The sequence below is a fragment of the Limnobacter sp. genome (assembly GCF_046297615.1).
Classification (GTDB): Bacteria; Pseudomonadota; Gammaproteobacteria; order Burkholderiales; family Burkholderiaceae_B; genus Limnobacter.
The window spans coordinates 1-228,569 of the sequence record NZ_JBKBHM010000005.1 but is presented as its reverse complement, the minus strand read 5'-3'; the positions used below and the strand labels follow the sequence as shown (position 1 = coordinate 228,569).

The 228,569-nt window shown below is 57.7% G+C and carries 197 protein-coding genes, 1 tRNA gene and 1 pseudogene (1 of these 199 running past the window's edge); 103 read left to right on the top strand and 96 right to left on the bottom strand.

Annotated elements, in window-relative coordinates:
- From ACK4FF_RS11760 to ACK4FF_RS11725, 8 genes are all read left to right on the top strand, one after another.
- Positions 1-149: the end of a hypothetical protein gene (locus tag ACK4FF_RS11760; protein ID WP_409709301.1), read on the top strand. The gene continues 208 nt to the left of window position 1, outside the view; only the last 149 of its 357 coding nucleotides appear in the window; its start codon lies beyond the left edge, outside the window; it ends in the stop codon at positions 147-149.
- 84 nt (positions 150-233) lie between these two features.
- Positions 234-1,535 (top strand): TolC family protein, encoded by a 1,302-nt coding sequence (locus ACK4FF_RS11755; protein ID WP_409709298.1) that lies wholly within the window; start codon positions 234-236, stop codon positions 1,533-1,535.
- A 9-nt stretch (positions 1,536-1,544) separates the two neighbouring features.
- Entirely contained in the window at positions 1,545-2,768 is a 1,224-nt protein-coding gene (locus tag ACK4FF_RS11750; RefSeq protein ID WP_409709295.1) for an efflux RND transporter periplasmic adaptor subunit, read from the top strand.
- 14 nt (positions 2,769-2,782) lie between these two features.
- Positions 2,783-5,944 carry an efflux RND transporter permease subunit gene (locus tag ACK4FF_RS11745; protein ID WP_409709292.1) on the top strand — a complete coding sequence of 1,054 codons (3,162 nt, stop codon included), beginning with the start codon at positions 2,783-2,785 and terminating at the stop codon, positions 5,942-5,944.
- 5 nt (positions 5,945-5,949) lie between these two features.
- Positions 5,950-7,572, top strand: a complete 1,623-nt coding sequence (locus tag ACK4FF_RS11740; RefSeq protein ID WP_409709289.1) for a phosphoethanolamine transferase — start codon at positions 5,950-5,952, stop codon at positions 7,570-7,572.
- A 33-nt stretch (positions 7,573-7,605) separates the two neighbouring features.
- Positions 7,606-7,935, top strand: coding sequence for a flagellar hook-basal body complex protein FliE (fliE, locus tag ACK4FF_RS11735; protein ID WP_409709286.1), 330 nt, complete (start codon positions 7,606-7,608; stop codon positions 7,933-7,935).
- A 262-nt stretch (positions 7,936-8,197) separates the two neighbouring features.
- Positions 8,198-10,441: a heavy metal translocating P-type ATPase gene (locus tag ACK4FF_RS11730; RefSeq protein WP_409709284.1), complete on the top strand. Its 2,244-nt coding sequence runs from the start codon at positions 8,198-8,200 to the stop codon at positions 10,439-10,441.
- 62 nt (positions 10,442-10,503) lie between these two features.
- Complete coding sequence (locus ACK4FF_RS11725) at positions 10,504-10,878, top strand: hypothetical protein (protein ID WP_409709281.1); 375 nt, start codon at positions 10,504-10,506, stop codon at positions 10,876-10,878.
- 158 nt (positions 10,879-11,036) lie between these two features.
- Here the strand turns inward: ACK4FF_RS11725 and ACK4FF_RS11720 are convergent, their stop codons facing one another.
- From ACK4FF_RS11720 to ACK4FF_RS11710, 3 genes are all read right to left on the bottom strand, one after another.
- A complete protein-coding gene (locus ACK4FF_RS11720; RefSeq protein WP_409709278.1) occupies positions 11,037-11,375 on the bottom strand; it encodes a hypothetical protein in 339 nt (112 codons plus the stop codon).
- Positions 11,376-11,377: 2 nt separating this feature from the next.
- On the bottom strand, positions 11,378-11,629 hold the full coding sequence (locus ACK4FF_RS11715; protein WP_409709274.1) for a hypothetical protein: 252 nt from the start codon (positions 11,627-11,629) through the stop codon (positions 11,378-11,380).
- A gap of 246 nt (positions 11,630-11,875) precedes the next feature.
- Entirely contained in the window at positions 11,876-12,121 is a 246-nt protein-coding gene (locus tag ACK4FF_RS11710; protein ID WP_409709271.1) for an AbrB/MazE/SpoVT family DNA-binding domain-containing protein, read from the bottom strand.
- Between the two features lie 572 nt (positions 12,122-12,693).
- On the opposite strand from ACK4FF_RS11710, the gene ACK4FF_RS11705 reads away from it, so the two are divergent.
- On the top strand, positions 12,694-13,083 hold the full coding sequence (locus tag ACK4FF_RS11705; RefSeq protein ID WP_409709268.1) for a hypothetical protein: 390 nt from the start codon (positions 12,694-12,696) through the stop codon (positions 13,081-13,083).
- Positions 13,084-13,117: 34 nt separating this feature from the next.
- On the opposite strand, the gene ACK4FF_RS11700 is transcribed toward ACK4FF_RS11705, so the two are convergent.
- Entirely contained in the window at positions 13,118-13,336 is a 219-nt protein-coding gene (locus ACK4FF_RS11700; protein ID WP_409709265.1) for a hypothetical protein, read from the bottom strand.
- A gap of 217 nt (positions 13,337-13,553) precedes the next feature.
- Between ACK4FF_RS11700 and ACK4FF_RS11695 the strand changes: the two genes are divergently transcribed.
- Genes ACK4FF_RS11695 through ACK4FF_RS11680 form a run of 4 tightly spaced genes read left to right on the top strand, consistent with a single transcriptional unit; the run spans position 13,554 to position 19,469 of the window.
- A complete protein-coding gene (locus ACK4FF_RS11695; protein ID WP_409709262.1) occupies positions 13,554-14,216 on the top strand; it encodes a Tn7 transposase TnsA N-terminal domain-containing protein in 663 nt (220 codons plus the stop codon).
- 1 nt (position 14,217) lies between these two features.
- A complete protein-coding gene (locus tag ACK4FF_RS11690) occupies positions 14,218-16,350 on the top strand; it encodes a hypothetical protein (protein WP_409709259.1) in 2,133 nt (710 codons plus the stop codon).
- Positions 16,343-17,287 carry a TniB family NTP-binding protein gene (locus ACK4FF_RS11685; protein ID WP_409709256.1) on the top strand — a complete coding sequence of 315 codons (945 nt, stop codon included), beginning with the start codon at positions 16,343-16,345 and terminating at the stop codon, positions 17,285-17,287. The genes ACK4FF_RS11690 and ACK4FF_RS11685 overlap by 8 nt, the downstream gene beginning before the upstream one ends.
- Positions 17,288-17,300: 13 nt before the next feature.
- Positions 17,301-19,469, top strand: coding sequence for a TniQ family protein (locus ACK4FF_RS11680; RefSeq protein WP_409709253.1), 2,169 nt, complete (start codon positions 17,301-17,303; stop codon positions 19,467-19,469).
- A 469-nt stretch (positions 19,470-19,938) separates the two neighbouring features.
- Here ACK4FF_RS11680 and ACK4FF_RS11675 read toward each other — a convergent pair whose 3' ends face one another.
- Positions 19,939-21,381 (bottom strand): hypothetical protein, encoded by a 1,443-nt coding sequence (locus tag ACK4FF_RS11675; protein WP_409709251.1) that lies wholly within the window; start codon positions 21,379-21,381, stop codon positions 19,939-19,941.
- A 59-nt stretch (positions 21,382-21,440) separates the two neighbouring features.
- Between ACK4FF_RS11675 and ACK4FF_RS11670 the strand changes: the two genes are divergently transcribed.
- A complete protein-coding gene (locus ACK4FF_RS11670; RefSeq protein WP_409709248.1) occupies positions 21,441-22,259 on the top strand; it encodes a hypothetical protein in 819 nt (272 codons plus the stop codon).
- Positions 22,252-23,964, top strand: a complete 1,713-nt coding sequence (locus ACK4FF_RS11665; RefSeq protein ID WP_409709245.1) for a hypothetical protein — start codon at positions 22,252-22,254, stop codon at positions 23,962-23,964. The genes ACK4FF_RS11670 and ACK4FF_RS11665 overlap by 8 nt, the downstream gene beginning before the upstream one ends.
- Before the next feature lie 75 nt (positions 23,965-24,039).
- Here the strand turns inward: ACK4FF_RS11665 and ACK4FF_RS11660 are convergent, their stop codons facing one another.
- The 5 genes from ACK4FF_RS11660 to ACK4FF_RS11640 all read right to left on the bottom strand — a co-directional run bounded on the left by ACK4FF_RS11660 (position 24,040) and on the right by ACK4FF_RS11640 (position 26,663).
- Entirely contained in the window at positions 24,040-24,297 is a 258-nt protein-coding gene (locus ACK4FF_RS11660; RefSeq protein ID WP_409709242.1) for a TIGR03643 family protein, read from the bottom strand.
- 66 nt (positions 24,298-24,363) lie between these two features.
- Complete coding sequence (locus ACK4FF_RS11655; protein ID WP_409709239.1) at positions 24,364-24,930, bottom strand: hypothetical protein; 567 nt, start codon at positions 24,928-24,930, stop codon at positions 24,364-24,366.
- Positions 24,905-25,774 (bottom strand): PAAR domain-containing protein, encoded by an 870-nt coding sequence (locus tag ACK4FF_RS11650; RefSeq protein ID WP_409709236.1) that lies wholly within the window; start codon positions 25,772-25,774, stop codon positions 24,905-24,907. The genes ACK4FF_RS11655 and ACK4FF_RS11650 overlap by 26 nt, the downstream gene beginning before the upstream one ends.
- Before the next feature lie 109 nt (positions 25,775-25,883).
- Positions 25,884-26,339 carry a YaiI/YqxD family protein gene (locus tag ACK4FF_RS11645; RefSeq protein ID WP_409709233.1) on the bottom strand — a complete coding sequence of 152 codons (456 nt, stop codon included), beginning with the start codon at positions 26,337-26,339 and terminating at the stop codon, positions 25,884-25,886.
- Between the two features lie 120 nt (positions 26,340-26,459).
- Complete coding sequence (locus ACK4FF_RS11640) at positions 26,460-26,663, bottom strand: cold-shock protein (RefSeq protein ID WP_409709230.1); 204 nt, start codon at positions 26,661-26,663, stop codon at positions 26,460-26,462.
- Between the two features lie 224 nt (positions 26,664-26,887).
- Here ACK4FF_RS11640 and ACK4FF_RS11635 point away from each other — a divergent pair, with 224 nt between their 5' ends.
- The 4 genes from ACK4FF_RS11635 (at position 26,888) to ACK4FF_RS11620 (ending at position 30,017) form a co-directional block, all read left to right on the top strand.
- Positions 26,888-27,925 (top strand): glutathione S-transferase N-terminal domain-containing protein, encoded by a 1,038-nt coding sequence (locus ACK4FF_RS11635; protein ID WP_409709227.1) that lies wholly within the window; start codon positions 26,888-26,890, stop codon positions 27,923-27,925.
- A 529-nt stretch (positions 27,926-28,454) separates the two neighbouring features.
- Positions 28,455-29,264, top strand: a complete 810-nt coding sequence (locus tag ACK4FF_RS11630) for a helix-turn-helix domain-containing protein (RefSeq protein WP_409709224.1) — start codon at positions 28,455-28,457, stop codon at positions 29,262-29,264.
- Between the two features lie 2 nt (positions 29,265-29,266).
- Positions 29,267-29,641: a phosphopantetheine adenylyltransferase gene (locus tag ACK4FF_RS11625; RefSeq protein ID WP_409709221.1), complete on the top strand. Its 375-nt coding sequence runs from the start codon at positions 29,267-29,269 to the stop codon at positions 29,639-29,641.
- Positions 29,642-29,672: 31 nt separating this feature from the next.
- Complete coding sequence (locus ACK4FF_RS11620) at positions 29,673-30,017, top strand: hypothetical protein (RefSeq protein ID WP_409709218.1); 345 nt, start codon at positions 29,673-29,675, stop codon at positions 30,015-30,017.
- Here the strand turns inward: ACK4FF_RS11620 and ACK4FF_RS11615 are convergent.
- The 5 genes from ACK4FF_RS11615 to ACK4FF_RS11595 all read right to left on the bottom strand — a co-directional run bounded on the left by ACK4FF_RS11615 (position 30,014) and on the right by ACK4FF_RS11595 (position 35,028).
- Positions 30,014-31,333, bottom strand: a complete 1,320-nt coding sequence (locus ACK4FF_RS11615) for an HD domain-containing phosphohydrolase (protein WP_409709215.1) — start codon at positions 31,331-31,333, stop codon at positions 30,014-30,016. The genes ACK4FF_RS11620 and ACK4FF_RS11615 overlap by 4 nt on opposite strands.
- 1 nt (position 31,334) lies before the next feature.
- Positions 31,335-32,117 carry an HDOD domain-containing protein gene (locus tag ACK4FF_RS11610; protein ID WP_409709212.1) on the bottom strand — a complete coding sequence of 261 codons (783 nt, stop codon included), beginning with the start codon at positions 32,115-32,117 and terminating at the stop codon, positions 31,335-31,337.
- Complete coding sequence (locus tag ACK4FF_RS11605) at positions 32,114-32,965, bottom strand: response regulator (protein WP_409709209.1); 852 nt, start codon at positions 32,963-32,965, stop codon at positions 32,114-32,116. Before ACK4FF_RS11605 ends, ACK4FF_RS11610 begins: the two co-directional genes overlap by 4 nt.
- A gap of 150 nt (positions 32,966-33,115) precedes the next feature.
- Positions 33,116-33,937, bottom strand: coding sequence for an SDR family oxidoreductase (locus ACK4FF_RS11600; RefSeq protein ID WP_409709206.1), 822 nt, complete (start codon positions 33,935-33,937; stop codon positions 33,116-33,118).
- Entirely contained in the window at positions 33,934-35,028 is a 1,095-nt protein-coding gene (locus ACK4FF_RS11595; protein ID WP_409709203.1) for a hypothetical protein, read from the bottom strand. Before ACK4FF_RS11595 ends, ACK4FF_RS11600 begins: the two co-directional genes overlap by 4 nt.
- A gap of 132 nt (positions 35,029-35,160) precedes the next feature.
- On the opposite strand from ACK4FF_RS11595, the gene ACK4FF_RS11590 reads away from it, so the two are divergent.
- Positions 35,161-35,754, top strand: a complete 594-nt coding sequence (locus ACK4FF_RS11590; RefSeq protein ID WP_409709502.1) for an IMPACT family protein — start codon at positions 35,161-35,163, stop codon at positions 35,752-35,754.
- A gap of 76 nt (positions 35,755-35,830) precedes the next feature.
- Here the strand turns inward: ACK4FF_RS11590 and ACK4FF_RS11585 are convergent, their stop codons facing one another.
- Together ACK4FF_RS11585 and ACK4FF_RS11580 are read right to left on the bottom strand one after the other, a co-directional pair.
- A complete protein-coding gene (locus tag ACK4FF_RS11585; RefSeq protein WP_409709200.1) occupies positions 35,831-36,886 on the bottom strand; it encodes a putative solute-binding protein in 1,056 nt (351 codons plus the stop codon).
- A 92-nt stretch (positions 36,887-36,978) separates the two neighbouring features.
- On the bottom strand, positions 36,979-37,230 hold the full coding sequence (locus ACK4FF_RS11580) for a DUF1653 domain-containing protein (RefSeq protein ID WP_409709197.1): 252 nt from the start codon (positions 37,228-37,230) through the stop codon (positions 36,979-36,981).
- 101 nt (positions 37,231-37,331) lie between these two features.
- Here ACK4FF_RS11580 and ACK4FF_RS11575 point away from each other — a divergent pair, with 101 nt between their 5' ends.
- Together ACK4FF_RS11575 and ACK4FF_RS11570 are read left to right on the top strand one after the other, a co-directional pair.
- Positions 37,332-37,655 carry an ArsR/SmtB family transcription factor gene (locus tag ACK4FF_RS11575; protein WP_409709194.1) on the top strand — a complete coding sequence of 108 codons (324 nt, stop codon included), beginning with the start codon at positions 37,332-37,334 and terminating at the stop codon, positions 37,653-37,655.
- Between the two features lie 92 nt (positions 37,656-37,747).
- Positions 37,748-38,545, top strand: a complete 798-nt coding sequence (locus tag ACK4FF_RS11570) for an SDR family NAD(P)-dependent oxidoreductase (protein ID WP_409709191.1) — start codon at positions 37,748-37,750, stop codon at positions 38,543-38,545.
- Here ACK4FF_RS11570 and ACK4FF_RS11565 read toward each other — a convergent pair whose 3' ends face one another.
- Positions 38,546-40,024 carry a PLP-dependent aminotransferase family protein gene (locus ACK4FF_RS11565; protein WP_409709188.1) on the bottom strand — a complete coding sequence of 493 codons (1,479 nt, stop codon included), beginning with the start codon at positions 40,022-40,024 and terminating at the stop codon, positions 38,546-38,548.
- Positions 40,025-40,144: 120 nt separating this feature from the next.
- On the opposite strand from ACK4FF_RS11565, the gene ACK4FF_RS11560 reads away from it, so the two are divergent.
- The 5 genes from ACK4FF_RS11560 to ACK4FF_RS11540 are packed head-to-tail and all read left to right on the top strand — an operon-like array spanning position 40,145 to position 46,568.
- Positions 40,145-41,320, top strand: a complete 1,176-nt coding sequence (locus ACK4FF_RS11560) for an MFS transporter (protein WP_409709186.1) — start codon at positions 40,145-40,147, stop codon at positions 41,318-41,320.
- Between the two features lie 35 nt (positions 41,321-41,355).
- Positions 41,356-42,573, top strand: a complete 1,218-nt coding sequence (locus ACK4FF_RS11555) for a pyridoxal phosphate-dependent aminotransferase (RefSeq protein WP_409709183.1) — start codon at positions 41,356-41,358, stop codon at positions 42,571-42,573.
- 40 nt (positions 42,574-42,613) lie between these two features.
- On the top strand, positions 42,614-44,344 hold the full coding sequence (locus ACK4FF_RS11550) for a hypothetical protein (RefSeq protein ID WP_409709180.1): 1,731 nt from the start codon (positions 42,614-42,616) through the stop codon (positions 44,342-44,344).
- A complete protein-coding gene (locus ACK4FF_RS11545; RefSeq protein WP_409709177.1) occupies positions 44,341-44,610 on the top strand; it encodes an indolepyruvate ferredoxin oxidoreductase subunit alpha in 270 nt (89 codons plus the stop codon). Before ACK4FF_RS11550 ends, ACK4FF_RS11545 begins: the two co-directional genes overlap by 4 nt.
- Positions 44,611-44,648: 38 nt before the next feature.
- A complete protein-coding gene (locus tag ACK4FF_RS11540; RefSeq protein WP_409709174.1) occupies positions 44,649-46,568 on the top strand; it encodes a B12-binding domain-containing radical SAM protein in 1,920 nt (639 codons plus the stop codon).
- A 5-nt stretch (positions 46,569-46,573) separates the two neighbouring features.
- Here ACK4FF_RS11540 and ACK4FF_RS11535 read toward each other — a convergent pair whose 3' ends face one another.
- A complete protein-coding gene (locus ACK4FF_RS11535) occupies positions 46,574-47,038 on the bottom strand; it encodes a GlcG/HbpS family heme-binding protein (protein WP_409709171.1) in 465 nt (154 codons plus the stop codon).
- A gap of 207 nt (positions 47,039-47,245) precedes the next feature.
- On the opposite strand from ACK4FF_RS11535, the gene ACK4FF_RS11530 reads away from it, so the two are divergent.
- The 3 genes from ACK4FF_RS11530 (at position 47,246) to ACK4FF_RS11520 (ending at position 50,574) form a co-directional block, all read left to right on the top strand.
- Positions 47,246-48,706 carry a flavin-containing monooxygenase gene (locus ACK4FF_RS11530; RefSeq protein ID WP_409709168.1) on the top strand — a complete coding sequence of 487 codons (1,461 nt, stop codon included), beginning with the start codon at positions 47,246-47,248 and terminating at the stop codon, positions 48,704-48,706.
- A 132-nt stretch (positions 48,707-48,838) separates the two neighbouring features.
- Entirely contained in the window at positions 48,839-49,975 is a 1,137-nt protein-coding gene (locus ACK4FF_RS11525) for a hypothetical protein (RefSeq protein ID WP_409709165.1), read from the top strand.
- Positions 49,976-50,004: 29 nt separating this feature from the next.
- Positions 50,005-50,574: a YggT family protein gene (locus tag ACK4FF_RS11520; protein ID WP_409709162.1), complete on the top strand. Its 570-nt coding sequence runs from the start codon at positions 50,005-50,007 to the stop codon at positions 50,572-50,574.
- 34 nt (positions 50,575-50,608) lie between these two features.
- On the opposite strand, the gene ACK4FF_RS11515 is transcribed toward ACK4FF_RS11520, so the two are convergent.
- The 8 genes from ACK4FF_RS11515 to ACK4FF_RS11480 form a co-directional block, all read right to left on the bottom strand.
- Positions 50,609-51,085, bottom strand: a complete 477-nt coding sequence (locus ACK4FF_RS11515) for a glycine zipper 2TM domain-containing protein (protein ID WP_409709159.1) — start codon at positions 51,083-51,085, stop codon at positions 50,609-50,611.
- Between the two features lie 18 nt (positions 51,086-51,103).
- Positions 51,104-52,048: a carbohydrate kinase family protein gene (locus ACK4FF_RS11510; RefSeq protein WP_409709156.1), complete on the bottom strand. Its 945-nt coding sequence runs from the start codon at positions 52,046-52,048 to the stop codon at positions 51,104-51,106.
- Positions 52,049-52,072: 24 nt separating this feature from the next.
- Positions 52,073-52,846: a DUF3426 domain-containing protein gene (locus tag ACK4FF_RS11505; RefSeq protein WP_409709153.1), complete on the bottom strand. Its 774-nt coding sequence runs from the start codon at positions 52,844-52,846 to the stop codon at positions 52,073-52,075.
- Between the two features lie 42 nt (positions 52,847-52,888).
- Positions 52,889-53,824 (bottom strand): 50S ribosomal protein L11 methyltransferase, encoded by a 936-nt coding sequence (gene prmA / locus ACK4FF_RS11500; RefSeq protein ID WP_409709150.1) that lies wholly within the window; start codon positions 53,822-53,824, stop codon positions 52,889-52,891.
- Entirely contained in the window at positions 53,821-55,173 is a 1,353-nt protein-coding gene (gene accC / locus ACK4FF_RS11495) for an acetyl-CoA carboxylase biotin carboxylase subunit (protein WP_409709148.1), read from the bottom strand. Before accC ends, prmA begins: the two co-directional genes overlap by 4 nt.
- Positions 55,174-55,189: 16 nt before the next feature.
- On the bottom strand, positions 55,190-55,651 hold the full coding sequence (gene accB / locus ACK4FF_RS11490; protein ID WP_409709145.1) for an acetyl-CoA carboxylase biotin carboxyl carrier protein: 462 nt from the start codon (positions 55,649-55,651) through the stop codon (positions 55,190-55,192).
- Between the two features lie 238 nt (positions 55,652-55,889).
- On the bottom strand, positions 55,890-56,396 hold the full coding sequence (locus tag ACK4FF_RS11485; protein WP_409709142.1) for a TlpA disulfide reductase family protein: 507 nt from the start codon (positions 56,394-56,396) through the stop codon (positions 55,890-55,892).
- Entirely contained in the window at positions 56,393-56,995 is a 603-nt protein-coding gene (locus ACK4FF_RS11480; protein ID WP_409709139.1) for a hypothetical protein, read from the bottom strand. Before ACK4FF_RS11480 ends, ACK4FF_RS11485 begins: the two co-directional genes overlap by 4 nt.
- A 62-nt stretch (positions 56,996-57,057) precedes the next feature.
- Between ACK4FF_RS11480 and mpl the strand changes: the two genes are divergently transcribed.
- From mpl to mtgA, 7 genes are read left to right on the top strand one after another with little or no spacing between them, the layout of a single operon-like run.
- A complete protein-coding gene (mpl, locus tag ACK4FF_RS11475) occupies positions 57,058-58,470 on the top strand; it encodes a UDP-N-acetylmuramate:L-alanyl-gamma-D-glutamyl-meso-diaminopimelate ligase (protein ID WP_409709136.1) in 1,413 nt (470 codons plus the stop codon).
- Between the two features lies 1 nt (position 58,471).
- Entirely contained in the window at positions 58,472-59,116 is a 645-nt protein-coding gene (locus ACK4FF_RS11470) for a YqiA/YcfP family alpha/beta fold hydrolase (protein ID WP_409709133.1), read from the top strand.
- Positions 59,113-59,685, top strand: a complete 573-nt coding sequence (locus ACK4FF_RS11465) for a chorismate--pyruvate lyase family protein (protein WP_409709130.1) — start codon at positions 59,113-59,115, stop codon at positions 59,683-59,685. The genes ACK4FF_RS11470 and ACK4FF_RS11465 overlap by 4 nt, the downstream gene beginning before the upstream one ends.
- Entirely contained in the window at positions 59,682-61,703 is a 2,022-nt protein-coding gene (locus ACK4FF_RS11460; protein ID WP_409709127.1) for a ribonuclease catalytic domain-containing protein, read from the top strand. Before ACK4FF_RS11465 ends, ACK4FF_RS11460 begins: the two co-directional genes overlap by 4 nt.
- The gene (locus tag ACK4FF_RS11455; protein WP_409709124.1) at positions 61,700-62,563 is read left to right on the top strand and encodes an energy transducer TonB; all 864 of its coding nucleotides are present in this window, start codon (positions 61,700-61,702) and stop codon (positions 62,561-62,563) included. Before ACK4FF_RS11460 ends, ACK4FF_RS11455 begins: the two co-directional genes overlap by 4 nt.
- Positions 62,564-62,584: 21 nt before the next feature.
- Positions 62,585-63,451, top strand: coding sequence for a shikimate dehydrogenase (gene aroE, locus ACK4FF_RS11450; RefSeq protein WP_409709121.1), 867 nt, complete (start codon positions 62,585-62,587; stop codon positions 63,449-63,451).
- 31 nt (positions 63,452-63,482) lie between these two features.
- Positions 63,483-64,208 (top strand): monofunctional biosynthetic peptidoglycan transglycosylase, encoded by a 726-nt coding sequence (gene mtgA / locus ACK4FF_RS11445; RefSeq protein ID WP_409709118.1) that lies wholly within the window; start codon positions 63,483-63,485, stop codon positions 64,206-64,208.
- A gap of 24 nt (positions 64,209-64,232) precedes the next feature.
- Here mtgA and glnE read toward each other — a convergent pair whose 3' ends face one another.
- A complete protein-coding gene (gene glnE / locus ACK4FF_RS11440) occupies positions 64,233-66,944 on the bottom strand; it encodes a bifunctional [glutamate--ammonia ligase]-adenylyl-L-tyrosine phosphorylase/[glutamate--ammonia-ligase] adenylyltransferase (protein ID WP_409709115.1) in 2,712 nt (903 codons plus the stop codon).
- 73 nt (positions 66,945-67,017) lie between these two features.
- Between glnE and ACK4FF_RS11435 the strand changes: the two genes are divergently transcribed.
- From ACK4FF_RS11435 to ACK4FF_RS11405, 7 genes are all read left to right on the top strand, one after another.
- A complete protein-coding gene (locus tag ACK4FF_RS11435; RefSeq protein WP_409709112.1) occupies positions 67,018-71,106 on the top strand; it encodes a YhdP family protein in 4,089 nt (1,362 codons plus the stop codon).
- An 18-nt stretch (positions 71,107-71,124) separates the two neighbouring features.
- Entirely contained in the window at positions 71,125-71,955 is an 831-nt protein-coding gene (locus tag ACK4FF_RS11430; protein WP_409709109.1) for a carbon-nitrogen hydrolase family protein, read from the top strand.
- A 22-nt stretch (positions 71,956-71,977) separates the two neighbouring features.
- On the top strand, positions 71,978-73,447 hold the full coding sequence (gene tldD / locus ACK4FF_RS11425; RefSeq protein ID WP_409709106.1) for a metalloprotease TldD: 1,470 nt from the start codon (positions 71,978-71,980) through the stop codon (positions 73,445-73,447).
- An 868-nt stretch (positions 73,448-74,315) separates the two neighbouring features.
- Complete coding sequence (gene aroG / locus ACK4FF_RS11420) at positions 74,316-75,383, top strand: 3-deoxy-7-phosphoheptulonate synthase AroG (RefSeq protein ID WP_409709103.1); 1,068 nt, start codon at positions 74,316-74,318, stop codon at positions 75,381-75,383.
- 156 nt (positions 75,384-75,539) lie between these two features.
- Positions 75,540-76,235, top strand: coding sequence for a hypothetical protein (locus tag ACK4FF_RS11415; RefSeq protein WP_409709101.1), 696 nt, complete (start codon positions 75,540-75,542; stop codon positions 76,233-76,235).
- Positions 76,236-76,391: 156 nt separating this feature from the next.
- Entirely contained in the window at positions 76,392-82,061 is a 5,670-nt protein-coding gene (uvrA, locus tag ACK4FF_RS11410; protein WP_409709499.1) for an excinuclease ABC subunit UvrA, read from the top strand.
- Between the two features lie 76 nt (positions 82,062-82,137).
- Positions 82,138-82,866, top strand: coding sequence for a J domain-containing protein (locus ACK4FF_RS11405; RefSeq protein WP_409709098.1), 729 nt, complete (start codon positions 82,138-82,140; stop codon positions 82,864-82,866).
- Between the two features lie 61 nt (positions 82,867-82,927).
- Here the strand turns inward: ACK4FF_RS11405 and ACK4FF_RS11400 are convergent, their stop codons facing one another.
- The 4 genes from ACK4FF_RS11400 to ACK4FF_RS11385 all read right to left on the bottom strand — a co-directional run bounded on the left by ACK4FF_RS11400 (position 82,928) and on the right by ACK4FF_RS11385 (position 85,351).
- Complete coding sequence (locus ACK4FF_RS11400; RefSeq protein WP_409709095.1) at positions 82,928-83,353, bottom strand: hypothetical protein; 426 nt, start codon at positions 83,351-83,353, stop codon at positions 82,928-82,930.
- Between the two features lie 132 nt (positions 83,354-83,485).
- Entirely contained in the window at positions 83,486-84,046 is a 561-nt protein-coding gene (locus ACK4FF_RS11395) for a hypothetical protein (protein WP_409709092.1), read from the bottom strand.
- Between the two features lie 8 nt (positions 84,047-84,054).
- On the bottom strand, positions 84,055-84,732 hold the full coding sequence (locus tag ACK4FF_RS11390) for a hypothetical protein (RefSeq protein ID WP_409709089.1): 678 nt from the start codon (positions 84,730-84,732) through the stop codon (positions 84,055-84,057).
- 34 nt (positions 84,733-84,766) lie between these two features.
- Complete coding sequence (locus ACK4FF_RS11385) at positions 84,767-85,351, bottom strand: DUF2589 domain-containing protein (RefSeq protein ID WP_409709086.1); 585 nt, start codon at positions 85,349-85,351, stop codon at positions 84,767-84,769.
- Positions 85,352-85,659: 308 nt separating this feature from the next.
- On the opposite strand from ACK4FF_RS11385, the gene ACK4FF_RS11380 reads away from it, so the two are divergent.
- From ACK4FF_RS11380 to ACK4FF_RS11360, 5 genes are all read left to right on the top strand, one after another.
- Positions 85,660-86,379, top strand: a complete 720-nt coding sequence (locus tag ACK4FF_RS11380) for a hypothetical protein (RefSeq protein ID WP_409709083.1) — start codon at positions 85,660-85,662, stop codon at positions 86,377-86,379.
- 52 nt (positions 86,380-86,431) lie between these two features.
- Positions 86,432-89,611 (top strand): hypothetical protein, encoded by a 3,180-nt coding sequence (locus ACK4FF_RS11375; protein WP_409709080.1) that lies wholly within the window; start codon positions 86,432-86,434, stop codon positions 89,609-89,611.
- A gap of 102 nt (positions 89,612-89,713) precedes the next feature.
- Positions 89,714-90,178 carry a hypothetical protein gene (locus tag ACK4FF_RS11370; RefSeq protein WP_409709077.1) on the top strand — a complete coding sequence of 155 codons (465 nt, stop codon included), beginning with the start codon at positions 89,714-89,716 and terminating at the stop codon, positions 90,176-90,178.
- Entirely contained in the window at positions 90,154-91,722 is a 1,569-nt protein-coding gene (locus tag ACK4FF_RS11365) for a protein kinase domain-containing protein (RefSeq protein ID WP_409709074.1), read from the top strand. Before ACK4FF_RS11370 ends, ACK4FF_RS11365 begins: the two co-directional genes overlap by 25 nt.
- Positions 91,723-91,790: 68 nt before the next feature.
- Positions 91,791-94,586: an ankyrin repeat domain-containing protein gene (locus ACK4FF_RS11360; RefSeq protein WP_409709070.1), complete on the top strand. Its 2,796-nt coding sequence runs from the start codon at positions 91,791-91,793 to the stop codon at positions 94,584-94,586.
- Positions 94,587-94,638: 52 nt separating this feature from the next.
- On the opposite strand, the pseudogene ACK4FF_RS11355 reads toward ACK4FF_RS11360, so the two are convergent.
- Positions 94,639-94,874: pseudogene (locus ACK4FF_RS11355) on the bottom strand (glycerol-3-phosphate acyltransferase); the annotation flags it as partial.
- Between the two features lie 20 nt (positions 94,875-94,894).
- Here ACK4FF_RS11355 and ACK4FF_RS11350 point away from each other — a divergent pair.
- On the top strand, positions 94,895-97,906 hold the full coding sequence (locus ACK4FF_RS11350) for an ankyrin repeat domain-containing protein (protein WP_409709067.1): 3,012 nt from the start codon (positions 94,895-94,897) through the stop codon (positions 97,904-97,906).
- Positions 97,907-97,958: 52 nt separating this feature from the next.
- Here ACK4FF_RS11350 and plsY read toward each other — a convergent pair whose 3' ends face one another.
- Positions 97,959-98,582 carry a glycerol-3-phosphate 1-O-acyltransferase PlsY gene (plsY, locus tag ACK4FF_RS11345; RefSeq protein ID WP_409709064.1) on the bottom strand — a complete coding sequence of 208 codons (624 nt, stop codon included), beginning with the start codon at positions 98,580-98,582 and terminating at the stop codon, positions 97,959-97,961.
- A gap of 134 nt (positions 98,583-98,716) precedes the next feature.
- On the opposite strand from plsY, the gene ACK4FF_RS11340 reads away from it, so the two are divergent.
- Both ACK4FF_RS11340 and ACK4FF_RS11335 read left to right on the top strand, forming a co-directional pair.
- Positions 98,717-99,265, top strand: a complete 549-nt coding sequence (locus ACK4FF_RS11340) for a hypothetical protein (RefSeq protein WP_409709061.1) — start codon at positions 98,717-98,719, stop codon at positions 99,263-99,265.
- Positions 99,266-99,271: 6 nt separating this feature from the next.
- Entirely contained in the window at positions 99,272-99,940 is a 669-nt protein-coding gene (locus ACK4FF_RS11335) for a hypothetical protein (protein WP_409709058.1), read from the top strand.
- 1 nt (position 99,941) lies between these two features.
- Here ACK4FF_RS11335 and xerD read toward each other — a convergent pair whose 3' ends face one another.
- Positions 99,942-100,847, bottom strand: a complete 906-nt coding sequence (xerD, locus tag ACK4FF_RS11330) for a site-specific tyrosine recombinase XerD (protein ID WP_409709496.1) — start codon at positions 100,845-100,847, stop codon at positions 99,942-99,944.
- 56 nt (positions 100,848-100,903) lie between these two features.
- Between xerD and pdxH the strand changes: the two genes are divergently transcribed.
- On the top strand, positions 100,904-101,554 hold the full coding sequence (pdxH, locus tag ACK4FF_RS11325) for a pyridoxamine 5'-phosphate oxidase (protein ID WP_409709055.1): 651 nt from the start codon (positions 100,904-100,906) through the stop codon (positions 101,552-101,554).
- 8 nt (positions 101,555-101,562) lie between these two features.
- Here the strand turns inward: pdxH and glcF are convergent, their stop codons facing one another.
- The 8 genes from glcF to ACK4FF_RS11285 form a co-directional block, all read right to left on the bottom strand.
- Positions 101,563-102,816: a glycolate oxidase subunit GlcF gene (gene glcF, locus ACK4FF_RS11320; RefSeq protein WP_409709052.1), complete on the bottom strand. Its 1,254-nt coding sequence runs from the start codon at positions 102,814-102,816 to the stop codon at positions 101,563-101,565.
- Between the two features lie 14 nt (positions 102,817-102,830).
- Complete coding sequence (gene glcE, locus ACK4FF_RS11315) at positions 102,831-103,907, bottom strand: glycolate oxidase subunit GlcE (RefSeq protein ID WP_409709050.1); 1,077 nt, start codon at positions 103,905-103,907, stop codon at positions 102,831-102,833.
- A gap of 13 nt (positions 103,908-103,920) precedes the next feature.
- Positions 103,921-105,411, bottom strand: a complete 1,491-nt coding sequence (locus tag ACK4FF_RS11310; protein WP_409709047.1) for an FAD-linked oxidase C-terminal domain-containing protein — start codon at positions 105,409-105,411, stop codon at positions 103,921-103,923.
- A gap of 93 nt (positions 105,412-105,504) precedes the next feature.
- On the bottom strand, positions 105,505-106,254 hold the full coding sequence (locus tag ACK4FF_RS11305; RefSeq protein WP_409709044.1) for a hypothetical protein: 750 nt from the start codon (positions 106,252-106,254) through the stop codon (positions 105,505-105,507).
- 19 nt (positions 106,255-106,273) lie between these two features.
- Complete coding sequence (locus ACK4FF_RS11300) at positions 106,274-107,014, bottom strand: hypothetical protein (protein WP_409709041.1); 741 nt, start codon at positions 107,012-107,014, stop codon at positions 106,274-106,276.
- A gap of 8 nt (positions 107,015-107,022) precedes the next feature.
- On the bottom strand, positions 107,023-107,574 hold the full coding sequence (locus ACK4FF_RS11295) for a YiiX/YebB-like N1pC/P60 family cysteine hydrolase (RefSeq protein WP_409709038.1): 552 nt from the start codon (positions 107,572-107,574) through the stop codon (positions 107,023-107,025).
- A 130-nt stretch (positions 107,575-107,704) separates the two neighbouring features.
- Positions 107,705-108,760, bottom strand: coding sequence for a tRNA (adenosine(37)-N6)-threonylcarbamoyltransferase complex transferase subunit TsaD (tsaD, locus tag ACK4FF_RS11290; RefSeq protein WP_409709493.1), 1,056 nt, complete (start codon positions 108,758-108,760; stop codon positions 107,705-107,707).
- 82 nt (positions 108,761-108,842) lie between these two features.
- The gene (locus ACK4FF_RS11285; protein WP_409709035.1) at positions 108,843-110,327 is read right to left on the bottom strand and encodes an alkaline phosphatase D family protein; all 1,485 of its coding nucleotides are present in this window, start codon (positions 110,325-110,327) and stop codon (positions 108,843-108,845) included.
- Positions 110,328-110,707: 380 nt separating this feature from the next.
- On the opposite strand from ACK4FF_RS11285, the gene nirB reads away from it, so the two are divergent.
- The 10 genes from nirB (at position 110,708) to ACK4FF_RS11235 (ending at position 124,230) form a co-directional block, all read left to right on the top strand.
- Positions 110,708-113,167, top strand: a complete 2,460-nt coding sequence (gene nirB / locus ACK4FF_RS11280) for a nitrite reductase large subunit NirB (RefSeq protein WP_409709032.1) — start codon at positions 110,708-110,710, stop codon at positions 113,165-113,167.
- A gap of 11 nt (positions 113,168-113,178) precedes the next feature.
- Complete coding sequence (nirD, locus tag ACK4FF_RS11275) at positions 113,179-113,535, top strand: nitrite reductase small subunit NirD (protein ID WP_409709029.1); 357 nt, start codon at positions 113,179-113,181, stop codon at positions 113,533-113,535.
- 1 nt (position 113,536) lies between these two features.
- Complete coding sequence (locus ACK4FF_RS11270) at positions 113,537-116,401, top strand: molybdopterin-dependent oxidoreductase (RefSeq protein ID WP_409709024.1); 2,865 nt, start codon at positions 113,537-113,539, stop codon at positions 116,399-116,401.
- Positions 116,402-116,426: 25 nt separating this feature from the next.
- Complete coding sequence (gene ybiB / locus ACK4FF_RS11265; RefSeq protein WP_409709021.1) at positions 116,427-117,386, top strand: DNA-binding protein YbiB; 960 nt, start codon at positions 116,427-116,429, stop codon at positions 117,384-117,386.
- The gene (locus ACK4FF_RS11260) at positions 117,373-118,617 is read left to right on the top strand and encodes an NAD(P)/FAD-dependent oxidoreductase (RefSeq protein ID WP_409709018.1); all 1,245 of its coding nucleotides are present in this window, start codon (positions 117,373-117,375) and stop codon (positions 118,615-118,617) included. Before ybiB ends, ACK4FF_RS11260 begins: the two co-directional genes overlap by 14 nt.
- A 141-nt stretch (positions 118,618-118,758) precedes the next feature.
- The gene (rpsU, locus tag ACK4FF_RS11255) at positions 118,759-118,971 is read left to right on the top strand and encodes a 30S ribosomal protein S21 (protein WP_256764755.1); all 213 of its coding nucleotides are present in this window, start codon (positions 118,759-118,761) and stop codon (positions 118,969-118,971) included.
- Between the two features lie 55 nt (positions 118,972-119,026).
- On the top strand, positions 119,027-119,476 hold the full coding sequence (locus tag ACK4FF_RS11250) for a GatB/YqeY domain-containing protein (protein WP_409709015.1): 450 nt from the start codon (positions 119,027-119,029) through the stop codon (positions 119,474-119,476).
- A gap of 76 nt (positions 119,477-119,552) precedes the next feature.
- Positions 119,553-121,364 (top strand): DNA primase, encoded by a 1,812-nt coding sequence (dnaG, locus tag ACK4FF_RS11245; RefSeq protein ID WP_409709012.1) that lies wholly within the window; start codon positions 119,553-119,555, stop codon positions 121,362-121,364.
- A 306-nt stretch (positions 121,365-121,670) separates the two neighbouring features.
- Positions 121,671-124,124 (top strand): RNA polymerase sigma factor RpoD, encoded by a 2,454-nt coding sequence (gene rpoD, locus ACK4FF_RS11240; protein ID WP_409709009.1) that lies wholly within the window; start codon positions 121,671-121,673, stop codon positions 124,122-124,124.
- 30 nt (positions 124,125-124,154) lie between these two features.
- A tRNA-Ile gene (locus ACK4FF_RS11235) sits at positions 124,155-124,230 on the top strand.
- 82 nt (positions 124,231-124,312) lie between these two features.
- On the opposite strand, the gene ACK4FF_RS11230 is transcribed toward ACK4FF_RS11235, so the two are convergent.
- A complete protein-coding gene (locus ACK4FF_RS11230; RefSeq protein ID WP_409709006.1) occupies positions 124,313-124,699 on the bottom strand; it encodes a type II toxin-antitoxin system RelE/ParE family toxin in 387 nt (128 codons plus the stop codon).
- Between the two features lie 28 nt (positions 124,700-124,727).
- Entirely contained in the window at positions 124,728-125,021 is a 294-nt protein-coding gene (locus ACK4FF_RS11225) for a type II toxin-antitoxin system Phd/YefM family antitoxin (RefSeq protein WP_409709003.1), read from the bottom strand.
- A gap of 341 nt (positions 125,022-125,362) precedes the next feature.
- On the opposite strand from ACK4FF_RS11225, the gene ACK4FF_RS11220 reads away from it, so the two are divergent.
- The 6 genes from ACK4FF_RS11220 (at position 125,363) to ACK4FF_RS11195 (ending at position 133,518) form a co-directional block, all read left to right on the top strand.
- Positions 125,363-125,629, top strand: coding sequence for a hypothetical protein (locus tag ACK4FF_RS11220; RefSeq protein ID WP_409709000.1), 267 nt, complete (start codon positions 125,363-125,365; stop codon positions 125,627-125,629).
- Positions 125,630-125,773: 144 nt separating this feature from the next.
- Complete coding sequence (locus ACK4FF_RS11215) at positions 125,774-127,039, top strand: FAD-dependent oxidoreductase (RefSeq protein ID WP_409708997.1); 1,266 nt, start codon at positions 125,774-125,776, stop codon at positions 127,037-127,039.
- Positions 127,036-127,848: a class I SAM-dependent methyltransferase gene (locus ACK4FF_RS11210; protein ID WP_409708994.1), complete on the top strand. Its 813-nt coding sequence runs from the start codon at positions 127,036-127,038 to the stop codon at positions 127,846-127,848. Before ACK4FF_RS11215 ends, ACK4FF_RS11210 begins: the two co-directional genes overlap by 4 nt.
- Positions 127,849-127,911: 63 nt before the next feature.
- Positions 127,912-130,071 (top strand): TonB-dependent receptor family protein, encoded by a 2,160-nt coding sequence (locus tag ACK4FF_RS11205; protein ID WP_409708991.1) that lies wholly within the window; start codon positions 127,912-127,914, stop codon positions 130,069-130,071.
- A 66-nt stretch (positions 130,072-130,137) separates the two neighbouring features.
- On the top strand, positions 130,138-131,316 hold the full coding sequence (locus ACK4FF_RS11200) for a hydroxymethylglutaryl-CoA reductase (protein WP_409708988.1): 1,179 nt from the start codon (positions 130,138-130,140) through the stop codon (positions 131,314-131,316).
- 102 nt (positions 131,317-131,418) lie between these two features.
- Positions 131,419-133,518 (top strand): choice-of-anchor I family protein, encoded by a 2,100-nt coding sequence (locus ACK4FF_RS11195; RefSeq protein WP_409708985.1) that lies wholly within the window; start codon positions 131,419-131,421, stop codon positions 133,516-133,518.
- 56 nt (positions 133,519-133,574) lie between these two features.
- On the opposite strand, the gene ACK4FF_RS11190 is transcribed toward ACK4FF_RS11195, so the two are convergent.
- The 3 genes from ACK4FF_RS11190 to ACK4FF_RS11180 form a co-directional block, all read right to left on the bottom strand.
- Positions 133,575-133,949, bottom strand: a complete 375-nt coding sequence (locus ACK4FF_RS11190; RefSeq protein ID WP_409708982.1) for a DUF779 domain-containing protein — start codon at positions 133,947-133,949, stop codon at positions 133,575-133,577.
- Positions 133,950-134,057: 108 nt separating this feature from the next.
- The gene (adh, locus tag ACK4FF_RS11185) at positions 134,058-135,578 is read right to left on the bottom strand and encodes an aldehyde dehydrogenase (protein WP_409708979.1); all 1,521 of its coding nucleotides are present in this window, start codon (positions 135,576-135,578) and stop codon (positions 134,058-134,060) included.
- A 267-nt stretch (positions 135,579-135,845) separates the two neighbouring features.
- Positions 135,846-136,916 (bottom strand): substrate-binding domain-containing protein, encoded by a 1,071-nt coding sequence (locus tag ACK4FF_RS11180; RefSeq protein ID WP_409708976.1) that lies wholly within the window; start codon positions 136,914-136,916, stop codon positions 135,846-135,848.
- Between the two features lie 144 nt (positions 136,917-137,060).
- Between ACK4FF_RS11180 and ACK4FF_RS11175 the strand changes: the two genes are divergently transcribed.
- From ACK4FF_RS11175 to ACK4FF_RS11165, 3 genes are all read left to right on the top strand, one after another.
- Positions 137,061-137,810 carry a quinoprotein dehydrogenase-associated SoxYZ-like carrier gene (locus ACK4FF_RS11175; protein ID WP_409709490.1) on the top strand — a complete coding sequence of 250 codons (750 nt, stop codon included), beginning with the start codon at positions 137,061-137,063 and terminating at the stop codon, positions 137,808-137,810.
- A gap of 1 nt (position 137,811) precedes the next feature.
- On the top strand, positions 137,812-138,795 hold the full coding sequence (locus tag ACK4FF_RS11170) for a quinoprotein relay system zinc metallohydrolase 1 (protein WP_409708973.1): 984 nt from the start codon (positions 137,812-137,814) through the stop codon (positions 138,793-138,795).
- Between the two features lie 277 nt (positions 138,796-139,072).
- A complete protein-coding gene (locus ACK4FF_RS11165; protein ID WP_409708970.1) occupies positions 139,073-140,824 on the top strand; it encodes a PQQ-dependent methanol/ethanol family dehydrogenase in 1,752 nt (583 codons plus the stop codon).
- Positions 140,825-141,067: 243 nt separating this feature from the next.
- Here the strand turns inward: ACK4FF_RS11165 and ACK4FF_RS11160 are convergent, their stop codons facing one another.
- From ACK4FF_RS11160 to ACK4FF_RS11110, 11 genes are all read right to left on the bottom strand, one after another.
- Positions 141,068-142,321, bottom strand: a complete 1,254-nt coding sequence (locus ACK4FF_RS11160) for a YbfB/YjiJ family MFS transporter (protein ID WP_409708967.1) — start codon at positions 142,319-142,321, stop codon at positions 141,068-141,070.
- Positions 142,322-142,366: 45 nt separating this feature from the next.
- On the bottom strand, positions 142,367-143,656 hold the full coding sequence (locus tag ACK4FF_RS11155; protein ID WP_409708964.1) for an OmpP1/FadL family transporter: 1,290 nt from the start codon (positions 143,654-143,656) through the stop codon (positions 142,367-142,369).
- A 136-nt stretch (positions 143,657-143,792) separates the two neighbouring features.
- Complete coding sequence (locus ACK4FF_RS11150; RefSeq protein WP_409708961.1) at positions 143,793-144,611, bottom strand: ABC transporter permease; 819 nt, start codon at positions 144,609-144,611, stop codon at positions 143,793-143,795.
- Positions 144,608-145,387: an ABC transporter ATP-binding protein gene (locus ACK4FF_RS11145; RefSeq protein WP_409708958.1), complete on the bottom strand. Its 780-nt coding sequence runs from the start codon at positions 145,385-145,387 to the stop codon at positions 144,608-144,610. The genes ACK4FF_RS11150 and ACK4FF_RS11145 overlap by 4 nt, the downstream gene beginning before the upstream one ends.
- 13 nt (positions 145,388-145,400) lie before the next feature.
- Positions 145,401-146,588 carry a pyrroloquinoline quinone biosynthesis protein PqqE gene (gene pqqE, locus ACK4FF_RS11140; protein WP_409708955.1) on the bottom strand — a complete coding sequence of 396 codons (1,188 nt, stop codon included), beginning with the start codon at positions 146,586-146,588 and terminating at the stop codon, positions 145,401-145,403.
- Between the two features lie 15 nt (positions 146,589-146,603).
- Positions 146,604-146,882, bottom strand: a complete 279-nt coding sequence (gene pqqD, locus ACK4FF_RS11135) for a pyrroloquinoline quinone biosynthesis peptide chaperone PqqD (protein ID WP_409708952.1) — start codon at positions 146,880-146,882, stop codon at positions 146,604-146,606.
- Positions 146,879-147,595, bottom strand: a complete 717-nt coding sequence (gene pqqC / locus ACK4FF_RS11130) for a pyrroloquinoline-quinone synthase PqqC (protein ID WP_409708949.1) — start codon at positions 147,593-147,595, stop codon at positions 146,879-146,881. Before pqqC ends, pqqD begins: the two co-directional genes overlap by 4 nt.
- A complete protein-coding gene (gene pqqB, locus ACK4FF_RS11125) occupies positions 147,592-148,524 on the bottom strand; it encodes a pyrroloquinoline quinone biosynthesis protein PqqB (RefSeq protein WP_409708946.1) in 933 nt (310 codons plus the stop codon). The genes pqqC and pqqB overlap by 4 nt, the downstream gene beginning before the upstream one ends.
- Positions 148,525-148,598: 74 nt before the next feature.
- A complete protein-coding gene (gene pqqA, locus ACK4FF_RS11120) occupies positions 148,599-148,673 on the bottom strand; it encodes a pyrroloquinoline quinone precursor peptide PqqA (protein WP_083797182.1) in 75 nt (24 codons plus the stop codon).
- A gap of 233 nt (positions 148,674-148,906) precedes the next feature.
- Positions 148,907-150,118 carry a porin gene (locus tag ACK4FF_RS11115; RefSeq protein WP_409708943.1) on the bottom strand — a complete coding sequence of 404 codons (1,212 nt, stop codon included), beginning with the start codon at positions 150,116-150,118 and terminating at the stop codon, positions 148,907-148,909.
- Positions 150,119-150,463: 345 nt separating this feature from the next.
- Positions 150,464-153,025, bottom strand: a complete 2,562-nt coding sequence (locus ACK4FF_RS11110; RefSeq protein WP_409708940.1) for a sigma 54-interacting transcriptional regulator — start codon at positions 153,023-153,025, stop codon at positions 150,464-150,466.
- A 310-nt stretch (positions 153,026-153,335) separates the two neighbouring features.
- On the opposite strand from ACK4FF_RS11110, the gene pedF reads away from it, so the two are divergent.
- Together pedF and ACK4FF_RS11100 are read left to right on the top strand one after the other, a co-directional pair.
- Positions 153,336-153,788 carry a cytochrome c-550 PedF gene (gene pedF / locus ACK4FF_RS11105; protein WP_409708937.1) on the top strand — a complete coding sequence of 151 codons (453 nt, stop codon included), beginning with the start codon at positions 153,336-153,338 and terminating at the stop codon, positions 153,786-153,788.
- A 104-nt stretch (positions 153,789-153,892) separates the two neighbouring features.
- Positions 153,893-154,756, top strand: a complete 864-nt coding sequence (locus ACK4FF_RS11100) for an amino acid ABC transporter substrate-binding protein (protein ID WP_409708934.1) — start codon at positions 153,893-153,895, stop codon at positions 154,754-154,756.
- A 49-nt stretch (positions 154,757-154,805) separates the two neighbouring features.
- Here the strand turns inward: ACK4FF_RS11100 and ACK4FF_RS11095 are convergent, their stop codons facing one another.
- Together ACK4FF_RS11095 and ACK4FF_RS11090 are read right to left on the bottom strand one after the other, a co-directional pair.
- A complete protein-coding gene (locus tag ACK4FF_RS11095; protein ID WP_409708931.1) occupies positions 154,806-155,510 on the bottom strand; it encodes a response regulator in 705 nt (234 codons plus the stop codon).
- A gap of 2 nt (positions 155,511-155,512) precedes the next feature.
- A complete protein-coding gene (locus tag ACK4FF_RS11090; protein WP_409708928.1) occupies positions 155,513-156,655 on the bottom strand; it encodes a sensor histidine kinase in 1,143 nt (380 codons plus the stop codon).
- A gap of 220 nt (positions 156,656-156,875) precedes the next feature.
- Here ACK4FF_RS11090 and ACK4FF_RS11085 point away from each other — a divergent pair, with 220 nt between their 5' ends.
- The 3 genes from ACK4FF_RS11085 (at position 156,876) to ACK4FF_RS11075 (ending at position 161,572) form a co-directional block, all read left to right on the top strand.
- Positions 156,876-159,407, top strand: coding sequence for a TonB-dependent receptor (locus tag ACK4FF_RS11085; RefSeq protein ID WP_409708925.1), 2,532 nt, complete (start codon positions 156,876-156,878; stop codon positions 159,405-159,407).
- A 76-nt stretch (positions 159,408-159,483) separates the two neighbouring features.
- The gene (locus ACK4FF_RS11080) at positions 159,484-160,479 is read left to right on the top strand and encodes a hypothetical protein (RefSeq protein WP_409708922.1); all 996 of its coding nucleotides are present in this window, start codon (positions 159,484-159,486) and stop codon (positions 160,477-160,479) included.
- 10 nt (positions 160,480-160,489) lie between these two features.
- Positions 160,490-161,572 carry a cytochrome D1 domain-containing protein gene (locus tag ACK4FF_RS11075; protein WP_409708918.1) on the top strand — a complete coding sequence of 361 codons (1,083 nt, stop codon included), beginning with the start codon at positions 160,490-160,492 and terminating at the stop codon, positions 161,570-161,572.
- On the opposite strand, the gene ACK4FF_RS11070 is transcribed toward ACK4FF_RS11075, so the two are convergent.
- Positions 161,573-162,040 (bottom strand): hypothetical protein, encoded by a 468-nt coding sequence (locus tag ACK4FF_RS11070; RefSeq protein ID WP_409708915.1) that lies wholly within the window; start codon positions 162,038-162,040, stop codon positions 161,573-161,575. It lies immediately after the preceding gene.
- 287 nt (positions 162,041-162,327) lie between these two features.
- Here ACK4FF_RS11070 and ACK4FF_RS11065 point away from each other — a divergent pair, with 287 nt between their 5' ends.
- The 6 genes from ACK4FF_RS11065 (at position 162,328) to ACK4FF_RS11040 (ending at position 170,022) form a co-directional block, all read left to right on the top strand.
- Positions 162,328-162,738: a hypothetical protein gene (locus ACK4FF_RS11065; RefSeq protein ID WP_409708912.1), complete on the top strand. Its 411-nt coding sequence runs from the start codon at positions 162,328-162,330 to the stop codon at positions 162,736-162,738.
- A gap of 117 nt (positions 162,739-162,855) precedes the next feature.
- Positions 162,856-164,148, top strand: a complete 1,293-nt coding sequence (locus tag ACK4FF_RS11060) for a TolC family protein (RefSeq protein WP_409708909.1) — start codon at positions 162,856-162,858, stop codon at positions 164,146-164,148.
- 23 nt (positions 164,149-164,171) lie between these two features.
- On the top strand, positions 164,172-165,344 hold the full coding sequence (locus ACK4FF_RS11055; RefSeq protein WP_409708907.1) for an efflux RND transporter periplasmic adaptor subunit: 1,173 nt from the start codon (positions 164,172-164,174) through the stop codon (positions 165,342-165,344).
- A 5-nt stretch (positions 165,345-165,349) separates the two neighbouring features.
- Positions 165,350-168,436, top strand: a complete 3,087-nt coding sequence (locus ACK4FF_RS11050) for an efflux RND transporter permease subunit (RefSeq protein WP_409708904.1) — start codon at positions 165,350-165,352, stop codon at positions 168,434-168,436.
- Between the two features lie 12 nt (positions 168,437-168,448).
- The gene (locus ACK4FF_RS11045) at positions 168,449-168,832 is read left to right on the top strand and encodes a P-II family nitrogen regulator (protein WP_409708901.1); all 384 of its coding nucleotides are present in this window, start codon (positions 168,449-168,451) and stop codon (positions 168,830-168,832) included.
- A 56-nt stretch (positions 168,833-168,888) separates the two neighbouring features.
- Complete coding sequence (locus ACK4FF_RS11040; RefSeq protein ID WP_409708898.1) at positions 168,889-170,022, top strand: aminotransferase class V-fold PLP-dependent enzyme; 1,134 nt, start codon at positions 168,889-168,891, stop codon at positions 170,020-170,022.
- Positions 170,023-170,052: 30 nt separating this feature from the next.
- Here the strand turns inward: ACK4FF_RS11040 and ACK4FF_RS11035 are convergent, their stop codons facing one another.
- The 6 genes from ACK4FF_RS11035 to ACK4FF_RS11010 form a co-directional block, all read right to left on the bottom strand.
- On the bottom strand, positions 170,053-170,883 hold the full coding sequence (locus tag ACK4FF_RS11035) for a sulfurtransferase (RefSeq protein ID WP_409708895.1): 831 nt from the start codon (positions 170,881-170,883) through the stop codon (positions 170,053-170,055).
- A gap of 85 nt (positions 170,884-170,968) precedes the next feature.
- Positions 170,969-172,219 carry an acyl-CoA dehydrogenase family protein gene (locus ACK4FF_RS11030; RefSeq protein WP_409708892.1) on the bottom strand — a complete coding sequence of 417 codons (1,251 nt, stop codon included), beginning with the start codon at positions 172,217-172,219 and terminating at the stop codon, positions 170,969-170,971.
- An 11-nt stretch (positions 172,220-172,230) separates the two neighbouring features.
- Entirely contained in the window at positions 172,231-172,986 is a 756-nt protein-coding gene (locus ACK4FF_RS11025) for an SDR family NAD(P)-dependent oxidoreductase (RefSeq protein WP_409708890.1), read from the bottom strand.
- 10 nt (positions 172,987-172,996) lie between these two features.
- On the bottom strand, positions 172,997-173,764 hold the full coding sequence (locus ACK4FF_RS11020) for an SDR family oxidoreductase (protein ID WP_409708887.1): 768 nt from the start codon (positions 173,762-173,764) through the stop codon (positions 172,997-172,999).
- 16 nt (positions 173,765-173,780) lie between these two features.
- Entirely contained in the window at positions 173,781-174,815 is a 1,035-nt protein-coding gene (locus ACK4FF_RS11015) for a phosphotransferase (protein WP_409708884.1), read from the bottom strand.
- 22 nt (positions 174,816-174,837) lie between these two features.
- Positions 174,838-175,509, bottom strand: coding sequence for a histidine phosphatase family protein (locus tag ACK4FF_RS11010; protein WP_409708881.1), 672 nt, complete (start codon positions 175,507-175,509; stop codon positions 174,838-174,840).
- Between the two features lie 118 nt (positions 175,510-175,627).
- Between ACK4FF_RS11010 and ACK4FF_RS11005 the strand changes: the two genes are divergently transcribed.
- Positions 175,628-176,554 (top strand): LysR family transcriptional regulator, encoded by a 927-nt coding sequence (locus ACK4FF_RS11005; RefSeq protein ID WP_409708878.1) that lies wholly within the window; start codon positions 175,628-175,630, stop codon positions 176,552-176,554.
- A 9-nt stretch (positions 176,555-176,563) separates the two neighbouring features.
- Here ACK4FF_RS11005 and ACK4FF_RS11000 read toward each other — a convergent pair whose 3' ends face one another.
- Entirely contained in the window at positions 176,564-178,585 is a 2,022-nt protein-coding gene (locus ACK4FF_RS11000) for a YhgE/Pip family protein (protein ID WP_409708875.1), read from the bottom strand.
- Between the two features lie 216 nt (positions 178,586-178,801).
- Between ACK4FF_RS11000 and ACK4FF_RS10995 the strand changes: the two genes are divergently transcribed.
- Positions 178,802-179,317, top strand: coding sequence for a thioredoxin family protein (locus ACK4FF_RS10995; protein WP_409708872.1), 516 nt, complete (start codon positions 178,802-178,804; stop codon positions 179,315-179,317).
- 11 nt (positions 179,318-179,328) lie between these two features.
- Here the strand turns inward: ACK4FF_RS10995 and ACK4FF_RS10990 are convergent, their stop codons facing one another.
- A complete protein-coding gene (locus ACK4FF_RS10990) occupies positions 179,329-181,299 on the bottom strand; it encodes a CocE/NonD family hydrolase (protein WP_409708869.1) in 1,971 nt (656 codons plus the stop codon).
- A 128-nt stretch (positions 181,300-181,427) separates the two neighbouring features.
- Here ACK4FF_RS10990 and ACK4FF_RS10985 point away from each other — a divergent pair, with 128 nt between their 5' ends.
- The 4 genes from ACK4FF_RS10985 (at position 181,428) to ACK4FF_RS10970 (ending at position 186,816) form a co-directional block, all read left to right on the top strand.
- Entirely contained in the window at positions 181,428-183,539 is a 2,112-nt protein-coding gene (locus ACK4FF_RS10985) for a DUF1156 domain-containing protein (RefSeq protein WP_409708866.1), read from the top strand.
- Between the two features lie 75 nt (positions 183,540-183,614).
- A complete protein-coding gene (locus tag ACK4FF_RS10980) occupies positions 183,615-184,577 on the top strand; it encodes an ABC transporter substrate-binding protein (RefSeq protein ID WP_409708863.1) in 963 nt (320 codons plus the stop codon).
- Positions 184,574-186,385, top strand: a complete 1,812-nt coding sequence (locus tag ACK4FF_RS10975) for an ATP-binding protein (protein ID WP_409708860.1) — start codon at positions 184,574-184,576, stop codon at positions 186,383-186,385. The genes ACK4FF_RS10980 and ACK4FF_RS10975 overlap by 4 nt, the downstream gene beginning before the upstream one ends.
- A 68-nt stretch (positions 186,386-186,453) precedes the next feature.
- A complete protein-coding gene (locus ACK4FF_RS10970; RefSeq protein WP_409708857.1) occupies positions 186,454-186,816 on the top strand; it encodes a phage holin family protein in 363 nt (120 codons plus the stop codon).
- Here ACK4FF_RS10970 and ACK4FF_RS10965 read toward each other — a convergent pair whose 3' ends face one another.
- The 7 genes from ACK4FF_RS10965 to ACK4FF_RS10935 all read right to left on the bottom strand — a co-directional run bounded on the left by ACK4FF_RS10965 (position 186,817) and on the right by ACK4FF_RS10935 (position 193,524).
- Complete coding sequence (locus tag ACK4FF_RS10965) at positions 186,817-187,530, bottom strand: sulfite exporter TauE/SafE family protein (RefSeq protein WP_409708854.1); 714 nt, start codon at positions 187,528-187,530, stop codon at positions 186,817-186,819.
- Between the two features lie 10 nt (positions 187,531-187,540).
- Positions 187,541-187,924: a hypothetical protein gene (locus tag ACK4FF_RS10960; RefSeq protein WP_409708851.1), complete on the bottom strand. Its 384-nt coding sequence runs from the start codon at positions 187,922-187,924 to the stop codon at positions 187,541-187,543.
- Entirely contained in the window at positions 187,921-190,122 is a 2,202-nt protein-coding gene (locus ACK4FF_RS10955) for a peptidase M19 (protein ID WP_409708848.1), read from the bottom strand. The genes ACK4FF_RS10960 and ACK4FF_RS10955 overlap by 4 nt, the downstream gene beginning before the upstream one ends.
- Before the next feature lie 144 nt (positions 190,123-190,266).
- Positions 190,267-191,250: a quinone oxidoreductase family protein gene (locus ACK4FF_RS10950; RefSeq protein ID WP_409708845.1), complete on the bottom strand. Its 984-nt coding sequence runs from the start codon at positions 191,248-191,250 to the stop codon at positions 190,267-190,269.
- A 45-nt stretch (positions 191,251-191,295) separates the two neighbouring features.
- A complete protein-coding gene (locus tag ACK4FF_RS10945; RefSeq protein ID WP_409708842.1) occupies positions 191,296-192,222 on the bottom strand; it encodes a DMT family transporter in 927 nt (308 codons plus the stop codon).
- Positions 192,223-192,229: 7 nt separating this feature from the next.
- Complete coding sequence (locus tag ACK4FF_RS10940) at positions 192,230-193,093, bottom strand: NAD(P)-dependent oxidoreductase (RefSeq protein ID WP_409708839.1); 864 nt, start codon at positions 193,091-193,093, stop codon at positions 192,230-192,232.
- Between the two features lie 110 nt (positions 193,094-193,203).
- Positions 193,204-193,524 (bottom strand): EthD family reductase, encoded by a 321-nt coding sequence (locus tag ACK4FF_RS10935; protein WP_409708836.1) that lies wholly within the window; start codon positions 193,522-193,524, stop codon positions 193,204-193,206.
- A 99-nt stretch (positions 193,525-193,623) separates the two neighbouring features.
- Between ACK4FF_RS10935 and ACK4FF_RS10930 the strand changes: the two genes are divergently transcribed.
- The 6 genes from ACK4FF_RS10930 (at position 193,624) to ACK4FF_RS10905 (ending at position 199,076) form a co-directional block, all read left to right on the top strand.
- Positions 193,624-194,370 carry a glycerophosphodiester phosphodiesterase gene (locus ACK4FF_RS10930; RefSeq protein WP_409708833.1) on the top strand — a complete coding sequence of 249 codons (747 nt, stop codon included), beginning with the start codon at positions 193,624-193,626 and terminating at the stop codon, positions 194,368-194,370.
- A 53-nt stretch (positions 194,371-194,423) separates the two neighbouring features.
- Positions 194,424-197,063: an alanine--tRNA ligase gene (gene alaS, locus ACK4FF_RS10925; protein WP_409708830.1), complete on the top strand. Its 2,640-nt coding sequence runs from the start codon at positions 194,424-194,426 to the stop codon at positions 197,061-197,063.
- 21 nt (positions 197,064-197,084) lie between these two features.
- A complete protein-coding gene (locus tag ACK4FF_RS10920) occupies positions 197,085-197,600 on the top strand; it encodes an NUDIX domain-containing protein (RefSeq protein WP_409708827.1) in 516 nt (171 codons plus the stop codon).
- A 23-nt stretch (positions 197,601-197,623) separates the two neighbouring features.
- Positions 197,624-197,851, top strand: a complete 228-nt coding sequence (locus ACK4FF_RS10915) for a sulfurtransferase TusA family protein (protein WP_409708824.1) — start codon at positions 197,624-197,626, stop codon at positions 197,849-197,851.
- A gap of 13 nt (positions 197,852-197,864) precedes the next feature.
- Positions 197,865-198,524: a hypothetical protein gene (locus ACK4FF_RS10910; RefSeq protein ID WP_409708821.1), complete on the top strand. Its 660-nt coding sequence runs from the start codon at positions 197,865-197,867 to the stop codon at positions 198,522-198,524.
- A gap of 120 nt (positions 198,525-198,644) precedes the next feature.
- Positions 198,645-199,076, top strand: a complete 432-nt coding sequence (locus tag ACK4FF_RS10905) for a BLUF domain-containing protein (RefSeq protein ID WP_409708818.1) — start codon at positions 198,645-198,647, stop codon at positions 199,074-199,076.
- A gap of 22 nt (positions 199,077-199,098) precedes the next feature.
- On the opposite strand, the gene ACK4FF_RS10900 is transcribed toward ACK4FF_RS10905, so the two are convergent.
- Positions 199,099-201,948 (bottom strand): valine--tRNA ligase, encoded by a 2,850-nt coding sequence (locus ACK4FF_RS10900; RefSeq protein WP_409708815.1) that lies wholly within the window; start codon positions 201,946-201,948, stop codon positions 199,099-199,101.
- A gap of 294 nt (positions 201,949-202,242) precedes the next feature.
- Between ACK4FF_RS10900 and ACK4FF_RS10895 the strand changes: the two genes are divergently transcribed.
- Complete coding sequence (locus ACK4FF_RS10895) at positions 202,243-203,868, top strand: methyl-accepting chemotaxis protein (RefSeq protein WP_409708812.1); 1,626 nt, start codon at positions 202,243-202,245, stop codon at positions 203,866-203,868.
- Between the two features lie 12 nt (positions 203,869-203,880).
- Here the strand turns inward: ACK4FF_RS10895 and ACK4FF_RS10890 are convergent, their stop codons facing one another.
- The 3 genes from ACK4FF_RS10890 to ACK4FF_RS10880 are packed head-to-tail and all read right to left on the bottom strand — an operon-like array spanning position 203,881 to position 206,052.
- Positions 203,881-204,111 carry a hypothetical protein gene (locus ACK4FF_RS10890; protein WP_409708809.1) on the bottom strand — a complete coding sequence of 77 codons (231 nt, stop codon included), beginning with the start codon at positions 204,109-204,111 and terminating at the stop codon, positions 203,881-203,883.
- Between the two features lie 20 nt (positions 204,112-204,131).
- On the bottom strand, positions 204,132-204,554 hold the full coding sequence (locus ACK4FF_RS10885; protein WP_409709487.1) for a DNA polymerase III subunit chi: 423 nt from the start codon (positions 204,552-204,554) through the stop codon (positions 204,132-204,134).
- A gap of 7 nt (positions 204,555-204,561) precedes the next feature.
- The gene (locus ACK4FF_RS10880; protein ID WP_409709484.1) at positions 204,562-206,052 is read right to left on the bottom strand and encodes a leucyl aminopeptidase; all 1,491 of its coding nucleotides are present in this window, start codon (positions 206,050-206,052) and stop codon (positions 204,562-204,564) included.
- Positions 206,053-206,316: 264 nt separating this feature from the next.
- Here ACK4FF_RS10880 and lptF point away from each other — a divergent pair, with 264 nt between their 5' ends.
- Genes lptF through ACK4FF_RS10865 form a run of 3 tightly spaced genes read left to right on the top strand, consistent with a single transcriptional unit; the run spans position 206,317 to position 209,061 of the window.
- Entirely contained in the window at positions 206,317-207,441 is a 1,125-nt protein-coding gene (gene lptF / locus ACK4FF_RS10875; protein WP_409708806.1) for an LPS export ABC transporter permease LptF, read from the top strand.
- Positions 207,438-208,670: an LPS export ABC transporter permease LptG gene (gene lptG / locus ACK4FF_RS10870; RefSeq protein WP_409708803.1), complete on the top strand. Its 1,233-nt coding sequence runs from the start codon at positions 207,438-207,440 to the stop codon at positions 208,668-208,670. The genes lptF and lptG overlap by 4 nt, the downstream gene beginning before the upstream one ends.
- Before the next feature lies 1 nt (position 208,671).
- Positions 208,672-209,061 carry a sirohydrochlorin chelatase gene (locus ACK4FF_RS10865; protein WP_409708800.1) on the top strand — a complete coding sequence of 130 codons (390 nt, stop codon included), beginning with the start codon at positions 208,672-208,674 and terminating at the stop codon, positions 209,059-209,061.
- On the opposite strand, the gene ACK4FF_RS10860 is transcribed toward ACK4FF_RS10865, so the two are convergent.
- The 8 genes from ACK4FF_RS10860 to ACK4FF_RS10825 all read right to left on the bottom strand — a co-directional run bounded on the left by ACK4FF_RS10860 (position 209,045) and on the right by ACK4FF_RS10825 (position 219,949).
- Positions 209,045-212,875 carry a hypothetical protein gene (locus ACK4FF_RS10860; protein WP_409708797.1) on the bottom strand — a complete coding sequence of 1,277 codons (3,831 nt, stop codon included), beginning with the start codon at positions 212,873-212,875 and terminating at the stop codon, positions 209,045-209,047. The genes ACK4FF_RS10865 and ACK4FF_RS10860 overlap by 17 nt on opposite strands.
- Before the next feature lie 78 nt (positions 212,876-212,953).
- Complete coding sequence (cobA, locus tag ACK4FF_RS10855; protein WP_409708794.1) at positions 212,954-213,727, bottom strand: uroporphyrinogen-III C-methyltransferase; 774 nt, start codon at positions 213,725-213,727, stop codon at positions 212,954-212,956.
- 55 nt (positions 213,728-213,782) lie between these two features.
- Positions 213,783-215,123: a sulfate adenylyltransferase subunit 1 gene (locus tag ACK4FF_RS10850; RefSeq protein WP_409708791.1), complete on the bottom strand. Its 1,341-nt coding sequence runs from the start codon at positions 215,121-215,123 to the stop codon at positions 213,783-213,785.
- An 87-nt stretch (positions 215,124-215,210) separates the two neighbouring features.
- Positions 215,211-216,122: a sulfate adenylyltransferase subunit CysD gene (gene cysD, locus ACK4FF_RS10845; RefSeq protein WP_409708788.1), complete on the bottom strand. Its 912-nt coding sequence runs from the start codon at positions 216,120-216,122 to the stop codon at positions 215,211-215,213.
- 51 nt (positions 216,123-216,173) lie between these two features.
- A complete protein-coding gene (locus ACK4FF_RS10840; RefSeq protein ID WP_409708785.1) occupies positions 216,174-216,953 on the bottom strand; it encodes a phosphoadenylyl-sulfate reductase in 780 nt (259 codons plus the stop codon).
- Positions 216,950-217,471 (bottom strand): DUF934 domain-containing protein, encoded by a 522-nt coding sequence (locus ACK4FF_RS10835; RefSeq protein WP_409708782.1) that lies wholly within the window; start codon positions 217,469-217,471, stop codon positions 216,950-216,952. The genes ACK4FF_RS10840 and ACK4FF_RS10835 overlap by 4 nt, the downstream gene beginning before the upstream one ends.
- On the bottom strand, positions 217,472-219,151 hold the full coding sequence (locus tag ACK4FF_RS10830; protein ID WP_409708779.1) for a nitrite/sulfite reductase: 1,680 nt from the start codon (positions 219,149-219,151) through the stop codon (positions 217,472-217,474). It lies immediately after the preceding gene.
- Complete coding sequence (locus ACK4FF_RS10825; protein ID WP_409708776.1) at positions 219,152-219,949, bottom strand: sulfite exporter TauE/SafE family protein; 798 nt, start codon at positions 219,947-219,949, stop codon at positions 219,152-219,154. It abuts the gene before it with no gap.
- 106 nt (positions 219,950-220,055) lie between these two features.
- Between ACK4FF_RS10825 and ACK4FF_RS10820 the strand changes: the two genes are divergently transcribed.
- Complete coding sequence (locus ACK4FF_RS10820; RefSeq protein WP_409708773.1) at positions 220,056-221,012, top strand: CysB family HTH-type transcriptional regulator; 957 nt, start codon at positions 220,056-220,058, stop codon at positions 221,010-221,012.
- 12 nt (positions 221,013-221,024) lie between these two features.
- Here ACK4FF_RS10820 and ACK4FF_RS10815 read toward each other — a convergent pair whose 3' ends face one another.
- The 4 genes from ACK4FF_RS10815 to ACK4FF_RS10800 all read right to left on the bottom strand — a co-directional run bounded on the left by ACK4FF_RS10815 (position 221,025) and on the right by ACK4FF_RS10800 (position 224,574).
- Positions 221,025-221,927, bottom strand: coding sequence for an NAD(P)-dependent oxidoreductase (locus ACK4FF_RS10815; RefSeq protein ID WP_409708770.1), 903 nt, complete (start codon positions 221,925-221,927; stop codon positions 221,025-221,027).
- Positions 221,928-221,974: 47 nt separating this feature from the next.
- Positions 221,975-222,250, bottom strand: a complete 276-nt coding sequence (locus tag ACK4FF_RS10810; RefSeq protein ID WP_409708767.1) for a hypothetical protein — start codon at positions 222,248-222,250, stop codon at positions 221,975-221,977.
- A 124-nt stretch (positions 222,251-222,374) separates the two neighbouring features.
- On the bottom strand, positions 222,375-223,262 hold the full coding sequence (locus ACK4FF_RS10805) for an alpha/beta hydrolase (RefSeq protein WP_409708764.1): 888 nt from the start codon (positions 223,260-223,262) through the stop codon (positions 222,375-222,377).
- Positions 223,263-223,383: 121 nt separating this feature from the next.
- Positions 223,384-224,574 (bottom strand): multidrug effflux MFS transporter, encoded by a 1,191-nt coding sequence (locus ACK4FF_RS10800; RefSeq protein ID WP_409708761.1) that lies wholly within the window; start codon positions 224,572-224,574, stop codon positions 223,384-223,386.
- An 86-nt stretch (positions 224,575-224,660) separates the two neighbouring features.
- On the opposite strand from ACK4FF_RS10800, the gene ACK4FF_RS10795 reads away from it, so the two are divergent.
- Positions 224,661-225,002: a TIGR01244 family sulfur transferase gene (locus ACK4FF_RS10795; RefSeq protein ID WP_409708758.1), complete on the top strand. Its 342-nt coding sequence runs from the start codon at positions 224,661-224,663 to the stop codon at positions 225,000-225,002.
- 20 nt (positions 225,003-225,022) lie between these two features.
- Here the strand turns inward: ACK4FF_RS10795 and ACK4FF_RS10790 are convergent, their stop codons facing one another.
- Entirely contained in the window at positions 225,023-225,535 is a 513-nt protein-coding gene (locus ACK4FF_RS10790) for an SRPBCC family protein (RefSeq protein ID WP_409708755.1), read from the bottom strand.
- Here ACK4FF_RS10790 and ACK4FF_RS10785 point away from each other — a divergent pair.
- Both ACK4FF_RS10785 and murI read left to right on the top strand, forming a co-directional pair.
- Positions 225,534-225,899 carry a RidA family protein gene (locus ACK4FF_RS10785; RefSeq protein ID WP_409708752.1) on the top strand — a complete coding sequence of 122 codons (366 nt, stop codon included), beginning with the start codon at positions 225,534-225,536 and terminating at the stop codon, positions 225,897-225,899. The genes ACK4FF_RS10790 and ACK4FF_RS10785 overlap by 2 nt on opposite strands.
- A 60-nt stretch (positions 225,900-225,959) precedes the next feature.
- On the top strand, positions 225,960-226,823 hold the full coding sequence (murI, locus tag ACK4FF_RS10780) for a glutamate racemase (protein WP_409708749.1): 864 nt from the start codon (positions 225,960-225,962) through the stop codon (positions 226,821-226,823).
- Positions 226,824-226,851: 28 nt separating this feature from the next.
- Here murI and rsmA read toward each other — a convergent pair whose 3' ends face one another.
- Both rsmA and pdxA read right to left on the bottom strand, forming a co-directional pair.
- On the bottom strand, positions 226,852-227,628 hold the full coding sequence (gene rsmA, locus ACK4FF_RS10775) for a 16S rRNA (adenine(1518)-N(6)/adenine(1519)-N(6))-dimethyltransferase RsmA (RefSeq protein WP_409708746.1): 777 nt from the start codon (positions 227,626-227,628) through the stop codon (positions 226,852-226,854).
- Positions 227,625-228,569, bottom strand: a 945-nt coding sequence (pdxA, locus tag ACK4FF_RS10770) for a 4-hydroxythreonine-4-phosphate dehydrogenase PdxA (RefSeq protein ID WP_409708743.1), incomplete at its 5' end; no start/stop codon positions are given. The genes rsmA and pdxA, both read right to left, overlap by 4 nt.

Here is a 228,569-nt window from a genome sequence, read left to right as displayed (position 1 = left end):
CCCATGCTGCATTCCAAGGGGTTACCACCGACGGAATGTCGGTGAGTGCTGTTATGAATGGCGCTGTCCAAAATGCGACAGCCTCATTTCTTAATCCTCAAACGATCTTCGATCGACCTGAACGTCCTAATTGGATCGCCACCGTCTAGGTGGCGAAACTGATCCCAGGGCGCTTAATCACTTAGCCCTGTTTTCAGTCTCGCCGAGTTCATTCCGTTTTACTGGAGAATTCGATGGGACGATTCGTCCTGCCGCTTGGATTGGCGGCACTGCTACTACTCAATCCAGCCTTCGCCCAGACGCCGTATAAGTCGGCCAGCGAAGCGGCCACTTTGGCCACACAAAACGAGCCTGCAGCTACGCTCACGCTGAATCAAGCGATGAGTCTGGCCATCGAGGCCAATCCCGATCTAGCGATCGCTCGCCGCGAACTTGAAGCTATTGCCGCGACACGCGTGCAGGCTGCAGTTTTCCGTAACCCGGAAATTTCCGTCGATGTCGAGGATACGCGCTCTCAGACCCGGCAGACCACCTACTGGTTGGGGCAACCCCTTGAACTGGGTGGCAAGCGCGGTGCCAGAATCGAAAGCGCTGAACGCGCTCGTGATGTCGCAAGCGCTGAACTTGATATGCGCTTCGCGGGAGTCCGCGCCGCAGTCATCCAGGGTTTCTACGATGTGCTCTCTTCACAAGAGCGCCTGCGTCTGGCTCAAAGCTCAATGGAGCTAGCCAACCGCGGCCTCGATGTTGCGAGCCGTCGCGTCATGGCCGGCAAGGTTTCACCGGTAGAGGAAACACGAGCCCGGGTAGCGGCATCGGGTGCCCGGATTGAGCTGAATCAAGCGACGGCCGACCTTGGCAATTCTCGCAAGCGCCTAGCTGCTCTCTGGGGTAACCCAGTGCCGCGATTCACCGAGGCTGCTGGTCAGCTGGAGATGGTCCCTAAGCTGCCGACCCTCACGAACCTTGGTGACCGCCTTCAAACCGCACCGGAATATTTACGCGCTAGGCAGGAAGTTAGCAGACGTGAAGCCATGCTTCGTGTCGAAGAATCCAAGCGATGGCCTGACTTGATCGTACGTGGTGGTGTGCAGCGTAGTGCAGCAACGCTCGAAAGCGTGAATGTCGTTGGCCTGGCTGTTGCCATCCCGATCTTTGACCGCAACCAAGGCAACATCCAGGAAGCCAAGGCTCGCGTCATGAAGGCACGGGATGAACAAACGGCAACCGATGTCCGACTTCAATCTGACTTGGCGCAAGCCCATCAGCGACTGACTGCAGCGTTGCAGGAAGTCTCGGATATTCAGAAAGAAATTCTTCCTGGCGCGCAAAGCGCCCTTGATGCCACTACCCGTGGTTTCGAGCTTGGCAAATTCAACTTCCTAGATGTGCTCGATGCGCAAAGAACCCTGTTTCTTGCCCGCGGCCAGTACGTCCGGGCGCTTGGCGATGTCCAGCGCACCGTTGCAGAAGTTGAAGCCATCCTCGGCCCGCAAGGCGCCTCTCTTTTCACTTCGCCTGTTGGCAAGGAATAAGGAACGATCATGAAGAAGAATCAAAAAACCGCCATCATCGGCATCGTTGCAGTCACCCTCGTCTTGGCCATATTGGTCTTTGTTACTACCGGAAAGCCGTCTTCCGAAGGGGGAGACGAACATGGTGGCGGCGCACACGAACATAGCGAATCGGAAGGCAAGGGCGAAAAAGCCGGCGGCGAGCAGAAGAAGGAAGAGGAAGTCGATTCGGTGATGCTGACCGAAGAGCAGATCAAGTCTGCGGGCATCGAGTTCGCAACTGCAGGCCCTGCCAAGATTGTCACGACGCTGACCCTGCCTGGTGAAATCAAGTTCAACCAGGATCGTACTTCGCACATCGTTCCGCGTATCGATGGCATTGTCGAATCAGTGACTGCTGAACTAGGCCAGCTCGTTAAGAAAGATCAGGTATTGGCGGTTCTTGCCAGTACCGGTATCTCCGAACTGCGCAGCGAAGCATTGGCAACCCAGAAGCGCTTGGCTCTGGCCAAGACCACGTATGAGCGTGAGAAGAAGCTTTGGGAAGACAAGATCTCGGCTGAGCAAGACTATTTGCAAGCAAGGCAAGCGCTTCAAGAGGCTGAGATTGCTGCGCAGAATGCGGGCGAAAAGCTGCGTGCCCTTGGTGCCGGCAGCCAAGCCAAGAGCGGTCTCAACCGCTTCGAGCTCAAGGCTCCTTTTGCCGGCATGATCGTTGAACGCCATCTCTCGCTTGGGGAAGCGGTTCAGGCCAGCACCAATGTGCTGACGCTATCCGACCTCTCCACCGTTTGGGCCGAAATCGTTGTGTCGGCAAAAGACCTGAACACGGTCAAGGTGGGTACCACGGTCACGGTTAAGGCCGCTTCGTTCGACTCTCAGGCGAAGGGAAAAATCTCCTACGTAGGTTCTCTGCTGGGAGAGCAAACCCGTACGGCAACTGCACGTGTGACGCTGCCCAACCCAGAGACTGCTTGGCGTCCGGGCTTGTTCGTCAATGTTGAAATTGCCTCCGGCGAAGTCGATGCCCCGGTTGTTGTGAGTGCCGATGCAATCCAGACCGTGGAGAACAAGACTGCCGTATTCGTTCGCAGCGATCTTGGCTTCAACGTCGTGCCGGTCGAAATCGGCCGCACTGATGGCAAGAACGTCGAGATCATCAAGGGGCTGCAGGCTGGCGCGGAATATGCCGCCAAGGGCAGTTTCGTCCTCAAGTCTGAACTCGGCAAAGCTTCTGCCGAGCACAGCCACTAATCGAGGAGACGAGCATGTTTGAACGCATACTCAACTTCGCGATCGAGCATCGCTGGTTGGTGTTGCTTGGCGTCCTGGCTATGGCTGTTCTGGGCGTCTTCAGCTACCAAAAACTGCCGATCGACGCGGTACCGGATATCACAAATGTCCAGGTGCAGATCAATACCCGTGCTTCGGGTTACTCGCCGCTCGAAACCGAACAGCGCGCAACTTTCCCGATTGAAACGGCGATGGCGGGCCTGCCGCACCTGCAACAGGTTCGCTCCATTTCTCGTTACGGCCTGTCGCAAGTCACGGTGATCTTTGAAGACGGCACCGATATCTACTTCGCACGCCAACTGGTGAATGAGCGTATCCAGTCTGCCAAGGAGAAGCTGCCAGCCGGGGTTTCTCCTGAGCTGGGCCCCATCTCTACTGGCCTTGGTGAAATCTACCTCTGGACAGTCGAAGCGAAGGAAGGCGCCAAGAAGCCTGACGGTACCGAGTACACCCCGACGGATCTGCGTGAGATTCAGGACTGGATCATCAAGCCACAACTGCGGACTGTGCCTGGCGTTACCGAAATCAATTCTATCGGCGGCTTTTCCAAGGAATACTTGATTGCCCCCAATCCGGCTCGCCTGTCTTCTTATGGGCTTGGCTTGCAGGATGTGGTGAATGCGTTGGAACGTAACAATGCCAACGTCGGTGCCGGCTATATCGAGAAGAACGGCGAACAGTACTTGGTTCGTGCTCCTGGCCAGGTCAAGACCATCGATGACATCAAGAACGTCATCGTCAGCAATGTCTCCGGTGTGCCGATCCGCATTCGCGATATCGGTGACGTTGGGATTGGTCGAGAGCTCCGTACGGGCGCTGCTACCGAGAATGGCCGTGAGGTCGTTCTGGGAACGGTGTTCATGCTGATTGGCGAGAACAGCCGGACTGTCGCTGCCGCTGCTGCTGAGCGCCTAAAGGCCATCAACAAGACCCTGCCTGAAGGTATCGTTGCAATCCCGGTCTATGACCGTACCGTTCTGGTCGATAAGGCCATCAATACGGTTAAGAAGAATCTGATCGAAGGCGCCATCCTGGTGATCGCGATCTTGTTACTCTTCTTGGGCAACATCCGCGCAGCCGTCATTACAGCGATGGTGATTCCCCTGGCCATGCTGTTCACCTTTACCGGGATGGTCAGCAATAAGGTCAGTGCCAACCTTATGAGCCTTGGTGCGCTGGACTTCGGGATCATCATCGACGGCGCAGTTGTGATTGTCGAGAACTGTATCCGTCGTTTGGCGCATGCCCAGGGTGAGAAGGGACGCCTCCTGACTCAAAGTGAACGCTTCACCGAAGTCTTTGCTGCCGCACAGGAAGCACGGCGTCCGCTGATTTTCGGTCAGCTCATCATTATGATCGTGTACCTCCCGATCTTTGCCCTGACGGGTGTCGAAGGCAAGATGTTCCATCCGATGGCCTACACCGTCGTGTTGGCCCTCGTCGGCGCCATGATCCTGTCGATAACCTTCATTCCGGCTGCGGTTGCCCTGTTCATCAACGGGCCGGTCGCCGAAAAGGAAAACCGTCTCGTTACTTATGCCAAGAAAAAGTACGAGCCGATCCTTGACTGGGTGATGGATAACAAGCCGGTGGTTGCTGTCTTTACCGCCGCCATGATTTTCCTGACCGGTTTGATGGCAGCTCGGATGGGGAGTGAATTCGTTCCTAGCCTGAATGAAGGCGACTTCGCTATCCAGGCGCTGCGTATTCCAAGCACCAGCCTGACGCAGTCGCTGGAAATGCAGAAGGAGATCGAAAACACGCTGAAGGCCAAGTTCCCTGAAATCGATCGGGTGTTTGCCCGTACCGGTACTGCAGAGATTGCGTCCGATCCGATGCCACCGAATATCTCGGACGGCTACATCATGCTGAAGCCTGAAGATCAATGGCCGAAGCCAAAGAAGACTCGAGACGAACTGTTGGCAGAAGTTCAGAAGGTCACCAACAAGCTTGCTGGTAACAACTACGAGTTCTCTCAGCCGATCCAGCTTCGTTTCAATGAGCTGATCTCAGGTGTTCGTAGTGACGTCGCTGTAAAAGTCTTCGGTGACGACATGGATGTGCTCAATGACACGGCCAATAAGATCTCGGTCGTATTGGGCAAAGTCCAAGGGGCTTCCGAGGTCAAGGTCGAGCAGACAACCGGCTTACCGGTATTGAATGTCGGTATTGATCGGGAGAAGACCGCCCGCTATGGCCTGAACGTCGGTGATGTCCAGGAAGCGATCAGTGTGGCGGTGGGTGGCCGTGAGTCCGGGATTGTTTTCCAGGGTGACCGCCGCTTCGACATCGTGGTTCGTTTGCCGGAAGACATCCGGAACAGCATCGAATCCGTGAAGCAACTGCCGATTCCTTTGCCGAAAGCCGCCAACAGCACAACTGCCAGCTACATCCCCTTGGGTGAGGTAGCGACACTGGAAGTGACGCCGGGTCCGAATCAGGTCAGTCGCGAAGACGGTAAGCGCCGCGTTGTGGTCAGCGCCAACGTACGTGGTCGTGATCTAGGATCGTTCGTCGAGGAGGCCGAACAGGCCATTAGCAAGGAGGTGAAGGTTCCTTCCGGCTACTGGACCGTCTGGGGTGGCCAGTTCGAGAACCTGCAATCCGCTTCGAAGCGCCTACAGATCGTCGTGCCGGTCGCATTGTTCCTAGTCTTTACGCTGCTGTTCGTGATGTTCAACAACGCTAAGGATGGTTTGCTGGTGTTCACCGGCATTCCGTTTGCATTGACTGGCGGCATCGTGGCGCTATGGCTCCGTGGCATTCCTTTATCCATTTCAGCGGGTATTGGCTTCATCGCTTTGTCAGGTGTGGCGGTTCTGAACGGTCTGGTGATGATTTCCTTCATCAAACACCTGCGAGAGGAAGGAAAACCGTTGATGGAGGCGATTCATGAGGGTGCGTTGACTCGCCTTCGCCCGGTGCTGATGACGGCGTTGGTCGCTTCCCTGGGCTTTATCCCCATGGCGATTGCAACCGGTACTGGTGCTGAAGTGCAACGCCCGTTGGCCACGGTAGTGATCGGCGGGATACTCTCCTCGACGGCACTCACGTTGCTGGTGTTGCCAATGCTTTACCAGCTGGCGTACCGAAAGCAGGAGTCTCAGCCCGAGAAGTCGGAAACCACGACGGTCTAATCGAAATGCGCAACTTTTCGATTCGAACGGAGACACTGGCATTGATTGCCAGTGTCTTCTTCACCGTCGCCTGCAATGGCGCGTTCCTGACAGCGTTGGTCTCTCATCGGCCGCTACCTCTCTTTGATCTGGTAGCGCTGGTGACCTTCACTGCGATCCTGGTGACTGGATTCCAATGGCTGTTACTACTGCTGATCGTTAATCGGTGGACGGCAAAGCCTGTCCTGATATTGCTGGCATTTGTTACGGCGCCAGCGGTCTTCTACATGACGGTCTATGGGATCTATATCGATAGAGCCATGGTCCAGAATGTTCTGGAGACCGATTGGCGTGAAGCGAGCGAACTATTTGATTGGCACCTGGGGCTTTATTTCGTCATCTACGGCTTGATCCCCGCGTTCCTTGTCTGGAAGGTAGAGATTCGCCGTGGTCCTTTGATGGATGCACTTAAAGCGCGGACCGTTGGTGTAATTGCTGCGATTGCCTTGATTGGCATTGGACTTTGGCCAGCCATGGATAGCCTAGTGCCGATGATGCGAGAGCATCGCGAGACTCGCTATCTTGTTACCCCTTCGAATGTAGTTGTCTCGACACTGAGACAAGGCGCGGGGAATCAAAGTTCGGATAGCGATAGGCAGAAAACCAAGATGGCCACCGACGCTGTCAGGTTTATTCATGCCGCTCACCAAAAACCCAAAGCATTTGTTTTGGTAGTCGGTGAGACCGTCCGCGCACGGAACTGGGGTTTAAGCGGCTACGAGCGGCAAACGACCCCGAAACTAGCCGGGTTGAGCGTCGTGAACTTCCAAGACGTGGCGAGTTGCGGCACAGATACCGCGACCTCTTTGCCTTGCATGTTGTCGTTGTATGGGCGGCGCCAGTATGACAAAGAGAAGATCCGCGACAGTGAATCTATCCTCCATGTCTTGAATCGTGTTGGTGTGGAAGTGAACTGGCGAGATAACCAGTCTGGCTGCAAGGGTACCTGTAGCGGCTTGCCGTTTACTGATTTCTCGAACACCAAGGATTCAGAGGTTTGCCCCAACCCTCGTTGCTACGACGCGGTGTTACTCAAGGACCTGAAGAAGGAAATTGATACTGCCAAGGGCGACGTGTTGATCGTATTGCACATGCTCGGTACGCATGGTCCGGCTTACTACCAACGCTATCCGGACAGCTACAGGCAGTTCACACCAACGTGCGACACGACGGACCTATCCCGTTGTGAATACCAAAGTCTGGTTAATACCTACGACAACGGAATTCTGTACACGGACTTCGTTTTAAGTCAGGTGGTTTCTGAGCTCAAGGGCATTGTGAGCCATGAGACTGGGATGCTTTACGTCTCAGACCATGGCGAGTCGCTCGGCGAAGGAAATCTGTACTTGCATGGATTGCCGTATGCCTTGGCACCAAAGGAGCAGACGCGCGTGCCTTTGGTGATGTGGCTGTCAGAACCACTCATGAGGTCACACGATCTGAGCCCGACGTGTCTGGGCGATCGATCAACCGTCCCCGCTAGCCACGACAACATTGTTCACACGCTAATGGGCGTCTTTGATGTTCGCAGTGAAAGCTACATCAAGCGTCTGGATCTGGGCCGAGGCTGCACGGTGGCGCAGCTATGACACCTCATGTCGCATTTCTTGTGGAGGTCTGATATGTCACTCGATATCAGCAAATTGGATTCATTGATTTCGGAACTCAACGCTGGACGAGTTGCAGCGACGGGTGGTGTCAGCAAATCCAACGGTGAAGACGGAACTACGGTTTCCTTTGTAGATGCTCTGCACAAAGCCATTGAAAACGTCAGCGCAGCTCAGGACCAAGCCCACGAGAAGGTGAATCAGTACATCACTGGGGATAGCAACATCACGCTGCAGGACATGTTGATCACGTCTCAGAAGGCCGATATTGCGTTCCTGCAGATGGTTAAGAGCAAGGAAAAACTGCGCGCTGCCTACACAACCATCATGAACATGCCAGTGTGAAGGGGCCCCTGAGACATTAATCGATGTCAAATAATTTTAGGCATTCAGAGCATCTTTCACACATGCCACAAGCCGTGGTGGATTCGATCTCGATTCTTTTTGCTGTATGGGCATGTATTTTGGTTGCGGTATGTGTTGGTGAATATCGCGCCCATAAAAAGAAGAGGCAGATGAAACGCAGAAAGGCTAAAACGCGGCGGAAACCCCGTAGGTAATCTTGATTATTGGCGTTGTTGACTCTGTAGTTCGTGCAGGGTTTTTAATGAGATTCAAGGAGGCTGTTATGACACAACCTAACTCGACAAAGACTGAATGTGGTTCGAACTGCGGGGCTCACGTGAGCGAACTCGCGAGTACTAAACAAACGGCCGCGCCCGGCAACGTGCTCTACCGAATTCCATCAATGGACTGTGCAGCGGAGGAAAGTGAAATCCGCAATGCGCTATCCAAGGTTGAAGGGGTACGTGGCCTGCGCTTTGCCCTGGGCGCTCGAACACTGGAGATTGGCGGTGAAGAGGCGGTTCAAGCGCAAGCAGTTGCCGCAATCAGCAAGGCCGGATTTGAGATCCAGCCGCTTGCAGATGCCACGCTCAAGGACTCCGGCGAGGACGATCATGGGATCGACAGCGGATTCGTCCGACCGGTCCTGGGTTTGATGCTAGCTATTGGGGCCGAGAGCATTGAGTTCTTCGTACCAGAAGCCTCGCAGATCATGAAGGTTCTGGGCATGAGTCTGGCCGCTGCTGCCATTTTCATGGCTGGCTTCAGTGTTTACAAGAAGGGTTTTGCTGCGCTGATTCGTGGCCGGCTGAACATGAACGCATTGATGAGCGTTGCCGTAACAGGTGCGTTCTTTATCGGCCAATGGCCTGAAGCCGCCATGGTCATGACTTTGTATGCCATTGCCGAGCTAATTGAAGCGAAGTCGGTCGATCGTGCTCGGAATGCCATCAAGAGCCTACTTGCCCTGACGCCGGATGATGCTGATGTCAAACAGCCCGATGGTGCTTGGCTGCGCATGCCTGCTACTGAAATCCCGCTCGAAGCAATTGTACGGGTACGCCCTGGCGAACGCCTGGCCTTGGATGGTGTGGTTACCGCTGGAACCAGCGCAATCAATCAGGCACCTGTTACAGGTGAAAGTATTCCTGTTGATAAGAAAGAAGGCGACCCAGTCTTTGCAGGGACGATCAATGAGTCCGGCACGTTGGAGTTCCGTATTACTGCATTGGCAAGCAATACCACGCTGGCCCGCATCATTCATGCAGTTGAAGAGGCTCAGGCCACCCAGGCGCCGACGCAACGCTTTGTCGATAAATTTGCCGCTGCCTATACCCCGGCAATTTTCGTATTGGCTCTCGCTGTGGCCGTGCTTACGCCATTCTTGTTGGGCTGGACATGGATGCAAGCGATATATAAGGCCCTTGTTCTCTTAGTCATCGCTTGCCCCTGCGCGTTGGTCATTTCAACGCCAGTGACGGTTGTTAGTGGTCTGGCCGCGGCTGCTCGCCGTGGGATGTTGATCAAGGGTGGGGTCTATCTCGAAGAGGCACGCAAGCTTAAGGCTATTGCCTTAGACAAAACCGGAACGATTACTGAGGGTAAGCCTCGCTTGGTCGGGTATGAGGCTTGGAGTAATTGGCGTGAGAACGAAGTGTGGGCAATTGCTGCGGCTCTGGCTCATGCCTCTGATCATCCAGTCTCCAAGGCCATTGCGAATGGTCTAGCAGCGACTGAATTACAAGCAAAAAACCTTCAAGCGCTGGCCGGCCGTGGCGTGCAAGCAGACGTTGATGGGAAAAGCTATGTCCTTGGAAATCACCGCCTGATTGAAGAAAGAAACCAATGCTCTAAGGCAGTTGAGGCCGTACTTGAGGAACATGAGAAAGCAGGCAGAACTGTCACCTTGCTAGCCAGTGATGAAGGTGTGATGGGCATATTTGCCGTCGCTGACACCATCAAAGAAACCTCACAGGAAGCCATCGCTGACCTTGATCGCTTAGGCATCGTCTCGATCATGTTGACTGGAGACAACCAGGCAACCGCAACAGCCATTGCTTCACAGGCCGGCATCAAGGAGGCACGCGGAAGCCTGTTGCCTGAAGACAAGCTTCAGGCCATCAAGGAAATGCAGGTCCAGTACGGCGCGGTCGCTATGACCGGTGACGGCATCAACGATGCACCGGCATTGGCACAGGCCGACATCGGCGTTGCGATGGGCGCAGCCGGCACCGATACCGCGATGGAGGCTGCTGACCTGGTGGTGATGAATGATGACCTCAGACGCATCCCCGAAGCAGTACGCCTCTCCAAGAAAACCCATTTCGTACTGTGGCAGAACATCACGATCGCGCTGGGCATTAAGGCGGTGTTCTTCTTCTGGGCACTGTTTGGCGACGCAACCATGTGGATGGCGGTCTTTGCAGATATGGGCGCCAGCCTCATTGTGGTTGTGAATGGGCTGCGTCTGCTGCGGGTCAAGTCGGAGCCTGCTAAGCAAGCCTGATCGATGTAGATGGGCTGAATGGCATTGCCCTTGAAATGCCTGTAGATGAAAGGTGTATGGAGATGAAGCTCGCAGAACTTCTGCTTGTACTTGGCCTAGTTACTTCCCCTGCGTTGGTACACGCCCATGGGCTGGCAGAGCCCAAGTACGGCGGTATCGTCCAGGAAGTGAAGGAGGTTCAATATGAACTGACTCACAAGAATGGCATTGTCACTATCTATGTCAGTGACCACGATGGCAAGAAGACTCCGACCGCTGGTATGAGCGGGACCTTGATCGTGATGAATAACGCTGAGAAGGTGGAAATTCCGCTCCAGCCTGGCAAGGACAACGATCTGATTGCCCAAGGGCCTGCGACAGTGAAGAGTGGCTCGAAAATCGGCGCAATTCTCAAGGGTCCCAAGGGCAACGCCCAAGTCCGCTTTACGATTAAGTGAATGTCCGCGAGGGCCCAGCTTTGCCGGGCCCTCTGCGTTTAGGAGCTAGTGATGAGGCAGCCGAAGCGTTTCGCGAATTGGTGGGAAAAGACCGTCGAGTACGCATTTGTTCAGAAACACATGGGTGAGTTAGCGAAGGCTATCCCTCTCGATGCGAATCAAGAACAGTGGTGGGGGGATCTGATTACGGAGGAAGGGTGTACGTAGAACTTATCTAGGGAGATCTTGATTCGTTTGCCGATCAAGCTCTTGTCGCCGGCGATCTTGCTTGTCCCCTGGATCGCACTGCTGGATGTGGCCTTGTCTGTTACTTCAGGGATGTAGCCCAAGATGCAGCCGATATGCTCATAGGGCTTTTTCCCGAAAATTCCTTGCACTTCCACCGCACCCGGCTGGAAATGGCCAGCTTCAGTGACGTCACCAATAGCAAGGAGATAGTCGCCGATCTTGGCTCTTGGCAGGCTGCCGAGAGAGTCTGCATCATCGAATTTGCTCATGATTAACCTTTCGCCCTTGTTGTTGCACGTACGCTGGTGCGTGAGCGAACTTCTGTGCTTACGTCCAGGTACAGGTTGGTTTTTTGTGACTGAGCCATCTCCAGGGTGACCGCGAGTGCATATGGCGTTTTTGCGGTGTCTTGGGATGGATGCAGTGCACGTGCTTGCACGCCGATGAGCATCCCGTTGGCCAGTGCTTGTTTGATCTGCTTTTTGCCATCCAGTCGCAGGTGGGTCGCCTCTTTACCAGCCATGCCCGATAGAACCGGTACGACTACGACTGAAGTGAAAGAGTGGTTGAAGTTTGGAGGGTTGGTTTGGCTGTCCAGCGCTTGACGTCGTCCGTCAACCCTTTGCTCGCCAGTGACTTCTCCAACATTATCACCGGAGCAGAATCTCACTGGTTCATTTCATATTGGCACATCCTCTACCTGAAGCGGAGAGACGTGCCATATGCGCTGCGCTGCTTGCAATTTGATCTCGGATGGGCAAGAACGCCATCAGCCGCTCTCCAATCCTACGGAGAGCATTTCATCCCAGCCCTCTACTTTTTGTAGCCCTTCGGGCATTTCATTCATCAGGTCGACTAACTTGTAGCGTCGCCTAGTAGGGGCTTCAACTGTCATTCTCCTACCTTGAAGTTGGAGTTCTACCTGAGAACCCTCGCTGAGACCATTCTGTTCTATGAACGCCTTCGGAACGGTCATTACGAGCGAGCCGCCCGCTTTGCGTAGAGTTTGAAGCATATTAACCTCCTCACAGAATATCCTTCTTTAATATAACTTAATGTTTTACTCGGCAGGATGATCTTGGTGGGGTCAATATATGAGAACACCCGCTGAGCAGAACTAATTAGCGGCCTGAACTGTGCAGATTACGCCGGTTCATTACACGTCTCCAGAGTGATGATCGATTGTGGTCGATCAGGAGATTCGATGTGGCGGCAGAATCATAAAAAAAGCCCACCGAAGTGGGCTTTTTCCAACTACTTTTCGATTTACCCAAGGGGCAGTTTCCCGCGATCCCAAGTGGCGTAGCGTCCCAATGTTATCAAATTTGAACAATGGTAGCTACACGCCGTATGTCCAAATGCGCTTAATAGTTTCGGAGAGATTGAGGCTTCCTGTTAAATCAGGTCTTGTTGGAAAAGTCTATTTTCCATTCGCCTTGGCAAGAAAATAAGAATTCTTAAAATATATAAAAATACAAATATATAAAGCTAGAAAAATATAAAAATAGAAATCTAGAAAAGCTAGGCTGGGCGCGGTTTTCAGGGCGTTTCGTTCATCAAAAAAACACTAGACAAACTCTCCGAAGTTTGGTTAATCTCCTGCACTTCTTCGTTGCTAAAAATAATCCACCCATGTTTTTCTTTTGGAATAGCTATCGGTTTGGATATCAGAATCCAACTGAAAACCTGAGGGATGGCTTTGAGCGATTGCTCGCCAAAAAGTTGAGTCCAGTAGTCGATGAGAATCCATCCGTCGAACTGGAGAAATTCCAGATGGGGTTAACTGCGAAGCAACAACGAACGCTCGATTGGATACAAAACCACATCAATCAGATGGCGCAAGGGAAGGTGATTGGTTCAGACCAACTGAGAGCCTTGGCCATGATGCGGGGAATCGAAGCCATGGAGGCGGACTGCAAGGCCTCGATGGAGACCTTCCGCGGTGTGTACGAAAAGTTTATTGGCGAACCTGGTTAGAGAAGCGCGACCCTGCTTGAGGGGGTGGCACTGATCACCTCGATCGTGGCCGACCTTTAGGCAGTTTGACGATGTTCTTGAAAGCTTTCACCAACTCCCCATCCGTGAGGTTGGAAAGTAAGTGGATGCCTACGCGGATCAGTTGAGAGTTGTTGAAATCGTCGCCCGCGAACTTCCGTGCCCGAGTTGCGTGGTGCTCTATGTAGCCGTTTTCAGCTTCAGTGATGATGTAGCTCACGCGAACCGCTTTCATCAAGGATTGCGGGTCTTCAGGGGGCGGCGGTTTTGCGCTAGACATGGGGCAAAAATTTTTTTGGATAAATATTTATACCATTTATTTATTAATAAGTCTATGCAGTTTTAAAGAAGGGGTTTGAATGGGGTAGATCAAAGGTCAAGTAGGAAGACGCGCTAATTTGGATTGAAGGCCCAGGGTTCTGGGATTAGCAAATCTTATGTAGGGGTGGGTTGTGAAAGAGCGTTCTTTAGAGGTGTGGGGTGAATTCAAGTTGCCGGAACCGGTACGGGCATTGAAGCGCACGCGCTTGGGAATGCAGAGATCTTCGTTTCCCTCCGCAAAGTGCAAACGCGTATGGAATCTGGAGAGTTCCATTGAATTGGACTATGCCCATTTCCTTGAGTGGTCGAGCGATGTTCTTCAGTACGTACCTCAGCCCATGGTGGTGGACATTCTGCAAGCTGGGCGAAGGAGGACCTATGTTCCGGACTTCTTGCACCTCGCCAAGGACCAAAGACGGGTTGTCACAGAGATCAAGCCGAGTGGGTGGGATGAGTCTCCGCAATTGTTGGACAAATACAGGGTTTGCCATTCTGAACTGCAGCGTCTCGGATATGACTTCCAGGTCGTGACAGATACAGACATTCGGGGGGATGAGTTGCACCGAAATCTGCGTCACTTGTACCCCTGTTTTAAGGGGATCACAGGCGGAGAGATCCTAAGCGTTATCACAGGGCTCTCGATGTTGAACTATGGGAGGGGCAGCGTTCGGCAATTGATGGGTTTGGCAGAGGCGCCTTCCTACAAGGCCTGTGCGGCCTACGCCTATCAAAACTGGTCTGATATTTTTTCCACGCCATTTACAACGAATTCGGTTCTGGAGCTGGAGGGTTGATATGTCATTCGAAACCACCCCCCTACCCAAGGTAAATTCAATCTATCGGATGCGAGGTGAGCAGTACCTGGTCGTCCATAGTTCAGAAGACCACATTCGACTAGAAGCCAGGACCATACGAAAAAAACTCAACCCGTCACCAAAGAAATTTGCGGAGCTTTTGCGTTCGGGTGAGTTGACGCTAATGAGCGATGTGGCAATGCCGGCTCATATTCCTGCTGTACATAACTTAAGCGAACCGCAGAAGAAGCGGTTTGACAAACGCCGCTTTTACCTTGATGCCGTGATGGCTGAGACCAACGGCAACTTGTCACGTATTCATTTCAAAGAGGTGATCGAGAAAGCGGCGCAAGCATTCGGGGACAATAAGCCTCCGAGCTACGCCACGATCGTCCGTTGGCGCAACAGTTATCTAAGCGGCGACCGGACCAATCGAGCGCTTCTTGATCGGCATGTGTTTATCAAAAAGCGTGAGGATCGCCTGGATAAATCGGTCGAGAAAATCATCGAGATGGTGGTTGAAGACGTCTTGTTGAAGCCTGAGCGACCTTGCGAAAGATATGTCCACAAACTCATCCAGGCAAAGGTTCGCGAGTACAGCGAAATCCTTGGTGAAGAAAACTACCTTCGCCCTCCATCACTGAACACTGTCCGCGCTCGAATTGATCGCCTGGACGTGATGTACAAGATCGAGAGACGGCATGGCAAGTACGCTGCCATGAAACGTAACCAGCACGGCGGAAAGATCTATGTAGGGGACTGTATCGGTGAACGCGTGGAGATGGACAGCCAGATTGTTGATGTTCTCGTGTGGGATGAGATGCACGGAGTTACATTGCGCCCACGCCTCACACTTGTCATGGATACGGCATCCCGCTGCGTTCTTGGGTGGGATCTTTCCTTAAACAATGTGTCTGCTGCAAAGTCGATGGCTGCGCTCAGGGATGCAATGACACACGATGATTTTTGCGAAACCAAAGCCATTCCTCACAAATTGTACGTGGATAACGGGTGCGAGTTTGTCAATCAAGCGCTCACGGTTTCATGTGATTTGTTGGGTATCACGCCTGTGTATTGTTCGCCCAAAAGCCCAAATCAGAAGCCACATGTTGAGCGACTTTTTAAGACGTTTAACGATGGCTTTTTTCACAATCTTCGTGGTACTACCAAGTCCAACCCAGCACAGCGGGGTGACTATGCTTCACAGGATGAGGCTCGGTTAAGAATCGAAGATTTGCGCCTTTATTTTCGGAGGTACGTTCATGAGGTCTACCACCTCACTGAACACTCCAGTCTCAATATGGCGCCATTGGATAAGTGGCGAGAGCTGACCAACGTCAACCAACCACGGACGTTGGCTGCGAGCGAGACGGAACACCACTTTTTCATCCCCAAGGAAGTGACCATCAATCATGGCCGCGTGCGGGCATTCAACATCGAGTGGACAAGTCCGGGACTTCCGACAATACAGGAGAAGGTATCCAGGAGCCGGACAAAGCGGAAGGTGAAGCTGATGATTAATCCAGACAGTATTGGAATAGCGTATGTGTTGGATCCCGCCAATCCGCACTTACCGCAGCCAGTGCGTTGCATTGAGCCAGAAATTTATCACGGTTGGTCCCTTCGTCAGTGGAGGTGGGTTCAAGAGCAGGATCGAGCAAACGCCAAGGGCTCGTCTCTCCAGGATTCACGTCGACTATCTCGGGCTCTTATACAAATTCAGGAAGGGCTTACGCAGGCCACAAAATACAACAAAGACAGGGGTAAGCGCAAAAGAGCTGCGCAGCAGTCGATCTTAGAAATCCAACCCAACATCGATAAGCCGGAGGCGTCTATGCGAGGGATTATAAAGGTCGCAGCAAGGCCAAAGCGGGAGCTCGTAGAGCCGTCCACAACAACTTTTGCTGTGTCGTCGATCTCCGTAGATTCTGCCTCTGAACCAAGCCTTGAGATCGGCACAAGCCCGCCTGCCCAAGTCATTGAGGCCTCCTCTAGGCCGGACACTATTTCCACAACAACCGTTCCCGAGCCGATCCTGGCTCCTACTCCCGCATTGGGTGACTCCATTGTTGAATCTTTAGACGATGGACCTCTTTTTAGTTCATCGGTCTTCATAAGGAAAAAACATGACTGAATCTGAAAAGAACGCCTTGGCCAATTTCTCTGGTCTAGTCATTGCCCATTCATCCTTTAAGCGTGCATACGACACCATTCTTGAGGTGATTGAGTTCAACAAGATCAATCAAGCCCCTGAGCCTCAGAGTGTCCTCGTATTGGCGGAGTCCGGGGAGGGGAAGTCCACCCTGTTTACGCATTTGACGAACACTCTTCCGAAGCGGTACGAGGTTAAGGAAGGACTGGATATTGTGTCCAAGATACCCTTCTTTAATAGTTCCATACCCACCAATGCAACGCCAAGCACCATGGCGCAAGAGCTATTTGCATCTATGGGAGTCGGTGATCGAAATAAACATGCTGCGGAACAGCGCATCAAAGTCGCATTAAAAAAGGCAGGTACACAAGCCATTTTTTATGACGAATTAAACAACATCGCTGGCAGTAAAACACCCCACAAGATCGGGTTGGCCCGAGGATACATCCGTGACTTGATCTCGTCATCGGGGGTGATGATTGTCGGTTTTGGTTTGCCTGAATGTGAAGAAATTTTCCTCGCGGAGGCTCAAGTCCGAAAAAGATTTCCCTGGGTTGAGCGGATGACCCCCTTCGAATTTGATCTTGATCCGAAGTCCGAGTTTTGCATTGTAGTGAAGACACTAGAGCAAGCGATTGCTCAGTCTAGGCATCTTTATGTGCAAATCGAACCACGAATGAATGAGGGATTTCTCACCTCTTTATATGCCACCACTGGCGGCTCTATCAATGCAATCAAAAAGCTTTACGAGCAGGCCCTAAAAAATGCATTTGACGGAGACCACATCCTCAACACAGAAAAGTTCTCGATTGCTGCCGACAGAATGAGATTCCCAACATCGATTTCAAGGAACGGCTTCAGAGAAGACCGAAAGATATGTCTCACCATGATTGCTGATCGCTGTTACGCCCGCCGTTGAAAGGAGCAACAAGATGCTGGTCAAACCCATACCCCAAGTAGAAGAGAGTCCCAAAAGTCTGCTGTCACGATATGCAAGCGGGAATTTCTACCCCAGTGTCCGGTTGGCATTGGGTGTTCGTGAGGAGAACTCGCGTAACTCGCGCGGATTTTTGTTCGGCGGGCTTAATGAAGTAAAGCATTTTGCTTCGCAGCTAGAGGGCTCTATGCAGGTAGATCTTGAGAAATGGTTTTACGGCCAGGCTGCAGGCTTCACCGATGAGAGTCCTGTGATTTGGAACGGTTGTGAGGTTCCCTGGGATTTTTTTATCCCCAGCCGGGTGAGGATCTGCCCATGCTGCATTGGTCACGGGATCGTCCATCAGAGTGCTGACTTTGGCTTTTTCTCATCATGCCCCATTCATCGGGTCAAGTTACACGACGTTTGTGGGGGCTGTAAGAGAAGCATTCAATGGAGCCATGGAAGCATCGATCGTTGTCTACACTGTGATTTTCAGTTCAAAGCCCTAGAAGAAGTTCCGGTTAGTAGACCGAGCGAGAATCTGGTCATGGACTGGGTGCGCTCAGGTGATAAAGAGTCTTTCAATCGTTGTATGAGCTTTTTGCGCGCACTTCGTAGTTTCTACTCTAAGGAAGTCTTTCAGTCAGGCGTATTGCTGGATGTCGCGGTTAAGCTCAGCCAGGGGCAAGCCGCCGGGCTTCTCGAACTGCTCGCACCTTTGTATCCCCCTGGTATTGTTCCTCATCGCCTAATTCTGGCTCCGCTGTTTCTCTCCTGTGGATCCGATTCCGAGGACATCAAGAACAAGCTCGCTGCGCTGTTTCCAGGCGTCGTCCGTAGAAGTGGATCGGGGGGCTCGAATCCGTCTCCGGGTAAGCAGCATCTCAGGGTACATGAGGTGGAGTTTGCCTTAAACATTTCTTCCCAGACTCGAAGAAAGCTTGTCGAGCATGGCTTTTTGAATGATGCGCAGAAGCTGAACGGACTTCGCCAGGTCGCTACTGCTTCAGTCATCAAGTTTTTCAGTCTGCTTAATGGGTCAATGATCCAGTCAGTCACTTCCCCCATGGAAAAATGGGATCGCTTTGGGGCCAGCGTTCTTAACAATACATTGCTTGTTTCGCAGGGAAAAGCGACGCTTAACCTGCATGACTGGTCCAACGGGTGCGCTGGTCTTTGGATCAAGCCAATCGTAAAGAACCCAAGGTCAAAGCCCGATGGTCTACTGAATATCAATGACTTCGCCAAGGCTGCCAACACATATCCCGATGCCATTCGCAGAGTGGTTAAAGCGGGTATCGTTTCGCCAGATCCGCGTGAGAACTCGAAAGCAGGGGCAGGGTTCACGCCCGAGACTGTGGAATCGTTTTGTAAGCAGTATTGTTTCTCCAGCGAGATTGCTCAGCAAACTCAGATGGGTAGAACGATCATCAGTGCTGTGCTATCAAGCGTGGGCATTGAGCCCATTTCTGGCCCCAAGGTGGATGGAGCGCTAGTTCCTTTGTATAAACGGTCTGACCTTGAAGGTCTGGATGTCCGCGCCCTCATTGAAAAAAAGGAATATAAAAGCAACGCTGGGCGTAAGAAAGAGGGAACCGTGTTGTACGACAGCGAGACATGGATGGCTTCAAAGGAGGTTTCTGCCATATTGGATTTTTGTCCGCTTGAGCTTAGCTCAGCAGTTTCTCAAGGGTATCTAAAAGTCGGAGTTCCAGACGGTCGGGAGAGTGACAATCATCGCTACTACCTGCGGACAAGTGTCGAGGCTTTCAGGCAACTCATCGATTCCGCTATCCCTATCTCCAAAGTCCCTGAGAAACTTGGGATTTCAAAAACGGAGTTCTACAAGCGATTTGTCTACAGTAATTTCGTGCAAATCATGAAGGTCGGTAAGCAGTCCTGGTTGCCGGCAGAGGACTTTCTTCGTGCTGAACAAGACTGTCAGCTCTACGTGGGAACCGAAACCGCCACCAAGCTAACTGGTGCACCATTCCGACATTTCCAAAACCTCATCAATACCGATCGAATATCAAAGGTCTCGTCCAGTGAAACCATCACCGCCACGTGTTTCAACTTGATCCGCAGACGAGACATCGCGATTCATGCAGTGAAAGCCCCAGGCTCTCAGCTAAAGGCAGGCCTGACGGACGAGGTCGAATCACGCAGTCTCAAAATAAGCTGATTTTCGGTCTCAAAATAAGCTGAACACAATGTTAAATCGATTGACAATCAGTCTCAATTTTAGCTGAAACAGCAAACCACCATTCTCCTGGAATCTGCTGTCCAGATCTCCGAAAAATAATCCCGATTTCATTCGCACTGACTCACGAACTAGGCTGGTCCTTGCTCTGCCGGGATGTGCTTTACGAAGAATTCCGCTGTCTGGAGCAACGAAGTCCGTTTTTCAGTCTCAAATTAAGCTGATTTTCAGTCTCAAATTAAGTGTTTCTTTGGGGTGGAATTCGACAAAAATTGACATTTAGTCGCATTCTTTAAGGGGAGGGTGGGGGAGTAACTGATTGAAAAGACTAGATTTTGAGTCGCAGATTAAATTGAAACTTACGTTAATCGCTCAGAGTTATTCGGCTGATTTCAGCCTGATCAAAAAACCCGGCCACAAGCCGGGTTTTTTGTTGCCCCATCGTGTGTACTTACTGAAGTACTACAATGTTTGGTGTGCGTGCATACAGACGCGCACAATGGTTCAGGAATTGGTTGAAGCCAGGGCTCTCCATCTGAATGGGGCGAACATACAGGGTTTCCAGGGCGGGCACTTTTCTCGCTAATGAGACTGTAAACCCAAGAGTGAAGGGGTCTGTAGAGCAGTTGGACAAGTCGAGTCGCTTCAGACCTTTGAATGTGGTTGACGATAAAGGCTCCCTCATTAAGTCGGCCAATGACCACGTGTCATTCGGCGTGAGGACTTTGATTTGTTCAACCCGACGACCTAGACGACCAAGCAAGTTAGAAATTCTGATGTTGGTATTGCTCACATCCAGTGATTTGCACTGACCCAGCAATGTGGGAATTGACTGGCAGGCGTCCTCGGATATGTAGCAGTTTTTCAGTATCAATTCGTTGATGCCCGCCTTGTTTGTTGCGCTCTTGCGCCGGTGTTCTGCAATGCGATTGGTTAACTCAATGATCGCTTGGCTAGGGTTCTCGCAATTCACCAATTCAAGCTTGGTGAGCTGATCAAGCTTGGTGGACTCAAGCATGCTCACCAAATTGTCAGGAATCGCTTTGTTGTGCCAGGCCAAGCTTTTTAGCTCAGTCCACTCGTCGATCGGACGGAGAATATTTTCATCGCCCAGTTGTGAGACGATTTCCGCGCGTCGATAATCCATAGTGGTTCCGCCAAGGCCCACCTTACCTTGACCGAGTGTGCGATTCAGTGCCGCTTTGATTTGATTGATCGCCATTTTCAAACGTGTGGAAAAACGTATGGGTTCACTGTGGGTGCCTTTTTTTGAAGGACTAAGGCGATCCGAGAAGATCAGCTTCTTGAGACTATTGAGCAAATCATCAGAGGCATTGGATTCTGGTTCCTGCTCTGTGACTGTGTTCTCTGTACTCATGCCGCCCAGTTTGAGGTCCAATTCAAAGCTGGATCGCAGTTCTTTTAATGGACGCAGTTTCTCCGGGCTCCAGGGCCCTTTGATGGAGACCTTTGTTGCTGTCGGGAACGCCGAGACAGCTTGTTCCAATGCCTCCACCGGGCATTGAATGCGATTGACCAAAGGATAAGAGCTGTGTTGTGTGGTCACATGCATAGCCTTGCGCATGTGCCTGCAAGTGCTTCGCACGTTCAGCAAGGCAGCCATGTTCAGGTCCCGACCAATCTGATCCCACAGCACGGCCGGTAGGGCTGGCAGTTCAGCAGGCGAGGTGCCCGTGCTTGCAGGCGATGACAGTGCAGCTTTATTTAACTCAGTGAACACCACATGTGCGAAAAGCCCCAGAGGGTTGGCGTAGGTCGCGTGATCAGTGGCAGGTTCAATCAACGCGCTAATCATCGGAGCGCTGTTAATTTCTGGTGTCGTTGCGTTTGAGCCAACGGACGAATCAACATGGCCTGGGGATGGAGTGATCATCGTAAGTCGCCGGGCGTCGGTGAAACCAATTAACCCCTTCAGTGGGCAATACTGACGGAATGGTTCACTTTCTGGCTCAGATAATCGCCTCAGGAACTTCGATCTGTTTGTCGCCACTCAAGCCAGTTGCATTTGCGCCATGCTTTCCGGGGCGGATGCTGATTCATGAAGGCGGACCACTCATGCACCCAGTCCCTAGTTACTCCGGCAGTACTTCAACTTTCGGTGTAGATGACCAATTTGGCGATGTCGCGTCAAGCGGCGCAGTGCAAGTGGCTCCAGTACCTGTCCCTCATCAGTCACAGCAAATAATTGGCCTCATTCGGGATGTTGACTTGCAACTTAAGCGGGCCATTACAGAGACTTGCCCGAATAGCCTGACTATTCAACAAGCGTCATGGCGATGCGATGTGGAGATTGAGCAGCAAAACCCGCTGGTGTATTACGACATTGAAAAAATGACGCACAGCAACCCACCCGAGGTTGTTCAGGCGGGGTATTGCCCGGCGCATGTGTATCTGAAGCGAGAGCTGGTTGAGTTCGCGAGAGGTCAACTCAGCAACGAGGGTCGAACATTTGTGGCTGCATTAATTGCAGACGGCTTGATCCTTTTGAGTATGCTCACGCCTGATCGAACGTACCCCTCGTTGGTCGATCTTGACTGTAACTCACCTGATCAGCGGGCCCAGATTCTCAACATCAAGCGCCATAACAACAAACAGATGCTCTTGGGGGAGCCGATGATGATGGATGACCCATTTTCTGCACTTGACCATTTGCATGCTGTGGGAGTTACAGAAGATGCCAAGGCACAGTTTTTATCTGCACTTGGATGTTTTCTCGCCCAAAACCACCAAACGAACTTAAGCAATGAATAACCAACCAATCAATTCAGATCTGGCTCAACTTCCGCCCCAACAGGCCAATGCGGAACAACACGTGTCAACATGCCAGAGCGCAGCAGAAAGCGGTGCCCAGGCCCGCCGGGCCCAAACTGCCATGGTGGCTTTGTCTCGCCCTGTGAATAGGGGTGGGGTGTCATACAAAGCAGCTGGCAAAGGTGGTCAGCCCGAAGTCACAGGCAGACGCTTACCCAAAGGCACGTACACGACGGTCAGCCTCAATGCTCATGAGACGTTTCAACGCGGAAAGCTGTCTCCTGCATCAACAAAATCCACAGCAAATGCCGATTACTTGGCCTCTAGAAAAGCATGGAACCAGTTGGTCAACGAGGGGAAGCTAATCGCGCAACCCGTGAATCAAGAGATTCTTGTTGATACGCTGAAGATTTGCCCCGAACACATCGGTGTTTACCGAGGCCCTTTGAATCCTGACTCCAATCAGATTGAATTGACACGATGTGTCTTCTTTTCACCGACTTCGGATACAGCGGATTTGTACAAAGGCAATATCGAGAGCCTGCTCAAGTTGATCTCTAAAAGCGATCAATCCCGTCTGAATCTGCTGACACACCCCACAAAAGAGGGAAACGACAGCAACGTGCTGATTACGGCCGTTGATGGGTCTTTGATCGCAAAGATTCTCAATAGGAATCAGTTGTGTAACAGTCGATTGCTGATCTCGCTATCGGGTGTCAGCTTTTCAAAGCGTTTTCGAACTCTAGATGGCGGGGCGGGAGGCAGAGAGGCATGTCATGTATTCACAATCCCGTCCTTGGACTATGACGAAAAAACCTCGACGGTCAGTGAGCGAAACTCCGGTTCGACAGAAACTCTCGGGACTGGCGTAATCCGTGGTCACTTGATTGGTGGTGGCTTAAATCTCAGACGTTTCTTTCGAGTCGACGGCAGCGAATCGGGTGTCGTCATAAATGGCGCACTACTGCGTGATATGGACACCGGGGTGCCGTTCACTATTCACACAACAAAGATGGACAGCTTCAGAACGGAAGTTGAGGAGGAGCTGATAAGAGTCACTGATATCTTGAAGGACCCCAAAGACACCCGTCCATTGTTTGTTCAGCCTGGGTTTCAGGATGCGCTTTACATTTACTACAAGCACCAGCATGACAACAACATTGTACCGATATTCCTGCCACACGGTAACGCCATATTAGAGACCAACAGGTCTCACCGGCATGGTTACTCTCCAGTAATCTTTAGCCGGGCATGTTCTGAACAGTCCACGTTTGCCCTGTTAACGGCACTTGGTCGTAGGCAACGCCAGACGAAGCACTCTGGCAGCAGTTCCGCGGGTGCATCGTCAAGTGCGGCGGTAAGCACCGTTTCCCAAGTTGATGATGGCTCGCATGTCGATAAACTGAAGATGCTGTCTACTAAGCATCCGTGTACTCAGTGTTTGATGTCGATCGTTCATAGTTCGAAAATCCTCCTGACCAATTGCGGCTTCGACCTCACCGCCCTGCAGATTGCTTGGGCAAGACACTTCACAGAGGAAGGGGTCGGGAATTCCGAGCGGAAAGTCGAAATCGAGCCCACCCCGGCTGGCAGCAGCTCGGCAAGACCCGTAAATCCTAGGTCTGGTGTATCGGGGGCGGATGCATCGGGAACGAGTTCGTCCAATAGGCTGTCCTTTGCTGAGAGGTTGAAACAAGCCGCTTAATTTCGTCCGAAGCAAGTCAGTATTTGAAGTTGGGTGATCAGGTTCTGCTCGTGCCCACTGCGGCTTGATTCGGGGCTAACGGGGTTTGTACTGCGTTGGGCAATGATGCCGGTTAACTTCGCCACTGCGCAGTTTTACATGCTTGGTGGTGCGTCCGGACATGCGCTTGCGCCACATGCGAAAGCTCGAGGCTTTCATTTGGCTGCGCATCAGTTCGATGACGGCCGATTCATTCAAGCCGAACTGCTGTTCGATGGCTTCGAAAGGGGTGCGGTCTTCCCACGCCATTTCGATGATGCGCGAGATGTCTTCGTCGGTGAGCTTAGTGGGCATAGTGGTCTGACCGATGCTGCGTCAGCCGACAGGATAACCAAAAAATGGGTGTTGAGGACTGCTTGCTTACTTGGGTTCAAAATAAACAGCCGTTAGATGACGCGTCCCTTTGCCGGACACTTCCAGACTGATTGACCCCCAATTGCTTGGGTAGCCAAACACGGTGGCTTCATCGATCGCCCTGCCTCGGGGTGCTTGCAGCAAAGTCAGTTCGGGTAGTTCTGTACGAAGCGAATCAAAGGCCAGACCTGGTTCAGCCAAGTAAACACTCAAAATGCCCTTAAAGCGCCCGCGAGGCCCAGGCAGGCGAAGTTCAGCCCGTTCAATTGCAAGGTTTGGAATGCCTTTGGCTTGAGCGCTTTCGTAGACCAGGGAGTACTCGTCACTGAGCGTTAAATTCTGGATGAATTGAGAATTCAACAACACGTTAAGCTGATCCACCGCAAGCCCAGATTGACTGGTGATGGTGTGGATCAGCGATTTCAGTGGTGCGGCGTTGTTCATGGTGCTGCGCTTCCGGGCGTGGGTAACATTTGTCAGGGGGCACAAGGCCAAAGCCAGCAGGCTGGCCATTAATCGTCGCCTTACTCTAACGGCGTGGCTGTCGTCAGGGCTTGGTGTAATGCTGGTCATACCAGCCTCCATAATACTGTTCATAGGCTTGCCCGGTGGTCGAGGTTTTCTCACCCTGCCCGAACACTTGACCAATGTCGCGGATAGCCTTAGCCCTGTCCCCGGTGCGTTGGTAGGTGTCATAGATGGCGTTGTATTTCGCGTGGTTGCCCGTGTTGCCAGCAATGCCGATGTCTGGCCCACCGTTGGCTTTGATTTCGCGTTGAACCTGAATATTCATGAGGGTGGCGGCACCCTCGTCATCAAGCATACTGTTCAGGAATTCTTGTCTGCTGCGGGTATCAATGGCTTTGGGGTGTTTGGCGTGGCCCACTTCATGGGCCAATGTTTGAACCAATGCTTTTGGATTCTGCTTTAAGTTTGGATCTAACGTAATGATTTTGCCCCTGATCGAAGAGCCCCCACCTGGGGTGCCGAAACGAATCTGATACCCCGCCGCGCGAAGTTCGTCCAGGTTTTTGGTCAGTGTGGGTGACTTGGCCACCAATTCATCCACACTTTGCCCCAGCCCGGTGTTGGGTTGCTGGCCACCGGCCGAGCCTGAACTGCCAGCCGGTGCTGGAGCGGTGGCACCCGCCGCGACAGCAATCAGTTTGGCGCCACAGCCTACGGTGTGCCCAGCCAACGCCAAGGGGCGGCCTTGGTCCAGCGCATTGGGCTGGCCTTCAACAATCGGAAAGAGGTGGGGTTTGCATAGGGGGCAGGTGACCATGTCACCGACGCGGGCAACGGGAATGCCGCCGACAGTGAAGTTGGGGCTGCCGGAGATGACCGTGCCGCCATGTGTGGTGGTGTCGCCTACCAGAACTTGGGCGTGACCGGCAACGCTGGGCCTGCTGGGCATGGGGGGAGGGCAATGGGGTGTTGGCTTACCTATTTGGTAACGCTGCGCTGCCTTTGGTTCTGCTCAGAACCGAACGTCAAGCAAGCTGGGTCAAGCCTTTGATTGTTTTCTAGTGGCTTTTGAGTTGTTTGCTGAGCCAGCGGTCCAGTTGGTTGGCGAAGGCTTGCCGGTCTGCATTGGACAAGGCGGGCGGCCCACCGGTGTCCACTCCACTGCTGCGCAAACTGTCCATGAAGTTACGCATGGTCAGCCGTTCTTCGATGTTGGCTTTGCTCAGCAATTCGCCGCGTGGGTCGATGACGGTGGCCCCTTTGGCAATCACCTGTGCGGCCAGCGGGATGTCTGCGGTGATGACCAGGTCGCCCGCATTGGTTTCTTGGGCGATGCGTTGGTCGGCCACGTCAAAGCCTTTGGACACCTGAATGGCTTTGATCCAGGGTGAGGGCGGGGTACGCATCATTTGGTTGGCTATGAGCGTGACAGGCACTTTGGTGCGGTCAGCGGCGCGAAAGAGGATTTCTTTGATGACCACAGGGCAAGCGTCGGCGTCGACCCAGATGTGCATGACTGGACCCGTTTGGGGAATTGGAAGGGTAGAAGATTAACGGATGACTGACGAAGCAGGGAAGTGCGATACCGGATGCAGCACGCCTTTAAGGCTGCCGCACCAAGCATCAATTGAATATCACAGGACGCGAATGTTCGATGCCTGTTCGCCCTTTTGACCCATGGTGACATCGAATGTCACTTCCTGGCCTTCAGCAAGGGTTTTGAAGTCGGAGCTTTGGATTGCCGAGAAATGCGCGAACAAATCTTTGCCGCCATTGCTGGGGGTGATGAAGCCGAAGCCTTTGGAATCGTTGAACCACTTTACAGTGCCATTTGCCATGATTGAATCTCCTGAACAATAAAAAGGGGGAGTTGCCCCCAAAAGGGGCGACAGTCAAGAAGACAAAATAACGGAGGGAATGTACTGCGCAGGGCAGAGGAAAACCGGACAGCTAAGAAGGTACTTGAAGATCGCTTAGGCCACTATCCTCTCATTCCCTGTTGAACGCAAGACAATTCGGCTCGGGGGTAGGCTTGAGCTATGCTTTGGTTCAGGAGGAAGACATGACAACAACATCAAAACACACCCGCATCGCCTTCAGTGGCGCCCCCGGCTCACCCTACACACGCAAGATGCTGGCGCTGATGCGTTACCGCCAGTTGCCATACCGTTACTTGGTGGGCAACGACTTGAAGGCAGGCTTGCCGGTGGCCAAACCGGCGCTGCTCCCCACTTTTTATCTGCACGACGAGGCGGGAGTTTTGCAGGCTGTCACCGACTCAACCCCTTTGATTCGCAAGTTGGACGCGTTGAGCCCAGAACGCAGGGTGGTGCCCACAGACCCAGTGCTGGCCCTGCTGGATGCACTGCTGGAGGACTACGCCGATGAATGGATGACCAAGCCGATGTTTCACTACCGCTGGGCCTTTGAGGCGGATGTGGACCGGGCCAGCCGCATTGTGGCCCTGCCCATGAACATCAAGTGCAGCGAGCAGGAACATGCATGGATTGGTCAGGCTTTTGGTGGGCGCCAGGTTTCTCGCCTGGGTGTGGTGGGCTCCAACTCGGAGACCGGGCCTTTGATTGAGGCCAGTTACCGCCGCCTGCTGGGTATTTTGGAGCGGCACTTCAGTGTCCATGATTTTCTGATGGGCAAGCGCCCGGGGGCCAGCGACTTTGGCGTGTACGGGCAATTGAGCCAGTTGGCCTTGTTCGACCCAACCCCGATGGCGCTGACCTGCCAAGTGGCACCCCGTGTGGTGGCGTGGACTCAACTGGTTGAGGATTTGACTGGCCTTGAGCCCCGTGATGAGGATTGGCTGAATGTGTCAGGCTGCCCAGACACACTGCGCGAATTGCTCCACGAAGTAGGGCGCACCTACGTGCCGGTGATGCTTGCCAACGAACAGGCCCATTTGGCCGGAGTCAAGGAGGTCAACGCTGAGGTGGATGACCAGTTGTGGACCCAACAAACTTTTCCCTATCAGGCCAAATGCTTGGCCTGGTTGCGCCGGGATTACCGTGCCCTCAGCCCCGCTGACCAAGCCCAATTCATGGGCCTGATTCAGGGCACGGCGTGTGAACGGATATTCAGGGCTTGAGTCCCTGTACCACTGCTCAGTCCCCCGGGGTAAATTGGCGTGGTGGGCTATTCAATTCCGCCAGCCTGTGTCTTTCCAGCGTCCCGGGACTGGGGGGTGGGTACGGCGGAGTTGGAAAGCAGCGTTTGATAGTTTGACCAACCGTGAGACTTCCTAGGCATACGGACCAACCTGCCGCGCAGGCGGCCGCCGCCATCTTGTCGGTAGACAAGGCTAAAAGCACCGAACCTCCTACTGAAGCGGCGCAGACGCCGAGAATGCCCGTCGCACATGCAATGTCTTTGACGCAGTCAACTCGTCGATCAATTAAATCGTGCTGAGGTGTTCGTTCGCTCTGCATTGTCTGCCCGGTTGGCGCAGTCATTACCCCATCAATTCGCATCTCGTTGCCCCCAAATCACAAAGACCACTTGAGTACCTTGCCAGCCCTGGTGAGTTCCTATCTGACGTGGTTCTGGTGTTCATGACCTGTCAGGTCATCGTCTTCTGTACCCTGCAATGGCACACTGTGCGCAACAGGGAGAAGAATATGAACCCACAAGATTCCGGGCAGGTGCTAAAGCGCCTGCGTGAACAAAGCCGCATCAGCCAAGCGGAGCTCGCGCACCGGGTTGGCGTGTCGCAGCGCCACTTGAGTTGTATTGAAACCTCCAAAGCCCAACCCAGCCGTGAAATGTTGGTGGCCATTCTGGACGCACTTGAGCCGCCTTTGGCCGACCGCAACCAATCCTTCCTGGCCTTTGGTTATGCGCCGGTGTACCCCAGCCGAACACTGGAGGATGGGGCCATGAACGATGTGTCGCAGGTCATCGACCTGATGCTGAGCAAGCATGAACCCTTCCCCGCCATAGTGCTGGATGCGGACTGGAACCTGCTGCGTTTCAATGGCGGTGTGCTGAAGCTTTTCGAGTTGCTGGGCATGCCGGTGAGCGCACCGCAGGGCACGCCCAATTTGATTGAGTGGATGCTGGCACCCGGGGGGCTTTTGACCCGAATTGTGAACCGGGACGAGGTGGTGCCTTACCTGCTGCGGCGCCTTCAGGCCGAGGCCATGCATTTGCCGCAGCTGCAACCGCTATTGGCTTCAGTGCCACAGGCATGGATGAAGCAGGTCAGCGGTTTGCCCAGCCCGAAGTCGCCCACCTTGATCACGCGTTTTGGCGCTGTCGATGGGCAGGAGTTGGCGTTCATGACCACCATCACCACCTTTGGAACGCCCTTGGATATCACGGTGGAATCTTTGCGGATTGAATTGCTGTACCCCGTCAATGAGGCCGCACGTCTAGCGTTTCAATCCAATGAATTGCACACGGTGGGTTCGCTGCCCAAAGGGGTTTGATCATGATGCAGTTGTCCGCGATATGTATAGCAGTGGTGGGGGTAATTCACCTTTTGCCCTTGGTGGGGGTGTTGGGTGCCGAGCGTTTGAATGCCTTGTATGGCATCGCTGTGGGCGAACCCAATCTTGCCCTGTTGATGCGCCACCGCGCGGTGCTGTTTGGGCTGTTGGGCGGTGTGATGCTGGCCAGCGCACTGCATGCACCCTGGCGCTTGCTGGCCTACGGTTTGGCTTGGGTGAGTGTGGTGAGCTTCATGCTGCTGGCGGCAAGCCACCCTGGTTTGAATGCCGCCGTATTGCGCGTGGTGAAGGTGGATTGGGTGGCTGTGGTGTTCTTGCTGGTGGGCACGGCTGCGCTGTGGCGTGGCACTGACTGAAGGTTTTGATTGTTCAATGAAGGAGAGGGCAATGAAGTGGTTGAAACTATTTTTGGTGGTGGAGTTGTTGGCGTTGACGGCCTACACGGTGCTGGTGATTCAAGACCAAGGCTTGAACCTGCTGCCCCATTTTTTCGGGGCGATCGCGGCGGTTAATTGGCAGGGGCAATTCAACATGGATTTTCTGATTGTGTTGGCCTTGTCGGGCATTTGGGTGTCATGGCGGCATGGGCACAGCGCTGCGGGTGTGGTGCTCGGGCTGTGTGCAGCCACCGGTGGTGCCATGTTCCTGTGCGTGTATCTGCTGGTGCAGATTGCCCGTTGCGGAGGTGATGTGAAGGCTTTGTTGCTGGGGCAGCAGGCTACACGGGTTTAAACCATGGGCGCGACTGGCTTCACCGCTTTGCAATACACCTTCACCACAGGCTGGCCGGTGCTGTGCAGTTCCCGAAGGTGTTGAACCAATGTGGTGTTGGCAGTGGTGCCCTTGGCGGCCACCAGCAGGCCTTCATGGTTGACCAAGTCCCGCGTCAACACCATGCCCGGGATGAGTTGATGGCTGTCAACCAGTTGTTCATCATCCCGGGGGGCAGCTTCCAGTTTTTCAAGGGCCAGAGGCAGCGCGGCAACCACATCGGGGTCGTAACGTTTTCCGCTTGCAGCCAGAATGAATGCCAAGGCATCTTCTTGGGCCAATCGGTTGGCAGACAGCCAACCTTGCTGTAGTTCATCGAAGTCTTCGGCCACCGCCAGTACACGCGCACCTCGCGGAATACTCGTGCCGGACAGGCCATCCGGGTAACCTTGCCCGTCCAGCCGCTCGTGGTGATGGCGGATGTACAGCGCGGGGGTTTGCATGTCGGGCAGCGGCAGCAGGGCTGTTTGGCCTTTCACGCCATGTTTGGCCAAGGCCATGCGGTTCATCGGCTCAAGCAAGGTGAAGGGTGTGGTCAGCACCTTCTCGGGCAAGCCAATTTTACCGAGGTCGTGCAGCAGGCCTGCCACATGAATGTGGTGCACCTCCGATTCGGGTAGGCCCATTTCCATCGCCAGCAAACGGGCCAACTCACCGACACGTCGGCCATGGCCTGCCAGTGCGGGCGAGCTTAACTCCAGCAGGTTGGCGAACACTTTCACTGAACTGAGAAACTGGGCCTGCAATTCCTGATAGGCGTTTTCCAGGAACAAATTGGCTTGGGCAATTTCTGCGGTGCGCATGGCCACGCGCTGGTCCAGTTCAGTGTTCAGGTGTTCCAGTTCCTTCACTTTGACTGACAGCGATTGGGCTAGGTGATCCCGTTCCAGTTTGACGGTGTTCAGCGCGAAGGCATGACGAAGCACCTGCTTAAGCTCGGCATCGTCCCATGGCTTGGTGAGGTAGCGGTCCACATGCCCGCTGTTGATGGCGTCAATGGTTGAACTGAGGTCAGCGTGCCCAGTCAACAGCAGTTTGGTGCACAGGGGCACCACGCGGTGCACTTGGGCCAGCACTTGCGCCCCATTCATGCCAGGCATGCGCATGTCGCACAAAATGACAGCGGGCTTGCACTGCTTGGCCAGTTCTGCGGCCTGTTCAGGGTCGGAGGTGGATTCAATGTGCCATGCCTCTGTGCGCAGGGTTCTGCGCAGTGCACTGATGACGTTGGGTTCGTCGTCCACCAGCAGCAGGCAGGGTTGAGTGGTGTCGGTCATGTCAAGCCTCGCCCAGCATGGTCAGCAAGGTGTGCACTGCATGACGGGCCGCATCCAGTTCGTCATCGTCCACCGGGCAGGGGGCTGTTTGACTGCAATCAGTTTTGCAGGCCATTAACCTGCGCAATGTGTGGCTTTGTTGCAGCACACGGGTCAGAATGCCGGTGCTTTGTTGCGGCGGGTCGTATTGCTGTGCCACGGCATCCATTAACTCGTTGGGGAAATGCCAGGTGTGCAGCACCTCAGCGCCCAGTTGGGCTTGTTCACTGCATTGCACCACTTGCGCAGTGGTGCAGGGCGGGGTGTCTTGGCCTGTGCTGAACAGGTGAAGTACACGCTGGGGTTCTTGTTGCAGCAGCGCCAAAAGGCCTACGGCATGGAAAAGCCCAGCGCTGAAGGCTTCTGAAGCGGGCGCGCCAATGCGGCGTGCCACGTGCTCGCAGATGGCGGCCATCACCAGGCTTTGTCGCCAAAAGGGCTTGAGGTCAACCTGATTCCACGGCGGGCAGTTCACCACCCCGCGCAGCACTTCAACCTGCACCAGGCTTTTGGTTCGCGCCATGCCAAGCACCATCACGGCTTCTTCCATGCAGGCGATTTGTCCGCTGACGCCAAAGAATGGCGAGTTCGCCACATGCAGCAGGCGGGAGGTCAAACCCGGGTCAAGCTTCAGTGCGTTGGCCAATTCCTTCAGCGACAAATCGTCATTCTGAACCTTGGCCAGCAAGGCGGGTGACTGTGTGCTCAGCGCCGGTAAGGTCAGCACGCCGCAGAGGTGGCTCATGATGCGCTCCGCTGGCTGGGTGTCAGAAGCACCAGGCATCCCGAGGACCTGCTTTTGCCACCCATGGGCTTGAGGTCCACACGGACAGGCCCGTGGCCAAAGTCAAGTGTGCAGGCGCTGCATTGGGGTTGTGGGTCAAACAGGTGGTCGTCAATGGCGTCTTTCAACGGAAGTGGCAACACGTCCAGCGTTTGTGCAATCAGTTCGCCTTCCTGCAGGCCGAGCAGTTGCCCAGCCAAGGCATTGCTCCAGACAATTTCCGCATCCTGGTCCACACCCAGTATGCCCAAGGGCAACAGGTCCATCATTTCCTGCATGACGCAGGCCACCGAGGTGTCCCGTTCAATGCGCAGGTTTCGGTCTTGCAGTTCCTGCTCCAGGGTGTGGTTCAGTTGCAGCAGTTCGGCGTTGACCTCTTCCACTTCCCGTTGCAGCAGCAGGTTTTGGGTTTCAATGTGATGGCGGTGGAAGGCTTCCCGAATGTTGGCCCGAAGTTGGTCATCGTCCCAGGGTTTGGTCAGGAATTTGTAGATTGACCCTTCGTTGATGGCGTCTGTGACGCTACCCACTTCCGTGTAGCCGGACAGCATCAGCCTGACGGTCTGTGGGTACAGGGTTTTGACTTGGCTCAGGAATTCGGTGCCATTCTGTTCCGGCATGCGTTGGTCGGAGAGAATGACATCGATCGGATGGTGTTTGAGCACATCCAGCGCTTCACTGGCTGAGTGGGCGGTGTGCAATTGGTAGCCATCACGCCTCAGGGCACGGGTCAGCGAGCGAAGCACATTGTCTTCATCATCCACCAGCAGGAGGTGTTGGGGGCGCTCGATGGGCTCGACGCTGTTCATTGGGGGCTCCTCGTCCGGGGCGGTGTGAATGCCCCACAACTCTTTAACGGCAGTTTCAATCGAAAGTTAAATGGTTTCTTTCGATAGATTTTGCAGTTTTGAGCTACGGGTTAACCTGTAAGAAGAGGGGTGTTTGCCCCTGTGTTAAGCCTAAGCCCGGGTGCTGTCTTTACCACCCTGGATGGCCGCCTGCCGCTTTTTGCCAGCGGCTTTGAACAAACCGATGGCTTTGGCGCTAAGCGCGGGGGCCAAGTTGGCCAATTTGGCGGTGAGGCCGCGCGTGTAAGGCAGCATGACTTCCATCACCTGGGTGCGTTCGGAGTCCACAATGGCATCCACCACTTCCTGAGCGGTCAGCGCCCGGGAACCTGAGAAGGTCAGGGCGGTTTCGTCCTTGCCCATTTGAATGTCCAGCATTGGGGTTTGAACCGCATCGGGACAAATGGTGCTGACGCTGATGCCGTGGGCTTTCAGTTCCATGGCAATGGCCAGTGAGTAGGCCCGCACCGCAAATTTGCTGGCGCTGTACAGCGACAGGCCGGGCACTGGGGACAGGGCCGCCAGGGAGGCGATGTTCACAATATGGCCCTTGCCGACCTTTTTCATGTGCGGCACCACGGCTTGCACGCCAAACACCACACCTTTGACATTGATGTCCATGTGAAAGTCCACCTCGGCCGGGGTGGCAGCATCGCACCAGTTTTCTTTCAATACCCCAGCCACATTGCACAGCGTGTCGATGCGGCCCCAACGGGCCACGGTGTCCGCAACCACGGCCTGCCAGGCCTCAGGTTTTCGCACATCCAGGCTGTGCAGCGTTAGGCGGCTGACGGTGGCATCGGTCGCCAAGGTGTGTAACCCGTCCATGTTCACGTCACAAGCCACCACAATATGGCCACCACTCAGCAGTTGGCGAGCCAGCGCTTGTCCGATACCGGAGGCCGCGCCAGTGACGAGATAGACCTTGCTCATGCAGCCACCTTTTCAGGCACCGGCAGGGAGGTGGGCAGGGTGAGGCTGCCGAACTCGAGCTCGCCCATGCGAACCGTGGGTGTGGTGCCCGGGAAGAGGAAGAAACCATCCGATTCGGAACTGGGCATCATGTTGGGGAAGCGCTCGTCCTTGGGCCAGCGGCCTGCGATGGTTTTTTCCTGAACCATGGAAATGTACTGGTCGACCACATATTCCTGCGTGTTGCCATTGATGATGACTTCCGCTTGGGTTTGTCGGGCGTACTTGGCCAAGCCGGGCATGTTGGACTGTGAGGGCTCCCACGAGTCCAGCGCCACCCCGTTTTCGCTGGTGACCAGCAAGCCTTGTGGGGTGTGGGCCACGATGGAGTGATTGCCCTCGGTGTGCCCCTTGGTTTTGATCAATGCCACTGAGCCATCACCGAGGAACACGCTGTCTTCCAGAAGTTCAACCCGGTTTGCAGCAATGCCTGCAATGCCGGAGGGGCAATACCACTGGTTGTGCCACGGAATCAGAGCCTGTGTGCTTTCCCATTCCTCACGCATGATGAGCAGTTTGGCCTTGGGGAACAGGGCGTTGTACCCCTCGCCACCCAGCCAGCGGCGAAGGTTCTGGGTGTGCAGGTGGTCGTAAGTGATGTAGTCGATGTCTTCACCAGTCAGGCCCAGTTGTTCCAGACACTGCAGCACCGTGGATGTTTTCTTGAACAGCAACCGTTCCATCACGCCAGACAAAGGGCCAGCCTGTTTGTCCAGGTTCGCAAAGAATGGCACTTCGCGCTGGTTCTCCCAGTCAGACGGTCCAACCAGCAAGGTTTTCAGGCCTTCCGCGCTGTCGAACTGGATGACGATCATTCGGTTGCACAGGTGAACAAATGGGGTAGGGGCCGAATAGGCATTCAGGTACGCGAACTTGGTGGGGTAGGGCACGCGAATCAGTTCGAACGACTTGTAAAACTTCACTTGGGGTTTGTTGCGCATCAAGCCATGAAACTCTTCGGACGCGGCGCGGACATTGGCCACGCGGTCCATGGGCCTTGCTGCCTTGCGTGCACCGTCGAAAGTGCGAATAGGGGTGTGAATGCTGCTCATGCTGTCTCCGGTTTTATTTTGATGACGCTTGCCATCACTTTATTGAAAATTGTGTGTCCAGTCAACGGCAACGGCACGGTTTACAACATGGCTGGCACAATGCCGACATGCCTTGCTGACCTGTTGAGCCCTATGCCCTTTACGCTTCAAGCCCCTGTCCACAGCGAGCTGTTGATCAAAAAAAGCCGATTCATTGGCTGCATTCAGCCGGTGGAAGACCGCGCCCAAGCGCAGGCTGTGGTGGCCGCATTGAAAGCCGCGCACCCCGGTGCAGCGCATGTGTGCTGGGCGCTCTTGGCCGGAGGTCAATCTGCCGCGGTGGACGATGGCGAGCCCAGTGGCACCGCAGGCCGGCCCATGTTGGATGTACTGCGGCACCAAGACTTGCAAGGTGTATTGGCCACAGTAGTTCGTTACTTCGGCGGTGTGAAGCTGGGCGCGGGCGGGTTGGTCGGTGCGTACTCGGACTGCATTGCCCAAGCCGTCAAACAGGCGGTCAAAGTGCCCATCGTGGCGAAGACGGTGCTTCGGTTTGAAGTGCCGTATTCACTGGAGGGCTGGGTTCGCAGGCAACTGGCATTGTTCGACGCGGTAGCCTTGCAGGTGCATCATGCCCAAGGCGTGATATTCGACATTCAACTGCTTTTGCATCAGGAAGCGGCTTTTCGTGCAGCAGTGACTGCATCGTCGGCTGGCGTTGTGGTTTGGCATGCCAAAGCCCCATGAAAAAAGCCCGCCTCAGGTGGGGCGGGCTTGCACAACACGACCGTCCAGGGTGAAGACGGAGGCGCTCAGTCTCAGATCAGTTCCAGTTTTCGCTTTTGGTGGAACACTCTGAATCGGCAGGGTTGATCCCGCAACGAATCTTTTTCATCAAACGCAGGCCATTCTTGTCGTACAGGCCTTGTTCTGCGATCGATACGCGCGATTCACGCAACATGATGGTGTACTTGATCATGTTCTCGGGCAGCAGGTCGCTCCATGTTTTTTCGGGAATGGTTTTCTCGGCGCGCAGAATAATTTGCAGCGCACGGTCAAACTGGCTGAGCCAATACTGGCGGGATTTCAAACCAAAGCCATCGGGAAACTTGGCCGTGTTGATCACCATTTGGTAACTCAGAATCACGATAGGGAAGCGGTTCACCGCACCTTTGGTGCCGATGCCCCGGTAGAGTTCCAGCGGTTTGTAGGCGGCTGCGGGGGCCGCAATCATGTCCACTGCGCCGTTGTTGAATTTGCTGGCGAAGTTGGTGATGTCCGCCGACACGGGCTGGGCACCAATCTTCTGAATCATCACCGCTTGCGCCTTGTCGTAGTCGAACGCAGCAATCTTCTTGCCGGCCAAGTCTTCTACCGTGGTGATCTTCCTGTCATTCACCACTGGGTAGGCTGTGCCGAAGGGGATAATCCCGGCAATCTCATACTTGCCGTTCACGGTGAGCTTGCCCGCCTGTGGCTGGGCAAACAACTGAATGGCACGGCGCACCACTTCGTAGCTGGCGTCCATGTCCACTTTGTTGTTCTTCACGATGGACGACACACCGAGTGAATCCAGCACGGCGGTGGTGGCGTTGAACTGGCGGGTCCGAAAGCCTGTGGCAAACACGGCGTCGCATTCCCCGGCAATGAAGTCCTGCGTGGCCACGCGCTCGTCAGTGTAGGCGCGCAGTTCAAGGTCTGCCCCCAAGCCTTTGGCCGCGACCACAAAATCCTTCGACATGTTGTAGACGTCGCCAGCGGCGCCCAGCAGGTCGTAGACGCACAGTTTGGCTTTCATGGGGGTTTGGGCTAGGGCAGGCGAAGCTGCCAGGCTCAAGCCGAGACCAATCGCAGCAATCAAGGTTTTGGGGTAATGCATTCGGTGTCTCCCTCTGTCGATTTGTGGTTCTTATAGCCGCTGATTATTGCAGCAGCCGCCTTCGAAACCATTGATCGAAGAGGACAAAAACATCAGGCGGTTGCAGTGCCTGGATTGACTTTCACAAAGCGTTGCACGTGCTGCCCCTGAACTTCAATGACCTCAAAGAACACGGTCAGCGGGCGGCTCCACGCTTGCGCTGTGTTGCCCTGCAAAGGGCGGTACACCACGATGGGGCTGAGGTCAGCCTCGTTGATGGCTGCACAGATGATTTCATAAAGCCCGCCTTTGTAATGTTGATACAGGTCGCCGGGGTGGATATTCAAGTGCGCAGTAGATTCCATGGAAAATCCGAAAAAATAGAAAAGAATCAGGGGCTTGACAAACGTGTTTGGCAGTTTACCATGGGTTGAATTTGGTCAACGCTTTCCGCCTTGGAGGCCCTATGAGCAAACCCCGGAAGTGGACACTGAAGGACGTGCGCAAGTCTTTACTGGCCTGTGCACCCTTGTTTCACGCCCTAGGTGATGTGAACCGGCAGGAGATCCTGCTGCTGTTGGCCAAAGGTGTGCGAATGAATGTGGGAGAGTTGGCAGAGCATGTGGAGTGCGCCAGGCCGACCGTGTCCCATCACCTCAAGGTACTCAAAGAGGCAGGCTTGGTGGATTCTGAGCGCCAGTCGCGTGAGAACGTGTACTTCCTGGTGTGGGATGACTCGATTGCCCAATTGAAAAAACTGATTGACCAAGCGGAAGTCGCCTGCAGCTAAAAGTGCTGCAATGAAAAACAATTACACACAACGCGTTGATGTGTTTAAACCAATCGACCGATTAGAAAATTAACTGACCAACGGAGACAGACATGAATTCAACCCCCAGCCAGCAGCAGACCCATGCATTGGTCACTGGTGCATCCTCGGGCATCGGCCTGCATTTGGCCGAGTGCTTTGCCGCAGACGGTATTCCCTTGATTGTCAGTGCACGTAGTGCTGAAACCTTGACAGCCTTGGCCGCACAGTGGCAACAGCAATACGGGGTTTCGGTGGTGTGCATTCCTTCAGACCTGTCCAAGCCCGGCGCTGCGCAGGCTCTTGTGGATACGGTGCGCTCCAAAGGCTTGAGTGTTGGACATGTGGTGAACAACGCCGGTGTGGGTTTGTTCGGTGAATTTCGCCATTCAGTCTTGGAGGGCGAGCTGTCAATGATGACACTCAACATGGAGGCCTTGACCATTCTGTCCAAACAGTTTCTTCCCGATGTGTTGCTGCACCAAGGGGGAATTCTGAACGTGGCCTCCACCGCGTCCTTTCAGCCAGGGCCCTACATGGCTGTGTACTACGCCACAAAGGCGTATGTGCTCAGCTTCACTGAGGCGATTGCAGAGGAACTGACGGGCACGGGCGCCACCGTGATGGCCTTGTGCCCCGGGCCGACGGCCTCGGGTTTTCAGGACAAAGCCGCCATGCACGATTCCGCTTTGGTCAAAGGCAAGAAACTGCCCACTGCCAAAGCCGTGGCTGTTGATGGGTACTCGGCCTACAAGGCTGGTCGCCGTGTGTACATCCCCGGTGTGATGAACTGGGTGATGGCGCAGAGCGTGCGCTTCAGTCCACGGCGTGCGGTCACGTTGATGGTCAAGTTACTCAGCCGACCAAGCTGATCAGGCGGTGGGGCTGCGCAGTTCGTCAATGACTTGCCGCAGCTTGCGCACCGAGTCTTCAATGGTGCTGGTGTGAATGGTGCCATAGCCCAGCAGCATGCCACTTTCACGAAGGTCTGCCGGTGTTTCGGGCAAGTAATAGGTACTCAGCGGGGCCACCACCAGCCCCTGGTCTTTGCAGCGGCGGTTCAATTCCAAATCGTCCAGCGGTTGGCGAAAGCGGGCTGCCAGTTGCAGGCCGGCGGAGCCCCCCGTCACCAACACTTCGCGGGGCAGGTGGGTGTGCAAAGCCTGCCGCAGCACCCGCTGCTTCTCTGCATACAGCCCCCGCATCACACCGATGTGGCGCGCATAATGGCCCGCCTCAATCCACTTGGCCAGGGCCACTTGCTCCACAACGTGGCCGGGCCGCGTGAACTGGGCTGCAATCATCGACATGGTGTGCGCAATGTCGTCCGGCACCACCAGAAACCCCACGCGCAGCACTGGCAACAATGTTTTGCTGAACGTACCGACATAAATCACGGGCGCATTGCTTGCCAATCCGTGAAGGGCAGGAATGGGGTCGCTGCTGTAACGTAACTCGCTGTCGTAATCGTCTTCAATCACCCAGGTGTTGTAACGCGATGCCTGGTTCAGTAACTGCGCCCGCCTTGGCATCGACAACACCGAGCCCAGTGGATACTGGTAGGCCGGTGTCAGGTAAACCAAGCGGGGTTTGTCCGCATCCCAATCCATGTCATTGATGCGGGCACCATCTTCATCCACCGGCATGCCGCGCACATCCAGCCCGGCTGCCCGAAAGCAGGTTTTCGCAAAGTAGTAGCCCGGGTTTTCTACCCAAGCCACGTCGCCCGGGTCGGCCAGCATGCGTGCCACCAAATCCAATGCGCCTTGGGCGCCTTGGGTGATGATGACGTTGCGAGCTGAGCACATCACGCCGCGGCTGGCGCGAAGGTGCGTGGCCAGTGCTTCGCGCAGTTCGGGTTCACCCCCTATTTCACCGAAGCTCAAGCGCCGTGTGTTGATGGACGCATAGGTGCGCGACAGCATCGAACGCCAACGCGACAGCGGAAACCGTGACACATCGGGAATGCCGGGGGTGAATGGCTTGACGATGTCGGAATGCGTACGCCAATGTGGCGGCATGGATTGCCCGCGTTGCGACAGTTGAGGCGACTGCCCGCCCTTGGCCTGGTCCAGTTGTTGAAGCTGTTGCAGTTGGGCCACCCAGGTGCCCTTGGGCGTGGCGACCAGATACCCCTCGGCAGCCAGTTGATCGTAGGCATACAGCACGGAGTTGCGTGCAACACCCAAGTGGCTGGACAAATCACGCGACGCAGGAAGTCGCAAGCCTGATGCCAGTCGCCCGCTGCGTATCCCGTTTTTGATGGCGAGACACAAGCGTTTTTGGAACGAAAACTTTTCATGCTCGACTAACACGGCGTCAAGCAGCTCCTGCACAACGGAGTAATCCACGACTGGCTCCAACTTTTATGACAACAGTGGTTCTAGCCGAACTTTAACAGAGTGTTTAAGTTGGATTCTCACTTGAAAGAGGGGGGTATATGAACCTTCCGTTGTGCGTTGGATGACATCATGCAAGCGACAGCAGTTCGACGAGGGTTGTATCTGGAACGTTTTCTGGTGGCTTTTGCCTCCGGTCTGTTTTTGTCTCTGCCTTTGTACTTTCGGGACATGGGGCGCAATGAGGTGTTCTTCGCGGAGGTCTATGCCACCGGGGCGGTGGGCACACTCGCGGTGATTGCAGTCGGTGTGCCATGCCTGCGGCGGTGGGGCCTGGTGCGTTTGGCCCCGGTCGGTTGCGGGGTTTATGCGCTCGGTTGCCTCGTGTATGTGCTTGCGGATTCTGTGGGTGGGTTACTGCCGTTTTACTTTGTGGCCTCGCTGATGCAGGGCATGGGTTGGGGCTTGGTGTTCACGTTCGGTCCAATCTGTTTGTCCTCGGTGGTGTCCGATGGGCAACGCACGCAAATTTTTACGGAGTATGCGGCCTTCAGCACGCTGGGGGTCGGCTTGGGGCCCCTGGCGGCTGCTCTTTTGCACGACTGGGGCTTAAGCCATTCAACCGTATTCGGAGTTGGCCTGGTGAGCAGCGCGATGGCATTCATGGTGGCTTTGCGCGTGGCGCGTGGCACTCAGGCATACGGCTCAATTCGATTGGAGACCGGGCACCAAGGGATCCGGGAAATCAAAACCATCATGACTCAACCCGGGTCCCTTTTCCTGGTGCTGGTGTTTCTGGGCGCCTGTGTATACACCGCCATGATTAATCTGCAGACCACCTATGCAGAATCTGTGGGCCAAGCTTATGTACTTTTTTACGGGGCTTACAGCGTAGCGGTGGTGCTGGCACGCCTGCTGTTGGCCAAGGCTTTGGCCAAGCACTCGCCTGCGCGGGCCTGCAAGGGCCTGATTGGGTTGATGGCCATAGCCTTGTTGATGATGACCGTCAGGCCTTTGACCACACCGATCTACATCCTTGCTGCAATGACCTTGGGTGTGGCGTATGGCTTGCTCTACCCCTTGATTCAGGCGCAGTGTGCCCAGCACACCGAGCCTGTCTACAGGCCGCAAGTGATGGTGTATTTCAGCCTGTCGTATTTCGTGGCGGTGTACCTGTTTCCCCTGTTGGTGGCCCACGTTGCCGTGGGGTGGGGGTACACACCAGTCCTGCTGATTCTGCTGGGTGTGGTCACTGTGCAGTGGGGGCTGGCAGCCCGCTTTTATGCGGTGAAGCGCAGTGCCGCATAACTACTTTTTAATCTGATTCAACCTCGGGGATTTTCATGAACTTGTCGCAACGTGTGACGGACATTGTGCCGTCACCCACCCTTATTCTGGATGCCACAGCCAAGCGAATGATTCGTGAGGGGCACGATGTGGTCAACCTCAGTGTGGGTGAGCCAGACACACCCACACCGCAGAGTGCCTGTGAACGTGCGATTGAAGCCATGCAAACCGGCATGACCCGTTACACCGATGTGGCCGGGCATGAAAGCCTTCGGCAAGCCATTGCAGACCATGTCAAAGCGCGGTTGAACCTGACTTATGCACCCGACCAGGTTGTCGTGAGCAATGGTGGGAAACATGCCCTGTTCAATGTGTTTGCAGCACTGTTGAACCCTGGTGATGAAGTGCTGATTCAGACTCCATACTGGGTCAGCTATCCCGAACAGGTCAAGTTGTGTGGAGGCGTGCCGGTGCTGTGCAAAACCACTGAGGCGACCGGCTTCAAAATGAATGGTGCCATGCTGGAGGAGCTGGTCACACCGCGCACCAAACTTCTCGTCATCAACAGCCCCAGTAACCCCAGCGGCGCGGTCTACAGTCTCAGGGAGCTTGAGGATTTGGCGCACTTTGCCATCCGTCATCGGCTTGTGATCATTTCGGATGAAATCTATGACCAGTTGATTTATGACGGACAAGCCCATTGGTCGATTGCACAACTGAGCCCCCATTTGTTGGAGAACACCGTCATCGTGAACGGGTGGTCCAAAACCTGGGGAATGACCGGGTGGCGGCTGGGCTATACGCTGTCCAACCCGCGGTTTGCCCGTGCGTTCCGTGACCTGCAAGGCCACGTCACCTCCAATGTGTGCTCGGTGGCGCAGTGGGCCGCGCTGGGGGCACTTGAATCAAATGACCCAGACATGCAGGAGCGTTTTTCGCTGCGCCGTGACTACCTTGTACGTACTTTGCGTGCGATTCCTGGCGTGAAGTTGGCCAGTCCTCAAGGGGCGTTCTATGCCTTTCCAAATCTGAGTCATTTTGTGGGGCGACGCTACAAAGGCCACGTCCTTACTTCGGTGGACGAGTTGTGCGTGCACTTGCTCAGCGATTACAAGGTCTCGATTGTGCCGGGCTCTGGCTTTGGCAGTCCGGACAATGCGCGCATATCTTACGCTGTTGATCTCAAGCGCTTGGTTACAGCCAGCGATCGCATCAACCAGTTTCTGCGCGAAGTGGGGCCTGCTCAGGACCGCGAGCTCGTATTGAACAACTGATGCGCAGGCCACTTTGGCCTGCTTACCCGAGGATATGACCATGACCATCCAAGCGATGATCGATGATTTGGTGCGTCTAGGGCAGACCACCATGGGCACGTCGGATGTGCTCAGCCGATGCCTGACCTTCAACCAGCGTGTACCGCTCAAAGCAACACTTTCAGCCCTCAGCCACTTTGAGCGTTGTATTGCCGAGTACCTGCTGGGGGGTGGACAGGACCCAGACACCAACACCGCTGAGTTGGCTTTGGTGATGAGGCCCCATGGTCAGTGTCGAATTGTCAACATCGCTGACTACCATCAGCACCGTGTTCACCTGCGGCTGGTTCGTCAATTCAGCGTGCCTTCCTTTGTCCATTTTGAAGCGGGTGCCCGTACCCTGTTTGCCCAAAACCACTGGACGATGTGGGCCAGTGATCTGAGGCAGTCGGTGACGCAGGGCGAGTTGATGGATGCTGCCCGTGCCTTGCAGGATGGCATTACCCACATGGCGCCACTCGTTCTGCATGTCGAGCGGCAGTGCTTTTCCAACTTTTATTACGTAGGCACTGACGAGTTTGTGTGGGAAACCACGTTGCACACCGCGTTGGAGGCCGTCATCCAGCAAGGGCACGACGCGCCGATGGACTGTGTGGTGTTGACCCGTTGCATGCACTTGCTGTGGCGTTCGGGTGGCTACACCCGCCTGGAAGAATTCAATGGTCGACAGTTGACACCGCTGTCTTTACAGGCTTGGTTTCTGAAGCGGTTTGGTGACTATCAGGCATCAAGCCAGGGGGAAGAACAGGATTTTGATGCATTCGTGGCTTTAAGCCCGGAGTCACAGGCAGACGCATTGGCCCAGATGCGTAGCCGCCTGATGGAACAAGGGCAGTTTGTGCGCGAGATCAATGGCCTGAACTTGTCCAAACAAGAGCGGTATCTGCCCCATTGGCTGCTGGGCGATGAACTGCGTCGCATCACCTTGCGGGCCCAATCCCATGCGCTGATTCAAGAGGCCTTGGGTGTGGACGTGTCTGCCTCGGAGTTCTTTGACAATCAGGCGTTGAGCAATCTGATTCATCACCGGCGGCTGCGCTCGGCCAGCAGCCCGTTTGCAAGCGATCTTGAGTTCCTGATTGATGCCTTGCTCAAGCGTGTTGTCGAGGTCACAGGTTCTGATTTTTCCATGAGCCGTGGTGTGCGTTCCTTTCAGGCGTTTGTGCATGCCCTGCGTGAGGGGCAACATGCCGAATTGTGCGACTGGAGCCAGGCGGAATACTTCTGCCATGTGGTGCCCAGCGCTGGAGCCCGAGCCCATTTGGCACCACGAACCCTGCAGGGTGTGTTGAATGCGGTGTCGGCGCGTATGCGCTACAACAGTTGGCATTACACACCCAGCCATGTGCCTTCCGGGGCAGTGCCTGAGAACCGGTCCTGGTTTTTCGCACCCAAAATGGCGGACACCACGGTGTGGTCAGACCAGCATCACGCAGGGCATGTGCACGCCACAGTGCGGTACTGCATCCGTTCGCCCTATGCGCTGACCATGGGGGGCACTCCTTTGCCCGGTTTCGTTGACTTAAGGCTGTTTCGTCAGCATGGCGAGCCTTATTCCGCGCGCGACTTGGGCACCGCCTTGGCGTACACCGAGGCATTGGGCGTGTTGTACCAACGCTTGTTGAACCACGTGTTGGCCACACAAGACCCATTCAGTTTTGAATTCGGCAGCAAAGCCTGGATTGACCGCCAGTTTCAAACCGACGCCGATGCCCTGGAGGTGCAATCATGACCTTTGTCGTCACCGAGCCTTGCTACAAATGCAAAGAAAAAGCCTGTGTAGACCCTTGCCCGGTGGACTGCTTTCGGGAGGCGGACGCTTACCTCGTGATTGACCCCAACCTGTGCATTGACTGCAATGTGTGTGTGACTGAGTGCCCCGTGGATGCCATTTTTCAGGACAAGGATGTGCCGGCCGACCAGCGGCGCTACCTCGACTTCAACAGAGAGATGTCCAAAGTATTGCCGCCGGCCACACCGGTGGGTTGCACCGGTTGAATTGACCCCCGGGTGCGGCATGCCCGATAATCGCGGGCATGCAGACCAAGCCTTTGACCGTGCTGTCGCTCATTCCTCCGATGACGCAGCTCAACACCCCTTACCCGTCCACCGCCTACCTCACCGGTTTTTTGAGGGGCAGGGGGGTGAATGCCGTTCAGGCGGATGTGGCCTTGGGCCTCGTGCTGCGCCTGTTTTCGCCTGAAGGCCTGGATGCGGTGGCCGACGAGGCACAGGCCATGCTGGATGACGGGCAGGCATTGCCCGAAACGGTCCATTTTTTCCTCAATCACTTTGACCGCTACCGAAGCTCGATTGGTCCGGTCATTCGTTTTCTGCAAGGTGGCGATTCCACCCTGGCCCATCGAATCAACAGCCGAAACTGGTTGCCCGAGGGCATGCGTTTTGACGCCCTGAACAACTACGCGGGCCATGACGGAGAAGACCCCTTGGCTTGGGCCTTTGGCAGTTTGGGCTTGCAGGACAAAGCCCGGCATTTGGCCACGCTGTATTTGAACGACCTGTCGGACGTGATTCGCGATTGCATCGACCCGCGCTTCGAGTTTGTGCGATACGCAGAACAACTGGCGGCCAGCCAAGCCAGTTTCGACCCGCTTGCCGAGGCGCTGGACGCACCCAACACTTTGGTCGATGACGTGCTGGTGAGCCTGGCCCTGGAGGCCTGCGACGAACACCAGCCTGATTTGGTGTTGCTGTCAGTGCCGTTCCCTGGTGCCGTGTACGCAGCCTTGCGCATTGGCCAGGCCATCAAGGCGGAGTTTCCGGACACCCGCATCGCGTTGGGGGGCGGTTATGTGAACACCGAATTGCGTGAACTGTCCGAGCCGCGTCTGTTTGACTTTGTGGACTTTGTCACCTTGGACGCCGGTGAACGCCCCGTGCTCTGCCTGATCGAGCACCTGCAAGGGCAACGGGGCGTCAGCCGCCTGGTTCGGACTTTTGTGCGCAACGATGCGGGCGAGGTGCAGTATCTGCAATGGCCCGAGCCCGATGTGCCGTTTCAGGATGTAGGCACCCCCACCTGGGATGGGCTACCGCTGGACCAGTACCTCAGCCTGTTGGACATGCTCAACCCCATGCACCGCTTGTGGAGTGACGGGCGCTGGAACAAGCTGACCGTAGCGCATGGCTGCTACTGGAAAAAGTGCAGTTTCTGTGACGTGTCGCTGGACTACATAGCCCGCTACGAAAATGCCACAGCCACCGAGTTGGTCAATCGCATTGAAGCCATCGTGGCTGAAACCGGTCAAACCGGTTTTCATTTTGTCGACGAGGCCGCACCGCCCAAAGCCTTGCGGGCCTTGGCTGAAGAACTGCTGCGCAGGGGCGTGAGCATTTCCTGGTGGGGCAACATTCGTTTTGAAAAATCGTTCACGCCCGAACTGTGCGAACTGCTGGCACGCAGTGGTTGCATCGCCATCAGCGGTGGTTTGGAAGTGGCGTCAGACCGGCTGTTGGCCTTGATGAAAAAGGGTGTGTCTGTGGAACAAGTGGCCCGTGTCACCCGCAGCTTCGCACAAGCTGGGGTGCTGGTACACGCTTACCTGATGTACGGATTCCCCACGCAAACCGTGCAGGACACAGTGGATGCGCTGGAATATGTGCGCCAGTTGTTTGAAGAAGGGTGCATTCAGTCGGGCTATTTCCACCGCTTTGCGTGCACGGTGCATTCACCGGTGGGCAAGAACCCGCAGGACTATGGGGTGACTTTGGCGCCGCTGGCCGAAGGCCGTTTTGCCCGCAACGACATCGGCTTTGTCGACCCCACCGGCACCGATCACGAGGCCATGGGCCGGGCCTTGAACAAAGCCTTGTACAACTACATGCACGGGGTAGGGCTGGACCAGAACGTGCGCCAGTGGTTCGACGTGAAAGTGCCCAAGCCCACCGTGGCCCGGGGCTTTATCGCCCAAGCCCTCGGCTTGACCACTCACTGACCCAATCAGGCTTGAAGCGCACCGATGGCAGCCAGGCCGTGCTTGGCCACGTACTCGTCCTGCGTCGAATGCATGCCTGACACGCCAATCGCACCCACCACTTTGCCTTCGAGCAGAATCGGCATTCCACCTTCCAGCGGGGTCATGTGAGGCATGCCCAGCAGGCGCAGGCCCAAGCCGCCACCGGCCACCAATTCTTGAAACACGCGGGTTTCACGGCGGAAGTTCACCGCTGTCGTGGCTTTGGCAATGGCCACATCCACACTGGCGCGCTGGGCTTGGTCGTGGCGGTGCAGCATCAACAGGCTGCCGCTGCTGTCCACAATCGCAATCACCATGGGCCAGCCCTCGGCGTTGGCCACGTCTTCTGCCGCCTTCATCATCCGGGCTGCCTGGGCGGCCGTCAGGGGGGGGCCGTATTCCGGGGGCAGCACTGTGGGCACGGTGGGGCGGGGAATGGAAGGGCTCATGACAGGGGCTCCGTGAAGTGGTTTTTTAAACAGCCGACAGTGTGTACCGCCTCCCTGGGCAATGCAATGCGTGATCACCCGGGTTGTATCGAATCGGACAATTGAAAATCCTTGTCCGGATTGCGCATTCACATTGGCGGCATTTTGAGTGAAGGTTACGCCTGACCACCTACGAATCAAGACTCACCTTTACACGGACCAATGAGCATGAACAATTTCGACCACGATGTGCTGATCATCGGCGCCGGCATTTCCGGCATCAGTGCCGCCAGTCATCTACGCCGCATGAGCCCCAAGCGACAATTCACCATCCTTGAGCGCCGCAACAACATCGGCGGCACCTGGGACTTGTTTCGCTACCCCGGCATTCGCAGCGACTCCGACATGTTCTCCTTTGGCTTTGATTTCAAGCCGTGGCGCAACGCCCACTTTTTCTCCCATGGCGGGGACATTCGTGAATACATCCACGAGGCCGCCAATGAGAACAAGGTGTTTGAACACATTCGTTTTGGCATTCGGGTGTTGAATGCGGACTGGAACTCCAAAGCGCGCCGCTGGATTGTGAAAGCCATCAACGAGGCCACCGGCGAAGAAGAGCTGCACCGCGCCCGATTCTTCTGGTGTTGCGCGGGGTATTACAACTACGACAAAGGCTATCGCCCCGACTTTCCGGGTGAAGAGAACTTCAAGGGTCAAATTGTGCACCCCCAGCATTGGCCAGAGGGCTTGGACTACACCGGCATGAAGGTGGTGGTGATCGGCAGTGGAGCCACCGCAGTGACCCTGCTGCCCAGCATGGCTGGACGGGCTGGGCATGTCACCATGCTGCAGCGCTCACCCACCTATATTCTGAGCCTGCCCTCAGTGGACGCCATCACCCGAACCCTTCAAAAGGCTTTGCCTGCTGGCCTGGCGTACAAACTGAACCGACTGCGCACCATCGGCCTGGCGCATTGGCTGTTCAAGGCCTGTAAAACCCGGCCTGAAACCATGCGCAAAATCATCATCGGCTTGGTTCGCCGCCAGCTCAAGGGGTCGAATGTAAGCATGTCGCATTTCACGCCCAGTTACATGCCGTGGGACCAGCGCCTTTGCCTGGTGCCCGATGGCGACTTTTTCGAAGCCCTGCGCAGCGGCAAAGCCAGTGTTGTGACCGACCACATTGAGCGGTTTGAGGCCGAGGGCATTCGCCTGAAATCGGGCGAGTTGCTGCCCGCCGACTTGGTGGTTACTGCCACAGGTTTGAATGTGCAGATGGCCGGTGGCATTGCCCTGTCGGTCGACAAAAAGGCGGTGACCCTGTCCGACAAAATGTTCTACAAGAGTGCCTTGATGCAGGATTTGCCCAACGCGGCCATTGTGCTGGGGTACACCCACGCCTCATGGACCCTGAAGTCTGATTTGGTGTCCAAGTTTGTGTGCAGGGTACTGAACCACATGGACCAGCAGGGGTTGAGTGTGGTGATGCCCCAAGCCGAGGGTGTGGAACGCGTCAACGAAATGACTGTGCTGGGTGGTTTGAACTCCAATTACCTGCTGCGTGTGGCCGACCAATTGCCCAGACAGGGTGCGGTGCACCCCTGGCGCAACAAGCAGGACTACTATCACGACCAGCAGGTTTTGGCCAAAGACCCGGTTGATGAACCGGGCCTGCTGTTCGAGGCCTGATGGCCAACCCCCTTCGTTGAGTGTCGGTTTATTGCTCACCTGCATGGGTTTCGTGCAGATGATTTGTTGAGTATTCAAGCCCTTAGCCGTACACTGTTCAGAATATTTCTAAGAACGAAGGGGGAATGTGACATGCCCGCCAAGAAACCCGTTGCCGCGAAATCCGGTGCCAAAGGTGCGGTGAAACCGGCCACCAAAACGCCGGTCAAGCCCGCTGTCAAGGCAGTCAGCAAAGTCGCCAGCAAGGCTCCTGCCGCCCCCAAAGTGAAGGCTGCTGCGCCTGTGGCCAAGAAATCAGCCACCAAGCCAGTTGCTAAACCGGTGTCCAAACCTGTCACAAAACCCGCTGCCAAGCCGGCCGTGAAAGCCGCGGCCAAGCCTGCGCCTAAGGTTGCTAACAAGCCTGCCGCTAAGCCAGCCGCTAAGCCAGCCACCAAGCCAGCCAATAAGCCCGCCGCCAAGAAGCCTGCCACTAAGTCGGCGCCCAAACCAGCAGCCAAGGCTGCTCCCAAAGCTGCTCCCAAAGCTTCAGCGAAACCGGCGGCCAAGCCAGTGTCCAAAAAGTCGGTGGCGCCCAAGCCCGTTAGCAAAGCAGCCCCGAAAGTTGCTGCGAAAGCGGCTCCGAAAGCGGCCCCTAAAGCAGTTCCTAAAGCAGCTCCTAAAGCGACTGCAAAGGTGCCCAGTAAACCTGCGCCGACATCCAAGTCCAAGGCCATTCAGTCTGCTGCAAAATCGGCGGTCAAGTCGGTGTTGAAAGCAGCGGCCAAGTCAGTTGAAAAGCCAGTCAAATCGGTCAAGGCTGCTACGCCCAAAGCCCCTGCTGATGTGGGCAAAGCCGTGTCCAAGGCCGTGAAAAGTTTGGTGAAAACCGCCTTGCCGAAACCGTCGGTGAAGGTGCCGCCCATCGAACCCCCACCCAAGAACAAGGGGGTGAAATCTACCGTCGAATCAGATAAAATATCACCTTCCGCAGCAGTGAAAACTGTTGCTCAACCTCAGTCGCCTGGGGTGGTCAGGGCCCCAGTGCCTGATACCGCTCCAGCCGCACCTGTCATTGAATCGAACGCTGTGTCCACTGTAGCTACTAGCAAAACCGTCAGCCCCGTCCGCAAACCGTCCAAAACCGCACTCTCGCCTTCCGAGGTGACGCCTTTGGCATTGCTTACGCCGGTCAAACCTGTGCGCAGGCGTCGCTCCGGGGCTGCCAAGCCTCGCAAACTCAAAGGCGCCACCACCACGTGGCCATTCCCCACGGGTTCACGCCCCTGAACTGAATTGACCCACACTGAAGGGGCCCTATGCTGTTGATGGACATTCTTCGACTGGTGCTTGAATCGGCGGCCAGCCTGTTGGCGTTTTGTTTGTTGCTGCGTGCACTGATGCAATGGGTGCGCATTCACCCCAGCAACCCGCTGTCGCCTTTCATTTTTTCCATGACAGATTGGCTGGTCAAACCCTTGCGCAAAGGGGTGCCGGGCTATGGTGGTATCGATTGGGCGTCAGTGCTGGGCGCATTTTTGGTGTCTTTCGTGCTGCATCTGGTGTTGATTCTGTTCGCAGCCATGGCCACCGGGGGTGGGCCGGCGTTCACCAAGCTGGTGGCGCTGACCTTGCCAGTTTCCCTGTTCTGGGTGTTGCGCAACATGGCCTATCTGCTGATGGGCATCGTGTTGATTCAGGTCATTCTGAGTTGGGTGAATCCATTTTCGCCCATGGCCGCCATCTTGAACGAATTGTCCCGTCCGTTTCTGGAGCCTCTGCGCAAGCGATTGCCTCAGGTTGGCAATGTGGACCTGTCACCCATGGTGTTTCTGCTGTTGCTGCAGATTGTCATGATGGTGTTGCAGCGCCTCATGCCAGGGTTCTAAACCCAGCCTCGGCGCTGCTTTTCATTCACGCGGCTTATCGCGTTACGCGGGCCACACCACCACTGCTGACGATTCGAACACGTTCGCCAGGGCGGAATTGTTCGTCAGCGTCCTGTACATAGGCACGCAGTGTGCCGTTGTCCATGCGCACAGTGATTTCCAGGCCTGCGCGGTTGGAGGCATTGCGCTCTACCGCCTGGCCCGCAATACCACCGGCCACAGCACCCAGAATGGCGCCAGCCGCACGGCCACTGCCACCACCGATGTTGCTGCCCGCCATGCCGCCCAACACGCCGCCGGCCAAGGTGCCCACGTTGTTGGTGTCGCCCTGAATGGTCACATTGCGTACGCTTTCAACAACGCCTTGTTCAATCATCTGCGCTCGGCGTGTTTCACCTTCTCGATACACGGCACCAGAGGTGCTTTGGGTTGCACAGCCCGCAAGCGTGGCTGCCAACAAGGCTGTGGTGACAGCCATGGTTCGGAGTGTCAGGTGTTGGGTTTTGCTCATGGTGTTTTCCTTTCAAACTCACCAAAGGGTTTCGCCGAAAGCGGCGTTAAACTGGGTTGAGATCTCTTCCCGGCTGAAGTGGTAATTCTGGGGGCCTTGGTGTGCAATTTTCAGTGCACCCATCAGGCTGCCCAGTTTGGCCGCTTTAACCACGCCCAGCCCGTGCGACAAGCCATACAGCAGGCCGCCTCGGAAAGCGTCGCCACAACCGGTGGGATCTTTCACCTCACTGGCTTTAACGCACGGCACGTCGTGTCGTTGACCCCCTGTAAAAATCCAGCTTCCTTCGCCACCCCGGGTCACGATCAGGGCCTCCACATGTTGGGCCAATTCTTCCAAAGTCTGCCCCGTGCGGTCGCACAGCATCTTGGCTTCATAGTCATTGACCGCCGCATAGGTGGCGAGTTCCAGGAAGCGGTCCAGCTCGGGCTTGCCGAACATGGGCAGGCCTTGGCCCGGGTCGAAAATGAAAGGAATGCCCGCTTGGGCCAGTTGCTCGGCGTGGTTGATCATGCCGTCGCGGCCATCCGGTGCCACAATTGCCAGGGCAACCTGCCCGGCTTGCGCCACAGTGTTCAGGTGAGAATGGCTCATCGCACCGGGGTGAAACGCGGTGATTTGGTTGTCGTCCAGGTCGGTTGTGATGAACGCCTGTGCCGTGAATTCGGTGTCCACTTTGCGCAGGCAGGTACTGTCAATACCCAGGTCCCGGAAGCGGGCCAGGTATCCGTCGCCATCATGGCCCACAGTGGCCATGGGCACTGGCTGGCCGCCCAGCATTTTCAGCGCGTAGGCAATGTTGCCTGCGCAGCCGCCAAAGTCCTTGCGCAGGGTAGGCACCAAGAAGGCCACATTCAGGATGTGGACTTGCTCGGGCAGAATCTGGTCCTTGAATCGGCCTTCAAACACCATGATGGAATCGAAGGCCATGGAACCACAAATCAGGACGCGGGGTGTGCTCATGAATACTCGTAATGCAGGTCAATATTAGGGGCGGTCCAACAGGCTCAACTGAAAACCGGTTGCCCCATTTTCAGGGAATTGGGCCTGTAGGTCTTGAAGGTTCAAGTATGCCAGCAGTTCGATGGTGTGCTGGCCTTTGAGGGGCGATGCTTGCGCGGCAGGTGGCCCATCTCGCAGTTGATAGTCGGCAGGTGCCAGCACCAGGCTGGCTATCTCACTGCCTTGGGGGTCGGTCAGGCGCACGCGAAACGCAGGCCATTGGCTGGGCCAGTTCAGGGTGTTGCGCAGGGTAATCTCGACCCGCACATGGGTTTCATCCATTGCCTGGAACCCGCTGCCGTCGATGACCAGCGCTGTTGATGCGGGCGCTGCCGTGGCATGGGCCAGCCAACTGGGCATGGGCCAATTCGCCGCCTGTGCGGGCAGGTGAACCAGCAAGGGGTGCCTTGCCCACCATGCTGTTTGCAGCACAGCCAGCAACAGGGCCAGCATGGCCCAGCGTCGGTTGGCTGGGCTCAATGAAGGAAGCCTGAGTCGAGTGGCCAGCCCGTGGCGTGCCGGCCTGTCGCGCCGAGTCAGAAAGTCGGTGGCCGTCGGCTGGGTTTCAGGGGGGCTGTTGGCCGGGCCGTCCAGGTGCAGGTCTTGCCAGATTTGCGAGTCCGAGGCAGTCAAGTATTCAATGCCGGAAAAGACACTGTTGCACTGGCCACAGCGCACCTGGCCCTGGTGCACCTGAAGCTGGCCTGCGCTGACCTTGAACAAGGTCTGGCAATTTGGGCAACGGGTCGCCAGGCTCATGGCGTGAGCTCGCCCTGTAAAGGGCGGTAGACGCCCAGTGGCTTAGGCCTTGGGGCGGCCATGCAGACACACCCAACCATCGCGCTCAGCCCAGATGGTCATGTCCATCCATTGGCGATAAACGGCCATCACTTCCTCGGCTTGCCGTGCCAGAACGCCCGACAGCACCAAATGGCCGCCTTTTGCCACGTGTTCACACAGAGACGGCGCCAGCACTTTGAGCGGGTTGCTCAAAATGTTGGCCACGACCACCGGAAACTGACGGTTCGCCAAGGGAAAGTCGGGCAGGCCACAGGGCATGGTCACACCGTTGTTGCTGGCGTTGAAAGCCGTGCTGTCCACCGCTTGTGGGTCAATGTCCACGCCCACGGCGTTGGCCGCACCCAGTTTCAGCGCGGCAATGCCCAAAATGCCAGAGCCACAGCCGTAGTCCAGCACGTCCGCCCCATCAAGGGGGTGTTCTGTCAGCCAACGCAGGCACAGCGCGGTGGTGGGGTGGGACCCGGTGCCAAAAGCCAGGCCAGGGTCCAGCACCAAGTTCACTCGGCCTTGGGCCAGTTGCGGTGTGTGCCATGACGGCACAATCCACAGGCGCTCGGTGATTTCAATCGGGTCGAATTGGGATTGCGTCAACCGCACCCAATCCTCTTGAGGCACTTCGGCATACTCAATGGCGTTCAAATCCAGGCCGCCGTCAGCACCCAATTCATCGGCCACTGTGGCAAACACCTGCTCGGCTTCATCCCGGTTGCGGAACAAGGCCACCACATGGTTCAAGTCCCAAGCCGCACTCTCTGGCTCCATGCCCGGTTCACCGAACAGCGGTTGTTCTTCATCGCTGTCGGCGTGGGCATCTTCCAGGCTGACCGCCAGCGTACCCAGTTCCATCAAGTGGTCCGACACGGCGTCGGCCAATTCGAAGGGCAGGGTGAGGCGGGCTTGGGTCAGCGGTGCGGTTTGGGCGTTGCTTGTGGTCATTTGGTGGCGCGTTGCTCCAGCTTGTGCTCCAGGTAGTGAATGCTGGTGCCGCCTTCGATGAAGCGGGCATCGTCCATCAATTCCCGGTGCAGGGGGGTGTTGGTTTTGATGCCGTCCACCACCAGTTCAGCCAAGGCCTGCCGCATACGGGCCATGGCCTGCGCACGGTCTTCACCGAAGGTAATGACTTTGCCGATCATGGAATCGTAGTAAGGGGGCACTTGGTAGCCACTGTACACATGGGAATCCACGCGCACGCCCGGGCCGCCGGGTGGATGGTAGTTCTTGATCGGGCCTGGGGACGGTGTGAACTTGAACGGGTCTTCGGCGTTGATCCGGCATTCAATGGCATGGCCCCTGAACTGGATGTCCCGCTGACGGAAGCGCAGCTTTTGCCCCGCCGCAACACGAATCTGTTCCTGCACAATGTCGATGCCGGTGATCAGCTCGGTGACCGGGTGTTCGACTTGAACCCGTGTGTTCATTTCAATGAAATAGAACTCGCCGTTTTCGTAGAGGAATTCGAAGGTGCCTGCACCCCGATACCCAATCTTGCGACAGGCTTCGGCACAGCGTTCACCGATGCGCTCAATCAAGCGGCGGGGAATGTGGGGCGCTGGCGCTTCCTCGATGACTTTTTGATGCCTGCGCTGCATGGAGCAGTCGCGCTCGCCCAACCAAACGGCGTTTTTGTGCTCGTCCGCCAACACCTGGATTTCAATGTGTCTGGGGTTTTCCAGAAACTTTTCCATGTACACGGCGGGGTTGTTGAACGCCTGGCCCGCTTCGGTTTTGGTCATGGTGACCGCGTTCAGCAGGGCCGCTTCGGTGTGCACGACTCGCATGCCGCGGCCGCCACCACCACCGGCCGCCTTGATAATGACCGGGTAGCCGATTTGCCGTGCAATTCGCACGATTTCACGGGGATCATCGGGTAACTCGCCTTCCGAGCCGGGTACGCAAGGTACGCCCGCTGCAATCATTGCGCGTTTGGCGGACACCTTGTCGCCCATCAGCAGAATGGATTCCGCCCGTGGTCCAATGAAGACAAAGCCGCTTTTCTCGACACGATCGGCGAAGTTGGCGTTCTCGGACAAAAAACCGTAGCCGGGATGAATGGCTTCTGCATCTGTGACTTCAGCGGCGCTGATGATGGCCGGAATGTTCAGGTAGCTTTCTTTGGAGGCGGGTGGGCCAATACAGACCGATTCATCGGCCAGTTTGACGTACTTGGCATTGGCGTCAGCGGTGGAGTGCACAGCCACGGTTTTGATGCCCAGTTCCCGGCAGGCCCGCAAAATGCGCAGCGCGATTTCGCCTCGGTTGGCGATCAGGATTTTTCCAAACATGGTGATCGACTCCCGATCACTCGATGATGAAAAGCGCTTGACCGAATTCCACGGGTTGGCCGTTGTCCGCCAAGATGGCTTTGACCACACCGGTCTTGTCGCTCTCAATTTCGTTGAGCAGCTTCATGGCTTCGATGATGCACAGGGTTTGGCCTTCCTTCACAGGGGTGCCAATTTCCACAAACGCGGGTGCGCCGGGGCTGGCCGACCGGTAGAAGGTGCCGACCATGGGTGAAGTGACCGAGTGGCCGGCTGGTGCTGGGGCTGCCACGGGGGCTGCCGCTGCAGCAGCAGGCGCGGCAGCGGGTGCTGCCACCTGTGGCGCGGGTTGCTGTACGTAAGTGGGGGCAACCATGGCAGCCACTTGGGGCTGGCTTTTCACGATGCGTACCTTGCCTTCGCCTTCGGTCACTTCCAGTTCGGAAATGTCGGATTCGGCGACCAGGTCGATCAGGGTTTTGAGCTTTCTGAGGTCCATCTACAACTCCGTGTGAGGAGGGTTGATCGTGCAGGGCGCGGCCAATGGGCCGCAAACCCGTGTTGGTTCGGCTGTGCGGGACACAAAGTAACGGCCCCGCTTGCTGCAAATGGCCCCAACGTCGTCGAGTACGGTGTCAATTCACGTGAACTTCCATCTCGCCGCGAGGGTGTCGCTGATTCTCTGGTTTTTTGCACTTGCAGCATTACCCAGCAAACTGCGATGAGGATACATCAAATTACTGACGAATTGCGGATTTGATCTCATCCATGTGGATCCTGCCTGCTTTTGCAAGTATTTGCTGGCCATTTCCGTCCAAGATGACCGTGTAGGGAAGGCCGCCCTGCGCATTGCCCAAGCGTTTGGCCAATTCGCTGCCGTTCAAGCCTGCCAGCAGGATGGGGTAATTTACAGGGGTTTTTTGCAGAAATTCGCGGACGTTCGAGGGTGAATCAATCGCCAAGCCGATCAGTTCGATGCCCTTTCCTTGCAGTTCTGGGTAAAGCGCGTTCAACTCGGGCATTTCCTCAACGCAGGGTGGACACCAAGTGCCCCAGAAGTTAAGCACCACGATTTTGCCCTTCAAGGCACCCAAGTCCAAGGTGCCGCCGCTGGGGGATTCAAACGTTTGGCCCGCCAGTGGGTAGGGTGTTGTGCTGGGCACAATGCCACTCTGGGTGCCGATCATCAGGCCACCGGCCAAGGCGGCCGCGCCCACCAGGGCAGTTAACCAGCGTTTGTTCATGAGTCCTCCAGCAGGCGAGTCAGCCCTGCGATGTCTGTTTGAAACTGAGACCCGTCCGGGCTGTTTCGGTTCAACAGCCCCCGGCGGTCGCGAAGGGACGCCACGCCCACCTGGAACCAGCGGCGTTGCCATTGAAAGGCCACTGCCGGGAAATCCCGCCCGGCCAGTCGTGCGTCTTCACAGGGCTCGAAATTCACTTGGTTGTTCAGCAGCCAATAGTCGATTTCTTTTTCATCGTCGGCAAATGCCAGCAAGTGCACGTCGGAATGCTGGCTGCCGGTGCCATTCACCGCCGCGCCGTACACAATCGGCTCGAACTCGGCCATGCGCACCATGAATTGAAGGGCCAGGGTGCGAAGTTCTTTCAGTTCCTGCGGTTGCGTGTCGGCCATGAACAGGGCTTGATACGCCCGAACTTCATCTTGCACTTCCGCATCGGTGGGGATGCTGTTTTTGGGCAGGCGGGCTTTGCCAGCAACCTGCCGAATGGCCTGATTGCGGGCGCTGGGGTAATCCAGGCCGTCTTCGGCAATCATTCGGGCGGCTGCAGCCGCAATTTCACGCCGCAGATCGTCCTGAGGAAAAGGCAATTCGTCCATGCCCGCAGTGTATCCAAATTCCTTGGCCGTACAATATGGGCTTGTTCTCACGGGAAAAAAGAATGCACATCCACATCCTCGGAATCTGCGGCACCTTCATGGGTGGCGTGGCCCAGTTGGCCAAAGCCCTGGGGCACACAGTGACGGGGTGCGACACCAATGTGTACCCGCCGATGAGCACGCAGTTGACTCAGGCTGGCATCGAGTTGACCGAGGGGTTCTCGGCCGACCAGTTGGCCATCAACCCGGATTTGTGGGTCATTGGCAATGTGGTCAGCCGTGGCAACCCCCTGATGGAAGCGATTCTGAACAAGGGCCTGCCCTACGTCAGCGGCCCGCAGTGGGTGGGCGATCACATTCTTCGTGGCCGAACTGTGCTGGCCGTGGCGGGTACACACGGCAAAACCACCACCACTTCCATGCTCGCTTGGGTGCTGGAGCAGGCCGGGCGCGCGCCCGGGTTCCTCATCGGCGGCGTTCCCGCTGGGTTCGGGGTGTCCGCCCGCTTGGGGAGCAGCGATTTGTTTGTGATTGAGGCCGATGAATACGACACGGCTTTTTTTGACAAGCGGTCCAAGTTTGTTCACTACCGCCCCACAGTGGCGGTGTTGAACAACCTTGAGTTTGATCATGCCGATATTTTCGCGGATCTTGCTGCCATCGAGACGCAATTTCACCATTTGGTCCGCACCGTGCCTGGGCTGGGCAGGGTGGTGTGTCCCGCTGCCACCGACAGCCTGGAGCGGGTATTGGCCCGGGGTTGCTGGACCCCTGTTGAGCGCTTTGCCGTGGTGCCCGCTGGGCAAGAGCCGCCGCACAACGCGCAGTGGGTGGCCCGCCCCCTGGGGGCATCCCAGTTCGAAATTCTGCGCGCCGGGGTGTTGAGTGGTGTGGTGTCATGGTCTGCATCGGGCCAGCACAACATGGCCAATGCGTTGGCGGTGGTGGCCGCAGCCCACGCGGTGGGTGTTGAACCTGAAGCGGCGTGTCGTGCCCTGTGCGAATTTCCGGGGGTGAAACGCCGTATGGAGTTGCGGGGTGAAGCCGGTGGAGTTCGGGTGTACGACGACTTCGCCCATCACCCCACGGCTATTGCCACCACACTAGAAGGTGCACGCGCCGCCATGTTGGAACAGGCTAAGGCCGAGGGCCGGGCGCCAGGCCGCCTGATTGCCTTGTTTGAGCCTAGGTCCAACACCATGAAGATGGGCACCATGGCCCAGGCTTTGCCCGGTTCGTTCGAACAGGCGGATTCGGTGTTGTGTTACACGGCTGGCATTTCCTGGGATGTGGGGCAGGCCTTGTCGCCATTGGGTGACCGGCTGTTCGTCAGCCCCGACCTTCAAGCCGTCATTGATGCTGTGTGCCAACAGGTCTGCCCGGGTGATTGGGTGGTGGCCATGAGCAATGGGTCCTTCGGCGGGCTTCACCAACGCCTGCTGGATGCACTGGTGAGCCGGGCGGCAGGCCACTGACATGCTGGCGTTCACCCTGGACAGTCCGGGTGGTTTCGGGCCACCTCCCCAGCCCTTGGATTGGGTGGTGTATCTCCACGGTTTTCGCTCGTCGGCCCGTTCCATGAAGGCCTTGAAAGTGGCCGAGGCGTATGCCCGGGCTGTCCAGGCGGATCGCTTGTGGATTCCGGACTTGCCCGCCTCTCCCGCTGAGGCGCTGGCCTTGGTGCAGTCAACATTGAACGCGCGCATGGCCGAGCGACCCGAATTGCGGATCGGTGTGATGGGCAGCTCTTTGGGGGGCTTCTACGCCACTGTGTTGGGCGAGGCCTACCCCAATGCACGGGTGGTGTTGCTGAACCCGGCCGTCAAGCCGTATGACGACCTTCAAGACCAGATCGGCCGAAAAAAGGTGTATTTCAGCGACGAAGAAATCGACTTCGTGCCTGCGTACTTGCAGCAACTGAAAGCCATGGAAGCGTGCACGTTGACCAACCCCTCCCGCTATTTGTTGGTGGCGGCCAAGGGCGATGAGGTGCTCAGTTATGCCGCCATGGTGGCGCGTTACCCGGGTGCCCATCAGTTAAGGCTGGACGGGTCGGACCACGCGTTGTCCGACTTCGATGAGCAATTGCCCTTCGTGCAGCAGTTCATGGGGGTGTGGTGAATCGTTCCGTTGCCCCCGGGGTGGTGTGGCATGACACCTGCCCCGCCACATGGCCCCAGTGGGCCCGCGAGTGGGCCTGTTCGCGCGGTTCCCTCACCCGGCGCCTCGTGGCCTTGGGGGGTGGCTTTGCGGTTCAGCCCTGGCAGCAAGGGGTGGCACGGGTGCGGGTCGGCAGCCGCCCGGTTGGGGCCGGTCATGAACGGGTCATGCGCCGTCGTTTGGTGACTTTGAAAGTGCAGGGGCAAGCCGTGGTGCTGGCCCAGACACTGATGGCGGTGCGTGGTGCGCGCTCGGATTGGCCGTTCTGGAATGGATTGGGCAACCGGTCGCTGGGGTCGATGTTGTTCACTAACCCGGCGGTGCGTCGCGGGCCGCTGATGTTTGCAAGCCTGCCCGCCAGCACCCCGTGGGTGTTGGGCCTGTGCAAGGCTCAGGGTTTGACCACCCAAGGGCATGAGCGCTGGTACGCGCGTTGCGCCCGTTTTGAATTGGGGCGCGGTGTGACGCCCCTGTGGGTTATGGAAGTATTTTTGCCCTGCTTGGGGCAGTTCAGTCAGGACATAAAATGAATCTGGTGTACGAAGAGGCTGGCGCATTCAAAGTGGGCCGGGTGTTGCAGGACCAAGGCGGTGCCTATCAGGTCGAAACCCTGCATGGCAAACGCAGCAAGGTCAAAGCCAACAGTGTGATGTTGCGTTTTGACAGCCCTGAGCCTGGCGAATTCGCTGCCGCCATGGACACTTTGGCCGCTGACGTGGACACCGGTTTGCTGTGGGAATGCGCGCCTCAGGAAGAGGTGGATTTCCAAACCATGGCGCAGGAATATTTTGGCGAAAAGCCCACCGTGGTTCAACAGGCGGCCATCTTGCTCGCCTTGCATGCGGCACCCGTGTATTTTCACCGCAAGGGCAAAGGCCAATACCGCCCCGCACCTCCCGACATTCTCAAAGCGGCCTTGGCGGGGCTTGAGAAAAAGCGTTTGTTGGCTGAGCAACAGGATGCGTGGACGGCCGCACTGGTGCGTCGGGAATTGCCCGAGCCATTTGGCCGACAGGCGGCGGTGTTGCTGGTGCGCCCCGACAAAAACAGCATGGAGTACAAGGCCCTGATGGCGGCGTGCACGCAAGCGGGCCGCTCGCCCGATGTGTTGCTGCTGGAATGCGGTGCATTCCCCAGCGTGCACGCCATGATGCGGGCCAAGTTTTCGGCGGTGTATTTTCCGCGCGGCACTGAGATTGACCTGCCCGCCCCACCTGTGCCTGCTGACTTGGCTGATCTGCCCATTGCCCCTGTGCAGGCTTTTTCGATTGACGATATTTCCACCACGGAAATTGACGATGCGTTCAGTGTGACGTTTCTATCGGAGGGGCGCGCCCGCGTGGGCGTGCACATTGCTGCACCCGCGCTGTTGATTGAACGTGGCAGCCCGCACGACAAGGTGGCCCGCGACCGGTTGTCCACCGTGTATGCGCCGGGCGACAAAATCACCATGCTGCCCGCCAATGTGGTCGAGTTCAGTACGCTTGAGGCAGGCCGCACAGTGCCAGCGCTCAGCCTGTACGTGGAGGTGGACACCCGCAGTGGCGAAGTGCTGGGTGGCCAGCACAGCGTGATTGAACAGGTGCCCATTGCCGCCAACCTGCGCCACAATTTGCTGGATGAGGTGGTTACCGCCGAGCTGCTGGAAGACGAGCACATCACCGAGCACCCAGACTTGGACCCGTTTTTGCCTGCTCTGAAAGTGCTGTGGACCTGCGCCAAAGCCTTGAAACTTGAGCGCGAACTGGTGCGTGGTCAGCCGGAAAAGCATGCGCGCATTGACTTCAACTTTTATGTGTCCGGGGACGGTGTGGTTGAAATCACGCCACGCCGGCGAGATGCGCCTCTGGATGTCTTGGTGGCCGAGTGGATGATTCTCGTGAACCGAGAGTGGGGTGGTTTCCTCCACGAGCATGGTGTCACGGGTATTTACCGCATTCAGCCTCCGATGGGTCGTGTTCGCATGTCCACTCACGCAGCGCCGCACGCCGGTTTGGGTGTGCCCCAGTACGCATGGAGCACTTCACCCTTGCGCCGCTATGTGGACTTGATCAACCAGCAACAATTGATTTCTGTGTTGAAGGCTGAGAACCCGGTGTACGCGCCCACGGATGCCGACCTGTTGTCGGCGGTGAACAGCTTTGACATCACCTACAAGGCCTATGCCGAGTTTCAGTCCAGCATGGAGCGTTATTGGTGCTTGAAGTGGATTCAGCAAAAGGGCCAGAAGCAGTTCGACGGTGTGGTGGTGAAGGATGAGCTGGTGCGTTTGAACGACATCCCCCTGTTTGTGCGTTTGGTGGGTGTCACCACGCCAGGCCGAGGTGCCCAGGTGGAGGTTGAGTTGGACGAGGTCGATGAGCTGACACTGACCGTGTCTTGCAAATTGTTGGGCATCAAGAAAGGCATGCCCACCCGCCTGCTGGATGAGGATGAACTCGACGGGTTGGACGAAGAAGCGGTGGAGGGTGAGACGGTGAACCAAGAGACGCCTGCTGCCCCCGGCGACGATTCAGGCCAGCCCCTTGGAGAAGCGCCTGCTGCATGATGATGACTCTGCCCACGCCCGGACCGTTCAACCTGCGCAAGGCACTGGTGTTGTCTGTGCTGGTGCATGCGCTCGTTCTGGCGGTGCGGTTTGCCCCGCCGGAATTGAACCGTGCGCTGAATGCGCCGCTCGAGGTCATTTTGGTGAACGCGCAGTCGGACAAAGCCCCGGACAAACCGTCCGCCTTGGCCCAAGTGGCCTTGGATGGCGGTGGCCAGGCCGATTCCGGGCGGGCAACCACTCTGCCCACCGAGGCCGATGACAGCGTGATGCAACGCGAGTTGATTGCAAGCCAGGAGCGGCTGGCCGCCTTGGAAAAACTGCAGCGTGAACTGACCGGGGGTGGTCTGCGCTATGCACCCAACGAAGCCGCCACGGAGCGCGCTGCCAAAACAGAGGTGACAGCACCCGACCCCCGCAACGGGCAGGACTTGAAAAGCCAGCGGGCGCTGGAAATTCAGCGCCTTCAGGCCCAGATTGCCGACAACATCAAAAGCTACAACGAGCGGCCCCGCAAACATTTCTTCTCGCCCAAAACCTCGCCGTATGTGTTTGCCATGTACGAGGAAAGCTGGCGTTTGCATGTCGAGCGTGTTGGCAATGCCAATTACCCGGAAGAGCTAAAAGGCCGCATCTACGGCAAACTCCGCATGACGGCATACATCAAAGCCGATGGCACGCTCGACAACGTGGAGGTGGACCGGTCTTCAGGCTCGGCGGTGTTGGACCGTGCGGCCGTGAAGTTGTTGCGAATGTCGGCCCCGTTTGCGCCGTTTTCCTCAGACATGAGGCAGAAAATCGATGTGCTGGCCATCACGCGCACCTGGGTGTTCACCCGCGATGCGCTGACCACCGAATAACCTAGCAGGCAGCGTACAGACATGAACTCAAGCCCGAGCATTCAACGGTTTGTGGTCATCGGTAACCCGATTGCCCACAGCAAATCGCCGATGATCCATCAGGACTTCGCCAGGCAAACCAACATGGCCCTGCAGTACCAACGCCTGTTGGCCCCGCTGGATGGTTTTCAAAACACGGTTGCAGCCCTGAAAGCAGCCGGTGTTGCGGGCGCCAACGTCACCGTGCCATTCAAATTGCAGGCGCTTGAATTGGCTGAGCATGCCAGCCCGGCCGCCCAATTTGCCCAGGCCGCCAACACCCTGATATTCACCCCCCAGGGCGTGCGGGCCGACAACACCGATGGTGGTGGTTTGTGTCGTGACTTGAACCGTCTGCTTCAGGCTCAAGGCCTGAGCCTGGCCGACTGCGACCTGCTGATGTTGGGTTCGGGTGGGGCCGCCAGTGGTTGTGTGTCTGCATTGCATGCCGCAGGGCTTGGGCAACTGACCATCCTGAACCGCACACCCGCCAAAGCTGTTGAGCTGGCTGCACGCGCCGAGGCGCTGGGCTTGCCTTGCCAGGGGGGCGGGTTTGACATGAAGCCCTCGACCACTCATCGCCCAAGGGTGGTGGTGAATGCCACCTCAGCCAGTTTGCAGGGGGGCGTTCCGGCCATTCACCCAGCGTGGTACCAAGGCGCGGTGCTGGCCTACGACATGATGTACGGCCAAGAATTGACCGCCTTCCTGGCTGATGTTCACACGCGTTGGCCACAACTGGCGATCAGCGATGGTTTGGGCATGTTGGTGTTTCAGGCTGAGCTGGCTTTTGAAATATGGACTGGTGTTCGGCCCGATGGAGCCGCTACACTTAGCCGACTGAGGGCTGCCTTGAACAAGCCCCGCTGACTCCAAGAACCGCACAGGTCGACCCACCACCATGGCTAATACAAAGAACGGTTCCTTTCAATTTCGGCCATTTCGCTGGCTGGGCTTGCTGCTTTTCTGGGCATTTTGCGCGGTGGTGTTGCTGCAGTTGTGGTACCTCGCGCAAATCACCTACTGGGCGCGCTTCAACCCCGGCAACACCAGTTTCATGAACATTCGCTTGCAGGAAATGCGGCAGACTGACCCCCGCGCCCAACTGAAACACCAATGGGTGCCCTACGACCAGATCAACCTGAACTTGAAGCGTGCCGTGGTTGCGGCCGAGGACAGTGGTTTCATGGACCACATGGGCGTGGAGCCCGAGGCCATTGAATTGGCGCTTAAACGCAACCTGCGGCGTGGCAAGGTGACCCATGGCGGTTCAACCATCACCCAGCAATTGGCCAAGAACCTGTTTCTGACCGGGAAACGCAGTTACTTGCGCAAAGCGCAGGAGTTGATGATTGCCTTCATGTTGGAAGCCGTGTGGGGCAAGCGCCGCATTCTGGAGGTCTATCTGAATGTGGTGGAATGGGGCAACGGTGTGTATGGTGCACAGGCGGCTTCCCGCTACTACTACGGGGTGGACGCGGCGCAACTCAACCCGGCCCAGGCAGCCCGCATGGCGGGCATGTTGCCAGCCCCCCGCTATTTTGACAAACGCCGTGGTTCGCCGTTTCTGGCCCGCAAAACCGGTGCGATTCAGGCCAGGTTGTATCAGGTCGCTGTGCCTCGCTGAGCGGCCTTAACAGCCTGAAGGCCCTCAGCCCAGCACGAGCTTCCACAGGGTTTCGATGGGCTTTCGCAATACCACCATGTAGGGGTCGGCAGTGCGTGAGCTGCCTTCGCCCGCCAGTCGAAGTGCGTGCTGTTTGGCCCGCAGCAGGCGGTAGGCATCGGCCACAGCCTGGGCCAGGTCGCCGGGAATCAGTCCCAAGTCGCCCGCCATTTTCAGCAAGGCAATGTTGCCTTTGTTGCCCGTCAGCACCGGGTGCTGGTGGGCATGCCCCAGCACCAAAGCCTGCACCATGAACTCCACGTCCACCATGCCGCCCCGGTCATGTTTCACATCGAACAGGTCTGTGGGGTTGGGGTGGCCCTCCAGCATTTTTTGACGCATGGCCACCACCTCGCGCCGAACCTCGTCCCATGGCCTGGGCAGGCGCAGCACATCCTCTCTCAATTGCTCAAACCACCGGCCAATGCTGGCATCGCCCACGCAGAAACGCGCCCGCGTCAGGGCTTGGTGCTCCCAAAACCACGCACCCACACCGCCTTCGCGCCGCTGATAGGCTTCAAATGATTGAAGGTTGCTCACCAGCAACCCTGCTTCTCCGTTGGGCCTAAGCCGGAAGTCGGTTTCGAACAGGGTGCCCGCTGCTGTATGGGTGGTCAGCCACCGGTTGAACCGCTTGGCCAGGTTGGCATAAAGCTCTGAGGCATTTTCGTCAGCGTCGTCGAACAGAAAAATCAGGTCCAGGTCCGAGGCATAACCCAGCTCTTTGCCACCATGTTTGCCGTAGGCAATCACGGCGAATTTCGGGTTGTCCCTGTGGCGTTTGGGCACCTGTTTCCAGGCCTGTTCAAGCACCACATCCAAGGTGTTGTCGGCCAGTTCCGATAGCAGGTCGGACACCACCTCCACCGTGTGCAAGTCTTCCAGGTCCTGCGCCAGCAGGCGGAATAGTTGGGCGTGGTGTTGCTCGCGCACCAGGTCCATTTGTCGCTCAAGGTCGGGTTGTCCGTCTGGGGTTTTGGCTTCCTCAAGCGCTTGCCTCAGTTGGGCTTTCCATTGGGGGAAATTGGGCGGGGCCAGCAGGGTGCGGCTGTCCAGCAACTCATCCAACAGCAGCGGGTGCTGAATCAGGAAGTCAGCCGCCCATGGGCTGGCTGCCAACATGCGGCACACGCGCATGCGGGCCACAGGGTACTCGTCCAGCAGGGACAAATACGCACCACGCCGTGATATTTTTTCAATCAGTTCACAGCAATAGCGCCAACACACATCGGGGGCCAGCGACGACGCTGCTGCCGCCAACAGTGCAGGCATCAGCCGGTCCACCCGCTGTCGGTGGGCATCGGGCAGGGTCTGGTAGCGCCCCGATTCGATCAGCACCTGATATCGGTCCTGCGCAGCGTGTGGGTATTTGAAACCATGGGTGAGTTTGTCGGGCCAGGGCAGCGTCAGGTCTGCGCCTTCCTCGTCGTCGGTCTTGTCCCCGAACACCAGGTCGAAGTTCATGGCGACAAAATCCATGTGCCCCGACAACGCCGCCATGAAGGGCTCCGGCCCATCGAAACCCATGGACAGTGCGATGCGTCCAACCTCCTCAGGGTCTGCAGGCAATCGGTGGGTTTGTGCATCGTCCACATACTGCAAGCGGTGTTCAACATCCCGAAGGAATCGGTAGGCGTCCACCAACAACCGCAGTTCTTCCGTGCTGATCAAGCCCATCTCGGCGCACACCGCCAGCACATCCACGGTGCGTTTGCATTGCAGCCGAATGTCCCGCCCGCCTCGAATCAATTGAAAAGCCTGGGCGGTGAACTCAATTTCACGAATACCCCCGCGCCCCAGCTTCACATGCACGCTGCCGGGGTGCTGAATTTCCCGTTTCCCCACTTCAGCCCTGATCTGTGCATGAAGGGACCGAAGTGCCCCGATGGCACCAAAGTCCAGATACTTGCGGTATACGAAGGGGCGAACAATCTGGTTCAGGTTGTTCAAGTTGGCCTGGAAAGCGGTGTCTTGGTCTGGGTGTACCGTCCAGTTGATCACCCTTGCCTTGATCCACGCGTAACGTTCCCATTCGCGGCCTTGCACCATGAAGTACTCTTCAAGCATGTCCAGCGTCACCACCAGCGGCCCTGCATCACCGTTTGGCCGCAGGCGCATGTCAACACGGAACACAAACCCGTCTTCAGTCACTTCCGACAGCAGGCGATTCACCTTGCGCCCCACCTGCGTGAAAAACTCAGCGTGAGACTGGCTGCGGCCGGTGGGGCCTCCGAGGGTGTCGCCTTCGTTGCCGTACAGAAAAATCAGGTCGATGTCGCTGGACGCATTCAACTCCAGCCCACCGAGTTTACCCATGCCCACCACCATCAGGCAGTCGTTGTTCGCGGGTTCGCCAAAGCGCTCAGCCTGGGCTTTGTGGGCGAAATTCAGCGCAATCTGCACGCTGGCATCGGCCAGAAAGGACAGGGCTTCCGTGACTTCAAACAGGTCCGCTTGCCGGAGCAAATCGCGCTGCATGATGGTCAACATGCTGCGTTGGCGCACCAGCCGCAAGGCTTTCATCAGCGCGGCTTCATCCGTAACGCCCCGTGCTTCGTTCAGCCACCGGTCGATCAGACTGAGCAGGTGGTCACCCTGTTCACATTCGGCGGCCCAGTCGGGGAAGCGGTTCAGCCATCGCTGGGCATAGTGAGAGTGTTGGGGCCAAAGTGCTGTGGATGGTGAGGGCTGAGTCATGTCGGTCTTTTTGGGCGTGCCGAGCATTTACAATAACGCAACCGATGCAACAACCCTTTGGTGGTTCGCTGTTTTGCAACAAGAAACAACGCCTCTGTCCCAAGCCGAAGAAATCGCCACCAAGGCCGGTCGGCGAGTTTGGCCTATTGTGTTCTGGGTGCTGGTCAGCCTGTACATTCCGTTGTGCCTTGCGCTCTTGGGTGTTCAATGGCTGTTGCTGCCTATGGCCAGCCAATATCGGCCCCAGCTTGAAGCATGGTTGACTGAGCAAACCGGTCAGCCTGTGCACATCGGCAGCATGAATGCGCAGTGGCTACGGTCGGGGCCTGAACTCACCCTCGCCGATGTTCGCGTGGAGCAAGCCGATGGCACGCCTGGTCTCACCCTCAAATCCCTCAAAGCCAACTGGTCGATTGGTGGCCTGCTTACCTTTCGCTGGCACACCCGCAATCTCGAACTCAATGGCCTGAGCCTGGCTGCAAAACGCCGCACTGACGGGCTGTTTGAAGTGGCAGGCATTGCCCTGAAACCTGACGGCACAGAAGACAACCTGATGCTGGACTGGCTGTTGCGCCAGCGGCGTGTGCTGGCTGATGATGTGTTGCTGTCCTGGCAAGACGACACCCACAGCACCCCCAACATGCCCCAGGTGCGAATACAGGCGGAATTGGTCAATCAGTTTACGCATCACCAATGGGGGGCTTTGGTTCAGTCGGCCAATCTGGGTGCTGAACCCATTGATATTCGAGCCGATTTTCGCAGCCCCTTGCTGTCCACTGCGCGCGGTCGTGTTCGCGACTGGCTGGGTGTGGCTTACCTGTCTTCCAGGCTGGACCGAACCGAGCCCGTTGAAAAACTGCTGAAGTCGCTGGACTATCGGCTGGACCTTCAACACGCACAGGCCCGTGTGTGGGTGGACTTCAAAGCCGGTGCCGTACTGTCGACTTTGGTGGATGCGCAGGTTGGCCGTGTGTCGTTTGCCGACCCGGAGGTGAAAGCCGAGCCTTTTGCCCTGAACCACGCCAGTGCCTTGCTCGAAGTCAAAGGTGAGGCTGGGCTATGGCGCCCCAGTGCTGTTACCGTGAAGCGGCTGACAGGCCAATTACAGGGGCAACGGCAGTTCGGCCCCAGTAATCTTGCCTTTGCAAGGTCTCAGGATGCCGGTCAACTTAACCAAAGTTTGTTGCTGCAGAATCTGGACGCAGAGCAAGCACGTTCCGTGGTCATGGAGTTGGCCCCCCACCTTCGCAAACCTGAGTGGGTTGATGTGCTGCGCGAGTATGTGGTGGGCGGGAAAATCGACCATGCCCTGCTTGCCTGGAAAACAGCACTGGGCAATGCCGATGCAACGGCGGTGTCTGAGTTCAACACCGACACCCATTTCCAGCATCTCACTGTGCAACACCAGGGGCCCGTTGTGGCTGGTCAAGCCCAGGTCACCGGCTTTAAGAACCTCAGCGGTTCTGTGCGCGGTAACCAGGCCAAGGGCGAATGGCGGGTTGATGGCAGTGGTGGTGAATTGGCCCTGCCCGAGTTGTTCGACACTGAAACCTTCGGGTTTGATACCCTCAAGGGGCAGGGGGCTTGGGTCAATCTGCTGTCCACGGACAAGCCGCTGGAGCTGAGTTTTGCGCAACTTCAGTTGGCCAACGCCGATTTGTCGGCGGATCTCAAGGGCCGCTATGTTTTTAACCCTCAGGGGGCTGATGAGGCCGACTTGAAGGGGCGCCTGCTGCGGGCCAATGTCAGTGCAGTGCCAAAGTACTTGCCCACATTCATCGGTACGGACACCCGCCAATGGCTTAAGGACAGCCTGTTGGCAGGCAACGCCTCTGGCGGTGAATTCGTACTCCGGGGCGTGTTGCGTCAATTCCCGTTTGTGGGTCACAAGTCCGAAGGGCAGTTCAAGGTCGAAGTGCCCATCAGTCAGGCCAGCTTGAGGTTCGCACCCAAATGGCCAGAAATCACTGGCATTGACGGCAAAGTGGTGTTCGAAGGCCAAGCCATGCGCATCGTGGCCCAACGCGCCCAAACCTTGGGTGTGCCTTTGGTGAATGTGGTGGCCACCTTGCCCAATCTGTCGGTGCACACACCGGTGCTGTCCATCGTGGGTGCAGGTGAGGGCGAGTTCAAATCCATGGTGGATTACGTCAACAACAGCCCTGTGAACGACCTGCTCAGCCAAGCGCTCACCCGCGCCGAAGTCACCGGTAACACCCGCTTGAATCTGGACTTGCGCATTCCCTTGGACAAGCCAGAAAACACTGAGCTCAAAGGCAGTTTGTTGCTCAAAGGCAATTCGCTGCGCCTGAACAAGTCCATGCCCATGGTCACCGCCTTGGACGGGGCCATTCGCTTTACCCATCAGGGGCTCTTCATTGATCAACTGCAGGGGCAAGCGTTGGCTGGCCCGGTGCAAGTCAAAGGCAGCACCGACAAAACCGGCAAAATTGACATTCGGGCCACCGGCACTGCCAAAGCCAATGGCCTTGCCCAGTACCTCAACCCCTTGTTGGAACCTTACCTGTCAGGCAGCGCCCCGTATTCGGTTCAGGTGGCTGTGCGAACAGGCCGAACGGATGTGGACATCACCAGCCCGCTGACAGGGCTGGAGATCAAGCTGCCCAGCCCCTTGAGCAAGAAGCCCGAAGCACGCTTGCCCCTGCGGGTCAGCCAAAGCCTCACTGGCCCCACAGAGCGTTGGTCCGTTGACCTGGGGGCAGACCCTCAAACGCCCGGTGGCAGCTACGTCACTCAACTTCGGGCTTTGTCCACCGAACGTCAAGGCGCTTGGTCTCTTGATTCCCTGCAATGGGTCATGGGCATGCCCTTGCCAGTACCGGCCGCTGGCATCCAGGGAGACCTTCGTTTGCCCACCCTGGATGCAGATGCCTGGAAAGCTGTGGTTGACCAAGTCAGCGGGCGCCCCGCCAGCCCCAAAGGGCCAGCAACCGTGCCCAGTGGTCTGCTTGGCGACCTGTTTGCCTCAACCAACCCCGATGCCACCGCAGGACGTACCCGCGTGCGCCTGCGGGCGGACAAAATCCAGATGGGCAACAAAACCTTCGAAGGCGTCACACTGGCTGCACGAACCGTTGAAAAGCGTTGGCAATTTGACCTGAACGCCAAGGGGGTCGAGGGTTATTTTCAATGGGTGGTGGACAAACAGCGCCCGGAAGGGGCTGTGTTGGCCCGTTTCAAAACGCTGACCATTCCCAAAACGCTGGACGGTGGTGCCAAAAAGCTGGTGGAGCAACCCGCCTCCAGCATTCCGGCACTGGACATTCAAGTGGACGATTTCGTCCTCAACGACCTGCGCTTGGGGGCCCTCACCCTGCGCGCGGTCAACCAAAGCCGCGAGGAAGTTCAGGCACAGCCCAACAAAGCCCGCGAATGGCGGCTTGAGGAAATGAAACTTGAGAACCCGGAATCCACCACCCAGGCCAAGGGCGTGTGGCGGTACACCCCGGGCTTGGTCAACCAGCACACCGACATTGAATTGACGCAGACCGTGCGTGATGCGGGCGGGCTGCTCAACCGCCTGGGCATGGAAGATGTGTTCAAAGGCGGCGAAGGCACGCTGACTGGCCGTCTGCGTTGGGACGATGCACCCATGGACCTCGACACAGCCACCCTGGGCGGCCAGTTCAAACTCATCAGCAAAAAAGGTCAATTCCTCAAAGCGGACCCCGGCGTGGCCAAATTGTTGGGGGTGTTGTCCCTGCAGGGCATCACACGCCGCTTCACGCTCGATTTCAAAGACGTCTTCTCACAGGGCTTTGCTTACGACAGCATCGAAGCCGATGTGTCGCTCACTGAAGGCGTGGCCTCCACCCGCAACCTGAAAATGATTGGCCCTGGCGCCACTGTGGTCATGGACGGCACACTCGACCTGGATTCAGAAACCCAAAACCTCAACGTGGTGGTGTTGCCCGACCTCAACGCCACAGGCGGCTCACTCGTGTACTCCCTGCTGGCCGCCAACCCGGCGGTGGGCATTGCCAGCCTCATTGCCGACTTCCTGCTCAAAGACCCCATCTCCAAAGTATTCTCGGTGCAATACAAGGTCACCGGTCCGTGGGCTGCACCCGTCATTGAAAAGGTGAAAAAATCCGGAGATGCCCAGTCGTCGCCCCCGGCGTCTGGAAGCCCCAACCCTTAAAAGCCCACCGGAGCCCCCATGCAGCCTTTGCGCGTTGCCAGCGTCCAGATGATCTCCACCCCAAATCTTGAGGCCAACCTCGACACAGCCGCCCGCTGGGTGGGCCGAGCCATGGCCGAAGGGGCCGACTTGGTTTTGCTGCCTGAGTATTTCTGCTTCATGGGCCACAAAGACACCGACAAACTCGAACTGGCTGAAGCCCCAGGGCAAGGGCCCATTCAGTCGTTTCTCGCCGATCTGGCCTGCAGCCACGGCATCACCCTCATTGGCGGAACCATTCCCTTGCGCGTTGAAGGCCAAACAGACGGCGAAGCGGCGCGGGTTTACAACAGTTGTCTGGTGTACAACCCACAAGGCCAGCAGCAGGCCCGGTACGACAAAATCCACCTCTTCTGTTTTCAGAAAGGGGCCGAAAGTTACGACGAAGCCCGCGTGCTGAAGGCTGGCACCCAGCCGGTGGTGACCGAGGTGGCTGGTTATCGCATAGGCCTGTCGGTGTGTTACGACCTGCGTTTTCCCGAGTTGTACCGTGGCATGGCCGAGCAAGGTGGTCCAGTTGACCTCATCACCATGCCCGCAGCCTTCACCGCCACCACTGGCCGTGCCCACTGGGAAGTGTTGCTGCGTGCCCGCGCCATTGAAAACCAGTGCTATGTGCTCGCCAGCGGGCAGGGTGGGGTGCACGACAATGGCCGCCGCACCCACGGCCATTCCATGGTCGTCAGCCCATGGGGCGTGGTTGAGCAGGTTCTGGAAGAAGGGGAAGGCATCGTCCTGGGCACGCTGGACCCTGATAAGATGAACGACGTACGGGCCAGTTTGCCCGCGCTGAAACACCGGGTGTTTTGAACCCACGTCACGAAGGTAGTGTATGAACGCAGTTGACCCCGCCATCGCCAACCTGGCCATTGCCCAAGACTTGTTGTGGACCCCTTATGGCCTGACCGAACAGACCATCCACAAAGCCTTTGGTGAAATTTTCACGCACAAGGTCGATTTCGCCGACCTGTACTTTCAGTACGGTTGTGTGGAAGGTTGGTCGCTGGACGAAGGCATCGTCAAAAGCGGCAGCTACAACATTGAACAAGGCGTGGGTGTGCGTGCCGTCACCGGCGACAAAACAGCCTTCGCCTATTCCGACGACATCGGCCTCAAGCCCATTCTCGCCGCTGCAAAAAGCGTGCGTGAAATTGCCTCTCTGGGTAAAACCGTCAGCCGAAACCTGAAAACCGGCCAAGGTTTTCAACCGTCTGAAAGCCTGGCCCTGTATGCACCGCTGAACCCCATTGCCTCGCTCACCTCCAGCCAGAAAGTGGACTTGCTCAAGCGCCTGGAAACCTTCGCCCGCAAGCGTGACAAACGCGTCAAACAAGTGATGGCCAACATTGTGGGCGCTTACGACGTGGTGCTGGTGGCCCGAAGCGATGGCGTTCTTGCCGCCGACGTACGTCCGCTGGTGCGCGTGAACGTCAGCGTGGTGGTTGAATCCAAAGGCCGCCGCGAAACAGGCAGTTCCGGCGCCGGTGGCCGGTACGATTTCGCCCGTTTCACAGATGAATTCCTCAAACACCACGCCCACAAGGCTGTGGATGACGCCTTGGTCAACCTGGATGCCAAACCCGCCCCTGCAGGCCCTCAAACCGTGGTGCTGGGTTCGGGTTGGCCCGGCATTCTGCTTCACGAAGCAATTGGCCATGGTTTGGAAGGTGACTTCAACCGCAAAGGCAGTAGCGCGTTTTCCGGCATGATCGGCCAGCGCGTCGCGTCCAAAGGCGTCACCGTGGTGGACGATGGCACACTGGCGGGCCGCCGTGGCTCACTGAATGTGGACGACGAAGGCAACAAAACCCAATGCACCACCTTGATCGAAGACGGTATTCTCAAGGGCTACATTCAAGACATCACCAACGCCCGTTTGATGAAAATGCCCGTCACCGGGAACGGACGCCGAGAAAGTTTTGCCCACCTGCCCATGCCCCGCATGACCAACACCTACATGCTGGCTGGGCAACATTCCCCCGAAGAAATCATCGCCAGCGTGAAAGATGGTGTGTATGCCGTCAATTTTGGTGGGGGCCAGGTTGACATCACCAGCGGCAAGTTTGTGTTTTCAGCCTCGCTGGCCTACAAAATCGAAAACGGCAAGATCACCCACCCCCTCAAAGGCGCAACCCTGATCGGCAATGGGCCAGACGCCCTCACCAAAATCAGCATGATTGGCAACGACATGGCGCTGGATGACGGCGTGGGCACCTGCGGCAAAGAAGGCCAAAGTGTGCCCGTGGGCGTGGGTCAACCTACCCTGCGGATTGACGGCTTGGTAATGGGGGGCACAAATTGATGATCGCCTTTCTGTCCTCATCTGACAGTTGGATTAATGGTTCACCTTCCGAAGCGAACTGACTATACGCCGAAACCCGTTCAGCTTGCTCGGTCTCTAAGCCACTCAGTTGGTCTGGATTCATGTTCAACAACACCGGGTGCATGACCGTCCACGGAAGAATGGCCAGTCCACCACTTAGCTGAGCGTTGATTGCTTCGCTTATCCGTTGATGAGTGAAGTACCGAAGAACGCCATCATTGCACCACACCTCCAGCGGTGACCGATTCAGTAAGAGGGACTGTTGCAAGTACTGGTTCAACAGGGTGAAATGCGGCGTATCTAATACTTGATTGATGAGCTGCATAGCCCAGGGCCACACGTCACGCCCTTCGATCTGGGCTGTCACTGCCCAAAGCGCTTGCTGTGCCAAGGGTTGCGCTATCGCATGTGCAGCGGCTGTGGTGGCCGGCAAACCCTGAGCGGGTGCTCCCCCCGATGTCGATGCAACCGGCGGGAATGCCGCCCCCAAGTTGTGTGAAACATGCATCTGCAAACCCACCATTAAAACGCAACGCCTTTCGTGGCCTGCAGTTTCCAAAAGTTCGATGGGCAGTTGGGGTTGCCATCAGCTTTTTTGGCCAAACTGCCGCCTCATTTGCACATTCACCATGATTTGCGGTACATTTCTGCCATGAACTCGTTGAATGCACACCGCTTTTACTCCTTTTTTGGCTTTTTTGCCTGGTTCAGGCAAATGGCGGCAAAGGGTTGCGCGTAACGTCAACAGACACCAAGAACACCCAAAACCGCCAGGCTCCAGACCCTGGCGGTTTTTTTTTAAGCCGACGGCCCCAGAAGCAACCGTCAGCGTCCAGGAGAATGGCCCATGAATACGGTAGTAGACGACTTGAGAATCAAAGAAATCAAAGAACTGCGTACCCCCGCAGCGGTGATCGCCGAAGTGCCCATCACCGAAGCCGTGGCCCAGGTTGTTTCCGGCAGCCGCAATGCCCAGCACAAAATTCTGCATGGTGCGGACGACCGCCTCATCGTGGTCATGGGCCCGTGCTCCATCCACGACCCCAAGGCTGCGCTGGAATACGCCCACAAGCTCAAAGCGTGCCGGGACAAATACGCCGATGACCTTGAAATCGTCATGCGCGTGTACTTCGAAAAGCCACGCACCACAGTGGGCTGGAAGGGCCTGATCAACGACCCCGACCTCGATGGCAGCTTCCAGATCAACAAGGGCCTGAAAATGGCCCGTGAAGTCCTGATGAGCGTCAACAGCCTGGGCCTGCCCGCAGGCACCGAGTTTCTGGACATGATCACCCCCCAGTACATTGCCGACCTGGTGAGCTGGGGTGCCATCGGCGCCCGCACCACCGAAAGCCAGATTCACCGCGAACTGTCCAGCGGCTTAAGCTGCCCGGTCGGTTTCAAAAACGGCACCGACGGCAACGTCAAAATTGCAGTGGACGCTATCAAAGCCGCCCAACACCCCCACCACTTCCTGAGTGTCACCAAGGAAGGCCGCAGCGCCATTGTCAGCACCACCGGCAATGAAGACTGTCACGTCATCTTGCGGGGCGGCAAAGCCCCCAACTACGACGCCGCGAGCGTTGAGGCTGCTGCACAGGAAATCGGGAAATCCGGTTTGGCCGCCCGCATCATGATTGACGCCAGCCATGGCAACAGCAGCAAAGTGCCCAAAAACCAGGTGGGGGTGTGCGAAAGCATTGCCGAACAACTGGCCGCTGGTGACCGTCGAATCATGGGTGTCATGGTGGAAAGCCACTTGGTTGAAGGCCGTCAGGACCTGGAACCCGGCAAACCCCTCACCTATGGCCAAAGCATCACCGACGGCTGCGTCGGCTGGGACGACAGCACCCAAGTGCTCGACACATTGGCTGCTGGCGTACGCAAGCGCCGTTTGGCGCAGGGCGGGCAATAAGCCCCAAGGCGTTCAGCTTCAACACCAACAACAAGGGCCGGGGAACCGGCCTTTGTTGTTTGTTGTTTTGAATTCAGGTGTGCACAGCGGGTGTATTAACGAACTAGGCAGCATTAATCGATTACTCAGCCTTTTAAGCTCCAAAAGGTGCTCATCTTGACTCGTCCTGTTGCTTACCATCCATCCCAATTCATCCCCACTCGCGATGCACTCGACTCAATCGGGGGCTGCATTAAAAGTCTGAAAGAGACCGTAAAACAACTTAAAGACCGGGTTGATCCACCACTTTGGAATCGGATGAATGTCGCTGCCCGTAAGATTCTGTGCCGCCCATCTGGGGACATGGAGCCTATCCAAGTCCCAGAAGAACTCAAAGCTGCAATTGTAGGCATCTATGAGGCCATCAAAGGATCAGTAAAGATTTTCGACCCCATCTGCAAAACCTACCGCAGTGAGGTTGAAAGACTCCAAAAAGACCCACGCGATATTCGTCTCTCCCCGGAAGGCAACCACTGCACTCTGGAATGGCATGTACACTTGGCCGAAAGGCTCGTTCGGTATTTGCTGACTCCAACTGAGGCGCCCTCTTGCTATCCCCCCCGAGGGCATGCAGATTACAAGGAAGGATCGGCGCTGAGTCTCCATGACTCAAGGCATCCTGAAGTGAAGGCAGGTCTTGAGCGCACCAGAAGCTGTGCCTATAAGCTTGTTGAGACCATCGATACAGTGCGTTGCCAACACAATATCTCTTCCATTCGATCTAGCCCGGATTATTGGATCGAACTAGACCGTCAGCGTCAGGCTGAGGAGGCCAGTACATTGGGCAACTACTACGACGCCCACCGCGCCTAACTGGCATTGAACCCCGGCCGCCACAAGTCGGCCTGTTGCAGGGCCGATTCAACTGGCCCTGCTTTACAATCGAAGGTCAAGCAGTATTCCTTTGCAGGACTTTCGATGACACGCAAGCGCACCCAATCGGCCGCCGCTGAAGAACAATCCACCTACCTGGGCCAGCTCATCCGCATACGCGGCGCACGGCAGCACAACCTCAAAAACCTGAACCTTGATATTCGCACCGGCGAAATCACCGTGTTCACAGGGGTCAGTGGTAGTGGCAAAAGCTCTTTGGTGTTCGACACCCTGTACGCGGAGGGCCAGCGCCGCTACGTCGAAACCTTTTCGCCGTATGCCCGCCAGTTTCTCGACCGAATGGACAAGCCCGATGTGGACAGCATCGAAGGCGTTTTGCCCGCCATTGCGATTGATCAGGCCAACCCGGTGCGTACCTCGCGCAGCACCGTGGGCACCATGACCGAAATCAACGATCACCTCAAGCTGATTTATGCCCGCGCTGCCCACCTGCATTGCCGCAAGTGCGGCCAGCATGTGCGCGAAGACAACGCAGCCACCATCCAAAGCACGCTTCGTCACCAGTGTGCCGAGGCTGGCGACCCTCGAGTGGTCGTCACCTTCCCTGTTACAGTACCGCTGAGCATGCCCGAACAGGAAGTCGAAGACTTCCTCAGTGCCCAAGGGTACACCCGTGTTCACCGCGAAACCCCAGTCAAGCTGGCGGCCCCTGCCGAGCCCAAAGCCACCAAGGGCAAATCAAAAACTGCCAAAGCGCCCAAGGCCCGCAGCAGCAAAGCCAACAGCACCGACTTCACCCACAAAGTGCTGGATGTGGTGGCCGATCGCTTCAGGGTGGGCGGTGTGGAAGAAAGCCGCTTGAGCGATGCCATCGCCAGCGCCCTGTTGCGCGGCAAAGGCAAAGTGAATGTGTTCGTGCTGCCCAACACCGAAACCGATGCCGAACCCGCACCCTGGCGCTTCTCGGAAGGCTTGCACTGCGCCACCTGTGACATCGACTACGCCCCGGCCTTGCCCAGCCATTTCTCGTTCAACTCCCCGCTGGGGGCCTGCGACACATGCCGTGGGTTTGGCCGGGTCATTGGAATCGACTATGGCCTGGTCATTCCTGATGAAAACAAAACACTGGCTGAAGGCTGCGTCAAACCCTGGCAAACCGAAAGTTTCAAGCCCTGCCAAAAAGACTTGGTCCGCTTTGCCAAACTGCGCGGTATTGCTACCGACATTCCGTTCAAACACCTGCCTGCAGAAGACCAACTGTGGGTGATCGAAGGCGATGCCAATTTTGATGGCAACTGGGAAGGCAGCACCTTCTATGGCGTGGCCCGTTTCTTCGAATGGCTGGAAACCCGCACCTACAAAATGCATGTGCGGGTCATGTTGTCCAAGTACCGCAGCTACACCCCTTGCACCGCCTGCCACGGTGCACGCTTGAAACCCGATTCACTGCTGTGGAAGCTACCCTACCAGAACGCGCTCTACAGCATTCACGACATCATGATGCTGCCGCTAACCCGGGTGGCCGAGCTGTTTGCCAACCTGCAACTGCCCGGCGCGCTGGACGACGCCAGCGACCTCGTGCTTCAAGAAATTCGCACCCGTCTGCAGTTCCTCATCCAGGTGGGTTTGGGTTACCTCACGCTGGACCGGCAAAGCCGCACCCTCAGCGGCGGGGAAGTGCAGCGCATCAACCTCACCACTGCGCTGGGCAGTTCGCTGGTCAACACCCTGTTTGTGCTGGACGAGCCTTCCGTTGGCCTGCACCCGCGCGACATTGCCCGTGTGGCCCAAGCCATGCAACGCCTCAAAAGTGCAGGCAACACACTGGTGGTGGTTGAGCACGATCCACAACTGATGAACCAGGCCGACCGCCTCATTGACATTGGCCCTGGCCCTGGCGATGCAGGTGGACACATTGTGTTTGATGGCGCACCTGCCGACATTACCCACGCTGATTCGCTGACCGCCCAGTACCTCACCGGCCAACTTCAAGTGGTGCCTGTTAGCACAGCCTTGGGTGATTCTGACGAGCATCTGCAACTGACCGGGGTCACTGCCAACAACCTCAAAGGCATCGACTTTCGTTTGCCCCTGAACCGCTTGGTGGTGCTGACCGGTGTCAGCGGCAGCGGAAAGTCCACCTTGGTGCAGGATGTGCTGGTCCCTGCTTTGAAAAAATTCAAGGGCGAGCCCACAGAAGCCCCCGGTGAATTCGAAGCCTTGGATGGGGCAGACCGCATCGGTCAACTCCTGTTTGTAGACCAAAGCCCCATCGGTAAAACCACCCGAAGCAACCCCGCCAGTTATGTGGGCGCATTTGATGAGCTTCGCAAGCTGTTTGCCAAAACCACCGTGGCGGTGGAGCGTGGCTACACAGCGGGCTTCTTCAGCTTCAACAGCGGCGATGGCCGATGCCCCATGTGTGGCGGCAACGGGTTTGAACATGTGGAAATGCAATTCCTCAGCGATGTGTACCTGCGCTGCGGTGAATGCAATGGCACACGTTACAGGCCCGAAGCGCTGGAGGTGACCATCGAGCGGCATGGGCAAACACTGAACATGGCCCAAGTGCTGGAATTGACGGTTGATCAGGCCCTGCAATTGTTCGATGTCGACAAAGCGCTGCTCAAAACCTTGCAACCCTTGGCCCAAGTGGGCCTTGGCTACATGCGTTTGGGGCAGCCAGTGCCCACACTCAGTGGAGGCGAGGCCCAACGCCTCAAGCTCGCAGGTTTTCTGGCCGAGCTTAAACCCACTGCAAGTGGCCAGAAAGTGGCCCGCCGTGGCGACTTGTTCGTGTTTGACGAACCCACCACAGGCCTTCACTTTGACGATGTGGCCAAACTCATGACCAGCCTGCGCCTGCTGCAACAGGCAGGCCACAGTGTGCTGGTGGTTGAACACAACCTTGATGTGATCTGCGCGGCCGACTGGCTGATCGACCTTGGCCCCGAGGCAGGCGAAGCAGGCGGAGAGGTGGTGGCCACGGGCACGCCCAAGCAAGTGGCCAAGCTCAAACACAGCCACACCGGCGTGGCCATTGCCCAATACCTGGGCCAAGCCAACCTGCTTCAGGCCGCTGACCTGAATGGATCAGGCTCACTGAATGAGCCCGAAGCTGTGTACAACACCCAGCCCCAGCAGCGCCGCAGTCAAACTTCGGGTATTGAAATTCTGCACGCCCGCGAGCACAACCTGAAGAATGTCAGCCTCACCCTGCCGCGCGAGCAGATGACCGTCATTACCGGCCCCTCAGGCAGCGGTAAGTCCACATTGGCTTTCGATATTCTGTTCTCGGAGGGGCAGCGCCGCTACCTTGAAAGCCTGAATGCTTATGCGCGCCAGTTTGTGCAGCCTGCTGCCAAGCCCGATGTTGATGCCATCTTCGGTATTCCACCCACTGTGGCCATTGAACAGCGCACCAGCCGGGGTGGCCGAAAAAGTACTGTGGCCACCGTCACCGAGGTGTATCACTTCCTGCGCCTGCTGTTCGTCAAGCTGGGTACACAGCATTGCCCCAGTTGCGAAGTGCCCATTGCACCACAGAGCATGGACGCCATGTTGGCGCAAATCATGCAGCACTACAAAGGGCAGGAAATCACCTTGCTTGCCCCACTGGTGCAGGGCCGCAAAGGCATCTACAACGAAATCGCCAAATGGGCTGTCGACCGGGGCTATGAACGCCTGCGGGTTGACGGTGCCTACGTGCCCACCAACCCTTGGCCAAAACTGGCCCGCTATCAGGAACACCACATTGAATTGCCTGTCGGCACCCTGACCATCAATGCCAAGGCCGAGAAAACACTGCGTGACCTTTTGTCGCAAACACTGGAGTATGGCAAGGGTACGGTTATGGTTGAAAGCCCAGGCTCAAAGCGTGAGCCTGAACCGCAGATTCGATTCTTCTCCACCAAGCGGGCCTGCCCATCCTGCGCACGCAGTTTCCCCGAGTTGGACCCACGGCTGTTCAGCTACAACAGCAAACACGGCTGGTGCCCCAGCTGCTTCGGCGTGGGCGAACAGGTGGAAGGCTTTGATGCAGACACCACTGGCGAAGAAGGGCGTTGGCTGTCCGAACAAGACCGCAGTACCGACGACAGCGATGAAGAAAACCTCAACCTTCGCGAAGCCTTGGTGTGCGGGGCCTGCCAAGGCCAGCGCTTGAACAGCACAGCACTGGCTGTGAAGTTCAAAGGCCACAGCATTGCCCAACTGGCTGACCAAACCGTGACCGAGGCCTTGGGGTGGGTAGATACGCTCGAGCTGGACGAACGCGAGCAGGCCATCGCCAAAGACATTCGTGTCGAAATGGCAGGCCGCCTGAAGTTTCTTGCGCAAGTCGGTTTGGACTACCTGCACCTGAACCGCAGCGCACCAACCCTCAGTGGTGGCGAGGCCCAGCGTATTCGCTTGGCCAGCCAATTGGGCACCAACCTGCGCGGCGTATGCTACGTGCTGGACGAGCCCACCATTGGCTTGCACACCCGAGACAACCACCGTTTGCTGGATGCGCTGGACGAGTTGCGCCGCAAAGGCAACACCCTTGTGGTGGTGGAGCATGACATTGACACCATGCTGCGCGCTGACCGCCTGGTGGACATCGGCCCCGGTGCCGGTAAATTGGGCGGCGCCGTGATGGCGCAGGGCACGGTTGAGGAAGTGAAACGCGACCCCAACTCGCTCACAGGCCGTTACCTCAACAGGCCCATTCCACATCTGGCCCAACCCCGCCGCCCCGTGTTGGCGGACACGCCACAACTCGCCGTTCAACAGGCGCGCCTGCACAATATTCAGGGCTTGGACGTGTCCATTCCATTGGGCCGCTTGGTGGCCATCACCGGGGTCTCGGGTTCTGGCAAGTCCACCCTGGCCCGCGACATTCTGCTGGCCAACATGCGTCAAGCGGTGGCCATGCAAAGCCGCAAAGGGGCTGTGCACAGCCAATGGTTTGCTTGCGACAGCATTGCCAACAGCCAAGCAGTGGCCCGTGTGCTGGAAGTGGACCAAACACCGATCGGTAAAACCCCGCGCAGTTGCCCAGCCACCTACATTGGCTTCTGGAACCGCATACGCAACGTCCTGGCTGACACCGGCGAAGCCCGCATGCGCGGCTTTGAAGCCAGCCGGTTCAGTTTCAACACAGGCCCCGGCCGATGCCCCGTGTGTGAAGGGCAGGGCATGCAAACCATCGAAATGAACTTCCTGCCCGATGTCAAAGTGGTGTGCGAAGCCTGTCGTGGTGCACGCTTCAACCCCGACACCTTGCAGGTCAGCTGGCGCGACAAAACTGCTGCCGACATACTCAACATGAGTGTGGACGAAGCCGCCCCGTTCTTCAGTGCCCACCCCAGCATTGCACAGCCCTTGCAACTGCTCGCCGACGTGGGCCTGGGCTACCTCACGCTGGGCCAACCCAGCCCCACGCTCAGCGGCGGCGAAGCGCAGCGCATCAAACTGGTGACCGAACTCACCAAGGTGCGCGACAACCGCATCAACCCCCACACCCTGTACGTGCTGGACGAACCCACCGTGGGCCTGCACATGAACGATGTGGAAAAGCTGATTGCCGTGTTGCACCGCTTGGTGGATGCAGGCCACACTGTGGTGGTGATTGAACACGACCTTGACCTGATTGCCCAGGCCGATTGGGTCATCGACATGGGCCCCGAGGCGGGTGTGGGCGGTGGGCAATTGGTGGCCCAAGGCAGCCCCCAACAGGTTGCCGCCCGCAAAGGCGCCAGAGCAGGCCACACCGCCAAAGCCCTGGCCGATTTCTACGCCAGCCGACGCACCCGAAGCGAGTGACCTGACACTGCATTGAACCGCCATGTACTGACCTGTTACCCAAGGTTCCTATCACATTCACGTGTTGGAGCAGCTCATGGCGTTTTTCTTCAATGTGGGTAAGCCGGCGTTTACAGGGTTTGGTGCCTTACACGGTACAGCGCTTAACCACGCCGCGGTTAGGCCTGTCATTGTGGTGCTGGTTCACCCCAGCGTAGTGGCTGCGGGCCTGGCCAGCCAATTTTTGAGTACCCCAAGCAGCCGCCAAGCCCACCGCACTTTGGAACGGCAGTCCGCATTCTCCCGCCAGCATTCTGATGCTGCTGCGTCAGCCTTGCGGGGGGTGTTGGCATCGCTGTTGCTGGAAGCACTGCTGCAACAACTGGGGCAGAACCCGGCCCCGGCTGGCCCGTGGTCATACCCGGCAGGGCATGTGCCAGAACACCATGCCGAGCAACAATCAAGGCCTGGTTTTCAGAAAGAGGCTGCCCCCGATGCGGCCTCGGCACCTACCGTTCAGTCTTTGGAAAAAGAGTTGTCGTCACTCCAGGCCAGGGCGGAACCGGCCAAGGCCCAAGCCCTGAATACCCATGGTCAACGTTTTTGTCACTTGGCGCGCACCTTGCAAGCCCAGCAGCAACAGGCTCAAAGCGCGGGTCTGCCGTACACCCCGGCAGCCGGCCAGCTGGACGAATTGAACAAGGCCTTCCGGAAGCTCTGCCTTCATCTACACCCTGACAAATGGGCCAATCAGCCTGAGCTGAAAGAGCAAGCCGGAGAGTTGTTCAAAACATTCTCCACAGTTCGAGATGCCCTGAACCCCTAACTTCGTACATCGGGTTGCCCCAAGCAACGCCTGGGGCAGTCTGGTTTCACGGGTGTTCAGGTCAGCGAATCAACGCGGTTGTCCTCGGCATGGGCTGCAGCCGCGATTCGGTTAAGCTCAGTCCACGGTGTAGTGCTTTTAATACAGGCCACAGTAGTGAGCCAGATGTGGCTTTAATGCCTGAAGCCAACTGTTGCATTCGTTTTTCCCCGATTCCGTATTTGCCAGCTTGAAGCGCAGCAGAGTAGGGCAATATAAACGGGAGGGCGTACATCGTGCCTGTGAGCGCGAAAGCGTCCAAGATCACGGCTGTTCCGATTTTAACCGCAGCCTTGCATGCTTTCACCAGCACGCCACCCAGGCCTGCTGCCGCTTTTGCAAACAACGACCTACCGTCACCGGCTTGTTGTCCACGCTGGTTGATCAACGGTGAAACCTCGCTTGCGCTGGGGGCTTGATAACTTTGAAGCTGAACCGAACCCGTCATGTGAACCTCACAATACGTTGAAAAGGATCATTGGGTGGGGCATTGGCCGAGGTTGGTTCGCTCGCGGGTGGTCGCTAGGTCCGGTCACTCGGTATGGGTAGGTTGTTTGCGTTGTAACTGCGGTATTCAGCCTCAACCCAGGGCGTTCAACAACACCTCATGCAGGCAATATTCGCGGTCGGCGCGTGGCAGCTTTCCGGTCAGGTAGTTCAGCACCGGGCCCAGTTCCCGAATACCCTGCATGGCGTCCCATGCACGGTTCACCCCTGCGTTGTCGGCTTCAAGCCCGTTCAGAAAATCGGCTTGTTGGCCCACCAACACAGCCAGGCATTGGGCCAGTTTGTCCCGCGCGTCGTCAAACTGCCTGTCGATGGTGTCCAGTTTGTTTTGCAGCGTGGTGCTCATGGTGTCAATCAACGCGGCTGCTGCGGCCCGCTGGCGCTTGCGCACACTGCTGCCCTCGGTCTGTACTTGCGGTGGCAAAAGCCCGTCCTCAATGGCCAGCAATTGGCCTTTCTGGCTTTGAATCAAACCCAGCAAGGGCAGGCGCAAAGGCCCCAGGCTTTCCTCGGCCTCTTCAAGCCACTTGAAGTAAGCCGCCACAAAGCGGGTGCTGTCTTTCTTGTAAGTGGTCACCACCTCGCCCAGCGCCAACAGCGCCGACAGCAACTTCTCACGTGCCAATGCTTGCATGGCAGCCTTTACTCAGGGCTCAGGGTGCGGTTCACACCACCGCTTTCATTGGTCTGGCTTACCCATTCCACCCCTTCTTCACTCAGGGTAATTTTCAGGCGCACCACACTGTTGCCTGTGGTTTTGTCTTTCACGTCGGCTGTGCGAACATTGGTCAGGATACGCGCAGGAATGGACGGTTTGGCCACAGCGGCCAAGCCTGCCTCGCTGCGAATATCCCGCACAAGGGCAAGCTTGTCCTGCGCAGAAATGTCCGTGTTGGTTTTCTTCAGAGTGTCTACGAAAGCATCTTGCATGGTGCGCGACACCACTTCCCGCGACACCACACCGTTGCTTTTATGAACCTCAGCCAGGCGCAGTTTGGCATTGTCGGCAAACGCTTTCTGGAAGTTGGCGGACAGCTTGATGTTGCTGTTGGCCAGCGTGTTCTTCAACCGGGTGGACGTGGCTTCCACCACACGAGTGGGCTCGTTGAACTGGCCGTCGGTGCCTTCCTCGTGGTTCTCGATGATCAACGGCAAATCGATGGTAACTTCAGGAATACGCACACGCGGCACGGATAACCCTTCCAACAACGGGTTGTCCTTGTACATCTCGGCCAGTGCGGCAGTTTGAAGGTCTGCCGCCTGCCGTGCCCGGATCAGGCCGGTCATGAGTGAACCCAAAATATCGCCCAAATCATTCATGGTCTGACCCGTGTCGTGTGCTGTGTACGTTCAATTAAGCTTTGGTTTCCTTGATGTTGTCTTCAAGAATCGACAACAACTTTTCCAGGCCGGCTGGCAACTCGTCCTGCACCGCACGCACGTGTATCTGCAGACTGTAGGTGCGCTCGGTTTTCTGGCCACTGGTGCTGCTCTTTTTGTTGCTGTACGAACACTTCAGTTCCGCTGACACGGGCCCCCAGCCTGCCTTCACGCCCAGCGTCGCGCTCAAGTCCGAGGAGTTGGATGTGGTGGACTCGGTCACCGAGTTGATTTTCGCGTTGAAGTCGATGGTGGTTTCTTCCACGCGAATGAACGGAATCGGCAGCATCGTCAAGATAGGCACTTCCAGCTTGAACGGCACCGCTGTCACGGTGATGTTGCCCTGCGCGTCCTTGCTTTCCACCGGCTTGTCGTACTTGAAACTCACCATGGTGGGCTTGCCGGGGTCGGTTTGCGCGTCCGACGGGTTAAAGCCCACGCTCTTGATGAAGTCCACCGAAGTTTGGGCGGACTGCGCCTGCGCCTTGATGACCGCACTCAGCGGCCCGCCCAGCATGGCTTGAAAGTCGATTGAAGAAAGTTCTTGTCCAATGGCCATAGTCAGGTTCTCCGGTCGGCAAAAATCAACAATGAATTGAGGGGTGCTTGTTCAGCCGACGCAATTTGAATCAGCGGGCAGGCATTGGCAACTTCAGTGTTGCCTCAGCAGAGGGAAGGTTGAGGGTGAACCAATGCATCCAAAATCGCGACTCATCAAATGAAGCCGATGTTGATGCGTTGGTGTCACCCGGTGTGGGGTTGGTTCTGCACAACCGGGTGACTTGCTGGGGTTTTGAGGGTCCCCCAGCGAACTATTTCCGGTTTCTGGTTTACTCAATTCAAATGCACGTTGTTTAGAGGGGTGCCATGCCTATCACCAGTGGAAAGCCATCACCAGCTCAAGAGGCTGCAGCCAAAGCGTATTGCGCTATGGAGCTGGGCGCGATCGACCGAGAAGACGTGGTGCAGTCCAGCAGGGACCCATCCAAATCATTCAGTGTCAAGGTTGCGTATCCCGGCATTTCCAAAGCCGCCTGTGCAGTCTTCGTTGATTTGGTGACTGACCCAACTACAAAGGCCCCCCTCAAAGACGCCATAGGCGGCGAGTTCACTGAGTTCGGCAAATTATTGTGCGAGATTGGTGCGGGTGGTGAATCACCTGCCGTGCAGAAGCAATTGCTCGAAGACATTCAGTACACCTTGAAATCAATTCTTGGTACCAATACGCAATTAGACCCTCAGTCCAAAAAGCTGTACGAAGATAACCTTGCCGACGTAGGGCGCGCCTTGGGCAGTTTGCCCTTGTTCGTGCAGAGCAGCGTAAAGAGGCTTCCAGGTTTGGCTGCCGCTTACCCAACTGTTGGTGGGGTGGTGCCCCCTCAATCTCCGTCGACACCCCCTCCCAATCCGCCGCCGCTGGTGGGTTCTACACCAGCTGAAAACCCGAGTATGAATTGCGATGCCGATACTTCAGGAGGGGCTGATCTACAACCCCCCGATCCGGCAGCACACTCCAATTTAATGCGCTTGGCCGGTGAATCATTGCCTTCAGATGCATTTTTTAGGTTCCAACGGCAGGTTGGTTAACTTAATCGTTGATGCACTTCTTGTTTCGTAGAACAACAACTTGGGGATAAACATGACTGAGCCAGTAGCTATAACAGCCGAATCCGACATGGAAAAGTCGATTGCGCGCCTCGAAGCCATGACTTGCCAGGTTGCCAGTCGAGGAGTGTGCGACGCAAATTGCAAAGATTTGGTCGAAAATGTCAGGAGTGTGGCCAAGTACTATTTTTCTAAGCCAGATCGCTCGGCAGCAGACAGAGCGTCACTTGAGCTTTGCGTTAAGCTGGCCAGCGACAGGCTGACGCTGTTGCACAATCACGCCGGGACCTTCCAATCATTGGCCCGTGTACTAGTGGGGTTTTGGTTGTCTCAATTGGGGGAGGCTGATAAAACGGCTTTCTTTGCCAGCCCAACAGGTGTAGATCTTGTGAGGTTGCTGTCCATCGAGCTTGCAAGCTCAAGCATGGAAAAATTACAAAGATTGGCCAAACTGTCTCAAGATACACACCTTAAGTCCCTAACAAGTAGTGGTTTCCGTGCGTTACAGGGCTTGAATTCAAGCCTGAACCCCAGCCCCAGTTCATCACGTTCGCCGTCCCCCGACCCTCAGAGGTCGGCAACGGCAGTGGCGCCCCAAGGGCAACCGGTACAGCCCGCTTCAACTTCGGCTATGGTTACTCCACCTACAGTCAATGATGCATCACCAGGGGCAAGTGCATCTAGTGGTCAGCCCACGGCTAGGCAGTGGCATGGAGTGATGACTAGGGCACCATCTAATTCAGGAGTTTCCAACGGTGCGGCTAGCGATTCCGGTGAGAAAAATTCTGCGTCTGTGCAGGGCTCAGTTGATGTATTGAATCTGGCCTCTGAACTTACCAACATACTCGGAGACCAGTGTGCGTTGCAGATGCGCATGATGAAGCTGCTTTGTATGAGTAGGGGAGAGACTACTGGACCTGCAGGTCGTCCGAATGTGGACCGAAGCCCAGTATTGTCTTTGATCTCGAGTCGGTATGGTGCACTGCTTAACAGCGTCGACCATTCGGGAGATTTGATCGATCCAACCATTCCCATCTTGGAAAGCGCGCACGAGATGATGTTGCACTTCGCAAAACTCGAGGTCATTGCAAGCGGGGCAGGGCGGGCTCTGGCGAACGGGGTAAATGCTGACTACGATGCCAGCCGGGGCGTGCTGGACAAAATCTTGCAGGCCAATGAAACTTATCTTGTTTCAACCCAACTTGGTTTACTGAATAATCAGGTTTTTGATACGGGCTGGAGGCGGTTGTGTCCTCCTGACACCTTGACGGCGGTGGATGAAGTATTCAACGAAAGCATCACGCAATATTTTGATTTGGCGCGTGATGATGTTCAAGCTGGTAAGAATCCAGTTGATGGGAGATCTTTCAATCACCTCCTTAACCGTGCACTCTCGAGGGCTGTCCCGCTTAATGAACCATTGCTTCAGCACAAACTGGCACTTAAAACTCAGTGTTTTTACAACCATGCTTTATTCAACGCGTCGGACGCTGAGCGTGCACGATTAGACAAAGCCATAGAGTCAGCTTCTGTTTACTTGCTTAGGGACTATATTGTCCAAAGCTCAAACTCATTCACAAAGGCAGATAAAGTACGAGCACGTAACGAATTCATTGTTGCCGTGCTCTCATTTCTCTCAAATTCGGAGGAGCCATCAAGCCACTTCCTTTACCGTTCTTTGATAAAACCCACACAACTGCTGCAAAACGAAGGGCTGTTGAGTTCTGAACATGGTGGTTTTGTGCCACGTCGACCGTCCCTGTCGAAAATCATGTCGCTACTTAGTCCAGTAAAGGTGCCTGTAGTAGTGAATCGTTTGTCTTCGAAGATACCTATGGTTGCTTCGGATAAGTTTCTGGGATATGCGAGGGATGATCAAAGAATGAGATCTCAGCTTGTTCGGTCTTCGATTGCTGAACAGCTCGAGTCTATAGCGGGTTTGCTCCATACAGATGGAAGGCTGCCCCCTGATTTAATCATCAAGCAAGAAACTTCAAAGTTACTTGTAGAAGCTGATGCCGATTCAAAAACAATAGCTGTAAGCCATAAGGATCCTCGAGCGGGCAGAGTCCTGGGGCAATTCGCCGACCACCTGCTGCACAGATTAATCAATGCTTCGAACGATATCCCATCGCGGGTTTCGGCGGAGGGCCAACTTGATGGTTTATTTAAGGCTCAGCTGTCGAACTTTGGGGTAGATTTAGCCAGTTACGACAAATGTGTCGAAGACGCGGGGCGTGCTACAAAGCGAAAGATCTCTTTGGCTGCGGATTCGAGCGGTGGCTTTTACATGCAAGCTGAATCCCGATTAAAGAAGGCCACGTTAGAGGAAAAAGTTGTTTCTCAAGGTGGGACAACTTCGGGTAAGCCGCTGTCCAACGCGCTGCGGAATCCTGGTCTAGTGGAGCATAGCCACAATCGGGCAGTACTCTGGGGGTTTGCTTTACGGACAGCGATTTGGAATTCCATCAAGCCCTTGGGTGTTGAACAGCCTATCGCTCGTACTCGACGGGCTGATTGGGGGGTTGACTCTGAACTGTTTGACAATCTCGGTCTAAATTCTGCGACATTAACCAACGCACAGCTTATCCGCATATCAAAACTCTTACTGAGTGTTGTTTCTTCTCGAGCATTCCGCAGCGCCGAAAACGATCGCCCTGCTTATGGCATACGCGTTCTTGATCATTTAATTGACATTGGCAGAAGGGACTCTAACGAAGTATGTACCGGTCCTATAAAGTCTACAGTGCTCTTGCTGTTGGGCCGTATGTTACAGATTTCGAATGCTGATTATCAAGCTGCGCAAACTGTGTCTACAGCACGGGCAGAACGGGAGGAGTCGGATATTCGAATAACTCGGTTAGCTGAACGAGAACTAGAAAGACTGGAAGCGGAAGCGGAAGCGGAAGCGGAAGCGGAAGCGGAAGCAGCGTTGCAACGCCCACCTGCACTGGCACCGGCACCGGCACCGGCACAGACACCGGCACAGACACCGGCACAGACACCGGCACATTCAGAAGTTCTGGTGGCTGCTAACTTAGTGGAGAATAAGGAGGAAGAGGGATCTTCGAAGGCTTTTATGATGTTGGCTGAGGCTTTAGCCGGCGTTCTCAAGGTGATAAACAATGGGCCAGCTCAGGGTTCGACGAATGAAGGTCGTGAACCATCTAGTCTACCCAGAACGTTGACAATGCCCGCCAAGAGTCGCAATTAGTTACAAAAGGAACGGTCGATACAAGGCAATGTGAGACTAGTTCTGAATCTTCAGTCTCGAGTGTTGGCCATGCTCCCTTAGTTTTCTGAGTGTATTTTCGTTATGCTTTCTTTAAGTCAGTTTATCAAAGACAGGGTTGGTATTAATATTAATAGTTTGGATGAGAGTGGAAACGGAAGGGTTTTACTCGACTTCATTGAAAATCAGGGTGCGCAAGCTCTTTGTAAACATATCTATGAGGCTGTTGTTCGTCTGTCTGAAGGGGAGTTGATTTCACGTATATTTGCGCCTGATCAGATGGATGTTCTATATCGGGCGGCTATATCGGCGGAAGATCTTCAAGGTGAAAGCAAAATCTCGAACGAGCTTGAAAAGGTTGCATTCACCATCGGTTACTACTCTGATTTTCTAAAGGCCTCATGCTGTATTGGTAAGCCATATAGGGAAGAGGGTCAATCTACCTATTTTGATCGGAATGCGAATTTTTTCAGGGATAATCTTGATATACAGCCGCCCCACTCGCTGTTTAATCATAGGGGGGGGTGGTTGAAATTCTCTCTGAGCTGAATTCTGAGGAACTGTCCCGTTTTTACAGTCGACATCCATTTTTTAAGAATTTGATTTACCCTGTCGATGTGAATTTTAATCAAACTAGAAACGAGTTTGGTCAGCTGAAGTATGTTGCAAAAACACTGTTTTACGGTGGGAGAAATGGTGTTTTGCAACTAGGGCGTTTAATAAACTCTGATACATATGTAGTGGTGAAAGAAGGGTATCACAGAGTGCATGTTTGGAGGGTGCCGTACCCTCAAAGTTCTGTTGTTAATCAAGTGCTCAATAAAAATTTTCGAACTATCGCATATTTGCATGCTATAGCCATGCGAATGAACAATTGGAGAAGAAATCCTTTATACACTGAAGGCAATAAAAGCCCGGTTGTGACGGTAACCGAGTTGGGGCTTTCTAATCTAGATCCGATAATCGACGGCTTGAATATAGTTAAGTGGGTGTTTGCTGCTGGTCGGGGTGCGCTTGACTCCAGGCGATTGCAGTTTATCAAGAGGCTTGCCGATGAACGTTATAGGGTCTTTGATGATAATGAAGATGTATCGATAAACATGCGACCAAAGGTGAAATCATTCTTGGAGGAGATTCAGGGTTTTTCGAATCCAGTGACTTTGTATCGTTACATGAATGAACTTGGGCGTTTGGTGTTTAGTTGTGCGACAAGTTTACAGCAGATCAATGTTGTACATCAGGATATTAAGCCCGGAAATATTATTGTTGTAAATAATGAGGGTTTTACGGAACTAAAGTTGATTGATATTGATCATATGGTTCATAAAAACGACTGTGCATATCGTTATAAGGAAAGCAATGTTCATGCGAGTGGATATATTGACCCTCAGGTTTTGCGATTTGAAAACAATTTTGAATCCAGGTTGAGTAATGATATTTATGCGACGGGAATAACCCTTAGGCAGTTGTCAGGTCAGTCTCTTTCAAACATCTACAGGCGGGGTTCTCAGCCTGAGGTAAATATGTTTCACTTGGATGAGATTGGAAAGAGTTCAGATTGGTATCCGCTAGATTATCCAAGCATGGAAAAAGTGCTGTCCCGAGCAAAAGGTGATGCGCCGATTACCCACCTCTACTATGTTGGCTTGTTGTTGAGTTCCAAGCTTGCTACCAATTCATCAGGTAAGGTGGTGCAGAGTAGGATGGAGGGTGTTCGATTTGTAGTTGATAATTCTGGTTACTTTACACAGGGTAGAGGGATGGATGATCCTGAGTTACTCGATATGACATTGGCCCTACTTAAAACCTCATGTGCTATGAATAAAGATCTGCGCTATCAAATGTATAATAGCGCAGCTCGTGAGTACGGTATTAGTGTGAACGAGCGAAGTTTTTCTCAGTATTTGTTCAATATGGAAAAATCTCGTGTCAAGAAACTTGGATTGGAGTCATTGAACCGGCATCAAATCAGGGCTATTGAGGCTCCCCTAGCTTGGCCTGTTGATAGAATGCTGGGCTCGGAATCGCTTGTTTCTGGTTCTTCTTCTGAGCTTAGATGTTCGTCTGGTTCGAGTGTAGGCACATACGCCTGAAATGATTGAGTGGTGCAGCAGACCCAACCCCCATTCGAACTTCTGAGGTTTGCACTCCACCAAAGGCGTTGATTTTTTTCAAGGCCTGCACCGTGTACCCAGCGCTACCCCAATTAGACAGCCCCGCCACATCACCCCGCGCCAATGATGTTGGCGAGCAAACCGCCGCGTCATCGTTGGGCGGGGGCAATCAGCCGTCGCGCAGGTTGGCTGAATTCAAAACCGGGCTGAATGTTTGGGTGAATCAGGCCTCGAATGCCGAACGAACTGGGCGTTTGGAGGCGGTGCGGCGAATTCAGAATTACTTGGACAAGGGTGAGAAGTCACCCCATCTTGATCTGAGTAAACTCAGCCTAAGCACCTTACCGAACGATGTCGATGTGCTGGCCATGGTTGCCATATTGAGAGGTGCTGTGCCGGGCAGCGGGGTGATAAACCTTACCTATAACCCTCTGGATATTTCGACTCGGCAGGTGTTGGCACAACAGCCTGAAGGGCGACGTGACGTGTTCCAGGTTTCAGTGCCCGAGGCCAGCAATGATGCCGCCGTCGATGAGTCCAATACCGCTGTGGCTGGCCCAGCGCCGGGCGGTTCGTCACATGTGGCTTGGATTTGTAACTTGACCAATGTGGTCGGTGTGCTTCAAGACCACACACTGCCTGCCCTGGAAAGCTTGGCCAAAGCCAGTGTCGGGGTGTTCAACAACCCCATAAGCACACTGAGCCACGCCGTCAGCGTGTACACCCAGCAGCGCAGCAAAGCCCTCAGCGAAGTGGGCCGCACCAACCTCAAGAACTTCACCTTGTCTGACCTGGCCGACCTGAACCTGGTGGACTACATCGGCGGCTTGGAGCGTTTGAACCTGCTGGCCGAGGGGCTGAGAAGCGCCAGTCAATCCCTAACCGGCGCAGAGCCATCGCTGGCCTTCAGGGCCAACCCCTTCACCAAGGGCAACTCAGTCAACAAAGCCAAAGACAAACTGCTGGCCTTGGGCGGAACAGTCAAAACCATTGAGCACTTGTTAACTGCTTTGCACGAATGGCCGGGTGCCGCGAAGGCATTGCTGGAGCAGGCGATTGAGCTGGACAACCGGCTTGACGACTTGCAACGCCGAAGCCTTCAGTTGGAAGTTCGCGGCGAATCCGCTGGCGACAGCTTGACGCAGCTGGCCGGGCTGTTGATTGACCACACCCGCGTCTTGGGTGCACTTTACCGGGAAATTGATCAGCAAGTGGGCCAGTATAAAAACTTGGCGGAGCAATTGCCCGCTGGCTGGCCGCTGAAAGCCCACCTTCAGCAATGGCTGCAAGGCAAGGCCGAGGCGGTGGCCGATTTGCAGCAGCACAAAAACCTGGCCCTGTTGCTGGGGCGCTTGGCCAACCCCCGCGCAGGCAGCGATGTGCAGGCTTTTGCGCACACCCGGTTGGCAGGTATGGTGTCCACCTTGCCCGCTGGCAGCCCTTACCTTGAATTGCTGGCCAAGCACCCGAATGAACAGGTGCGTGGCTTGGTGCCTGCATTAGTGCCTGCAGTGGTGCCCGAGCCTACCCAGCCTACCCAGCCAGCAACAGACCTTGCCCCTGCGGGGCTGAAGCGCACACCCAGCGAAACAGCATTGGCGCAGTTTCCCGCAGTGAATGTACCCGACACTGCCTTGGCCAAAGTGCGTTACACCGCCCCGGCTTTTGAAGCGGTGAAGCAAGGCGACTTGGCCAAGCTGCATGAATACCTAAGCTTGGGCTTGAACCCTTTGGTAACTAATGACCTCGGCCAAACCCTGCTGCACATGGCTGCCCAGGATGGGCAAGTGACCGTGCTGCGCTGGTTGGCCACCGTGCAAAAGCTGCCATTGGAGGTGGGTGACAGATTTGGGAGCACACCACTTCACGTTGCTGCTGAGCATGGCCAGTTGCAGGCCATGGCCGCCTTGGTGGATGCGGGCGCTGACAAACACGCCAAAGACGAGCATGGCAACCAGGCCATTCATCTTGCTGCGGAGTGGTGGGGGGATGTTGATGCGGTGAAATTCTGCAGAAACGTACTGGGTCAAAGCCTTGAAGCCCGTGCGTTCAACGGCAGAACACCCTTGGTGCAGGCAGCCGGGAAAGGCAACTTGGCAGTCATGCGTTGGTTGGTGGCGCAAGGCGCAGAAAAACATGCCAAAGACAATAAGGGCAACCAAGCCATTCATTTGGCGGCGACGTTTGCGAATGCGGACGCGGTGAAGTTTTGTAGGGACGAACTGGGCCAAAGCATCGAAGCCCGTGGGTCACTAAGCATAACACCATTGTCGGTGGCTGCGATGCGAGGTAACTTGGAGGTAATGCGCTGGTTGGTGGCGCAAGGCGCGGACAAACACGCCAAAAGCGATGATGGCAACCAAGCCATTCATTTGGCGGCGACGTTTGCGAATGCGGACGCGGTGAAGTTTTGTAGGGACGAACTTGGCCAAAGCATCGAAGCCCGTGGGTCCCTAGGCATAACGCCATTGTTGGTGGCTGCGATGCAAGGCAACTTGGCAGTCATGCGTTGGTTGGTGGCGCAAGGCGCTGACAAACACGCCAAAAGCGATGATGGCAACCAGGCCATTCATTTGGCGGCGTTGTTTTCGAATGCGGATGCGGTGAAGTTTTGTAGGGACGAACTGGGCCAAAGCCTTGAAGCCCGTGGGTTCAACGGCAGAACACCCTTGCTGCAGGCAGCCGAGACAGGCAACTTGGCAGTCATGCGTTGGTTGGTGGGGGCAGGTGCGAACCCCCGTGCCGTGGATAGCAGCAGGCACACGCTACTCGATATAGCCAAAGTGTCCAATAACGCTGAAACCATCGCGTATGTGGAGCAACTACTCAGCAAACGGCCTTAACGCACCCAAGGGCAGGCCTCGGCCTGCCCACCCAGCCTGTGTAAAAGCACCCTCAGTGTTTCGCCTCGGCTTTTTTCTGCCCAATTTTGCTTTCTTTGCCGGCCATGAGGTTGGCGATGTTCTGTTTGTGGCGGTACACCAGCAGGGCGGCCATGATGAACACAGCCAGTGAGGAGTAGCGGAAAAAGTACGCAATGATGAGCCAGGTTACTGCGATGGCCACGCCTTGCCGCCTTCAATGCGGAAGAAAATGGGGAAGAGGTGGCCGATGAATGCGGCCAGACCCAACCCCCATTCGAACTTGTGCGGTGCTTATTCCACCAAAGGCGTTGATTTTTTTCAAGGCCATCACCGTGTTGTCCACTGTTGCCCACGCCCCTTCTTCTGAATTGCCCAGCTCCTCAAACACGCCCGTTGCCCAGGGCCTGGACGGCGGCCAGGCCAGTGCGGCTCCCTCTGCTGCATCCAATGCCGGGGCAATTTCTAAATTGCTGACTAGCGTCGAACAGTGGGTGCAGCAAGCACCAGCCCATGAACGGGTGGCGCGTGAGGATGCCCGGCACCGGATCGCTGTCTATGTCAGCCCCGCAGAACGCACGCCCCATTTGAATTTGAGCGGCCTGGGGTTGAGTGCCTTGCCCGATGAGTTCAGAACCGTGGTGATGGTGGCGAAGTTGCGCAGTGGCAATCGCCAATCGGCTGTCATCGACTTGCGTAACAACTCTTTGACGGCGCAGGCCCAAGACACAATCACTCAGCTTAGCCCGGCTTTGCGCCCGCTGGTGGACATTGCAGAACAAGCCTCGGTGCCCGGCGCCAACTCGGGTTTGCAAGGCGCGGCGCAGGCTGGTGCACCCAGCGAACCCCATCCGGACCTGCCTTTGTGGCTTGCCAATTTGGCGGCCGTGGTGGGCCTTTTGAATACGGACACAGTGCCGATGATCAGTGAACTGGGCTCGAAATGTCAGGATGCTCTGAATTTCCCCAAGGCCACTCTTGAAAAGGCCATGACGACTTACAACGCCCTGCTGGTTGAAGTGCAGACCAAAGCCGCTGCGACGGATGTGGGCCGTTTGGCCTTGGAGCGGATGCCGGATTTGAGTTTTTTGGTGGATCACCGAGCGCTAGAGGGCTTGTCGGGGATGATCGACAAGATTGATGAGGCCGCAGCCAGAGTCAGCTCGGCCAGCGTTGGTTTCTTCCGTTCCGAGAAGAACATCACCCGCGCCCTGGAAAAGCTGACGGCCATGAAACAAATTTGCGCCGCACTGGAAAACCTGTTCGAAAAAAAATACAACTGCCAACGGGCAGCAACCAGCCTGTTGAAAAAAGCCGAGGACTTGGGTGAAGCCTTGGCCAACCTGCATACGCGTTGCCTTCAGATGGATGCCCGGGGCGAGAAGGCCAACAACGAGCTAAGTACCTTGGTGTCGGTTTTACTGACACACACCGACGGTTTGAAAGGCTTGACGCATGAACTGGATGATTTGCTGAAACAATACCAGAACTTGTTACCCACGCTTGATAATGCGTGGCCATTGAAGGCCGAGCTGAGTTCGTCCCTTGCCCAGTGGGCCGCTGACTTGGCCACTTTGAAGCAGCAAAAAAACATCGGTCTGCTGATGGGGCGTTTGGCCAAGCCCGAGATGGGTGCGCTTGAGCAGTCCGGCCTGTTGCCCTTACTGAAAAACCAGTTGAAACAATTGCCGACGGGCAGCCCTTACCTTGAATTACTGGCCAAGCACCCGAATGAACAGGTGCGTGGCTTAGTGCCCACATTGGTACCTGCAGTGGTGCCCGAGCCTGCCCAGCCCACCGAGCCTGCAACAGACCTAGCCCCTGCGGGGCTGAAGCGCACACCCAGCGAAACAGCATTGGCGCAGTTTCCCGCAGTGAATGTGCCCCACACCGCCTTGGCCAAAGTGCGTTACACCTTCCCGGCTTTTTGCGCGGTGATACTAGGCGACTTGGCCAAACTTCATGAATACTTGACCTTAGGCTTGACCCCCTTGGTCACCAATGACACCGGCGACACCCTGCTGCACAAGGCTGCCCAGGATGGGCAAGTGACCGTGTTGCGCTGGTTGGCCACCGTGCAAAACTTGCCGTTGGAGGTGGGTGAAAAAAGTGGGCGCACACCACTTCACGTTGCTGCCATAAACGGCCAATTGCAGGCCATGGCCGCCTTGGTGGATGCTGGTGCGGACAAACACGCCAAAGACAATGAGGGCAGCCAAGCCATTCATTTGGCGGCGCTGCTTTCGAATGCGGATGCGGTGAAATACTGTAGGGACGAACTGGGCCAAAGCCTTGAAGCCCGTGGGTTCAACGGCAGAACATCCTTGGTGCAGGCAGCCCAGACAGGCAACTTGGCAGTCATGCGTTGGTTGGTGGCGCAAGGCGCAGACAAACACGCCAAAGGCGATGATGGCAACCAGGCCATTAATTTGGCGGCGCTGTTTTCGAATGCGGATGCGGTGAAATACTGTAGGGACGAACTGGGCCAAAGCCTTGAAGCCCGTGGGTTCACCGGCAGAACACCCTTGGTGCAGGCGGCCGGGCAAGGCAACTTGGCAGTCATGCGTTGGTTGGTGGCGCAAGGCGCAGACAAACATGCCAAAGACAATGAGGGCAGCCAAGCCATTCATTTGGCGGCGCTGCTTTCGAATGCTGATGCGGTGAAGTTTTGTAGGGACGAACTGGGCCAAAGCCTTGAAGCCCGTGGGTTCAACGGCAGAACGCCCTTGTTGATGGCAGCCCAGACAGGCAACTTGGCAGTCATGCGTTGGTTGGTGGCGCAAGGCGCAGACAAACACGCCAAAGACAATGATGGCAACCAGGCCATTAATTTGGCGGCGCTGTTTTCGAATGCGGATGCGGTGAAATACTGTAGGGACGAACTGGGCCAAAGCCTTGAAGCCCGTGGGTTAAACAGCAGAACACCCTTGGTGCAGGCAGCCGAGAAAGGCAACTTGGCAGTCATGCGTTGGTTGGTGGCGCAAGGCGCAGACAAACACGCCAAAGGCGATGATGGCAACCAGGCCATTCATTTGGCGGCGCTGTTTTCGAATGCGGATGCGGTGAAATACTGCAGGGACGAACTGGGCCAAAGCGTTGAAGCACGTGGGCTCAACGGCCGAACGCCCTTGTTGCAGGCGGCCGGGCAAGGCAACTTGGCAGTCATGCGTTGGTTGGTGGGGGCAGGTGCAAACCCCCGTGCCGTGGATAGCAGCAGGCACACGCTACTCGATATAGCCAAAGTGTCCAATAACGCTGAAACCATCGCGTATGTGGAGCAACTACTCAGCAAACGGCCTTAATACACCCAAGGGCAGGCCTTGGCCTGCCCACCCAGCCTGTGTAAAAGCACCCTCAGTGTTTCGCCTCGGCTTTTTTCTGCCCAATTTTGCTTTCTTTGCCGGCTATGAGGTTGGCGATGTTCAGTTTGTGGCGGTACACCAGCAGGGCGGCCATGATGAACACGGCGAGCGCCTGGCCGTTGATGCCAAAAAGCAGCACGTCGTAGAACACGGCGAACACGCTGGCCACCAGGGCGGCCAGTGAGGAGTAGCGGAAGAAGTACGCAATGATGAGCCAGGTTACTGCGGTGGCCAGGCCCAGCACCCAGTTCAGGGCCAGCAGCACGCCCAGTGCGGTGGCCACGCCTTTGCCGCCTTCAAAGCGGAAGAAGATGGGGAAGAGGTGGCCGATGAATGCGGCCAGGCCCACCCAGGCAATGTCGCTTTGGGTGAACTGGTAGGTGTCTTGGTAGTGATACGCCAGCAACACCGCCACGGTGCCTTTCAAGGCGTCGCCCAGCAGGGTGAGCAGGGCAGCCACTTTGTTGCCACTGCGCAGCACGTTGGTGGCGCCGGGGTTTTTCGACCCGTAGGTGCGTGGGTCAGCCAGGCCAACAAAGCGTGAAACCACCACGGCGAAGGAAATGGAGCCCAGCAGGTAGGCAATGACCAGGGCAGCAATGAAGTGGGTGGACACGGTTGTCTCCGTTTGTTGTGGTTGCTTGGCGTGTGCCGTTATTGTGCCGCAATTCGCCGGTTTTTTTGATGGGCAGACCGAACTAAGTGCCTTGCGCTTTTACTCAGAGTTTCCTGTGATTAACGAGAAACACCATGCAGCCCATCAATTCCAACAACCCCCCCGCCGGTATTGCTCCCCATGACTTGCTCGTACAGGGCTTTGCGAGTGTGAGAATCACGCCCGGGGCCCCCACGCAGGCTGTAGCCTCACTGGCCACCAACCTGCTGCACAATCAGGGCGCATCCTCATCGGCCCAGCCTGACCCACAGTCACCTGTCAACCAGCAACCGGTGTTTGCTCAGCCCAACACGCAGATGGCCCCAAGGGCGCCCGGCCGTGAGCGTCGAACATTGGGTCGTCATCCTGAGTTGCTGGGCAATGTACTCAGCCCGACGATCGGCACAGGCCAGGCGCACGCCAGCCCTCAGCCAGCGCCCACGCCCACCCAGAACCTCAGTCCACAATCGGCGGCAGGCATGCAGTGGTCTCCGCTGAGCGCTGGGGGCAGTGTGCAGGCGACACCGATGCACATGGATTCTCCCCCTGCTGGTGCGCGGTCTGAAGAAGCGGTGAATGCAGCGCGCGCTCAGTTGTTGTTCATGGCCACACCCACCAACCCCCACAGTCAACAGAACCGGTAAGCAGCCATGCCTTCTCCACTTGCACCCAACAACAGCCCTGTGATTCAGGTCGAACCACCGCAAGGTCAATCCTCGCTTCATTCACAGGCGGTGTTGCAGCAGTCGGCCGCCAGTGCTGCGGCTGCAATACTGTTCGTGTTGCTGGGGGCTCACCCCAATGCAGATGAAATGCTGCCAGGTTCATCTGGGCTTTGGCTTAGCCAGCAGGTACAAAGGGGCTCATCGGGCAGCGTTGATTCGGATGCGTCGTCAGTGCCCCCGACTGTGCCGCGTGGGTACCTCAGTGTGGGCGTTCAAAGCGCTTGGCTGGAACCTGATGCAACCCCCCTGCCAGTAGCCCCCACTGTGCGTTATCGTTCGGCGCAGGTAGCCATGGCGAGTGCTGCCGCTACTCCGGATGGCCTCATGGAGCTTGAGGGAGACGCTCCGAGGGTGCCTGCCACGGTGAAGTACAAAGCGGGCTACCAAGTTGCTGCGGGGTGGGGTACTCCGACCCAAGTTAGGTCTACATCGCTGGCTGATCACTTGGAACACCGACGCGTGACAGGTAGCCCGGTTGTGTCGCCTGCCGCCAATACGGATAACCATACTGCTTCTTCAGCACCCGGTCGCTTGGGCGGGCGGGCACGCCAGGTTCATCGACCATTGGTGTGGGACGACCCCTTCGGCTCTTGAGTTATCTGGGCCCCCGCCCCAGCGGGTGGTGGGCATTGAGCAACTCGTGCAGTTGCTCTTTGGCCACGTGGGTGTAGATTTGTGTGGTGGTGATGTCGGCATGCCCCAGCAGCAGTTGCACCACCCGCAGGTCGGCCCCGTGGTTCAGCAGGTGGGTGGCGAAAGCGTGCCGCAGCACGTGGGGGCTGATGGGGCTGTGGATGCCTGCCAGCAGGGCGTGGCGCTTGATGATTTTCCAGAAGGCTTGCCGGGTCATGGGGCCGCCCAGGTGGGTCACAAACAGGGCATCGCTTTCTTTGAAGCTCAGCAATTGAGCCCGGGCTTGCCCCAGGTACAGCAGTATGGCCAAGCGTGCCGGGTTGCCCATGGGCACCAGCCTTTCCTTGTTGCCTTTGCCCAGTACTTTCACGGCACCGGCGTTCAGGTCAACGGCTTGTAAGGGCAGGTTCACCAGTTCGCTGACGCGCAGGCCGCTGGCGTACATCAGTTCCAGCATGGCTTTGTCGCGGATGCCTTGAGGGGTGTTCAGGTCGGGCGCATTCACCAGGTTTTCCACTTCGGCTTCCGACAGGGTTTTGGGCACCCGCAGGCCTTGGCGCGCGCTGCGCAGGGCGGTGGTGGGGTTGTCGGTTCGGTGGCGGTTGTTCACCATCCACAGGCAGAAGCGTTTGATGCTGCTGGTTTTTCGGTTCAGGCTGCTGGGTTTGAGGCTTGAAAGGCTGTGAATGTAGCGGCGCAGGGTGTCGGTGTCGAGTTGCTCCAAGGGTGTGGCGTTGGTGCTGCTCAGCCAGTGGGCCAGTTGGGTGAGGTCGCTGCGGTAGGCGGCCAGGCTGTGGTCTGCAAGCCCTTCTTCCAGCCAAAGGCTGGTGCAGAATTCGTCGATCAGCGGGTGGGGGGTGTCGGCCATGGCGCTGATTGTATGTGCCACAATGGGCTGGTTGTCAACCGTTGAGCAGTACCCCCATGAGCACTCCCATCGCCGACCTTCGCAAGGATTACACCCGAGCCAGCCTGGATGAAACTGACGCATTGCCCAACCCGATGGACCTGTTCCAGCGCTGGTTTGAGCAGGCCCTGAATGCCCAGTTGCCCGAGCCCAATGCCATGACCCTGGCCACCGTGGACCACCGCGGGCGGCCTGCTGCGCGCATTGTGCTGATTAAAGGGCTGGATGAGCGGGGCTTCTGTTTTTTCACCAACTATGAAAGCCGCAAGGGGCAAGAGCTGGCGGCCAACCCGCACGCCGCCTTGTTGTTCCATTGGACAGAACTGGAGCGGCAGGTGCGTATTGAAGGCCGTGTGGAGAAGGTGAGCGCTGAGGAATCGGACACCTATTACCGCAGCCGCCCGCCCGGCAGCCGTTTGGGGGCCTGGGCTTCGCCGCAAAGCCGCAGGCTGGATTCACGCGATGCGCTGGAGGCCTTGGTGGACCAAGCCCGCACCAGCCATGCCGGTGACCCGGTGGACCGCCCGCCGTTTTGGGGCGGTTACCGCTTGGTGCCGGATTACTTTGAATTCTGGCAGGGGCGGCCTTCGCGTCTGCATGACCGCTTGGCTTACTCGCCGGACAGCGCCCAGCCCGGAGGCTGGCGCATCGACCGGCTGGCCCCTTAAGCAGGCGGCTAGGCCAGCGCCTGCGCCACCCATTCCACCCAGTGCCGCACATCCACTGCGGCCTCGCTTTCCAGGTGGGTTAGGCACCCAATGTTGGCGGAGGCGATGGCCTGTGGTTTGCCAGCCATCAGGCTGTGCAGCTTGCGGGTTTTGAGGGTGGAGGACAATTCCGGTTGCAGCACGGAATAGGTGCCTGCTGAGCCGCAGCACAGGTGGGCGTCGGGCACGGGGGTGAGTTCAAAGCCCACGCGGGTCAGCAAGCCCTCGACCACGCCTTTCAGTTGTTGCCCGTGTTGCAGGGTGCAGGGGGGGTGGAAGGCAATGCGGTGAGGAATTTTTTCTTCACGGATGGCCTGTTGAACCGCATCCACAATGGGTTGCAGGGCCTGTGCGGTTTGGCGAAGAATGAATTCGCCAATGTCCATGGTTTTGTCGGACACCAGCCGGGCTTTGTCGGCATAGGCAGGGTCGTCCGCAAAATGCAGGTGATATTCCCGAACAGTGACGCCGCAGCCTGAGGCATTCATCACCAGCGCTTCGGCGTGGCCGCTTTCCAGCATGGGGAACCACGCGTCGATGTTGGCTTTCATTTGGGCTTTGCCGCCATCGTGGTCGTTGAGGTGGAACTTCACCGCACCACAGCAGCCGCTGTTGGGCACTGCACGGGCCTGAATGCCCAGCGCGTCCAGCACCAGTGCGGTGGCTTGGTCAATGCTGGGCATCATGGCCGGTTGCACGCAGCCGTTCAGCAGGATGACCCGGCGCAGGTGCTGGCCTTGGGGGGCTTTGAATTCAGGGCGGGGCTTGGGAATTTTGGCGGCCAGGGCATCGGGCAATAAGCCGCGAACGGCTTTGCCCATGGCCATGCCCGGCTTGAACAGCCAGGGGGTGGTCATCAGGGTTTTAAGCCCGTCGCGCAGCAGTTGTTCCTGCTTGGGGCGGGGTACACGTTCATCCACCACTTTGCGGCCTATGTCCACCAATTGGCCATATTTCACGCCCGAGGGGCAGGTGGATTCGCAGTTGCGGCAGGTCAGGCACCGGTCCAGATGTTCCTGGGTTTTGCGGGTGACGGCCTTGCCTTCCAGCACTTGTTTGATGAGGTAGATGCGCCCGCGTGGGCTGTCCAGCTCATCGCCCAGCACTTGGTAGGTGGGGCAGGTGGCGGTGCAAAAGCCGCAGTGCACGCATTTACGCAGGATGGCTTCGGCGGTTTGGCCTTCGGGGGTGTCTTTGATCCAGTCGGCGAGTTGGGTGTCCATGGTTCAATGCCCTGTCACAGAATGGGGGCCAGACGACCCGGGTTGAAAATACCGGCAGGGTCGAACTGGTGTTTCAGGCGGCGCTGAATGTCCAGCAGCGCGCGCTGGGGTGTGTGGAAGGCCTGTTGCCGGTCGGTGTCGTGTTCCGCGCGGTACAGGGTGGCATGCCCGCCGCAGCGTTCGGCCACACCTCGCAGGGCATCGGCGGCGCAGGGTGTGTCGGGCCGGAACCAGCGCAGGCCACTGGCCCATTCATGCACTTGTTGGCCGTGCAGGGGCAGGTCCACGGTGGTGGGGGGCACGGCGATGCGCCACAGGGGGCCGGGTGCGGTGAAGAAGGGGTGGGTTTGGTCGCGCACGCTGGCCCAGAACGGTTGGGCCAGGGTGGGCAACAACACCGCGCCACCCAAGGTTTTTTCAGCAGCGCTGACAGCCGCTTGCGCACCCCGCAGGCGCACATGCAACTGGCCTTGGTGCCAGAAGGTGGCGTGAATGGGCAGTGGCTGACCCAGCCAGGTGTTGGTGCGTTCAATGGCTTGTTGGGCCGTGCATTCAAATTGCAGTGTGCTGTCGGCCACGGACATGGGCATGACTTTGATGGACAAATCCACCACGATGCCCAGTGTGCCCATGCTGCCGGGAATGACGCGCGACACGTCGTAGCCCGCAACGTTTTTCATGACCACGCCGCCGAAGTGCAGAATCTGCCCACGCCCGTCGATGAGGGTGCAGCCCAACACGTAATCTTTCACGCCACCACGGGCCAGCCGCCCTGGGCCTGCCAGACCGGCGACGATGGTGCCACCAATGGTGCTTTGGGCGGACAGGCGGGGCGGCTCAAACGCCAGTTCTTGCTGTTGTTCGGCCAGTGCGGCTTCAACCGTGGCCAGTGGGGTGCCGCTTTTGACGGTGATCACCAATTCCGTCGGTTCGTATTCCACAATGCCGGACCATGCGCGCATGTCCACGGGGTCGCCGTTGCAGGGGCCGCCATAGAAGGCTTTGGAATTGCCGCCCTGAATGCACAGCGGGGTGCGGGCTTGCGTGGCTTTGTCCACGCGCAAGGCCAGTTCGTCGATGAAATCGCTCATGCGAAGGGGCTCTTTAGAAACGTGGCAGGTCGGCAAACGGCATTTGCCCGCCGTGCACATGCATGCGGCCATACTCAGCGCAGCGGTGCAGGGTGGGAATGGCTTTGCCGGGGTTGAGCAGGCCGGGTGGGTCGAAGGCTTTTTTCACGGCGAAGAAAGCGTCCAGTTCCGCCCGAGAAAACTGCACACACATCTGGTTGATTTTTTCGATGCCCACGCCGTGTTCGCCGGTGACGGTGCCCCCCACTTCCACGCACAACTCCAGAATTTCTGCGCCGAAGTCTTCGGCGCGTTTGACTTCATCGGGGTTGTTTGCGTCGAAAAGAATCAACGGGTGCAGGTTGCCGTCGCCCGCGTGAAACACGTTGGCGCAGCGCAGTTGGTACTTGTCTTCCATGCGGGCCATGGCGTTGAGCACATCGGCCAGCCGTTTGCGGGGAATGGTGCCGTCCATGCAGTAGTAGTCGGGCGACACGCGGCCAGCAGCGGGGAATGCGTTTTTGCGGCCTGCCCAGAATTTGATGCGTTCGGCTTCGGATTGCGACACCTTGATGGCGGTGGCCCCGCAGCCTTGCAGCACGCGGCTCATGGCGTCTATTTCTTCGGCCACTTCGTCGGGCGTGCCGTCGCTTTCCAGCAGCAGAATGGCCTCGGCCTCGGTGTCGTACCCGGCGTTGACGAAAGGCTCCACCATTTGGCTGGCCCGTTTGTCCATCATTTCCAGCCCGGCAGGAATAATGCCCGCAGCAATGACGGCGGCCACGGCATTGCCCGCTTTGGCCACGTCGTCGAAGCTGGCCATGATGACTTGGGCCAGTGCGGGTTTGGGCACCAGTTTCACAGTCACTTCAGTGACCACAGCCAGCATGCCTTCGGAGCCGATGACCAGGTTGAGCAGATCCAGCCCCGGCACATCAGGCGCGTGGCTGCCAAATTCAACCACTTCGCCGTCGATGGTGATGCCGCGAACCTTGAGCACGTTGTGTACTGTCAGGCCGTATTTGAGGCAATGCACGCCGCCGCTGTTTTCAGCCACGTTGCCGCCGATGGTGCAGGCGATCTGGCTGGACGGGTCGGGCGCGTAGTACAGGTTCAGGTGGGCCACAGCTTCGGAGATGGCCAGGTTGCGCACACCGGGTTGAACACGTGCGGTGCGGGATTGCGCATCAATCTGCAAAATTTTGTTGAATTTTGCCATGCCCAGCAGAATGCCTGCGGGGTGCGGCTGTGCACCACCCGACAAACCGGTGCCAGCACCACGCGCCACCACGGGCACGTTCAGGCGCTGGGCAAGCTTCAGGATGTCGATGACTTGGTCTTCCGTGTGCGGCAGGGCCACCACCATGGGCAATTGGCGAAACAGGCTGAGGCCGTCGCATTCGTAGGGGCGGGTGTCTTCTACCTCGTGCAGCACAGACCCTGCTGGCAGAATGGCCTGCAGGCCCTCCAGCACGCTTTGGCGCAGGGCGCTGTTCAGGGTGAAGGGTTCGGTGTGGGCGTTCATGGTGGCTGAGTGAGTGCTGCATCAAACAAGCCGTAGCATAACCCGGAAGAGGGAATTTCAGTATCGGTGCTTGCCCCAGCACCGTGGGTTTACTTATTCCTTTGTGGGCTTGACCGGCTCAAAAGTGATGACCGGGGGCGGTGGAATGGGCCCCCACTCTCCGGTGGCGGGGCTTGGGCCTTCGAAGTTGTAGCGCTTTTCCTCGGGAATGGTGTCCCAAGTGCGGCCGGGCCATTTGCAGTAGTCCATGGGTGACCAAGTCACCCGTTCAATGGTGATGGGCGCGGACGCCTTCACCGCGATTTGCCGCAGCTTCACATCGGGACCGAAAAAGAATTTGTTCCAGCGCCTGTTCTCTAGACCAAAACCCGCTGCGGGGCTTGGCGGGTTGGTGTGATTGCTGTAAAGCCAGCCGTTTTGGGTTAATCGAACCTCGCGCCCTTGCTCATCCATGGCTTTCATGGACAGGTAGACCACGTTGCCCGAGGCTTTAATCTGGAATCCACTGGGTATTTCAAGGTCACTGGGCGCATTGTCTTTCAAGTCCTCAGACGTGTCATGCGCGGTGTGGGAACCATAGACATAGAAATCTTCGATGGCGGGCACCCGATGGACACTGCTGGGTAAATCGATTAGGGTCCAGTCGGTGGTTAGGGTGGTCGGTTTGTCCAGCAGGACGACCTGTGGTGCACGGCCAGTGGTGGCACAGGCCAGGTCGTAGGCCAGCAGCCGAGTGTCCACCGATGGCGCGCTGGTACTGGTACGAAACGCTAAGGGCGCAGCAATGCCCAAGGCGCACAGGATAGAGAGGAGAACCCAACGGTGTTGGCTAAGAAGGCGCATAGGGTAATTGGTCGATTGGTCAAGGCACTGTGGGCTTGACCGGCTCAAAGGTGATGACCGGTGGCGGTGGAATGGGCCCCCACTCGCCGGTGGCTGGGCTTGGGCCTTCGAAGTTGTAGCGGTCTTCCTCGGGAATGGTGTCCCAAGTGCGGCCAGGCCATTTGCAGTAACCTATGGGCAACCAAGTCACCCGTTCTATGGTGACTGGCGCCGACGCCTTCACCGCGATTTGTCGCAGCTTCACATCGGGGCCGAAAAAGAATTTGTTCCAGCGCCTGTTCTGTAATCCAAAGCCGGCTGCAGGGCTGGGCGGGTTGGTGTGGTTGCTGTAAAGCCAGCCGTTTTGGGTTAATCGAACTTCGCGCCCTTGATCATCCATGGCTTTCATGGACAGATAGATCACTTCCCCTGTCAATTTTGTGCGCATCACCATTGTCGTGTCAAAGTCGCTAGGCGCCACACTTTTCAGTTCCCCCGATAGTTCGTGCGCGTTGTAGGAGCCGTAAACGTAGAATTCTTCAATTGCGGGGACTCGATGGACACTCTTGGGTAAATCGATGGTGGTCCAATCGGTTGTCAGGGTCGTCGGTTTCTCCAGCAGGACGACCTGTGGTGCACGGCCAGTGGTGGCACAGGCCAGGTCGTAGGCCAGCAGCCGAGTGTCCACCGATGTCGTGTCGTCAATGGTCCGAGACGCCAAGGGCGCAGCAATGCCCAAGGCGCACAGAATGGAGAGAAGAACCCAACGCGAGGTGGACATGGCGTAGCCTATTTGAGTTGATCAACCATCACCAGTTGGTCTGACCGCAGCAGGCCACCCGGTAAAGTGACCCAAGGTTGTTTGGATGACAAGGCCAGACCCACTGACCGATAGGCCATCGCCACCAATTCGCTGCAGAAAAAGCTGGTTTCATGCCCGGATTGAGACTTGCTGAGTTCATCCACCAGCGTAATCAACATGCCGGGTGCTGTGTATTTGAAGGCCCCGCTGCACCCGGAGTTTGCCCCTGCCCTTGCTGCGCCCAGCGTGTCATAGGGTTTGCCCACTTGTTTCAAGGCATATTGCGCAATGCGAGTGCCTTGGGCGTGCGTCATGTGTTTGTGTCTGAGCAGGATGACTTTGCTTGACTCTCGCAGGGATTTTGATAGGTTGCTTGGTATCACCCCTTCCGGCACAGCCTCCACCGCATTGATGTGGTCAATCATCAACACAGCGTGGCTTACGGTTGTACAAGTCCCGTTCTGGATTGCTGTGGAGTTCAACGAGGCGGAGGCAGTGACAAGAATGTCACCGGCTTGGCAGGTGGCTTGGGTGGTCATGGCGGGTTGAGTGAATTAAGGGGGGCATCTTCAACTAGACCCCCAACCTTAATGGCAAACCGTTGGGGGTGAGAACCCTTGGCCTCGCTCTGTGTCGGCCAACCGGGTGAGGGGGCCCTGACCGTGACGGTTAGCTGCCCTGAAGCCCCGGAATGGCGCAGCGTGGTTTGGTCTGCATGCTGTAGTCCAGTTGACTGAGCAAGGCCGGGTTGGCTTTCAGGCGCATGGCCGCTGCAAAGGCAATCATGGCGCCATTGTCGGTGCACAGGGCCAATTCCGGAAAGTACACCTCGATGCCCCGTTGGGCGGCGGCTTCGGTCAGGCTGTGGCGCAGTTGTTTGTTGGCGCCCACGCCACCAGCCACCACCAGCCGCTTGTGGCCATTGGCGCGGGTGGCCGCGATTGACTTTTTCACCAGCACTTCAACAATGGCCGCCTGGAAGCTGGCGCACAGGTCGGCTTTGTCTTGGTCGTTCAAGACCATGGTTTCGGTGGGTTGGGCCACCCCGGCCAGTTTCATGGCGGTGGTGAGCACTGCGGTTTTCAGGCCGGAAAAGCTGAAGTTGTAGTCGCCGCTGTGCAGCATGGGGCGGGGCAGTTTGAAGCGGTTGGCATTGCCCTGTTCCGCCAGTTTGGACAAAGCTGGGCCGCCGGGGTAGGGCAGGCCAATCATTTTGGCGGTTTTGTCGAAGGCTTCGCCCGCCGCGTCGTCCAGTGTTTCGCCCAGTAAGGCGTAATGGCCCAGGTTTTCAACACCCATCAATTGGGAATGCCCGCCACTGACCAACAAGGCTGTGAACGGGAATGCAGGAGGCGTGGCCGACAACAGGGGCGACAGCAAGTGCCCTTCAAGGTGGTGCACGGGAATCACCGGTTTGCCCAAGCCCATCGCCAGGCTGGTGGCGAAGGCAGTGCCCGCCATCAATGCGCCGGGCAGGCCGGGGCCGGTGGTGACGGCGATGGCGTCCACATCGGTAAGGCTTTTGCCACTGTCTGCCAGCACTTGATTCATCAGGGGGACCAAGCGGCGGATGTGATCGCGCGAGGCCAGCTCGGGCACCACGCCGCCATAGTCTTTGTGCATGCTGATCTGCGAATGCAGGGCCTGGGCCAGCACTTGTCCACCGGTGGTGCACAGGGCAACGCCGGTTTCATCGCAGGAGGTTTCGAAACCAAGAACTAGCAGGTCGGACACGCGAGGGGCCTGAAGGTTGGGCAGGCCTGCATGTTACCAGCAAACCAGCCATGCCTTTGGCGTGGGCCGGTGGTCAACTCAGTGGGTAATGCGGTTGATCGCCGTTTTCGCACACCCAGTTCACCCACAATTTGCCGTCGTTGCCTTGTTCCAGCGTGGCGAAGTTGCGGGTGCGCAGGTAGGTGTCGGAGCCAAAGGGGGTGAGCATGCGGGCGCACACTTGGCCGTTCTCATCCAGCGTTTCTTGACGGTCGTTGGTGATGGCCAAAATACCCGCCCACTGGAATGGGTTGGGGGCCGGGTGCACAATGCCCGACGACACCACTTGGTGTACGTTCACAACCTGCCCGGCGCTGTTGTCCCGTATCACGCCCAGGCAACCCACATGCACATCGCCGGAAAGGATGACTGTGCGGCCATGCCGGGCGCGTGCATTGTTCAAGAGGCGCATGATGAACCGGGCCCTCTCCCCCTGGTGTTTCTTGGCCCGCCAATGGTCCTTCAGGTCGTCGGTGAGTTCTTCATTGCTGGGGGTTAAATCCAGTACGCTTTCGGCGGCTGCGAAGTCGCGGTAAACCACGGGCACTGCACTCAACACCAACAGGTCCCCCACCGCGCAGGAATCCAGTTTGGCGATGAAGTCGCCCCAGTGGCCGGGGCTCATGATTTGGTCCAGCGTGCGTTCGGTGCGGTGGTCCAGCGCAAGAATGGTGGTGCCGTTCAGCGTCAGTGACAGGCTGCGGTGCGGGCTGCCCGGTGCAATCAGGTTGGTGTTGTGGCCTTTGCCCCGAAGCTGGAACAGGTCAAAGTATTTGGCGGCCACTGAAAACACCTGCTGCATGACCGGGCACTGTTGAAACTCGGGGCTGTAACTGCCCCAGCCGTCAATGATGTCGTGGTCATCCCACATCATGATCTGTGGAATGCGGGCCAGCAGGTTGGCTGTGTCGGGCTGCGACCAACGCTCCAGATACAACTGCAGAAAGGCTTTGTCCACCGCGTTCAACTCGCTGGCGGAGAGTTTGGCTTTCACTTGGTCAGCCCTGTTTTTGCTGCCCCAGTTTCTGAGGGCGGGCTGGTTGGCCCACACCGAGTCGGCGTACACCTGGTCACCGCCCATCAACAGCAGGTGGAAAGCTTGGGTGTCTTGTCGGGTTTTCAGGGTGGACCACAGCCCGAAGGGCAGGGCCACGTTTTTCATCAAGGTGGGGTCTGAAAACCCGTTGCATGAGGCGTACACCATGCGGGGATTGTCCTGCAAGCCCGGGCATTCAACCGACCATTGCTGTTGGCGATCCACGCCTTGGGCTTGAACCCCGTCCAGCCACACGCTGTAGTCCAGCGCAGTGGCCTGCTGGCTTTGTTGCACCGGCCATTCGGCACGCCACACTTGGTGGCCGTGTTCTGTGGCGATGGGTGTGGCGCTGGCCACGCCTTGGTTGATGCGCACCTCAGCCACGGTAACGGGCGTGTTGGTCACAAACAGCACGGTGTAGGTCAGGGGGTGTTCAAGGCCCAGAAGGGGGCCCAGGGCCAGGCGGGGCGATGGTGTGCTCATGGTGAATGACAGTGGAATCAGTAATCAATCAGCATAAGCAGGGCACCTTGGCGGTGAGGGGCCCCTTGGGTTTCTGCTTCAAAGTGGGTCCGTTCAGGGGGCGACGGTGCAAGAAGTGGTGCGTTGCACCAAGCAAGTGCTGAGTTCCTCACCCGAAAGCGGGGTGCAATGCTGATTTTCAGCCTTTTTTCGGTGCAAATTTCCGGTTTTAAGGCTGGCACGCCCTTTGCATAAGAGTAACCGTAGGCCGTCAACGGCGGCGGCCTGCAGGTGGATTGACAGGTCTCCGAAGGCGTTCTCGCCCTAGGAGTTGGACAACGGCGTCCGTGCAGCTTCGTGCTGCCGGCCGCCGTTTTTTTTGCTTGAAATTGGGTGTGGCGATGCTGATGTCATTGAACAAACAGAAGCTGGTCGTGGTGGGCAACGGAATGGCCGGTATCCGGGTGGTGGAAGAGCTGTTGAAGCTTGCGCCGGAGTTGTATGACATCACTGTGTTTGGCGCAGAGCCACACCCCAACTACAACCGGATCATGCTCTCGCCAGTACTGGCCGGTGAGCAGACCTTCGACGAGATTGTGCTGAACACGGTGGATTGGTATGCCGACAATGGCATCACCCTGCACATGGGCAAGCAAGTCACCACCATTGACCGCACCAAGCGGGTGGTGCACTGTGCCGATGGCACACAGGCCCCCTATGACCGGCTGCTGCTGGCCACGGGCTCCAATTCATTCATCTTGCCGGTGCCCGGCGCTGATCTGCCGGGTGTAATTGGTTACCGCGACATTGCGGACACCCAAGCCATGTTGGACGCCGCCAAACAGTACAAACAGGCGGTGGTGATTGGCGGTGGCCTGTTGGGGCTGGAAGCTGCCAATGGCCTGGCCATTCAGGGCATGGATGTGACTGTGGTGCATTTGCCGGAATGGTTGATGGAGCGTCAACTTGACCCCACCGCAGCCCGGCTGTTGCAGGATTCCCTCCAGGCCAAAGGCTTGAAGTTTTTGCTGGCCCGAAACACCAAGGCCTTGCACGCCGGTGCCGATGGGCGTGTGGCCAGCATTGAGTTCACCGACGGCACCGCACTGGACACTCAACTGGTGGTGATGGCGGTGGGCATTCGCCCCAACGACGCACTGGCCAAAAGCGCAGGCCTGCATTGCAACCGTGGCGTGGTCGTCACGGACACCTTGCAAACCGTCACCGACCCCCGCATTTATTCGGTTGGCGAGTGTGCCAGCCACCGCGGCGTGGCCTACGGCTTGGTGGCTCCCCTGTTTGAACAAGCCAAAGTGTGTGCCAACCACTTGGCCCAGTTCGGTATCGGCCGGTACGAAGGCTCTGTCACCTCGACCAAATTGAAAGTGACTGGTGTTGACCTGTTCTCGGCTGGCAACTTCATGGGTGGCGAGGGCACGGAAGAAATGCTGCTGTCCGACCCCATCGGCGGTGTGTACAAAAAGCTGGTGATTCAGGACAACAAACTGGTGGGCGCCTGCCTGTACGGCGACACTGTGGATGGCTCGTGGTATTTCAAGCTGATGCGCGACGGCCAAGCCATCACCGACATTCGCGACAAGCTGATGTTCGGCCAAAGCAACATTGGTGACACCGGGCATGAAGGCCAAAGCCAGGCCAGCCGCATGGCCGATACCGACGAAGTCTGCGGCTGCAACGGTGTGTGCAAGGGCACCATTGTTCAGGCCATCAAAACCAAGGGCTTGTTCACCATTGAAGAAGTGCGCAAACACACCAAGGCCAGTGCGTCTTGCGGGTCGTGTACGGGCTTGTGTGAACAAATCCTGATGAGCACAGCGGGTGCTGATTATTCAGCAACCCCCAAAACCAAGCCAGTGTGTGGCTGCACAGACCACGGCCATCAAGCCGTGCGTGACGCCATTTTCAGCCAACACCTCACCCACAAAGACCAAGTGTTCAAGGCCTTGGGTTGGCGCACTCCCAACGGGTGTTCAACTTGTCGCCCCGCAGTCAACTACTACCTCATCAGTTCTTGGCCCGGCGAAGCGGTAGACGACCCACAAAGCCGTTTCATCAACGAACGTGCGCATGCCAACATTCAGAAAGACAAAACCTATTCCGTGGTGCCCCGCATGTGGGGTGGTGAAACCACAGCGGCGGAGCTGCGCCGAATTGCCGATGTGGTGGAGAAGTACAACATTCCCACGGTGAAGGTGACGGGCGGCCAGCGCATTGACTTGTTGGGTGTGAAAAAAGAAGATTTGCAAAGCGTGTGGAAAGACTTGGACATGCCCAGCGGCCATGCCTATGCCAAAGGCCTGCGCACCGTCAAAACCTGCGTGGGTAGCCAATGGTGCCGCTTTGGTACACAGGACAGCACACAGATGGGCAAAGACCTGGAACAGGCCTTGTTCAAAATGTACGCACCCCACAAAGTGAAACTGGCCGTGTCCGGTTGCCCGCGCAACTGTGCTGAATCGGGCATCAAAGACGTGGGCGTGATCGGTGTGGATTCCGGTTGGGAAATTTACATCGGCGGCAACGGGGGCATTAAAACCGAAGTGGCGGAATTCCTGTGCCGCGTTAAAACGTCGGATGAAGTACTCGCCGTCAGCGGTGCTTTCCTGCAGTTGTACCGCAAGGAAGGTTGGTACCTGGAGCGTACCGTGCATTACCTGGCGCGGGTAGGCATGGCCCATGTCAAAGCCAAAGTGCTGGACGATGTGGCCAACCGCAACGCCCTGTGGGCTGAACTGCAAGCCGCACTGGCCCTTGAAGAAGACCCTTGGCACAAACCAGAGGCCGCGCAAGTGGACGTGCGCCAGTTCACACCCATTGCCATTCCTGTTGTGGTTGAATGAGGGCCTTTGTAATGAACGCGATCAAGGATATTTCCATGCAATGGATTGATGTGTGTGCCGTAGAAGACATTCCGGTGCTGGGTTCGCGCATTGTGCGCAGGCCGCAAGGGCAGGACATTGCCCTGTTTCGCAACGGTGAAGAACAGGTGTTTGCCTTGTTGGACGAATGCCCTCACAAAAAAGGCCCGCTGAGCCAGGGCATCGTACACGGCACCACCGTGACTTGCCCCTTGCACAACTGGAACATTGGCCTGAACGACGGCTGCGCCCGCGAGCCTGACGAAGGCTGCACCGCCAAGTTTGCCGTGAAAGTGGTGGATGGCCGGGTGCATTTGAGCATGGACGAAATCCGCACCCTCGGAGTGTGATGTGCTTGCTTCGCCTGATTCACTGACGCACACCAAAACCACCTGCCCCTACTGCGGCGTGGGTTGTGGCGTCGTGGTCAGCACGCGAACCCGCGAAGGGCAAGCCCCGGAAATTGTGGCTGTTCAGGGGGACCCGGACCACCCCGCCAACTACGGCAAACTGTGCAGCAAAGGCAGCAGCCTCGCGCAAACCGCCACCGTCAATGTGTACCGGCAGGTGAGGGCTTTGCAGCCCATGATGCGCACTGACCGCAAGCAAGCCCTCAGCCCAAGCACTTGGGACGAGGCGCTGGGCCAGACCGTGCAGCGGTTTGCCCAGTGCATTGAAGAACACGGACCCGACAGCGTCGCCTTTTACATCAGCGGCCAATTGCTGACCGAAGACTACTACGTGTTCAACAAGCTGGCCAAAGGCCTGATTGGCACCAACAACGTCGACACCAATTCGCGCCTGTGCATGAGCAGTGCGGTCAGTGGCTACAAGCGCACCCTGGGGGCCGATGCCCCGCCTTGCAGTTACGACGACATTGAGCTGGCTGATTGCGTATTCATCGCAGGGGCCAACCCTGCCTTTGCCCACCCCATTCTGTTTCGCAGGCTGGAAGCAGCGCGTGCCGCCAAGCCAGGCCACAAAATGATTGTGGTGGACCCCCGCGACACCGACACCAGCCAGACGGCTGACCTGCACTTGAAAATACAGCCCGGCACCGACGTGATGCTCTTCAATGCCATGTTGCATGTGATGGTGGAGCGCGGCTGGCTGAACAACGACTACATCGCCAACCACACTGTGGGGTTCGACGCGTTGCGCCAATTGCTGGCCGACCACACCCCGGCGTTGGCGGCCCAAGTCTGTGGTGTGAGCGAGGCCGATATTGTGACGGCGGCCACCTGGTTTGCTGGCAGTGCAAACACACTCTCCTTGTATTGCCAGGGCCTTAACCAGGCCACCACAGGCACCGACAAAAACACCGCGCTGATTGCCTTGCACTTGGCCACTGGTCAAATTGGCAAGCCCGGCAGCGGTCCATTTTCGTTGACTGGTCAGCCCAATGCCATGGGTGGCCGGGAAGTGGGCGGGTTGGCCACCTTGCTGTCGGCCCACCGTGACTTGTCCAACCCACAGCACCGCGCTGAAATCGCCGCGCTCTGGGGCGTGAAGTCTGTTCCCGATCAACCCGGTGCCAGTGCCTTGGAGTTGTTCGAGCGCCTGGACACAGGCAGCATCCGCATGGTGTGGATTGCCTGCACCAACCCGGCCCATTCACTGCCCAACAGCGAATTGGTGGCCCGTGCCTTGAAGAAAGCCGATTGGGTGGTGTTGCAAGACGCTTACCGCACCACAGCCACCGCAGAATTTGCCGATGTGCTGTTGCCCGCCACCACGTGGGCCGAGAAGGAAGGCACGGTCACCAACAGTGAACGGCGCATCAGCCGCGTGCGCGCCGCAGCACCTGCCCCTGGGCAAGCGCGTGACGACTGGGCCATTGCGGTGGATTTTGCACAGCGGCTTGAACAAGAGTTGCACCACCGTGGCCTGTCAGGCTCACGGCTTGAGCCTGGCAGAACACTGTTTCCCTACACCTGCGCTGAAGCCGTGTTTGCTGAGCACCGCGAAACAACCCGTGGCCGCGACCTGGACATCACCGGCCTGACCTACGCCATGCTGGATGAGCAAGGCCCGCAACAATGGCCCCTGCCGGAAGGCCAAGCCACCGGGGTGGCCCGCCTGTACACCGATGGCCGTTTTCCGACAGCCGATGGGCGCGCCCGTTTTGTGCCCAATGCCTTTGCGCCTGTGGCTGAAGACGCCGACGCACGTTTTCCCTGGCGCTTGAACACAGGCCGCCTGCGTGATCAGTGGCATGGCGCCAGCCGCACCGGCACACTCAACACCCTGTTTTCACATGAACCCGAACCCAAGGTGGCGGTGAACCCGGCCGACCTGGCCCGTTTGCGGGTGGCCGATGGGGGTTGGTTGACGGTGAGGTCCCGTCGAGGGCTGGTGATTGTGCGTGCCAAGGCCGACGCGGGCATTGCGCCCCAGCAAGCCTATTTGCCCATGCATTGGGGGCCAGAGTTTTTCGGGGGACGGTCATTTTTTGGTGGGGTAAATGCCCTCACCCTGGATGCGGTGGACCCGTACTCCCGCCAACCTGAACTCAAACACGCCGCAGTGCACCTGTCGCCTTTTCACGCCACCTGGCAACTGATGGTGTGCGTGCAGTCTGCAGACTGGTTGAATGCATGGCAGCGGGGCAGGGCCTTGATGTCGCAATTTGATACCGCTGTGTGTGTGACCACCGGGCGCGACCGCCCCACCGTGCTGTTTCGGGCCGCTTGCGCCAGCCGCCCCGAGCCCGCTCAAGTGCAGGCTGTGCTTGATGCACTCGGTTTCGACAATGCCAGCGCCATGCAATACACCGACCCGGCCAGCGGCCATGTGCGCCGTGTGTCCGTGCAAGCTGACAAAACTGGCGCAACGCCCAATGCGCGCATCACCGGTTTGTGCCTGGCTGGGGACATTCAATCCGAAAGCTGGCTGCGCCGTGCCATGGATGAAAGCACCAATGTATGGCCGCTTCGGGCTCACCTCTTGAGCCCGGTCGCCCAACCGCCGGGTGTGGATGCAAGCCCCGTGAGCATGGTGTGCAACTGCCTTGGGGTCAGCCAACAGTCCATCGAACAGCACTGCGCCAAGCAGCATGCCGGGTGTCACCCCGGTGAACGCTTGGCTGATCTGCAAACCGCCTTGAAATGTGGCACCCAATGTGGTTCCTGCGTACCGCAGCTCAAGCGCATCATTCTGGCCACAGCCCCTGCGTCTGCTGAACCGGTACAGACCGAGTACAATGCCGCTGTGTAGAACCCTCCCCCTGCGGGAATGAACGATGACCCCCACGCCACCGCTTGAGCCATTTTCCTGCGCCCCGCTGATCAAAGAGATTGGCCGCGGTAAGGACGGTGCGCGCAGCCTGGCCCGCGAGCAAGCCGCAGCCCTCTACGCCGCCTTGTTGGAAGGGCGCGTGAGCGAGCTGGAAACGGGTGCAGTGATGATTGCCCTGCGCGTCAAAGGCGAATCGGTCGACGAACTCTGTGGCTTCCTCGATGGCCTGGCTGGTTACCACGCCCAATGCAGCCTTGTGGCTCAACAGGCGTTGAATGCCTTGAATGAAACCAGCCAACGCACTGGCCTGCCGGTGGTGGTGCTGCCCAGCTACAACGGTGCCCGCCGCAAACCCAATTTCACCCCCTTGCTGGCGGGCCTGCTGGCTGCGCGCGGGTATCCGGTGTTGGTGCATGGCTTGGGTACTGAGTCAGGCACACGCATCACCAGCGCCATGGTGTGGCCGCATGTGCAGTGGGGCGATGTGCCCGAACCGCATTACCTCAGCCTTCAGGATTTGAACCCGGCCTTGGCCCGCTTGCTCAATTTGCGCAATGTGTTGGGCGTGCGCAATTGCAGCCACACCTTGGTGAAACTGTGGACACCCCCCGAGTTGGCCCACAGCGCACTCATCACCAGCTATACGCACCCGGAATTCTGGCATTTGCAGCGCGAGGTGCTCTCGCGCCTTGGTCGCACCGCGCTGGTGTTGCGCGCCCATGAAGGCGAGCCCGTGGCCGCACCTTATCGCGTACCCCGCATGGATGCAGTGCGCGACGGAAGCACCTGGCCATTGGCCGAGCCTGAGCAAGTGTTTACCGAGCAGCCCGACCCCCACCCTGACATTGATGCCGTGGCCACGGGCCAGCTCATCAGCCGCTGGTTGGCAGCACCGGACCTGCTGCCGCACGGGTTTGTTCGCCAAGTGGACGCGTTTGAGCAATTGCTGAATGCGCACGTTTGATGTTCTGGTGATTGGTGCCGGTGCCGCCGGCATGCACTGCGCCGCGCAGGTGGGGCAGGGTGCCGCTGGCCGAGGGTGGCGTGTCGGTTTGCTGGACCATGCCGAAAAGCTGGCCGAGAAAATCCGCATCAGTGGCGGTGGCCGCTGCAACTTCACCAACCGCACCGTTGGGCCAGACAACTTTGTGTCGGCCGACCCCGCCTTCGCCCGCATGGCCCTGAAGGCTTACACCCCCAACCACTTCATCGCCTTGGTGCGCAAGCATCACATTCCTTTTCACGAAAAGCACAAAGGCCAGTTGTTCTGCGACCGCAGCAGTGAAGACCTCATCGCCATGCTGCAGCGGGAATGCCAGGACGCAGGTGTGCAATGGCTCAAGCCGCATTCCGTCACGGCGGTGCAGTGGGCTGATGGGTGTTTCAGGCTGGACAGCACCGCTGGCCCCTTGCAAGCCCGCCACTTGGTGGTGGCCACCGGCGGCCTGCCCGTGCCAAAAATTGGCGCAACCGATTGGGGCCTGCATCTGGCCAAACAGTTTGGCCACCGCTTGATTGACACCCGGCCTGCGCTGGTGCCTTTGACATTCGATGCCGCCCACTGGGCCCCCTTTGTCGAGTTGGCCGGGGTTTCCCTGCCAGTGCACTCGCGTGGCAGCGAACCGGCCGCCCCCTGGTTCGACGAAGATTTGCTCTTCACACACCGTGGCCTCAGCGGCCCGGCAGTGTTGCAGGCCTCCTCGTACTGGTCGCCGGGGCAGCCCATCAGCTTGAACCTGGCAGGGCAGGATGTTTCGCCGACTGAATTGGCCGCGCAGTGGGCTGGTCTGGCCTCGGGTTCACGCGCCCAACTGGACAACTGGATGGCGCAGCAACTGGCCCATTGGCCCCGCCGCCTGTTAAATACCTGGCTGAACACCAGCTTGCCCGAAGGGTTCGCCCAGCGCCGCGTGGCTGAATTGGGCAAAAAACACTGGCTGGCCTTGGCCGAGCAGGTTGCCCAGTGGCAGTTGGTGCCCACAGGCACTGAAGGCTACCGCAAAGCCGAGGTGATGCGTGGCGGCGTGGCCACAGCAGACCTCAACCCCAAGACACTGGCGTCCCGCAAAGTGCCGGGCCTGTACTTCATTGGCGAGGTGGTGGACGTCACTGGCTGGCTGGGTGGTTACAACTTCCAGTGGGCCTGGGCCAGCGCCGTGGCCGCCGCCCGTGGCATTTTGGCCCCAGGGGCTTGAGGGTTAGGCAGTTTCAGTGCTATAGTGTCGGTCTTTGCCGGGTTCCCCGGTGGTCATCTTTTACCCCAACGCTTGGGTCTTCTTGAAAATTATCAAGAAAAACAAAGGGTTGGAAAATAATTGTTTGGGATTGGAGCCTGAATGCCTTCCGTTCGCGTTAAAGAAAACGAGCCATTTGAAGTTGCCCTGCGTCGCTTCAAGCGCACCATTGAAAAAACTGGTCTGCTGACCGAACTGCGTTCACGCGAGTTCTACGAAAAGCCCACTTCCGAGCGCAAGCGCTTGAAAGCTGCTGCTGTGAAGCGCCACTACAAGCGCCTGCGCAGCCAGATGTTGCCCAAGAAAATGTATTGATTGTCCCTGCGGGCGGCCACCTTGGCTGTTCGCTCGGTTCTGCTAGGTTGTCCGCATGTCGCTCAAAGCGCAAATCCTTGAAGACATCAAGAATGCCATGAAAGCACGGGAGCAAGCCAAACTTGCTACCCTGCGCATGCTGTCAGCCGCCATCAAGCAGAAAGAAGTCGACGAACGCGTCGAACTTGGTGATGCCGCTGTGTTGGCCATCATCGAAAAGCAAATCAAGCAACGCAATGAAGCCGCCGTCCAATTTGATCAGGGCGGTCGGCCTGAGTCCGCACAAGCCGAGCGCGCAGAAGCCGCCGTGCTGGCTGCGTACTTGCCTGCCCAGCTTAGCGATTCCGACATTCAGGCCGTGATTGCCGAGTGCATCGCTGCTGTGGGTGCCCAAGGCCCCCAAGACATGGGTAAAGTCATGGGCGCGGCCAAACCAAAACTGGCAGGCCAGGCCGACATGGGTAAAGTGTCGGGCTTCATCAAAACCGCTCTGTCCAGTCTGTAATTCCCAAGCGCGTCAGGTTGCCAATTGTTGGTAACCTGTTTGTTCGTCTGAACCTTCACCCCGGTTGTTGCTGCGCATGATCCCCCAGGCATTCATCGATGATCTGCTCTACCGCGTGGACATCACCGATGTGGTGGGCCGCTACGTGCAGCTCAAGCCAGCAGGCGCCAACCTTCAGGGTCTTTGCCCCTTCCACAACGAAAAGTCACCCTCGTTCACCGTCAGTGCGTCCAAACAGTTCTACCACTGCTTTGGCTGCGGCGCGCACGGCAACGCCGTGGGCTTCTTGATGGAACACCTGGGCCTGACTTTTCCTGAAGCGGTGGAGCAACTGGCGGGCAACTTGGGCATGGATGTGCCTTACGAAAAAGGCATGGATGTGCCCGCCGAGGTGCGTTCCGAACGCGAGCAAGTGCTCGACCTGCTGGCCCAGGCGGCCAACTGGTACAAAGGGCAGCTTAAAGCCAACCCGGTGGCCATCGACTACCTGAAGGGCCGGGGGTTGACCGGCCAAATTGCCCAGCGCTTTGCCTTGGGGTATTCGCCCGACAAATACCAAAACCTTGAGGTGCTGGTGGCTGACTACAACAGCAACAGCCTTTTGGACACGGCCGGGCTGACCAAGCTGTCCGAAACCAACCGCCGGTACGATGCCTTTCGCGGGCGCATCATGTTCCCCATTCGCAACCCCAAGGGTCAGGTGATTGGTTTTGGCGGGCGGGTGTTGGGCGATGAAAAACCCAAGTACCTGAACAGCCCGGAAACCCCCGTGTTTTCTAAAGGGCACGAGGTGTATGGCCTGTTTGAGGCCCGCCAAGCCATTCACAAAATGGGCTATGTGCTGGTGACCGAAGGGTATATGGACGTGGTGGCCCTGGCCCAGTGGGGGTTTGAAAATGCGGTGGCCACCTTGGGCACGGCCGTCACCCCTGACCATGTGCAGAAGCTCTTCAAACAAACCGACCGGCTGGTGTTTTCTTTCGATGGGGATGCCGCTGGCCGCAAAGCCGCGTGGCGTGCCTTGCAGGCCTGTTTGCCCCATGTGAATGAAACCAAACGGGCTGACTTCATTTTTCTGCCGGTGGAGCACGACCCAGACTCCTTCATTCGCACCGAAGGGGCTGACGCCTTCGAGGCCATGGTGGCCCAAGCCTTGTCGCTGTCGGAATTCCTGGGCCGCCATTTGGAGCAGAACTTCCCGCTGCGCCAAATTGAAGGCACAGCGGCGGCCATCGCTTTTCTCAAGCCGCTGATTGTACAAATGCAGGCCACGGTGCTGCGCTCGTCCATGTTGCGTGGCCTGGCTGAACTGCTGGGCTGCACCCCGGTGGAATTGGCCCAGCACTTGGGTTTGAAGCGCGCTGCCGAGCGCCAGCCCTTTGTGCCCAAAGGCAAGGGCAAGTACCGCGCCGAACCGCTGGACAGGCCGATGTACACCGGCCCAAGGCCTGCGGCCAAGTCGCCCTTGCTGAGCCTTGCGGCCCGGCTGGTGCGTGCCCCACAGGCCGTGCATGAATGCGACCCGCTGGTGAGGCTTTACGAGCGGCAGGACAACCCGCCCGTGGAGGTGCACAGCTTCATGCACTTGCTGGCCAAAGTGCGGCAGGATGCGCACCTGCTGGAAGCCCGCCTGCCCAATGCCTTCAACGATGAAGTGCATCAGCAGTGGGTGAACATGGTGCTGGCCGAGGCCCGGGGTTTGGACGATTCCCTGGAATTTGAAACCGAGTTGCGTTCGGCCGTGTATCAGTGTTGCGAGGTGTGGTTCAAAGCAGAATTGGAGCGGCTTTCTGCACGCTTGCCGCTCGATGGTGAGCAGCAGGCGTGGTATCACGAATGCATGCGTCAGTTCCAGCAGTTGAAACAGAAGAGAGTTAATCAGTTATAATTACTGGTTAAGGTACGGGTTTTACCCACATTCGGGTGCGCATCGGGCAAAATTGGAACAGTCTGTGTCATGGGCTGCCCTTGAACCGGTGTTCGAGCGATTCAGCGGAATTTCATGTTCAAAATTCTCAACATTTTTTCGAAATCGCAGGAACAGAAACCCGATTCTGACCACACAACCAAGTCCGGGCCGAAATCTGTTGCGTTGCAAAACGGCCCCCAGTCCAATCCAAAGAGTTCAAAACCCTCATCAACTGCCGTAAGTGGTGGTGATGAGCAATCTGAAAAGCGCAAGGGAGCGTCATCGATGGCAGGGAAGAAGGTTTCTCCGGGCAAGGCGGGCGACAAAGCAGCCAGCGAGTCGGCTGTGGTCAAGAAAACAAGCACCAAAGCTGAAGCTGCTAAAGCAGAGGCCAAACCAGCCAAAGCCAAGGCAACTGCCAAAGCCGAGCCTGTGAAAGCTGAGGCCAAACCCGCACCCGCCAAATCCGCAAAACCCGTTAAAGCCGCTGCCGCCCCCAAGGCGGAAGCCAAGCCTGCTGCCAAGCGCAAGGCCCCAGTTGAGGAAGTTGAAGTGAGCGTTGTTGATCAGGAAGAAGCCCCCAAAAAACGTGGCCGCAAACCCAAAGTGGAAGCCGCACCCGCCGATGAGCCGGTGAGCAAGGGCCGTGGCCGCCCACCCAAGGCTGGCAAGCCCGCCACCGCCGAAGCTGAGGACACTGACGAGCTTGAAGCTGCTGCGGCCCCGGCCGATGACACGCTGGATGCCGATGTCATGGCCGATGACGACGACAGCGACGCCAAAAAGGCCGACCTGGTCATCACGCCCAAGCGTGGCCGTGGCGCCAAAGCCAAAGACAAAGCGCTGATCAATTCCGCGTACCTGTCTTCCAGCACAGCGTCTGCGCAGGAACTGGAAGCCCGCCGCACCCAGCTCAAAATGCTGATCAAGATGGGTAAGGAGCGTGGCTACCTTACCTTCGCGGAAATCAACGACCACTTGCCCGATGAAGTGACCGATGGCGAAGTGATCGACGCCATGGTCAGCACCTTCAGCGACATGGGCATCACCGTGTACGAACAGGCGCCCGACGCAGAAGCCCTGTTGATGAACGACAACGCCCCCGTGGGCACCTCGGAAGAAGACGCCGAGGAAGAAGCCGAAGCTGCGTTGAGCAACGTGGATTCCGAGTTTGGCCGCACCACCGACCCTGTCCGCATGTACATGCGTGAAATGGGCACCGTGGAACTGCTGACCCGTGAAGGCGAAATTGAAATTGCCAAGCGCATTGAAGCAGGCTTGAAAGACATGGTGCAAGCCATTTCAGCCTGCCCCGCCATTATCGAAGACGTGGTGGCCCTCAGCCAGCGCATCGCCGAAGGCGTGTTGGCTGTGGATGAAGTGGTGGACGGTATTGTTGACCCGTCCATGGACGACAGCCTGCCTGTTGAAGAGCCCGTGGCCGAAGAACTCGACGTGGATGACGAAGAGAGCGAGGATGAAGAAGGCGGCGCCAACAACTCCGGCATGTCGGCCAAGCAGCTTGAAGAACTGAAGAAAAACTCACTGGCCATTTTTGCGGACATCGACAAACAGTTCGCCAAAATGAAAAAAGCCATGGCCGACGGTGGCTACAACTCCGCCGCCTACAAAAAGGCCAAGGACGCCATCGCTGACGAGTTCATGAAAATCCGCTTCACCGCCAAGCAAGTGGAACGCCTGTGCGGCATTCTGCGCGAGCAGGTGGACAGCGTGCGCAAACTCGAAAACGTGATCTACGACATTTCCGTCAACCGCGTGGGCGTACCCCGCGAGTTCTTCCTGGAAAAGTTCAAAGGCCACGAAGTGGAAAGCAGCTGGGTGGAGGCATTCTCCAACCATGGTTCGGCTTGGTCCGACACCTTTGTGCGCAACATTCCTGCCATTCACGAATTGCAGGGCAAGCTGCGCGAAATTCAGGAGAAGGTTTCCCTGCCGCTGACTGACCTGCGCGCCATCAACAAACAGATGGTGTCCGGTGAAAACCGCGCCCGCCACGCCAAGCGTGAAATGATCGAGGCCAACTTGCGTTTGGTGATCTCGATTGCGAAGAAGTACACCAACCGTGGCTTGCAATTCCTCGACCTGATTCAGGAAGGCAACGTGGGCTTGATGAAAGCGGTGGACAAGTTTGAGTACCGCCGTGGTTACAAGTTTTCGACCTATGCCACATGGTGGATTCGCCAGGCCATTACCCGTTCCATCGCAGACCAGGCGCGCACCATCCGTATTCCGGTGCACATGATCGAAACCATCAACAAGATGAACCGCATCAGCCGCCAAATTCTGCAGGAAACCGGCATTGAGCCCGACCCAGCCACGCTGGCCGAGCGCATGGAAATGCCCGAAGACAAAATCCGCAAGATTTTGAAAATCGCGAAAGAGCCCATCTCCATGGAAACGCCCATCGGCGACGATGACGATTCCCACTTGGGCGACTTCATCGAGGACTCCACCACCCTGGCCCCACAGGACGCCGCGCAATACAGCAGCCTGCGCTATGTGACCAAGGACGTGCTGGATTCCCTCACGCCTCGCGAAGCCAAAGTGCTGCGCATGCGTTTCGGCATTGAAATGAGCACCGACCACACGCTGGAAGAAGTGGGCAAACAGTTTGACGTGACGCGTGAGCGTATTCGCCAAATTGAAGCCAAGGCCCTGCGCAAGCTGCGCCACCCCAGCCGCTCCGACAAGCTCAAGAGCTTCCTCGAAGGCGAATAAGCGCCTTCGGGTGCGTGACCGTTCACGTGTGGGGCTGTAGCTCAGCGGTTAGAGCAGAGGACTCATAATCCTTTGGTCGAGGGTTCGAACCCCTCCGGCCCTACCAAGTATTGAAAAAGCCAACCTCTCGGGGTTGGCTTTTTCGTTTCTATGGCCATCTCGCTGTGGGATTACACGCGATGAGTCGGTTACCCCGATGTTCCCCAATGCCCTTCAAAGTCGAATGACAGTTGCTTGTGGTGCTTGATCGACAACAGAAAAAGAGTACTTTCTACCTGCACGTACAGCACCAAGTAGTCGTTCATCACGTACTCACGCAGGTTGGTTGGCAAGGCACCCTTCAACGCAGTCAGTTTGGTTTTTAGTGCAGCAGCAGCGTTGCTGGCCTCCGCAGAACCGATAGTCCGGTTGAGAAATGATCCGCCCAACTCTGGGAACTGTTCAAGGTTAGGCAGTACAGTGCCAAGTAACTCGTCGATCAAGTTGTCGAATGCTTGGGGTGCTTCTGCCTCGGTCAGAAACCGCTCAATGTCAGCCAGGTTCCGCTTGAAGTTGGCGGTAAGCTTGATATTCACTCGTTTGGTCATAGGGTGCCATCAGCACTCAAGCGTTCGCACGTCGCTTTTTGATGGCGTTCAGAATGGCGCGAGCATCTTGGGTACGCCCTGCCATCACGTCATCCAAGCCTTTGGATGCTTCATCAATCAGGAGCAGGTGAATGCGCTCGCGCTCCAACTGATGGTAATAGTCGAGGCGCTTTGCATCAATGATGGCGATATAGGCCTCACCGTTCTTGGTGATGAGTTTTTCAGCACCGCCCTTTACGTCTTCAGCCAGTTCAGAGAAGTTGGCTCGGGCTTGGGACAAAGGAATCACATCGCTTGCTGAGAATGTCATGGGCGCCTCCGGCCTATGATAATGGTACAAAATCTTGTACATTCTACCCTTGCTTCATGGGCCTATCAACAACATGGTCCCAAAAGGGGAGTACCTGAATAGAGGCTCGTTCCCGTTAGGTTTACTTTAAAACTCCGGCACAGGCTGGTCTGGCCGCACCATATCGAGGGCGTGCACATGGCAGACCTAAGCCAGCTACATCCCCTCATGCCCAGAGTTTGTATGCTCACAGGTTGATCAATGCTGAGTTGGTTGGTACGCATGCAAGAATGCAAGTTCAATTTGAGTGGGTGGCCCATTGAAGGAACATCGCTTAGGGCGTTTGGCAGGGTGCTTGTGCGATGAGTCAAATTTGGAAAATCCTCGCGCTTCTGATTGCTTTCATCACGATGCCTTTGGCCATGGCCCACTACTGGGTAGGCAACCCAGAAAACTTCCCTAGGGTACCCGCGGCGCTGTGGGCTTTTGCTGATTCGCTGTATCAATCCAAAAACGGTGAGGAGTTGGCCGACCTTGAGTTTCTGGTGATCTGGTTGATTTCACTAGTCCTGCTTTCGGCGGCATTCTTTGGTTCTCGGAAAGTTATTGCGATGATTCGCCCTCACTGAATCAGTAGCATTTCCCTAAACCAGCCCAACCCCAGCGGCCTGGTTGTTTTGTATGATCTGAATCTAAGCACAATGTAAACCCCGACCTAGATTCATGACCACACAAGCCCACTTGCCTCACCCCCTAACCACAGTGTGCGCAGCATGACCGCGCCGCTTTCCATCGCTGTCATCGGCAGTGGCATGGCCGGCCTGGCGGCTGCCCGCTTGTGTCAGGAGGCCGGGCACCGCGTCGCGGTGTTTGAGGCGCAGCAGGGCCATGGCATGGACGCGCACAGCCTTCAATTGGATGGCGGCAATGTGGATGTGCCGCTTCGGGTGATGAACCCACAGGCGTGGCGCAGTGTGATTGCTTTGGCAGCATCGGTGGGCGTGGGCACATTTGCAGTGGACACGTACACCGCCTGCAGTTGGGACGACGGTGAAACCTGGTTGCGAAGCAGCCGCTTGCCGTTGCTCGGCCTGCCTTGGGTGGCGGAGTGGCGTTATTTGAACCGCAACAGCCTGCGTGTGGCCCAAGGGTTTGTGCAGTTGCGCCGTGCAGCGCGGCAATTGCAGGAGCAGGCTGACGATGGGCGGACTTTGGCGGGTTTTCTCGCCCAAAACCCGATTGACCCCCTGTTTTGGCGTGGGCTGATTTTGCCCATTCTCACCACCATTTGCACCTGCAGTGAGGCCCACCTGTTGGCGTGGCCTGCGCGTGATTTGATGGCGATTGTGGACACCATTGTGCATGGCGAACGCCTGCGCCGTTTGCAGGGTGGAACCCCCGCACTGGTGGCCGGGCTTGCACGCGGTTTGAACCTGATTGCGGGCAGCCCGGTGGTGCAGGTGCACCGCAATGGCGACAAGACAACCGTGCGCAATGCGCGTGGCGATGCCGTTGAGGCCGACTATGTAATTGTGGCCACACAGGCCAATCAGTTGAAGTTTTTGGACCCGCAGGCGCACGCCCGCGAGTTGGCCTTGCTCAGTGGCATTCGTTTTGACCAGGGCGAGTTGTGGGTGCACCGCGACACGCGTTTTTTGCCCACGCGCAAGAAGGATTGGTCGGCCTTGAATTACCGCATGGACCGCGATTTGAAGCAGGCCACCTTCACCGTGTTGGTGAACGCGGTGGAGCCTACCCTTAAAACCGATGCGCCTGTGTTGCAAACCTGGAACCCGCTGTTTGAACCGGACCCAGCGCAGGTGATTGCGCGTGTGCCGTTTGAGCGTGCGGTGGTGCATGGGGGCACAAGGGCCGTGCAAGACGCGCTGGCGATGATGCACACTGAACCGGAACGCCGTGTGTTTTTCTGCGGGTCGTGGGCTTACCCGGGCGTGCCTTTGCTGGAATCGGCGGTGCGCAGTGCCATGGCGGTGGCGCAGTGCCTGAAGGTGCCAGTGCCTGCCACCTTGTTGGCATGAGCAAAGCCAAGCGCTACCGAATTTCAACCGCACTGCTGCACGACGGCACAGCAGCCTGGGCCAACCTTGGGCTGTGGGCCACTGGCACCCCCAGTTATGCAGAGGCGGCGGCAGCACTGGCCGACAGGCACTGGCACTTGGCCCAACCCGCGCCCGGTTCACGACTGTTGGACGCAGGCTGTGGCTACGGCGAAAGCCTGCGCCGCTGGCAGGCTTTGGACCCCACCGTGAAATTGACCGCCCTTGAAGTGCAGCCCGGCTGTATTGAACAATTGGTGCAGCAGGGTTGGCCCACAGTTCAAGGCCGATTCGACACCTTGCCTTTGCCTGCAGGCTTACCGCCCAAGCAGCATGACACCTTGATGTGTATTGATGCCGCTTACCACGCCAGTAGCCTCAGGAATTTTTCCCAATTTGCTGCACAGGCACTGGCCACGGGCGGCGTGTTGGTGTTCAGCACCCTGTTGCTGGCACCCACTGTCAGCGCCAGCACGCGCCGCCGGCTGCGCATGGCAGGCATCCCCAGCGAAAGCCAGGTGGATGAGGCGCAACTTCAGCAAGCCTTGAACAGCGCGGGCTTCAAACTACTTGAGCTGATTGACCTGAACGCAGAAGGCGAGGGGGTACTGGCTGGTTTTTCGGCCTACGCCACGCAACGTGCACGGGCCTTGACCCTGCGCCAGCGGCTTTCCCCGGCGTGGTGGAAAATTGCGATGACTGGGCGGCTGTGTGCAAGGCTGTCGGCCGACACTGGGGTGCGCTATGCGTTGATTAAGGCCGAGTATGTGAATTCGGGAAGTTTTCCCTAGGGCGGGTTGTGGCCCCCTCTTAAGCTTGCTGATGATTCAGTCTGTTTAAGTTGAGGGAACACAATGTTTGCATTTCGAAACACCGCCATGGCCAGCGCAGTCATGGTCTTGATAGGCCAGGCTGGTTTGGCCTTTGCTGATGAGAAGGCCCTGCCGGGCGTCGAGGTGTCTGGCTCCAGTATTCTGCCATCGAACATCGAAAACTTGCCGGGGTCGTCCTACGTGGTGGACAGCAAGCAGTTGGAGTTGCGCCAACCATTGACTGTGTTGGAACTGGTGCGTGAAGTGCCGGGCGTGCATGTGGTCAGTGAGGACACGGCTGGTACCCACCTGAACATTGGTCTGCGTGGCTTGAACCCACGCCGAAGCTCTCGCACGTTGTTGTTGGAAGATGGAGCTCCTGTGGTGTTTTTCGCACCGTATGGTGACCCGTCCGCTCATTATTCAACGCCGCTGGAACGCATCGACCGAGTGGAGGTACTGAAGGGGTCTGGCCAGGTGTTGTATGGCCCGCAAACCTTGGGTGGAATGATCAACTTTGTGACTAAACCTGTGCCGCGCAATGGCTTTGAGGGTTCAGCTCGACTCTCCGCAGGTACCGATGGGTACAGGGGCGCCCACTTGAACATGGGTACAGGATCGGAGCAGGGCGGTATCATGATCGACCTGTTGCGCCGGGAGGGTGATGGTATCCGTCAACAACATGGGTTCGAGATTCAAGACATCGCGGTCAAAGGGCAGTTGAACATCAACAGTCAGCACAGCATCACGGCCAAGTACAGCCATTTTGAAGAGGATTCCCTGTTCAGTGAAACCGGGTTGACTGCTCAGGAATACCTGAACAACCCTTATTCTTTGCCGGGCAGTGAGGGGGAACGCTTCACCATGGACCGCGATACCCTGCAGTTGATTCACCGTTGGGAGTTGGGTGAAGGCGCGCGGTTGACGTCTCAGTTTTACCACAGCAGCATCAAGCGTCAGTCTCGACGCTCGCGTGAGTTTGAGCCAGACGATAACACCACGGGTGAGGGTGATTTGGCCACCGCAGATTTTGCGATTCGCCCCCGCGAGTATGAGGTGTGGGGCATTGAACCCAAACTGGAATTCAAGCATTCAGCATTTGGCGTGAGTAGTGAGGCCGTGATCGGAATGCGCTATCACAAGGAGGACATAGACCGGAAAAAATTCCTGCTCAGTTCCTTGTATGGCAGCGTGACCAACTTCGATGAGCGCCTGCTGGTTGATGTGGAATCAACCGCGTTTTATGCACAAAACACGTTCTTGACTGGCAACTGGACGGTGACACCGGGTTTGCGTGTTGAGCGTATGGACTTAACCAAAACCCTGTTTGTGGAAGATGGGGCCAACCCCTTGCAGTTTGTGCAGGCGGACCGTTTACAAAGCAGCAAAACCGAGACTTTGCCGGGCTTGGGTTTTACATGGAATGGCTTGTCGAACATGACGGTGTTCGGTGGCGTGCATCGGGGCTTTGCGCCGCCACGCCCGGACCGTGACGTCACCAACAATATGTTGCAGCGCGTGACGCCTGAGCTGGCCACCATCAGCGAGTTTGGATTGCGTGGTCAGGTGCGCTCGGGCACTTGGGAAGCCACACTGTTCAATATGGACATCAAAGACCTTGTGGTACAAGCAGGGGGCGTATTCCGAAATGAAGGACGAGCCAAACACACGGGGCTTGAACTGGCTGGCCGCCTGAATTTGGGTGAGTTGTTTGCGAACAAAGCAAACCCATATTTCGTCAGCATGGCCTACACCAACCTGTTTACCGCCAAATTCAAGGATTCGGGTGTTGTGGGCGGTGAGGGAGAGGACGGTTATGGGGATTATCAGGCCGGCAACCGTTTGCCGTATGCGCCCAAACACACGCTGGCGTTGAACCTGTCGTACGAAGCTGCACAGTGGAAGGCCAGGGTGGGGGCTACGCATTTGAGCCGGCAATTTGCGAATACCGAAAATCTGACTGGTACAGGTGCCGCCGGATTCTGTACCACCGGAAACTTGGGTTTGTGCGGTTTGTATGGTGAGATTGAGGCAGTGACACTGGTAAACGCGGGCATGAGTTACCAGCCCACCGGAAGCAAGGTGGGGTATTTCCTGAATGCCGAGAACCTGACTGACAAGCAATATATTGCGGCGCGAACCAATGGTATTCAGCCGGGCCGTGGCCGCCAAGTGATAGCGGGTATCAATGTGCGTTTCTGAACGTCGGAAATCCGGGTAATCTGAGCAGTCAAACTACCCGGATATTCTCTGCGAGAGGAAGCCAACATGAGCACCAATGAACGCAAACCCATTCCACGGTTGGAGGACAACTACACCGAGGAAGCCGCTCAGGCTCGCCGCACTTTTCTGGAAGCACAAAGTGGCGCGGCGCTGACACACACCGGGCATTACAGCCTGCCGCCTGCAAGCCTGCGCAACAACACCGAGAACTTCATTGGTGTGGTGCAAATGCCGGTGGGCGTGGCTGGGCCGGTGTTGATACACGGTGAGCATGCGCAGGGTTGGTTTTATGTGCCGATGGCCACTACGGAAGGCACGCTGGTGGCCAGCTACAGCCGGGGTATGCGGATGCTGTCGGAATCGGGCGGCGTGAAAACCACGGTGGTGGAAGAGTTCATGCAGCGTGCACCGCTGTTCGAGTTTGAAGATGCCCGCGCAGCCAAGCGGTTCTTAGCGTGGGTGGATGAACAGGTTGATGAAATTCGACGGGTTGCAGAATCCACCACTGGCCATGGCAAGTTGGTGCACATTCAGCGCTGGCAAATCGCCCGCATGGTGTACACGCGTTTTAACTACACCACGGGCGATGCCGCCGGACAGAACATGTGTGGCAAAGCCACCCACGCGGCGGCACAGTGGATATTGAAGAACAGCCCCGAGGCGGTGACGCATTTCGCCCTGAGCGGTGCCACTGAGACTGACAAAAAACATTCGCACATGAACCTGATGCACAGCCGGGGCAAGCGGGTGATTGCTGAGGCCGTGGTGCAGCGCGAGGTGCTACAACGCTTGGCCCGCACCACGCCCGAGGTGATTTTCAAGCAACGCCAGCGCAGTGCCATTGGCAACCAATTGGCTGGCTCGGCTTACAGTGGGCCCCATTCGGCCAACGGCATTGCAGCCCTGTTCATTGCCACTGGGCAGGATGAAGCCAATGTGGTGGAAAGCCACGCAGGCTTTGTGTTCATGGATTTAACGGCCGAGGGCAACCTGTACATGTCCGTCACTTTGCCTTCGGTGATTTGTGCCACGCGGGGTGGCGGCACTGGCCTTTCCACGCAGGCGGAGTGCTTGGCCATGCTGGGTTGCCAGGGTGAAGGCAAGGCCCGCAAGCTGGCTGAAATTGTGGGGGCCACGGTGTTGGCCGGGGACTTGTCGCTGGTGTCGGCGATTATGGCCGATGAGTGGGTGTCTTCTCACGACGCGTATGGGCGTAACCGTTAGGCTCAGGGTTTGAGCCTGTTTTGAAAAATACACGATTTGTAACATTCACTTGTCAAACTCTGCCGATTCGGATCACAACGATTCACGGCAGAGGACAAGAACATGAAATTCAAGACAGGTTTGTTGGCCATCAGCGCAGCCTTTGCGCTGGCTTCGTGCAACAGCGATGATGCACCCGTGTTGAGCGGCCGTTTTGTGGACGCGCCCGTTGCGGGCATGGCCTACCGCACACCCACACTCAGCGGCACCACCAACGCCAACGGCGTGTTCAGCTACAGGGCTGGCGAATCGGTGGTGTTTTCCATTGGGGGTGTGGACCTGCCGGCCGTACCCGGCGCGGCCATGGTGACGCCGCAGCAGATGGCACCAACCACATCCGTGTCTGAACCCGCCACTTTGGCCATTGCCCGCTTCTTGCAAGCGCTGGACAGCGATGACAACCCCGGCAACGGCTTGACGGTGGTGGCCACTCGGCTGCTGGCGGGTGCCCGTACACCAGCGAGTTGGGCGGCGGCTGACCCTGCAACCTTGGTGGCTGCTGGCGTGACTGTGCCCAGCGAAGCCAAGGCCGTGAAGCACTTGAGTGAATCGGTGGCTGCCGAGTCGAATTTGCCCAGGGCTACCTTGGTGGGGCGTTACGGTTCTGGCGCTGCTGGTGTGGCTGAAATTGTGGCGTATCACGAAGCCAGCCGGTCTGAATTCCATGTGATTGACACGGCGGCCAACCCGTCCAGCGTGCAACGCATCAGCCTGGCGAATTTGCCGACGACTGCCTTGGCCAACCCCACCACCGCCAGCAACCTGACGATTGCGGAAACCATTGATGTGGCCGCCAGTGTGAACGACGCGGGTTTCACTGCCGGTGGTGTTCAAAGCCTGGACATCTTCGGCAACCTGATGGCGGTGGCTGTGCAAGCCAACCCGAAGACAAACCCCGGTGTGATTGCGTTTTATCGTTTGGCGGCCAATGGCCAAGCCACCTATTTGAAGAAAGTGGTGGTGGGTACACAGCCCGATTCAGTGGTGTTTTCTCCAGACGGCACCAAATTGCTGGTGCCCAACGAGGGTGAATTGAGCAACACCTTCCGCACCGACGGCATTGACCCTGATGGTTCAATTTCCATCATCGCGATCAACCAGGGCACCCCTGCAGACACGGCCACAACGCTGGGCTTCATGGATTTCAACACCGGTGGCTCGCGTGCCAGTGAAGTGCCCGCGGGCTACCGCATTGGCCGCCCCGGGGCCACCTTGGCGCAGGACACTGAGCCTGAGTACATCGCTATTTCCCCGGACAGCAAAACGGCGGTGGTGACTTTGCAGGAAAACAATGCACTGGCCGTGGTGGACTTGACCACAGCCCGAATCACCAAACTGATTGCCTTGGGTTACAAAGACTTCGGCCAGAAACGCAATGCGATTGCCCCTTCTGACCGTGCTGCGAAACTGGACCCACCCGAGTTGCGCACCTTGAACAATCTGTTTGGTGCCTACATGCCTGACGGTGTTTCGCTGATCACCAGCAACGGCAAGCTGTATGCCTTGATTGCCAATGAAGGCGATGACCGCAACGACTTTTTGGCCGCCGAAGAAACTGCACGATTGAGCACACTCTCGCTGGACCCGGTTGCATTCCCCAATGCCGCCAACGACCAAGTGGCTGGCGCGTTTGGCCGCTTGACCGTGTTCAAGAGCACAGGCACCGGGGCTTTTGGTGATGAGAATAACGACGGCAAGTACGACAAGCTGTATGTGCTCGGTGGCCGCTCGTTTTCGGTGATTGATGTGGCCACAGGCCAAATGGTGTACGACAGTGGCGCTGACTTCGAGCGGATTGTGTACGGCATCGCTGACCAAACCGCCGACACCACCACGCGCACCGCGTTGTTCAGGGGCTATGCCGACCGGTACGACAACAAAGGCCCAGAACCGGAAAGCATTGTGACCGGTGTGGTGAAAGGCCGCACACTGGCGTTCATCGGTTTGGAGCGCACGAGCGCCATCATGATGTACGACATCACCAACCCCTTGGCCCCGGTGTTCGTGCAGTTGCTGCAAAACACCACTGACCTGACCACGGGCGACATTTCCCCCGAGGGTTTGAAGTTTGTGCCCGCCGACAAATCACCCAACGGCAAGGCCTTGCTGATTGCCGGTTATGGTGATGTCAGCGGTACGGTGGCGGTGTACACCATCGACTGAAATCGCTTCAGTGAACCATTAAAAGCCCGGGCAGTGTTGCTCGGGCTTTTTTCATGTCAGTCGGCGTAATGCTCAATGGGTGGCAGAGCGGCAAACTCGGCGTCGTCGTACAGGCGTGAACGGGTGAGGAAACGAAAACCTGTGGGGCGTTCCAGACTGAACATGCCACCGTTGCCTTTGACAATGTCGATGATGAGGTGGGTGTGTTCCCAGTAAGAGAACTGGCTTTCACTCATGTAAAACGGCACGCCGCCAATGTTGCCCAGCTTCACATCGGAAGGACCGAGGGGAAACTCCCCGCGTGGAAACATCATGGGTGCGCTGCCGTCGCAACAGCCGCCACTTTGGTGAAAAATGACTTCGCCGTGTTTCGCTTTGAGCTGAATGATGAGTGCTTCGGCTTCAGGGGTACAGGTGACTCGACTGGCCATGGCATGGCTCCGTGTTTGTTAGTGGTGTCGATGTGAAAAAACCGCCGAACCCTTGTGGGGCACGGCGGTTCGAGCTCAATGCAGAATCAGCCTTTGGGCTGCACTGCGTCAGAAGAAGCCCAGGGCGTTGGGGTTGTAGCTCACCAACAGGTTCTTGGTTTGCTGGTAGTGGTCCAGCATCATCTTGTGGGTTTCGCGGCCGATACCGGATTGCTTGTAACCACCGAACGCAGCGTGTGCAGGGTAGAGGTGGTAGCAGTTGGTCCATACGCGGCCAGCCTGAATGGCACGGCCCATGCGGAAGGCGCGGGAACCGTCACGGCTCCACACACCGGCACCCAGACCATACAGGGTGTCGTTGGCGATTTGCAGGGCTTCGGCTTCGTCTTTGAAGGTGGTCACAGACAGCACTGGGCCAAAAATTTCTTCCTGGAAAATGCGCATCTTGTTGTGACCGGCAAACACGGTGGGCTTGACATAGTAACCGCCAGCCAGGTCGCCGCCTTGCTTGTTCTGTTCGCCACCGATCAGGCACTTGGCACCTTCCTGTTTGCCCAGGTCGATGTAGCTCAGGATCTTTTCCAGTTGTTCGGAAGAAGCCTGGGCACCAATCATTGTGGTTTCGTCCAGGGGGTTGCCCATCTTGATTTTGCTGACGCGGTCGATGGCGCGTTCCATGAACTTGTCGTAAATGCTTTCCTGAATCAGCGCGCGGGATGGGCATGTACACACTTCACCCTGGTTCAGGGCGAACATCGCGAAGCCTTCCAGTGTTTTGTCGAAGAAGGCATCGTCAGCGTCCATGATGTCTTCGAAGAACACGTTGGGGGACTTGCCGCCCAGCTCCAGTGTCACGGGGATCAGGTTTTGAGCGGCGTAGCTCATGATCAGGCGGCCAGTGGATGTTTCACCAGTGAACGCAATTTTGGCGATGCGCTTGTTGGAGGCCAGGGGTTTACCGGCTTCCAGACCGAAACCGTTGACGATGTTCAACACACCGGCGGGCAGCAGGTCGGCCACCAGGTCCATCAACACGAGGATGGAGGCGGGTGTTTGTTCAGCAGGTTTCAGAACCACGCAGTTGCCGGCAGCCAGCGCAGGGGCCAGTTTCCAGGCAGCCATCAGGATGGGGAAGTTCCAGGGGATGATCTGGCCCACAACACCCAGGGGCTCCTTGAAGTGGTATGCGTAGGTTTGGTGATCGATCTCGGCAATGGTGCCTTCTTCGGAGCGCAGGCAGGCTGCGAAGTAACGGAAGTGGTCGATGGCCAAGGGAATATCGGCGGCCATGGTTTCACGCAGAGGCTTGCCGTTGTCCAGTGTTTCGGCCACGGCCAGCAGGCGCAGGTTCTCTTCCATGCGGTCCGCGATTTTGTTCAGGATGGTGGCGCGCTCGGTGGGGGAGCGTTTGCCCCAGGCGTCTTTGGCAGCGTGTGCTGCGTCCAGGGCCACTTCAATGTCTTCGGCTTGCGAACGGGCGATCTGGCAGATCACTTGGCCGGTCACGGGGGTGATGTTGTCAAAGTATTGGCCTGCTTTGGGGGCAACCCATTTGCCGCCGATGAAGTTGTCGTACTTGGCCTTGAACGGAAAGGCCACACCCAGTTTCATTTCGTCGATCATGTTCATCTATCCCTACTCCTCTTCGTGTTGTGTGATGGAACGTGTGTAGGGGGGTAGCGCAACCAACGTGCCAGCCACAATGTGGATCGAAATATTGCAAAATATTGCTGAATAATGTGTCGAATTGACGCGTGTCAATCGCTGCGGATTTTGGTAAAAAACCAATAAAAACAAAGATATGAAGTTGTAATTGGATGAGTTATGCAAAAGCTTGCATAATTTTTCGCAGATGAGCAGGCTTGTCTCAGGTGTCTGAGCTTGAGTTCTACTTTCTCAGGCCAACTGGCTGAGGAAGGTTTCCAACGGGGCTGTTTGGCCCAAGGCTGCGGCGCTGTAACCTGGCATGTTCAACAGGCCATTGCGCACTTCATCGGAGGCGAGCCAGGGCAATAGAAGGTTCATGGCGGGAAAGTGAAGATCGTCGTTGTGCAGCACCATGAAGTACCGTTCGCGCGACACTGGCCTGAAGCTCAGCCCATAGTGTTCAGCCGCTGCGCGAACACCCAGCCCCAAATCCCCATGGCCTGCGGCAATGGTGCAGGCCACACCCAAGTGTGTTTCTTCCACATGAAAGTAGCCGGGCAGTTGTTCGGGGTCCAAACCGGCGTGTCGGCAAAGGGCGTTGAGTTGTTCGTGGGTGGATGATGCGCTGTTGCGGTTGACCAGCAGCGCCCGGCGTTGGGCCACGTCGTCCAGTGTGGGTGGGTTCAGCGAGGGGCGGCTGATCCATCCGATTTCCCGTTCGAACAATTCAATGACCGACAGGTTGCTGCCACGCAGCCAGCGCCGCATCACCTGATGCACTTCCGCAAATTCTTCCCCACCCACCGGCAGGTTGCAGGTGGCCACGCGCACTTCACCCCGATGCAGGGCCGACAGTGCCGCTATGCTGCCCAGCCAGCGCAGGGACAAGTGCAGTGATTTGTGCAAGGCGGTGTTTTCAAAAAGGTGGCGCATGGCGTAGTCGTCACTGAGCGCCAAGCTTATCCACGGCTTGTTGTGATTGGCGTCCAGCCACTCGGCATTCAGTTGCTCGGCCACAATGCCTACATTGGGCGCGGCACGCACCTGGCCTTGTTCCACCATCCAGAGAATTTGATGGCCCAGTGGGGTGAGGGTTGCGCCCGCCCGGCCTTGGGTGGCGATGAGGTCTTGCCCCAGCAGGGTGTTGTAGTGCTGGACCTGGCTCCACAGTGTGCGATAGCTCACGCCGAGGTCGGCGCTGGCGCGGGTCAGTGAGCCCTGTTGGCCAATGGCTTTGAGGGTGGCCAGCAGGCGACTGTCCAGGTCGACGACCTGCCCATCGTCTGTTTTCCAGTGGGCGGATGTTTTCAAATAAAGCATGAATGATTATAGGCACATGGATTGCTTGCCACACAGCACAACAAACAACTATTCGGCAGTGAGGAGCAGGTGATGCAGTGGATGGCAGTGGGTAAGATTGTGAGGGCCGGGGTGGGGGTGCTGTGTTGCACCGCATTGACCACCATGGCGTTGGCTGTGGGCCACAGTGCTGCGTCGGATACTTTGACGGGTGGTGACCCTTTGGGGTCCATGCAATGGCCCGACCTGAAGCGGCAGTTTTTTGAGTCCAATGCGACCACTGAGTTTGACGCACGCATCAAAGTGACAGTGCCTTTGTTTGCTGAAGATGCGATGAACGTGCCCGTGTCTTTTGATGCATCGGCGTTAGGCCGGGTTGAAAAAATTGTGGTGCTGGTGGACCGTAACCCCATACGCAAGGTACTTGAGTTCATTCCCGGCCGTGCCAAACCCAGCCTGAATTTCCGGTTCAAGCTGGAGCAGGCCAGCCCGATTCGTGTTGCTGCATTAACGCCTGATGGCGTGTGGCATGTCGGCTATGCATTCATTGAAGCGTCTGGCGGCGGTTGCACGGTGCCCGGTGCCACACGCGCCGATGGTTCATGGCCGCAAACATTGAACAAGGTGGCCAGCCGGGTGTTTGATGAGAAGGCCAGCCGCCGCGACACGCGCCTGCGCGTGCAGGTGTCCCACCCGATGGACACTGGCTTGGTGTCGGGCATTCCTGCGTTTTACATTGAAGAATTGGTTCTGCAAGACGGCGACAAGGCAGTGCTGGCCCGCTTGTATCCCTTCGAGCCTATTTCAGAAAACCCCTTGTTCTCCTTTGATTTCGACCAGCCACCCAAAGGGCCTATGAGCCTGCAAGGCCGCGACAACAATGGCAACCGAATCAATGCCAAGGTGGGGAATTGAGATGACGTTGAATGCGGTTAAAAAAACATGTGTGCTGTTGCTGAGCCTGGTTGCTTGGCTGCAGGCAAGCAGTGCAGCAGCCCCCCAGGCCCCGGTGCCCAATGTGGCCACGTTGAGCTATGGTTTGAAGGCTTACCCTTTGGGCGGCGGTTGGCATTTGATACCCGGTGCGAATGATGATTTTTCGCGCGCCAATGGGTGCAACATCATCAACACCGGTTTTCTGGTGGCCAATGGCCAGGTGGTGGTGGTCAACACCGGGGTGTCGCGCCGGTATGGCGAGCAGCAGAGGGCACTGATTGATGCAGTGTCTGGCGGTTTGCCCATCAAGCAGGTACTTGCCTTGAATTTGCACCCCGACTATTTCATGGGCAATCAGGCCTACAGCGCCAACACTTTGACAGCCACAGCCTTGACCCGAACCGGTATTCAAGCCGAGGGCAAGGCTTACGAGGACAATCTGTTCCGTTTGTGTGGCGACTGGATGAGCGGCACACAGACCGTGGTGCCTGCGCAACCCATGGATGCTGCACAAACCCGCGATTTGGCGGGCAGGCCAGTGAAGGTGCTTGAGTTGAAGGGGCACACCGCTTCAGACCTGGTGATCCACGACCCCGACACCGGCGTGTTGTGGGCTGGTGGCCTGGTGTTTTACAACCGGATTGTGACCACCCCGCATGCGGATTTGAAGCCTTGGATGGACAGCCTTGAGACCCTGAAGCGCTTGAGCCCTCGCTGGGTGATTCCCAGCCACGGCACACTGACGCTGGGCACCGTTGCCATTGACCAGACGCTGGATTATCTGAAGTGGTTAGACCGCACGTTGACCGATGCGGCTGCACAGGGGCTGGAGATGAATGAGGTGATGCAGGCTGGGGCGCCGGAGCGGTTTCGGCAATTCGCGGCTTACCCGGCCGAGTTTTATCGCAATGTGACGACCCTGTACCCGCGTTATGAGAAGGCGGCGATCGGCGTGTTTCGTTGAGCATCGTGGTGTTGCACTTTGGTACAGGGTGCAACAGCAGCAACAGTGCAACTGCCCCGGCGTGACGACTGTTTAAGTATTGTGAAGCCCCGAAGCCCCTCCGACGAGGGGCTTTTTTGTTGATTTTGCAAGTTGTTGAAAAATCGATGAAAAAAATTGAATTAGAGGATTCTTTCAGGTTGGCATGAAGCTTGCGCTACCCCTTTCGGGTCGCCCGGAACTGCAATCGGGGCGGAGAACCTCAAGAAAGCAACGACGAAGAGAGGAGAATTTCAAAATGCGCAAAACTCTACTGAGCGCAATGGTGGCTGCCACGTTGGCCGCGCCTGCAATGGTGATGGCCGCACCCGTGACCGACGCCATGATTCAAAACGATGCCAAGTCCACTGAAGACATTTTGTCTTGGGGCATGGGCACAGAGGGCCAGCGTTACAGCCCGCTCAAGCAGATCAACACTTCCAACGTGAAAAACCTGGTGCCTGCCTGGTCTTTCTCCTTCGGTGGTGAAAAGCAGCGCGGCCAGGAAAGCCAGCCTGTGATTCACAACGGCAAGATGTTCGTGACTGCGTCGTACAGCCGCATTTACGCGCTGAACGCACAGACTGGTGAGAAGCTGTGGAAGTACGAGCACCGTCTGCCCGAAGGCATCATGCCTTGCTGCGACGTGGTGAACCGCGGTGCTGCCCTGTATGACAACCTGGTTATTTTCTCGACCCTGGATGCGCAACTGGTTGCTTTGGACCAAGACAGCGGCAAGGTGGTCTGGAAAGAAAAGATTGACGACTACGCCGCTGGTTACTCCAACACAGCCGCGCCCATCATCGCCAATGGCTTGGTGCTGACCGGTGTGTCCGGTGGTGAATTCGGCGTGGTTGGCCGTGTGGAAGCCCGCGATGCGAAAACTGGCCAACTGGTGTGGCTGCGCCCCACCGTTGAAGGCCACATGGGTTACAAGTACGACAAGGACGGCAAGGCCATTGAAAACGGCATTTCCGGCACCACCAACGCCACCTGGAAAGGCGACCTCTGGAAGACCGGTGGTGCAGCCACCTGGTTGGGCGGCACCTACGACAGCAAAACCGGCCTGGCTTACTTCGGTACTGGCAACCCCGCACCCTGGAACAGCCATACTCGCCCAGGCGACAACCTGTTCTCCACATCGACCGTTGCGATCGATGTCAAGACAGGCCAGATCAAGTGGCACTACCAAGGCACCCCCAACGATGGTTGGGATTACGACGGTGTGAACGAGTTCGTGACTTTCGACATGAACGGCAAGCGTCTGGGTGGCAAGGCTGACCGCAACGGCTTCTTCTATGTGAACGACGCCACAACCGGCAAACTGGAAAACGCATTCCCCTTCGTGAAGAAAATCACCTGGGCCAAAGGCGTGGACCTGAAAACAGGCCGTCCGATTTTCGACCCAGCCAACCGCCCTGGCGACCCCACAGCCAAAGATGGCAAGAAGGGTGAAGTGGTGTTCTCTGCGCCTTCATTCCTGGGTGGCAAAAACCAGATGCCCATGGCGTACAGCCCCGACAGCGGCCTGTTCTACGTACCCGCCAACGAGTGGGGCATGGAAATCTGGAACGAGCCCATCACCTACAAGAAAGGCGCGGCTTACCTGGGCGCTGGTTTCACCATCAAGACTTTGCCAGGTTTCGATTACATCGGTGCCCTGCGCGCGATGAACCCCAAGACCGGCAAGATCGAGTGGGAAATCACCAACAACGCGCCTCTGTGGGGCGGTGTGTTGGCCACTGGCGGCAACCTGGTGTTCTGGGGTACGCCTGAGGGCTTCTTGAAAGCCGCTGATGCCAAGACTGGTAAAGAAGTGTGGAAATTCCAGACAGGTTCTGGCGTGGTTGCGCCACCCGTGACCTGGAAAGGCAAGGATGGCGAGCAGTACGTGGCTGTCGTGTCTGGCTGGGGCGGTGCTGTTCCCCTGTGGGGCGGTGACGTCGCCAAGCGCGTGAACTACCTTGAGCAAGGCGGTTCCGTGTGGGTGTTCAAGCTGGCCGGTAAGTAATCGGTTGGTGTAACTGTTGCAGCGGCTTGGGGTTGCCTGGGCCGTTGCAGCAAACGGTGTTGAATGTTTCACCCCCGAGTTTCTTGCCTGCTCCGCAGGGAACTTGATTGACGCAAACGTGATTGCATTTTCTGCTCCTTGGGAATTTTGTCAGCAATGATTGGGTGCTGATGAAATTGTGGCGGGATGTAAGTCTCCTGAACGAATGCGTCTTTTGTGCCCGGCCTTGTGCCGGGCTTTTTTTTAGGTGGCCCTGTGGGCGCGCTCGTCGAGGTACAGGGGGATGAGCAGGCCTGTGCCCAGCAGCATCACCACCGTGGCCACTTCCAATGAACCTGAATAGCTGCCCGATGCCGCTGCAATGTAACCGGCCATGGCAGGCGCTGCAATTTGCGCCACACCGTAGCTGAGGGTTAACTTCGCCATGGCTTTGGCGGGGTTGGCCGGGAAGAAGCGCCCAACCTGCGTGAGCGTCAGGCTGACAATGCCGACAAAGGTGCCGCCAAACAGCACTGCGCTGAGAATGTTCAAACCGGCGTGTTCGGTCAGCACTGGCAAGACAATGGACACAATTTGCAGCAGGTACGCGATGATCAATGCGCCAACGACGCCGGTGTTGCGCGCAATGCGATCCCAGGCAAAGCTGGACGGCGCGGCTGCCAGGCCGACAATGACCCACACCCAACTGCCACGCCCGGTCAGCAGGGGCAGTTTTTCAAGGATGGCCACAATGAAGGTGGCACTGAGCACATAGCCAAAGCCTGCGCAAAAGTAGGTGGCCACCATCAGGTTCATGGTGCGGTCGCTTGGGGGTTTCAGGCTCATGGCTTGAGCCTGAGTGGACAGGGCTTGTGGTACGGGCATCCAGAACCAGGCGGGCAGAAAAATGAGGGCGGCCAAGAGGCCGAACGCCCACCATTGTTCGTCCCAGGCCAAGAACGGGGCCATCAGGGCCACGGCAGCCCCGGACAGCATGATGCCCAGCCCAACCCCGGCGAAGTGCAGGCCCAACTCCGGTTTGTGTTGATGGCGCATCAGCCAGTTCAACACCAGCCCGGAGGCCAGCAACATCCCGGCTGTGCTGGACAGTCCACCCAGAAAACGCAGTGCGGACCAAATCACCGGGTCAGTCGTCATGGCCATGCCCAAGGTGCTGAGTACGCCCAGCACCAAACCAACCCGGTAATAGAGGTATTTGGCACTGAGCTTGGCCGTGGTGGCCGCCAGCAGGGCCCCGGCGATGTAGCCCACATAATTGAAGGTGGCCAGCCAGCCGCCTGCGAGGTAAGACAGGCCAGCTTCGTTGCGCATGATGGGCAACAGCGGGGTGTAAGCGAAACGGGAGATGCCGATGGTCAGCAACAGGGCGCAGATGCCTGCACACAGCACCTGCCAGCGCAGTGTGGGCGTTCGCAGGCCGAGGGCCTTGCCCGAGGGTGAGTCCATGCGCAATCCTGAGTAAAACTCCATGATACGGCCCCACGCAGGGGCCGTCATGGCTGCAGGCTCAAATGCTGAGCCTGACACGCATTGGGGCGCGATTTAGAACTTGTACGCCACTTGTGCGGACAGAATCACCGCTTGGCCATCGGCTTGGCCAGTGATGCTGCTTTGCTGGCCGGCGGCTGCGTTGCCTTCGGTTCGGTTCACGTTTGCATTCTTGGGTTTAATGAACTGAAGTGCCACGTCCACCGTGGTTTTCCGGTCGATCAGGTATTGGGAACCCACGGCCAGGGTGTAACGGTCCTCGTCGGGAAGGCGGACTGCGCGGCGCTCGTCAGGCACGGGTGACAGATCGTAGGCAAGCCCGCCTTTGAGATTCACACGGTCGCTGTACTTGTAGATGCCACCCACCGCGAAGCGCCAGCTGTTTTTCCACGCATAGTCCTGCACGGTCAGCGGGGCGGCAGCGGGGCCTGCATTGTTACGCTGGAAGTCCAATTGCTGAATGGTGCTCCACTCGGTCCACGTGGCGTCGGTGAGCAGTTGCCATTTCGGATCAAGGCGGGTCACGCTGGACACGGCGAAACTGGCAGGCAGGCGGATTTTGGAGGTCAGCGCGCTGTTGGAAAATACGGCAGCCACGGGGGCGGGTACGTTGTTGAAGGTGACGTTGCCTTCCAGGTCATGCTCGATAGAGGAGCGATAAGCCACGCCAACGCGGGTGTCAGGGGTGAGTTGGCCCAACACACCCAGGTTGAAGCCATAGCCCCAGCCCGCACCTTCAATGGAAGTGAGTCCCTCTGTGCCGCCAAAGGGTGTGAAGTTGACGACTGAGGTCAGCTTGGCATCCAGCTTCTGGGCGGATATACCGGCCCCGACGGACCAGCCATCATTGACTTGCCACGACACTGAGGGGTTGATGTTCAGTGATTTGATGTCGGAGGTAACGCCTTGAAAGCGGCCTGCCCAGTCGGGTGCATAGTCGGTTTTCAGGCCGAAGGGGGCGGTCACCGACAGGGCGAAATTCACGCTGCTGTTGTAAGGGAGTACGGCATGGAAGTTGGGGATGTAGCCCATGTCGCCAAAGCCGCTTTGGGCCGAGCCTGCAGGCCGACCGGGTGGGGGCGTGCTGCTGGTGGCGTTGAAATCGGCATTCAAGTCCACAATGTGTGCCCCCAGCACCAATTGACGTTCTTTGAGACGGCTGGTGGAGGCTGGGTTGTACCAAGCGGCACTGGCGTCTTCTCCCAGGGCTGCTTTGCCAGCGAAGGCCACACCCGCCCCACTTGCATTCTGTTCAAGCAGGGCAAAGCCAGCGGCTTGCGCAGCGCTTTGGGCGCACAGCAAGGCCACAGCGGCGGGTAGGGTACGGGTTGGGAATCGGCGCATGGTGTCCTCTTTGGGATGGTGGTGTAATGCGGCCGATTGTAAAGAGGCCTCGCGACATCACGAGACCAGAGAATGGGGGGTAATTACGCTTCTGTTCTGGTTTTGGTGTTGTGTGTAACTTGTGCTGCGATGCGCTTCATCCGTGTTGCAGGGGGACCGCAGCGCCCCCCTGGCGATAGCGCCAGTAGGCCAAAGCCAGCAGCAGTGGGCCGCTGGCCAACAGAATGCCCATGGACCACGCCACACCGTATTCTCCGTGGCTGTTGAAGGCATGGCGCATGAGGTCCACCCCGTAGGTGAAGGGGTTAGCTTGGGCCATCACCCTGGCCAAGCCGGGCATGCTCTGCGTGGGGTACAAGGCACCACTGAAGAAGAACACCGGGAAGATGACAAAGTTCATCATCACCGCAAAGCCATCCAGACTGCGGGTGAATACCCCGCACAACACCCCAAGGCTGGCGCAACTGAAGGCACACAGCACGGCGGCCGACAGCAGTGTGGCAGCGTCTGGAATGCTCAAGTGGCCCACCCAGGCCAACCATGCGTCTAGGGACAACCCAAGTGGTTGCAGGGCCAGATTTAGGCCTTCCAAGCCCAACAGCACGACACCCAACAGCCCAGCGTGGACCATGCCAGCGATTGTTGCTGCCAGGGTTTTGGACAACAGGACATGAAATGCATGCACGGGTGCAGTGACGAGCAGGCGCATGGTGCCCGCATCTTTGTCCAGCGCAATCGACAGGCCCCCCACCATGGCACCGAAAAGAATGGTCATGGCCAGGATGCCGGGCAGCAAACGGGTGCTGTAGTCACCCCCAGCCAAGGCCTGCATGCCGCCGCCAATGACCCACAGCCACAAAAGCGGGCGAACCATGGCCGAGGCCAGCCGGTCCCGTTGCCGCAACAGTTTGCGCAGGTCGCGCAGCAGCACCGCGCGATAGAAGGTGGCGATCATAACGGTTTGCCTTGTTGCATGGCCCAGACAAACCAGTCGGCCAGTGTGGCGTGGCGTGTGGTGGTCATGCGCTGGTCGGGCAGTTGGTCCAAGGCCTGTTCCGGGGTGCCACTCCATTGCACAGCGCCTTCGCGCAGGAACACCACTTGATCGCAGGTGCTGGCTTCGTCCATCAGGTGGGTGGCCACCAGAATGGTCAGCCCGGTGTCGCATTTCAGGCGGTTCAAGGTTTGCCACACGGTGTGTTTGGACGGTACGTCCAGCGCCGTGGTCGGTTCATCCAGCACCAGCAGGGCGGGGTTGTGCATGAGGGCCCTGGCTATGTCCACCAGCCTGCGTTGACCGCCCGAGAGCGAGGCCACGGAGCGTTTCAACAAGGGGGCCAGAGGGAACACGCTGTTCAGCGCCGCAATACGCTGGCTGCACGCTTCTCGGCCCATGCCTTGAAGGCCGCCGGCGAAGTGGAGGTTGTCCTGCACAGTCATGAACCGGTCCAGCGAGACGGACTGAAACACAAAACCCATGCGGGTCCGAGCCACGGGGCCCAGTTGGTTCAGGGCTTCACCCCCAAGCCAAATGGTGCCGGAGGCGGGTTGAAGCAGCCCGGCCAACAGGCTGATCAAGGTGGTTTTGCCTGCCCCATTGGGGCCCAACAGGCCGGTGAGCTGCCCCGCATTCAGGTTGAGTGACACCTTGTTCAGCGCGGTGCATTCCCCCCACGCATACGCCAATTCTTGGCAGGCCAGCAGCGGTGGGGAAGGGGCAATGGTTGACACGGGGGCGGCAGGCTTACGCTTTGCTGAGGTGGCGGGAGTTGGAGTCGTTCCGGTACCACACCACAGGCACTTCAGCGTGAGCAGCCAAGGCTTGGTGTTCCGGTTTTTGTACTTTGTACGCCGTGGTGCTTGGGCTTAGGGCTTGAGCTTTGTCCACAAAGCCAATCACGGTGTTGTGGTGGGGCGACTTGTGGCACACCGGGTCGGCTTCAGTGGCATCGCCTGTGATGAGGTAGGCTTGGCAACGGCAGCCGCCATAGTCCTTGCTTTTGTCGGGGCAAGTGCGGCAGGGCTCTTTCATCCAGGCATCGCCCCGGTAGCGCTGGAACCCGTCGGATTGGGTCCAGATGTCTTTGACGCTGTGGGTACGCACATTGGGGAAGGCTATGCCAGGCAGCATACGCGCTGCTTGGCAGGGCAGGGCTGTGCCGTCCGGCGCAATGGAGAGAAACACATTGCCCCAGCCGCTCATGCAGGGCTTGGGGGTGGACTCGAAATAGTCGGGCACCACAAACAGCAGTTTCATGGTGTTGCCCAGTTTCTCGCGCCAAGCCTGAACCCTGGCCTCGGCGTGGCGAAGCTGTTCATGGGTGGGAATCAGGGCTGCCTTGTTTTGATACGCCCAGCCGTAATACTGGGTGTTGGCCAATTCCAGGTACTCCACACCCAGTTTCTCGGCCAGTTCGATGATGGCATCAATGTGGTCCAGGTTCAGGCGGTGCAGCACCACGTTCAACACCATGGGCCAACCTGCCGCTTTCACAGCCTGAACAATCTCCAGCTTCTTTGCGAAAGTTTTGGTGTCGGACAGTGCATCATTCGCAGCTTGTGTGGCGTCCTGAAAACTGACCTGAATGTGATCCAGTCCTGCTGCTTTCAAGGCTTGAAGGCGTGCAGGTTTTAAGCCGATGCCCGAGGTGATGAGGTTGGTGTAATAACCCAGTTCATGCCCATAGGCGACGAGTTCTTCCAGGTCATCGCGCAGCAGGGGTTCGCCACCAGAAAAGCCCAATTGCACAGCCCCAAGTTCGCGGGCTTGTTTGATGGTGCTTTTCCACTCGGCGGTGCCAAGTTCGTTGCTTTGGGCGGTGTAGTCCACCGGGTTGTAGCAAAACACACAGTGCAAGGGGCAGCGGTAAGTCAGCTCAGCCAACAGCCACAGCGGCGGGGGTGGCCCCATCGGGCTCAGGGCTTCAGACATGCTGCGCGGTTTCCTTCAGGCGTCAATCAACCAGTTGCGGCGTGTGCTTTCCGCCAGCATGTGGGTGATGTCTGGCCCCAGGTTGCTCAGGCCGAATTTGCGTTCCAGTTCGTTGACAATTTCATCGACTGTGCGTGAGCCGTCACAAAGCAGCAGAATCTGGCTGGCAGAGTCGTTGAGTTTGACCATGCCCTCCGGGTAAAGCAGCACATGGCTTTTTTGGGCTGTCTCGTATTGCATTCTGAACAAGGGGTTCAGCGCGGGCTTGTGAGGTATGGCGAGTTCGGTGTTCATGCAGCACTCCTGGCGTGGTTGGGTGCATCGGGGTAGGCAGCAGCTATGGCGTCAGACATGCTCCACAGCACATCCAGTTTGAATTGCAGAATATCCAGTGCGCGTTCCTGCTCAGTGCGGGTGGTGAAGTGATTTAGCGTGACTTCAAGGCCATGTTCAACGTCACGCTCAGCCAAGCTGATGCGGGAGCGGAAATACTGCAGGCCTTCAGGGGCCACCCAGGTGTAGTCGCGGGGCCAGTTGGCCAAACGCTCTTTGTGGATTTCCGGGGCGAACATTTCGGTCAGCGATGAGCACACGGCTTCTTGCCAAGGGGCACGACGCGCAAAGTTCACATACGCGTCGACCGCGAATTTCACACCCGGCAGCACGCCCTTCAGGCTCCACAGGTAATCCCGGTCAACGCCCACAGCCTGGCCCAGTCGGCTCCAGGCTTCTATACCACCAGCGTTGTCGCCCCAGCCGTCGTGGTCGATGATGCGCTGGATCCAGCGGCGACGGGTGTCTCTGCAATCGCAATTGGCCATGATGGCCGCATCTTTCTGGGGAATCATGACCTGATAGTAAAACCGGTTCATGACCCAGCCGCGCAGTTGGTCCGGGCTCAGTTCGCCCTGACGCATCTTCACATTGAAGGGGTGATGAATGTGGTACCGGTCGCCTTTGGCCCGAAGCTGGGCTTCAAACTCCGCATGGGTCCATGCCTTGTTCATGCAAGGATCTCCATGCCGTCGTAGCTGACTTCGATTTGCTCCGCATTCAGCGCTGCACGCTCGGGCCCCAGCTCGTTGAGAATGGGGTTGGTGTTGTTGATGTGGATCAGCACCTTGCGTTTGTTGCCGAACTGCTTGAGCTGGTTGATCATGCCGCTGCCCGGCACATTGGGTTTGTCGGTTTGCGGCAGGTGGCCCATGTCGGCCGCCTGCTTTTTCGAAAACCCTTGGGTGATCATTTCATCTTCAGTCCAGAAGGTGCCGTCCACCATCAGTACATCAGCCTCGTGCATGAAGGGCATGATGTTGTCGGTCAGTTCACCCAGGCCCGGCGCGTAAAACACCTTTTTGCCCGTGCGCAGGTCTTCGATCATCAAGCCGATGTTGTCGCCCACCCGTTGCGTGTAGCGGTTGGGGGAGTAAGGCGGTGCCTTGCTGACCAAGGGGATGGATTTGATCCTGATACTGTCCAGCGGGCTGATGACAAAGCCATCGCTGGGGTCGGTGGTTAGCGGGGTCCACTGAACACCGCAATAGAAGCTGAGGGTGGGTACCAAAGGCAGCCCGGTCGTCAGGTCCTCCCACACTGCGGCCGTGGTGTACAGGCGCATCGGCGTCTTGCTCTCGCGCATCATCAACAGGCCCGTGGTGTGATCGATCTGGGCGTCCATGAGGATGACAGCAGCGATGCCGGAGTCCCGGGGATTGCGGTTCGGTTGCAGGTCAGGTGTGGATTTGATTTGGGACAAAAGGTCCGGTGAAGCGTTCACCAGAATCCAGTTCTCACTGCCATCGGAAATGGCAATCGATGATTGTGTCCGTGCCCGGTAGCCCGGTTTGCCGGCGCGCACAGACTGGCAATTGGTGCAGTTGCAGTTCCATTGGGGGAAACCTCCGCCTGCTGCGGAACCCAGTACTTTGATTTTCATGTGATGTGCTTTGGGTCGCAGAAAAAAGCCCCGGACGTTCTTGATGAATGTACCGGGGCCCTGTCAACCGTTGTTCAACGGTTGGCGATGTACATGGTGATTTCGAAGCCGAAACGCATGTCTACGAAAGACGGTGTGGTCCATTGCATGATGATTCCTCCAAGTGCTTTTGATGAAAAACCTGCCTCAAAGACAGGCTCTGAGTTGTTCCCGGGTTTGAGGTCAGGTGCCTCAATGACGGGTTCATGGGGGTTAATGCAAAAGCTGTGCCTTGCCGGTCGTGTGTTGCCAGGTGTGTCAACGTGACACAGTGGACATGAAAAAGGCGCAGACCTTGTGGGTCTGCGCCTTCAGATAATCACCTACGGAGGGTAGCGGGTGATTAGAAGAACAGAATTGCGCCAACAGCGAATGTGTTGGATTTGGATTGACGTGCGCCGAACTGGTAGTCCTGCTTCTGGTCAATGTATTCAGCCGCAATGGTCAGGCTGGGGGTCAGGTTGTGATAAACACCCAGAACAGCTTGCTTGTTGGTTTTCAGCATGTCAGTTGGGTTGGTCGCAGCGGTGTCTGCGGAAGTGCGGTCCAGTTGGGACTCACCGTAGTTGATGCCCAGCTTGGTGTCGCCGATCTTGTACGTGGCTTGTGCAAGGTAGCCGTCGGAGTCACGCTTGTTGCCTGCGCTGTCAAAGCCGCCCACGCCGATAATGCCGGTGCCCAGGCCAGAACCGCTGAAGTAGTTACCGGTCAGTTGCAGTGCGCCGAAACCAATGGTACCGCCCGCTTCGTAGCCGGAGGTGTCCAAGTCACGAACGCCCGCGGCGTTGGCTTTCACTTTCTGGTTGATCAAAGCACCCCACAGTTTGGCCGAGCCAACTGTGTAGGTGGCCATGGCTTGCAGGGCAGGGGAGTTGGTTTCGTTGGCAAAGGCGCCAGTGTTGTTTTCCAAAGGACGGCGTGGCTGGAAAATACCGGCGCTCAACTGAAGACCACCCATGTTGGGCGATGTGTAGCTGACTTGGGGCTGGAATTCGGTGTAGATGTAGCCAGAGCCGATTGAGCCCAGTGTGGTGTTGATGGCACCATTCAGGCCAGCACCGCCACCCACGGCCAGCAGCGACATGTCGTTCAGAATGGCATTCTGACCAAACATACCGATGTCACGGCCAATCTTGAATGTGCCCATGGAGTCGGTGCCGACGGTCAGATACACACGGCGGTTGTCACCGACAGTTTGTGCCAAGCCATTGTTGGCCGAGTTGGTTGTACCGGGGTCGATGGAGATCACGCCTTTCAGGTCGTAACCGTTTTGTTTGGTGGCAGCTGTAAACACCAGGAAGCCAGGCAGCAAGCCGTTTTGAACGTTGGCTGCGCTTTGTGAATTAGCCACGCCGCCGCAGGGGGTCAGCAGACCGCCCAAGGTGCCGGACGCTGCAACGCCAGCTTGGTCACATTTTGTTTGAGTGTAATAACCGTTCACGGATCCGGACAGTGTCAGGTCCCATTGACCGACCTTGATGGGGTCCAAAGCGTAAGCGGATGATGTACCCATGGCGGCCAGGATGGACGCCGCTACCAGTTTTTTGCTGATCATAAGATCAACCCTCCAGTTCTAGTTTTTAACGTGTTGCTTGTGGTCTTCTAAGATCGCTTCCTTGTGCTTCCTGGAAACTTGGAGGGGATAGGGCAAGAGCTATGCCAGCACGTAAGGCATTGATTAATAAGGATATCGTGAAGAAGATATGCGCCGTGTGTCTGGGCTGCAGCGTTGGGCGGGCCGCTTTGCAACAACGATGTATTGGGCTGGTGCAGGTGATCGGTGCAAGTGTTTCAGCGTTGTGACAGCACTGAACAGCAATCACTTCATGAAATGAAAAAACCGATCGTGAAGTCAATCACGATCGGTTCGGTCGTTGTGGCCAATGCGTTTGGCCGAGCGTTACTTGGCGTTGAGGCGACGGTAGATCGTGTTGCGGGAAATTCCCAGCATGCGGGCTGCGGCGCTGACGTTGCCTCGACAGGTTTCCAGTGCTTCCTGAATGGCGCGGCTTTCCAGATCGTCCAGATTGATCGGCTGTTCACTCAACTCGCGGGGAAGTTGTTGCCGTGCCCCCAGGTATCCATGGGCACGGGCATCGTGCATATTGCGATAGCCCGACAAGGTGGAAGGCTCGCTGTGCATGCCCCGGGACATACTTTGTGGCAAGGCATGGCCTGTTTGGTTCATCGGCTGAGTGTTGCCCCGCCGCGTATCTGACGCGTCCTGCCCGGGCTGAAATGCCGCGTCAAACCGATTTTCCCTGAAACGGCTGAAGGTTTGATCCAGATTTTGGCGGGCCGGGGACGAAGCCACAGAACCTCGTGAGCTGGTGAGTGTTGATTGACTGAAGGCTTTGGTCGCCGGGTTTGCAGCCTGTCCGTGCACGCGAACTTGGAACAGTGGTGGACGGTTGCCCTGCTGGCCGTTGTGTTGATCAGCCCGAACAGATTGCCGTGTGCGTGGTCCGCTTTGAAGTGCGGGGGCTTGGACATCCATGCCGCTCAGGCGGCCTTTGACTTGGAAGTTCACGGCTGGACGTGTGCTGGGGGGCACGCAGTCTTCAGCGGGTATGTGTGGTGTGTCCTGGGTGGGGGGCACCACGTCGGTTTCGGCGAATGCGGCGCCATGGGCGCGTTGCCCAGACAGTGCCTGCCATTCATCATGAAAATCATCGGGCAGGTGTTCCCATTCAATCACCTCCCGTTCATCGGCCATCACGCTGGCTGTTCGCAGAATATTGGTGAGTTGCCGGATGTTGCCTGGCCAATAATGGGACTCGAAGGCCTGCAGCACATCGCTGGAAATTCGTATGTGCGGGTTGTGGCTCTCGTTCTCGAGAATGCGTTGCACAATTTTGCCGATGTCCGAACGCTCGCGCAGCGCCGGCAGCTTGACCACCAAACCGTGAAGGCGATAGTACAAGTCTTCCCTGAAGGAGCCCGCTGCAATACATTCCCGCAAATTGCGGTGGGTGGCGCAAATCACTTGCAGATTCACGGGGATACTTTTTTGACTGCCCAAGGGGGTAACGACACGTTCCTGCAGCACGCGAAGCAAGCGCGCCTGAAGGGAGATGGGCATGTCGCCAATCTCGTCCAGAAACAGGGTGCCCCCGTTGGCTGCCAGAATTTTGCCTTGTGCGCCTTTCTTTTTAGCGCCGGTGAACGCGCCGTCCTCATACCCAAACAGCTCTGATTCAATGAGGGTTTCCGGTATTGATGCGCAGTTGACCGCTACAAACGGATGTTCGCTGCGGGGGGAGTCATTGTGTATGGCCTGCGCCAGAATTTCCTTGCCTGTCCCGGTTTCGCCCAGAATCAGTATGGGAATATCTTTGTCGATGACCTTGCCCACTTTGTCGATGACTTTGGCCACTTGTGGGTCGCCGGTGTTCAAATATTTCAGGCTGGACAGGTGTCGATTCTTTTGCAGGGCTTGGTTGGTTTTCTGAGCCTGACTGGGTGCGCCGCCCAGCAAAGAAGTGGGCTCCTGCCCCTGTTTGACCAAACCCACTGAGTCGAAAATACGCCCGCGTCCGACCGACCCCAAACTGGCCCTGGCAGTGACCTGATTGCCGTTGTGCAGGCACAGGGTCAGGGGCATCGGGTTGGTGGTGCGGTAATGGTCGACCAAGGCCGAAATGGGCATGCCAAACAGGGAGCTGAAAGTGTGTGATTTCAGCGCGTTATTGGACATGCCAAACTGCACCATGGCCGCCCTGTTGGCCGCAAGAAATTTCCCCACGGGTGAGAATGCTGCCGCGCCTTCAACGACGGACCCCAGGAACTCGCCACGTTGGTGGAAGTGAACGATGATCGCGTCTTGAAAAGAGGTGTTGAACAGATGGTTCTCAATCATCTGCGCCGACATACGCACCAAACCCATGGTGTGGCGGTGGTAGCTGCGGTAGTCGCCGGTTACGTCCAGCACGCCGATGGGTACACCCAGTGGATCAAAAATAGGGGCAGCCGAGCAGGTCAGGAAACGGTTCACGTCCAGGTAATGGTCGGACCCATGAACCACGGTAGGCAGTTCTTCAATCAACGCAGTGCCGATGGCGTTGGTGCCTTTGCTGTTCTCACTCCAGGTCACACCGGGTTGAAGCGCCACTTTTTGCGCTTTGATCAGGAAGTCGTCATCACCCAAGGACTCAATGATGGTACCGCTGGCATCGGTCAACAGCACCATGCTGTGAGTGTTGATCACCTGCTCATACAGCGTTTCCATGAACGGCAGGGCGCAAGAACGCAGCTGCAGGTTCTTGTCGATCAGGTCGCGCAGATTGCTGGAACACAGGGGATCGAGGTCAACTTTCGTGCTGGCATCCAAGCCAGCAGCGACGGAACGCTGGTGCGCTCGCCGGATGAATTCAATGTGACCTTCCGCTTCCGGATCGATCAGTTCCAGCGCTTGTGCTTTGGAAGAGATGACTCCGGTGGTTTTACCCGAGTTGGTTGACATCCATGTCTCCTCAGTTGCTCATTTTTTTTATTTGTAATTCTTATGCGACCAAGCCTCTGTGGGCCTTCGACTTCAGTCTGCGCTGAAGGGTCTGTACTGACCTGAAGCAAACGATGTGCCAGCCTGTCAGAAGGTGTGTCAACTTGAAACACCCTAGCAGTAAAACTAGCACAAAATGGATCGACATGTCTTTGAAATTAAGTGTCATGAGGCCTGAGGCTGGCCTTGACACAATTTCGCTCCTGACGGTTGGCACAGGGCTTGCTGGGTCTGTGCGGTGATGAATTTGAAACCATAACAGGAGTTGAGGATGTTGATTAAACGATTGGTGGTGGCCACGGCGTTGTTGGCCAGCGTTGGCGCGGTGCTTGCGCATGGTGACGTGACACCCCAGGTGGTGGATGTGTCAACCTTGCGTCCGCTGGGCGACGGCATTTTGGACAGCAACCCTTACGTGGGCGACAAAGAGGCCATTCGTGTGGGCAGTTCTGCCTACAACCAGAATTGTGCGCGTTGCCATGGTTTGGAAGCCATCAGCGGTGGCGTTTCCCCTGACTTGCGCAAGCTGAACGACGAATGCGCCACAGTAAATGCCAACAAGAAAAAGCAGTGTCAGGTTGAACTGGATTCGTATTACCGGAACTCCGTGTTGGGTGGCAAGGTGCGTGATGGGCGCGTTTACATGCCCGCATTTGCAGGCATTTTGTCCCAAGAAGCCATTTGGGCCATCAAGTCTTACATTGAAACCCGAAAGTACGAATAAGGCATAACGCCTTGGCGGTATCAGGCCTGTCAGCCCAGTTGGTTGAGCAGGCCTTTTTGTTATAACAAGCGTGAAGTGCAAACGCGATCGAGGAGACCTGAGTGATGAGTGCAGTGCGTCGAGTGTTGTTGAAAGGTGTTTTGGCTTTTGGGGTGATGGGCCTGAGTGTTGTAAACCCTGCCTTGGCCCAAGAGGAGTTGACTGATTGGGCACGGATTGAAAAAGCCGGTGTATTGAAAGTGGCGGTGTACAACTACCTGGCCCCTTATTCCCATGAGGGCAAGGGCATTGATGTCGACATTGCCACCTTGCTGGCCGCGAAATTGGGTTTGAAGGTTCAGATTCGTGCCTTCAATGAAGGCGAAGAGTTTACTGACGACTTGAGGGCCATGGTGGTACGTGGCCACTACTTGGCAGGCCCGCCGGCTGACATTTTGATGCATGCGCCCATCGACGACTACGTGATGAAGAAAGAGACCCAGGTGCTGTTCTTCAATCCTTATGTTCGCGATGACATTTACATCGCCCGCAACATCAAGGAATTGCCCGACTTGACCAGCCTGGAGCCCTTTGCAACCCCCGGGCGCAAGATTGGCGCAGAGGTGGCGTCCCTGTCCAGCGTGGTGCTGGCTGGCGGCGACAGTGGTGCTTACGTCAATAACCTCAACAATTTCAAGACCCCCCAAGAAGCCGTCGCCGAACTGGTGAAAGGCAATTTGGTGGCGGTGATGGCCACACGTGCAGAACTGGAGGCCGCGTTAAAAGGTGTGCCCAACCGTGACCAGTTTTACGTTGCCCGAATTCCCCACACCTCGTTGCCCCCCAAAGGTTGGGTCGCAGGTATGGCCACCCGCAAGGACAACATTGAGCTGGCGCGCAGGCTGACAGTGGTCATGGATGAGTTGCGGGCTTCGGGTGAGATTGAGAAGGTGTTTGCCAGATATGGCGTGACTTACATGAAGCCTTGAATTATCGATTTGTTGCACTTTGACACAGGTGTGTCAAAGTGTAGCGGGCTTAGGCGTGTTGCCCTGGAAGGCTTGGCGGTTTGCGGGCCACGCCTTGGCTCCATGCCCAAAAGGCGAGCTCGAAATCCGTTTGAACCCCCAGCTTTTGGCGAATCTGAGACAGGTTGTTGCTGACGGTTTTCGAGCTGATGCCCAGTGACTCGGCCGTCTGCTCGATGGTTCGCCCTTCGGCAAGCATTCTCACAATGTCCACTTCCCGGGGGCTTAGCCCACCTGGTGCCACACCGCCCTGCGGAACGTCATCAGTCAGTGGCGGCGCACTGCCTGTTGCCTTTGGGCGATGAGTCACTTCAGCCGCCAGATCACTGGACACATGCCGTACACCCGACAGCACCCGGCGCAGGGCATTGATCAACTCTTCCGGCGGGCTGCTTTTGGTGACGTAGCCCATCGCGCCCTGTTCCAGGGCTTTGCTGGCCACCACCGGGCTGTCGTGCATGGTCAAAATCACGATTGGAAGTTCCGGCCATTTGAGGCGCACGCGCCGAATCAGCTCCAAGCCGCTTTGCCCTGGCATGCTGATGTCCATGATGGCCAAATCAACCCGGTTGGTGTTTAGCCAGGCCACCGCCTGTTCGGCATTTGAGGCCTCGTGAACGACCCGAAGGTCATGTTCCATTTCGATGAATCGGCGGTAGCCGGTTCGGACAGCGGCATGGTCGTCCACAAGCAGAACAGTGGTGTCCAGGGGCATGGTCAGGCCTTGGTCAAGGGTAAACGGGCGGTCAAGTGGAACTGGCCGTCCGAAATCGAGGTTTTTAACTGCCCACCCAGATATTGCACGCGCTCAGCGATACCCGACAGGCCCAAGGACGCATAGATGGGGCCATCGGCCACCTCGTCATTGTCGATGATCAACACCCACTCCTGACGAGCGGCATCATACCCCCCGAAGATCAACACCTTTTTTGACTCGGCGTGTTTGGCCACATTCGTCAAGGCTTCCTGAACCACCCGGTAAATGGCTGTTTTTTCAGACAGGCCAAACGCTTCTCCAGAGTCGTCCCACACAAAATCGACAAACCAGCCTTTTCGGCGCGACCAGTTGTCCACCAAATCGAGGATGGCGTCACGCAGAGCGATGTCCAGCAGCAAATGGGGTTTGAGTTCCCGCAGGGAGCTGCGCAGCCAGGTCATCACGCGCTGCACTTCGTCCTGAATGGCCAGGGCGGCTTCAGACGTGTGATGTTGAGTGTTGCGGGCCACAAAAGCCGAGTTGACCGAGATGGAGGTGAGCATCTGCCCTAGTTGATCATGCAACTCCTGGGCAATGCTGGCGCGCTCGCGTTCTTGGACCTCAACAACCCTGGCCAGCAAATCGCGGTTGCGTTGCTGCTCAATGTGCAGGCTGGCCAGCAGTTGGTGGACACTGGTGTGAATGCCCTGCAACTCCGACAGGTGAAAATCAAGGGGTGCACCGTTGTCTGTCGGCAGGCCGGTTGTGGGGTTGATGCTGTTGAGCCAATCCACTAGGCGCCGCAGGGGCTGGTCTACCGCGCTACGCAGGGTCAACCACACCACAACGCTGCTGCCTGCACCCATCAAGACCAGCATGGCAACAATCAGGATGAGTTCCCGCCGCGTTTCACGCTGCTCCTGAATTGTTTTTTCCTCGGTGAGTTCTTTGCGAAGTGTATTTTCGGGGTCGGGCCGTGTGCCCGTGTGCCGTTCAATGTCGTCGTAAATGCGGTCCACCAAAGCCTGCGCAGCTTGAAACTCCGTATTCACATCACGTTGCCCCAGGCTGAACACCAGCAATGCACACAACAGTGCCCACAGCCCGAGGGCCATGGAGAGTTTCTTAATCAGCAGGGTATGCAGTTTAATTCGCTGGGTCATAGGGTGCTTGGCGGCGTTGCATGGGCTCAGTGTAAACAGGAATTCAAAGCATGGCTGGTTTGTTGTTGACTTCGGGAAAACTTCCCTGTTGTTGGTGGCGCAGGCGGGGAAGAATCAAGTTGTCGTTGCGGCAGGGTGTGTTGTGGTTGTTCTCCTCCAGTGCACCACGAGCACCCTGCATTTTCTTGATTGTTGATTGCAGTCAACTTGATTTGTATTGATGATGACTATGTTCTTACACGCGCAACAACCCATTTTGCGAAAAACCCTGCTGGCCACCAGCGTGGGCGCTCTGTTTCTCGCGTACACCACCCTGTCCCTGGCCAATGAACAACTGGCCGCCGCCTTGCCCTCCGTGGATGTGGTCAGCACCACGCCCCTGCCGGGCATCGGGATTGAAGCCGAGAAACTGCCATTTCACGTTCAAAGCCTGAACAAAGAGGCCTTGAACAACAGTCAGGGTGACACTTTGACGAACACCCTGAACAAGAACCTGGGTAGCGTGTTCATCAATGACATTCAGAACAACCCGTATCAACCTGATGTGAATTATCGGGGCTTCACGGCTTCGCCCTTGTTGGGCACCGCACAGGGCCTGTCCGTGTATGTAGACGGTGTACGTTTGAACCAGCCTTTTGGTGATGTGGTGAGTTGGGACTTGCTGCCCCGCAGCGCGTTCTCTTCGCTGGACTTGATCCCCGGTTCCAACCCCGTGTATGGCCTGAACACCTTGGGTGGGGCAATCAGCATCACCACCAAAGACGGCCGTACCCATGCGGGCAGCAGCGTGCAGGCCACCATGGGCAGCAACAGCCGCCGGACTGTGGAGTTTGAGCATGGTGGCAACAATCAGCAGGGCTGGCACTGGTTCATCACGGGCAATTCACACCGTGACAACGGTTGGCGTGTCGATTCGCCCACTGACGTTCGGCAACTGTTCACCAAGGTGGGTTGGGGCGATTCAAAAACTGACCTTGCTGCCACCGTGGCTGTGGCAGATAACGCACTAACCGGCAACGGTTTGCAGGAATACCGGCTGCTGCAAAACAATTACAGCAGTGTTTACACCAAACCGGATGAAACCGACAATCGGTCGATATTCATCAACCTGTCGGGTAGCCGTTCTTTGAACGATGTGTTCACGTTGAGTGGCAATGCCTATTACCGAAAAATCAAGACCACGACGTTCAACGGCGACATCAACGACGATTCTCTGAACCAGAATACCTACCTGACAGGCACCGGAAACACCGCATTGACTGCGAGCAACGCCAACCGGCAGTTTCTGGCCAACAATGGCTTTACCGGCCAGTTTCCCGCCACGGCAGAAGACCGGAACAACACCCCATTTCCATTTTGGGCCTGTATCGCCAATGTGGGTTTGATGGATGAGCCGTTTGAGAAGTGCAACGCCTTGATCAACCGCAGCACCACAAACCAGGACAACAGTGGGGTGAGCGGGCAATTGTCGGCAGTCTTTGACGCAGCAGGGATCAAGCACAACCTGACCGCAGGTGTAGCCTATGACTTCAGCAGTGTGCGTTACTCTCAGACCCAGCAGGCCGCCTACCTGACACCCGACCGGGGTGTGGTTGGGGTGAATGCCTTTGCCGATGGCACTTACCTTGATGACACTGGCCTGCCTTTGGACAACCGGGTGAACCTGGAAGGCCACACCCGCACCTGGAGCATCTACGGCACAGACACCATGAGCCTGAGCCCCCAGTGGCACCTGACAGCCGCTGGCCGCTTGAACCACACTGAGGTCAAGAACCGTGACTTGTTGCTGGGTTCTGGCCCTGGTTCGCTGACCGGCGACCACAATTTCAGCCGGTTCAACCCTGCCGTGGGCGTGAGCTACACACCCGCCAGCAATTGGTCGGGTTATGCCAGCTACAACGAAGGCAGCCGAACCCCCAGCGCCATTGAGCTGGGTTGTGCCGACCCTGCCAACCCCTGCAAACTGCCCAATGCATTGGCCGGTGACCCTGCACTGAAGCAGGTGGTGACCAAAACCAAAGAACTGGGTTTGAACGGCAAGCTGAGCAAAGGGCTGCGCTGGAATGCGGGCATTTTCCGCGCTGACAACACAGATGACCTGTTGTTTGTCGCCGATAACGCGGCTGGCTTTGGCTACTTCAAAAACTTTGGACAGACGCGTCGCCAAGGTGTCGAGCTGGGCCTGAGTGGCGAGCAAACCCGATTCAACTGGGGCATGAATATGACTTTCCTGGATGCCACTTTCCAGTCCCAAGAGACTGTGAACGGGGCAGCCAACAGCACTCAAGACGCCAATGGCAACATTCAGATCAACAAAGGCAACAAGATTCCCCTGATTCCCGGCAAGTTGTTCAAGGCTCGTACGCAGTGGGAAGTGGTTGAGGGTTTCAAGGTGGGAGCCAGCATGTTTGCCGCCGCCAGTTCGTATGCCCGTGGCAACGAAAACAACGCCCATCAACCCGATGGTGTATTTTTCGTGGGTGACGGCAAGGCACCGGGCTATGCGGTGTTTGACTTGAACACCGAATACCGCCTGAATCGAAAAACCACGCTGTTTGCGCAGATCAACAACCTGTTCGACCGCGAGTACGCAAACGCTGCCCAGCTTGGTGCCACAGGCATTCGCCCTGATGGTACGTTTGTGGCCCGTCCGTTCGGGCCGGCTGACAACAATTCGGTGATCAACTCCACCTTCTACGCGCCCGGTGCCCAACGCACTTTCTGGGTGGGTGCAAGGTTCAAGCTTGACTGATCAAGTAAGCCAAGCACTATGGGTGGAATGGTTTTCGCTACGATGGGGAACAACTGTTCCACCCCGTGTGGTTTGAATGATTCGATGGCTATTGATGGGTTGCTGGTGGATGTGGGCTGTGCCGTTGGGGGCACAGGCCGCGCAAGCGTGTTGGCATGAGATAACGCCCGATGTGCTGGAATGGCGTTGTGCCAACCAAGGTTTGCCTGTCAGCGGTCAGTCGTTTGCACTGTCGGTGTATGTGGTCGGTGGGGCCGACGGGCTGTTGGTTCTGGATTCGGGGGTAACGGCCTCGGTTGGACGCCTGTTGGGTCAACAGATTAGAGCGCGCTTTGGCGTGGGCCCTTGGTGGGTGTTGAATTCCCAACCCAAGCCGGACCACGTGCTGGGCAACATCGGCCTGTCGGAAGCTTGCCCCGAATGCTGGCCCGGTGGGATTGAGCACTCGGTGGTGGCGGGTGCGCTGACTGCGGAATTGATGGCACTGCGTTGCCCGCGTTGCATTGACAACCTGGCCAAACGAATGGGTGAAGCGTCCATCAGTGGTACTCAGCCTGTGATTCCCAAAACCCTGCTTCCGCAGCTTCAAGGCGACTTGAGCCTGTTGAACGCCCGCTTTGCGCAGTGGCGTTACACGGTTGTGGCGAATGTGCAAACTGAAGAGGCCGTGGTGTTGGATCACCCCTCGCAGGATTTGGTGTGGGTGGGTTCTCTGGTTGAAGCCAGCGATGCCCCTGACTTGTACGACGGCGCGGTGGAGCGGCGCATTCAGTTTCTGAAGAACTTGCAGGCCAGGTTCACCGCAAACACCCGTTTGTTGTCGTCAACCGGTGAGTTGAACAGACAGTGGGTGGGCCGCAATTTGGCGTATTTTGAAGAACTGAGGGGCAGCCTGCTGCAGGGCTTGAAAAGTGGTGCCACCGAGGTGGAGTTGATTGGGCAGCACGCCGGCCAGCCAGGCAACGGCACCACAACAGCGAATGAGCATCGCGACCGAACACAGGAAATACACAGCCTGAATGTGCAACGCATACTTCGGCAACTTGAACCTTTGGCATTTGAATCGGACTGAGGACGAGAACATGAACCGTCAATTGAGCACCGCGTTGACCTTGATGATGGGTTTGACCGGCTTGGCATTCACCAGCGTGAATGCGATGGCCACGCACACCGAGCCCTTGGTGTACGTGTCCCATCAGGATGGCCCTTTGGGGGTTTACCGGGCCAGCGACTTGAACAAGGTGGCTGACATTGACGTAGGTGTGGGGGCTCGTGGTTTGGGCATCAGCCGGGATGGCCGCTTGCTTGTGGTTGCGGTGAAGGAAACCAATGACTTGGCGATTGTGGACACTCTCACCCGACAGGTGGTGCGCCGTGTGCCCGTGGGCGTCAACCCGGAGTTTGTTCGGGTACTGGGCGATAAAGCGTTTGTGGCTTACGAGCCTTCAGCCAAAGGTGGACCACCCCCCAAGCCGGGCAGCAAAGAGGCCAAAGCCTTGAAGGCCGAGCGTGAGGATGATGACAAAGAGCTGCCTGCCAAAGTCGCGATTGTCGACCTCAAGACTGGCAAGAAGTTGAAGGAAATCACAGCAGGTTTTGAAACTGAAGGCATTGAGTTTTCTGCAGACGGTCGGTTCATCGTGGTTACCAATGAAGCCGATGAAAATGTGTCCGTCCACAGCATTAAAACTGGCCGTTTGATCAAACGGATTGACACCAGTGGGTATGGTTTGCGCCCCCGGGGTGTGAAACGCTCGCCCGACGGGCGTCACTACGCGGTCACCCTGGAATATGGCAACAAGGTGCTGATTCTGGACAAACAGTTCAAGGTGGTGAAAGAGGTGGCTACAGGGGAGGTGCCCTACGGCGTGACGTACAGCCGGGATGGCCGCGAGATCTACGTGGCCTTGAGCAAAGGCAAAGCCATTCAAGTGTTTGATGCCAACAGCTTGGCCTTGAAAAGGGAAATTCCGGTGGGTGAGCGTTGTTGGCACTTCAGTTTCACGCCGGACGACGAACGCATCGTCGCGGCCTGCGGGCGCAGCAAGGACCTGCTGGTGTTGAACCCCATCACCGGACAGACCTTGCAACGCATCAGCGAGAACACAACGCCTTGGGGGGTCGTCATGTCCACGCCGTCGGTCGGTAGTTTGGAAACCCCGTGATTAGAGGGCGATCACGTCCACAACCACGCGGGAACGTGTGTCGATCAGAATCACGCTGTCTTCGATGCGGAAGGCGGCTGCATTCTTGGGTTGGCGACGCAAGCCAGGTGCGCTGCGGGGTACACGAATGCCGGCGTTGAACACGAAGGGTGGCACTTCGCCAGACACATACACTTGCTCTTCCCAATCGCGGGGCAGGCGGCGGCGGTAGCGGCTTTCGTAGGGCCGCATGTCGTTGTTGCAATAGTCGCGCAGGTCATCCCGGTCGCGTGTTGTCAACATGGACACGGCGCGATAAGCGATGTCCGAGCCGAGTTCTACGCTGTCGCGGGCCACGCCCAAGCCAAAATTGACGGAATCTCTGGCCACGCCCAAGGCGAAATCCACGGGGTTGGTGGCGTGCGCCGACATGCTTGTGAATACTGCAAAAGCCACAGCGGCTGCGCGAATTTGTCGAATTGAAAACATGTCGTCCTCCCTAAGTGAGACATTCATCATTATCTGTCTCATGGGGGAGGCAAGTACAGTGAACAAGTGTGAACTGACGTTTTGTTCGGATTTTGGAAGTTGAACTGAACAAAACAACACGGTTTTGTGGAACTTGTGTGCAGGACAAGGGTCCATGTCACTCATTGGCGTTAATCGAGTGACGAGTCGCACCAAAGTGGTGCATAATTGTCCTCGACAAGGCCTAAACGGCTGGCCTGTGTTTTGCTATACAGCCTGTAATAAAAATGACCGAGTTGTGACTAGACATGTCGATGCAACCCTCTAACCTGATGAATCGCCTGGTGCACTGCCTGTTGGCCGTGTGCTTCGGTTTCATTGCGTGGGGCCAAGTCGAACTGTCGGCGTGTGAGCAATCCAGCGCTGCAGCGCCAGCCACCCTCAGCCCGGTGGACGACTGGGCTGACCCTGTCTTGGTGTTGTCGTATTCAGAGGGGGAGAATGCCAATGCCCCAGCCGTCAAGCAGCAAACCTGCAGTGGCTCATCGTTTGGGGCCATGGTTGATTTGAAAGGTGTGTTTGACGACACCCCGGATCACGAGGCCCTTCCTTCCATTGAGCCCGCCCGAATGTTGCCGTTGGGGCAAACCCCGCCCGTCTTGGGCCTGCGTGGCGAGGGGGACACCGCAATTCCCCGCGCCCGCCCACCCACGGCCTAAGTTCACTTTGCTGGCCCTGGCCGGTTTCCTTTTGTCCACCTGCTGACCTTGCGTATGGTGCAGTCAGGTGTACCCCTGCGTTTGAAATTCAAAAAAAGTCAATTTATGAGTCGAATCATGCGACAAGGTTTGTCTGTGTCTGCCGTGGCCCTGGCCCTGGCGGTGTCTCAACCCATTTGGGCTGAAGAGTCCATTGAGCTTGCCCAAGCCCAAGGCGGCCCGGTACAGGCTGCGGCTGGCTCGGGGGTGGTCTTCAGCCTGGCGGAGTTGGAGCAGATAATCCTGTCCAGCAACCCGCAGTTGATGATGGCGCAGCAATCCCGCCTTCAGGCTCAGGCCGCCATCAACACGGCCAGCGCGTTCAACAACCCGCGCATCGAATACTCGGACGGTCGTCAGCGGCCAGTGTTCACGGGCAACACCGGCAACATCCAAGGCTGGGGCGTTGCCCAGTTCATCGACAACCCTTGGGTTCGCAGTGCCCGTATTGATGCAGCCCAACAGGGATTGAACATCAGCGACGCGCTGGTGGGTTTGAACCGGGGTGAGGTGATTGCCCAGATTCGTCTTCGTGCTTTTGAATACCTGCTGCGCATTGAAGAGGTGCGCGTGGCCAGCGAAGAGTTGTCGGCTCTGGAACAGATTCGTGACCGCGTCAAAGTGCGTGTGGACAGTGGCGAAGCCCCGCGTTATGAGTCCATCAAGGCCGAGGCCGAGTTCATCACGGCACGCCAACGCCAGCAAAGCGCCATGCTGGCCAAAGAGCAGGCGCGTATACGGCTCAATCAACTCGCAGCTGGTCGCCTTCCTGCTCAATGGTCCTTGAATGTGTCCTTGGACGGGCTGCCCGTCACCTCGTCGGTGCTTGACCCTCAAGTCTTGGAGCTGCGCAACAACTCTGAGCTGGCCGCTTTGCGGGCGGATGTGATGCGCCTGCAAGCCCGCGTGGACGAGGCCAGTGCCAGCCGCTTGCCCGGCGTGGAACTGCGTTACAACGATTTGAAGGACCCTGACAACCGCCAGAGTGTAATGGGTGCCAGCGTCCAACTGCCCCTGCTGGACCAACGCCGTGGCCCCCGCGACGAAGCCCGCGCTGAATTGATGCGCGCCCGCACCCGCCTTGAAGGCCGCGATGCCGAACTAAAGCTGCAATTGCAGGCCGCCACCATGGCCCTGCAAATGGCCAAGCTGCGGGTTGAAGCGCTTGAAGGCGGTGCCATTCGCGATGCGCTGGCTGCCTTGAATGTTGCGCAAGCCGCTTACCGTTTCGGTGAGCGCGGCATTCTGGATGTGTTGGATGCCCAGCGCGTGCTGCGTAGCGTTCGCGCTGATTTGCTGCAAGCCCGATACCAAGTTCAAGCCGCGGCTGTGGAAATCAGCCTGCTGACCGGCCAATACGCCAAACCCTGAATTCAGAATCTAGAGAGAACACCATGAGTCATTCATTCCGACCCACCGCATTGGCCCTGTCCATGGCCCTGGTTCTGAGCCTTCTGGGCACAGGCTGTGGCGACAAAACAGAATCCGACAAATCAACCACAGCGCAAGCCGAGGCTGCTGAGGACCCTTCCTTGGTGAAGGTCAACCCCGAGATGGCCAAACAATTTCAGGTGGAACGCCTGAAAGAACAGTTGCTGGAAACCCAGCGCGATTTGCCTGGCCGCATTGAGGCCAACGAACAATTGGTGACCCGCATCGGTGCGTCGGTCACTGGCCGTGTCACCGACATTCAAGCCGATGTCGGTTCCCGCGTGCAGGCAGGCCAGGTGTTGGCCCGCGTCACCAGCCCGGAATTGACGAGCGCCCAACTCACCTACCTGCGGGCCCGTTCAGCCACCAGCCAGGCCGAGCGTGCGGTGGAACGTGCGCAAATGCTGATTAAAGCGGACGTGATTGGCGCTGCTGAAGTGCAACGCCGCGAAGCCGAGTTGTCGATTGCAAAAGCGGAATTGCAAGCCGCTGCTGACCAACTTGCCTTGCTGGGTATTCCACGCGGCAGCATTGAACGCCTGGCCGAGAAAGGCCAGTTGAGCAGCCATGCCGGCATTGTGGCCAACCGCAGTGGGGTGGTGATTGAACGCAAGGTGAGCCAAGGGCAAGTGGCCCAGCCGGGCGACCCTTTGTTCACCGTGGCTGACCTGTCCAATGTGTGGGTGGTGGGTGCCTTGCCTGAGCAGGACGCCTCAGCCGTTCAAGAAGGCCAGAAAATCGAGATTTCCGTGCCCGCTTTGGGCTCACGCCAATTCAGCGGCAAAGTGGTGTACGTGAGCGACACCGTGTCTGCCGACACACGGACCCTGATGGTTCGTACCCAAGTAGACAATGCAGACCGTGCGCTAAAACCCCAGATGCTGGCGCTGCTGCGCATCCTCGGCCAAGGCACCCAGCAAGTGGTGGTACCCGAGTCGGCGGTGGTTCGTGAAAACGACAAAGACCATGTGTACGTGTTGGTCGGCGATGGGGTATTCAAGCTGACCGAAGTGCAACTGGGCACAGCCACCAAAGGCGTACGCCCGGTCATCAAGGGCTTGAGCGCAGGTACCCCTGTGGTGGTGGATGGTGCGTTTCACCTGAACAACGAGCGCAAGCGCGCTGAACTGGAGTAATCGCGATGTTGGGTTCATTGATCCGCGCCGCGCTCAGTCAGCGGCTGGTGGTGGTGGTGCTCTCGCTGGTGCTGTGTGCATTCGGCCTGCGCGAAGCCACCCGTTTGTCGGTGGATGCATTTCCGGACGTGACCAACGTTCAGGTGCAGATTGCCACTGAAGCGACGGGCCGCTCGCCCGAAGAAATCGAACGCTTTATCACGGTGCCTCTGGAGATTTCCATGACGGGCTTGCCCGGGCTTGTGGAAATGCGCTCCTTGAACAAGAGTGGCTTGTCGATTATCACGCTGGTGTTCACCGATGAAACTGATGTGTACTTTGCGCGCCAGTTGGTGATGGAACGCCTGATTGAAGTCACCCCGCGCATGCCCACCGGCATTACGCCAGTGCTGGGCCCCGTGTCCACCGGCTTGGGCGAGGTGTACCAATACACCCTGGACCATCCGGACGATGGCAAGCGTGAACTGACCCCTCAGGAGTTGGCCGAGCGCCGGATTGTGCAGGACTGGGTGGTGCGCCCCATGTTGCGTTCCATTCCCGGTGTGGCCGAGATCAACAGCCAGGGCGGTTATGTGCGCCAGTACCAAGTGCTGGCCAAGCCTGAGCGTTTGCTTCAGCACGGCATCACCATCGACCAGGTGTATGAGGCAGTGGCGAAGAACAACGCCAATGCCAGCGGTGGCATCTTGCCGCAACGCTCAGAACAGTTCCTGATTCGTGGTGTGGGCCTGATTCGCACGCTGGACGACATTGCCAACATTGTGGTGCGTGAGCAAAACGGTGTACCGCTGTATGTGAAGGACTTGGGCGAAGTGACCATCGGCCATGAAGTTCGGCAGGGCGCCATCATCAAGGGCGGCTACACCGAATCCGTGTCCGGTATTGTGCTGATGATGCGGGGTGGTAACGCAAAGCAGGTGGTGACCCGGGTTAAACAGAAGGTGGACGAAATCAACAGCAAGGGCCTGTTGCCGGGCGGCTTGCAGATTGTGCCTTACTACGACCGAACCGAGTTGGTGGATTCTGCGCTGTGGACCGTCGGCAAGGTGTTGATCGAGGGTATTTTCCTGGTGGTGGTGGTGCTCTTCATCTTCCTGGGTGACGTGCGTTCCAGCTTGATTGTGGTGGCCACGCTGATCATCTCGCCGCTGACCACGTTCATTTTGATGAACCACTATGGTTTGTCGGCCAACCTGATGTCCTTGGGGGGGTTGGCAATCGCCATCGGCCTCATGGTCGATGCCACGGTGGTGGTGGTTGAGAACGTGTTCCACCGATTGGGCGAGGCCAAGGGCGCGGGTTCCAAGGTCCGACTGATTCTGGATGCCACACAGGAAGTGGCGACGCCCACGGTGTTTGGTATTGCCATCATCATGCTGGTGTTCACGCCACTGATGACCTTGCAAGGGATTGAGGGCAAAATGTTCGCCCCCTTGGCGCTGACCATTGTGATTGCCCTGGGTGTGTCCCTGTTGGTGTCGCTGGTGTTGTCACCGGTGTTGTGTTCTTACATCCTGAAGGGTGGTGCGGACCATGACACGAAAGTCATCGCGTGGCTGAAAAGCCGTTACCTGGGCCTGCTGGACCGCGCCTTGGGCAGCGAGAAAGGCACATTGGCGGTGGCGGTCGGCCTGTTGTTGTTCTCGGTCGCTTTGTTCCCCTTCCTGGGCAAGTCATTCATGCCCACCATGAAAGAAGGCGCTTTGACACCGCAGATCAACCGGGTGCCCAGCATTTCCTTGGATGAGTCGATTGCCTTGGAAATGGGCGCCATGAAGTCCATTTCAGAAGTGGATGGTGTGCGGATGGTGGTGTCCAAATTGGGTCGGGGTGAGTCACCTGCCGATCCGGCTGGACCGAACGAATCCGACCCCATCGTGTTGCTGGACCCGAATTCCGAGCGCACGCAGGACGAGATTGACGAAGACATCCGCCAACGCCTGTCCACCATTCCCGGTGTGCAGATTGTGTTGTCCCAGCCAATCTCTGAGCGGGTTGATGAAATGGTGACCGGGGTGCGCTCGCAATTGGCGATCAAGATCTTCGGCGATGACCTGGCCCAATTGCGTGAAGTGTCCGAGCAAGTGGCCCGGCTGTTGCGGTCGGTGCCCGGTGCGAAGGACATCCGTATTGAGCGCCTTTCAGGCCAGCAGGCGCTGACCATCGACATTGACCGCAAGGCCATTGCACGTCACGGCATCAATGTGTCGGAAGTCCACAGCCTGATTGAAACCGCCATTGGCGGCAAGGAAGTCAGCCAACTGTATGAGGGCGAGCGCCGGTTTGGTATTGCGGTTCGTTTCCCGCCGGAGGCCCGCAATTCGGTCGAGACCATCCGCAACATGCTGCTGCGCGCCTCGGACGGTGCCTTGGTACCCCTGCATTCCGTGGCCACCATTGAACTGCGCGATGGCCCGGCACAGATCAGCCGTGAAAGCGGCAAGCGCCGGGTGGTGGTGGGGGCCAACGTGGAGAACCGCGACCTGGCCGGTTTTGTGGCCGAGGTAGAGCAGCGCATGGGCAGCGACATCAAGTTGCCCGAGGGCTTCTATGTGGTGTATGGCGGTCAGTTCGAGAACATGGAACGGGCCATGGGCACACTGATGATCATTGTGCCCATCACCATTGCAGCCATTTTCTTCCTGCTGTTCCTGCTGTTCAACTCACTGAAGCTGGCTTCGCTGATCATCACCGTGCTGCCCTTCGCCTCAATCGGGGGTGTTATTGGCTTGGCCGTCACCGGAGAATATTTGAGCGTACCCGCTTCAGTGGGGTTCATTGCGCTGTGGGGTATTGCGGTGCTCAACGGCGTGGTGTTGGTGAGTTATATCCGCCGCTTGCGTGAGGATGGCCTCGCTGTGGCCCAGGCCGTACGCGATGGTTGCGTGGCCCGGTTCCGCCCCGTGATGATGACCGCCACAGTCGCGCTGTTGGGCCTGGTGCCTTTCCTGTTTGCCACAGGCCCCGGTTCGGAAGTGCAAAGGCCGCTGGCCATTGTGGTGATTGGTGGGTTGATTTCTTCGACCCTGTTGACGCTGGTAGTGCTGCCCACGCTGTACCGCTGGTTTGATGACAACGCTCCTGAAGCATGAGGCAGGAAGACCATGAAAGAGATGTGTGAAATTCGCGCGATTGTTCGCCCCAACCGCTTGCCCCTGTTGCGGGAGGCCCTGCGGGCCATTCCCAACTTCCCGGGGCTGACCCTGACCAAGGCCGAGGGTTTCACCGCCCCGGCCGGTGTAGGGCGGCGATCCGTGCGTGAAGAACTGACCGACTACACCCCGAAAATCCTGATTACGGTGCTGGCCGAGGTGGCGATGGTGGAAGAGATTCGCCGCACCATCATCATGATTTGCAGCACAGGGCAGTTTGGAGACGGGCTGGTGTGGACCCTGCCAATAGGCACCATGCACCGCATCCGAAACGGGTCGGACATGTTGGCCGACAACCCGGACGGTTCATCGCCGGGTGAACAGCCACCTGCCTGACGCCGCAGAGTGTGCAACAATGGGCAGAATCCATAACAACGATGTGAGACAGCAAGATGCCCGGATTACTGCCCAATGTGGACCCCAACGGTCTGCTCGAATTTTCTGTGGTCTACACCGACCGCGCCCTGAACCACATGTCCAAGCGGTTCCAGGGCATCATGACCGACATTTCTTCCATCCTGAAGTCGGTGTACCGCGCCCACAGTGCAGTGCTGGTGCCGGGCAGTGGTACGTTCGGCATGGAATCGGTGGCGCGTCAATTTGCCAGTAACAAGCATGTGCTGGTGATTCGCAATGGCTGGTTCAGCTACCGCTGGACGCAGATTTTCGAGATGGGCAACATTCCGGCCTCGCACACGGTGCTGAAGGCCCGGCAAAACGCCATCGGTGCGCAAGCACCCTGGGTGCCCTGTCCCATCGATGAGGTTGTGCAAACCATTGCCACCACCAAACCTGCCGTGGTGTTTGCACCCCATGTGGAAACCGCCTGCGGCATGATTCTTCCCGACGATTACCTGCGCCGTGTGGCCGATGCGGTGCACGCCGTGGGTGGTTTGTTGGTGCTTGATTGTGTGGCCTCGGGTGCCATGTGGGTGAACATGGAGGACACGGGGGTGGACTTGTTGATCAGCGCGCCCCAGAAGGGTTGGAGTGGTTCGCCCGCCTGTGCCATGGTGATGATGAGCCAGCGGGCCCGGCAGGCCATCGACGGCACGCAGAGCACCAGTTTCGCCTGCGACTTGAAGCGCTGGTTACAGATTATGGAAGGGTATGAAAACGGCAACCATTCGTACCACACCACCATGCCCACCGATGCTTTGGCACGTTTGCGCGAAGTGATGATTGAAACCCGCGATTACGGCTTTGAAGCCGTGCGCCAAGAACAGATTGAACTGGGCCAGCAGGTGCGCCAGTTGCTGGAATCCAAAGGGTTTCCCAGCGTGGCTGCAGCGGGGTTTCAGGCACCGGGTGTGGTGGTCAGCTACACCACCGACCCCGACATACAAAACGGCAAAAAGTTTGCTGCGCTGGGCCTGCAAACTGCGGCGGGTGTGCCTTTGCAATGTGATGAGGGCCCGGAGTTTCGCACCTTCCGTTTGGGCCTGTTTGGCCTTGAAAAACTGCACAACCCCAAGCGCACCGTAAGCCACTTGGCCCACGCCTTGAACACCATGGAAATGGCGTAAAAAGAAGTCAGGTTGATGTGTTTAAACGCATCAACCTGTTTCAACTTCCCCGCCCCGTTGGCACCATTCACTCCAACTGCCGGCAAACAGGCGGGCACCATCCAAGCCTGCATGGGCCATGCCCAGCAGGTTGACGCAGGCGGTCACGCCAGACCCACAGTACACTGTCACCGGCTTGCCTTGGTCCAGAATTGGTGTCCAATGCTCAGCCAGCTCGGCAGGGCTTTTCATACAGCCCGTACTTTCATTCAGGCAAGCCTTCCAGAATGCGTTCACCGCGCCGGGGATGTGGCCTGCCACGGGGTCGATGGGTTCGAGTTCGCCGCGAAACCGCGCACCATCGCGCGAGTCCACCAGCAGTGTGTTCGTCGCGATCAATTCCTCATGGCGAATTCGCAGGTGTTCTTGCGGTTTGGCCACGAATTGGCCCGCTGGCGGTTGCTCAGGTTTGGCGGCGGTCACCGTGCCCCCATTGGCCAACCACTGCGGCAGGCCGCCATCCAGCACAGACACACGGGTGTGGCCGTAATACCGGCACAACCACCACAGGCGGGCGGCCATGGCCATGTCGCCAGCGTCGTAGGCAACAACCCAGGTGTCGGCATTCACACCAAGCCGCTGCATCAGCCCAGTGAACCGGGCTTCACCGGGCACCGGGTGCCGGCCTGCCAGCGGAATGGATTTGTCGGACAGGTCTGTGTCCAGGTTCAAGTAATGCGCTTGGGGAATGTGGCCTTGCAGCCAAGCCTCTTGGCCGCTGCTGGGCTTCATCAGGTCAAAGCGGCAATCGGCCAGCAGGAGGGGGTGGCCTGAGTTGATCAAGGCCAGCAGGTCGGTTGCGCAGATGAGGGCTTGGGTCATCGTGGGCCTAGGCTGTTTGGGATGAACCAGTCTAGCCGATTCATCCCGGTTCACCAATTCAAGCCTCGTTGTTGCGCTTCAGCGCTTAATCCCGCTCAGGCCCGGTCAGGTAAGCCGAGCCTTGGCCCAGCGTGTCGGCGCTGCCTTTCAGTTCCATTTTGGCAATGGATTCCAGGTGTACTTCATCGGGCCCGTCGGCGTAACGCAGACAGCGGCCCCAGCTCCAGTGGTCGGCCAGAGGGGTGTCAGGCGTCAGGCCCATGGCGCCAAACACCTGCATGGCACGGTCCAGCACCGTGGTGTGCACCGTGGGCACCAAGGCCTTGATCATGGAGATTTCCTTGCGGGCTGCTTTCGCGCCCACATGGTCGATCATCCACGCGGTTTTCAGCACCAGCAGGCGGGCTTGGTCAATTTCAATGCGCGAACGGGCAATCCATTCCTTCACTGTGCCGTGCTGAAACAGGGCTTTGCCAAACGTTTTGCGTTGCTGGCTGCGCTCTATCATCAGTTCCAGGGCCAGTTCGGCTGCACCGATGGACCGCATGCAATGGTGTATGCGGCCAGGGCCCAGGCGGGCCTGTGCAAGCGCAAAGCCGCTGCCTTCTTCACCCAGCAGGTTGCTGGCGGGCACGCGCACGTTGCGAAACACGATTTCGCAATGCCCTTCGTGGTGTACCGCATTCAACACTTTGGGGTTGCGCACCATTTCCACGCCCGGGGTGTCTTTGGGCACCAGAATCATGCTTTGCTGGCGGTGGGTTTCAGCGTGCGGGTCGGTTTTGCCCATCACAATGAAAATGCGGCAGTTGGGGTGGGCCGAGTTGGTGATGAACCACTTGCGGCCGTTGATGACGTAGTCATCGCCCACCCGTTCAATGCGGGTGGTGATGTTGGTGGCGTCCGACGAGGCAACCTCGGGTTCAGTCATGCAGAAGGCGGAGCGGATTTTCCCGTGCAGCAGTGGCACCAGCCATTGCTCGCGTTGCGCCGGTGTGGCGAACATGTGCAGCAATTCCATGTTGCCAGTGTCCGGTGCATTGCAGTTGAACACTTCGGACGACCAAGCCACTCGGCCCATGATTTCTGCCAGCGGCGCGTACTCGAGGTTGCTTAGCCGCGTGCCAGGTTCATCATCGCGCAGGCTGGGCAGAAACAGGTTCCACAGCCCTTCGGCCCGAGCCTTGGCCTTGAGGTCTTCCATAAAGGAGACGGGAAACACATCGCGGTCCAGTTCATCTTTGTGCTGGCGGATGCGCGGAATGATGTGCGCGTCCATGAATTGGTTCAGTTGTGCGCACAGGGCAGTGACTTTGGGGGAGTAAGCGAAATCCATGAGGTTCCTCGTCAGTAAGCGGACACACCGCCGTCTACGGCGATGGCCTGGCCGTGCAGGTAAGAGTTGGCGGGGTCGATGATGCCAAGCATGGCCGACACCATTTCATCGGGGCTGCCCAAGCGGCGCATGGGCGAGCCCTGCGCCAGGAATTCCTGGGACAGGCCCAAGCCTTCGGTCACCAGCGGGGTTGGGCTGTAGAAGGGGCACACGGCATTGATGCGAATATTTTTTCGGGCGTATTCCACAGCGGCGGTTCGGGTCATGCCCACCACCGCATGTTTGGCGGCGCAGTACGCGGTCAACTTGGGCGCCCCGCCAATGCCCGCCATGGAGGCCACATTCAGAATGATGCCGTTGCCTTGGGTGAGCATCTGGCGAATCTGGTGTTTCATGCCAAAGAACACCCCTTTGGCATTCACTGCGAAATTGAAATCCAGTTCGGCTTCTTCGGTGTCGATGAGTGCTTTGGGGGGCGTGCCGGTGCCCGCATTGTTGATGCCAATGTCCAGCCGCCCAAAGGTGTTGACCGCGGCGTCCACCATGGCCTTCACCTGCGCTTCACGGGTCACGTCACAGGCCAGGTCCACCACCTGTGCGCCGGTGTTGCGCAGCGCCTGGGCTACGCTGCGCAGGCCTTCTTCATTGCGGTCGCCCAGCACCAGCCGTGCTTGGCCTGCGGCCAGTCGTTGCGCCAGCAGTTGGCCAAAGCCGCTGGCCGCGCCGGTGATCATCACCACCTGTTGATTAAATCGGGAATCGGTCATGGTTGTTGTCTCACAGGGTCAGGCCGCCATCGACGACGATGCATTCGCCGGTGGTGTAGGTGGCAGCATCGGACACCAGGTACAGCACGGTGCCCGCCATTTCATCGGGCATGGCATGTCGGCCCAAAGGAATCTTGCTCATCCAGGCTTTGCTGATGGCCTCGTCGGCAAACAGGGCACTGGCGAATTTGGTTTTGGTCAGGCCCGGAAGCAGGGCGTTGACGCGGATGCCCAAGGGGCCGCATTCCTTGGCGAAGGCTTTGGTCATGTTCACAACGGCTGCTTTGGTGATGCTGTAAATGCCTTGCCGGTCGCCAGGTTGCAAGGCGTTGACCGAGGCGGTGTTCACAATGGCACCGCCGCCGTGTTCACGCATCAGGCGGCCCGCTTCCACGGACATGAAAAAGTAGCCCCGCACATTGACTTCCACGGTCTTGTTGTATGCGGCGAGGTCTGTATCGAGAATGTGGCCGAAGTAGGGGTTGGCCGCCGCGTTGTTCACCAGAATGTCCAGGCGGCCATGGCTGCTGCGGATGTGCTGGAAGGCGGCCGTGATGTGGTCCATGTTCCCCACATGGCAGGCCAGGGCTTCGGCTTGACCACCTTGTTCGCGGATGGATTGAGCCACGGTTTCGCAGTCCTCCAGTTTTCGGCTGGACACAATGACATGCGCGCCATGGCTGGCAAGCAGGCGGGCAATCGATTCGCCGATGCCCCGGCTGGCGCCGGTCACCAAGGCGATTTTTCCGGTCAAATCAAACAGCGAATGTGCAGGCATGGTGGTGTGCTCCGGTTCAGTGGGTTTCGTTGTGAATAATGTCCAGCGCCATGGCGGCCAGCACGGTGGTCATCTTGCCCACGGCCATGGCCTGTTCGCTGGCGGCATTGCCATCCATGGCCCGTTTGAGCACGCCCTGTGCAATGGCAGCCAGCCGGAAAAAACCAAAGGCGAGGTAGAACGGCCAATGCTCGATGTGGCTCAGCCCTCGGCGGGCGCAGTAATCGGCCACAATGTCGGCCTCGGACGGAATGCCCAGTGCAAGGTGGTCCTGGCCGCCCAAACCCGGTATCAGGCCTTGGGCAGGCAGACGCAGGCACATGCAAAAGTAAGCCAGGTCAGCCAGTGGGTGGCCCAGTGTGGACAACTCCCAATCCAGCACAGCCTGGCCTTGGGGCAGGCCTTTGCGGAACATGATGTTGTCGAGCCGAAAATCGCCGTGCACCAAGCTCACTTGGCCATCGTCGGCGGGACAGTGGGAGGTCAGCCACTGAATCAACTGCTCCATGGCGGGCAAGTGTTCGGTTTCCGAGGCGCGGTACTGTTTGGTCCACAGGCCGGTTTGCCGCTCAAAATAATTGCCGGGTTTGCCATAGTCACTCAAGCCAACCGCCTCAATGTCCACGCTGTGCAGGTCGGCCATGATGCGGACCAGTTCTGAGTAGTAAGCCTGACGGTCAGCGGCTGGCACCTCGGGCAAGGCCGGGTTCCAGAATATGTCGCCGTCTTCATAACTCATGAGGTAGAACATCGAGCCAATCACCTCCCGGTTTTCACACAGGTGGAGGGCACAGGCCACGGGCACCGGGGTGTCGGCCAAGGCTGTTAGCACGCGGAACTCGCGATCAACCGCATGGGCTGACTTCAAGAGTGTGCCCGGGGGTTGCCTGCGCAGCACCATGGGGCCGTTGGGTGTCGTCAACAGGAATGTGGGGTTTGATTGCCCACCCTTGAACTTTTTGGCGGACACAGGGCCCGCAAAGCCCGGCAGGTGAGTGGTGAGGTAGGCGGCAAGGGCTTCGGTGTCCAGTTGGTGTATGGCAGTGGTCATGAGGGTGTCTCCGGAGGCTGGCTTAGCCGTAGGTGATGGCGGACAGCCGTGAGGGCACATCGAGGTGGGCCACATTGTTGAGCATGGCCAGCCGGATGTTGTCTCGGTTGAAGTAGAAATGGCACACGCTGCTGTTGCGTATCTGCAGGTTCAACTCCAGCCCCATCTGAACGGGCGCTTGCATGGCCATGGCGACCATGGTGCCAATCGGCCCGCCAGAGCTGACCACCAACACGCGGCGCGCATCCGTGTTGCAGGCGTGTTGCAATGCGGCCTGCACCCGGGCTTGAAAGTCGGCCCAGCGTTCGGGCAGCGGGCCTTTCAACTCGTCGTTTTGCCACAGGGTCAACACGGTTTTAAGGCCTTTGTAGAAAGCCCTTTTGTCCCCTTGCCGGTAGGCGTTCACATCCCCGTGTTCCGGGCCCAGGCAAGCCATCAATCCTTGAAAGTCGTACTCATTGAACCCGCTGTGCTGCTCGGGCGTCAGAGCATTTTTCATGCCGCTGGCGATGCCGTCCAGCGTTTGTTGATGGCGCAGTTGCGTCCCCGTCAAAACACGGTCGAACTGGATGTTGCGTTCAGCGAAATACTCACCTAGCCAGCGGGATTGCATGTGCCCCATTTCGGACAATTGGTCATAGTTGGCCTGCCCGAATGAGGCTTGGCCGTGGCGAACCAGATACAGCTCTGCCATGGGGTTTGTCTCCTGAGTTTTTTCTTGTTAGCCCAACAGACTAAGGGGAAAAAGGGCATTATTGAAGTTTATTGTGTGAATAATTTGGCATTCATCACGTGAATGCACTGGGGGTGCTATGCGTTTGTCTCAACTGGACCTGAATCTCTTTCTGGTGTTTGATGCGGTGTATTCCCGCCGCAACCTGACCCGCGCGGCTGAGGTGCTGTGCATCACGCAACCGGCGGTGAGCAACGCCTTGAACCGCCTGCGCAAGTCCCTGAACGACCCGCTGTTTGTCAGCACGCCCCGTGGCATGGTGCCCACGCCAGTGGCGGACAACATTGCCGAGCGGGTGCGCGACGCGCTGGATTTGCTGGGCAGCAGTGTGCATGAGTCCGAACAGTTTGAGCCCGCCAAGGCCCGCAAGGTGTTTCGCCTGAGCATGAACGATTTGTCCGAGCGGCTGTTGTTGCCAGTGTTGACCGAGCAATTGAGCCTTGCCGCACCCGGGGTGCAGATTGAAAGTTACTTCACCCCGCGCACTGAGGTGGCGCAGGAGTTGGAAGCCGGTGTGATTGACCTGGCCATTGATGCACCGCTGATTGACGACCCGCAGTTGGTGCACCAGCGCTTGATGAACTTCAGGTACGTGTGCTTCCTGCGCGATGGCCACCCCTGGCAAGGCCGCAGCCTGACTTTGCAACGCTACCTGCAGTTGGGGCACATTCACATCTCCAGCCGCCGCAAAGGCCCGGGTGTGGTCGACGCTGCCTTGCACCGCTTGGGCCACAGCCGCGACATTCGCATGCGGGTGCAGCATTACCTGGTGGCCCCGCTGATTGCCATGCGCAGTGACTTGGCCTTGACCGGGCCAGACTATCTGCTGCGCGGTTTTGAAGGCCGTGTGATGAACCTGCCGTTCGAGGTGCCCGACACGGAGTGGCACATGTACTGGCACCGCTCCAAAGACCGTGACCCCGCTAACACTTGGCTGCGGGGGCTGATCGCCCAGTGTTTGCAGGAACTGGACGACCGGCGCACACCCGCCCGCAAGCGAAGTTGACTGACGGGCTTACTCGGCCACGTCCAGCGCAGGCAGGTAGTCGGCGTCGGGCACACCAATCCAGCGCCCGGTGTAGGTGGCGACGGGCCACAGAACAAGCGGTGTGAGCAGTAATTTGCCGTAGAACACCAGCCACAGGCCTTCGTAGGCATCGAACATGGCAGCCTTGGTTGCTTTCACCACCCAGGTGAAGGGCAGGTAAGGGTGCAGCCATTGAAACACCTCGCCAGACAACTGAATGGGCACAATCGCGCCCGAGGACGACAGTTGAAGGATGAGAAACAGCACGGCAATCACTTTGCCGGTGTCGCCCAGCCAGCGAACCAAGGCCATCACGATGCTCACAAAAATAATGGATGAGGTCACCAGCGTGATGGTCAACTGGAAGGGATGCGACACGGTGACCCCCAGCACCAGCGAGATGGTCAGAATCATGATGGTGACTTGCCCCAACACAATGCCCGAGGGAATGAGCATCTTGCCCACGGCCTTGCCCCATGGGCTGCGTCCATGAACCGACAGCGGCACCTTGCGGTAATGAAACAGGAAAGCGGTCATGACCGCGCCCACCCAGAGGGACAGGGGAATGAAGTTGGCCCCAAAGGCTGTGCCGTTGTTGGCCACCGGTGCTGCAACTTCCACGCGGGTGTTGACTGTGGCGGAAAAGCCTTCCGCGTCGATGTGCGGTACATCCAGCTTGGCTGGAATTGAATTGTCCAGTTGTTGCAGACCTTGGGCCAGCGCTTGCGAACCCGCTTCCAGTTTGACCAAGCCTTCGGCCAATTGCTTGCTGCCTTGGTCCAGTTGAGTCAGCCCGCCTGACAATTGCCCGGTCCCTTCACGCATGCGGTTCATGCCCGTGTCGAATTGTTGCAAGCGCTGCTCGGGGGGCATTTTGTCATGCATCAGGTGTATGCCTGCACCCAGCTTTTGCATGCCGTCGCTGAGCCGCACCACGCCGTTTTTCAGTTGCTCGCTGCCCTCACGCAGCCGTGCGCTGCCTTGGGCGGCTGCGTGCAGGCCATCACCCAGTTTCACCGCACCGTCTTCAATTTTTCCGGCGCCTTCGGACACCTGCCCGCCCCAAATGGGAATTTTTGCCGAACGGGTTTTCAGCTCGCGCACACCATCGGTCAATTGGCCTGCGCCTTGGTCAAGCCGGTTCAGGCCCTCGTTCAGTTGTTGCTGGCCCTGGGCCAGGCTGATTGCGCCTTGTTTGAGCGCGTTCAGGTCTTCGTCGGCGGGCAATTTCTCAACCATGGTGCCCAAACCCTGCCGCACCTGACGGAACCCTTGGGTCAGTTGCTGCCCACCGTCGCTCAATTGAACTGCACCGTTGCTGATTTGTTGACTGGCCGTGGCCGCCTTGTCCGCACCTTGGCTGATTTTCTGGGCACCGTTGCTCGCCCGAATCAAGCCTTCACTCAACTGATGCGCACCGGCATTCAGGCGTTGCACCCCGTCTTTGAGCAAGGCCACTTTGATTTCACTGTCGTGGGCAATGTCCGACACCTTGTCCCAGCGCCGGGCGTTGAGCAAGGCGTTCAGTTGGCGTGTCAGTTCAGGCGCAAACTTTTTGGCAATCGCTGCCCCGGTGTAGTTGTTGCCTTCGGAGGTGTACACCGTCAGTTGAGCCACGCCGCTGGCTTGTGCTTCGATCACTTTTTCGCTGAAGTCCGGAGGAATCAGCAGCGCAAAATCAAACTCCCCTTCACGTACTTTTCGACGGGCCTCTTCAGGGTCGTTCAGTGCGCTGAAGCCCAGTTTGCGTTCCGATTGCAGTTTGTCAGTCAAGGACCGGCCCACGTGAACATCTTCACCCTTGAACTGGGTGCCTTGGTCTTGGTTGACAATCACGACCGGCAGGTTTTTCGCATGGCCTTCCGGGTCCCACATGCTGGACACGTAAATGGTGGCGTAGATGGCCGGAATGAACAGAACCCCAAAGACCGACAACCGGAGTTTTCGGAACCGGGTCAGCAGGGCATAGTCACTTTTGAATACGGCGATGATGTCTTGAAGCAGCTTCATGTGCAGGGCTGTCTTGGTATGGGTTGGTCACGCTGCAGTGTTGCAGGGCTTGCCCATTGTGCATCAGCTTTCAGTGTTCCGGGCAATGTCACCGCATGATTGGATGGCGTGTTCGGTGAGTAGCCGCCTGAACGGGGGTTGGAGCCATGCGCTTTGGTGTATGCGTAATCGCTGATATAGTGGTGGTTCTGTTGCATCCTCTGGCCGAGCACCACCATGACTGATCTCACCCGCTCTTCACCTTACCCGTCGGCCCGTTGGATGTGCTGGCTGGTGCTGGTTGCGGGCCTGTGCCTGATGGGGGCCGCACAGGCGCGATCCATTGAAGCCAAGCCCATGCCCTACGAGTTGCCCTCGTGGTTCAAATCCAGTTTTCTGGACATTCCCCAAGACGCCCGGGACGCTGGCCAAGCGGGCAAGCAGTTGATGATTTTTTTTCATCTGGAGGATTGCCCTTTCTGCGCCAACCTGCTGAAGGACAATTTCACCAGTGGGCCCAACAAGGCAGCCCTGCAAAAGCGCTTCGACGTGATTGCGATTAACGTGAGGGGCGACCTTCCCGTTCAGTGGCTTGATGGTCAGAGCCTTACCGAAAAAGAACTGGCTAAAAAACTGAATGTCTTCGCCACCCCCGTGGTGATGGTGATCAGCCCGCAGGGCAAGGTCACCAAAACCATCCAGGGGTACAAAGCCCCCGAGGCCTTTTTCAAGGCCCTGGGTTTGGGGCAGTGAATGCCTGTGGCTTAGTTCAAGGCGCTGTTGGGTACAACCGGAATCACCACCTTGGATGGATACTTGGCACTGTTGAGCACGGTGATGACACCCGCAGGCCCTTTCAGCAACTGAGGCACCGGCTGTAAACCCTGAGGCAGGTTGCTGGAGTTGATTGAAATCTGAAGCTGATGGCCTTTCGGAATCAGCGCGCTGGTCGGAAAGACCTCCACCGGCAGCAGCATGGGCTCGTTGATGTTGACCGGCAGAACCGCCTCCCGCGTGAAGGGGTGCCAAGGTTGAATACGCACGCCATTCATGAAGCGGGAACGGCTGTCGTCCACCGCACGGTGAGAAGCCGTCAAGAGGCCGTTGGTGAGTGCAGTGGCCTTGCGGGTGGAGGGGTCGTAGCTTGACACGCGCACAGACAACCCGGCTTCCAGTCCAGTGGTGGTGATCCACACATCCGCTTCGATCGGGCCGTTGATGTACAGGTCCTCGGTCTGCGGAGGGGTTCTGAATGTGGCGGAGGGAATCTGGTTGAACGTGTCTTCCGTGTTGCAAGGCAGCGGGATGAAACCCAGCGCGCCAGCCGTCCATTGGTTCAATGACAGGGAACACAGGCCAAACACCGGCAATTGTGCGACCGTGCTGGAGGCCTCGTCGCCCGAGGCTTTGGAGGGGCTCAGGCTTTTGTCCCCGCGCAGGAAATATTCCACTGCTTTGACTTGCGGGTGAGGCCAGTCTGTCGCAGTCACGTATTTTTCCAGGCCCTTCACATACTGAGTCACATTGGGTACCCGGTCTGCGCCCGAGGGCAAGCCCTTGAGGTATTGGTCGAACCACATCAACTGAATTTGCTGCATGGTCGGCACTCCATCGCGTGGTAGCCCATCGCTGGGCAACCCGGCTGATTCAATGTGCGTCCACGGGCCAATCAACAACTTCGTGCTGGTTTGGTCCTTCAGTTGTTCAAACCACATGGGCTCGCTGCGTTGGAACAGGTCGTGCAGCCCGCCCACGACGAAGGTGGGCACTTTGATTTTGCTGGCCTGCTCCAGGGGTGAGCGTGTTTTCCAGAAGGCGCTGTCATAGGCTGTCTCCGATTCGCCCAGCAAGGCTTTCAAAATGGTTGGCACCTGAAACTGCGTCACGCTGTTAAGCAGGTGAGACACCAGCACCTCCAGCCCCACGGCCGGGTTGGTTTGCAAGGCATCCACGGGGATGGCCCCCAGGCCAGTGACCAACGCCATCCACAAAGGAATGAAGGTGGGGTTGACCTGGCCCCCGGTGAACACAATGTCCCGATACCCATCACCAATGGGCACAATCGGGAACGCGGCTTTCACCGCCGGGTTGCCTTGCGCGGCAGTCAGAATGGCGGTAATGCCCAGGTACGACACCCCGTACACACCAATGTTGCCGTTGCTCCATGGTTGGGTGGCGGCCCAGTTCACCACTTGGTTGTAATCCGCTTGTTCCTTTTCGCCAAAGGCATCCCAAACCCCTTGCGAATTGCCTGTGCCTCGCACGTCCACCACAACCGTGGCGTAGCCGCGCTTGACCATGTAGGGGTCGGCACCGCCGATGGCTTGGGCAAATGCGCCAGCAGCCTTGTTGTAGGACGTTTGCACCAAAATAACCGGGAAGGTGCCCGCAGCAGCTTTGCCATCAGCCCCTGCTGGCAGCGTGACTGTGTAGGCCAAGCGTGTGCCATCGGCCATGGTGATGAAACCTTTGGGCAATTCCACCGTGTTCGGGTAGTCTTCATTTCGGCTGTAACTGACCCAGGCTTGAGACGCATCGCCCGTGACTGCGGGAACGGTGCCGGCTGGGCTGGTGCGTGTGCCCATCACGGCCGCCTTGCCTGTCTCCACCGAGGAGGGGGTGACCGCAGCGCCTGAGGCGCCTGCCGGGCTGTCTGAACTGTTGCAGCCCGAGGCCAGGAGGGCCAAGGCGCTCAGTGCCGCCAGCAGCGGTGCTCGCAAAGGGTAAAGTGTCATGGTGGTTGACCTTGAAAGGCAGTGTTGTTGTGATGTGCTTGTCTCCAGTCGCATGTTACTTGTCGGTATCAAGACGGGCAAGTGCCTGATTTAACTTACGTGTCTGACCTGTGCCCGCCGTTTAAACCATGCATCTGATTGATCACGGATTTCTGGATCACGAGGCCTCCCGGGCCGGTGCCCGCGAGCGCCACGCCCGAGGTGAGACAGTCCATACCCTTCAGGTGTGGTGGGCGCGACGCCCCCACAACGCCATGCGGGCCCTTTGCCTGGCTGCCTTGCTGGCCCGCGACGAACACCGTGTTACCGATGACTTGCTGCGCGAGGCGCTGGATGAGGCGGTGCCCTCACCCGAATTGCTGGCGCGTTGTCAGGCCTTGCTGCTGCTTCAATACGATGGCCAGCGGCCCAAGGTGTTGGACATGTTTTCCGGCAGTGGCACCTTACCGCTGGAGGCCGCGAACCTGGGTTGTGACACCACGGCGATTGATGTCAATGAACTCTCGGCTTTCATCCTTCGAGTGCATTTGGAGTGGGTGCCGAAGGTGGGGGTTGGCCCGTTGAAAGCCTTGGTGAAGCAAAGCGGCGAGCGGGTACTGGAGCGCTTGGCACAGGCCACCGACGCCTTGTTTCCCCTGCGCCACCGAATGACCGCCCCGAATGTGAGACAAGGCCCGGTCACCTACCTGTGGACCTATCAAACCCGATGCGATTGTGGCCACACCTACCACCTCAGCAAACGTCGCGAACTGAGCGTCAAGGCTGGCCGGTACACCCGCTTGGACCCGGTTCAGCAGCCCGATCGCCAAGGGTGGACCATTGCCCATGAAAAGCCTGCGCGCACTGCCCGAGTGTCCAAGTTCAAACCCTTCGTTTGCCCAGCCTGCGGCCTGGAACAGCCTAAGGCGGATGTTCGCCAGTGCACGGACACCGTGGTGGCGGTGGTGCGCAAACAGTTTCCACGGGGGAAATTGTTCGATGTCGCCCCTTTGGAGGCCGCCCCTTCCGAGGAGACCTTGCAGCAATTTGTGCACGCACGCCTGAAGGAAACAGGGCTTGCATTGCCGACCACCCCTTTGCCCGCCTGGACTGGTGTTGTAAACCTGCCCCGTTACGGGCTGACCCAACATGCCCAATGGCTGAACACCCGCCAGACGGCAGTCATGCTGTGCCTCATCCAGGCCCTGTCCCAAGAACATCAACAACTGCTCAAAGACCACGGGCTGGATGTGGCCCTGGCCGTGACTGGCGTGCTGTCCGGTTTGGTCGATCAGTTATTGGACTGGAATTGCCGTCTGTCCGTATGGATGCCCCAGAACGAGCAGGTGGGGCGGGCCTTGTGCGGGCCTGGGCTGCCCATGGTGTGGGATTACGCCGAGACTGACCCTGTGTTGCCCGGCCCCTCCAACCTGCACAGCAAACTGCGCCGCATCATCAAGGGTTTGGATGCTTTGGGCCAACAACAAGGCCCTGTGCATGTGGCCTGCGCTTCTGCCGAAAACTTGCCCTTGCCTGATCACTCGTTTGACGCCATCGTGACCGATCCGCCGTATTACGACAACTTGGTCTACAGCATGTTGGCCGACTGCATCTACGCCTGGAAAAGGCTGCTGCTGGGCCCCTTGGTGCCCGACCTGTTTGGCCCCGTGGCCACCGCAGGCGAAGGGGCGGGGGAGTTGGTGGCCTTTGCCCAGCGCCACGAAGGAAATGCCCGGCAGGCTCATGAGCACTACAGCCAACGACTGACCACGGCTTTGTGCGAAGCGGCGCGGGTGTTGAAGCCGGGAGCCCCTTTGGTCTGGGTGTATGCCCATGCGCAGGCGCGTGGGTGGGCTGCGTTGCTGACGGCATTCCGGCAATCACCGATGTGGCTGACCGGGGCACACGGTTTGGGTATTGAGCGCCGCTCTCGCCCCCGGGCTGTGCTGTCCGAGGCGGTCAACACCTGTGTGGCCTTTGTAGGGCGGGCCCAGCCCGGGCAACACCGGCCCGCCTTGAATTGGGGCCAAACGCAACAGGCCCTGCGTTCTGCCCAGGTTCAAACCAAAGCCACCCGGTTGCAGGCCTTGGGGTGGTCGCCCGCAGACGCAGCTTGGGTGTACTTTGCGCAGGGCATTGTGTTGTTGGCCAATCAGCAGGCCCATGGCGAGTTGGCTGACGAAGACTTGATCGGTTGGCTGGTCACCGAGGTTCAACGGCTTTTTCCTGAATTCTCCCTGGGTGTCCGTAAAATGCTGTAATCAACTTCAGTTGACAGCATTGTGAAACAATGTAACCTGTTCGGGGGGTGCGTTCACATCACGGGGAGTGAAGGTTTGAGGCGTTTGTTGGCCGTTATTGGGGTGATGGTGGTGCTGATGGGCCATGCTCAGGCTCGGCCGTTGCGCTTGGCTGTGTCTGCCTCACCCTTGACCTTACCCATCGTCGTGGCCCACGGCTTGGGGTATTTCCGCGACGAAGGCGTCGACGTGGAGTTGATCAACTGCCCGGATGGTTTGAGGTGCATGGACCTCTTGCTCAGCGGAAAAGCGGAGCTGGCCACTACAAGCGAGTTGCCAGTGATGTTCAACAGCATTTCCCGCAAGCCTTTTGTCGTCTTGACCACCTTTGTCACAGCCCAGCGTCACCAGCGCATTCTCATTCGCGCCGAGTCGAAGGGCGTGCCATCACTGGCGGGCAAACGCATTGGATACAGCCCGGAGTCATCAGGGCATTACTTCCTCGATCTGGTTCTCTTGTTTCAGGGCTTGGACAATTCGGATGTCCAGTTGGTGCCACTACGCCCGGAGCAAGCCTATGACATGATACGCAGCGGTGAAATTGATGCGATGGCCCTGTGGGATCCTTACATCGCCCGTATCCACAAGCAGTTGGGGCGAGAGGTCACTGAGTTGCCACTTCCAAACTTGTACACCACCACCTTTAATTTGCTGGCAAGCAAAACCATCGAGCCAGGTTCCAACGGTGCAGTCAGGGCTTTGTTGCGTGCCTTGGACCGCGCTTGCCAGCAGATCGAGCGTGATCCGGATTACGCCCGCAGTCTGATGTCGAAGCGCTATGGCCTGTCCCCCGACCTGGTCGCCCAATTGTTCCCGAACTACCGCTTCAGGCTCAGCATGAACCAGTCCCTCATCAGAACCATGTCCGATCAGGTTCGTTGGGCCAAACGAGAAGGCGTTGTGCCAGCGCTGGCCGTCGTGCCCGATTTCTACGAAGTCCTCGAAACCGCACCCCTTCGAGCGGTGAACCCCAAAGCGGTGAATGTGTCTCCACCATGAAGCCGCAGCAATTTCATCACACCGCGCTGGCCTTGGTGGCGTTGATGGTCACCCTGCTGGTGGCCGGTTTTCAAGAGTGGCGGGCTTACGGTCAGTTGCATGCTGAGCATCTGAATATAGAACGAATGCATGCCCTTGCTTCGCGTCTGAGTGGTGCTGTTCAGCAAAGCCAACAGGGGGCTGTTCAAACCGGAGCCGAGCAATGGCGCCGCAGTTTTGCAGAGCTTGGCGGGCTGATCGATGTGACTTTTTCCAGCGACAGCGTGGACGTCTCTCCCGAGGAAATTAAACAGTTGCTGGACGGCATTAGTGCGCTACATGTTGCGCTGATGACTCCCCCGGAGCGCGAAGTGTCCGAGACACTGAAGGCGCGCAGAGAGGCCCTGTTGATTGAGCGCCTGTTGGTTCAAACCCAATACTTGAGCGAACTCTTGAACCTGTCCATCCAGCAACTGGACCAGCGCAGGGAAGGGGTTATGACTCGGCACGTGGCGCTGCTGGTCTTTGGTTTGGGTTTGATGCTGTTGCTGTTGTTGCATTTGGTTTGGGCTTTGAGGCGATCGCCGTTGCCCACGGGGCCTGAGCGTTTGTCGGCCGCTGCCCGGGATGAACTGCGCGGCCAACTGTTGGCTGAGCGTGAGCGCGGCGATGCACTCGAGCAAAGCCTTCTGCAAAGCCGGCATTATCTGTATTTCATGGGCCATGAGGTTCGCAATCCCCTTCATGCCATCACAGGGCTGGTGCAACTGATTCTGGAGCTAAAGCCAGGTGGGCAGGTTCAAACCCTGTTGGGCGAGCTGCAGTCGACCTCCACGGATGCGTTGAATTTGGTCAACCAGATGCTGGACTTGGCCCGTTTGCAGGCCGACCGCATGCCCTTGAATAATTCGGACTGGTCGATTGAGTCGTTGTTGGACCACTTGTCGGCACCGGTGCATGGCCTTCTGGCCAAATCAAAGTGCACAGTCTTGTTTGAGGTGATGCCGGAAACACCCGTGACTTGGTCCGGTGATGAAGTCCGTATCCGGCAGGTTTTGTTGAATCTGATCGGTAATGCCATCAAATTCACTCCTGAGGGGCATGTGCTGGTCAAAGTGTCTGGCCACGATGGTGCCAAAGGGGAAGTGGGTCTCTTGTCCTTCGAAATTCAGGACACCGGCACAGGCATTGACACCGACACCATGGATCGTTTGTTCGGGCAGTTTCAGCAGGCTCGCGCCGGTCACGCGCAGCAGCATGTCGGTTCCGGCTTGGGGTTGAACCTGGTTCACGGGCTGGTTAAGTTGATGGGCGGGCAGGTGCTGGTCAACAGCACCCCAGGCATTGGCACCTGTGTCACGGTTGATTTGCCCCTGCGTGTGGCTCATGGCAATGCTTCTGAGCTTCAGACGGCAAGCCAGCCGGTGCCTTTGGTGTTTGTGTTGAGCAACGATGAATACGTTTTGCAGAGCATTCAACACACGGTGCGCTGGATGGGCATGACTGTGCATGGTCTTCGCGAGTTGCTCGATCTTCAAGCCGCCCTGAAATGGGCCACCAGCACTGAATCCAGGCCTGTGGTGGTGCTGGTGTTCGAGGGGGCTCAAGGCGGTGCGCAAGGAGTGAACCGTGAAGCCGCAGAATCCGTGGCGGCCCTGTGGCCCAAGGTGCCTTTTCTGTTCTTGCGTCAACCTGCTGATTGGGGCCAAGTGAGTGAGGGCGACTGTGCCCAGAGCCTCAGTCTTCCCCTCAGCCCGGCAGACTTGCGCATGGCGCTGCATCGCCCCAGCCCGGCACATTGTTCTGTACCAGTCGGCACTCAAGGTTGAATGGCCGCTGCCAGCGGTGCTATTGTGGGCGCTGTGTGGCTTAAGGCCACGAACTCTGGAAACCAGACATGAACCTGTTGATCATTTGGGTGTTGAATGCGTTGGCGCTGATGGCGGTGGCTTACCTGCTGCCCGGTGTGACTGTGGACGGTTTTTTGTCCGCCTTGTGGGCTGCCTTGGTGCTGGGTTTGGTGAACTCGGTGGTTAGACCTGTTCTGACGATTCTGACCCTGCCCCTCACCTTGTTGACCTTGGGCCTTTTCTACTTCGTGCTCAATGGCCTCATGTTCTATTGGGTCGGTTCGGTGTTGGATGGGTTCCGTGTGGATGGCTTTTGGTGGTCGGTGCTGGCAGCCCTGTTGTACTCGCTGTTTGCTACCGCACTGAGTTCCGTGTTTTTCAAACCCCGCGTCACCATCGAGCGTTTGTAATCAAGGGCCGCTCAAGCCTTCCCAAATCAGGTTGATGGCAAGCAGGGTCAGCAACCAGTCCAGCCCGACCTTGAACCAGTGCTCGGGCAGGCGGCCCAGCAGCTTGGCCCCAATCTGGTTGCCCAGCATGGTGGACAAGGTCAGCCCCAGCAACAAGTCCCAGTGCTCCCAAAGCGCCACATTCATGCTGGAAAAGGCGATCAGTTTCAGGCCGTGCTGAACCACCATGGCCATGGCGTGGGTGCCGACCACCGTCATGCGGTTCCACTGCTTGGGCAGAACACTCATCACCAAAGGCCCGGTGGCCCCCAACACCATACTCAGCCCGGTGGTCACCCCGCCTGAAGCCCAGGCCGCCCAAGACTGCAGTTTCAACCACGCTGGGCGCCAAGTGGCCACCAGGATGAACAGCCCCAAGGCCACCATACCCCATTGCTGAGGCACCCAAAATGCCACGGGGGTGATGAGGGCTGCACCCAGAATTCCCCCGATGGTGAAGGGTTTGATGTAGGCCCAATCGATGTGTTCGCGCTGAACCACCACACGGTTGATGTTGGACAGCACTTGTGCTGCGCCATGCAAGGGAATCAAAAGCTGGGGCGACACCCACTGCGCCAACAGCGCCAGCAGGATGACGCCGCCGCCGATGCCCATGGTGGCTGTGACGCTGCTGGTGAAAAAGGCCGCCAGACAGATAAGGACCAACAGGCTCATGGTCAGTCCGTCAGGGTTGCACGTCCAACACGCCGATGATGATGTCGGCATCGAGCAGTTCAAGCTCATACTCCCCGGCGATGGGCGTGGGGATTCGCACCTTGGTGCCTTGGCCTGCCGCCAGGTCGACTGTTTGGTCGATTCCATGCACATGCAACTGGTCGGCTTGGTCCGAGAACACGAGGAACTCCGCCATTCCCCCCGCTTTGGCTTGCAGGCGAACCGGTTCCCCGTTGAGCTGGCCACCACTGATCACGATGGAATTCAGCGATTCCGCTTGCCCGGTTGCGGGTGCAAGGGCTGCATCAGCCGCAGGTTTGAGCTGTAAAAAAACAAAAACCCCGGCAAGTGTTGCACTTGCCAGGGCCAGGTAAACGAGTGCTCGTTTGTTCATGGATTGATTTTGGTGCGCTTGGCCATGGTCCTTTCCCACATTTGAATATACACCTCAGCCGAGTTGTACAGGGCTTTCAAGGCCTCATTGCCGCCTTCTACGCGCACTTCTTCAACCCAGTCCGCCTTCAGGCCGTAATGGGCTTGGCCGTCTTTGTTGGCGTCGTAAACGCGTTCACCACTTCTTTGCGCATTGAATTTCAGCGCTGTGGCGTCGCTGTTCAACACGCCGGCCCAGTCCGATCCACTGAAGAGCGTGAACGGGTATTTGATTTGTGGCCGGTCTGCCTTGCGTGGGCCTGCCTGCGCGCCCAGGCCATTGGTGTCGGCGCCAAAGCCCATGGCGAAGTCGTACTTGGGGCTCTTGAGGGTTTTGATGACCTTCAGGTCCTCGGTCCAGCTTTGCGCGTTGCCTTGGTAAGGGTAAATGATGCCGCCTGCGGCGATGATGCGTCGTGCTTGTTCACGCGTAATGCCGCCGTGTGCACCGTGGGTGGACACCAGCGGGTACGCGGGCACCTGCCGCTCGGCCAGGTCGATCAGGTCACCTTTGATGGACAGTTCCAGATGGTCCACTTCGATGATGATGCCACGCTCCATCAGTCGCTTGAACGCATACTTGCCCAGTTCAGTCAGGCCGCGCTTGTTGCATTGGCGGCGGTTTTCTGCAGTGGGGTACACGGGCAGGCCCGGGTTGTTGGCAATCACGGCGGAAGTCAGTGGATCGTTGCCCAAGCCGGGCACCGACGTCATCACGGCACCCGGTTGACGCAGAATGTAGTCGGCGTAGTTGTTGTCTCCGCCCGGGCAGTCGTAAGTGGTCCAGAAGGCGCCTGTGTCCAGGAAGTTACCCAAATTCAGCACCGTGCCATCGAAAATGCCATTGCCACCAAAGGCATTGTCAAATTCATGGATGGGGAACATTTGCCGCACACCCAGGTTGAACAGGCGGTCCAGTTGCTTGTCAATTTCAGCTTGATTGCACTGGGCCTGGCCCACTTTCACGCTGCAGTTGAAGAGGTGGGAAATCTCAATGCCCAACACCACAGCCAGTTTGCCGTCATTGATGACCTGCCGCGCTTCAGCCGGGGTGGTTACGATGCGGAACCAGCCTTTGCCGGGGCCGCCTTCCTGCGCGTCGATGTAGCTTTCCAGTTCGCGGATGTACTTAACCTGCCCAACCGCACTTTCCATTTCATTGCAGTTCTGTGTGGGCTTGCCCTTGGTGGTGCGCACCAAATTACACAGGGTTTCGTTCTCAACCAGGTTGGTCACGAAAATGCGAAGGCCTGATTTGTAAGCCCGCTCCAGCCACTTGTAATACAGCCCTTCATGCGTGAGTGCGTCAAAGCCAGGCCAGCTCTTGAAGGTGGGCCAGCCTTGGGTGTCGTGGGTGGCTTGGGGTTGGCCTTTGAACAGGTTATCCACCAGGTCGCCCCGTCCGTTGGGGCCGTGGTTGGCTTCGCAATTGCCCAAGGCTTGGGTCACGCCAAACCGGTGGTGCGGCCAGCCATAGTGCGCTCCGCCCAAGAAAGTGGTTGCGGTGATGTGGTTGTGCACATCGGCAAACCCTTTGGCGGGTTGGTCAAGCCCTGCGCCTTTGAAGGTGCTGCCTTCGGTGTTGGTTGCAATTTCCGGAAACGCGGCACAGCCGGTGGTGGGCACCAGTTTGAACAGGGTGTCTGCGCTGGTTCCCGCCGCTTCGACCGAACCCAAGCCTTTGCTCAGGCCAATCAGGGCCAGCTTCATGCCGTTGCCTGTGTTGGTGAGTGAAAAGCCGCTGCGGCCCCGGTCATCTTCCTGCAGGGTCCATTCCACGGCGTCCGAGAAGGCGGCTGTGTTGGAGGCTGCGGTGCCTGCGCTGTTGCCTGTCAGTTGCAGCATTTGCTGGTTGGTGTTGTACACCATGTACTTGCCCAGGGCGGTGGGCTTGAGGTAGAAGGCGGCTGCCTTGCTGAGTTGGCTTTGGTCCACCGAGTACTGTCCGCCAGTGGTCATGGCCACATAGCTTTGGTTGCCCAGCGACTGAAGTGCAAAGCACTGGTTGGCCACGTTGAATGCTGTTTGGCGAACTTCAACCTCGGAGGGGGTGGTTGTCCCGCCGCCACTGCCGCTGCTGACAGTGTTGTTGTCGGAATTGCATGCTGCAAGGATGGCGCCCATGGCAAGCGCGCTCAGGCCGGTTCTCAGGAATTTCATGTCGTCCTCTGGTGTGGTGCTTGGGCTTTTCGCCTCTGGTGCATGACAGTGTTACCGACTGTCACATGCATCAGATTCGGCTTTTCGCCCCAGCGCCCCACAACCGACGACTTATGTCAGCTAGATGACTTATGGCCCCCCGGTTCAGGGCACCAACACCGTACTGCCCGTGGTTTGGCGGCTTTCCAGCGCAGCGTGGGCCAGGGCCGCGTCGGCCAGTGCGTAGCGCTGGTTGATGTGCACCTGAACCTGTCCGCTGCCCACGGCTGCAAACAGTTCGTCGGCACTGGCCTGAAGCATGTCCCGCTGGGCGGTGAATGTGGCCAGGGTAGGGCGGGTCAGCATCAGCGAGCCGCGTTGGGCCAGCCAAGCCAAGGGCACCGGGTCCACCGCGCCACTGGCGTTGCCAAAGCTCACCATCAAACCACAAGGCCGCAGGCAGTCCAGCGACTGCACAAAGGTGTCTTTGCCCACCCCGTCGTACACCACTGGCACGCCTTGGCCGTCAGTCAAGGACCGCACCCGGGCGACAATGTCGTCCTGCCCGGCAATCAACACCGTTTCACAGCCGTTGGCCAGCGCCAGTGCCGCTTTGTCGGGTGTGGACACCGTGCCGATGACTTTCGCGCCCAAGGCCTTGGCCCACTGGCAGGCAATCAAGCCCACCCCGCCCGCTGCGGCGTGAAACAGCACCGTGTCCCCAGCTTGCACGCGGTAAACGCGCCTGAGCAGGTATTGCGCCGTCAGCCCCTTGAGCATGATGGCCGCTGCGGTGTCGAACCCGATGTGGTCGGGCAGCTTCACCAACACACCCGCGGGCAAGTTACGCCGGGTACTGTATGCCCCCACGGGCCCCGAGGCGTAGGCCACCCGGTCACCGGGTTTCACACCGTCCACCCCCTCGCCAACAGCCAGCACCACACCCGATGCTTCATTGCCCAAGCCGCTGGGCAGCGGCAGTGGGTACAGCCCGGTTCGCCAATACACTTCAATGAAGTTCAGCCCAATCGCTTTGTGTTCAATCTGCACCTCCCCCGGCCCGGGCGCGGGAAGGTCCAGCGTATCCAGCTTCAACACCTCTGGGCCCCCATGGGCGTGAATCCGAATGGTTTGGGTGGTGGTGTTCATGGTCATTATTCCGAAAATCGTTGGATGGGTTGGTGAAGTGAAGAACTACGCGGCGGGGCGTTTGAAACTGAGCAGGGCCACGCCGGCCAACACCAGCCCGGTGCCAGTGGCATGCCACACCGTGAAGGGCTCGTTCAGCGCCACGGTGCCCAGCAAAATAGTGGCGATGGGGCCAACCATGCCCATCTGCGACACCCGTTGGGCACCGATCAGGCTGATCGCAGTCATCACCGCAAACACCGGCACAAAGGTGCACAGCAGTGCGTTAACGACTGACCACCCCCACACCGGGGCGGGCTGGTTCCAGATGACTGAGAAGGGCTGCTGCACCGCAGTTTGCAACAACACCGCAGCAGTGGACACCAACATGGCCAGGGCGGTAACGCGAATGGTGCCCAGGCGTTTGAGCAGTTCTTCCCCCACCATCAGGTAGCTGGCGTAACACACCGCCGACAGGAACACCAGAAACACGCCCAAGGTGGTGTTTGCGCCGGTCAATACTGTTTCATGCCCGTACACCACCAGCAAACCGGCATAACTCAATGCCATGCACGCCAGTTGCCAGCGGGCGGGCCATTGGCGCTTGCGCAGGCAAGTCATGATCAACACCAAAGACGGGTAGGTGAAGAGAATCAAGCGTTCCAAGCCAGCAGTGATGTACTGCAAACCCATGAAGTCGAACAGGCTGGCCAGGTAATACCCCAACAGGCCTGCCAAGGCGATCAGACCGATGTCACGCTGGCTGAGGTTCCAGGGTTCCCGGCTGCGCACACTGACGACCACCAACGCGCCCAGAAACAGTGGCCACGACAGCAACATGCGCATGGCCAACAAAGTGGATGCATCCACGCCATGCCGGTACGCCAGTTTAACCACCACAGCCTTGGCAGAGAAACAGACCGCACCGAGCAGGGCCAGTGCAAGGCCCCAGGCGTGTGGCGCACGCTGGAGCATCGCGCGGGTTTGGCTCATGCGGGCCTTACAGGCGTTTAATCAGGCTGGAAGTATCCCAGCGCCCGCCACCCATGGCCTGCACTTCGGCGTAGAACTGGTCTACCAAGGCGGTCACCGGCAACTGCGCACCATTTCGACGGGCTTCTTCCAGCACCAGCGAGAAGTCTTTGCGCATCCAGTCCACTGCAAACCCGAAATTGAATTCATCCTTGACCATGGTGCGGCCCCGGTTTTCCATTTGCCAGCTTTGTGCCGCGCCTTTGCTGATCACATCCAGCGCCTTGTTCACGTCCAGCCCGGCGTGCATGCCAAATTTCAGGGCCTCGGCCAAAGCCTGTACCAAGCCACCAATACAGATCTGGTTCATCATTTTGGTGAGCTGGCCGCAGCCCGATTCGCCCATCAGCGTGACGGCCTTGGCAAAGTGGGTGATGACCGGTTTGGCTTTTTCGAAATCGGCTTCGTCCCCGCCGCACATCACGGTGAGCTGCCCGTTCTGGGCCCCCGCCTGCCCGCCGGACACGGGTGCGTCGATGAAACCGAAGCCCGAGTTGCGCGCCTGTTCATGCAGTTCACGCGCAATCCGCGCACTGGCGGTGGTGTGGTCCACAAACACCGCGCCGGGCTCCATGGCGTGAAATGCTCCGTCCAGCCCGGTGCACACCTGTCGCAGGTCATCGTCATTGCCCACGCAGGCGAAGACCAGGTCTTGGCCTTCGGCGGCCTTCACCGGTGTGGGGGCAGAGGCGCCACCATAATCGGCAACCCATTGTTGCGCCGTGGCGGCCGTGCGGTTGTACACCGTCACTCTGTGGCCGGCTTTGGCCAAATGCCCCGCCATGGGATAACCCATGACCCCCAAACCCAAAAATGCAATATTCAAACTCATGCTTGGCCAGCCTTGTGAAGGGATGGAAAGTGAAACACAGGTTCCACTGTAGCCCAAGCGGTGATGCAGCGCGCTTCTAGAAATCCCTAGGTGCGCGCCCAGGGCAACCGTTAGCCCCGTTCTACAGTCACCTGGCTGATCTGCAACACAGGGCGAATGTTCGTGTAATTGGGCAAATCCGCCATGATGGTCGCTGCGTGCGGGGCAAAAGCGGCCTGAAATGTGTCTATCGAGTCACAAAACAAATGGCACATGGCCACGTAGGTGGCTGCCTCGCCGGGCGCGCCGCCGGCCAGCCCCCGGTCAACGGTGTAATACAACAAAGCGCTGCCCATTTTGCTTTTCACCAAGGGCATGTGGTGGTCGCGGTAGTACTCGTGGTTGAACTGGCCCCCGGCTTGGTTTGGGTACATCACACTGACTTTAATCATCTCTCTGTCCGTCCTCTGAAGTGGGTACTTGTGGTGGGGCCAGTGTATGCCAGAATTGCGGCTGATCTACAGGCATTGAACAGGGCATAGGGGTTGCGCATGGAATGGTTTGCACACCGGGGTTCGGGCAAAGGCCCCTTGGAAAACACGCTGGAGGCTTTTGAAGAGGCCCGGCTGGCTGGGTTTGACCGGGTTGAATTCGACGTGCAAGTCAGTGCCGATGGTGTGCCCTTCATTCATCACGACTGGGTGTTGGGGCGCTGTATTCAACGCCTTCCCCCGGAATGGTCGAATGGCGGCCCTGCGTCAACCGTGTTGTTCAATCAACTCACCTCGGCGCAAATTGAGCAATGCCGAGTGGGCGAGCGCAAAGTGCCCAGGCTGGCCGAGGTGTTGAATTGGTGCGTGCAACATGCCGTGCGGGCCAACATTGAATTGAAGGCCCAAAACCCGCAGGATGCCCGGCGCGTGGGCGATGCTGTGGCCAGTGCGGTGCTGGACTTGCCGGGTGCCTCGCGCGCCCTGGCCTTGTCCATGTGGGTGTTTTCCAGCTTTTACCACGCCAGCCTGTTGCCTCTTCAAAGCCGCCTGAACTCGCCCCGCTTGGCCCTGCTGTATGAACAACTGCCGGATGACTGGGCGGTGCACGCCCAGGCCCTCGGTGTGGAAGCAGTACACCTGCACTGGTCGGGGGCTGATGCTGTGGCTGTTCGGCGTTTACACACCGCAGGGCTGGGCGTCAGGGTGTACACCGTCAACGAGCCTGAACAGGCTGCACAGTTGCAAGCCCTCGGTGTACAAGGGATTTTCACCGATCGAATGGACTTGCCCGGACACCCTTTTTGACCGCCGCCCCTTATAATTGCGGGCTAATCCTTCCATTTGCAGGTTTGCCACCGATGAAAGCCGCAGAAATTCGCGACAAATTCCTGAACTTCTTTGCCTCCAAGGGCCACACCATTGTGCCCTCCAGTTCGCTGGTTCCGGGCAATGACCCCACGCTGCTGTTCACCAACAGCGGCATGGTTCAGTTCAAGGATGTCTTCACCGGCAAGGACAAGCGGCCCTACACCCGCGCAACCTCCAGCCAGCGTTCCGTGCGCGCGGGTGGTAAACACAACGACCTGGAAAACGTCGGCTACACAGCCCGCCACCACACCTTCTTTGAAATGCTGGGCAACTTCAGCTTTGGCGATTACTTCAAGGAAAACGCGATTCAGTACGCTTGGGAACTGCTGACCAGCGTTTACAAGCTGCCAGCCGAGCGCCTGTATGTCACGGTCTACCACGAGGACGACGAGGCCTACACCATCTGGAACAAACAGGTGGGGGTGCCGGCCGAGCGCATCATCCGCATTGGCGACAATAAGGGTGCCCGTTACGCGTCCGACAACTTCTGGCAAATGGCAGACACAGGCCCCTGTGGCCCCTGCACCGAAATTTTCTATGACCACGGTCCCGATGTGTGGGGCGGCCCACCCGGAAGCCCCGAGGAAGACGGTGACCGCTACATCGAAGTGTGGAACCTGGTGTTCATGCAGTTTGAACGCACCGCCGATGGCGTGCTGCACCCCCTGCCCAAGCCCTGTGTGGACACAGGCATGGGCCTGGAGCGTATCGCCGCCGTGCTTCAGCATGTGCACAGCAATTACGAGATTGACCTGTTCCAGGCGCTCATTCATGCTGCCGCCCGTGAAGTGAATGCTCAGGGCAATGCGGTGGATACCGCCAACAACAGCCTGAAAGTGATTGCCGATCACATTCGCGCCTGTTCGTTCCTGGTGGTCGATGGTGTGATTCCCGGCAATGAAGGACGCGGCTACGTACTGCGCCGTATTGTGCGCAGGGCCATTCGCCATGGCTACAAGCTGGGTTGTCGCAAGCCATTCTTCAATGCGCTGGTGCCTGAACTGGTCGCGCAAATGGGCGAGGCCTATCCTGAGCTGGCCAAAGCCGCTGCGCAGGTGCAAAGCATTTTGAAGGCCGAAGAAGAGCGTTTCTTTGAGACCATCGAAAATGGCATGAGCATTCTGGACACCGCATTGGCAGCATTGCCCAAGGGTGGTGTGCTTGATGGCGACACCGCCTTCAAGCTGCACGACACTTACGGCTTCCCGCTCGACTTAACCGCCGATGTGTGCCGCGAACGTGAGATGAGTGTGGACGAGGCGGCTTTTGATGCCGCCATGGACAAACAAAAACAGCAGGCGCGCGCGGCTGGCAAGTTCAAGATGGACGCCGACCTGGCCTACAGCGGCGTGGCCACCGAATTCAAGGGCTACGACCAACTGGATGTGGCCCAAGCCACTGTCACTGCCATTTATGTGAATGGCACCTCGGTGAACAGCATAGAAGCGGGCCAGCAAGGCGTGATCGTGCTGGACCAAACCCCCTTCTACGCCGAAAGCGGTGGGCAGGTGGGTGACGTGGGCGAGCTCACCAGCGGAGCCTCTTGCCTGAACCTGTTCCGTGTCGATGACACGCAAAAAATTCAGGCCACCGTGTTTGGTCACCACGGGGAATTGGTCTCTGGTGGTTTGGCGGTGGGTGACAAAGTCGGTGCCCGTGTGGATGCTGACCGCCGTGCCCGCACCATTCGCAACCACAGCGCGACCCACCTCATGCACAAAGCCCTGCGCGAAGTGCTGGGCGAGCATGTCAGCCAGAAGGGCTCGTTGGTGGACGCCGATAAAACCCGTTTCGACTTCGCCCACCACAGCGCCATGACAGCCGAGCAAATTGCCGCTGTTGAGCGGATTGTGAATGCAGAAATTCTGGCCAATGTGCCCACCTCAGCCCGTGTGATGGACATCGACAGCGCCAAGGCCGCCGGCGCCATGATGTTGTTTGGCGAGAAATACGGCGACACTGTTCGTGTGCTGGACATTGGTTCTTCCCGTGAATTGTGCGGTGGCACCCACGTGGCCCGCACCGGGGACATCGGCCTGTTCAAAATCACGGCTGAATCGGGTGTGGCCGCAGGCATACGTCGTGTGGAAGCCACCACCGGCTTTGGTGCCATGGAGTTTGCCCAAGCTGCGCAAGCCCAGGTGGACGCCATTGCACAAAGCCTGCGTGTACCGGCTGCCGAGGCCACTGCAAAAATCAGCCAGATCATCGATCAGGTCAAAGGCCTGGAAAAAGAACTGGACCGCTTGAAAAGCAAGTTGGCCGCCTCGCAAGGCGACGACCTCGCCAGCCAGGCCGTGGACGTGGCTGGCATCAAGGTGCTGGCTGCCAAACTGGATGGCGCAGATGTGAAACAACTGCGCGAAACTGCCGACAAATTGCGCGACAAACTGGGCAACGCGGCCTTGGTGCTGGCCACTGTGGCTGAAGGCAAAGTCAGCCTGATTGCCTCGGTCAGCCCAGAGGCCACGGCCAAAGTGAAGGCGGGCGATTTGGTGAATTTCGTCGCCCAACAGGTGGGCGGGAAGGGCGGTGGCCGCCCTGACATGGCCCAAGCCGGTGGTACCCAACCAGACAACCTGCCTGCCGCATTGGCCGGTGTGGTGGACTGGGTCAAGTCCAAAGCCTGAACAGGCTCAAAGGGTGAGCCTGTGAGTACGCTGCAATATCGCTTTTGCCCGCAATGCGCAGCCCCTTTGGTGCCCAAGCACCTTGGGGACGCTGACCGAATGGCCTGCGAGGCTGCAGGCTGCGGCTTCGTGCAGTGGGGCAACCCGGTGCCGGTGGTGGCGGCTTTGGTGGAGTACCAAGGGAAAATTCTGCTGGCCCGCAACGTGGCCTGGCCCCCGCAGTTTTACGCGCTCATCACCGGCTTTCTTGAAAAAAACGAAACCCCACTGGAGGGGGCAATCCGTGAACTCAAGGAAGAAACCAATCTGGACGCTGTTCAAAGCAGCCTGATTGGCGTGTACCCCTTTGCCCGCAAGAATGAAGTCATCATGGCTTATCACATTCAGGCCGAGGGCGAGGTCACGCTTTCTGAGGAACTGGTGGACTACAAGCTGGTGGAGCCTGCCCGCTTGCGTCCGTGGCGCATGGGCACAGGCTTGGCCATGGCCGACTGGATGCAGGCCCGTGGCCTGCCGTTTGAGTGGCTGGAATTCTGAGCACAATCACAGGAGCAAACAGGATGAACATTGATCGAGAAGTGGACGCCAGTGGACTCAACTGCCCCCTGCCTATCCTCAGAACCAAAAAAGCCTTGGCGGACATGCAAAGCGGCCAAGTCCTCAAAGTGATTGCCACCGACCCGGGCGCAGTCAGGGATTTTGCCCTGTTTGCCAAACAGACCGGCAACGAGTTGTTGGAGCAGCAAGAGCAGTCGGGTTCGTTCATTTTCATGCTCAAGCGCCGCTGAGGCCAGTGCGTCCATGAGCGTGCGCTTGACGCAGTGGCCGCTGCCCAAGTGCTGGGTGCTGGACGCCAACATACTCTTTTCCCCTTGGTGCCGGGTCTGGGTTCAAACCCTGGCCCACCATGCCGGTGCAACACTGGCGTGGACTTCTGTCATCGAAGAAGAGTGCTACCGCAACTTGGTGCGCTTGGGACGCTTGCACGCAGACGATGCTCAGGCCGAGCGCTTAAGCCTAGCCTCCCGATGTTCAGCGCAAGTGCTGCCCCCCGAACGTGTTGAGCCTTACAAGGCGGACGTTCGGGCTGTCGATGACAAAGACCGACACGTGGCGGCCGCTGCGTTGTCGCTCAAGCACGCTCGTGCTGAACCGGTGGCTTTGCTCACCTGGAACATTCGAGACTTTCCAAAACGGCCGTTGGCCAAGTTGGGCGTGTTGCGTTTCAGCCCCGATGAATTGCCGGGAGAGCTGGGCTTGGAAGGCAGTTTGTTGATGCAACTGCTTGATCGCAGTGCAAAAAACCTTCAAGCCGAATTACTGGCTTACCCCCATGCCAACCCCACCGATTACCAAGCCCAAGCCCGGCCACTGCCCCATTCAAGTGAGGAATGGGCTGCGTTTCTGCAGCGCAACAGATTACACCTGACTGCAAAATGCGCAGGAATTCGCATACTGTAAACAATGGTTAAACAGCCTGGTGGTTAACCCAAAAGTGGTAGGCCAAGCGAAACAGAGCGGCGTAGCATTTGCCCAACTGTCTACAACAAAAAAACAGAGTTCACTGTTTTAGTCAAAGTCATGTTGAGAATTGTGTACACCTCTGTGCAAGCAGTGCCCTTCGGCCCTGAGGACTTGGAGTCTCTGCTGGCCCGTGCTTCGGTGTTGAATGAGTCGGTGGGGGTGACTGGCATTTTGCTGGTGAGTCAGCGGGAGTTCCTGCAATGCATTGAGGGGCCGGCTGAGGCCGTTCGGCAGGTGTACCGCCGCATTCAGGCCGACCCTCGCCACACGGACCTTCAAATTCTGTCCAGTGGCCCTATTCGGCGCCGCCAATTCGATCGCTGGAGTATGGTGGGCCTCATGGTGCCCCCGCAACAAGAAGGGGTGCATTCCGCGTTCAGCTTGCTGGACCACCGGCTGGACCGCCCTTGGCGAACACTGGGCAAGGCCGCGCTGGAACTGATTCAGGAGTATGCCCACATCAAGCTGGCCGTGGAGGCCCAACCCTGAACGGGTGGGCCTTCAATGCGGCTCAACCCAGTTTGGACATCTGGTTTTCCAGCTTCTCCAGCAACGCAGAAAACTCGGCCAAACGGCCTTTTTCCTGATCCACCACGGCGGCAGGGGCCCGGTCTACAAAAGAGGCATTGCCCAGTTTCGCATTGCACTTGGCAATTTCGCCACCGATTCGTTCGATCTCTTTGCCCAAGCGCTTGCGCTCGGCCTCCACATCAATTTCCACATGCAGCATCAGTTTCAGAGAACCGACGATTTGCACGGGCGCGGGCGAACCTGTGGGCAAGGCAGACACCACTTGCACTTCGCTCAGCTTGCCCAGCGCAGCCAGCACCGGGGCTACGGTGGTGAGGAATGCCTGACTGCCTGCGTCCCCTTCATGGCTTGCAAACAGCGGCACTTTATCGGCGGGGCTTAGGCCCATTTCGCCACGCAAGGCGCGAATGGCGTCCACCGTGGCTTTCAGTTGGGCCACATGGGCTTCGGCCTGTTCGTCAATGCGTGAGGGCACGCTGACCGGGTAGGCCTGGGTCATCAGGCTGGCTTGTTCGTCCGCGCCTTTACGGCCTGCCACCACACTGACGGTTTGCCACAGCTCTTCAGTGATGAAGGGAATGATGGGGTGGGCCAGGCGCAGAATGGTTTCCAACACACGAACCAGCGTACGCCGGGTGGCGCGCTGCTGGCTTTCTGTACCTGTGGCAATCTGCACCTTGGCAATTTCCAAGTACCAGTCGCAGTATTCATCCCACACAAACTGGTAGATGTGCTGCGCAATCAGGTCGAAACGGAAGGTCTCGAAGCCCTGTGCAATGTCGGCTTCCACCCGTTGCAACTGGCTGACAATCCAGCGGTCGGCTTGGGAAAAGTCCAGGTAACCGCCGGGTGCGCAGGCTTTGCCTTCGTGTTCACCCAAGCCACAGTCTTGCCCTTCGGTGTTCATCAGCACAAAGCGGGTGGCGTTCCACAGTTTGTTGCAGAAATTGCGGTAACCGTCGCAACGCTTCTGGTCGAAATTGATGTTGCGGCCCAAGGTCGCCAGGCTGGCGAAGGTGAAACGCAGGGCATCGGTGCCGTAGGCGGGGATGCCGTTGGGGAACTCGGTGCGGGTGCGTTTTTCAATCTTGGGTGCGTCTTTGGGTTTGCTCAGGCCGGTGGTGCGCTTCTGCACCAAGGTGTCCAGGCTACAGCCGTCGATCAAGTCCACTGGGTCCAGCGTGTTGCCCACGGATTTGCTCATTTTCTTGCCTTCAGCGTCCCGTACCAAGCCATGTACATAGACGGTGTTGAAAGGCACTTGCCCGGTGAAGTGGGTGGTCATCATGATCATCCGGGCGACCCAGAAGAAAATGATGTCAAAGCCGGTCACCAGCACGGATGAGGGCAGGAAGTGTTTCAGCTCGGGCGTTTGCTCGGGCCAACCCAGGGTGGAAAAGGGCACCAAAGCGGAGGAGAACCAGGTGTCCAGCACATCGTCGTCACGGGTCAAGGCGCCGGTGTAGCCATCTGCGGCCGCTTTGCTGCGGGCTTCTTCCTCGGTGCGGGCCACATACACCCGGCCAGTGTCGCTGTACCACGCAGGAATTTGGTGGCCCCACCACAGTTGGCGGGAAATGCACCAGTCCTGAATGTTGTTCAGCCACTGGTTGTAGGTGTTCACCCATTGTTCCGGCACAAACTTCACTTGGCCGCTGGCCACCACATCAATCGCTTTTTGGGTGATGCTTTTGCCTGTTTCATCCCCTTCGGCCACTTTGCTCATGGCCACAAACCACTGGTCGGTCAGCATGGGTTCAATCACCACGCCGGTGCGGTCGCCTTTGGGCACCATCAGTTTGTGGGGCTTGATGCCTGCCAGCAGGCCTTGTGCCTCCAAGTCGGCCACAATGCGTTTGCGGGCTTCGAAACGGTCAAGGCCCACGTAAGCAGTGGGCGCGTTCTCGTTGATGGCCGCATCCAGCGTCAGAATGTTGATCTGTGGCAGGTTGTGGCGCTGGCCCACGGCGTAGTCGTTGAAGTCATGGGCAGGGGTTACTTTCACCACGCCAGTGCCGAATTCCTTGTCCACGTATTCGTCGGCAATAATCGGCAGTTCACGGTTGCACAGTGGCAGCACCACCTGTTTGCCGATCAGGTGTTTGTAGCGCTCGTCTTCGGGGTGCACCATCACCGCCACGTCGCCCAGCATGGTTTCCGGGCGGGTGGTGGCCACGGTGAGGTGGGTCAGTCCACCCACGGGGTCAGCCTCCACCAGTGGATACTTCAATTCCCAAAGTGAGCCGTCTTGTTCGACGCTTTCCACTTCAAGGTCAGACACGGCAGTTTTCAGCACAGGGTCCCAGTTCACCAAGCGTTTACCGCGGTAAATCAGGCCTTGCTCGAACAGGCGGACAAACACCTCGGTCACCGCCCGAGAGCATTTCTCGTCCATGGTGAAGTACTCGCGCGCCCAATCCACACTGGCGCCCATGCGGCGCATTTGCTGGGTGATTTTGCTGCCTGATTCCTGCTTCCATTCCCAGACTTTATTCACAAAGGCCGTGCGCCCCAAGTCGTGACGGGTCACGTTTTGGGCGGCCAATTGGCGTTCCACCACAATTTGGGTGGCAATCCCGGCGTGGTCAGTGCCGGGCAGCCACAAGGTGTTGTGACCCAGCATGCGGTGGTAGCGCGTTAACCCGTCCATGATGGTCTGGTTGAACGCGTGGCCCATGTGCAGGGTACCGGTGACGTTGGGTGGGGGCAGTTGAATACAAAAGTCGGGTTTGCCGTCAATCGTGGTGGCCTTGGCATGCCCCTGTGCCTCCCAAGAGGGGCCCCAGAGGGATTCAATCGCGGCGGGGTCAAAACTTTTGGCAAGCGTCATGGCAGTTCACGGTGGGTTCAGGCAAAAACAGAGCGAAATTATACCCTTGGCCAGCGTGTTTCCATGCGGGACAGGCGGGGCCCGCGCCTCCATACTTCAGCCAAACTACTCAAACTGCAGGGTAAACACCCCCCTGTTTAGGGGACGGGTAAACCACGGCTACACCCAAAATTAACCATGTCCAAAGGTGTTAGTCCCAACTGGTGGTTCAGCCAGATGGGGCGGTTTTTATCATTCGTACAGATCCAAGCTAGAGCCACACCTGTCAAACAACACTTCTATCCGGAGCCGCGCATGTTAAAAACCATTAGCGCCAAATTCAGTGCCAGTTTTGCAGCAGTCATCGGTTTCACCGTATTGATCGGTGCTTTGGGGGTGTACAACAGTCAACAGATTGTTAACGCCAACAAGAAAAACGACTTCACCCACACCATCATTGAGCAGGTGCTGGCCATTCAGGAAGGGTTGCTGGCCGTAGAAAGCGCAGAACGGGGTTATCTCCTGCGTGGTGACCAGCCTTCCCTCAACGCCTATGGCGAGGGCAAAGGCGTGGTTGAGCGTGTTCTGAAATCGACTCGCGAATTGACGGCCCACAACCCGGTAGTGACCGAGGCGTTCAACAGATTTGACGTCCACTACGCCGCTTGGTTGAATGATGTGGCTGAGCCTTTGATTGTCCATCGACGCGAATTGAATAGCGGGCAGATTACTCAGGATCAGTTCGAACAACTGGTCCGCGAACGCCCAGGCAAACCGCTGATGGACAAAATGCGCAGCGAGCTGGCCGCCGTCCAAAACGATGAAATGCGCTTGCTTAATGAGCGCAAAGCCGTGGCCGAAGACACCTATGAGCGTTCCTTGTGGTTGACCGTGGCATTCACAGCAATTGCTGCGGTGATTGGTTTAAGTCTGAATTTCATCATTGCGGCAGGTTTCAAGCGCAAGCTGGCTGTGGCCGGGCATCACATCCGCGAATTGGCCGAGGGGCGTTTGAATGGCAGCATTGAGATCCAAGGCCATGACGAAGTTGACCAATTGCTGACTCACCTGCAACGCACCATGGCCAACCTGAAGTCCTTGGTCGGCAACATTCGCAGCACCACACATTCCATCACTGACGGGTCCGAGGCAGTGAAATTGGCCTCCGACCAGATGAACAAGGCTGCCGTGGAGCAGGCTGATGCGACGGCCTCCATGGCGGCAGCGGTGGAGGAGCTCACCGTGAGCATCGGACAGATCACCGAGAATTCCAATGAGGCCTCGCACACTGCGGTGGAGGCCAAACGGTCCGCCGAAGAAGGCATGACCACATTGAACCAGGTGGTGACCGGTATTCGACGCATTGCCGAGTCGGTTCAAGGCAGTGCTCAGGCTGTGCAGACTTTGGAAAAGCAGTCCGGGGAGATTTCCGAGATTATTTCCACCATCACTGAAATTGCGGAAAAAACCAACTTGCTGGCCTTGAATGCAGCCATTGAAGCAGCACGGGCTGGCGAAAGTGGCCGTGGTTTCGCGGTGGTGGCTGATGAAGTTAGAAAGCTGGCGGAGCAAACCCGAGGTTCGACGGACCGCATCTCCGCCATGGTGTTGGACATTCAGCGCATCACCGGCGAAGCCACCTCGGCCATGGAAAACTCAGTCACCTTGGTGGATGAAGGCATTCAGTACGCCGATGCGGTGTCTGTCACCATTGAGCAGATCAAAACTAACGCAGACCGCGTCAGTCAGGCCATTCAGGCCATTTCAGTCTCGATGAAGGAGCAGTCCAACGTCAGTGTGGAAATCAGCCGCAACGTCGAGCGTGTGGCCCAGATGACTGAGGAAAACACCGCAGCCATTGCGCAGAACACCCAACTGTCGGGCCAGATCGCTTCGCAGTCGGGCTCGCTGGGGCAGGCCGTGTCGGTGTTCAAAACCTGACCGTGATGGCACTCAAGGTTTGTGCAGGGTTTCGCGGATGATGTTCGCGAATTCCTGCAACAACTGGGGCTTGACCCGCAACAATGCCCGTTCAAACAGTTCGGGCAGTTGCGCTTGCAAAATGTCCAATTGAGGGTTGCTTGGCACCACCCCAGAACCGGCGGTGGATTGTTCAATTTCCCGCAGCCCACTCTCAATGACTTCGGTCAGCAGGGGTGGCCCCCCTTCAAACGGATCGCTCATGCGCAGCGTGTCTCCATGTGTCAGGCTGTCGCCCGGTCAAAGGTGCTCAGCGGGTAGCCTCGGTCCTTGTAGAACTTGTACCGCACACGGGCCTGGGCCTTTTGTTCTTCATCGGTGCTCACCAATTCCACCAAACGCTCAAACCGCGCGAAAAACGGTGGACACTGCAAGTCCAGATTGATCAGCAGGTCGTAATGCACAATGTCATCGGCCTTGTCGGTGAGCAAAATGGGTGTGTCCGCAGCACCTGCATGTCCACTGACCACATGGGGCAGGAAGTCTTCTTCAGTGAAGGTCCACAGCAGGCGGTCAAGCTGTTCCAGCACCTCGAACTGCGTGCTGTACAGCACCACCTTCAGGCCGGTGCCGTACGCCTTCCGAACCAGTCGGCAGGTGTACAGCAGCAGGTCGGCCACATTCAGATGAAAGTCGATCCGTGTCACGCCACGTTCAACCTTCGCTTCGGCCAATCACGAACTCGGTCAGCAAAGGCACAGGCCGCCCGCTGGCACCTTTGGCTTTGCCCGACACCCAAGCCGTGCCTGCAATGTCCAAGTGGGCCCACGGGTAGGCTTTGGTGTACTTTTGCAGGAAGCAGGCTGCGGTCACACTGCCTGCAGGCGGGCCACCAATGTTGGCCATGTCGGCGAAATTGCTCTTGAGCTGTTCGTGGTATTCCTCGTCCAGGGGCATGCGCCAAGCGGTGTCCAGGGCCTGCTTGCCCGCGCTCATGATTTCATCGGCCAAGTCGTCGTCCGGGCTGAACAGGCCTGAATTCACGTGGCCCAGCGCCACCACACAGGCGCCAGTCAGAGTGGCCACGTCCACCACCACTTCTGGGTTAAAGCGTTCAACATAGGTGAGGGCGTCACACAGAATGAGACGGCCCTCGGCGTCGGTGTTCAGAATTTCAATGGTTTGTCCGCTCATGGACACCACAATGTCGCCCGGCTTGCTGGCATTGCCCGCAGGCATGTTCTCGGCCGTGGGCACCACCGCAATCAGGTTCACCGGCAATTTCATTTCAGCCACGGCCTTCAAGGTGCCCAGCACACTGGCTGCGCCGCACATGTCGTACTTCATCTCGTCCATGTTGGCGCCAGGCTTCAATGAAATACCCCCTGTGTCGAAGGTGATGCCTTTGCCGACCAACACCACTGGGGCGTCCTTCGGGTTTTTGGCGCCGTTGTACTTGGCCACAATCAATTTGGGCGGGTTGTTGGATGCCTTGCCCACCGACAGCAGGCTGAACATGCCCAGGCTTTCCATCTGCTTGTGGTCCAGCACCTCGACAGACAATTTGTATTGCTTGCCCAAGGCCTTGGCGGTGTCGCCCAAGTAGGCCGGGGTGCAGATGTTGCCGGGCAAATTGCCCAAATCGCGGGTCAGTTGCATACCCAAGGCCACCGCATTGCCGCGTGCTACACCAGCGGTGACTTCTTTTTCGGTGGATTTGGTGCAGGCCAGTTCAAAGGCAGGCAAATTCAGGGGTTCTTCATCCTGTTTGCGGCAAGCGCTGAAACTGTAGAAGTGTTCGCCGATGGTGCGGGCCACCAAAGCAGCGGTGGTTTCGTCATCCTGACCTTTGGGCAATTCCTGATTCAGGCTGAAAAACACCAGTTTGGGTTTGAGGCTTGCAGCCGCTGTGCAGGCGCTGTCGGTGGCTTTGCGCAGGGCCTTGGCGGTGAGGTCGCCGGGTTTGCCCAAGCCCACCACCACGTAGGCGGCCACGGAGCCTGCTTGTTGGGTGTTCAGTACAGTCCGCAGGCTGCCCGGTTTGCCCAAGCCTTTGTCCAGTTTGGTGGCGGCTGAAATCAGCCCCTCGGTGTCCAGGTCGGCACGTTGCGCTGCAGCGCTCAGTTCACCACCCTCAAACACCCCGACCACGGCCACTTGGGTGTTCTTGGACGGCACAGGCCCGCCAGCAGTCACTTTGGCCATGCCGCCGGTGCCCGGCTTGAAATCAAACATCGGGGGTGGGGTCACTGGTTTTTTGGTGGCTTTGCTGCGGGGGGTGGCGGCGCTTGTTTTGGGTTTGCTGCGGGTGTTCATGGCAGTGATGTCTATCCTTGAGTTGAACAGGTTCAGGGGCTTGCCGCCTCATTTGTGGGCAAAGCCAGACCCTGAAAATCGAATGCATGAGACAATCTACCATCATTCAACCCGGTGCGCAGACCCCAGCGCCTGTGTGAGCCCCTTCAGCCCATGCTATTCAGAACCAGTTTCCGCAAAGACTTCGCCCAGACCGCTGGTGCCACCTTCGTGGCCCTGTTCACCATCATCGTGACCACGGTGCTGGTGCGCACGCTGGGTCAAGCCGCAGGCGGCAAAATCGACAACGGCGAAGTGTTCATGCTCATCCTCTTTGGTGGCTTGCAATACCTGCCTGCGGCCTTGGTCATCACTTCGTTCATTGCAGTCATGGGTGTGGTGTCGCGCGCCTTCCGCGAGCAGGAAATGACGGCCTGGATGGCCAGTGGGTTGTCCCTGTCGTCCTTGGTCCGTCCGGTGTTGTCTTTTGCATTGCCACTCACCCTGCTGGCCCTTGTGTGCTCGGTGTTTCTCACCCCCTGGGCCAAAGGGGAGCTTGAAGCCGCCAAAGACCGCTACGCCAAGCGCAGCGACGTCAGCAAAGTCAGTGCCGGGCAGTTCAGAGAGTCCGGCGACGGGCGTCGGGTCTTTTTCGTCGAGCATCAATCCGAGTTGACCAAACAAGTCGAGAACGTGTTTGTGGTGGATGCCAAGGGTGACAGCCGAACCGTGGTGGCCGCCGCCCTGGGGCAGGTGGAAGTGGACAGCCGGGGGCAGCCTTACCTGGTGCTGAAAGACGGCCGCCGCGCCACGCTGGATGGGCAGGGCCAACGCTTTACCTCTACTGAGTTTGAAGTGTATGGCGTGGCCATCGACAATTCCTTGGGGGCAGCACCCAGCTACCAACTCCAACACCGCCGGGTGGACAAACTCTTTCTCGACTTCAACAACGCCGCACAAGGTGAACTGTTGTGGCGCATCAGCCTGCCCCTCTCGGCGCTGACGCTCAGCCTCTTGGCCATTCCCTTGGCGTTTGTGAACCCCCGGGGCGGGCAGAGCCTGAACCAGGTGTTCGCGCTGCTGATTTACCTCACGTACAGCAACATTGTGTCTGTCTCCCAATCGGTGGTCACCAAGGGCACTGCGGATTTCTGGGTGGCCTTGCTGGCGCCACACGCGCTGGTGTTGTTGCTCTTTTATGTGCTGCTTCAACGCCGCAGTCGGCCGGCTGGTGCGCCGTGGGTGGCCAGTCTGTTTGCGCCGGTGTTGGGCCTGATTCGCCGTCAAGGGGCCAAATGATGAACCTGCCCATACCCAAGGCCTTGTTGGGCTATTTCCGGCGCGAACTGTACAAAGCCATTTCCTTTGTCATGGTGGCCTTTGTAGGCCTGTTTGCGTTCTTCGACCTGATTGCCGAGGTGGACCGCCTCAGCCAACCCGGCACCAGTTGGGCCTACTACTTCATCGCTGTGTTGTTGGGCCTGCCCGCACGCACCTATGAAATTGCCCCCATCGCTGCCCTCATCGGCTCCATTTATGCCTTGGTGCAACTGTCGGCCACCAGCGAACTGACCGCCATGCGCGCCGCTGGGTTGAGCACCGCGACCATGCTGAAGATGATCATTCGCATCGGTTTCGGGGTAATGTTGCTCACAGTCATGTTCGGCGAACTGGTGGCCCCAGCGGCAGAACGGGCGGCGGTGCCCATGCGGGCCAAGGCCTTGGGCTACGAGGTGGACCGTGATTTTCGCAGCGGTTACTGGATGCGTGACACCTATCGGCAGGAAGGGCAGGAAACTCGCGTGCGTTTTGTGAACTTCCAGGGCTTTGACCGCGATGGCGACCTCAACGGCCTGGAGTATTACGAGATGGACGAAGCCGGCATGATACGCGCCTGGGTGCGTGCCAAGTCAGCGCGCTTTAACCCCGACAGCCGGGATTGGCTGTTGTCCGATGTCACGCTTCAGCGGTACTTCGATTCTGCGGTGCCCAATGCTGAGGCGGCCAAGGCCGGCCTAACCGCGGTGGCCACCCCGGTGCTGCGTCAGGACTCAATGACCTGGAAATCCAACCTGGTGCCCGAGCTGTTGACGGGGCTGTTTGTTCGCCCTGACCGGATGAGTGCTTGGCAGTTGTACAACTACTCCCGGTTCTTGGCCAGCAACCGGCAGGCCACCGCCAACATCGATTTGGCCTTCGCCAAGAAAGTGGTTTACCCCTTCGCCATTTTGGTGATGATGATGATCTCCCTGCCGTTTGCCTATCTGCATTTCCGCAGCGGCGGGGTCAGCGTCAAAGTCTTTCTCGGCATCATGATTGGCGTGGTATTCCACCTCGTCAACAACCTGTTCTCGCACCTGAGCATGGTGGCCAAAATGCCTCCATTCCTCAGCGCCAGTACGCCCACTGTGTTGGGTTTTGTGATCGGCATGGCCGCGTTGTGGTGGGTGTCGCAACCCGCCCCGTGGCGGCTGCTGGCGATGCTCAAAGCTGCGCGGGTTCAAACCACTTTCCCTTCAAGAGGCTGACATGCCCAACACCGAAGCCATTGTGCTGTTTGGCCACGGGGCCCGGGACCCACAATGGGCCGAACCCATGAAGCGGCTACAGGGCATTCTGAATCAGGCCTTGCCCAACCACACCATTGAGCTGGCTTTTCTGGAGTTGATGGCCCCTTCCTTGCCGGACTGTGTCGATCAACTCGTCGGTCAGGGTGTGCAACAGGTTCAGGTCGTGCCCATCTTTTTCGGAAAAGGTGGGCATCTGAAAAACGACTTCCCTGTGTTGCTCGACCAATTGCGCCAGCAACACCCCGCACTGTCACTCAGCGCCTCATCGGCCGTGGGGCAATGGGATGCCGTTTGGCAAGCCATTGCCGGGGAAATTGTGCGCACCACCCAGACTACTTCATCTCAGTGACCTCACGCACTTCCTGAAACAGGCAAGCGCGGGCCACCTGTTTGCAGGTGTCGATGTTGCGGCCCACAACGTGGTCGTAAGGCAAGTAGCGGCTGGCAATATTGGCCCACTTGGTGGGTTGCTGCCGCAGCGCGTGAAGCACATCGTCCAAGGTGCCAATCGGGCCATGTGTCTTCGAATGGCTTTTAAGCAGGGCGCATGTACCCGGCGATTTGCCGCTGACTGATTTCAGCCGGTTGTCCTTCTCGAATTCCAGGCTGACCTGATGGTTGCCATGGGACAGACTGGCTCGGCCGCAAGGCGTGAACAAACCATCTTGTTCAAAGAACTGGCCGCGGTACGTTAAACCACTGGGCAGTTCTATGAGGGCGAAAGGCTGGCTGCCGTTCTGAATCGTCAAGCAGACATGAAGCCCATTGGTATCCCACATCTCGTGTGCATAGGCCTTGCCCATTTTTGAAGGCAAACGGATCATGGCATCGGGATACCCGTTGGGCTGTTTGAAGAGCACGTGGTAAACCTCTTGCGCATGCATGGAGGAACGCAGATTCCAGTACTCCACAGTGTTGAGGCTTTGAAAAAGGTGAGGGACCTTCGGTGCCATATGGCTGATCACAAAACCAAGGCCGCAAAAGTACAGCACACATTGGGAGGTATCCCAGGGCTTTTCGACCAGCTCGGAAGTGCTGCGCGTTTTACACAGTCCGTGGGGGCGCAGTGCTTTGCGGTCTGCCCGGTTCAGCAATACTGAGTCGGGGGCCGTGTGAAGCCCCAGATTGCGCAAGGCGCCAACTTTGGTCACGGCCCGTTGGGGCAGCAACATAAAGCTGCCCACCAGGTAATGCATGTGAACCCAGTCTGCGACATAAAGCCCAACTGTTTGCCAGCCCCAGATCCGTTGGTTGGTCCATGTGTAGCCTTCCAGATGGCAGGCATTGTTATCTGAACTCAAGGTGAAGAATCCGAACTCCGGCCATGGGCAGTCCTTCTCGTTGAGTTGATGTGCAGGGCCAGTGCAGTTCAAATGTTCCGCGCCCGCCAGTTTGCACAGCAACAGGTAGCTGCCGATGGCTTGAATGGGGACCGGGAGCTGTTCCGGGGTTGGTGGGGCGTCTGGCCCTGAACCTTCCGACATGGGCGGCCGAGGCACAATGTGTTTTGGAATTGGTTCTGGCAAGCTCAGCGCGCCTTGCCAGGTGTAAGTGAGCCCCAGTTGATTGGCTCGAATGGTGCACTGCGGCCCAAACTGCATGGTTGTGGTGTCCAGCGTGATTTCGCATTCCACCTGGCATCGAATCGATGGGGAGTGCCGAGTCAAAAAGCCAGTCATCAAGCGCATGGGCTGTGTGGGCCAAACCCGCCAGGCATTGAGCCACCCACGCTGGCTTGAGGGGGTGCTTTCCGGGGTTTTGGTCAAGTCAGCGTTGAAGAGCCAGAGCTTGCAGTCTTTCGAGCGTTTGATGATCATTTTGACGGGTTTTCCGTCAACCACCAGCCACTTCACTGGGCTGTCTTCTCGGGCGTCGTGCAAGGCAATGCGGCCACTTTGCATGCCCTCCAGGGCGCTTGCCGAGTCTGTGTTGGCCTGAATGTTCTTGTCCAGAAACTCCCCACTGGCCTTGATGGAGCAGCCGCTCAGGTTGAGTTGGACGCCGAACGATGCCAACACGTCGACTCCGAGTCGAATCAGCCCCTTGTGACTTTCTATCATCGCATTCACGGGGATTTTTAGTGTTCCCGAACTCAGGCCATCTTGGGATGCGCCGTCCAAAAACAGCAGGCCAGTGTCTGGCCAGAACACCCGCTTGGTGGGTTGCTTCCCCTTTTTCTGGCAGTCGTCCACCCAACCGCCGTTTGGGTCAAATTCAAACACGTGGGGTGACGCCTTGGCCTGAACTTTGTCTGTGGTCACCCTCAATTCAAATTGCCCACTGCCAGGTTGGACGATGTGCAGGCAATCCCCCTTGATTTGAGCCACCTCGGCAATCAAAGGGGGGATTGAGCCTTTCTGCAGGGCATGGGCCACGTCAATGCTCCGGGCCACACATTGTGCTGACAGGTCTCGACTCCATTCGGATTGACCGAGTGAGCTCAATTGCCGTTGCCACAATGTGATCAAACCAAGTGCCTGTACCCAAAGGGGTTGGCCCTGTGTGGCGGTCAATGTCTCCTCCGTACTTCGGTGTTGTGAATTGAGGATTTGAATGACTTCCGACAGACAGTGTTTCGGCAGACGAATTTGGGTGAGGTTGTCGTGAATGCTCGCAAGTGCCTCGCTGCGCATCAGCATCACCAGCTTCAACTGATCGGTGATGGCCACGCACTCTTGCTGTCGCGGGCTGCTCAGGCGGTTCGCGGGCATGCGATGAATCAGGACAGCCAGTGTGCCTACCGGGCAACCCCTCAGCCAATTCAGCGCATGCTTGGCCAGCGGCGATGAGGACTCGCTTGGCTCACTGTCAGCCAGTCGTGCGAATGCCTCACCGAGCACCGCGTTCAGTTCACGGACGGGCACTTGATCCAACCCCTCGCTGCTTTTGAGGGCACAGTCCAATTGCGCCATGTTGAGCGTTTGAATATTGAGTAAAGCCTGTCCATGTTGGGTGATGGATTGTCGCAACCCCTCCCAGGAATTCACGCAACTCGGCAAGGTGTCACGCAACTCGCTGCTACAGCGACAGGCGTTGAGCCAGCGTGTCAGCAATTGATCGGCGGTCACAGAGTCAGCGTGGTGGTCAATGGCTGCAATCTCAGCCAGTGAGTCCATTTTGGTCCAACCCAGCACAACGATCTCCAGCAACCGCAAGTCCGACAGTTGTTTGTCAGCTTCATTCGATTGTGAAATCGCCATGTTCAAGGCTTGCACCATGTCACGAAAAACGCCCCATTGGGCCATTCGTTGGGCCTCAGGCATGGGTGCTCGAGCTTGTCGCGACAGCACGCCGGGGTTCAGCCCTGGCCCCGTCATCTGCCGTTCGCCCAAGTCAGCCCAGGTTCGGATCAGCATCTGGCCGATCTCCTCCTGCGATGCCTTGCTCAGGAAGTGGCTCCACAAGTCGTCCTGTAACAAGGTGATCGGCGATTCTTTGCTGGCGCGGTAGCTCAATCTGCCCAAGCCCTGATTGATGTCGCGTGCAAACCAGTGCAGTTGGTGGTTGCGCAGCCAAGTCACCAGTTGGGGGTGACACACATCTTGGGTTACGGCGGTCCGCGCCACCAGATCAATGGCCAACACACGCGATGCGCTCAAGCTGTCAAAACTGACCTGATCGCCCCTGCTGTTGAACACCAGGTCGATGACTTGCGATCCACTCATTTTTTTGCCCACACTGATTAACAACCCTGGCCCCTTGGGCGTCTGCCAGAACTGCGATCGATTGATCCACGGGTTTGCTTGACCCTTGAACTGGACTAGCCCGGGCTCTCGTGCGGTGTATCGGGTGTTCATCCACAGCTTGATCCGGTCGATGAGGGCTTGGCCCTGGTTCTCGAATTCGCTGATGGGTGCAGTCAACTGCAAATCCAGGTCGCTTTGACCCGCAGCGTAGGTTGAAGGCGTGCGCCACGCTGCCGAGCCCTTGATCAAAAACCGTTCAAGCGCAAGCCCATCCATGAGTTCACGCAAGGTGAGCCACACGTGGGCATTGCCTCTCGGGCTGGCTGAAACACGCCAAGTCTCATTCAAATACAGCTTGGCAAGTTGCCCGAAGCTACTGATTGTTTGGTAGTCCCTGGAGTCGAAGGAATGGGTCGATGACGCAGCATCAGGGGCTGATGCTGTGTTGGCATGGGTTGGGGAAAGCGCGGGCAACATGAGACAGTCGCAGGCCGGGCAGCCTGCAAAAGCCCTATGTGGTGCCGGGTGCAGTGTTAGTTCTGCATTCGGGAAAAATTAGAGGTTGGCGGCGATGGGCCCGGTGTCAGCAAGGCCAGTTTGATTGGTGGCCCGGTTAGCGACCTTCCTCAAGGCCTCCCCAATCAGGATCAAACAAGGGCCTTCGCCCACTTGGTCTGTACCGAAGCTGGGCAGTTCACCCAAAGTCAAAGCGGTGAAGCGTTCTTGGGGCGTGGAGACACTTTCGCAGATCACCACAGGTGTGTGGGCATTGCGCCCGGCTTCAAGCAGGCGTGCTGCCCATGGGGCGGCTTGTCGAAGGCCCATGTACACCGCAACGGTGTCCTGTTCAGTGCCCAGGTACAAATCAGTGGAGGGTGTTTCACCAGTGCCCACCGATGGTGTGGTGATCGTCAGGCTGCGGGCCACACCGCGCAGCGTCAGCGACGTTTTCAGGCTGGAGGCGGCGGCCAGTGCGGCTGTGACGCCGGGCACCACATCCACCTCGATGCCTGCATTCTGAAGGGCGGTGATTTCTTCATCGGCCCTGCCGAACACCATGGGGTCGCCCCCTTTGAGGCGTACCACCAAGCCATGTTTGCGTGCCGCATCCACCAACTGTTTGTTGATGAACTGCTGTGCGGTCGAGAGTTTGCCGCAGCGTTTGCCCACCGCAATGATTTCTGCGTCAGGCCGTGCATGAGAAAGAAGAGAGGGACTGACCAGTGCGTCGTGCAACACACAGTCTGCGGCCATCAGGAGCTTCAACCCACGCACAGTGATCAAATCATCCGCGCCGGGGCCAGCACCAATCAAAGCAACGCGTCCCATCTCAAAAGTTCCTATTCAAGAACAAGCAACCAACAACCGGGTGAGGATTGTCTGCTTAGTTCTTTGCAACGATCATGCCAGCGGCCACAGTCTGGTTGGTGGCGCTGTCAATCAGGATGAAACTGCCGGTGCCGCGGCATTCCGAGTACAAATCCGCCACCAAAGGCTGAGCCAGCACCAATTCCACGCGGGCCAAGTCATTCATTTGCACCAAGTTGGTGCTTTCGCCGTGCAGCAGCGTTTGAATGTCCAGCACCTGATTCACCGCCTTGATCTTGGCTTGAGTCTGGCGGGTGGTCTGTTTGATCCAATACTTGCGGGCCAGGTTCAGCGGCTCGCTGTCCAGCCAGCAAATGTCAGCTTGCAGGGCCTTCACTGCGGCCTGCTCACCGGCTTTGACGATTTGATCCCCTCGCGAAACGTCCACGTCCCGGTCCAGCACCAGCGTCACACACTGGCCTTGGTGGGCTGTGCCCAATTCTTCGGTGTGGAACAGAATCTTGGACACCAGCGCGGTCTGGCCTGAGGGCTGAATGGTGACCTCGTCACCCACAGCCACTTGTCCGGCTTCCACACGGCCCATGTAACCGCGGAAGTCCTCGGCCTTGTGGCCATCATGGCGGGCCACCAATTGAACCGGGAAACGCAGGCCCAGCGCATCGCTGGCCTCGCTGCGGTCGGCCCGGCTGGGAATATTCTCCAGAATGCTCAAGAGGGGTTGGCCGGTGTACCAGGGTGTTTTGTTCGACGGGGTGACCACGTTGTCGCCAGTCAGCGCGGAGATGGGCAGCACATGCACATCCTTCACACCCACTTGTTCGGCCAGAGCGCGCACGGCTTTGTCGGTGGCCTGGAATTTGGCATGGTCAAAATCAACCAAGTCCATTTTGTTCACGGCGAACAGAATGGCGGGCAAGCCCAGTTTGCCGGCAATCGCACTGTGGCGTTTGGTTTGCGCCAGCAAGGTTGCGTTCACTTCACCAGCTACCTCATCAAAACTCACGCGGGTGATGTCCACCAGCACAATCGCCACGTCGGCAGTGGAGGCACCAGTCACCATGTTGCGGGTGTACTGCTCATGGCCCGGGGTGTCGGCCACAATGAATTTGCGGGTGGGGGTGGCGAAGTAGCGGTAGGCCACATCAATGGTGATGCCTTGCTCACGTTCGGCTTCAAGGCCATCGGTCAACAGGGAAAAGTCGATGGCATCACCGGCCACGCGCTTGTGTTTGGCCTTGGAAATCGCCGCCAATTGGTCGGCGAAAATGCCCTTGCTGTCGAACAGCAGGCGGCCAATCAAGGTTGACTTGCCGTCATCCACCGACCCGGCGGTGATGAAGCGCAGCACACCGTGCTCTTGGCGGCTCAGGTTCAGGGCTTCGTTCAGTGCGTTCATGGTGTTCATCTCGAAATCGTCGTCTGCGTCAGGCTCAGTCGTTGAGCCTGGAAAAATCGGGGGTTCAACTGGATCAAAGAACCGAAATCAGAAATAACCTTCCTTTTTCCGGCGCTCCATGGAGGCCTCAGAGGTCTGGTCGTCCATGCGGGTTGCGCCGCGCTCGGTGATGTCGGTCACCGCAGTTTCCGCAATAATCTCAGCCGGTGTGGCCGCTGTACTGGCCACTGGGCAGGTGCAGGTGATGTCGCCCACGGTGCGGAAGCGCACAGTGCGGGTGGTCACCGATTCACCGGCTTTGGGTTGGGTCATCTCGGTGATGGGCACCAGCAGGCCGTTGCGCTCAATCACTTCACGCTCGTGGGCGTAGTAAATGCTGGGCAACTCCAGCTTCTCGCGTTCAATGTATTGCCACACGTCCAGTTCCGTCCAATTGGAAATCGGGAACACGCGCATGTGCTCGCCCGGGTGTACACGGGTGTTGTACAGGTCCCAAAGCTCGGGGCGTTGGCTTTTCGGGTCCCATTGGCCGAAGCTGTCGCGGAAACTGAAAATGCGTTCCTTGGCGCGGGCCTTTTCTTCATCACGGCGGGCACCGCCCATCAGGGCATCAAACTCGAATTCTTCAACGGTTTCCAGCAAGGTCACGCTTTGAAACGCGTTGCGGGAGGCTTCCGGGTGGGGCAGGCGAATGGTGCCCCGCTTGATTGAATCATCCAGCGAACGAACGATCAGCTCCTCACCCAGTTGTGCCGCTTTCCAGTCCCGGAATTCGATCACTTCCTTGAAGTTGTGCTCGGTGTCGATGTGCACCAGCGGAAATGGAAACTTGCCGGGCCGAAACGCTTTTTCAGCAATTCGAAGCATCACGATGGAATCCTTGCCACCGGAAAACAGCAGTGCAGGGCGGGCACATTCGGCCGCCACTTCGCGCATGATGTAGATGGCTTCGGCTTCCAGCCAATCCAGGTGGGACATGGTGTGTACTTGCGTGCTCATGTTGTGCTCGTTGAGTTCGTCGTTGTCAGATCAGGCAGTCGTGACGCCCGTTCAGCGTTTCAAATTGGCGTTGTGCAGGCCGCATTCCTTGCTGGCCGGGTCTTCCCACCACCAGCGCCCTGCGCGAATGTCTTCACCCAAGGTGATGGCGCGTGTGCAGGGTTCGCAGCCAATGGACGGAAAGCCCTGGAAGTGCAGGGCATTGACCGGCACATTGAACTGGCGGACATAGGTCCATACATCGGCTTCGGACCAATCCGCCAGTGGGTTGAATTTTTCAATGCCCCGGTCGTGGTCGAATTCTCTCACAGGCAGGGCGGCACGCGTGGCGGCCTGGGCCTGCCGTTGCCCGGTGATCCAGGCTTGGGCGCCTTGCAGGGCACGCTTCAGCGGTTCAACCTTGCGGATGCCACAGCATTCCTTGCGCAGTTCAATGCTGTTGTAAAACGCATCGGCGCCACGGGTGCTGACGTATTGCGCCACGGCCTGTGCAACAGGTTCATACCAAGTCACTGTGCGGCCATACCGGGCCAACAATTGGTCCGCCACATTCAGGGTGTCTTGGTGCAGGCGGCCTGTGTTCAAGCTAAACACGCGGATATTCAGGTTCAGCCGAGCCACCACATCAAACAACACATTGTCCTCAGCCGCCAGGCTGGAAGCCAATGCAATGTGGTCGAATTCCTGTGCAGCGCCTGTCAGCAGCGCTTCCAGTGCGGCCACTTTGTCAGCAATGTCCGTGTCCGGCTGGTTGGGGCCACGGAACACGGCGATGGGCTGCACATCGGCTGAGGGTGCCTCAACCGAATGGAAGCGGGCTGCCGAGTTCATGCTGCCCTCCGGGTGAAAATGGGCAGCGCGCCATCGGCACTGGTTTGGTAAGGCGTGGTGAAGTCCTTGAATGCGTTCAGTGCGTCTTCAAGCGACTTGCCTTCCTTCAGGCTGAATTGGGTGAATCCACAGCGGGCGAGGAAAAACAACTGGTCGCGCCACAGGTCGCCGTAGCCGCGAATGTCGCCTTTGAACCCAAGGCGGCGCAGAATCACTGCACCTGAATACCCTTGGCCGTACTTGAATACCGGGAAGTGGAAGGCGATCAACGGCAACACATTCAAGTCGCTGGCCAGTTGTTCCGGGTTGTCGTCCGGGTTCAGCCAAACACCCAGTTCACCGGCTTGCGCACGCGCAGTCAGCTCGGCTTTCCGGGCTTCCCACACCGACAGGTGCACCAGCACCTGGCCGCTTTCAGGAATGGCTTGGTCTTGCTCCACCACGTGAACGGTGTTGGCCACGATGGCCGCTTCGCCATGCAGGGGTTTGACGATGAGATGGCTCGCAGACTGGCTCATTTACGCAGCCTCCTGGTTGGCGTACACATGGTTTTTGAAGGGCTCCAGACCAATGCGGTCCAGCGTGTCGATGAACAGTTCGTCCTCATGGCGGTTGTTCACATACACATTCAGGATTTTTTGCACCACACCTGGAACGTCTTCGGCGTAGAAGGACTTGCCGATGACTTTGCCGATGGACGTGCTGTTGCCTTGGCGGCCACCGAGGGTGACTTGGTACCACTCCTCACCATTCTTGTCCACGCCCAGAATACCGATGTTGCCAATGTGGTGGTGGCCACAACTGTTGATACAGCCGGAGATGTTCAGGCTCAATTCACCCAGGTCGAACTGGTAGTCCAGGTCGTCCACTGCGTCCTGAATGCCCAAGGCGATGGGGATGGACTTGGCATTGGCCAGCGAACAGAAGTCACCGCCGGGGCAGGCAATGATGTCGCTGACCAAACCGATGTTGGGCATGGCCAGGTTGTGGGCTTTCAAGGTGCTCCACAGTTCAAACAAATCCTGTTCAGCCACGTCGGACAAGACAAAATTCTGTTCGTGCGTCACGCGCAACTCACCGAAAGAGTATTGGCTGGCCAGGTCGGCCACCAAATGCATTTCGGCGGTGGTGGCATCACCCGGGGCAATGCCTGGGCGCTTCAGGGAAATGCTCACGGCGGTGTAGCCAGCCACGCGGTGTGCGCGTGCATTGCGGGTCAGCCAACGGTCAAAGCCGGGGTGGCTTTGGCGCAGGCCTGCGTTTTGTTCGCGGATGGTGTCCAACTGTGTGGCGCTGAATGTGTCGTAGGCCGGTGCGGTGAAATACGCGGCCACACGGTCCAGTTCAGCCTGGGGAATCACGCTGACGCCGCCGCGACTGTGCTGCCATTCTTCTTCAACCTGACGGGCAAATTCCTCAGGTCCCAAGGCGCGCACCAGAATCTTGATGCGGGCTTTGTACAGGTTGTCGCGGCGGCCATAGCGGTTGTACACGCGCATCACCGCTTCAATGTAAGTCAGCAGTTCATTCCAGGGCAGGTCGTTCTTGATGACGGACCCAATGACCGGCGTGCGGCCCAAGCCGCCACCCACCAGCACTTGGGCGACCACGTCACCGGCTGCGTTGCGGCTCAGGTTGATGCCAATGTCGTGCACTTGCACGGCGGCTCGGTCTTCGTGCGCGCCATTCACGGCAATTTTGAATTTGCGGGGCAGGTGGGCAAACTCGGGGTGGAAGGTGCTCCACTGGCGCATGATTTCGCAATAGGGGCGTGGGTCCACCACCTCGTCTTGGGCAATGCCTGCAAAGGGGTCGCTGGTGATGTTGCGAATGCAATTGCCACTGGTTTGAATGGCATGCATTTCCACGCTGGCCAGTTCATCCAGAATGGCGGGCACATGTTCAAGCGCGGGCCAGTTGTATTGAATGTTTTGGCGGGTGGTGAAGTGGCCATAGCCACGGTCGTATTGCTCGGCAATGTCGGCCAGTTTGTGCAATTGGGTGGCAGACAGCAGCCCGTAGGGCACCGCCACACGCAGCATGGGGGCGTGGCGCTGAATGTACAGGCCATTCTGAAGGCGCAAGGGGCGGAATTCCTCGTCGCTCAATTCGCCTTTCAGAAAGCGCTCGGTCTGGTTGCGGAATTGGGCCACGCGCTCGCGAACCAGTGCATGGTCGTATTGGTCGTACTTGTACATTTACATCACCAGTTTGGCGGCCACAGCGGTCAGGGTGGTGGCCAAAACCCCGCGCAGAAACCGTTCCGGCACCGCGCGACTCAAGTAACTGCCCACGGTGATACCGGGGATGGAGCCGAGCAGCAAAGCGCCCAGCAGGTTGAAATCCAGTGTGCCCAGGCCGTAATGGCCGATGGCAGCCACCGTAGTCAGTGGCACGGCGTAGGCGATGTCGGTGCCTGCAATTTCAGCAGGTTTCATGTGGGGGTACAGCATGACCAGCACCATGGCACCAATGGCCCCTGCGCCAATCGACGACACCGTCACCAGCATGCCGATGACGGCGAAGGCCACCACGGTGACCACGCTGCGTGTGCGGTCTGTCAGTTGGGCCTTGGGGTTGGTTTCAATCCATTTCAGAATGCGCGGCTTCAACAGCAGTGCACACACGGTCAACATCACGCAAATGGCAATGGACCAGCGGATGAACACATCAATGGCGCTACCCTTGGCGGCCGTGTGGATGTCCATGCTGTGCAAGGCCAGCAATGTCAGCAGGGCAGCGGGCAGGCTGCCGGCGGCCATCAAGCCCACCACAGGCCAGTTCACGGTGTTGCGCAAGCGGTGCACTACAGTGCCCGCCCCTTTGGTGATGGCGGCAAAGGCCAAGTCGGTGCCCACTGCGGTGGTGGCCGGAACGCCGAACAGCACGGTCAACAAAGGGGTCATCAACGAGCCGCCACCCACACCCGTGAGGCCCACCAGCAGGCCTACGGCCAGCCCGGAAATCACATACACGGTGTCGACATGAAAAGGCACGATGGGGGTCCAAATACATTAGGGGGGATTGCAGTGTAGGGGGACAGGCTTATAATTCAAACGATAGTATTTCCATTTGTATATTGCCTGAGGAAATAAGCGTTTCATGAACCTGCACCAGCTCCGATTCGTTCGGGAAGCCGTCCGGCACAATTTTAGCCTGACTGACGCAGCCAAGGCCCTGTTCACCTCCCAACCCGGGGTGTCCAAAGCCATCATCGAGTTCGAAGAAGAGCTGGGTTTTGAGATTTTCAAGCGCCATGGCAAGCGCCTGAAAGGCCTGACACCACCCGGCGAGTTGGTTTACAAGGCGTGTGAGCGGGTTTTGGCCGAGTTGGAAAACATCAAGCGGGTGGGCGAAGAATTCGCAGCCCGTGAAAGCGGCCTGTTGACTGTGGCGGTGACCCACACCCAGGCCCGCTACGTGCTGCCCCAAGCGGTGGCCGAATTCAGAAAGCGTTTTCCCCGGGTGCGCTTGGTGTTGTTGCAGGGCACGCCCGAGCAGTTGGCCGAGTGGGTCCGAAAAGACCAAGCCGACCTGGCGGTGGCCACTGAAGCTTTGGCCGACGAGCCGGGGCTGGTGACTTTGCCCTGTTACGACTGGGCCCATGTGGCCATTGCCCCCAAAGACAGCCCCTGGCTAAAGCCGTTCCTTGGGCTTGGGGCCCGCAAAATGGCCCTGACAGATTTTCAGGGCCTGCCGGTGGTGACGTATGAACCTCACTTCGCGGGGCGCAGGAAAATCGATGCCGCTTTCGCCAAAGCGGCCGTGCAAACCGACGTTGTACTGGAAGCGATTGACGCCGACGTGATCAAGACTTACGTCGGCCTGGGCTTGGGGGTGGGCATTATTTCCGAGGTGGCTTATGACGCCAACAAGGATGCATTGCTGGACGCCGTTCCGCTGGAGCACCTGTTTGGCCGCAACACCACCCGCATCGCGGTGCGCCAAGGGGTATTCATGCGCACCGTCATGGTGGAGTTCATGGGCATTTTCTCGCCCATGCTCACCCCCAAACTGATTGAACGCGTGATGGGCGGCGGGCAGGCTTACGACATTTGAACGGCCGGCGGCTTAGCCTTGTTGCAGCCGCTCACGCACCACACTGAACACCCGTGAGGTGTCTTGGCTGCTGGGCCCTTGGGCCACCAGTGTATTCAGCAGGTCGGCTGTGCTGTACAGCAGTGGCAAATTCAAGCCCTGTGCCTTGGCTGCCTTGGCCACCATGTCCACGTCTTTGGCGTGAAGGTGGGCTTGAATGGTGGGTGGTCTGGCGAAACCGTCCACCATGTGTGGGCCTGCCCAATCCAACACTTTGCTGCCGCACAAACCCGCCTGAAGCACCTCCAGGGTCACGCCCAAATCCGCGCCTTGCTCAAGGGCATAGTTCATGGCCTCGGCAATGCCGCACAGTTGAATGCACAGGGCCATTTGGTTGGCGGCTTTGATGGCCTGCCCAGCGCCGTTCTCGCCCACATGCCGAATGGTTTTGCCCAAGTGGGGCAGCAGGCCTTGTACCCGGTTGAACCCGGCGGCGGGGCCGCCCACCATGATGGCCAATGTGCCGGCTTGCGCACCCATCACACCGCCGGACACCGGGCTGTCCAAGTACGTGATGCCCTTGCTTTGAAGTTTGGCTGTGAAACTGCGCACCCTTGCCGCATCAATGGTGCTGAAATCGATGATCAGGCTGCCGGGTTGCGCGTGGTTGAACAGGCCATCTTCCCTGAACAGCAGCTCCTCAACATCCTCGGTGCGGGTCACATTCAAGCCGATCAAGTCGACTGCGCCGCACAGGGATTGAATGCTGTCGTGGAAGCGAACGGGTGTGTCGGCCCAGGCTGTGGCTGTTTCCGGGCGGCGTGCCCAGGCGTGGACGGTGTACCCGGCATCCAGCAGGCGGCGGACCATGGCGGCCCCCATATTGCCCAAGCCGATGTAACCAATGGTGTGGTTTGTGGTGGTGTGTGTATTCATGGGCCTGATTATAGTCAGGCCTTGGGCATTCGCGAATTCGGGATTGCCTAGGGCGCAAAGGCCAGATCGTTGAGGCGGCAATACACGATTTCACCACTTTCCAGTTTGGCCATCACCGGGTGGCTGGTGGCCACCCAACGCCCGAACTCGCTGATGTTGTAAGCAATCACGGTGGCTGGGGTGTGGTCAATCAGCACACGCGTACCGACCTTGAACAGGCGGGCTGTGAGCCGCAGGGTTTTTTTGCGCATCAGGCTGGGGCCGTCAGGGTAACGCCTGCCGCCGCTGTTGCCGTTGCTTTGATAGGCCAGTCGAAGTGCCATGTGTGCCTCCCGTGTGCACATGTCGGTGAACATGTGACTTTTATACGGCAGGCGATGGCTACCCCATGTCCCAAACACGGGGGGATTACCCATCCAGTTTTCCCCATTTGGAGGGGTACGGGGTTCAGTGCGAAGGCAGCAGCAGTTGATTCTGAATCAGCAGGAACAGCTCGCTGTTGGGCTCGGCGATGAGGTCCACCACATTCAAGTGGTCTGCGGCCACCTGCAAGGGTGGGTTCAGGCCCCAGTGGGCAGCCAGGTAGGCGCTCTGTTCCTTGAAGGCATCGGTTTCCCGATTGCCAAAGGCCAGATGCACCGGAATGGTAGGCTTGGGCATGAGGGCCGGGCTGACCATGCGGGTGCGCTTCTGGTTCAGCTTGAGGTCTTTCTGAATGAATGGGGTGTGCACCAGGGGGCTGAGGTCGTAAATGCCGGACACGGCGATCACGGACTTGACCACATCCTGAGGCAGGTCGGACGCCCACAGCGGCCAGAAAGCCAAGGCGCTCATCACCCCAAGGTGGCCGCCAGCCGAATGGCCGCACACCACGATTTGATTGGGGTCGTACCCAAAGCGGCCAGCCTGGCGGTACAGCCATTCAATGCCGCGCAGGGTTTGGCGCACGCAGTCTTCGATGGTGACTTTGGGAATAAGGCCGTAATTGAGCAGGGCAACGCTGTACCCACGGGCCACGTAGGGTTTGGCCAGAAAGGTGAAGTCGGCTTTGTCCAGCGAGCGCCAGTAACCCCCATGAATGAAAATCAGCAGGGGTTTGCCGGGTTTGCCCGGCACCACGTCCACTGTCTCAGCCTCTGATTCCCCGAAGTACAGGTTCCAGTGGCCATCCAGGTCAAAGCGGGCGTAACGCGACTGCTCGGCCCAGCGGGCGAAGACCTTGGGGTGGTCCGGCAGGTAGGCGCGGACATTGTATTGACTCTCCAGCCAAGCCACATCGGGTAGATGGTCGTGGCGGGCATCGGTACGCTGGTCACCAGTGGAGGGGGCTTTCATGTCGCTGGTCTCGAAAACAAGCTGCACAAATTACCTGAAAAATGTCAAAAAGTCCAATTTTTCAGGGCCCTTTGTTCAAGGCTGGCTTTTCGAAGGGCGGTTTTGTGCCTACAATCTAAGGTTATTCCTGCTGCACCCCGGGCGCAGTTTTGGCAGTGCCCAAACCCCACGCCAGCACCAGAAAAGCCAGCACCAACACCCCCAAGGGCCTTGCCGTGCCGTCATGCATGGCAGACACCAAGCCGCTGGCCAAGCCCCCCAAGCCAAACTGAGCACAACCGTACAAGGCCGCCGCTGCCCCTGCATTGTTCGGGTGTGCCGCCAGCAGTTGTGCCTGTGTATTAGGCGCCACCAAACCGAGTGACCCCACGGCCAGCAGAAAGCCCAGCACCATCAGTGGCAAAGTCCAGTCACTGGCCTGTGCGGGCCACGCGGCGGCCAACACCAACAAGCCACCCAGCACGGCCCAGCGTGAGCCTTGTTGCGCCAATTTTGCCGCGCCCAAGGCCATAACCCTGCGGCTTGAATACCAGCCAAACCCCATCAGGGACACAATGTTGGCACCAAACAGCACGCCATAACCCTGTTCAGACACACCCAGCCATTGCATGTACACGTAAGGAGTGGCGGTGATGTAGGCGAACATGGCGGCGTAATGGCTTCCGCCCGTCAGTATCAGCCGGCGCGCCTGTGGCTGCGCCAACACATGTGCATAACCTTGGAATGCCAGGCCCAGTGAATGTTGTGTGCGTTGTTGGCTGAGTGTCTCGGGCAACACCTTCAGAGTGCCGGCCAGGCAAACCACGCCAAACAAGGTGAGGGCCATGAATTCCAGCCGCCAACCCCCAAGGTGCAACAAGGCAGCACCCGCCAAAGGGGCCACCATGGGCGCAATGGAAGTCACCATCCCGATCATGGCCATTAAACGGGCGGCCTCGTGTTCGGCGTACAAGTCCCTGACCACCGCGCGGGACACCACAGCGGCCGCACCGCCACCAATCGCTTGCACAAAACGCCAAACCAGCAGGGCTTCAATACTCGAGGCCATGGCGCAGCCCAGGCTGGCTCCTATGAAGAGTGCTGTACCGGCCAGAATGACTCGTCTGCGGCCGAAGCGGTCGGACAGCGGGCCATACACCAACATGCCACCGGCGAAACCCACCAAAAAAACGGTCACCGTGCGCTGGGCCATGGCGGTGGTGGTGTTCAGGTCCTGCGCAAGGCTGCCCAAACTGGGCAAGTACAGGTCGATCGCCAAGGGGGCGAAGGCGGCCAGCGCAGCCAGCAACAGAAAAACCCGCCGTTCAATCATGGGGCAGAACCCGGGTGGCGCCGGGCATCAGGCGTGGCTTGCGGTACACTGAACGCATTGAACATGGATTGATTTCGAGGGTTGGCATGAGTTTGAGAAAGTTATCGGATGACGTGGCGGTGTGTGGCCAGATTCGCCCCGAGGACATGAAGCAGGTTCGCGAGCTGGGTTTCAAGACAGTCATCAACAACCGCCCCGATTTTGAGGAGCCAGGACAGCCCCTGCATGCTGAAATCGAGGCCAGTGCAACCGCAGAAGGGCTTGCCGTTCATTACCTGCCTTTGGCTGCAGGCATGTACCCCAGCCAGGAATTGCTGGACCAGTTCAAGGCTGTGTTTGATGCTGCTGAAAAACCGGTGCTGGCTTTTTGCCGAAGCGGCAACCGTTCCGGTCAGATCTACATGGGGGCCTGCGGGCAGGCGCAGTAACACCCAGTCGGCAAGGGCCATCAATGGTCCTTGCGGTCCTGCGAAGCTTGGGGCAGGGTGTTGGCCAGTTCACGAATCATTTTGACGGTGTCGATGTCTGCGGCACGGTAGGCCTGTTTGCGCACTTCGTTGATGTCCACACCCAGTGAGGGCGCAGTGGCCTGTTCGGCGGTGTCTTCAATTCGGTACTCAAAGCGCAACCACAACTGGCCTTGCTCGGGTTCTTCAATCCGAATGGTCATTGTGGATTCGCCGCAGTAAGGGTTGGCGGCAATGTGAGTTTCTGTGCGCTCATGCTCGTGCAGGGCGATGCGGTCTTCAATCTGGAATGAGCCATAATTCAGTCGCCGCGTGAGTGTGGTGACATTCCCCTCCTGACTGGACTGAAGAATGTCAGCACTCTCTAGCCCCATGACGAAGCGGGCAGGCTTCCAGGCGCGGGCCACCAATCCGAACCACACTTGCTCCCGGCTTAGCCAATTGGCACCAAAAAGCTTGGGGTCGTTGATCTGCACCAGATGTTCAAATTTCATGAGGTCACTTCCTGTGATACACCGACACGGTACTACAAAACGCTACTCCGATTCCACCGCCCATCAGGGCACGGTCTACCTTGTTGAAGTGCCCAGTCTGGAAGGCGGGGATATCCGCGCCCAGACGAGCAATCTGCTGGCGAACGTGGATGCACGCCTGGCGGAAGCAGGCACAGACCGCCATCACCTGTTGTTGGTGCAGGTATTCCTGACCAGCATGGACGACTACGAGGGTTTCAATGCGGTGTGGGACCACTGGGTGCCAGAAGGCACCGCCCCTGCCCGCGCCTGTGTGCAGGTCAGTGCCTTGGCCAAACCGGGTTGGCGAGTGGAAGTGATTGTGACTGCGGCTGTGCCTGCATGAAAAGCAGGGCGCCGGGCGCTACAATCGTGGGTCATCAGCGACACGCCATGTTCAACCGCCATGAGCCCTGAACTACTGACTTTCACGCAAGCCGCGCCTGTTGTGGGCGTATTCGATTCTGGCGTTGGCGGCTTGTCGGTGTTGCGTTCGCTGCTGGATGAGTTGCCGGGTGAACGTTTTGTGTATCTGGCCGATGAAGCCTATCTGCCCTACGGCGACAAACCCCAGCATGTCATTGCCCAGCGGGTGCATGCGGTGGCCACGAGTATGCATCGCCTGGCCTGCAAAGCGTTTGTAATTGCCTGCAACACCGCCACTGCGGCGGCTGCCACGCAGGTGCGCACGCAGTTTGCGCAGTGGCCGATTGTGGGTATTGAGCCTGCAGTCAAACCCGCAAGCCTGAAAACCCGCAGCGGCGTGGTGGGTATTTTGGCCACTTCCAATACTGTGGCCAGTGAGCGTTTTCGTCTGTTGGTGGAACGCTTTGACCCGTTGGCCACTGTGTTGGCTCGTCCTTGTCCGGGTTTGGTGGAGCTGATTGAAACCAGCCCGTTGCCGCGGACGGAGATTCTGGCGCATCTGAAACCCGTGGTGGATGAGTTCAAAGCAGCCGGTGTCGACATGGTGGTGTTGGGCTGTACCCATTATCCGTTTGTCACCGACTTGATTGCGGAATTGGCAGGCCCTGACGTAGAAATCATTGAAACAGGGCGGGCGGTGGCACGCCAGTTGACGGTCCGCCTGGACGAGGCTCATGCCTTGAGCCCGATGGCCCAGCCCCGCACAGTGCCGCTGAGCGAACGCCTGAGGTGCGTCACCACGGGTGAAGCGTCGAGTTTCCGCGCCAAAATGTTGGCTTTGATGCAAGGTGACGGGCAATACGACTGGGCCGCCGTGCCCGTTGAACACGTGGACTTGGCCTGACTGGCTGCGGCTGTTGCGGAGGGGCGGTTCAGTTGGCCTGTTCAGCCAACTTTTGGGCCAGTGCCACGTATCGGTCTGAACTGATTTCCTCAGCGCGTGCGGTGGGTGCAATGCCGACTTCTTCCGCCAGTGCCATGGGCACAACCCCATCCCACGTGTTGCGAAGCATTTTGCGCCGCTGCGAAAAAGCTGCGCTGACGATGCGCGCAAACACCGCATGGGGAATAAGGGCGCGGTCTGCCGCAGGTTTGGGCTCCATGTGCACGATGGCCGACATCACCCTTGGTGGCGGATCAAAGCATTCCGGTGGCACATCGAACAAGTGCTCCATGTGGTAATACGCCTGCAGCATCACCGACAGTCGCCCATAGTCTGAGGTTTTGGGCTCGGCCACCATGCGGTCAATCACTTCTTTTTGCAGCATGAATTGTTGGTCGATCACGCGGTCCGCGTGGTTCAACAGCGCAAACAGAATGGGCGATGAAATGTTGTACGGCAGGTTGCCGACCACCCGGAAGCGCCCCTCAATGGCGGCGTAATCAAATTCGAGCACATCCGTTTCATGCACGGTCAGCCGCTTGGCCCATTGGCCTTCGCGCAGGCGTTTGGCCAGGTCGCGGTCAATTTCCACCACATGCAGGTGTGGCAGGGCGCGCAACAAAACACCTGTCAGCGCACCAAGGCCCGGGCCAATTTCCACCACCGTGTCATCGGGCCGAGGGCGCAGGTGGCCAATAAACTGGTCGAGAATGGATTGGTCCGTCAGGAAGTGCTGGCCGAACCGCTTGCGGGCTTGGTGTTTCATTGGGGTTGCCCTGTGCGTCTGCACAGGTCCATGTGATGCGCGGTGTGGATGGCCTCGATCAGGCTGCCGCAGTCCATGTTTCGCGTGCCTGCAAGGCTGAGTGCTGTGCCGTGGTCCACCGAGGTGCGCACAATCGGCAAGCCCAGCGACACATTCACACCACGCCCAAAGCTGGCGTATTTCAGCACGGGTAGGCCTTGGTCGTGGTACATGGCCAGCACCGCATCGGCCTCGTTCAGGTACTTCGGTTGAAACAGCGTGTCGGCAGGCAAGGGGCCGATTAACTGGTGCCCCTGTGCTCGCAGTGCATCAAGTACGGGGGCAATGATTTCATCGTCTTCATGCCCCAGGTCACCGGCTTCGCCGGCATGGGGGTTCAAGCCCGCCACCAGCACCTTGGGGTGCTCAAGCCCCCAGTAAGTGCTTAAGTCGTTCAGCAAAATACGCAGCACCCGATTCAGGCCTTCCCCCGTCAGTGCGTCGGGCACAGCGCGCAGCGGCAGGTGCGTGGTGGCCAGGGCCACTTTCATGTTGCCGCCCATCAGCATCATGACCACTTCATCCGCTTGCCCGCAACGCTGGGCCAAATACTCGGTGTGGCCTTGAAAGCCTGGCCAGATCGGGCTGATGGCTGATTTCTGAATGGGGGCGGTGACCATTCCACCCGCCAAGCCAGACAGGCAGGCGTCACACGCGGCATCCAGCAAGTCAAGCACATGCCGGGCGTTTGCGCTGTTGGGTTGGCCGGTGGTGCAAGGGGTGTTCAGGGGGTGGTGCCACAGTTGGATCGGTGGGCGTGCCGCCAGTGCCATGTTCAGGCAGTCCTCTCCAGCAACGGGCCAAGCCAGCGTGATGCCGATGGCCTTGGCACGGGCCTGAATGAGATTCGCGTCACCGAGAATCACCAAGGGCCGGTTTTCGGGCAAATGCTCGGCCTGTTC

Excerpts from the sequence above, each read along its gene's own strand:
- ACK4FF_RS11755 (WP_409709298.1), top strand. The coding sequence starts at position 234 with ATGGGACGATTCGTCCTGCCGCTTGGATTGGCGGCACTGCTACTACTC.
- ACK4FF_RS11750 (WP_409709295.1), top strand. The coding sequence starts at position 1,545 with ATGAAGAAGAATCAAAAAACCGCCATCATCGGCATCGTTGCAGTCACC.
- ACK4FF_RS11745 (WP_409709292.1), top strand. The coding sequence starts at position 2,783 with ATGTTTGAACGCATACTCAACTTCGCGATCGAGCATCGCTGGTTGGTG.
- ACK4FF_RS11740 (WP_409709289.1), top strand. The coding sequence starts at position 5,950 with ATGCGCAACTTTTCGATTCGAACGGAGACACTGGCATTGATTGCCAGT.
- fliE (WP_409709286.1), top strand. The coding sequence starts at position 7,606 with ATGTCACTCGATATCAGCAAATTGGATTCATTGATTTCGGAACTCAAC.
- ACK4FF_RS11730 (WP_409709284.1), top strand. The coding sequence starts at position 8,198 with ATGAGATTCAAGGAGGCTGTTATGACACAACCTAACTCGACAAAGACT.
- ACK4FF_RS11725 (WP_409709281.1), top strand. The coding sequence starts at position 10,504 with ATGAAGCTCGCAGAACTTCTGCTTGTACTTGGCCTAGTTACTTCCCCT.
- ACK4FF_RS11720 (WP_409709278.1), bottom strand. The coding sequence starts at position 11,375 with ATGAGCAAATTCGATGATGCAGACTCTCTCGGCAGCCTGCCAAGAGCC.
- ACK4FF_RS11715 (WP_409709274.1), bottom strand. The coding sequence starts at position 11,629 with ATGGCTGGTAAAGAGGCGACCCACCTGCGACTGGATGGCAAAAAGCAG.
- ACK4FF_RS11710 (WP_409709271.1), bottom strand. The coding sequence starts at position 12,121 with ATGCTTCAAACTCTACGCAAAGCGGGCGGCTCGCTCGTAATGACCGTT.
- ACK4FF_RS11700 (WP_409709265.1), bottom strand. The coding sequence starts at position 13,336 with ATGAAAGCGGTTCGCGTGAGCTACATCATCACTGAAGCTGAAAACGGC.
- ACK4FF_RS11690 (WP_409709259.1), top strand. The coding sequence starts at position 14,218 with ATGTCATTCGAAACCACCCCCCTACCCAAGGTAAATTCAATCTATCGG.
- ACK4FF_RS11685 (WP_409709256.1), top strand. The coding sequence starts at position 16,343 with ATGACTGAATCTGAAAAGAACGCCTTGGCCAATTTCTCTGGTCTAGTC.
- ACK4FF_RS11680 (WP_409709253.1), top strand. The coding sequence starts at position 17,301 with ATGCTGGTCAAACCCATACCCCAAGTAGAAGAGAGTCCCAAAAGTCTG.
- ACK4FF_RS11675 (WP_409709251.1), bottom strand. The coding sequence starts at position 21,381 with ATGATCACTCCATCCCCAGGCCATGTTGATTCGTCCGTTGGCTCAAAC.
- ACK4FF_RS11670 (WP_409709248.1), top strand. The coding sequence starts at position 21,441 with ATGGTTCACTTTCTGGCTCAGATAATCGCCTCAGGAACTTCGATCTGT.
- ACK4FF_RS11665 (WP_409709245.1), top strand. The coding sequence starts at position 22,252 with ATGAATAACCAACCAATCAATTCAGATCTGGCTCAACTTCCGCCCCAA.
- ACK4FF_RS11660 (WP_409709242.1), bottom strand. The coding sequence starts at position 24,297 with ATGCCCACTAAGCTCACCGACGAAGACATCTCGCGCATCATCGAAATG.
- ACK4FF_RS11655 (WP_409709239.1), bottom strand. The coding sequence starts at position 24,930 with ATGACCAGCATTACACCAAGCCCTGACGACAGCCACGCCGTTAGAGTA.
- ACK4FF_RS11650 (WP_409709236.1), bottom strand. The coding sequence starts at position 25,774 with ATGCCCAGCAGGCCCAGCGTTGCCGGTCACGCCCAAGTTCTGGTAGGC.
- ACK4FF_RS11645 (WP_409709233.1), bottom strand. The coding sequence starts at position 26,339 with ATGCACATCTGGGTCGACGCCGACGCTTGCCCTGTGGTCATCAAAGAA.
- ACK4FF_RS11640 (WP_409709230.1), bottom strand. The coding sequence starts at position 26,663 with ATGGCAAATGGCACTGTAAAGTGGTTCAACGATTCCAAAGGCTTCGGC.
- ACK4FF_RS11635 (WP_409709227.1), top strand. The coding sequence starts at position 26,888 with ATGACAACAACATCAAAACACACCCGCATCGCCTTCAGTGGCGCCCCC.
- ACK4FF_RS11630 (WP_409709224.1), top strand. The coding sequence starts at position 28,455 with ATGAACCCACAAGATTCCGGGCAGGTGCTAAAGCGCCTGCGTGAACAA.
- ACK4FF_RS11625 (WP_409709221.1), top strand. The coding sequence starts at position 29,267 with ATGATGCAGTTGTCCGCGATATGTATAGCAGTGGTGGGGGTAATTCAC.
- ACK4FF_RS11620 (WP_409709218.1), top strand. The coding sequence starts at position 29,673 with ATGAAGTGGTTGAAACTATTTTTGGTGGTGGAGTTGTTGGCGTTGACG.
- ACK4FF_RS11615 (WP_409709215.1), bottom strand. The coding sequence starts at position 31,333 with ATGACCGACACCACTCAACCCTGCCTGCTGCTGGTGGACGACGAACCC.
- ACK4FF_RS11610 (WP_409709212.1), bottom strand. The coding sequence starts at position 32,117 with ATGAGCCACCTCTGCGGCGTGCTGACCTTACCGGCGCTGAGCACACAG.
- ACK4FF_RS11605 (WP_409709209.1), bottom strand. The coding sequence starts at position 32,965 with ATGAACAGCGTCGAGCCCATCGAGCGCCCCCAACACCTCCTGCTGGTG.
- ACK4FF_RS11600 (WP_409709206.1), bottom strand. The coding sequence starts at position 33,937 with ATGAGCAAGGTCTATCTCGTCACTGGCGCGGCCTCCGGTATCGGACAA.
- ACK4FF_RS11595 (WP_409709203.1), bottom strand. The coding sequence starts at position 35,028 with ATGAGCAGCATTCACACCCCTATTCGCACTTTCGACGGTGCACGCAAG.
- ACK4FF_RS11590 (WP_409709502.1), top strand. The coding sequence starts at position 35,161 with ATGCCCTTTACGCTTCAAGCCCCTGTCCACAGCGAGCTGTTGATCAAA.
- ACK4FF_RS11585 (WP_409709200.1), bottom strand. The coding sequence starts at position 36,886 with ATGCATTACCCCAAAACCTTGATTGCTGCGATTGGTCTCGGCTTGAGC.
- ACK4FF_RS11580 (WP_409709197.1), bottom strand. The coding sequence starts at position 37,230 with ATGGAATCTACTGCGCACTTGAATATCCACCCCGGCGACCTGTATCAA.
- ACK4FF_RS11575 (WP_409709194.1), top strand. The coding sequence starts at position 37,332 with ATGAGCAAACCCCGGAAGTGGACACTGAAGGACGTGCGCAAGTCTTTA.
- ACK4FF_RS11570 (WP_409709191.1), top strand. The coding sequence starts at position 37,748 with ATGAATTCAACCCCCAGCCAGCAGCAGACCCATGCATTGGTCACTGGT.
- ACK4FF_RS11560 (WP_409709186.1), top strand. The coding sequence starts at position 40,145 with ATGCAAGCGACAGCAGTTCGACGAGGGTTGTATCTGGAACGTTTTCTG.
- ACK4FF_RS11555 (WP_409709183.1), top strand. The coding sequence starts at position 41,356 with ATGAACTTGTCGCAACGTGTGACGGACATTGTGCCGTCACCCACCCTT.
- ACK4FF_RS11550 (WP_409709180.1), top strand. The coding sequence starts at position 42,614 with ATGACCATCCAAGCGATGATCGATGATTTGGTGCGTCTAGGGCAGACC.
- ACK4FF_RS11545 (WP_409709177.1), top strand. The coding sequence starts at position 44,341 with ATGACCTTTGTCGTCACCGAGCCTTGCTACAAATGCAAAGAAAAAGCC.
- ACK4FF_RS11540 (WP_409709174.1), top strand. The coding sequence starts at position 44,649 with ATGCAGACCAAGCCTTTGACCGTGCTGTCGCTCATTCCTCCGATGACG.
- ACK4FF_RS11535 (WP_409709171.1), bottom strand. The coding sequence starts at position 47,038 with ATGAGCCCTTCCATTCCCCGCCCCACCGTGCCCACAGTGCTGCCCCCG.
- ACK4FF_RS11530 (WP_409709168.1), top strand. The coding sequence starts at position 47,246 with ATGAACAATTTCGACCACGATGTGCTGATCATCGGCGCCGGCATTTCC.
- ACK4FF_RS11525 (WP_409709165.1), top strand. The coding sequence starts at position 48,839 with ATGCCCGCCAAGAAACCCGTTGCCGCGAAATCCGGTGCCAAAGGTGCG.
- ACK4FF_RS11520 (WP_409709162.1), top strand. The coding sequence starts at position 50,005 with ATGCTGTTGATGGACATTCTTCGACTGGTGCTTGAATCGGCGGCCAGC.
- ACK4FF_RS11515 (WP_409709159.1), bottom strand. The coding sequence starts at position 51,085 with ATGAGCAAAACCCAACACCTGACACTCCGAACCATGGCTGTCACCACA.
- ACK4FF_RS11510 (WP_409709156.1), bottom strand. The coding sequence starts at position 52,048 with ATGAGCACACCCCGCGTCCTGATTTGTGGTTCCATGGCCTTCGATTCC.
- ACK4FF_RS11505 (WP_409709153.1), bottom strand. The coding sequence starts at position 52,846 with ATGAGCCTGGCGACCCGTTGCCCAAATTGCCAGACCTTGTTCAAGGTC.
- prmA (WP_409709150.1), bottom strand. The coding sequence starts at position 53,824 with ATGACCACAAGCAACGCCCAAACCGCACCGCTGACCCAAGCCCGCCTC.
- accC (WP_409709148.1), bottom strand. The coding sequence starts at position 55,173 with ATGTTTGGAAAAATCCTGATCGCCAACCGAGGCGAAATCGCGCTGCGC.
- accB (WP_409709145.1), bottom strand. The coding sequence starts at position 55,651 with ATGGACCTCAGAAAGCTCAAAACCCTGATCGACCTGGTCGCCGAATCC.
- ACK4FF_RS11485 (WP_409709142.1), bottom strand. The coding sequence starts at position 56,396 with ATGAACAAACGCTGGTTAACTGCCCTGGTGGGCGCGGCCGCCTTGGCC.
- ACK4FF_RS11480 (WP_409709139.1), bottom strand. The coding sequence starts at position 56,995 with ATGGACGAATTGCCTTTTCCTCAGGACGATCTGCGGCGTGAAATTGCG.
- mpl (WP_409709136.1), top strand. The coding sequence starts at position 57,058 with ATGCACATCCACATCCTCGGAATCTGCGGCACCTTCATGGGTGGCGTG.
- ACK4FF_RS11470 (WP_409709133.1), top strand. The coding sequence starts at position 58,472 with ATGCTGGCGTTCACCCTGGACAGTCCGGGTGGTTTCGGGCCACCTCCC.
- ACK4FF_RS11460 (WP_409709127.1), top strand. The coding sequence starts at position 59,682 with ATGAATCTGGTGTACGAAGAGGCTGGCGCATTCAAAGTGGGCCGGGTG.
- ACK4FF_RS11455 (WP_409709124.1), top strand. The coding sequence starts at position 61,700 with ATGATGATGACTCTGCCCACGCCCGGACCGTTCAACCTGCGCAAGGCA.
- aroE (WP_409709121.1), top strand. The coding sequence starts at position 62,585 with ATGAACTCAAGCCCGAGCATTCAACGGTTTGTGGTCATCGGTAACCCG.
- mtgA (WP_409709118.1), top strand. The coding sequence starts at position 63,483 with ATGGCTAATACAAAGAACGGTTCCTTTCAATTTCGGCCATTTCGCTGG.
- glnE (WP_409709115.1), bottom strand. The coding sequence starts at position 66,944 with ATGACTCAGCCCTCACCATCCACAGCACTTTGGCCCCAACACTCTCAC.
- ACK4FF_RS11430 (WP_409709109.1), top strand. The coding sequence starts at position 71,125 with ATGCAGCCTTTGCGCGTTGCCAGCGTCCAGATGATCTCCACCCCAAAT.
- tldD (WP_409709106.1), top strand. The coding sequence starts at position 71,978 with ATGAACGCAGTTGACCCCGCCATCGCCAACCTGGCCATTGCCCAAGAC.
- aroG (WP_409709103.1), top strand. The coding sequence starts at position 74,316 with ATGAATACGGTAGTAGACGACTTGAGAATCAAAGAAATCAAAGAACTG.
- ACK4FF_RS11405 (WP_409709098.1), top strand. The coding sequence starts at position 82,138 with ATGGCGTTTTTCTTCAATGTGGGTAAGCCGGCGTTTACAGGGTTTGGT.
- ACK4FF_RS11400 (WP_409709095.1), bottom strand. The coding sequence starts at position 83,353 with ATGACGGGTTCGGTTCAGCTTCAAAGTTATCAAGCCCCCAGCGCAAGC.
- ACK4FF_RS11395 (WP_409709092.1), bottom strand. The coding sequence starts at position 84,046 with ATGCAAGCATTGGCACGTGAGAAGTTGCTGTCGGCGCTGTTGGCGCTG.
- ACK4FF_RS11390 (WP_409709089.1), bottom strand. The coding sequence starts at position 84,732 with ATGAATGATTTGGGCGATATTTTGGGTTCACTCATGACCGGCCTGATC.
- ACK4FF_RS11385 (WP_409709086.1), bottom strand. The coding sequence starts at position 85,351 with ATGGCCATTGGACAAGAACTTTCTTCAATCGACTTTCAAGCCATGCTG.
- ACK4FF_RS11380 (WP_409709083.1), top strand. The coding sequence starts at position 85,660 with ATGCCTATCACCAGTGGAAAGCCATCACCAGCTCAAGAGGCTGCAGCC.
- ACK4FF_RS11375 (WP_409709080.1), top strand. The coding sequence starts at position 86,432 with ATGACTGAGCCAGTAGCTATAACAGCCGAATCCGACATGGAAAAGTCG.
- ACK4FF_RS11370 (WP_409709077.1), top strand. The coding sequence starts at position 89,714 with ATGCTTTCTTTAAGTCAGTTTATCAAAGACAGGGTTGGTATTAATATT.
- ACK4FF_RS11340 (WP_409709061.1), top strand. The coding sequence starts at position 98,717 with ATGCAGCCCATCAATTCCAACAACCCCCCCGCCGGTATTGCTCCCCAT.
- ACK4FF_RS11335 (WP_409709058.1), top strand. The coding sequence starts at position 99,272 with ATGCCTTCTCCACTTGCACCCAACAACAGCCCTGTGATTCAGGTCGAA.
- xerD (WP_409709496.1), bottom strand. The coding sequence starts at position 100,847 with ATGGCCGACACCCCCCACCCGCTGATCGACGAATTCTGCACCAGCCTT.
- pdxH (WP_409709055.1), top strand. The coding sequence starts at position 100,904 with ATGAGCACTCCCATCGCCGACCTTCGCAAGGATTACACCCGAGCCAGC.
- glcF (WP_409709052.1), bottom strand. The coding sequence starts at position 102,816 with ATGGACACCCAACTCGCCGACTGGATCAAAGACACCCCCGAAGGCCAA.
- glcE (WP_409709050.1), bottom strand. The coding sequence starts at position 103,907 with ATGAGCGATTTCATCGACGAACTGGCCTTGCGCGTGGACAAAGCCACG.
- ACK4FF_RS11310 (WP_409709047.1), bottom strand. The coding sequence starts at position 105,411 with ATGAACGCCCACACCGAACCCTTCACCCTGAACAGCGCCCTGCGCCAA.
- ACK4FF_RS11305 (WP_409709044.1), bottom strand. The coding sequence starts at position 106,254 with ATGCGCCTTCTTAGCCAACACCGTTGGGTTCTCCTCTCTATCCTGTGC.
- ACK4FF_RS11300 (WP_409709041.1), bottom strand. The coding sequence starts at position 107,014 with ATGTCCACCTCGCGTTGGGTTCTTCTCTCCATTCTGTGCGCCTTGGGC.
- ACK4FF_RS11295 (WP_409709038.1), bottom strand. The coding sequence starts at position 107,574 with ATGACCACCCAAGCCACCTGCCAAGCCGGTGACATTCTTGTCACTGCC.
- ACK4FF_RS11285 (WP_409709035.1), bottom strand. The coding sequence starts at position 110,327 with ATGAGCACACCATCGCCCCGCCTGGCCCTGGGCCCCCTTCTGGGCCTT.
- nirB (WP_409709032.1), top strand. The coding sequence starts at position 110,708 with ATGCTGATGTCATTGAACAAACAGAAGCTGGTCGTGGTGGGCAACGGA.
- nirD (WP_409709029.1), top strand. The coding sequence starts at position 113,179 with ATGAACGCGATCAAGGATATTTCCATGCAATGGATTGATGTGTGTGCC.
- ybiB (WP_409709021.1), top strand. The coding sequence starts at position 116,427 with ATGACCCCCACGCCACCGCTTGAGCCATTTTCCTGCGCCCCGCTGATC.
- ACK4FF_RS11260 (WP_409709018.1), top strand. The coding sequence starts at position 117,373 with ATGCGCACGTTTGATGTTCTGGTGATTGGTGCCGGTGCCGCCGGCATG.
- rpsU (WP_256764755.1), top strand. The coding sequence starts at position 118,759 with ATGCCTTCCGTTCGCGTTAAAGAAAACGAGCCATTTGAAGTTGCCCTG.
- ACK4FF_RS11250 (WP_409709015.1), top strand. The coding sequence starts at position 119,027 with ATGTCGCTCAAAGCGCAAATCCTTGAAGACATCAAGAATGCCATGAAA.
- dnaG (WP_409709012.1), top strand. The coding sequence starts at position 119,553 with ATGATCCCCCAGGCATTCATCGATGATCTGCTCTACCGCGTGGACATC.
- rpoD (WP_409709009.1), top strand. The coding sequence starts at position 121,671 with ATGGCAGGGAAGAAGGTTTCTCCGGGCAAGGCGGGCGACAAAGCAGCC.
- ACK4FF_RS11225 (WP_409709003.1), bottom strand. The coding sequence starts at position 125,021 with ATGACATTCTCAGCAAGCGATGTGATTCCTTTGTCCCAAGCCCGAGCC.
- ACK4FF_RS11220 (WP_409709000.1), top strand. The coding sequence starts at position 125,363 with ATGAGTCAAATTTGGAAAATCCTCGCGCTTCTGATTGCTTTCATCACG.
- ACK4FF_RS11215 (WP_409708997.1), top strand. The coding sequence starts at position 125,774 with ATGACCGCGCCGCTTTCCATCGCTGTCATCGGCAGTGGCATGGCCGGC.
- ACK4FF_RS11210 (WP_409708994.1), top strand. The coding sequence starts at position 127,036 with ATGAGCAAAGCCAAGCGCTACCGAATTTCAACCGCACTGCTGCACGAC.
- ACK4FF_RS11205 (WP_409708991.1), top strand. The coding sequence starts at position 127,912 with ATGTTTGCATTTCGAAACACCGCCATGGCCAGCGCAGTCATGGTCTTG.
- ACK4FF_RS11200 (WP_409708988.1), top strand. The coding sequence starts at position 130,138 with ATGAGCACCAATGAACGCAAACCCATTCCACGGTTGGAGGACAACTAC.
- ACK4FF_RS11195 (WP_409708985.1), top strand. The coding sequence starts at position 131,419 with ATGAAATTCAAGACAGGTTTGTTGGCCATCAGCGCAGCCTTTGCGCTG.
- ACK4FF_RS11190 (WP_409708982.1), bottom strand. The coding sequence starts at position 133,949 with ATGGCCAGTCGAGTCACCTGTACCCCTGAAGCCGAAGCACTCATCATT.
- adh (WP_409708979.1), bottom strand. The coding sequence starts at position 135,578 with ATGAACATGATCGACGAAATGAAACTGGGTGTGGCCTTTCCGTTCAAG.
- ACK4FF_RS11180 (WP_409708976.1), bottom strand. The coding sequence starts at position 136,916 with ATGCTTTATTTGAAAACATCCGCCCACTGGAAAACAGACGATGGGCAG.
- ACK4FF_RS11175 (WP_409709490.1), top strand. The coding sequence starts at position 137,061 with ATGGCGTTGGCTGTGGGCCACAGTGCTGCGTCGGATACTTTGACGGGT.
- ACK4FF_RS11170 (WP_409708973.1), top strand. The coding sequence starts at position 137,812 with ATGACGTTGAATGCGGTTAAAAAAACATGTGTGCTGTTGCTGAGCCTG.
- ACK4FF_RS11165 (WP_409708970.1), top strand. The coding sequence starts at position 139,073 with ATGCGCAAAACTCTACTGAGCGCAATGGTGGCTGCCACGTTGGCCGCG.
- ACK4FF_RS11160 (WP_409708967.1), bottom strand. The coding sequence starts at position 142,321 with ATGACGGCCCCTGCGTGGGGCCGTATCATGGAGTTTTACTCAGGATTG.
- ACK4FF_RS11155 (WP_409708964.1), bottom strand. The coding sequence starts at position 143,656 with ATGCGCCGATTCCCAACCCGTACCCTACCCGCCGCTGTGGCCTTGCTG.
- ACK4FF_RS11150 (WP_409708961.1), bottom strand. The coding sequence starts at position 144,611 with ATGATCGCCACCTTCTATCGCGCGGTGCTGCTGCGCGACCTGCGCAAA.
- pqqE (WP_409708955.1), bottom strand. The coding sequence starts at position 146,588 with ATGTCTGAAGCCCTGAGCCCGATGGGGCCACCCCCGCCGCTGTGGCTG.
- pqqD (WP_409708952.1), bottom strand. The coding sequence starts at position 146,882 with ATGAACACCGAACTCGCCATACCTCACAAGCCCGCGCTGAACCCCTTG.
- pqqC (WP_409708949.1), bottom strand. The coding sequence starts at position 147,595 with ATGAACAAGGCATGGACCCATGCGGAGTTTGAAGCCCAGCTTCGGGCC.
- pqqB (WP_409708946.1), bottom strand. The coding sequence starts at position 148,524 with ATGAAAATCAAAGTACTGGGTTCCGCAGCAGGCGGAGGTTTCCCCCAA.
- ACK4FF_RS11115 (WP_409708943.1), bottom strand. The coding sequence starts at position 150,118 with ATGATCAGCAAAAAACTGGTAGCGGCGTCCATCCTGGCCGCCATGGGT.
- ACK4FF_RS11110 (WP_409708940.1), bottom strand. The coding sequence starts at position 153,025 with ATGTCAACCAACTCGGGTAAAACCACCGGAGTCATCTCTTCCAAAGCA.
- pedF (WP_409708937.1), top strand. The coding sequence starts at position 153,336 with ATGTTGATTAAACGATTGGTGGTGGCCACGGCGTTGTTGGCCAGCGTT.
- ACK4FF_RS11100 (WP_409708934.1), top strand. The coding sequence starts at position 153,893 with ATGAGTGCAGTGCGTCGAGTGTTGTTGAAAGGTGTTTTGGCTTTTGGG.
- ACK4FF_RS11095 (WP_409708931.1), bottom strand. The coding sequence starts at position 155,510 with ATGCCCCTGGACACCACTGTTCTGCTTGTGGACGACCATGCCGCTGTC.
- ACK4FF_RS11090 (WP_409708928.1), bottom strand. The coding sequence starts at position 156,655 with ATGACCCAGCGAATTAAACTGCATACCCTGCTGATTAAGAAACTCTCC.
- ACK4FF_RS11085 (WP_409708925.1), top strand. The coding sequence starts at position 156,876 with ATGATGACTATGTTCTTACACGCGCAACAACCCATTTTGCGAAAAACC.
- ACK4FF_RS11080 (WP_409708922.1), top strand. The coding sequence starts at position 159,484 with ATGATTCGATGGCTATTGATGGGTTGCTGGTGGATGTGGGCTGTGCCG.
- ACK4FF_RS11075 (WP_409708918.1), top strand. The coding sequence starts at position 160,490 with ATGAACCGTCAATTGAGCACCGCGTTGACCTTGATGATGGGTTTGACC.
- ACK4FF_RS11070 (WP_409708915.1), bottom strand. The coding sequence starts at position 162,040 with ATGTTTTCAATTCGACAAATTCGCGCAGCCGCTGTGGCTTTTGCAGTA.
- ACK4FF_RS11065 (WP_409708912.1), top strand. The coding sequence starts at position 162,328 with ATGTCGATGCAACCCTCTAACCTGATGAATCGCCTGGTGCACTGCCTG.
- ACK4FF_RS11060 (WP_409708909.1), top strand. The coding sequence starts at position 162,856 with ATGCGACAAGGTTTGTCTGTGTCTGCCGTGGCCCTGGCCCTGGCGGTG.
- ACK4FF_RS11055 (WP_409708907.1), top strand. The coding sequence starts at position 164,172 with ATGAGTCATTCATTCCGACCCACCGCATTGGCCCTGTCCATGGCCCTG.
- ACK4FF_RS11050 (WP_409708904.1), top strand. The coding sequence starts at position 165,350 with ATGTTGGGTTCATTGATCCGCGCCGCGCTCAGTCAGCGGCTGGTGGTG.
- ACK4FF_RS11045 (WP_409708901.1), top strand. The coding sequence starts at position 168,449 with ATGAAAGAGATGTGTGAAATTCGCGCGATTGTTCGCCCCAACCGCTTG.
- ACK4FF_RS11040 (WP_409708898.1), top strand. The coding sequence starts at position 168,889 with ATGCCCGGATTACTGCCCAATGTGGACCCCAACGGTCTGCTCGAATTT.
- ACK4FF_RS11035 (WP_409708895.1), bottom strand. The coding sequence starts at position 170,883 with ATGACCCAAGCCCTCATCTGCGCAACCGACCTGCTGGCCTTGATCAAC.
- ACK4FF_RS11030 (WP_409708892.1), bottom strand. The coding sequence starts at position 172,219 with ATGGATTTCGCTTACTCCCCCAAAGTCACTGCCCTGTGCGCACAACTG.
- ACK4FF_RS11025 (WP_409708890.1), bottom strand. The coding sequence starts at position 172,986 with ATGACCGATTCCCGATTTAATCAACAGGTGGTGATGATCACCGGCGCG.
- ACK4FF_RS11020 (WP_409708887.1), bottom strand. The coding sequence starts at position 173,764 with ATGCCTGCACATTCGCTGTTTGATTTGACCGGAAAAATCGCCTTGGTG.
- ACK4FF_RS11015 (WP_409708884.1), bottom strand. The coding sequence starts at position 174,815 with ATGACCACTGCCATACACCAACTGGACACCGAAGCCCTTGCCGCCTAC.
- ACK4FF_RS11010 (WP_409708881.1), bottom strand. The coding sequence starts at position 175,509 with ATGGCAGAGCTGTATCTGGTTCGCCACGGCCAAGCCTCATTCGGGCAG.
- ACK4FF_RS11005 (WP_409708878.1), top strand. The coding sequence starts at position 175,628 with ATGCGTTTGTCTCAACTGGACCTGAATCTCTTTCTGGTGTTTGATGCG.
- ACK4FF_RS11000 (WP_409708875.1), bottom strand. The coding sequence starts at position 178,585 with ATGAAGCTGCTTCAAGACATCATCGCCGTATTCAAAAGTGACTATGCC.
- ACK4FF_RS10995 (WP_409708872.1), top strand. The coding sequence starts at position 178,802 with ATGACTGATCTCACCCGCTCTTCACCTTACCCGTCGGCCCGTTGGATG.
- ACK4FF_RS10990 (WP_409708869.1), bottom strand. The coding sequence starts at position 181,299 with ATGACACTTTACCCTTTGCGAGCACCGCTGCTGGCGGCACTGAGCGCC.
- ACK4FF_RS10985 (WP_409708866.1), top strand. The coding sequence starts at position 181,428 with ATGCATCTGATTGATCACGGATTTCTGGATCACGAGGCCTCCCGGGCC.
- ACK4FF_RS10975 (WP_409708860.1), top strand. The coding sequence starts at position 184,574 with ATGAAGCCGCAGCAATTTCATCACACCGCGCTGGCCTTGGTGGCGTTG.
- ACK4FF_RS10970 (WP_409708857.1), top strand. The coding sequence starts at position 186,454 with ATGAACCTGTTGATCATTTGGGTGTTGAATGCGTTGGCGCTGATGGCG.
- ACK4FF_RS10965 (WP_409708854.1), bottom strand. The coding sequence starts at position 187,530 with ATGAGCCTGTTGGTCCTTATCTGTCTGGCGGCCTTTTTCACCAGCAGC.
- ACK4FF_RS10960 (WP_409708851.1), bottom strand. The coding sequence starts at position 187,924 with ATGAACAAACGAGCACTCGTTTACCTGGCCCTGGCAAGTGCAACACTT.
- ACK4FF_RS10955 (WP_409708848.1), bottom strand. The coding sequence starts at position 190,122 with ATGAAATTCCTGAGAACCGGCCTGAGCGCGCTTGCCATGGGCGCCATC.
- ACK4FF_RS10950 (WP_409708845.1), bottom strand. The coding sequence starts at position 191,250 with ATGAACACCACCACCCAAACCATTCGGATTCACGCCCATGGGGGCCCA.
- ACK4FF_RS10945 (WP_409708842.1), bottom strand. The coding sequence starts at position 192,222 with ATGAGCCAAACCCGCGCGATGCTCCAGCGTGCGCCACACGCCTGGGGC.
- ACK4FF_RS10940 (WP_409708839.1), bottom strand. The coding sequence starts at position 193,093 with ATGAGTTTGAATATTGCATTTTTGGGTTTGGGGGTCATGGGTTATCCC.
- ACK4FF_RS10935 (WP_409708836.1), bottom strand. The coding sequence starts at position 193,524 with ATGATTAAAGTCAGTGTGATGTACCCAAACCAAGCCGGGGGCCAGTTC.
- ACK4FF_RS10930 (WP_409708833.1), top strand. The coding sequence starts at position 193,624 with ATGGAATGGTTTGCACACCGGGGTTCGGGCAAAGGCCCCTTGGAAAAC.
- alaS (WP_409708830.1), top strand. The coding sequence starts at position 194,424 with ATGAAAGCCGCAGAAATTCGCGACAAATTCCTGAACTTCTTTGCCTCC.
- ACK4FF_RS10915 (WP_409708824.1), top strand. The coding sequence starts at position 197,624 with ATGAACATTGATCGAGAAGTGGACGCCAGTGGACTCAACTGCCCCCTG.
- ACK4FF_RS10910 (WP_409708821.1), top strand. The coding sequence starts at position 197,865 with ATGAGCGTGCGCTTGACGCAGTGGCCGCTGCCCAAGTGCTGGGTGCTG.
- ACK4FF_RS10905 (WP_409708818.1), top strand. The coding sequence starts at position 198,645 with ATGTTGAGAATTGTGTACACCTCTGTGCAAGCAGTGCCCTTCGGCCCT.
- ACK4FF_RS10900 (WP_409708815.1), bottom strand. The coding sequence starts at position 201,948 with ATGACGCTTGCCAAAAGTTTTGACCCCGCCGCGATTGAATCCCTCTGG.
- ACK4FF_RS10895 (WP_409708812.1), top strand. The coding sequence starts at position 202,243 with ATGTTAAAAACCATTAGCGCCAAATTCAGTGCCAGTTTTGCAGCAGTC.
- ACK4FF_RS10890 (WP_409708809.1), bottom strand. The coding sequence starts at position 204,111 with ATGAGCGATCCGTTTGAAGGGGGGCCACCCCTGCTGACCGAAGTCATT.
- ACK4FF_RS10880 (WP_409709484.1), bottom strand. The coding sequence starts at position 206,052 with ATGGCCAAAGTGACTGCTGGCGGGCCTGTGCCGTCCAAGAACACCCAA.
- lptF (WP_409708806.1), top strand. The coding sequence starts at position 206,317 with ATGCTATTCAGAACCAGTTTCCGCAAAGACTTCGCCCAGACCGCTGGT.
- lptG (WP_409708803.1), top strand. The coding sequence starts at position 207,438 with ATGATGAACCTGCCCATACCCAAGGCCTTGTTGGGCTATTTCCGGCGC.
- ACK4FF_RS10865 (WP_409708800.1), top strand. The coding sequence starts at position 208,672 with ATGCCCAACACCGAAGCCATTGTGCTGTTTGGCCACGGGGCCCGGGAC.
- ACK4FF_RS10860 (WP_409708797.1), bottom strand. The coding sequence starts at position 212,875 with ATGTTGCCCGCGCTTTCCCCAACCCATGCCAACACAGCATCAGCCCCT.
- cobA (WP_409708794.1), bottom strand. The coding sequence starts at position 213,727 with ATGGGACGCGTTGCTTTGATTGGTGCTGGCCCCGGCGCGGATGATTTG.
- ACK4FF_RS10850 (WP_409708791.1), bottom strand. The coding sequence starts at position 215,123 with ATGAACGCACTGAACGAAGCCCTGAACCTGAGCCGCCAAGAGCACGGT.
- cysD (WP_409708788.1), bottom strand. The coding sequence starts at position 216,122 with ATGAGCACGCAAGTACACACCATGTCCCACCTGGATTGGCTGGAAGCC.
- ACK4FF_RS10840 (WP_409708785.1), bottom strand. The coding sequence starts at position 216,953 with ATGAACTCGGCAGCCCGCTTCCATTCGGTTGAGGCACCCTCAGCCGAT.
- ACK4FF_RS10835 (WP_409708782.1), bottom strand. The coding sequence starts at position 217,471 with ATGAGCCAGTCTGCGAGCCATCTCATCGTCAAACCCCTGCATGGCGAA.
- ACK4FF_RS10830 (WP_409708779.1), bottom strand. The coding sequence starts at position 219,151 with ATGTACAAGTACGACCAATACGACCATGCACTGGTTCGCGAGCGCGTG.
- ACK4FF_RS10820 (WP_409708773.1), top strand. The coding sequence starts at position 220,056 with ATGAACCTGCACCAGCTCCGATTCGTTCGGGAAGCCGTCCGGCACAAT.
- ACK4FF_RS10815 (WP_409708770.1), bottom strand. The coding sequence starts at position 221,927 with ATGAATACACACACCACCACAAACCACACCATTGGTTACATCGGCTTG.
- ACK4FF_RS10810 (WP_409708767.1), bottom strand. The coding sequence starts at position 222,250 with ATGGCACTTCGACTGGCCTATCAAAGCAACGGCAACAGCGGCGGCAGG.
- ACK4FF_RS10805 (WP_409708764.1), bottom strand. The coding sequence starts at position 223,262 with ATGAAAGCCCCCTCCACTGGTGACCAGCGTACCGATGCCCGCCACGAC.
- ACK4FF_RS10800 (WP_409708761.1), bottom strand. The coding sequence starts at position 224,574 with ATGATTGAACGGCGGGTTTTTCTGTTGCTGGCTGCGCTGGCCGCCTTC.
- ACK4FF_RS10795 (WP_409708758.1), top strand. The coding sequence starts at position 224,661 with ATGAGTTTGAGAAAGTTATCGGATGACGTGGCGGTGTGTGGCCAGATT.
- ACK4FF_RS10785 (WP_409708752.1), top strand. The coding sequence starts at position 225,534 with ATGAGGTCACTTCCTGTGATACACCGACACGGTACTACAAAACGCTAC.
- ACK4FF_RS10790 (WP_409708755.1), bottom strand. The coding sequence starts at position 225,535 with ATGAAATTTGAACATCTGGTGCAGATCAACGACCCCAAGCTTTTTGGT.
- murI (WP_409708749.1), top strand. The coding sequence starts at position 225,960 with ATGAGCCCTGAACTACTGACTTTCACGCAAGCCGCGCCTGTTGTGGGC.
- rsmA (WP_409708746.1), bottom strand. The coding sequence starts at position 227,628 with ATGAAACACCAAGCCCGCAAGCGGTTCGGCCAGCACTTCCTGACGGAC.